Annotated in this window: 193 protein-coding genes, 2 tRNA genes, 3 rRNA genes and 8 pseudogenes (1 of these 206 running past the window's edge); 107 read left to right on the forward strand and 99 right to left on the reverse strand. The window is 62.2% G+C overall.

Translation table 11 applies throughout. The features are described from left to right. Window positions 1-46: 46 nt before the first annotated feature. The 3 genes from B0G81_RS13255 to B0G81_RS13265 form a co-directional block, all read right to left on the reverse strand. Window positions 47-1,561 carry an acetyl-CoA hydrolase/transferase family protein gene (locus tag B0G81_RS13255; protein ID WP_134136074.1) on the reverse strand — a complete coding sequence of 505 codons (1,515 nt, stop codon included), beginning with the start codon at window positions 1,559-1,561 and terminating at the stop codon, window positions 47-49. Between the two features lie 192 nt (window positions 1,562-1,753). Beyond that, a complete protein-coding gene (locus B0G81_RS13260; protein ID WP_134136076.1) occupies window positions 1,754-1,969 on the reverse strand; it encodes a hypothetical protein in 216 nt (71 codons plus the stop codon). A gap of 171 nt (window positions 1,970-2,140) precedes the next feature. After that, the gene (locus tag B0G81_RS13265; RefSeq protein WP_134143098.1) at window positions 2,141-4,309 is read right to left on the reverse strand and encodes an FUSC family protein; all 2,169 of its coding nucleotides are present in this window, start codon (window positions 4,307-4,309) and stop codon (window positions 2,141-2,143) included. A 201-nt stretch (window positions 4,310-4,510) separates the two neighbouring features. Between B0G81_RS13265 and B0G81_RS13270 the strand changes: the two genes are divergently transcribed. The 4 genes from B0G81_RS13270 (at window position 4,511) to B0G81_RS13290 (ending at window position 8,226) form a co-directional block, all read left to right on the forward strand. Beyond that, a complete protein-coding gene (locus B0G81_RS13270) occupies window positions 4,511-5,500 on the forward strand; it encodes a LysR family transcriptional regulator (protein ID WP_134136078.1) in 990 nt (329 codons plus the stop codon). 333 nt (window positions 5,501-5,833) lie between these two features. Next, window positions 5,834-6,241, forward strand: a complete 408-nt coding sequence (locus B0G81_RS13280) for a transposase (RefSeq protein ID WP_258875517.1) — start codon at window positions 5,834-5,836, stop codon at window positions 6,239-6,241. Further along, window positions 6,238-6,585, forward strand: coding sequence for an IS66 family insertion sequence element accessory protein TnpB (gene tnpB, locus B0G81_RS13285; protein WP_134136083.1), 348 nt, complete (start codon window positions 6,238-6,240; stop codon window positions 6,583-6,585). The genes B0G81_RS13280 and tnpB overlap by 4 nt, the downstream gene beginning before the upstream one ends. 51 nt (window positions 6,586-6,636) lie before the next feature. After that, the gene (locus tag B0G81_RS13290; protein WP_134136087.1) at window positions 6,637-8,226 is read left to right on the forward strand and encodes an IS66 family transposase; all 1,590 of its coding nucleotides are present in this window, start codon (window positions 6,637-6,639) and stop codon (window positions 8,224-8,226) included. Between the two features lie 213 nt (window positions 8,227-8,439). On the opposite strand, the gene rrf is transcribed toward B0G81_RS13290, so the two are convergent. The 15 genes from rrf to B0G81_RS13360 all read right to left on the reverse strand — a co-directional run bounded on the left by rrf (window position 8,440) and on the right by B0G81_RS13360 (window position 24,183). Beyond that, window positions 8,440-8,553 (reverse strand): 5S ribosomal RNA (rrf, locus tag B0G81_RS13295). A 207-nt stretch (window positions 8,554-8,760) separates the two neighbouring features. Then, window positions 8,761-11,643: ribosomal RNA gene (locus B0G81_RS13300) — 23S ribosomal RNA — on the reverse strand. A gap of 318 nt (window positions 11,644-11,961) precedes the next feature. Further along, window positions 11,962-12,037, reverse strand: a tRNA-Ala gene (locus tag B0G81_RS13305). Between the two features lie 86 nt (window positions 12,038-12,123). Further along, window positions 12,124-12,200 (reverse strand) — tRNA-Ile (locus B0G81_RS13310). 82 nt (window positions 12,201-12,282) lie between these two features. Further along, window positions 12,283-13,813, reverse strand: a 16S ribosomal RNA gene (locus B0G81_RS13315). The 16S, 23S and 5S rRNA genes sit together here with 2 tRNA genes alongside, the layout of an rRNA operon. Window positions 13,814-14,417: 604 nt before the next feature. After that, window positions 14,418-14,978: a phosphonate degradation HD-domain oxygenase gene (locus tag B0G81_RS13320; protein ID WP_134136091.1), complete on the reverse strand. Its 561-nt coding sequence runs from the start codon at window positions 14,976-14,978 to the stop codon at window positions 14,418-14,420. A gap of 4 nt (window positions 14,979-14,982) precedes the next feature. Continuing rightward, on the reverse strand, window positions 14,983-16,434 hold the full coding sequence (gene phnY, locus B0G81_RS13325) for a phosphonoacetaldehyde dehydrogenase (protein ID WP_134136093.1): 1,452 nt from the start codon (window positions 16,432-16,434) through the stop codon (window positions 14,983-14,985). Beyond that, window positions 16,431-17,702 carry a phosphonoacetate hydrolase gene (phnA, locus tag B0G81_RS13330; RefSeq protein WP_134136095.1) on the reverse strand — a complete coding sequence of 424 codons (1,272 nt, stop codon included), beginning with the start codon at window positions 17,700-17,702 and terminating at the stop codon, window positions 16,431-16,433. Before phnA ends, phnY begins: the two co-directional genes overlap by 4 nt. A gap of 56 nt (window positions 17,703-17,758) precedes the next feature. Then, window positions 17,759-18,493: a phosphonate utilization associated transcriptional regulator gene (locus B0G81_RS13335; RefSeq protein WP_134136097.1), complete on the reverse strand. Its 735-nt coding sequence runs from the start codon at window positions 18,491-18,493 to the stop codon at window positions 17,759-17,761. 82 nt (window positions 18,494-18,575) lie between these two features. Further along, entirely contained in the window at window positions 18,576-19,439 is an 864-nt protein-coding gene (gene phnV, locus B0G81_RS13340; protein ID WP_134136099.1) for a 2-aminoethylphosphonate ABC transport system, membrane component PhnV, read from the reverse strand. After that, entirely contained in the window at window positions 19,429-20,382 is a 954-nt protein-coding gene (locus B0G81_RS13345) for a 2-aminoethylphosphonate ABC transporter permease subunit (RefSeq protein ID WP_134136104.1), read from the reverse strand. The genes phnV and B0G81_RS13345 overlap by 11 nt, the downstream gene beginning before the upstream one ends. Further along, entirely contained in the window at window positions 20,360-21,460 is a 1,101-nt protein-coding gene (phnT, locus tag B0G81_RS13350; protein ID WP_134136109.1) for a 2-aminoethylphosphonate ABC transport system ATP-binding subunit PhnT, read from the reverse strand. The genes B0G81_RS13345 and phnT overlap by 23 nt, the downstream gene beginning before the upstream one ends. Window positions 21,461-21,584: 124 nt before the next feature. Further along, window positions 21,585-22,673 carry a 2-aminoethylphosphonate ABC transporter substrate-binding protein gene (phnS, locus tag B0G81_RS13355; RefSeq protein ID WP_134136111.1) on the reverse strand — a complete coding sequence of 363 codons (1,089 nt, stop codon included), beginning with the start codon at window positions 22,671-22,673 and terminating at the stop codon, window positions 21,585-21,587. A gap of 191 nt (window positions 22,674-22,864) precedes the next feature. Next, on the reverse strand, window positions 22,865-23,023 hold the full coding sequence (locus B0G81_RS43615; protein WP_166678987.1) for a hypothetical protein: 159 nt from the start codon (window positions 23,021-23,023) through the stop codon (window positions 22,865-22,867). A 404-nt stretch (window positions 23,024-23,427) separates the two neighbouring features. Further along, complete coding sequence (locus tag B0G81_RS13360) at window positions 23,428-24,183, reverse strand: DeoR/GlpR family DNA-binding transcription regulator (protein WP_106286413.1); 756 nt, start codon at window positions 24,181-24,183, stop codon at window positions 23,428-23,430. A gap of 856 nt (window positions 24,184-25,039) precedes the next feature. Here B0G81_RS13360 and glnH point away from each other — a divergent pair. From glnH to glnQ, 3 genes are all read left to right on the forward strand, one after another. Next, complete coding sequence (glnH, locus tag B0G81_RS13365) at window positions 25,040-25,792, forward strand: glutamine ABC transporter substrate-binding protein GlnH (protein ID WP_134143099.1); 753 nt, start codon at window positions 25,040-25,042, stop codon at window positions 25,790-25,792. A gap of 64 nt (window positions 25,793-25,856) precedes the next feature. After that, window positions 25,857-26,513, forward strand: coding sequence for a glutamine ABC transporter permease GlnP (gene glnP / locus B0G81_RS13370; RefSeq protein ID WP_134136116.1), 657 nt, complete (start codon window positions 25,857-25,859; stop codon window positions 26,511-26,513). After that, complete coding sequence (gene glnQ / locus B0G81_RS13375; protein WP_166678988.1) at window positions 26,510-27,238, forward strand: glutamine ABC transporter ATP-binding protein GlnQ; 729 nt, start codon at window positions 26,510-26,512, stop codon at window positions 27,236-27,238. The genes glnP and glnQ overlap by 4 nt, the downstream gene beginning before the upstream one ends. A 245-nt stretch (window positions 27,239-27,483) precedes the next feature. Here the strand turns inward: glnQ and B0G81_RS13380 are convergent, their stop codons facing one another. Continuing rightward, complete coding sequence (locus B0G81_RS13380; protein ID WP_116121234.1) at window positions 27,484-28,149, reverse strand: SRPBCC domain-containing protein; 666 nt, start codon at window positions 28,147-28,149, stop codon at window positions 27,484-27,486. 211 nt (window positions 28,150-28,360) lie between these two features. Between B0G81_RS13380 and B0G81_RS13385 the strand changes: the two genes are divergently transcribed. Together B0G81_RS13385 and B0G81_RS13390 are read left to right on the forward strand one after the other, a co-directional pair. After that, window positions 28,361-30,148 (forward strand): serine hydrolase, encoded by a 1,788-nt coding sequence (locus B0G81_RS13385; RefSeq protein ID WP_134136129.1) that lies wholly within the window; start codon window positions 28,361-28,363, stop codon window positions 30,146-30,148. A 105-nt stretch (window positions 30,149-30,253) separates the two neighbouring features. Continuing rightward, window positions 30,254-30,826, forward strand: coding sequence for a GNAT family N-acetyltransferase (locus B0G81_RS13390; RefSeq protein ID WP_134136134.1), 573 nt, complete (start codon window positions 30,254-30,256; stop codon window positions 30,824-30,826). Window positions 30,827-31,094: 268 nt separating this feature from the next. Here B0G81_RS13390 and B0G81_RS45370 read toward each other — a convergent pair whose 3' ends face one another. The 6 genes from B0G81_RS45370 to B0G81_RS13420 all read right to left on the reverse strand — a co-directional run bounded on the left by B0G81_RS45370 (window position 31,095) and on the right by B0G81_RS13420 (window position 36,105). Next, window positions 31,095-31,313, reverse strand: a complete 219-nt coding sequence (locus tag B0G81_RS45370) for an NUDIX domain-containing protein (protein WP_279590474.1) — start codon at window positions 31,311-31,313, stop codon at window positions 31,095-31,097. Window positions 31,314-31,410: 97 nt separating this feature from the next. Next, the gene (locus B0G81_RS13400; protein WP_134136137.1) at window positions 31,411-31,980 is read right to left on the reverse strand and encodes a GNAT family N-acetyltransferase; all 570 of its coding nucleotides are present in this window, start codon (window positions 31,978-31,980) and stop codon (window positions 31,411-31,413) included. A gap of 117 nt (window positions 31,981-32,097) precedes the next feature. Further along, complete coding sequence (locus tag B0G81_RS13405; RefSeq protein ID WP_243856435.1) at window positions 32,098-32,847, reverse strand: GNAT family N-acetyltransferase; 750 nt, start codon at window positions 32,845-32,847, stop codon at window positions 32,098-32,100. 248 nt (window positions 32,848-33,095) lie between these two features. Next, the gene (locus B0G81_RS13410) at window positions 33,096-33,737 is read right to left on the reverse strand and encodes a glutathione S-transferase family protein (protein WP_134136142.1); all 642 of its coding nucleotides are present in this window, start codon (window positions 33,735-33,737) and stop codon (window positions 33,096-33,098) included. A 62-nt stretch (window positions 33,738-33,799) separates the two neighbouring features. Next, complete coding sequence (locus B0G81_RS13415; protein WP_134136145.1) at window positions 33,800-34,828, reverse strand: DUF1254 domain-containing protein; 1,029 nt, start codon at window positions 34,826-34,828, stop codon at window positions 33,800-33,802. A 50-nt stretch (window positions 34,829-34,878) separates the two neighbouring features. Further along, complete coding sequence (locus tag B0G81_RS13420; protein ID WP_208328530.1) at window positions 34,879-36,105, reverse strand: DUF1214 domain-containing protein; 1,227 nt, start codon at window positions 36,103-36,105, stop codon at window positions 34,879-34,881. Window positions 36,106-36,508: 403 nt separating this feature from the next. Between B0G81_RS13420 and B0G81_RS13425 the strand changes: the two are divergent. After that, window positions 36,509-36,724: pseudogene (locus tag B0G81_RS13425) on the forward strand (IS5/IS1182 family transposase); the annotation flags it as partial. Window positions 36,725-36,781: 57 nt separating this feature from the next. On the opposite strand, the gene B0G81_RS13430 reads toward B0G81_RS13425, so the two are convergent. Continuing rightward, window positions 36,782-37,555, reverse strand: coding sequence for a YkgJ family cysteine cluster protein (locus B0G81_RS13430; protein WP_134136151.1), 774 nt, complete (start codon window positions 37,553-37,555; stop codon window positions 36,782-36,784). 325 nt (window positions 37,556-37,880) lie between these two features. Between B0G81_RS13430 and B0G81_RS44600 the strand changes: the two are divergent. The 3 genes and pseudogenes from B0G81_RS44600 to B0G81_RS13445 all read left to right on the forward strand — a co-directional run. Further along, window positions 37,881-38,054: pseudogene (locus B0G81_RS44600) on the forward strand (aldehyde reductase); the annotation flags it as partial. A 186-nt stretch (window positions 38,055-38,240) separates the two neighbouring features. Next, entirely contained in the window at window positions 38,241-39,800 is a 1,560-nt protein-coding gene (locus B0G81_RS13440; RefSeq protein ID WP_134136155.1) for an AarF/UbiB family protein, read from the forward strand. 119 nt (window positions 39,801-39,919) lie between these two features. After that, window positions 39,920-40,792, forward strand: coding sequence for a DMT family transporter (locus tag B0G81_RS13445; RefSeq protein ID WP_134136160.1), 873 nt, complete (start codon window positions 39,920-39,922; stop codon window positions 40,790-40,792). Window positions 40,793-40,844: 52 nt separating this feature from the next. Here the strand turns inward: B0G81_RS13445 and B0G81_RS13450 are convergent, their stop codons facing one another. Further along, entirely contained in the window at window positions 40,845-41,831 is a 987-nt protein-coding gene (locus B0G81_RS13450) for a L,D-transpeptidase (protein WP_134143100.1), read from the reverse strand. A 329-nt stretch (window positions 41,832-42,160) separates the two neighbouring features. Between B0G81_RS13450 and nadE the strand changes: the two genes are divergently transcribed. Continuing rightward, complete coding sequence (nadE, locus tag B0G81_RS13455) at window positions 42,161-43,021, forward strand: ammonia-dependent NAD(+) synthetase (RefSeq protein ID WP_134136162.1); 861 nt, start codon at window positions 42,161-42,163, stop codon at window positions 43,019-43,021. A gap of 118 nt (window positions 43,022-43,139) precedes the next feature. Here the strand turns inward: nadE and B0G81_RS13460 are convergent, their stop codons facing one another. From B0G81_RS13460 to B0G81_RS13480, 6 genes are all read right to left on the reverse strand, one after another. Then, window positions 43,140-43,406 (reverse strand): RNA-binding protein, encoded by a 267-nt coding sequence (locus B0G81_RS13460; protein WP_106286333.1) that lies wholly within the window; start codon window positions 43,404-43,406, stop codon window positions 43,140-43,142. Between the two features lie 5 nt (window positions 43,407-43,411). Beyond that, a complete protein-coding gene (locus tag B0G81_RS43620; RefSeq protein ID WP_166678989.1) occupies window positions 43,412-43,570 on the reverse strand; it encodes a hypothetical protein in 159 nt (52 codons plus the stop codon). Between the two features lie 279 nt (window positions 43,571-43,849). After that, a complete protein-coding gene (locus tag B0G81_RS13465; RefSeq protein WP_106286348.1) occupies window positions 43,850-44,200 on the reverse strand; it encodes a hypothetical protein in 351 nt (116 codons plus the stop codon). Between the two features lie 113 nt (window positions 44,201-44,313). Then, window positions 44,314-44,967 carry a hypothetical protein gene (locus B0G81_RS13470; protein ID WP_134136165.1) on the reverse strand — a complete coding sequence of 218 codons (654 nt, stop codon included), beginning with the start codon at window positions 44,965-44,967 and terminating at the stop codon, window positions 44,314-44,316. Between the two features lie 257 nt (window positions 44,968-45,224). Further along, window positions 45,225-46,892 (reverse strand): peptidase S1, encoded by a 1,668-nt coding sequence (locus B0G81_RS13475; protein WP_134136167.1) that lies wholly within the window; start codon window positions 46,890-46,892, stop codon window positions 45,225-45,227. Window positions 46,893-46,962: 70 nt separating this feature from the next. Then, on the reverse strand, window positions 46,963-48,519 hold the full coding sequence (locus B0G81_RS13480) for a S53 family peptidase (RefSeq protein ID WP_134136170.1): 1,557 nt from the start codon (window positions 48,517-48,519) through the stop codon (window positions 46,963-46,965). A 303-nt stretch (window positions 48,520-48,822) separates the two neighbouring features. Between B0G81_RS13480 and B0G81_RS13485 the strand changes: the two genes are divergently transcribed. Beyond that, complete coding sequence (locus tag B0G81_RS13485; protein WP_134136172.1) at window positions 48,823-49,332, forward strand: DUF1993 domain-containing protein; 510 nt, start codon at window positions 48,823-48,825, stop codon at window positions 49,330-49,332. Between the two features lie 97 nt (window positions 49,333-49,429). On the opposite strand, the gene B0G81_RS13490 is transcribed toward B0G81_RS13485, so the two are convergent. Beyond that, window positions 49,430-49,750: a YnfA family protein gene (locus B0G81_RS13490; protein WP_116121219.1), complete on the reverse strand. Its 321-nt coding sequence runs from the start codon at window positions 49,748-49,750 to the stop codon at window positions 49,430-49,432. A 132-nt stretch (window positions 49,751-49,882) separates the two neighbouring features. Here B0G81_RS13490 and B0G81_RS13495 point away from each other — a divergent pair, with 132 nt between their 5' ends. After that, window positions 49,883-50,056: a DUF1289 domain-containing protein gene (locus B0G81_RS13495; RefSeq protein WP_106286349.1), complete on the forward strand. Its 174-nt coding sequence runs from the start codon at window positions 49,883-49,885 to the stop codon at window positions 50,054-50,056. Between the two features lie 66 nt (window positions 50,057-50,122). Here the strand turns inward: B0G81_RS13495 and B0G81_RS13500 are convergent, their stop codons facing one another. Beyond that, the gene (locus tag B0G81_RS13500) at window positions 50,123-50,776 is read right to left on the reverse strand and encodes a LysE family translocator (RefSeq protein ID WP_134136174.1); all 654 of its coding nucleotides are present in this window, start codon (window positions 50,774-50,776) and stop codon (window positions 50,123-50,125) included. A 154-nt stretch (window positions 50,777-50,930) separates the two neighbouring features. On the opposite strand from B0G81_RS13500, the gene B0G81_RS13505 reads away from it, so the two are divergent. The 4 genes from B0G81_RS13505 (at window position 50,931) to B0G81_RS13515 (ending at window position 54,524) form a co-directional block, all read left to right on the forward strand. Then, entirely contained in the window at window positions 50,931-51,398 is a 468-nt protein-coding gene (locus B0G81_RS13505; protein ID WP_012426651.1) for an Lrp/AsnC family transcriptional regulator, read from the forward strand. A gap of 65 nt (window positions 51,399-51,463) precedes the next feature. After that, entirely contained in the window at window positions 51,464-51,697 is a 234-nt protein-coding gene (locus B0G81_RS13510; RefSeq protein WP_106286340.1) for a hypothetical protein, read from the forward strand. An 893-nt stretch (window positions 51,698-52,590) separates the two neighbouring features. Further along, the gene (locus B0G81_RS43625) at window positions 52,591-52,746 is read left to right on the forward strand and encodes a hypothetical protein (protein ID WP_166678990.1); all 156 of its coding nucleotides are present in this window, start codon (window positions 52,591-52,593) and stop codon (window positions 52,744-52,746) included. A gap of 119 nt (window positions 52,747-52,865) precedes the next feature. Then, the gene (locus B0G81_RS13515; protein ID WP_134136178.1) at window positions 52,866-54,524 is read left to right on the forward strand and encodes an NRAMP family divalent metal transporter; all 1,659 of its coding nucleotides are present in this window, start codon (window positions 52,866-52,868) and stop codon (window positions 54,522-54,524) included. Between the two features lie 37 nt (window positions 54,525-54,561). On the opposite strand, the gene B0G81_RS13520 is transcribed toward B0G81_RS13515, so the two are convergent. Continuing rightward, complete coding sequence (locus B0G81_RS13520; protein WP_134136181.1) at window positions 54,562-55,038, reverse strand: OsmC family protein; 477 nt, start codon at window positions 55,036-55,038, stop codon at window positions 54,562-54,564. Between the two features lie 90 nt (window positions 55,039-55,128). Next, window positions 55,129-55,470 carry a hypothetical protein gene (locus tag B0G81_RS13525; protein WP_134136184.1) on the reverse strand — a complete coding sequence of 114 codons (342 nt, stop codon included), beginning with the start codon at window positions 55,468-55,470 and terminating at the stop codon, window positions 55,129-55,131. A gap of 400 nt (window positions 55,471-55,870) precedes the next feature. Between B0G81_RS13525 and B0G81_RS13535 the strand changes: the two genes are divergently transcribed. The 8 genes and pseudogenes from B0G81_RS13535 to B0G81_RS44605 form a co-directional block, all read left to right on the forward strand. Continuing rightward, entirely contained in the window at window positions 55,871-56,599 is a 729-nt protein-coding gene (locus tag B0G81_RS13535) for a glycine zipper 2TM domain-containing protein (RefSeq protein ID WP_134136188.1), read from the forward strand. 86 nt (window positions 56,600-56,685) lie between these two features. After that, window positions 56,686-58,692, forward strand: coding sequence for a bifunctional DedA family/phosphatase PAP2 family protein (locus B0G81_RS13540; RefSeq protein WP_134136192.1), 2,007 nt, complete (start codon window positions 56,686-56,688; stop codon window positions 58,690-58,692). Window positions 58,693-58,784: 92 nt separating this feature from the next. Further along, window positions 58,785-59,102: a hypothetical protein gene (locus B0G81_RS13545; RefSeq protein ID WP_134136197.1), complete on the forward strand. Its 318-nt coding sequence runs from the start codon at window positions 58,785-58,787 to the stop codon at window positions 59,100-59,102. Between the two features lie 242 nt (window positions 59,103-59,344). Next, window positions 59,345-60,370: pseudogene (gene tssG / locus B0G81_RS44160) on the forward strand (type VI secretion system baseplate subunit TssG); the annotation flags it as partial. Between the two features lie 63 nt (window positions 60,371-60,433). Beyond that, complete coding sequence (gene tssF / locus B0G81_RS13550) at window positions 60,434-62,299, forward strand: type VI secretion system baseplate subunit TssF (protein WP_243856766.1); 1,866 nt, start codon at window positions 60,434-60,436, stop codon at window positions 62,297-62,299. 52 nt (window positions 62,300-62,351) lie between these two features. Further along, entirely contained in the window at window positions 62,352-65,867 is a 3,516-nt protein-coding gene (gene tssI / locus B0G81_RS13555) for a type VI secretion system Vgr family protein (protein ID WP_243856436.1), read from the forward strand. Between the two features lie 3 nt (window positions 65,868-65,870). Continuing rightward, a complete protein-coding gene (locus B0G81_RS13560; protein ID WP_134136199.1) occupies window positions 65,871-66,740 on the forward strand; it encodes a hypothetical protein in 870 nt (289 codons plus the stop codon). Beyond that, window positions 66,737-66,985, forward strand: a pseudogene (locus tag B0G81_RS44605) (PAAR domain-containing protein); the annotation flags it as partial. The gene B0G81_RS13560 and the pseudogene B0G81_RS44605, both read left to right, overlap by 4 nt. Window positions 66,986-67,238: 253 nt before the next feature. Here the strand turns inward: B0G81_RS44605 and B0G81_RS13570 are convergent. Next, a complete protein-coding gene (locus B0G81_RS13570) occupies window positions 67,239-68,255 on the reverse strand; it encodes an IS110 family transposase (protein WP_134136213.1) in 1,017 nt (338 codons plus the stop codon). 165 nt (window positions 68,256-68,420) lie between these two features. On the opposite strand from B0G81_RS13570, the pseudogene B0G81_RS13575 reads away from it, so the two are divergent. From B0G81_RS13575 to B0G81_RS13600, 6 genes and pseudogenes are all read left to right on the forward strand, one after another. Then, window positions 68,421-69,044 (forward strand): annotated as a pseudogene (locus B0G81_RS13575) (DUF2345 domain-containing protein); the annotation flags it as partial. Between the two features lie 241 nt (window positions 69,045-69,285). Next, the gene (locus B0G81_RS13580; protein WP_116121207.1) at window positions 69,286-69,969 is read left to right on the forward strand and encodes a response regulator transcription factor; all 684 of its coding nucleotides are present in this window, start codon (window positions 69,286-69,288) and stop codon (window positions 69,967-69,969) included. Beyond that, window positions 69,966-70,952 (forward strand): alpha/beta hydrolase, encoded by a 987-nt coding sequence (locus B0G81_RS13585; RefSeq protein ID WP_208328532.1) that lies wholly within the window; start codon window positions 69,966-69,968, stop codon window positions 70,950-70,952. The genes B0G81_RS13580 and B0G81_RS13585 overlap by 4 nt, the downstream gene beginning before the upstream one ends. A 189-nt stretch (window positions 70,953-71,141) precedes the next feature. Continuing rightward, window positions 71,142-71,327 carry a DUF3563 family protein gene (locus B0G81_RS13590; RefSeq protein ID WP_116148168.1) on the forward strand — a complete coding sequence of 62 codons (186 nt, stop codon included), beginning with the start codon at window positions 71,142-71,144 and terminating at the stop codon, window positions 71,325-71,327. A gap of 362 nt (window positions 71,328-71,689) precedes the next feature. Beyond that, window positions 71,690-72,916: a hypothetical protein gene (locus B0G81_RS13595; protein ID WP_134143104.1), complete on the forward strand. Its 1,227-nt coding sequence runs from the start codon at window positions 71,690-71,692 to the stop codon at window positions 72,914-72,916. Between the two features lie 17 nt (window positions 72,917-72,933). Further along, window positions 72,934-75,516 carry a response regulator gene (locus B0G81_RS13600; protein WP_134136216.1) on the forward strand — a complete coding sequence of 861 codons (2,583 nt, stop codon included), beginning with the start codon at window positions 72,934-72,936 and terminating at the stop codon, window positions 75,514-75,516. Window positions 75,517-75,543: 27 nt separating this feature from the next. Here B0G81_RS13600 and B0G81_RS13605 read toward each other — a convergent pair whose 3' ends face one another. Next, entirely contained in the window at window positions 75,544-76,710 is a 1,167-nt protein-coding gene (locus tag B0G81_RS13605; RefSeq protein ID WP_116121202.1) for a hybrid sensor histidine kinase/response regulator, read from the reverse strand. A 305-nt stretch (window positions 76,711-77,015) separates the two neighbouring features. On the opposite strand from B0G81_RS13605, the gene B0G81_RS13610 reads away from it, so the two are divergent. Beyond that, window positions 77,016-78,851, forward strand: a complete 1,836-nt coding sequence (locus B0G81_RS13610) for an ABC transporter ATP-binding protein (RefSeq protein ID WP_134136222.1) — start codon at window positions 77,016-77,018, stop codon at window positions 78,849-78,851. Window positions 78,852-78,884: 33 nt separating this feature from the next. On the opposite strand, the gene B0G81_RS13615 is transcribed toward B0G81_RS13610, so the two are convergent. Next, window positions 78,885-79,100: a hypothetical protein gene (locus B0G81_RS13615; protein ID WP_116121199.1), complete on the reverse strand. Its 216-nt coding sequence runs from the start codon at window positions 79,098-79,100 to the stop codon at window positions 78,885-78,887. A gap of 420 nt (window positions 79,101-79,520) precedes the next feature. Between B0G81_RS13615 and B0G81_RS13620 the strand changes: the two genes are divergently transcribed. From B0G81_RS13620 to B0G81_RS13635, 4 genes are read left to right on the forward strand one after another with little or no spacing between them, the layout of a single operon-like run. After that, window positions 79,521-80,756 (forward strand): efflux RND transporter periplasmic adaptor subunit, encoded by a 1,236-nt coding sequence (locus B0G81_RS13620; RefSeq protein ID WP_134136225.1) that lies wholly within the window; start codon window positions 79,521-79,523, stop codon window positions 80,754-80,756. Between the two features lie 15 nt (window positions 80,757-80,771). After that, window positions 80,772-83,897, forward strand: coding sequence for an efflux RND transporter permease subunit (locus tag B0G81_RS13625; protein WP_134136229.1), 3,126 nt, complete (start codon window positions 80,772-80,774; stop codon window positions 83,895-83,897). After that, window positions 83,894-87,214 (forward strand): efflux RND transporter permease subunit, encoded by a 3,321-nt coding sequence (locus tag B0G81_RS13630; protein WP_134136234.1) that lies wholly within the window; start codon window positions 83,894-83,896, stop codon window positions 87,212-87,214. Before B0G81_RS13625 ends, B0G81_RS13630 begins: the two co-directional genes overlap by 4 nt. Beyond that, window positions 87,211-88,719 carry an efflux transporter outer membrane subunit gene (locus B0G81_RS13635; protein ID WP_134136238.1) on the forward strand — a complete coding sequence of 503 codons (1,509 nt, stop codon included), beginning with the start codon at window positions 87,211-87,213 and terminating at the stop codon, window positions 88,717-88,719. Before B0G81_RS13630 ends, B0G81_RS13635 begins: the two co-directional genes overlap by 4 nt. 124 nt (window positions 88,720-88,843) lie before the next feature. Here the strand turns inward: B0G81_RS13635 and B0G81_RS13640 are convergent, their stop codons facing one another. Beyond that, on the reverse strand, window positions 88,844-89,071 hold the full coding sequence (locus B0G81_RS13640; protein WP_106284719.1) for a hypothetical protein: 228 nt from the start codon (window positions 89,069-89,071) through the stop codon (window positions 88,844-88,846). A gap of 319 nt (window positions 89,072-89,390) precedes the next feature. Here B0G81_RS13640 and B0G81_RS13645 point away from each other — a divergent pair, with 319 nt between their 5' ends. Both B0G81_RS13645 and B0G81_RS13650 read left to right on the forward strand, forming a co-directional pair. After that, window positions 89,391-89,897: a hypothetical protein gene (locus B0G81_RS13645; protein WP_134136240.1), complete on the forward strand. Its 507-nt coding sequence runs from the start codon at window positions 89,391-89,393 to the stop codon at window positions 89,895-89,897. Window positions 89,898-90,113: 216 nt separating this feature from the next. Next, window positions 90,114-91,181, forward strand: a complete 1,068-nt coding sequence (locus B0G81_RS13650) for a catalase (RefSeq protein ID WP_134136243.1) — start codon at window positions 90,114-90,116, stop codon at window positions 91,179-91,181. A gap of 63 nt (window positions 91,182-91,244) precedes the next feature. Here B0G81_RS13650 and B0G81_RS13655 read toward each other — a convergent pair whose 3' ends face one another. The 13 genes from B0G81_RS13655 to B0G81_RS13715 all read right to left on the reverse strand — a co-directional run bounded on the left by B0G81_RS13655 (window position 91,245) and on the right by B0G81_RS13715 (window position 103,655). Continuing rightward, complete coding sequence (locus tag B0G81_RS13655; RefSeq protein ID WP_134136245.1) at window positions 91,245-92,378, reverse strand: porin; 1,134 nt, start codon at window positions 92,376-92,378, stop codon at window positions 91,245-91,247. After that, complete coding sequence (locus B0G81_RS13660) at window positions 92,375-92,743, reverse strand: Rieske 2Fe-2S domain-containing protein (protein ID WP_134136248.1); 369 nt, start codon at window positions 92,741-92,743, stop codon at window positions 92,375-92,377. The genes B0G81_RS13655 and B0G81_RS13660 overlap by 4 nt, the downstream gene beginning before the upstream one ends. 12 nt (window positions 92,744-92,755) lie before the next feature. Next, window positions 92,756-93,619 carry an intradiol ring-cleavage dioxygenase gene (locus tag B0G81_RS13665; RefSeq protein ID WP_243856437.1) on the reverse strand — a complete coding sequence of 288 codons (864 nt, stop codon included), beginning with the start codon at window positions 93,617-93,619 and terminating at the stop codon, window positions 92,756-92,758. An 8-nt stretch (window positions 93,620-93,627) separates the two neighbouring features. After that, entirely contained in the window at window positions 93,628-94,719 is a 1,092-nt protein-coding gene (locus B0G81_RS13670) for a branched-chain amino acid ABC transporter permease (RefSeq protein ID WP_243856438.1), read from the reverse strand. A gap of 10 nt (window positions 94,720-94,729) precedes the next feature. Next, the gene (locus tag B0G81_RS13675) at window positions 94,730-95,596 is read right to left on the reverse strand and encodes a branched-chain amino acid ABC transporter permease (protein ID WP_134136253.1); all 867 of its coding nucleotides are present in this window, start codon (window positions 95,594-95,596) and stop codon (window positions 94,730-94,732) included. Then, entirely contained in the window at window positions 95,593-96,303 is a 711-nt protein-coding gene (locus B0G81_RS13680; protein ID WP_134136255.1) for an ABC transporter ATP-binding protein, read from the reverse strand. Before B0G81_RS13680 ends, B0G81_RS13675 begins: the two co-directional genes overlap by 4 nt. A gap of 2 nt (window positions 96,304-96,305) precedes the next feature. Then, the gene (locus B0G81_RS13685) at window positions 96,306-97,031 is read right to left on the reverse strand and encodes an ABC transporter ATP-binding protein (RefSeq protein ID WP_134136258.1); all 726 of its coding nucleotides are present in this window, start codon (window positions 97,029-97,031) and stop codon (window positions 96,306-96,308) included. 17 nt (window positions 97,032-97,048) lie between these two features. After that, on the reverse strand, window positions 97,049-98,338 hold the full coding sequence (locus tag B0G81_RS13690; protein WP_134136260.1) for an ABC transporter substrate-binding protein: 1,290 nt from the start codon (window positions 98,336-98,338) through the stop codon (window positions 97,049-97,051). 40 nt (window positions 98,339-98,378) lie between these two features. After that, window positions 98,379-99,437, reverse strand: coding sequence for a maleylacetate reductase (locus B0G81_RS13695; protein WP_134136262.1), 1,059 nt, complete (start codon window positions 99,435-99,437; stop codon window positions 98,379-98,381). A 6-nt stretch (window positions 99,438-99,443) separates the two neighbouring features. Next, the gene (locus tag B0G81_RS13700; protein WP_134136264.1) at window positions 99,444-100,907 is read right to left on the reverse strand and encodes an aldehyde dehydrogenase family protein; all 1,464 of its coding nucleotides are present in this window, start codon (window positions 100,905-100,907) and stop codon (window positions 99,444-99,446) included. A 94-nt stretch (window positions 100,908-101,001) separates the two neighbouring features. Continuing rightward, window positions 101,002-101,997 (reverse strand): hydroxyquinol 1,2-dioxygenase, encoded by a 996-nt coding sequence (locus B0G81_RS13705; RefSeq protein ID WP_134136266.1) that lies wholly within the window; start codon window positions 101,995-101,997, stop codon window positions 101,002-101,004. Between the two features lie 35 nt (window positions 101,998-102,032). Beyond that, a complete protein-coding gene (locus B0G81_RS13710) occupies window positions 102,033-102,524 on the reverse strand; it encodes a hydroxyquinol 1,2-dioxygenase (RefSeq protein WP_134136270.1) in 492 nt (163 codons plus the stop codon). Between the two features lie 165 nt (window positions 102,525-102,689). After that, the gene (locus B0G81_RS13715) at window positions 102,690-103,655 is read right to left on the reverse strand and encodes a LysR family transcriptional regulator (RefSeq protein WP_134136274.1); all 966 of its coding nucleotides are present in this window, start codon (window positions 103,653-103,655) and stop codon (window positions 102,690-102,692) included. Window positions 103,656-104,142: 487 nt separating this feature from the next. Between B0G81_RS13715 and B0G81_RS13725 the strand changes: the two genes are divergently transcribed. From B0G81_RS13725 to B0G81_RS13735, 3 genes are all read left to right on the forward strand, one after another. Beyond that, window positions 104,143-105,762, forward strand: coding sequence for an AMP-binding protein (locus B0G81_RS13725; protein ID WP_134136278.1), 1,620 nt, complete (start codon window positions 104,143-104,145; stop codon window positions 105,760-105,762). Between the two features lie 129 nt (window positions 105,763-105,891). Then, window positions 105,892-106,323: a TerB family tellurite resistance protein gene (locus B0G81_RS13730; protein WP_134136281.1), complete on the forward strand. Its 432-nt coding sequence runs from the start codon at window positions 105,892-105,894 to the stop codon at window positions 106,321-106,323. Between the two features lie 161 nt (window positions 106,324-106,484). Beyond that, window positions 106,485-107,672: an FUSC family protein gene (locus B0G81_RS13735; protein WP_134136285.1), complete on the forward strand. Its 1,188-nt coding sequence runs from the start codon at window positions 106,485-106,487 to the stop codon at window positions 107,670-107,672. Window positions 107,673-107,811: 139 nt separating this feature from the next. On the opposite strand, the gene B0G81_RS13740 is transcribed toward B0G81_RS13735, so the two are convergent. Beyond that, window positions 107,812-108,114: a DUF4148 domain-containing protein gene (locus B0G81_RS13740; RefSeq protein ID WP_134136290.1), complete on the reverse strand. Its 303-nt coding sequence runs from the start codon at window positions 108,112-108,114 to the stop codon at window positions 107,812-107,814. Window positions 108,115-108,334: 220 nt separating this feature from the next. Here B0G81_RS13740 and B0G81_RS13745 point away from each other — a divergent pair, with 220 nt between their 5' ends. Further along, window positions 108,335-108,757, forward strand: a complete 423-nt coding sequence (locus B0G81_RS13745; RefSeq protein WP_134136293.1) for a VOC family protein — start codon at window positions 108,335-108,337, stop codon at window positions 108,755-108,757. Between the two features lie 23 nt (window positions 108,758-108,780). Here the strand turns inward: B0G81_RS13745 and B0G81_RS13750 are convergent, their stop codons facing one another. After that, a complete protein-coding gene (locus B0G81_RS13750; protein ID WP_134136296.1) occupies window positions 108,781-109,302 on the reverse strand; it encodes a heme-binding protein in 522 nt (173 codons plus the stop codon). A gap of 353 nt (window positions 109,303-109,655) precedes the next feature. Here B0G81_RS13750 and B0G81_RS13755 point away from each other — a divergent pair, with 353 nt between their 5' ends. Together B0G81_RS13755 and B0G81_RS13760 are read left to right on the forward strand one after the other, a co-directional pair. Further along, entirely contained in the window at window positions 109,656-111,332 is a 1,677-nt protein-coding gene (locus B0G81_RS13755) for a 3-(methylthio)propionyl-CoA ligase (RefSeq protein ID WP_134136301.1), read from the forward strand. A gap of 71 nt (window positions 111,333-111,403) precedes the next feature. Further along, entirely contained in the window at window positions 111,404-112,327 is a 924-nt protein-coding gene (locus B0G81_RS13760; protein ID WP_134136306.1) for a phosphorylase, read from the forward strand. Between the two features lie 663 nt (window positions 112,328-112,990). Here B0G81_RS13760 and B0G81_RS13765 read toward each other — a convergent pair. Together B0G81_RS13765 and B0G81_RS43630 are read right to left on the reverse strand one after the other, a co-directional pair. Beyond that, entirely contained in the window at window positions 112,991-113,917 is a 927-nt protein-coding gene (locus B0G81_RS13765) for an NAD(P)/FAD-dependent oxidoreductase (protein ID WP_166678991.1), read from the reverse strand. A gap of 94 nt (window positions 113,918-114,011) precedes the next feature. Continuing rightward, complete coding sequence (locus tag B0G81_RS43630; RefSeq protein ID WP_166678992.1) at window positions 114,012-114,188, reverse strand: hypothetical protein; 177 nt, start codon at window positions 114,186-114,188, stop codon at window positions 114,012-114,014. A gap of 195 nt (window positions 114,189-114,383) precedes the next feature. On the opposite strand from B0G81_RS43630, the gene B0G81_RS13770 reads away from it, so the two are divergent. The 5 genes and pseudogenes from B0G81_RS13770 (at window position 114,384) to B0G81_RS13790 (ending at window position 119,705) form a co-directional block, all read left to right on the forward strand. Next, the gene (locus B0G81_RS13770; RefSeq protein ID WP_134136313.1) at window positions 114,384-115,175 is read left to right on the forward strand and encodes a phytanoyl-CoA dioxygenase family protein; all 792 of its coding nucleotides are present in this window, start codon (window positions 114,384-114,386) and stop codon (window positions 115,173-115,175) included. A 468-nt stretch (window positions 115,176-115,643) separates the two neighbouring features. Beyond that, window positions 115,644-117,964 (forward strand): annotated as a pseudogene (locus B0G81_RS13775) (TonB-dependent receptor). Window positions 117,965-117,989: 25 nt separating this feature from the next. After that, complete coding sequence (locus B0G81_RS13780) at window positions 117,990-118,583, forward strand: MotA/TolQ/ExbB proton channel family protein (RefSeq protein WP_134136321.1); 594 nt, start codon at window positions 117,990-117,992, stop codon at window positions 118,581-118,583. Continuing rightward, a complete protein-coding gene (locus B0G81_RS13785; RefSeq protein WP_134136325.1) occupies window positions 118,580-118,978 on the forward strand; it encodes a biopolymer transporter ExbD in 399 nt (132 codons plus the stop codon). The genes B0G81_RS13780 and B0G81_RS13785 overlap by 4 nt, the downstream gene beginning before the upstream one ends. Next, the gene (locus B0G81_RS13790; protein ID WP_243856439.1) at window positions 118,971-119,705 is read left to right on the forward strand and encodes an energy transducer TonB; all 735 of its coding nucleotides are present in this window, start codon (window positions 118,971-118,973) and stop codon (window positions 119,703-119,705) included. Before B0G81_RS13785 ends, B0G81_RS13790 begins: the two co-directional genes overlap by 8 nt. Before the next feature lie 258 nt (window positions 119,706-119,963). Here the strand turns inward: B0G81_RS13790 and B0G81_RS13795 are convergent, their stop codons facing one another. Further along, the gene (locus B0G81_RS13795) at window positions 119,964-120,908 is read right to left on the reverse strand and encodes a LysR substrate-binding domain-containing protein (protein WP_134136327.1); all 945 of its coding nucleotides are present in this window, start codon (window positions 120,906-120,908) and stop codon (window positions 119,964-119,966) included. Window positions 120,909-121,069: 161 nt separating this feature from the next. Here B0G81_RS13795 and B0G81_RS13800 point away from each other — a divergent pair, with 161 nt between their 5' ends. The 8 genes and pseudogenes from B0G81_RS13800 to B0G81_RS13835 all read left to right on the forward strand — a co-directional run bounded on the left by B0G81_RS13800 (window position 121,070) and on the right by B0G81_RS13835 (window position 128,064). Next, the gene (locus B0G81_RS13800) at window positions 121,070-121,918 is read left to right on the forward strand and encodes an ABC transporter permease subunit (protein ID WP_134136331.1); all 849 of its coding nucleotides are present in this window, start codon (window positions 121,070-121,072) and stop codon (window positions 121,916-121,918) included. Between the two features lie 4 nt (window positions 121,919-121,922). Further along, the gene (locus B0G81_RS13805) at window positions 121,923-122,963 is read left to right on the forward strand and encodes an ABC transporter ATP-binding protein (RefSeq protein ID WP_134136335.1); all 1,041 of its coding nucleotides are present in this window, start codon (window positions 121,923-121,925) and stop codon (window positions 122,961-122,963) included. A 113-nt stretch (window positions 122,964-123,076) separates the two neighbouring features. After that, complete coding sequence (locus tag B0G81_RS13810; protein ID WP_134136346.1) at window positions 123,077-124,168, forward strand: extracellular solute-binding protein; 1,092 nt, start codon at window positions 123,077-123,079, stop codon at window positions 124,166-124,168. Window positions 124,169-124,205: 37 nt separating this feature from the next. Beyond that, a complete protein-coding gene (locus B0G81_RS13815) occupies window positions 124,206-125,048 on the forward strand; it encodes an ABC transporter permease subunit (RefSeq protein ID WP_134136350.1) in 843 nt (280 codons plus the stop codon). 70 nt (window positions 125,049-125,118) lie between these two features. Then, the gene (locus B0G81_RS13820) at window positions 125,119-125,574 is read left to right on the forward strand and encodes a TIGR00725 family protein (protein WP_134143107.1); all 456 of its coding nucleotides are present in this window, start codon (window positions 125,119-125,121) and stop codon (window positions 125,572-125,574) included. Window positions 125,575-125,631: 57 nt separating this feature from the next. Further along, a pseudogene (locus tag B0G81_RS13825) lies at window positions 125,632-126,165 on the forward strand (porin); the annotation flags it as partial. A gap of 449 nt (window positions 126,166-126,614) precedes the next feature. Further along, complete coding sequence (locus B0G81_RS13830) at window positions 126,615-126,917, forward strand: metalloregulator ArsR/SmtB family transcription factor (RefSeq protein ID WP_106284670.1); 303 nt, start codon at window positions 126,615-126,617, stop codon at window positions 126,915-126,917. A gap of 85 nt (window positions 126,918-127,002) precedes the next feature. Beyond that, complete coding sequence (locus B0G81_RS13835; RefSeq protein ID WP_134136354.1) at window positions 127,003-128,064, forward strand: alkene reductase; 1,062 nt, start codon at window positions 127,003-127,005, stop codon at window positions 128,062-128,064. Window positions 128,065-128,254: 190 nt separating this feature from the next. Here B0G81_RS13835 and B0G81_RS13840 read toward each other — a convergent pair whose 3' ends face one another. Then, entirely contained in the window at window positions 128,255-128,782 is a 528-nt protein-coding gene (locus B0G81_RS13840) for a GNAT family N-acetyltransferase (RefSeq protein WP_134136359.1), read from the reverse strand. A gap of 138 nt (window positions 128,783-128,920) precedes the next feature. Between B0G81_RS13840 and B0G81_RS13845 the strand changes: the two genes are divergently transcribed. Then, window positions 128,921-129,568 carry a VTT domain-containing protein gene (locus B0G81_RS13845; RefSeq protein ID WP_116121868.1) on the forward strand — a complete coding sequence of 216 codons (648 nt, stop codon included), beginning with the start codon at window positions 128,921-128,923 and terminating at the stop codon, window positions 129,566-129,568. Between the two features lie 17 nt (window positions 129,569-129,585). Then, window positions 129,586-130,197 carry a LysE family translocator gene (locus tag B0G81_RS13850; protein WP_116121869.1) on the forward strand — a complete coding sequence of 204 codons (612 nt, stop codon included), beginning with the start codon at window positions 129,586-129,588 and terminating at the stop codon, window positions 130,195-130,197. A 31-nt stretch (window positions 130,198-130,228) separates the two neighbouring features. Here the strand turns inward: B0G81_RS13850 and B0G81_RS13855 are convergent, their stop codons facing one another. The 3 genes from B0G81_RS13855 to B0G81_RS13865 are packed head-to-tail and all read right to left on the reverse strand — an operon-like array spanning window position 130,229 to window position 131,526. Further along, window positions 130,229-130,726 (reverse strand): SRPBCC family protein, encoded by a 498-nt coding sequence (locus B0G81_RS13855; RefSeq protein ID WP_134136364.1) that lies wholly within the window; start codon window positions 130,724-130,726, stop codon window positions 130,229-130,231. Further along, a complete protein-coding gene (locus tag B0G81_RS13860; protein WP_116121871.1) occupies window positions 130,723-131,061 on the reverse strand; it encodes a metalloregulator ArsR/SmtB family transcription factor in 339 nt (112 codons plus the stop codon). The genes B0G81_RS13855 and B0G81_RS13860 overlap by 4 nt, the downstream gene beginning before the upstream one ends. 3 nt (window positions 131,062-131,064) lie before the next feature. Beyond that, window positions 131,065-131,526: a VOC family protein gene (locus B0G81_RS13865; RefSeq protein WP_134136368.1), complete on the reverse strand. Its 462-nt coding sequence runs from the start codon at window positions 131,524-131,526 to the stop codon at window positions 131,065-131,067. Window positions 131,527-131,687: 161 nt separating this feature from the next. On the opposite strand from B0G81_RS13865, the gene B0G81_RS13870 reads away from it, so the two are divergent. The 3 genes from B0G81_RS13870 to B0G81_RS13880 all read left to right on the forward strand — a co-directional run bounded on the left by B0G81_RS13870 (window position 131,688) and on the right by B0G81_RS13880 (window position 134,125). Beyond that, on the forward strand, window positions 131,688-132,140 hold the full coding sequence (locus B0G81_RS13870; protein ID WP_106284662.1) for a MarR family transcriptional regulator: 453 nt from the start codon (window positions 131,688-131,690) through the stop codon (window positions 132,138-132,140). A gap of 16 nt (window positions 132,141-132,156) precedes the next feature. Then, window positions 132,157-132,720 (forward strand): isochorismatase family protein, encoded by a 564-nt coding sequence (locus tag B0G81_RS13875; protein ID WP_106284661.1) that lies wholly within the window; start codon window positions 132,157-132,159, stop codon window positions 132,718-132,720. Between the two features lie 64 nt (window positions 132,721-132,784). Then, window positions 132,785-134,125 carry an MFS transporter gene (locus B0G81_RS13880; RefSeq protein WP_134136371.1) on the forward strand — a complete coding sequence of 447 codons (1,341 nt, stop codon included), beginning with the start codon at window positions 132,785-132,787 and terminating at the stop codon, window positions 134,123-134,125. Window positions 134,126-134,211: 86 nt separating this feature from the next. Here the strand turns inward: B0G81_RS13880 and B0G81_RS13885 are convergent, their stop codons facing one another. Then, the gene (locus tag B0G81_RS13885; protein WP_134136375.1) at window positions 134,212-135,735 is read right to left on the reverse strand and encodes a CoA-acylating methylmalonate-semialdehyde dehydrogenase; all 1,524 of its coding nucleotides are present in this window, start codon (window positions 135,733-135,735) and stop codon (window positions 134,212-134,214) included. Between the two features lie 259 nt (window positions 135,736-135,994). After that, the gene (locus tag B0G81_RS13890; protein ID WP_134136377.1) at window positions 135,995-136,951 is read right to left on the reverse strand and encodes a LysR family transcriptional regulator; all 957 of its coding nucleotides are present in this window, start codon (window positions 136,949-136,951) and stop codon (window positions 135,995-135,997) included. Between the two features lie 274 nt (window positions 136,952-137,225). On the opposite strand from B0G81_RS13890, the gene B0G81_RS13895 reads away from it, so the two are divergent. The 3 genes from B0G81_RS13895 to aroQ are packed head-to-tail and all read left to right on the forward strand — an operon-like array spanning window position 137,226 to window position 140,217. After that, a complete protein-coding gene (locus tag B0G81_RS13895) occupies window positions 137,226-138,632 on the forward strand; it encodes an MFS transporter (RefSeq protein WP_134136379.1) in 1,407 nt (468 codons plus the stop codon). Window positions 138,633-138,665: 33 nt separating this feature from the next. Next, window positions 138,666-139,733, forward strand: coding sequence for a Gfo/Idh/MocA family oxidoreductase (locus tag B0G81_RS13900; protein ID WP_134136381.1), 1,068 nt, complete (start codon window positions 138,666-138,668; stop codon window positions 139,731-139,733). 43 nt (window positions 139,734-139,776) lie between these two features. Further along, window positions 139,777-140,217 carry a type II 3-dehydroquinate dehydratase gene (gene aroQ / locus B0G81_RS13905; RefSeq protein ID WP_134136383.1) on the forward strand — a complete coding sequence of 147 codons (441 nt, stop codon included), beginning with the start codon at window positions 139,777-139,779 and terminating at the stop codon, window positions 140,215-140,217. A 60-nt stretch (window positions 140,218-140,277) separates the two neighbouring features. Here the strand turns inward: aroQ and B0G81_RS13910 are convergent, their stop codons facing one another. Next, window positions 140,278-141,366: a hypothetical protein gene (locus B0G81_RS13910; RefSeq protein WP_134136385.1), complete on the reverse strand. Its 1,089-nt coding sequence runs from the start codon at window positions 141,364-141,366 to the stop codon at window positions 140,278-140,280. Window positions 141,367-141,558: 192 nt separating this feature from the next. Here B0G81_RS13910 and B0G81_RS13915 point away from each other — a divergent pair, with 192 nt between their 5' ends. The 3 genes from B0G81_RS13915 (at window position 141,559) to B0G81_RS13925 (ending at window position 144,432) form a co-directional block, all read left to right on the forward strand. Continuing rightward, a complete protein-coding gene (locus B0G81_RS13915; RefSeq protein ID WP_116121881.1) occupies window positions 141,559-142,464 on the forward strand; it encodes a LysR family transcriptional regulator in 906 nt (301 codons plus the stop codon). Window positions 142,465-142,601: 137 nt separating this feature from the next. Next, on the forward strand, window positions 142,602-143,273 hold the full coding sequence (locus tag B0G81_RS13920; RefSeq protein ID WP_116121882.1) for an HAD-IA family hydrolase: 672 nt from the start codon (window positions 142,602-142,604) through the stop codon (window positions 143,271-143,273). A gap of 19 nt (window positions 143,274-143,292) precedes the next feature. Further along, complete coding sequence (locus B0G81_RS13925) at window positions 143,293-144,432, forward strand: DSD1 family PLP-dependent enzyme (protein ID WP_134136387.1); 1,140 nt, start codon at window positions 143,293-143,295, stop codon at window positions 144,430-144,432. A gap of 231 nt (window positions 144,433-144,663) precedes the next feature. Here B0G81_RS13925 and hpaR read toward each other — a convergent pair whose 3' ends face one another. After that, window positions 144,664-145,116 (reverse strand): homoprotocatechuate degradation operon regulator HpaR, encoded by a 453-nt coding sequence (gene hpaR / locus B0G81_RS13930; protein ID WP_243856440.1) that lies wholly within the window; start codon window positions 145,114-145,116, stop codon window positions 144,664-144,666. Between the two features lie 135 nt (window positions 145,117-145,251). Between hpaR and B0G81_RS13935 the strand changes: the two genes are divergently transcribed. The 7 genes from B0G81_RS13935 (at window position 145,252) to hpaI (ending at window position 151,281) form a co-directional block, all read left to right on the forward strand. Further along, window positions 145,252-146,028, forward strand: coding sequence for a fumarylacetoacetate hydrolase family protein (locus tag B0G81_RS13935; RefSeq protein ID WP_134136389.1), 777 nt, complete (start codon window positions 145,252-145,254; stop codon window positions 146,026-146,028). Then, window positions 146,025-146,783, forward strand: a complete 759-nt coding sequence (locus tag B0G81_RS13940; RefSeq protein ID WP_134136391.1) for a fumarylacetoacetate hydrolase family protein — start codon at window positions 146,025-146,027, stop codon at window positions 146,781-146,783. The genes B0G81_RS13935 and B0G81_RS13940 overlap by 4 nt, the downstream gene beginning before the upstream one ends. Window positions 146,784-146,816: 33 nt before the next feature. Beyond that, window positions 146,817-148,274 (forward strand): 5-carboxymethyl-2-hydroxymuconate semialdehyde dehydrogenase, encoded by a 1,458-nt coding sequence (gene hpaE / locus B0G81_RS13945; protein WP_134136394.1) that lies wholly within the window; start codon window positions 146,817-146,819, stop codon window positions 148,272-148,274. Window positions 148,275-148,345: 71 nt separating this feature from the next. Beyond that, the gene (hpaD, locus tag B0G81_RS13950) at window positions 148,346-149,209 is read left to right on the forward strand and encodes a 3,4-dihydroxyphenylacetate 2,3-dioxygenase (RefSeq protein ID WP_134136396.1); all 864 of its coding nucleotides are present in this window, start codon (window positions 148,346-148,348) and stop codon (window positions 149,207-149,209) included. A 21-nt stretch (window positions 149,210-149,230) separates the two neighbouring features. Then, the gene (locus tag B0G81_RS13955) at window positions 149,231-149,632 is read left to right on the forward strand and encodes a 5-carboxymethyl-2-hydroxymuconate Delta-isomerase (RefSeq protein ID WP_134136398.1); all 402 of its coding nucleotides are present in this window, start codon (window positions 149,231-149,233) and stop codon (window positions 149,630-149,632) included. Between the two features lie 20 nt (window positions 149,633-149,652). After that, the gene (hpaH, locus tag B0G81_RS13960) at window positions 149,653-150,456 is read left to right on the forward strand and encodes a 2-oxo-hept-4-ene-1,7-dioate hydratase (protein ID WP_134136401.1); all 804 of its coding nucleotides are present in this window, start codon (window positions 149,653-149,655) and stop codon (window positions 150,454-150,456) included. A 21-nt stretch (window positions 150,457-150,477) separates the two neighbouring features. Next, window positions 150,478-151,281, forward strand: a complete 804-nt coding sequence (hpaI, locus tag B0G81_RS13965) for a 4-hydroxy-2-oxoheptanedioate aldolase (RefSeq protein ID WP_134136403.1) — start codon at window positions 150,478-150,480, stop codon at window positions 151,279-151,281. Window positions 151,282-151,336: 55 nt separating this feature from the next. Here the strand turns inward: hpaI and B0G81_RS13970 are convergent, their stop codons facing one another. After that, window positions 151,337-153,670, reverse strand: coding sequence for a bifunctional diguanylate cyclase/phosphodiesterase (locus B0G81_RS13970; RefSeq protein WP_134136406.1), 2,334 nt, complete (start codon window positions 153,668-153,670; stop codon window positions 151,337-151,339). Between the two features lie 134 nt (window positions 153,671-153,804). Then, on the reverse strand, window positions 153,805-154,950 hold the full coding sequence (locus tag B0G81_RS13975; protein ID WP_134136408.1) for a GGDEF domain-containing protein: 1,146 nt from the start codon (window positions 154,948-154,950) through the stop codon (window positions 153,805-153,807). 557 nt (window positions 154,951-155,507) lie between these two features. Between B0G81_RS13975 and bcsD the strand changes: the two genes are divergently transcribed. The 7 genes from bcsD (at window position 155,508) to B0G81_RS14010 (ending at window position 168,538) form a co-directional block, all read left to right on the forward strand. Next, window positions 155,508-155,963: a cellulose biosynthesis protein BcsD gene (gene bcsD, locus B0G81_RS13980; RefSeq protein WP_116121892.1), complete on the forward strand. Its 456-nt coding sequence runs from the start codon at window positions 155,508-155,510 to the stop codon at window positions 155,961-155,963. Window positions 155,964-156,153: 190 nt separating this feature from the next. Beyond that, on the forward strand, window positions 156,154-157,089 hold the full coding sequence (bcsP, locus tag B0G81_RS13985) for a cellulose biosynthesis protein BcsP (protein ID WP_134136409.1): 936 nt from the start codon (window positions 156,154-156,156) through the stop codon (window positions 157,087-157,089). Next, window positions 157,086-157,874, forward strand: coding sequence for a cellulose biosynthesis protein BcsQ (gene bcsQ / locus B0G81_RS13990; RefSeq protein ID WP_116121894.1), 789 nt, complete (start codon window positions 157,086-157,088; stop codon window positions 157,872-157,874). Before bcsP ends, bcsQ begins: the two co-directional genes overlap by 4 nt. Further along, window positions 157,871-160,075, forward strand: a complete 2,205-nt coding sequence (gene bcsA, locus B0G81_RS13995; protein WP_134136413.1) for a UDP-forming cellulose synthase catalytic subunit — start codon at window positions 157,871-157,873, stop codon at window positions 160,073-160,075. Before bcsQ ends, bcsA begins: the two co-directional genes overlap by 4 nt. A 3-nt stretch (window positions 160,076-160,078) precedes the next feature. After that, window positions 160,079-162,655: a cellulose biosynthesis cyclic di-GMP-binding regulatory protein BcsB gene (gene bcsB / locus B0G81_RS14000; RefSeq protein ID WP_134136417.1), complete on the forward strand. Its 2,577-nt coding sequence runs from the start codon at window positions 160,079-160,081 to the stop codon at window positions 162,653-162,655. Window positions 162,656-162,665: 10 nt separating this feature from the next. Next, window positions 162,666-163,847 (forward strand): cellulose synthase complex periplasmic endoglucanase BcsZ, encoded by a 1,182-nt coding sequence (gene bcsZ / locus B0G81_RS14005; RefSeq protein ID WP_134136420.1) that lies wholly within the window; start codon window positions 162,666-162,668, stop codon window positions 163,845-163,847. After that, on the forward strand, window positions 163,838-168,538 hold the full coding sequence (locus B0G81_RS14010) for a cellulose synthase subunit BcsC-related outer membrane protein (protein ID WP_134136423.1): 4,701 nt from the start codon (window positions 163,838-163,840) through the stop codon (window positions 168,536-168,538). Before bcsZ ends, B0G81_RS14010 begins: the two co-directional genes overlap by 10 nt. 189 nt (window positions 168,539-168,727) lie before the next feature. Here the strand turns inward: B0G81_RS14010 and B0G81_RS14015 are convergent, their stop codons facing one another. From B0G81_RS14015 to B0G81_RS14030, 4 genes are all read right to left on the reverse strand, one after another. Beyond that, window positions 168,728-169,837: an acyltransferase gene (locus B0G81_RS14015; RefSeq protein ID WP_134136425.1), complete on the reverse strand. Its 1,110-nt coding sequence runs from the start codon at window positions 169,835-169,837 to the stop codon at window positions 168,728-168,730. After that, the gene (locus B0G81_RS14020; RefSeq protein ID WP_134136429.1) at window positions 169,834-170,076 is read right to left on the reverse strand and encodes a hypothetical protein; all 243 of its coding nucleotides are present in this window, start codon (window positions 170,074-170,076) and stop codon (window positions 169,834-169,836) included. Before B0G81_RS14020 ends, B0G81_RS14015 begins: the two co-directional genes overlap by 4 nt. Window positions 170,077-170,150: 74 nt before the next feature. After that, the gene (locus B0G81_RS14025) at window positions 170,151-173,531 is read right to left on the reverse strand and encodes an S-layer family protein (protein ID WP_134136434.1); all 3,381 of its coding nucleotides are present in this window, start codon (window positions 173,529-173,531) and stop codon (window positions 170,151-170,153) included. A gap of 176 nt (window positions 173,532-173,707) precedes the next feature. Further along, a complete protein-coding gene (locus B0G81_RS14030; RefSeq protein WP_166678993.1) occupies window positions 173,708-174,643 on the reverse strand; it encodes a formylglycine-generating enzyme family protein in 936 nt (311 codons plus the stop codon). Between the two features lie 542 nt (window positions 174,644-175,185). Here B0G81_RS14030 and B0G81_RS14035 point away from each other — a divergent pair. Then, complete coding sequence (locus tag B0G81_RS14035; protein ID WP_134143108.1) at window positions 175,186-176,568, forward strand: IS4 family transposase; 1,383 nt, start codon at window positions 175,186-175,188, stop codon at window positions 176,566-176,568. 183 nt (window positions 176,569-176,751) lie between these two features. Here the strand turns inward: B0G81_RS14035 and B0G81_RS14040 are convergent, their stop codons facing one another. Further along, on the reverse strand, window positions 176,752-177,984 hold the full coding sequence (locus B0G81_RS14040) for a DUF2252 domain-containing protein (RefSeq protein WP_134136441.1): 1,233 nt from the start codon (window positions 177,982-177,984) through the stop codon (window positions 176,752-176,754). 362 nt (window positions 177,985-178,346) lie between these two features. Here B0G81_RS14040 and B0G81_RS14045 point away from each other — a divergent pair, with 362 nt between their 5' ends. Further along, complete coding sequence (locus B0G81_RS14045; RefSeq protein WP_134136443.1) at window positions 178,347-181,010, forward strand: response regulator; 2,664 nt, start codon at window positions 178,347-178,349, stop codon at window positions 181,008-181,010. Between the two features lie 34 nt (window positions 181,011-181,044). Further along, on the forward strand, window positions 181,045-181,965 hold the full coding sequence (locus tag B0G81_RS14050) for a DUF72 domain-containing protein (protein ID WP_134136446.1): 921 nt from the start codon (window positions 181,045-181,047) through the stop codon (window positions 181,963-181,965). Between the two features lie 387 nt (window positions 181,966-182,352). Here the strand turns inward: B0G81_RS14050 and B0G81_RS14055 are convergent, their stop codons facing one another. From B0G81_RS14055 to B0G81_RS14065, 3 genes are all read right to left on the reverse strand, one after another. Beyond that, entirely contained in the window at window positions 182,353-183,231 is an 879-nt protein-coding gene (locus B0G81_RS14055) for an RES domain-containing protein (RefSeq protein WP_134136449.1), read from the reverse strand. A 241-nt stretch (window positions 183,232-183,472) separates the two neighbouring features. Continuing rightward, window positions 183,473-184,693: a PIN domain-containing protein gene (locus B0G81_RS14060; RefSeq protein WP_134136452.1), complete on the reverse strand. Its 1,221-nt coding sequence runs from the start codon at window positions 184,691-184,693 to the stop codon at window positions 183,473-183,475. A 272-nt stretch (window positions 184,694-184,965) separates the two neighbouring features. Beyond that, complete coding sequence (locus B0G81_RS14065) at window positions 184,966-185,592, reverse strand: TetR/AcrR family transcriptional regulator (RefSeq protein WP_347877456.1); 627 nt, start codon at window positions 185,590-185,592, stop codon at window positions 184,966-184,968. Between the two features lie 109 nt (window positions 185,593-185,701). On the opposite strand from B0G81_RS14065, the gene B0G81_RS14070 reads away from it, so the two are divergent. Together B0G81_RS14070 and B0G81_RS14075 are read left to right on the forward strand one after the other, a co-directional pair. Beyond that, window positions 185,702-186,625 carry an NAD-dependent epimerase/dehydratase family protein gene (locus B0G81_RS14070; protein WP_134136454.1) on the forward strand — a complete coding sequence of 308 codons (924 nt, stop codon included), beginning with the start codon at window positions 185,702-185,704 and terminating at the stop codon, window positions 186,623-186,625. A gap of 2 nt (window positions 186,626-186,627) precedes the next feature. Next, window positions 186,628-186,972 (forward strand): DoxX family protein, encoded by a 345-nt coding sequence (locus tag B0G81_RS14075; protein ID WP_134136456.1) that lies wholly within the window; start codon window positions 186,628-186,630, stop codon window positions 186,970-186,972. A gap of 303 nt (window positions 186,973-187,275) precedes the next feature. Here the strand turns inward: B0G81_RS14075 and B0G81_RS14080 are convergent, their stop codons facing one another. The 3 genes from B0G81_RS14080 to B0G81_RS14090 are packed head-to-tail and all read right to left on the reverse strand — an operon-like array spanning window position 187,276 to window position 190,414. Further along, the gene (locus B0G81_RS14080) at window positions 187,276-187,776 is read right to left on the reverse strand and encodes a hypothetical protein (RefSeq protein ID WP_134136459.1); all 501 of its coding nucleotides are present in this window, start codon (window positions 187,774-187,776) and stop codon (window positions 187,276-187,278) included. Between the two features lie 49 nt (window positions 187,777-187,825). After that, window positions 187,826-188,353 (reverse strand): hypothetical protein, encoded by a 528-nt coding sequence (locus tag B0G81_RS14085; RefSeq protein WP_134136463.1) that lies wholly within the window; start codon window positions 188,351-188,353, stop codon window positions 187,826-187,828. A 9-nt stretch (window positions 188,354-188,362) separates the two neighbouring features. Further along, a complete protein-coding gene (locus B0G81_RS14090) occupies window positions 188,363-190,414 on the reverse strand; it encodes an alkyl sulfatase dimerization domain-containing protein (RefSeq protein ID WP_134143109.1) in 2,052 nt (683 codons plus the stop codon). 751 nt (window positions 190,415-191,165) lie between these two features. On the opposite strand from B0G81_RS14090, the pseudogene B0G81_RS14100 reads away from it, so the two are divergent. From B0G81_RS14100 to B0G81_RS14110, 3 genes and pseudogenes are all read left to right on the forward strand, one after another. Next, a pseudogene (locus B0G81_RS14100) lies at window positions 191,166-191,474 on the forward strand (LysR family transcriptional regulator); the annotation flags it as partial. Between the two features lie 431 nt (window positions 191,475-191,905). Then, window positions 191,906-192,238, forward strand: coding sequence for a hypothetical protein (locus tag B0G81_RS14105; RefSeq protein ID WP_106282324.1), 333 nt, complete (start codon window positions 191,906-191,908; stop codon window positions 192,236-192,238). A 560-nt stretch (window positions 192,239-192,798) separates the two neighbouring features. Continuing rightward, window positions 192,799-193,065, forward strand: a complete 267-nt coding sequence (locus B0G81_RS14110; RefSeq protein ID WP_116121913.1) for a hypothetical protein — start codon at window positions 192,799-192,801, stop codon at window positions 193,063-193,065. 43 nt (window positions 193,066-193,108) lie between these two features. On the opposite strand, the gene B0G81_RS14115 is transcribed toward B0G81_RS14110, so the two are convergent. From B0G81_RS14115 to B0G81_RS14140, 6 genes are all read right to left on the reverse strand, one after another. Further along, on the reverse strand, window positions 193,109-194,464 hold the full coding sequence (locus B0G81_RS14115) for an ATP-binding protein (RefSeq protein WP_134136466.1): 1,356 nt from the start codon (window positions 194,462-194,464) through the stop codon (window positions 193,109-193,111). Beyond that, window positions 194,461-195,174, reverse strand: coding sequence for a response regulator (locus B0G81_RS14120; protein WP_134136468.1), 714 nt, complete (start codon window positions 195,172-195,174; stop codon window positions 194,461-194,463). The genes B0G81_RS14115 and B0G81_RS14120 overlap by 4 nt, the downstream gene beginning before the upstream one ends. 21 nt (window positions 195,175-195,195) lie before the next feature. Continuing rightward, on the reverse strand, window positions 195,196-198,330 hold the full coding sequence (locus B0G81_RS14125) for an efflux RND transporter permease subunit (RefSeq protein ID WP_134136472.1): 3,135 nt from the start codon (window positions 198,328-198,330) through the stop codon (window positions 195,196-195,198). Continuing rightward, on the reverse strand, window positions 198,327-199,436 hold the full coding sequence (locus B0G81_RS14130) for an efflux RND transporter periplasmic adaptor subunit (protein WP_134136474.1): 1,110 nt from the start codon (window positions 199,434-199,436) through the stop codon (window positions 198,327-198,329). Before B0G81_RS14130 ends, B0G81_RS14125 begins: the two co-directional genes overlap by 4 nt. Next, window positions 199,426-200,997 carry an efflux transporter outer membrane subunit gene (locus tag B0G81_RS14135; protein WP_134136476.1) on the reverse strand — a complete coding sequence of 524 codons (1,572 nt, stop codon included), beginning with the start codon at window positions 200,995-200,997 and terminating at the stop codon, window positions 199,426-199,428. The genes B0G81_RS14130 and B0G81_RS14135 overlap by 11 nt, the downstream gene beginning before the upstream one ends. Before the next feature lie 112 nt (window positions 200,998-201,109). Continuing rightward, entirely contained in the window at window positions 201,110-201,400 is a 291-nt protein-coding gene (locus B0G81_RS14140; protein WP_106282331.1) for a hypothetical protein, read from the reverse strand. Between the two features lie 411 nt (window positions 201,401-201,811). On the opposite strand from B0G81_RS14140, the gene B0G81_RS14145 reads away from it, so the two are divergent. Both B0G81_RS14145 and B0G81_RS14150 read left to right on the forward strand, forming a co-directional pair. Further along, window positions 201,812-202,147 (forward strand): hypothetical protein, encoded by a 336-nt coding sequence (locus B0G81_RS14145; RefSeq protein WP_134136480.1) that lies wholly within the window; start codon window positions 201,812-201,814, stop codon window positions 202,145-202,147. Window positions 202,148-202,518: 371 nt separating this feature from the next. After that, entirely contained in the window at window positions 202,519-202,764 is a 246-nt protein-coding gene (locus B0G81_RS14150) for a hypothetical protein (protein WP_116121919.1), read from the forward strand. A gap of 48 nt (window positions 202,765-202,812) precedes the next feature. Here B0G81_RS14150 and B0G81_RS14155 read toward each other — a convergent pair whose 3' ends face one another. Together B0G81_RS14155 and B0G81_RS14160 are read right to left on the reverse strand one after the other, a co-directional pair. Continuing rightward, on the reverse strand, window positions 202,813-204,063 hold the full coding sequence (locus B0G81_RS14155) for an arsenic transporter (RefSeq protein WP_116121920.1): 1,251 nt from the start codon (window positions 204,061-204,063) through the stop codon (window positions 202,813-202,815). A gap of 133 nt (window positions 204,064-204,196) precedes the next feature. Further along, the gene (locus B0G81_RS14160; protein ID WP_134136485.1) at window positions 204,197-205,222 is read right to left on the reverse strand and encodes a sensor domain-containing diguanylate cyclase; all 1,026 of its coding nucleotides are present in this window, start codon (window positions 205,220-205,222) and stop codon (window positions 204,197-204,199) included. Between the two features lie 208 nt (window positions 205,223-205,430). Here B0G81_RS14160 and B0G81_RS14165 point away from each other — a divergent pair, with 208 nt between their 5' ends. The 3 genes from B0G81_RS14165 (at window position 205,431) to B0G81_RS14175 (ending at window position 207,273) form a co-directional block, all read left to right on the forward strand. Then, a complete protein-coding gene (locus B0G81_RS14165; RefSeq protein ID WP_134136488.1) occupies window positions 205,431-205,985 on the forward strand; it encodes a cytochrome b in 555 nt (184 codons plus the stop codon). An 88-nt stretch (window positions 205,986-206,073) separates the two neighbouring features. Then, complete coding sequence (locus B0G81_RS14170) at window positions 206,074-206,649, forward strand: YceI family protein (RefSeq protein ID WP_106282543.1); 576 nt, start codon at window positions 206,074-206,076, stop codon at window positions 206,647-206,649. 45 nt (window positions 206,650-206,694) lie between these two features. After that, entirely contained in the window at window positions 206,695-207,273 is a 579-nt protein-coding gene (locus B0G81_RS14175; protein ID WP_134136490.1) for a YceI family protein, read from the forward strand. Window positions 207,274-207,378: 105 nt separating this feature from the next. Here the strand turns inward: B0G81_RS14175 and B0G81_RS14180 are convergent, their stop codons facing one another. Further along, complete coding sequence (locus tag B0G81_RS14180; protein WP_243856442.1) at window positions 207,379-208,131, reverse strand: hypothetical protein; 753 nt, start codon at window positions 208,129-208,131, stop codon at window positions 207,379-207,381. 26 nt (window positions 208,132-208,157) lie between these two features. Beyond that, window positions 208,158-208,361: a hypothetical protein gene (locus tag B0G81_RS44610; RefSeq protein ID WP_243856444.1), complete on the reverse strand. Its 204-nt coding sequence runs from the start codon at window positions 208,359-208,361 to the stop codon at window positions 208,158-208,160. Window positions 208,362-208,794: 433 nt separating this feature from the next. Here B0G81_RS44610 and B0G81_RS14185 point away from each other — a divergent pair, with 433 nt between their 5' ends. From B0G81_RS14185 to B0G81_RS14195, 3 genes are all read left to right on the forward strand, one after another. Continuing rightward, window positions 208,795-209,400, forward strand: a complete 606-nt coding sequence (locus B0G81_RS14185) for a hypothetical protein (protein ID WP_243856767.1) — start codon at window positions 208,795-208,797, stop codon at window positions 209,398-209,400. Window positions 209,401-209,758: 358 nt separating this feature from the next. Next, on the forward strand, window positions 209,759-210,658 hold the full coding sequence (locus tag B0G81_RS14190) for a hypothetical protein (protein WP_134136496.1): 900 nt from the start codon (window positions 209,759-209,761) through the stop codon (window positions 210,656-210,658). Window positions 210,659-210,847: 189 nt separating this feature from the next. Next, entirely contained in the window at window positions 210,848-211,768 is a 921-nt protein-coding gene (locus B0G81_RS14195) for an AEC family transporter (RefSeq protein WP_134136499.1), read from the forward strand. 60 nt (window positions 211,769-211,828) lie between these two features. On the opposite strand, the gene B0G81_RS14200 is transcribed toward B0G81_RS14195, so the two are convergent. Further along, window positions 211,829-212,212 (reverse strand): hypothetical protein, encoded by a 384-nt coding sequence (locus B0G81_RS14200; protein ID WP_106282342.1) that lies wholly within the window; start codon window positions 212,210-212,212, stop codon window positions 211,829-211,831. Between the two features lie 246 nt (window positions 212,213-212,458). On the opposite strand from B0G81_RS14200, the gene B0G81_RS14205 reads away from it, so the two are divergent. The 3 genes from B0G81_RS14205 to B0G81_RS14215 all read left to right on the forward strand — a co-directional run bounded on the left by B0G81_RS14205 (window position 212,459) and on the right by B0G81_RS14215 (window position 214,191). Beyond that, window positions 212,459-212,902 (forward strand): Hsp20/alpha crystallin family protein, encoded by a 444-nt coding sequence (locus B0G81_RS14205; RefSeq protein WP_106282544.1) that lies wholly within the window; start codon window positions 212,459-212,461, stop codon window positions 212,900-212,902. A gap of 28 nt (window positions 212,903-212,930) precedes the next feature. After that, window positions 212,931-213,338: an Hsp20/alpha crystallin family protein gene (locus tag B0G81_RS14210; protein ID WP_134136501.1), complete on the forward strand. Its 408-nt coding sequence runs from the start codon at window positions 212,931-212,933 to the stop codon at window positions 213,336-213,338. Between the two features lie 289 nt (window positions 213,339-213,627). Beyond that, window positions 213,628-214,191, forward strand: coding sequence for an Hsp20/alpha crystallin family protein (locus B0G81_RS14215; protein WP_134136504.1), 564 nt, complete (start codon window positions 213,628-213,630; stop codon window positions 214,189-214,191). 229 nt (window positions 214,192-214,420) lie between these two features. Here B0G81_RS14215 and B0G81_RS14220 read toward each other — a convergent pair whose 3' ends face one another. Continuing rightward, on the reverse strand, window positions 214,421-216,829 hold the full coding sequence (locus tag B0G81_RS14220; protein ID WP_134136508.1) for a PAS domain S-box protein: 2,409 nt from the start codon (window positions 216,827-216,829) through the stop codon (window positions 214,421-214,423). Between the two features lie 213 nt (window positions 216,830-217,042). Here B0G81_RS14220 and B0G81_RS14225 point away from each other — a divergent pair, with 213 nt between their 5' ends. Beyond that, window positions 217,043-218,173 carry a sensor histidine kinase gene (locus B0G81_RS14225; protein ID WP_134136513.1) on the forward strand — a complete coding sequence of 377 codons (1,131 nt, stop codon included), beginning with the start codon at window positions 217,043-217,045 and terminating at the stop codon, window positions 218,171-218,173. On the opposite strand, the gene B0G81_RS14230 is transcribed toward B0G81_RS14225, so the two are convergent. Then, window positions 218,136-219,311 carry an aminotransferase class V-fold PLP-dependent enzyme gene (locus tag B0G81_RS14230; RefSeq protein ID WP_134136519.1) on the reverse strand — a complete coding sequence of 392 codons (1,176 nt, stop codon included), beginning with the start codon at window positions 219,309-219,311 and terminating at the stop codon, window positions 218,136-218,138. The genes B0G81_RS14225 and B0G81_RS14230 overlap by 38 nt on opposite strands. 273 nt (window positions 219,312-219,584) lie before the next feature. On the opposite strand from B0G81_RS14230, the gene dinB reads away from it, so the two are divergent. Continuing rightward, complete coding sequence (gene dinB, locus B0G81_RS14235; RefSeq protein ID WP_106282349.1) at window positions 219,585-220,730, forward strand: DNA polymerase IV; 1,146 nt, start codon at window positions 219,585-219,587, stop codon at window positions 220,728-220,730. 80 nt (window positions 220,731-220,810) lie between these two features. Here dinB and B0G81_RS14240 read toward each other — a convergent pair whose 3' ends face one another. The 6 genes from B0G81_RS14240 to B0G81_RS14265 form a co-directional block, all read right to left on the reverse strand. Continuing rightward, window positions 220,811-222,268, reverse strand: a complete 1,458-nt coding sequence (locus B0G81_RS14240; RefSeq protein ID WP_134136523.1) for a heavy metal sensor histidine kinase — start codon at window positions 222,266-222,268, stop codon at window positions 220,811-220,813. After that, window positions 222,265-222,951, reverse strand: a complete 687-nt coding sequence (locus B0G81_RS14245) for a heavy metal response regulator transcription factor (protein ID WP_064269182.1) — start codon at window positions 222,949-222,951, stop codon at window positions 222,265-222,267. Before B0G81_RS14245 ends, B0G81_RS14240 begins: the two co-directional genes overlap by 4 nt. Window positions 222,952-223,075: 124 nt before the next feature. Beyond that, window positions 223,076-224,572, reverse strand: coding sequence for an efflux transporter outer membrane subunit (locus B0G81_RS14250; RefSeq protein WP_134136526.1), 1,497 nt, complete (start codon window positions 224,570-224,572; stop codon window positions 223,076-223,078). After that, entirely contained in the window at window positions 224,569-225,792 is a 1,224-nt protein-coding gene (locus tag B0G81_RS14255) for an efflux RND transporter periplasmic adaptor subunit (protein ID WP_134136531.1), read from the reverse strand. Before B0G81_RS14255 ends, B0G81_RS14250 begins: the two co-directional genes overlap by 4 nt. Window positions 225,793-225,840: 48 nt before the next feature. Next, window positions 225,841-229,071 (reverse strand): efflux RND transporter permease subunit, encoded by a 3,231-nt coding sequence (locus B0G81_RS14260; protein WP_134136535.1) that lies wholly within the window; start codon window positions 229,069-229,071, stop codon window positions 225,841-225,843. Window positions 229,072-229,392: 321 nt separating this feature from the next. Continuing rightward, entirely contained in the window at window positions 229,393-229,827 is a 435-nt protein-coding gene (locus B0G81_RS14265) for a VOC family protein (RefSeq protein ID WP_012427720.1), read from the reverse strand. 144 nt (window positions 229,828-229,971) lie between these two features. Between B0G81_RS14265 and B0G81_RS14270 the strand changes: the two genes are divergently transcribed. After that, window positions 229,972-230,686, forward strand: partial view of a LysR family transcriptional regulator gene (locus tag B0G81_RS14270; RefSeq protein WP_134136539.1) — the 5' portion only. Its footprint extends 170 nt past the window's final position; 715 of the gene's 885 nt are visible here — the first part of the coding sequence; it begins with the start codon at window positions 229,972-229,974; its stop codon lies off the right edge, out of view.

Genomic DNA, 230,686 nt, shown 5'->3' on the forward strand with positions numbered 1-230,686 from the left:
CAGGGGCGAATGCCACCTGACGCCGGTTTGATCTGACAACCCGCGTTTAAAGCCTTGTCTCCACCGCCGGCAACATCGAGCCGGTGTCCCGCAGCCGCGTATGCCAGGCGAAAGCCTGATCCAACTGATGCGGCGTTTGCCCGCCTCCCTTCAATGATTCCCTATAGTAGTCGCGCAACAGATCGCGATACAGCGGATGCACGCAATTCTCGATGATCAACGTTGCGCGTTCCCGCGGCGCGAGACCGCGCAAGTCGGCGAGTCCCTGCTCCGTCACGACCACATCCACGTCGTGTTCGTTGTGATCGCAATGCGGCACCATCGGCACGATGCTCGAAATGCGGCCGCCCTTCGCCATCGACTTGGTCGCGAAGATCGCGCACGACGCGTTGCGCGCAAAGTCGCCCGAACCGCCGATGCCGTTCATCATGTGCGTGCCGCCTACGTGCGTCGAATTCACGTTGCCATAGATGTCGAATTCGAGCGCGGTATTCAACGCGATTAATCCGAGCCGGCGGATCACTTCAGGATGGTTGCTGACTTCTTGCGGACGCAGAACAAGTCGATCGCGATAGCGTTCGAGTTCGCTGAACACCTGCGCCTGGCGCGCGGCCGACAACGTGATCGACGCGCCGGAGGCGAACGTCACCTTGCCGGCATCCATCAGATCGAAGGTCGAATCCTGCAGTACCTCTGAGTAAATTTCGAAGGCGTCGAACGGTGAATCGACGAAACCGGCCAGCACGGCGTTGGCAATCGTGCCGATGCCGGCCTGCAACGGCGGCAAGCGTTTGGGCATGCGCCCGCGCGACACTTCGTGCTGGAAAAACTCGATCAGATGACCCGCGATCGACTCGGTCTCGGCATCCGCCGGCAACACGGTGGACGAACTGTCGGCCATATTGGTGATGACGATCGCCGCGATTTTCTCGCGCGGAATCTCGATAGCCGGCGTGCCGACCCGGTCTTGCGGACGGACGATCGGCAGCGGCTCGCGGTTCGGCCTGCGGCCCGGAATCCAGATGTCGTGCAGTCCCTCGAGCGCGAGCGGTTGCGCAAGATTGATCTCGACGATCACCTTGTCGGCGAGAATCGCGAAGCTCGCCGAGTTGCCCACCGAGGTGGTCGGCACGATGCCGCCAGTCTCGGTGATCGCGGTGGCTTCGATAATGGCGATATCGAGTTTGCCCAGCTGGTTCGCGCGCAGCATCTCGACCGTTTCAGACAGATGCTGATCGACGAACATGACTTCGCCGCGATTGATCGCGTCGCGCAGCGTCTTGTCCACCTGAAAGGGCAAGCGGCGCGCCAGCACGTGCGCCTCGGTGAGCGTGCGGTCCACGTCGTGACCCAGCGACGCACCGGTCATCAACGTAATGCGCAGCGGTTTGCCTTCCTGACGGGCGCGCTCGGCAAGCGCAACGGGGACCGCTTTGGCATCGCCTGCGCGCGTGAAGCCGCTCGCGCCGACACACATACCGTCCTGAATCAGAAGCGCCGCCTCGGCGGCTGAAGTGATTTTTGCGCGCAACTCAGCGCAGCGAATCCGGTCTTGGTACATGAAACTGGGTCTCTCCATAGTCACCCGTCCAGACTACCAGTGCGCACGTCTGCGGTGTGCTTCGCTCGGTAGCCGGATTGTCGCACCCGCCGCGGCGTCACGATGGGACGCGGTCGCGGTCAGGTGATTCGTCGCGCGTCGAACGTTCGCGACAGGTCTTGCACATACGTCAGATATAACGAGTGGCGCGGCCTAGCTGCCAAAGTAGATGTTGCAGAAGCTCACAGGCCCAACGCACTCGTCAGCTTTGATTGCCGGTGTGGTGCTGCGGCTTTGCGTTTCGGCGTTCTTCGCGCGCTGCGCATTCGCTTGGGCAACCTGTTGTTCCGGGGCGGCCGGCGCCGTTTGCGCGTGAGCGACGACGGCGGACAAAGAGCAGGCAATCAGGGCAATCTTCAACACATTCATTTCGTTCTCCAGGACTTACGGTGCTGCCTCGCGGGAAACCCGTTGGGGAAACTGCGGGGCAGTGATGAAACTATATGGCTGCCTGTCCCGCGGATAAATGGGGCGGTCCGGAAGTGATCCTTCCATCTTGCAGAAGGATCGCCGCACAGAGTCCGTCGCCGCGTGCATCGGTCAATGCGGGTTGAACGGCGCGTCCTTGTCGAGCAACGCTGTGCGAATGAAATGCAGGCAACTCAGGATGCGCTGCAGGTCGTGACGCTTGTCGCGATCGGCATGAACCATTTGCAGCACGTCCTGCGCAAGCCACGTGGCCGCGCGCACGGACAGCAGCGCTCGCTCGAGACCACGCGCGTCGGGCCGCTCGAAGAGCCGCGCGAGGTCGTCGCGCGTATGCTCCACGGTGCTGGTCCAGCGCGGATGAAGAGTCTGCACGTAGTCGGCGCGCGCCATTTCGTTGCGCAGATCGATCACGGCGTGGCCGACTTCGAGCGTCGCGAGTGTCCAGCGCAACGCATCGCGGCGGCGGCGGGAGCGTCGCGTCAACAGCATGCGCAACTGTGAAGTCAGGTCGTGCGTGCTCGACTGAAAGCGTTGATTGAGACCCGGCAGTGCGTCCTTGCACGCGAATACGACTTGCGCGCGTAAATCGCCCATGATTTTCCCGATGAGCCAAGGCATGTCGGCCGGAAAAACCACCGCGAAAACGAGCGCCGCCAACAGCATCGACGCGCTCAACGCGATGCCGTTGTTGATCAGCAGATCCGGCGCGTAAGTGACGACGTTGTCGGGTCCGGCGAGCAGGCAGAAGAACACCGAGAAACCGATCCCATATCCCGCCGCCAGCTTGCGCGTGGCGATGAATGCGCCGAGCGCGAGCACCGGCGCCAGCGTCGCGCACAGCAGCGGAAAGCCGTCGATGTTCGGATACACGTAGCACGTGAAGACGTAGCCGGTCACGGTGGCCAGCACGGCGCCGACGGCCATCTGCACGGCCATCTTCGACGGGTTCGGCGCAGTCGATGTCAGCGCGCACGCCAGCGCCGCGCCGATCACCGCAAGGCCGCCGCTCGGCCAGTCGGTCATGAACCAGAACCAGCCCGCGATCGCCATCACCACAGCCGAGCGGATAAACGTCAGCGCAACGACAAAGGTGTTGGTTTTGCTCACATAGCGGCTTTTCGTTCGCGGATGGCTGTCGTCACGCTTTCGCTGCGTCACGGATGCGTAGGTCCGCGAGTAGCGGATCCATTCGTCGACGAACCGGTACAGCAGTTCCGCCGCCGTATCGAAGTCCGCCAGCGATTCGGCGGACGCGGCTTCCAGCGGCCGTCTCGTTTCACGCACACGCCTCGGCAGGCTCGCCTGGAAATGTTGCAAACGGGCTGCCATGCGCGATGCATCCACCGGGGCCTCGAACTGCGGCGCCATGAGCGCGGCCAGTTCGTCGAAATACGGTTTGATCGCCGCGACGATCGGCGCCGAGCCGTTCGCATGTAGCCGCTTGAGCAGTTGATGCAGCGCATGCAGCCGCGCACAGGCATCCATGAACTCGCCGTTCAGACGACCGAGATGCTGACTGCGTGAACGCATGGCCGGGTCTTCGAAGGCGGCAAAAGTACGTGTCGCCTCGAACCCGACAATCTCGTCGACGAGATTCGCGAAGCGCCGCTCGAACTGGCCCCGCTTGATGCCGCGAGCCAACACGTCGGCAGCGAATGCAGTAAAATTTCCGTACCGGATTTGTAGCGCGCGCCGCAGCGCGAGGCTGGACCGCTGCGGCACAATCAGCGCGCTCACCGCGCTCGAAGACACGATGCCGACCGCCACTTCCGCTGCGCGCGTGAGCGCCGCCAGAAACAGGTCGTGAGGCACTGTGACGTTCGGGATGCCGATCAGCGCAGCGGTATAACCCGCGAGCACAAAGCCGTACCATCTGAAATGCCGATACCGGACCGCTGCCGCAATGCAGGCGCTCACCCAGCCGATCATGCCGAGCATATACAACTCGGGCTGCTGGACGAACAGCGCGCCGAGCACCAGCGCGGCGACCGTGCCCGCCGCGGTCCCGAGAATCCGGTAGAAACTCTTCGCCAGCACCATGCCGCTGAACGGCTGCATCAGCACGAACACGGTGGTCATCGCAATGCGCGGCTGCGGCAGATCCAGCAGCATCGCAATGCCCAGCGCCAGCAAGCCCGCCGTGACGGTTTTCAGCAGATGCAGCCAGATCAGACTCTCGCCGGCCGCCCAGTCGCGGACGGCCGGGCTTAGCATTTGCAACATGCGGCCCCACTGCCGGCGGGAACCCGCCGTCGGCTCGATCGCATGTTCGCGTTTCATCTGGAATCTAGGCGCCCCGGTTGGTCGCTTAAGGAAGCACCGGCGGGAATACTGCGGACACCGGCACGCAAGCCGCCGATTGTAGGAGCATGCTATGTGCGCATTAAGAGGACGGCTGCGGAACGTCCGTTCCAGAATGAACAACAATGCGCATCCGGGACAGGCGGACAATACGGCTTAAGCCGTGAAATGGAAGGATCGATGGATACGTTACAAAATATGCGAGTGTTCGTGCGCGTGGTCGAAGCCGGTAGTTTTACCGCCGCCGCTCAGTCGCTCAATTCAACGACCGGCGCGATGTCCCGCGCGGTCTCGGAACTCGAAGCTCATTTGCGCACGCGGCTGCTCAACCGCTCGACGCGACGACTTGCGCTCACCACAGCAGGTGAGCGTTATCTGAAACGATGTCAGCAGATACTGGCAGATGTCGACACGGCGGAAGAAGAAGCCAGTTGTGCGCATGAGCGGCCAAGCGGCGCTTTGCGGATGCACAGCTTTGCCAGCATCGGCCAGCACTACGTTTTGCCGGCCATTTCGCGTTATCGCGCACTGTATCCGGAAGTCACAGTCGAGCTGACATTGTCGCAGCGCATGCCGGATCTTTTCGAAGGTAGCGCCGATGTCGCGGTGATCGGCGCTTCCACCTTGCCTGATTCGGAACTCGTGTCGCTTCCGTTGGGGACGACTTTTAGCATCATGTGCGCATCGCCCGCGTATGTGCGCGCACACGGCGCGCCGCAGCAGCCCGCCGATCTGGCGCACCACGAATGTCTGATCCTTCACACGCCGGCGTTTCCGCCGCACGAGTGGGTGCTCGATGGGCCGAATGGCAGCGAAATGATGGAGGTGAATGGGCCGGTGCACGTGAACATCGCTGAATCGCTGATTGTCGCGATTCGCGAAGGGATGGGCATTGGCATGGTGCCGCTGTACGCCGCCATTTCCGGATTGCGTGACGGCACGCTAGTGCGCGTGTTGCCGGACTATACCGCGCAGAAGATGCATGTTTGCGCGCTGTATCCGTCGCGTAAGTTCATCGACGCGAAGACGCGGACCTGGGTTGAGTTCCTGCGCACCCATCTGCCGAAAGTCATCGCACGCGATGAGGCGCTGCTCGCGGAAGTCGGAGAAGCGCAGGCCGACGGGTTGGCTCGGGTGAAAACCGGACATGAGGTGGCGCATAAACTTTGAGCGGGTCTTACGCCTATGTTTAAGCCCTGCTCTGACGTGGAATCCATTGAAGTTCCGACCCAGCCCGAACTGGACTGGACCCGGTTTCGTGAACACCTATCCTTTCGAGCTGGGTGCGCCACCCATGGCGAAGCATCGCACCCCGTACCCGGCCAATCGACGGGCGCGGTGTACTGGGAAGGCGCAGTGCGGGTGAGCCGCGAAGGTGTGGATGTGGGACGGGCGTACCTGGAACGTAAGCATCTGATTTGTACCGTTCCCCGCCTCGCGTAGAAGATGCAATCATCGTCTGCGACGGACACGAGTGACCGACTCTGTCCACAAACAGCGGGAATGGACACAGTGCCTCAGACAGTCGAGTTACCTGCCAAGCGCCAGAACCGACGGTATCCATTGGAATGGAAACAATCGGTCGTCGAGCAGACGTTTGAACCCGGCGCCTCGGTCGCAAGGGTCGCCCGCGACAACAACATCAACGCCAATCAGGTGTGGGCCTGGCGCAAACTGTACGCTCAGGGTCTGTTGATCGAAGATGCGCGGGCGGAGACCATGTTGCCTGTCGTTGTCGATGTACAGTCCGATCGACCGGCGGCCCGTGCTCCGGAGGCGACGAACGCGCCGGCACCTCGGGAGGCTGCAAAGGGCAGCATTCAGCTTCAACACGGCAATACTTCGGTCCGGATAGAAGGCGTGCCCGATGCCACGGTATTGCGCCTGGTCCTCGAGCGGATTCTGCGATGATCGGGCCGCGTGCAAACACACGGATCTGGATCGCTGCCGGCGTCACTGACATGCGCTCCGGCTTCAATTCGCTTGCGGCAAAGGTACAGATGGTGCTTGAGAAGGATCCATACGGCGGCCATGTTTTTATCTTCAGGGGGCGTCGTGGTGATCTTCTAAAGGCGTTGTACTGGAGCGATGGCGGCCTATGTTTATTTGCGAAGCGTCTTGAGAAGGGGCGCTTTGCATGGCCTCGCGCCGACGCGGGCGTCGTGGCGTTGACCACCGCTCAACTCTCGCTCCTGCTCGAAGGGTTTGACTGGCGACAACCGGTCGACGCGGCACGACCGCGCAGTGCTTTGTAAACGTCTGTTACCCGATGATCCGCGTGCAGCAGATAGTCGTAAACTGTCGTCATGGATCTGACCGATGCCGACCTGCCCGACGACGTTGATGCGCTGAAGGCGCTAGTGCGCGCGCATGCGGCGTCGGCTCATGCAAACGCGAAGCGGGTCGTTGAATTGCAGGACCAGCTCAGCTCCCGCGTGATCGAGATCGAACATCTGAAGCTGATGCTCGCCAAACTGCGCCGCATGCAGTTCGGTCGCAAGTCAGAGAAACTCGATCGTCAGATCGAACAGCTTGAGCTGCGACTTGAGGACCTGCAGGCCGATGAAGGTGCGGCCGCCCAGGCTGATTCGAAGAAGGCGCAACAACGCCGCGAGAGGGGCTGTCGCAAACCGCTGCCCGATCACCTCGAACGCGAAGAGTATGTGCATCGACCCATCGAGGAAAACTGCCCGGAATGCGGTGGCACACTCAACCCGCTGGGCGAAGACGTATCCGAACAGCTCGAATACGTGCGCGCACACTTCCGCGTCATCCGTCATCGTCGCCCCAAATTCGCCTGTTCGTGCTGCGACTGTATCGTGCAGGCCGCAGCGCCGAGCCGGCCGATCGATCGTGGCCTGCCGGGTCCGGCTTTGCTCGCCCACATCACGACATCGAAGTTCGCGTACCACATCCCGTTCTATCGCCAGTCCGTCATGTACGCGCGCGACGGCGTCGAGATCGAAGCGGGCACCATGGGCCACTGGCTGGGCAGTCTGACATGGCTACTTAACCCTCTGGTCGACGCGGTGCGCCGCCACGCGCCTGGTGGCACCAAGGTTCACGCCGACGACACCCCGCTGCCGGTGCTCGCACCGGGCAATGGCAGGACGAAGACCGGTCGTCTCTGGGTGTATGTGCGCGATGATCGGCCCAGTGGTTCGGACGAAGCGCCAGCCGTCTGGTTTGCCTATACGCCAGATCGTCGCGGCGAACATCCACAACGTCACCTTGCCAACTTCACCGGCGTACTGCAGGCAGATGCGTTCGCCGGTTATGCAGATCTTTACCTCGGCGGTCAGATTCGCGAAGCAGCGTGCATGGCGCATGCACGTCGAAAGCTACATGATCTGCACGCTGTTCGGGCATCACCGATCACCAGTGAGGCACTCGAGCGCATCGGCGCACTCTATCGCATCGAAGAGCACATTCGTGGCAAGCCGCCTGAAGAACGACAGCGCGTTCGCCAGGAGAAGGCTGTGCCACTACTCGATGACATGAAACGGTGGTTCCAGACGACGCTTCTCACACTCTCCGCGAAATCGGACACCACCAAAGCGATCCAGTATTCGTTGAATCGCTGGCCTGCGCTGGTCTATTACTGCAGTGATGGTCAGGCCGAGATTGACAATCTGATTGCCGAGCGCGCATTGCGCGGCGTGGCAATCGGAAGACGGAACTTTTTATTTGCCGGTGCGGACTCAGGCGGAGAACGTGCAGCCGCGATGTACAGCCTGATCGGATCTGCCCGCATGAACGGCGTTGATCCCGAAGCCTACCTGCATTACGTCATCGAGCGCATCGCCGATCACCCAGTGAATCGCATCGACGAACTGTTACCCTGGAACGTCGCTCCTTTGCTGCCCGCCGCCTCACACATCGATCCCGTTCGCTAGCAGCCGATCCTCTCGCGCGTCAACAAAATCCGCGACGGTGTAGGTCCAATGCTTACTCTGGAACTGACGGGCTACGCGAACGCGCGGGGGATGGGGCGGGAGTGAAGGCGGTTCTACGGTGGGGTTATACGGCGGGCTTTCTACGTGTATGGCAGCGGGGTAAACGCAGAAACCCCACCTTTTCGGGGTGGGGTTTCTGTTTGCTGCTGGGGAGCCTGACGATTACCTACTTTCACACGGGTAATCCGCACTATCATCGGCGTGGAGTCGTTTCACGGTCCTGTTCGGGATGGGAAGGGGTGGGACCGACTCGCTATGGTCATCAGGCATGACTTGTTGCTGCACTGCTCGTGGAGCAATGCAGCCAATCGGGAAGAAGTAGTTTCTGGTGATGCTCACCAGAGGTAAAGCTGTTGGGGTTGTGTTGTTTCTGGCACAACACGATCACTTAACCTGAGTGTCCTTGCCCCCTTCGGGGGTGGGATGCCCGTCAGTGCTGAAGCACTAACGATCATCGCAAAACACACCTGTTATAGGATCAAGCCTTACGGGCAATTAGTATCAGTTAGCTTAACGCATTACTGCGCTTCCACACCTGACCTATCAACGTCCTGGTCTTGAACGACCCTTCAAGGGGCTCGAAGCCCCGGGGATATCTCATCTTAAGGCGAGTTTCCCGCTTAGATGCTTTCAGCGGTTATCTCTTCCGAACATAGCTACCCGGCGATGCCACTGGCGTGACAACCGGTACACCAGAGGTTCGTCCACTCCGGTCCTCTCGTACTAGGAGCAGCCCCCTTCAAATATCCAGCGCCCACGGCAGATAGGGACCAAACTGTCTCACGACGTTTTAAACCCAGCTCACGTACCTCTTTAAATGGCGAACAGCCATACCCTTGGGACCGGCTACAGCCCCAGGATGAGATGAGCCGACATCGAGGTGCCAAACACCGCCGTCGATATGAACTCTTGGGCGGTATCAGCCTGTTATCCCCAGAGTACCTTTTATCCGTTGAGCGATGGCCCTTCCATACAGAACCACCGGATCACTATGACCTGCTTTCGCACCTGCTCGACTTGTCGGTCTCGCAGTTAAGCACGCTTATGCCATTGCACTATCAGCACGATTTCCGACCGTACCTAGCGTACCTTCGTACTCCTCCGTTACACTTTGGGAGGAGACCGCCCCAGTCAAACTGCCTACCATGCACTGTCCCCGATCCGGATTACGGACCAAGGTTAGAACCTCAAACAAACCAGGGTGGTATTTCAAGGGCGGCTCCACGCAGACTGGCGTCCACGCTTCAAAGCCTCCCACCTATCCTACACAGACCGGTTCAAAGTCCAATGCAAAGCTACAGTAAAGGTTCATGGGGTCTTTCCGTCTAGCCGCGGGGAGATTGCATCATCACAAACACTTCAACTTCGCTGAGTCTCGGGAGGAGACAGTGTGGCCATCGTTACGCCATTCGTGCAGGTCGGAACTTACCCGACAAGGAATTTCGCTACCTTAGGACCGTTATAGTTACGGCCGCCGTTTACCGGGACTTCAATCAAGAGCTTGCACCCCATCATTTAATCTTCCGGCACCGGGCAGGCGTCACACCCTATACGTCCACTTTCGTGTTTGCAGAGTGCTGTGTTTTTATTAAACAGTCGCAGCCACCAGTTTATTGCAACCCCTTCACCCTTCTGGCGCAGGCCAGTCAGGCTACAGGGGCGTACCTTATCCCGAAGTTACGGTACCAATTTGCCGAGTTCCTTCTCCCGAGTTCTCTCAAGCGCCTTAGAATACTCATCTCGCCCACCTGTGTCGGTTTGCGGTACGGTCACTGTTAAACTGAAGCTTAGAGGCTTTTCTTGGAACCACTTCCGATTGCTTCTTCACCGAAGTGAATGGCCTCGCACCCTTGAATTCCGCGCCCGGATTTGCCAAAGCGCCTTCTCCAATGCAAGGACCGGGACTTCCAACACCCGGACAACCTTCCGCGATCCGTCCCCCCATCGCATTTAACAATGGTGCAGGAATATTAACCTGCTTCCCATCAGCTACGCATTTCTGCCTCGCCTTAGGGGCCGACTCACCCTACGCCGATGAACGTTGCGTAGGAAACCTTGGGCTTACGGCGAGGGGGCTTTTCACCCCCTTTATCGCTACTCATGTCAGCATTCGCACTTCCGATACCTCCAGCACACTTTCCAGTGCACCTTCGCAGGCTTACGGAACGCTCTCCTACCATGCACATAAATGTGCATCCGCAGCTTCGGTATATTGCTTAGCCCCGTTACATCTTCCGCGCAGGACGACTCGATCAGTGAGCTATTACGCTTTCTTTAAAGGATGGCTGCTTCTAAGCCAACCTCCTGACTGTTTTAGCCTTCCCACTTCGTTTCCCACTTAGCAATATTTGGGGACCTTAGCTGGCGGTCTGGGTTGTTTCCCTCTTGACACCGGACGTTAGCACCCGATGTCTGTCTCCCGTGATTGCACTCTTCGGTATTCGGAGTTTGCTATGGCGTAGTAATCCGCAATGGACCCCACAACCATGACAGTGCTCTACCCCCGAAGGTGATACACGAGGCACTACCTAAATAGTTTTCGGAGAGAACCAGCTATTTCCAGGTTTGTTTAGCCTTTCACCCCTATCCACAGCTCATCCCCTAACTTTTCAACGTTAGTGGGTTCGGACCTCCAGTACGTGTTACCGCACCTTCATCCTGGCCATGGATAGATCACCTGGTTTCGGGTCTACACCCAGCGACTGAATCGCCCTGTTCGGACTCGCTTTCGCTACGCCTGCCCTAATCGGTTAAGCTTGCCACTGAATGTAAGTCGCTGACCCATTATACAAAAGGTACGCCGTCACCCTCTTTCAAAGGCTCCGACTGTTTGTATGCATGCGGTTTCAGGATCTGTTTCACTCCCCTCCCGGGGTTCTTTTCGCCTTTCCCTCACGGTACTGGTTCACTATCGGTCGATCACGAGTATTTAGCCTTGGAGGATGGTCCCCCCATCTTCAGACAGGATTTCACGTGTCCCGCCCTACTTGTCGTACACCTAGTTCTTCCTCGCTGTTTTCGTCTACAGGGCTATCACCTGCTATGGCGGCACTTTCCAGAGCCTTCGACTAACAATGAAGATAAAGAGTACAGGCTGGTCCCATTTCGCTCGCCACTACTCTGGGAATCTCGGTTGATTTCTTTTCCTGCGGTTACTTAGATGTTTCAGTTCACCGCGTTCGCTTCACGTAGCCTATGTATTCAGCTACGGATACTCCATAAGGAGTGGGTTTCCCCATTCGGATATCGGTGGATCAAAGCTCGTTTGCCAGCTCCCCACCGCTTTTCGCAGGCTACCGCGTCCTTCATCGCCTGTGATCGCCAAGGCATCCACCACATGCACTTGTTCGCTTGACCCTATAACGGGTGTGTCTCCTGCATGATCCACTGGGAATCACACGCTCGCCACGCTCGCTACAGGTTGAGTATTCGTGTTGCGCCGTATTCCAAAAGCGATCTTTCGATCTCTCTTTTCATACATTGATACAATCACAACCCTGATTCACCTACTCAACCACCCATCTCTAAGTGATCTTTCGTGAATCTCTTTACTACTTCTTCCTGATTGTTAAAGAACGACAGCCGATATAAAGCTCTGCTTCATATCACTCTGACTGGCTCAATCGCCAATGCACAGTGCTCTGCTTCCTGCACAGAACGCTACGCATTGAGGATTGGTGGAGGATGACGGGATCGAACCGACGACCCCCTGCTTGCAAAGCAGGTGCTCTCCCAGCTGAGCTAATCCCCCAAGTCATGCACAGATAATCTCTACCTGCGTTGATACCCAGGGGTCTTAGTCGCCAAACTCGGCGATCAGCACACCAGACAAGACTTTGGTGGGTCTGGATGGATTCGAACCATCGACCCCCGCCTTATCAAGACGGTGCTCTAACCGACTGAGCTACAGACCCCTGAGTCTGTCCTGATTTCACAGCCGATAAGCGTGAGCGCTCAACGCATTGCCTTTACGGCAACTGACACGTTTAGCTCGAGAAAGGAGGTGATCCAGCCGCACCTTCCGATACGGCTACCTTGTTACGACTTCACCCCAGTCATGAATCCTACCGTGGTGACCGTCCTCCTTGCGGTTAGACTAGCCACTTCTGGTAAAACCCACTCCCATGGTGTGACGGGCGGTGTGTACAAGACCCGGGAACGTATTCACCGCGGCATGCTGATCCGCGATTACTAGCGATTCCAGCTTCACGCACTCGAGTTGCAGAGTGCGATCCGGACTACGATCGGTTTTCTGGGATTGGCTCCCCCTCGCGGGTTGGCGACCCTCTGTTCCGACCATTGTATGACGTGTGAAGCCCTACCCATAAGGGCCATGAGGACTTGACGTCATCCCCACCTTCCTCCGGTTTGTCACCGGCAGTCTCCCTAGAGTGCTCTTGCGTAGCAACTAGGGACAAGGGTTGCGCTCGTTGCGGGACTTAACCCAACATCTCACGACACGAGCTGACGACAGCCATGCAGCACCTGTGTTATGGCTCCCTTTCGGGCACTCCCACCTCTCAGCAGGATTCCATACATGTCAAGGGTAGGTAAGGTTTTTCGCGTTGCATCGAATTAATCCACATCATCCACCGCTTGTGCGGGTCCCCGTCAATTCCTTTGAGTTTTAATCTTGCGACCGTACTCCCCAGGCGGTCAACTTCACGCGTTAGCTACGTTACCAAGTCAATGAAGACCCGACAACTAGTTGACATCGTTTAGGGCGTGGACTACCAGGGTATCTAATCCTGTTTGCTCCCCACGCTTTCGTGCATGAGCGTCAGTATTGGCCCAGGGGGCTGCCTTCGCCATCGGTATTCCTCCACATCTCTACGCATTTCACTGCTACACGTGGAATTCTACCCCCCTCTGCCATACTCTAGCCCGCCAGTCACAAATGCAGTTCCCAGGTTAAGCCCGGGGATTTCACATCTGTCTTAGCGGACCGCCTGCGCACGCTTTACGCCCAGTAATTCCGATTAACGCTTGCACCCTACGTATTACCGCGGCTGCTGGCACGTAGTTAGCCGGTGCTTATTCTTCCGGTACCGTCATCCCCCTCAGGTATTAACCAAGAGGTTTTCTTTCCGGACAAAAGTGCTTTACAACCCGAAGGCCTTCTTCACACACGCGGCATTGCTGGATCAGGCTTGCGCCCATTGTCCAAAATTCCCCACTGCTGCCTCCCGTAGGAGTCTGGGCCGTGTCTCAGTCCCAGTGTGGCTGGTCGTCCTCTCAGACCAGCTACAGATCGTCGCCTTGGTAGGCCTTTACCCCACCAACTAGCTAATCTGCCATCGGCCGCCCCTGTAGCGCGAGGTCCTAAGATCCCCCGCTTTCATCCACAGATCGTATGCGGTATTAATCCGGCTTTCGCCGGGCTATCCCCCACTACAGGACACGTTCCGATGTATTACTCACCCGTTCGCCACTCGCCACCAGGATTGCTCCCGTGCTGCCGTTCGACTTGCATGTGTAAGGCATGCCGCCAGCGTTCAATCTGAGCCAGGATCAAACTCTTCAGTTCAAACCTGTTACTGTTTTTCGGTTGTTTTACCAACCGGTCGCTCACTCAACGTACTGACGAATGATCCTTCCATCTTTCAATGGAAAAACCTTCCTTTCATTACTGTGTGAGACTTGATACTTTCGCTTCATCCGGCAGATCCCGAAGGGCCCGCCGGCGCGTCGCGCATCAAGCGCCCACACTTATCGGCTGTTAATTTTTAAAGATCGAGTACGCATTCACCACCGAACCCGCACCGCCAGTCGTCAACATCACAACCACCCGGCACCGCTTCGTTCTGCGTCGCTGCATCAGCAGCAGAGAAACGAGATTATGAAGAACTTCCGCTACGCCGTCAACAGGTTTTTCTAACTTCCTGAACCTGCCCGCCTCGCTGAAAGCCTTGCCACTGCTGGCTCTCCCGCCTCCCGTGCCCCGTTGTCCGAAGCACGAAAGAGCGAGATTCTAGCGAGCCAGACTCCGCCTTGCAAGCGTTATTTTGATAAGCATGGATTGCGCCAGAAACGGCGCAAGGACGACGACAAAACCGGACAGCAAACAAGGGCAAAAAGGACCGAAAACAATACCGAAAATCCGTGTTCCGCTAGCTGCCCCGAACGCATAATCAAACAGCCGCGTGCATCAGCATCACTCGTTCAACCACACCTAAATAGTGATCAAGATCCGGCGTCGCGCGATTCTCTTCTTTGGCAAGATCGTCCCATCTGCGCAGACGCAATGCGTCTTCCGCGTAGGGCTTTTGCAGGAACGCCTCAGCTTCCTCCTTGCTGAAAATGCCGCCCTGCAACTCCAGACTCCGCACCGAATCAGCGGAAAGCTGGCCGAAATACGTGTCGTCGATGGCGCACAGGCAGCGCTTGGCGTCGACGTGCAAACGGATCGGCTCCAACACCGCGCTCGACAAAACCGGCCGCAAAAACGGCAGCGCAAAATACTGATGCAGATCGTCGATGCCCCGCTGCGTCGGCGTCTCGCCCTGCAGATTGAGCAGGTGGCCAAGGTCGTGCAGGAATGCCGCAGCAACCAGTTCCTCGTCAGCGCCAGCCTCTTCGGCCAATAAACCACTCTGCAACGCATGTTCGAGTTGCGTCACCGGCTCGCCGCTATAGGCCAGCTTGCCGTATTGCTCGAACAGGGAACGAATATCCTTCACACTCAATGCCACGCTCTCACTCCCACGGTAATGAAAAGGTCTTCAGATTGGTGAAGCTCTTCATGGCTTCCTGAACGCCTTCCTTATAGCCAAGCCCGGAGTCCTTGATGCCGCCGAACGGCGTCAACTCGATCCGGTAGCCGGGCACTTCCCACACGTTGACCGTTCCCACGCGCAATTCGTTGATGAAGCGCGTGATCGCATCCTGCCGGTTCGTGCACACACCCGACGACAACCCGAACGCCGTGCCATTGCTAATGCGAATCGCGTCGTCGATTGTGTCGAAGGTGATGATCGGCGACACCGGCCCGAAGGTTTCCTCGCGCACCAGGGTCATGGACGGATCGACGCCGTCCAGCACCGTCGGCGCATACAGCGCGCCCTTGCGCTGATTGCCGATCCGCAGACGCGCCCCGCTCGCCACCGCCTCATTCACACGCGCCTCGAACAGCTGCGCAGCGGCGACGTCGATCACCGTGCCCATCTGGTTCGATGCATCGAACGGATCGCCAAAAGACCAGGCGCGCGTCTTCTCGACGACCAGATCGGTGAAATCGGCGGCCACGCTTTTCTGCACCAGCATCCGCTTGACCGCGGTACAACGCTGCCCGGAATTCTTATACGAGCCCTGCACGGCAAGCGTCGCCGCACGTTCGAGATCGGCGTCGTCGAGCACGATCAGCGGATCGTTGCCGCCCAGTTCCAGCACGACGCGCCGGTACGCCGCCTTGCCCGCAATATATTTGCCGATCGCCACGCCGCCCGTGAACGTGACGAGTTCCGCCAACGGATGCGTGATCAGTTCATCGGCGATTTCGCGCGGATCGCCGGTCAGCACCTGCAGCATCGGCGCGGGCAGACCGGCTTCGTATAGGACATCGGCGAGATACAGCGCCGACAGCGGCACCTTTTCCGATGGCTTCAGCACGACCCGATTGTTCGTCGCAATGGCCGGCGCGATCTTATGCGCGACCTGGTTCATCGGATGGTTGAACGGCGTAATCGCGACAATGACGCCCGCCAGCGGCTCGCGCTGCGAAAACACGCGGCGCTTCTTGCCGTGCGGCGTGAGATCGCAGGAGAAGCTCTGCCCGTCGTCGCGCAATGCCTCGATCGACGCGAACTTCAACACATCGGCGACGCGGCCGATCTCATACCGCGAGTCCTGCTTCGACAAACCCGACTCGAGCGAAATCAGATCCGACGCCTCTTCGGTCCGCTCTCGCATGAGCGAAGCCGCGCGCTCCAGAATCTGCGAGCGCTCGTAACGCGTGAGCTGGGTCTGATAGGCCGCCGCGTACTCGAACGCGGCACGCACGTCGTCGACGCTCGCCAGCGGGACCGTGCCCACGCGCGTTCCCGTATAAGGATCGAACACGTCGAGCGTGCGCGAGCGCGTCACGCGCTCGCCTTTGAGCCGCAGCGCTTCCGCCCGAAAAGCAGGATGGTCCCGCAGCACGGCGTTCATGATGACGACACGCGATTCAAGGCGATGTCGAAGATATCGAAGTTGCGCAGCCTCTTGCCACCATCGCCGCCGCTGGACGGCAACGCTTCGACACGCCGGTTGAACAGCAGCGGCACTTCCTGCTCGGAAATCCCGCCATGCGAGCGCAACGGCACGGTCAATCCGGACAGATCATGCTCAGCGCGCCGCGTACCGAGCACGACATGCTTCGTGCTGACCACGACGATATCGCCGACGCGGTCGTTCGGCAGCTCGAAGCGCTCGCAGGCCGCCGCGTTGTCGAGCACGCTATCGATCCCTTGCAAGCCGCCGATCCGCTCGATCACCTGCGCGACGCTGACATCGCGCGGTAGATAGACGGTCGCGAAAGAACCGAGCGCGCCGTGATGCACCACATACGGATCCGTGATCGGCAGAATCACGCGCGCGCGGCCGGCGCCGAGCCAGTCGTCGAGTACGTCCTGCAGATAGATCACGTTCGGCTCGCCGGTCTGCGGATCGTGCTTCGCGTTCATACCGTGATCGGCGGTCAGGCCGATCACCCAGCCGAGCGCGTCGAGCTTCGCGAGGTAGCCGTCCATCATCGCGTAGAAGGCGTTCGCGCCCTCGGTGCCCGGTGCCCATTTGTGCTGGATATAGTCGGTGGTCGACAGATACATCAGGTCGAGCTTGCGCGTTTGCGCGAGCCGCACGCCGGCGGCAAACACGAATTCGGACAGCCCCGCGCTATACACGTCGGGCACCGGCATGCCGACCAGATCGAGTACTTCGCCGATGCCGTTTTCCTCGAGCGTCACCTTGTCGGCTTTCTCCGCCGAGAAACAGATGCCCTTCAACTGCCAGCCGAGCAGCCGGCGCAACTTGTCTTTCGCGGTGACCACGGCGACTGCGGCGCCGGCTTCGGCGGCAGCGGCGAGCAAGGTGCCCGCGCGCAGATAGGCGGGATCGTTCATCATCACTTCCGCGCCCTCGCCGCCGTTCGCGTCCGGGTCCCAGAAGTAGTTGCCGCAGATGCCGTGCACCGAAGGCGGCACGCCGCACACGATCGACAGATTGTTCGGGTTGGTGAACGACGGGATCACGCAGTCGCCCTTGAAGGCGCCGCCGCCCTTGAGCATCTTGCCGATGAACGGCGCGACACCCGCCGCGACCGCGGCTTCGAGATAATCGAATTCGCAGCCGTCGACGCACACCACCACCGTCGGTTGCGAGGGCAGCCGGTAGCTGCGGCCGTTGACTTCGATCGTGCGTTCGCTTGTATTCGCCATCGTTCCCTTCCATGCGTGCCGGGCACACGCGTCGTAGTCAGTTCGTTGCAGCCATCTCAATCGTTCGACGCCGCCGGCGTCCGCAACACGTTCAACGGCCCCGCCGTTTCGCACGCCGCATGGGCGCGCCGCAAGCCGCCGTTCACGTGCGCATGCATCAACGCCGCGGCATGCTCGGCGTCGCGCGAAGCGAGCGCCGTCAAGATCGCGCGATGCTCGGCAAGCGAGCGCTCCATCGCGTCGGCCTGCACCACCAGCGCGGCACGTCGAAACAGACTCAATTCGCACACCAGGCGCCGGTACGTTTCATACAGCTTCGAATTACCCGATGCGGCCACCAACGCATCGTGAAACGCCACATTCGCGCGCGCATAGGCATCGTGATCCTCGGCGTCGAGCGCCGCGCGCATCGCGTCGAGCCAGTCGCGCAACACGGCGAGCGTGCGGGCATCGATACTCGCCGCCAGCATCCGGCACGCCGCCTCTTCGAGCACCGCGCGCACCGCGTAAATCTCATCCGCTTCCGCCAGCGACACCGTCCGTACGAACACACCGCGGTTCTTCTCGGTACGCACGAGTCCGGCCTGCTCCAACGCGCGAAACGCCTCGCGCACCGGACCGCGCGACACCTGCAGGCGCGTCGCCCAGTCGGCTTCGTTGAGCTTGTCGCCGGGCGCGAGCGCCCCCTCGATGATGTGCCGTTCGATCTCGTCGCGAACCAACGTCGTGAGCGAATGCCTGCGCACAACCTCAATCGGATCGACAGAAGCAGTTTGCATATATTCGGTCATTTTGACAAATTTTGCCACATCGATGTGTGTATGGGCTTGCGCGCGGTCATGGCGCGCAAACACAACGTTCAGGGCTCGGGCCTCAGTCGACCCGACGGCGTGGGACACGCGCCGCGATCAGCAGCAGCGCAGCGAGCGAGACCAGCAGAAGAATCAGCGACAGCGCGGAAGCCGGCAGGTAATAGCCGCGCTCCACCTGCCCGACGACCACGATCGGCACCGTCGCGAATCCCGGCGGATACACGGTGAGCGTGGCGCCGAGTTCGCCGAGCGAGAGCGCGAAGCCCAGCGCGAGACTCGCGCGGATCGCCGGCACCAGTTGTGGCAGCACGACGCGGCGCAACACCATCGAAGGCGGCGCACCGAGGCTTGCCGCGGCTTCGCGCAGAATCGTCAGTTCCGGGCGCAATGCGGCGGCGGCGCAGCGGTAGCAGAACGGCAGCACCAGCGCCAGTTGCACGAACACGACGATCGCCGCGGAGCTCGACAGATCGAACGGTCGCTTGTGATACGCGATCAGCACCGCGAGCCCGAGCACCACGCTCGGCACGCCGTTGGGCATCATCGCGATGGTGTCGGCGATCGCGCCGAGGCCGCGGCGGTCGCGCCCTTCGAGCGCCAGCGCGAGCCACAGGCCGAGAATCGTGCCGAGCACCGCGACGCCCATGCCGATTTCGAGGCTCGTGGTGAGCGCGTCGAAATCGCTCGAACCGAGGCGCTCGAACCAGCGCATGCTGAAGCCGTCGGGCAGGATCGTGCCGGACCAGTGCGTGGCCACGCTCGACAGTGCGACGACCAGCACCGGCAACACGAATAGCCAGAAGCACAGCAATCCGGCCAAGCCGAGCAACGCGCCGCCGAGCATGCGCACCGCCAGACTGCGGCGTACCGGCCGCGCTTTCTTGTGCATGACCGGCAAAACGGTCGGGTCGAGTTCAACGGCCATGGCCCGCTCCCTTCACCTTGCGACGGTTGACCTGGCGGTACAACGCGTACAGCGACAAAGACATGATCAGCATCACGACCGCGCCGGCGGCGGCGGTCGGCAGATCGAGATCGACGGTGGCGGAACTGTAGATCGCCACCGGCAGCGTGATCAGATGCGCGCTGCCGAGCACGAGCAGAATGCCGAACTCGTTGAGCGTGAGCAGGAAGCAAAGAATCGTACCGGCCGCGATGCCCGGCCACGCGAGCGGCAGAATCACCTTGAACGCGACCATCCAGCCGCTCGCACCGAGACTTCGCGCGGCTTCGATCAGCCGCATGTCGAGCGTGGCGAACGAAGCCAGAGTGGGACGCACGACGAACGGCGCGTAGAACACCACTTCCGCGAGAATCACGCCGCCCACGCCGAACAGGAAATCGAGCGGCGGCGCCTGCAGATGAAAGAGCCGCTGCAAGCCGATGCTGACGGAGCCTTGCGAGCCGTACAGAAAGATCAATGTGAAGGCGACCAGAAACGACGGGAACGCGACGAACAGTTCGAGAAAGCGCGTGATCATCCGCGCGCCGGGAAACGGTTTGAAGAACAGGATCGACGCGAGCGCAACGCCGAGCAGCGACGCGAGCCCGGCGCTGGCAAACAGGATCCACAGCGTCGTGCCGATCACGCCGCTCGTTTCCGGATTGCCGAAGAACGCCGAGTAAGCGTGCAGGCTCAGGCCGTGAGGGCCGGTCAGGCTCAGCAGCACCAGGCGCACGAGCGGATAAACGACCAGCGGCCCAAGCACCACCACTAGGATGAACAACAGATGCCATTGCGCCGCGCGTTCGCGACGCTTTACCGCGGCCGTATGCGAAGCGGCGCTGGCGCTGCGGCGCGCGGCGGCGGCATCGGCTGTGGCCGAGCCGAGCGGATTGGGCGTATCAGGGGTTGATAAGGACGACATCGTCAGCCTCGTAACGCAGGGAAATACGCGCGCCCTTCTCCGGCATCATGCCGTGACCGCGCGGCATGGTGACGAGCACCGGCTCGTTGGGCATCGCGTCCAGTGCGACGGAGACCGACAACACCGCGCCATACCATTCGACCGACGTGATCGTGCCGTGCAACTGCCCTTCGCCGAGCGGCACGATCCGTAACGTCTCCGGACGCAGACAGGCCACGCGATCGCGCTCGTTATAGCGTGCGTCGCCCAAACCGAAGGCGACCTGCGGCGGCAACAGATTGGCCGCGCCCAGATAACGCGCGACGAAGCCATCGGCGGGCGTGTCGTACAACTGCTGCGGCGTGCCGAGCTGGGCGATGCGGCCTTCGCGCATCAACAGCGTGCGGTCGGACAACACCAGCGCGTCGTCCTGATCGTGCGTCACGCAGACGATCGTCAGATTCGGCAGGCGCTCGTGCAGCGCCTTGAGTTCGGAACGCACCGAGGCGCGCAGATTGGCGTCGAGTGCGGAAAGGGGTTCGTCGAGCAGCAGCACATCGGGTTCGATCACGAGTGCGCGCGCGAGCGCCACGCGCTGCTGCATGCCACCCGACAATTGCGCCGGCATCACATGGCCGGCATCGCCGAGTTGCACGAGCTTGAGCGCGTCGGCGACGCGGCGCGCGACGTCTTTGGACGGCGTGCGGCGCGCGCGCAACCCGAAGGCCACGTTCTCGAACACCGACAAATGAGGAAACAGCGCATAGCTCTGGAACAGCAGACCGAGATTGCGCTTATGCGGCGGCACGTGCGTAAGATCGTGACCGGCCACGGTCAGCGTGCCGGCCAGGCCGTCCGCTTCGATAAACCCGGCGATGAAGCGCAACAACGTCGTCTTGCCGCAACCGCTGCGGCCGAGCACGGTGAGCAATTCGCCGCGCTGGATGGTCAACGACAGATCGTCGAGCACCGTGCGCGAACCGAAGCGCACCGTCAGATGATCGATCTGCACGCCGCCCGGCGTAGTCGAACGCGCGGCATCGAGCGTGTCCGGTGCGGCGCCGAGCGCGCCTGGCTGAGCAAGACTGGCGGTATTCACCGGGTTCATCCTCCAACTTGATTAATGCCGATGCGGCGCCTCGGGATTCCGCAGGCGCCGCCTGATTCCGCGACGTCGCCCGGCTACGTGACCGGGTGACGTCGATAACGCGACGAACGACGGCTTACTTCGGTTTGACCACTTCGATCTGCTTGCCCGACGAACCGATCACATCGTTCTTCCAGCGCGCCGTCCAGTCGGCCTTCTTCGCCATCACATGATTCCAGTCCACCGGAATCAGCTTCACGCCCGCGATCGCCTGCTTGACCGCTTCGCCGTTCTTGCCGGTGAGCGGCACGTCGGTGCGCGCCGGAATGCCGAAGATGTCCGGCACCTTCGCCTGCACTTCCGTCGACATCAGGTAGTCGATCAGCTTCTTGCCTTCCGCCTGGTTCGGACCGTTCTTGATCAGGCCGATGGCGTACGGCAGTTGGAACGTGGTCGGCTGGCCGCCTTCGTGCGCGAGGAAAATCGGCTTGAGCGACAGGCCGCCGTTGGCTGCGTCGTCCAGATCCATTTGCAGGTCGCCGTTGGCAACCGCGATCTCGTTACGCGAGAGCAGCACGTCGAGGTAGCCCGTGCCCTTGGTGTGGAACTTGGCGCTGTTTTCGAGCTTCTTCAGATAGTCGAACGCCTTGTCTTCGCCCATCAGCGACGAGGTGAGGATGATCACCGCCATGCCGTCGCCCGCCGTGGCAGGGTTCGAGTAGGCAACCTTGCCGCTGAAGTCCGGGTGCAGCAGGTCGGCGAAGGTCTTCGGCTGCGTCTTGGTGACTTCCGGGTTGATCGCGAACGAGAAGTAGTTGTTCACGAAAGTCGCCCACGCGCCGTTCGGCGCCTTGGCGATCGCCGGCACGTTCTTGTAGTTGGCGCTCTGATAAGCCTGCAGCAGGCCGCTCTGGTCGGCTTGCTGAATGAACGGCGGCAGCGTGACGAGTACGTCCGCCTTCGGCTGATCTTTTTCGATGGTGGCGCGGTTCACCACTTCGCCGCTACCCGCCGTGACGATGTTGACCTTCACGCCTTCCTTCTTTTCGAAGGCCGGCAGCACATCCTTGTAGAGATTCTCGAGGCCGTCGGCGGTGTACAGCACCACGGCGTCGGCCGCGTGCGCCTGCATGGCCGTGGCGCCGAATGCTGCCGCGGCGACCAGCGTCGGCAGCAGTTTGCGTGCGAGGCCGGCCGTGGCGTGAAGGGAATTTGTCTTTGTCATGTCGTTTTCTCCGAAAGGCAAAAAACCAGACGGTCGGGAGATCCCGATACCTGTTGTGATTGAACGGCGGTAGCGCCGCGCCGCTTGCGTGTTGCCCGCATGAAGCTGTCGTGCGGATTCATGCGGATTGCAGATTGCCAACAACTTTGCTGTCCTCTTGTCGCCTCTTTCCAGCCTGACTCACAGCCCCGCTACGACACTCGCGCCGCCGGCCTTGCCTGAATGGGCACGGCAAGGATCACAGGTTTCCATGACAGCGCCATGACGATTTTGCCGATTTCCAAAAAATGACACAATTCGCCAATAATATCCAAATCAATTCTGCCGTCGCCGTGCTGGGCGGCGCTCATTCAGACGACGTCGAAGGCTTGCGCGATGGATGGAACCGAGCCGGCCCGGCCACGCCTGACACCCTGTGTGCCGAGTCAACGCGATCCTACATGGCGAAAATGACGATGTATGCGTAACGCTTCGCGGCAGCGCAAGTTCGTGGCGAAGGTCGTTTTTGCACAACTTTGCGCAGCCGACACGCTGCGCCTGTCGGCTGGTTCCGATCGACGGCGCGTATTGTGCCCGGTCAATCGGAATATTGCAGCGGATGGGGATAGTGGAAACGCAGCGCGCGTGTGTTGCATCGGCGCGATTAAGGTGAACGACAGCACACTGCGAGCCGCGGATCGGCTGCATCTTGAAGGCGGCCCGGCGGCATTCGACGTAGGGACGCCCGCCACCGGCGGCAGTCAGTAAGCGCCGCTCAGGCGATCAGGATTTCCGGACCGTGCGCCGTGATGGCCTTGCCGAGCGTGCGCTCGGGAGCCAGTTCGGTCACCAGATAGCGCGCCGACTCGATACCGTTGATACGCACCGGCGTCACGCGGCCGAACTTCGAATGATCGGCGACGACCACCACCATGTCCGCCGCGGCGATCATGCGGCTGCGCACCTCGGCGGCCATGCGGCTGTAGTCGGTCAGATAGCCGTCCGGCGAAATCCCGCCCGCGCCGATGAAGGCAAAGTCCGCGTGATACTGCGTCAGTTGATGGACGGTATCGAGCCCGAAGGTGGCGTCTTCGATGTCGGACAATTCACCGCCCAGCAGCGTGATGCGATTGTCGTTGCGGCGGCCGAGCAGCAGCGCGATCCGCCAGTCGTTCGTGTACACGGACAAGCGATGCCGGTCGAGCAACGCCCGCGCCACCGCCTGCGTGGTGCTGCCCGAATCGATGATCAGGGACGCGCCGTCCGGCACGAACTCCGCCGCGCGCTCGCCGATGGCGCGCTTCGCGCCGGCATTCGCGGCTTCGCGTGTATCGAGGTCGGGCTCGCGCCGGTCGCTCGACAGTGCGCCGCCATGAGTCGTGACCAGCAGGCCGCGCCCGGCCAGCGCGTTCAGGTCACGGCGAATGGTCTCGCGCGACACGTTCAGTTCGCGCACCAGCTCCGCGACCGAGAGCGCGCCGGTTTTGGCGACTTGCGCCAGGATGTATTGGTGACGTTGTTCTGCGAGCATCGACGGCGTTTCCTTCATCATCCCGCGAGGGGCTTGTCACGCGGGGCGTCTTGATCAAACGCCCTTCAGATAAGGGCTTTTTGCATCTGCAATCTGCACTGCGTGCGGCATCTACGGTTATCTGCAAGTTGCCGAACTCCAGATGTTCGCGCAACTTCTTAGCTCACTCGCCGACAACCTACGCCGGCTGCGCGAGTTGACGCCAAGGCATCGAAACAGCTAAAGCCGGATACCCACATAGGCTTCAAGGCGTTCCCTTGCGTTCGTCTGGAAGCGACCGCATCGCGGCGCAGTTGGACCTGCCGATTCCAATCTCCGGTCGACGGCAGGATTAGTCGAGTGGCAACTCATTCGCGCGCGCCGCGACGCTGGAGAATACCCCGTTCTCATACGCAAGGAATTGAGCCCGCCAGTGATGGTTTCGACGCCGGAATCATACACGGTGCGAAAATTGTGTGAGGATTTCCTTGCGGGCCACATTGAGCTTCCGTAGCGCGCTGGCAAGCCGGCAATCGTGGCAAATGCCCGATCTCAAACCTATGCGTGTTACCAACGCATCAGCGAGCCCCAAAGCCGCCGGACGAGCCCTCCACGTGAGAAGGCAGACTTCGAATGAGCCTTGACCAACACTCTGACGTGATGCCCCGCATTGCCGCACAACGAAACGCGTGTTCTCACCTCATGGTTTGCACCGGCAAAAATTTCTGTTGCCAAACTTTTTGTTGTCGTATTATCCGTTTTGACAACACTTGTTGATTTCCGGGCCGGTTGTGCATTGCATGTTGCGACGCCGCCCGCTGTCCGTCAGCCCTCCCTTGACTTTGTCAGGGACATTGCCCACCACCGCGGAGAAATTATGGGACGTCGCTCCTTCCTCATGTGTATGGTTGCTGCCGCCATGCTCGGCACAACCGTCGCCCACGCTGACACCAAAGAACTCGTTGTCGGCACCGACACCTCCTTCATGCCCTTCGAATTCAAGCAGGGCGACAAGTATGTCGGCTTCGACCTCGATTTGTGGGCGGAAATCGCGAAAGATCAGGGTTGGAAATACAAGATTCAACCGATGGATTTCAGCGGACTCATCCCGGCCCTGCAGACGCAGAACATCGATGTCGCGCTTTCCGGCATGACGATCAAGGAAGAACGCAAGAAGGCGATCGATTTCTCCGATCCGTACTATGACAGCGGGCTCGCCGCGATGGTGCAAACCGGGAACACCAGCATCAAATCCATCGACGACCTGAATGGGAAAGTCATTGCGGCCAAAACGGGCACCGCCACGATCGACTGGATCAAGGCGCATCTGAAGCCCAAAGAAATCCAGCAGTTCCCGAACATCGACCAGGCCTATCTCGCGCTGGAAGCAGGCCGGGTGGATGCAGCCATGCACGACACGCCGAATGTGCTCTATTTCGTCAGCACCGCCGGCAAAGGCAAGGTGCAGGTCGCCGGCACGCCGGTCAGCGGCGACAAATACGGCATCGGTTTTCCGAAGGGAAGTCCGCTGGTCGTCAAGGTCAACGCAGAGTTGGCCAAGATGAAGGCCGACGGCCGCTACGCGACGCTGTACAAGAAGTGGTTCGGTTCGGAGCCGCCCAAGTCGTAATCGTCATCAGCAGGACGCGCGGCGAGCCCCGCCGCGCGACAGACGACTCAACCAGGAGCGGTGTGTGGAATTTGATTGGTCAGTTATCTGGACTGCGCTTCCAGACTTGATGGCCGGCGTGAAATTGACGGTGTTCATTGCGTTCGTGGGACTGATCGGCGGATTCATCGTCGGCGTCATAGCCGGCATGTTCCGCGCATACGGCCCACTCGCGCTGAACGTGGCCGCGCAGGTCTACATTGAACTCATTCGCGGCACGCCGATTGTGGTTCAGGTGATGTTTCTTTACTTCGCGCTGCCACTGCTTGCGCACATCAAGGTCGACGGGCTCACCGCCGCCGTCGTCGCGATCACCGTGAACTCGGGCGCCTATCTTGCCGAGGTCGTACGCGGTGCGTTGCTGTCCATTCCGAAGGGCTTGATGGAAGCCGGCCTCGCAATGGGATTGTCGATGCCGCGCGTGCTGCTGAAAATTATCGGACCGCTGGCATTCCGCCGGCTGATTCCGCCACTGGGCAATCAGTGCATCGTAAGTCTGAAAGATACGTCACTGTTCATCGTCATTGGGGTGGGAGAACTGACGCGCCAAGGCCAGGAGATCATTGCCGGGAATTTCCGCGCGGTTGAAATCTGGTCTGCCGTCGCAGTGATCTATCTGGTTCTCACCGGCGTGATGACACTGTCGTTGCGTCTCGTTGAACGAAGGATGCGCATACTATGAGCATGGTCGAATTCCAAGGTGTCTCGAAGAGCTTCGGCCACGTGCCCGTGCTTAAGAACATCGATCTTCGTATCGAGAACGGCGAGGTGGTGGTGATTGTCGGGCCCTCGGGCTCGGGCAAGTCCACCCTTCTCCGTTGCATCAACGCGCTCGAAAAAATTAGCGGCGGTGAGTTGCTTGTCGATGGTGTGAGCGTCAAAGGTAACGCATCCGACATACGCAGCATTCGGCTCGAAGCCGGCATGGTGTTTCAGCAGTTCAATCTGTTTCCGCAGATGACAGCGCTCGAAAATGTCATGTTCGGTCCCATCGAGGTACGCGGCGCAACGCGCACCGAAGCGCGTGATCAGGCGATGGCGCTGCTCGACAAAGTCGGTCTCGAATCGCGGGCCAATCACTATCCGTCAGAGTTGTCCGGCGGACAACAGCAGCGTGTGGCCATCGCCCGTGCGTTGGCCATCAAACCCAAGCTGATGCTGTTCGATGAGCCGACGTCCGCCCTCGATCCCGAACTGCGTCACGAAGTGCTGAAGGTCATGCAGGACCTGGCGACGGAAGGCATGACGATGATCGTCGTCACGCATGAGATCGGCTTCGCGAAACGGGTGGGGACACGTCTGCTGTTTATGGACAACGGAGGAATTGCGGAGGACGGCCAGCCGGCAGAGTTGATCGATAACCCGCCTACGCAACGATTGAAGGACTTTTTAAGGCATGTGGCGTAATTGAGTCCTACAGCCGGCGCGGGTTTTGACTCGTCCTTTATTTCCGGCCCGGCATATTACGGGAGACATGGCTTCCGCGCCGGGAGCGCGCGATTTTTTCGAAGGTACGTCCGTGTACTTTTCCGCACTGTGGCCGGCCATTGCGGCTATGTGCGCCCGGTTATTTCCCGATCGCCGCGAATGTGAGACACGGTAGCGCGAAGACGCAAATATCTTCGTAGGGGTTGCCCAAGCGCTCCAACCGACTATTTCCGCGGTTGACCAGACGCTAGCTCGGCTCGCTTTTTCAATGCGTCATTCATCGCATGCATGCTAATAACAGTGTCCATTAGGACGCTCTGAGTCAGGGTGCCAGCAAGAATGCCGGTGAATGTTTCAGCCTGGATAAAGCGCGTTTTGCTGCCGACAGGTTCGAGAATGAAGCGGTGCTCGCCGTCAAAAAGACCAGGAAACCAAACATACCCTTTCCAACGTAGTTCTCGAACAGCCTGCACCGCCAATATCTTGGGATGAAACACCATTGCGTCTGGCCCCGTCCCCTCCACAAACTCGATGACGTTGCCTTCACGAAGCTGCCCTCGTAATTGTGAAATCTCCGGATTCCACAATGGGTAGTCATCGGTCGCCGTGAGGAGCGTCCACACCGTCTGAGGTGGACTGTCAATCAAAGTCTCTGTTTCAATCGAACCGTTATGATGCAGCGCCAATATTGCCAGGAACGCCAGGAAAACTGCCCCTGCAAAACCGCATATAACGCGCTTGGCTAAATTCAAGATGGATTCCTTGCGGTCGAAGAAGTCGCATATTAGCCGCTCTGGCATGCTCACCCACTGATCCTTGCGCAGGCGTTTGCCGATAGCGACCCGTATGCAAGCGGCATGAATGGCTCTGAACCGCCTTTCGAATTGCATATAGCGGCCTTTCAATCTTCGTCGAGAATCTCATGCAGGCCTTGATCGCGAAGCGGCAATCACCCTGAATCGTCATTCAGGCCACTTTGGGAGCCATTCCGTTGCTGCTTTATTTTTCTCGCTAGAATCACCGGCTGCAACCGGTCCGTCACGCTATTCCCGATACATCCAGCTTTTCTAACAAAACATTTTTGATTAGAAGGAAGACTCTATGTCAGGCGATTCGAGCAAACTGGATTTGGGCGATTTCGAGAGGTATATGGAAACTCTCGTGCGTGACTGGCACGTGCCGGGAGTCGGTGTGAGTATCGTCAGGAATAACGAGGTGGTGATGACGCAGGGGTACGGCTATCGCGACGTTGCGAACGCGCTGCCATTTACTTCCTCGACACTGTTTCCAATCGCGTCGAATACGAAGCTCTTTACTGCTGTCGCCGCAGGTTTGCTGGTTGAACGCGGCCTGCTAAGTTTCGATGAACCGATTCGCAATGCAGTGCCCAGTCTACGGTTTTATGATCAATCACTTGATGCGGCAGTCACATTACGCGACATGCTCGGGCACAGAACCGGTGTGCCGCGATATGACATGATCTGGTACGAATCGGATTACTCGGCGAAAGATCTGTTTGATCGCATCCGGTTCATGAAGCCGATTGCTCCGCTGCGCTCGCGGCTCATCTACAACAACATGATGTACGAGGCAGTCGGCCATATCATCGAGTTGATAAGCGGCAAGCCATGGCAACAATTCATCAGCGACGAGATTCTGGTGCCCCTTGGTATGCACCGAACCCTGTTCACGTATGGCGACGCAAGAGCCGACGACCAGGGAGACTACGCGTTACCTTTCTCTGAACGACGCGACAGCAATGAATTTTGGCAACCACCTGCGCCGAAAGATGACGACTGCGGTGCGGCGGGCAGCATCGTGGCCAGCCTGGAGGACATCGCGCGCTGGTCGATCATGCTGATGAACAACGGACTGATCGACGGCAAGCAAGTCATACCTGAGAGCGTTCTAAAAGCGACGCTCGCTCCCGGCTTGCCGTGGCCAACCCAAATGAGCGACGTGTACGGCTTTAAAACCGAGCTTAACGGCATCTATGGCATGGGACGCATGACGGCCGCGTTTCGGGGTCATCTGTTGACGAGTCATGGCGGCACGCTGCGTGCGTTTCATTCGCAGGTGTCATATCTGCCGGAAGAGAAGATCGGTGTTTCTGTATTCGTCATAGGCGACCATTGCGCCCCGCTGAGCAACGCCATCGGCTTCGATATTTATAGTTGCGCGCTTGGCCTCAAAGAGACCGACTGGACGGCGCGGCTGCTCGACTTTCGCAGGAAGGCAAAGGCGACAATGCGCGAGGCGAGAGAACGGGCCGTGCCGCGTGCGGTTCCGAACACCCAGCCGTCGCACGGCTTAGCCGATTACGCCGGTTCGTACGAGCATCCGGCGTATGGAACGTTGGATATCGCAACCGACGGCACGCAACTCCAGTTCGCATTCCGTCAGGTCAAGCTGCCCCTTAACCATTACCATTACGACCGCTTCGACACGGCTAATGACGAGACAAATGGCGCGTGGTCGGTTTCGTTCCTCACGAGCATGCTCGGCGATGTAGATCGCGCGGCGATACGGCTTGATGAGGCGGAAGCGGTGTTCGTTCGCCGGCCAACGCGACCCGATGCGGATGTCCTTGCAAGACTTGTCGGCACGTACGAAACGCCTCTTGGCAGGAAGGTCGGTGTCAAGCTGAGTCGGGACGGCGATATTTCGCTGTTCCATCCGGGCGAACCGGCCGATGTCCTAAAGCCATTCAAAGGCCTGCAATTTCGCAGCAGCGATTTCCCGAGCATCACGTTTGAATTCGTTCTCGAAGAGGACGGTCGTGCGAAAGCGCTTCGCCACTGGAATGCGCATGTCGAGCTGGAGTGGCCGCGCATCGACGACTCCATCCCCGCTGATGCGCTCGAAGACGGTGGGCTGGTCAAGAATTAGCCTGGCGTTCCCGGCAGACGGCTGTAGGTACGGCTAACTGCCCGGACACGTCGCCTGCTCACATGCTTCAATAGAACTATCCTTTCGCGATGCAACGCCTTCGTCATGACAGCCTTTGAACCGGTCGCATTGTCTACCCCTCGTCTCATTCTGCGGCCGCTGCGCTATGACGACGCGCAAGGGCTGTTTGCGATCTGGTCAGATCCTGAGGCAATGCGCTATTTTCCGTTTCGAGCGATGACATCGCTAGACCAGGCAACGGATCGCGTCTCACGCAAATTGAAGACGTCAGCCGACGGCCAGGATTTTATCTGCGTAGTTGAATTGCGGGCGACTCGCGAAGTGCTCGGCGACTGCGCTCTCTTTAATGCGAACGAGCAATGCCGGCGCGCGGAGATAGGCTTTAGTCTTAAACGCAAGCATTGGGGAAACGGATTTATGCAAGAGGCGGCTTCCGCGCTAATCGAGCATGGTTTCGGCACGCTAAATTTACACCGGATTGAAGCGGATATCGACCCACGGAATTCAGCCTCGGCGCGTCTTCTCGAGCGGCTCGGGTTTATCCGTGAAGGACTGTTGCGTGATCGTTGGATAGTTGGCGACGAGGTGTCAGATAGCGCGTTGTATGGTCTGCTTGAACGTGAACGTGTGGCCTATACAGACACTAACTGGCGCTAGACCGATGACCTTGCCACTGTCCCTTGAGAGGCTGAACTCTCAACGACGGCGCAAATCCACTTCGGGGTGTCGACCTACCGGAATTGGCTTACCACTGCTGCATTCTCTGCCGCGATGGTGGTCACGCGACGAACGGAAGCGGCGCACTCCCCCGATTCGCCCCTTACCCATTTTGCGGCGCCTAGCCCAGACGAACGAAAGTGAGGTTTTGTCTTCCATTTGACGACTAGGTGCTCGCAAGTTGCCACCTACTTCAGCTGCGACGTGACTAATCCGACCTACGCCAGAGGAGCCTCATGCCACTTTCTCCCAGTTCAATTCCGCCGGCTGGCAAACTCCACGCCTCACCTGACGACTTTTCCTGAAGGAGCAGTTTGCCTTCGTTATCGTGAATCACGGCTGCAACGGAGGGACTCAATAGCAAATCGCTACCAACCTTTTTCCTCAGCCAACTGATGTAGCTTTCGTTATCAACGTGCAGCGACACCTCCCCCCCCGATGAGTTCCTAGTTATCGGACTGTCGGCGATTTAGGGGGGTGTAGTCGATCGACCCTTCCTGACCGAACAGAGCCCCAACTAAACCTCAGTGATCTAGCGCAATGCGGTAGCGAAGAGACTCAGCGAACCCATAGGCCGCCGTCTTTTTGAAGCGCTCGATCAAGACACCATTGCATGCTGCGATAACCCGCTGCGAGGCTAAATTCTCCGGGTCAACCGTTAGCTCGACGTAGGACAAACTTTGTCGCCTCGCTTCGCCCAGCATTAAATTGAGCGCCTGCCTGGCGTAGCCGTTGCCTCTCTTCCACGGTACGACTGAGAAGCCGATATGTCCGAGTACATTCGGCGGCAATTCGGCGGTTCCAGACTGCCAACGAAATCCGATTGCACCGCTAACTTCGCCGTCCCAGATCCATCGGACAATGCTTGGCAGACGCGCGACGGTCGAGCCATCGGGCAAAGGAATCGGGCCGCCCGATGCGGTTGGGTCATCCAGGCCGTCGACAAATGCCTCCGCGTTCACTTCGATAGCGTGCAATTGTTCGCGCGCAGCGACGTCTTTACGAACATTGTCCGGTGACCATCCCGTCTCAAGGGCCGAAACATAGCTCGGCAGCAATGCGGTCGTAGGTCTCAACAGTTCAATTGCGCGCATTTTGTTCGGTGCGTGTCAGGGAGCAAAGATTGTCAACAGTTGAAGCGGTGCCGTCGAATGGCTCAAAATAGCCGAACTTTGCCGGATGCCCTTGAGCGTCGAATCGCTCCGCATGGATCAGCGCCCGGTTGTATTACCCGGCTCTCGACACAAGCTGGCGACGCGGCCTTGCTGCCGGAAACCCATCGCCTCGTAGATCGCTCCGGCATGGTAGGTTTCATCTGCAACCATGACAAGCCGGTCCGAGCGTCCGGCGGTCAGCTTGACAACCTCGCTTACCGAAGTCTTGCAGATATTTTTGTTTCTATGCCGTGTCTCGGTAATAACTGCCTGGAAACGTCCAATGCCGTCGAGGAAGAATAAACCAAGACTTCCCACCTGCTCATCATCGATAAAAGCTCCCCACCAGTTTCCCAGACCGCGTTCGATCAGGTTCCTGTAAGCCCTCTGTTGATGCGCCATGTAACGCTGCGAGCTAATGCCCGTCGGATTTGGCATGTCGGCGAGTTGCATTCGGGACCAATCGTCCCATTCCTGTTGCATGGCAAACGGGCGCACCTTGACCAATGAATTGGTCGCAACTTGATTTATCTCATCAGGATGGGCCACCAGCACCCTACAGACAGTCGCCTCGTAGCCTTGTTTCACGAACGCGTCGAGGGTCACCACGCTGTCGGCGCTTTCCGGCCACGCAAATGTCCGGTGTGCAATCAGCGGTGGTGTCCCGATGAGTTGGGCAAAATCATGCTCCAGCCGTTTCAGATCACTTTCCGCTGGTTCCTGCTGCAGGACCAGCATGTTGCCGAAAAAGTACTCGGGCGCGCCTGGTGTGCGAACGACGATATAGTCATCCCGTGACTCGACCATCCCGGTTTCCGTGTGCAGCAATAGATCAGTAGCGAGACCGAGGTTATCGGGAAAGTGGTGCATTTTTAGTATTGTTATCAACGAACGGAAATCGTTCTTCTGCTTTTATGCGTATTGATTCTTCGCTTAGGGCGGATCACAACGCGCTGAGGCCTCGTTAAAATCCGGCTCCATGGTTGCGATTGTCAGCGATCTGCCGGGTCGTGTCGACCGGCCGAAATTGGCCGTTGCGTACCGCACGCCGCTCATCACGGCTGCGTCCGTGACATGCTCTCGCGGGTGGAGAATCGCCGCCACCAATGGTTCAATTTTCCGCATCCTTCCATTAAAGAAGCCGCTTCATGAGCCTGCATGAAGCACGCGAAGATCGGAGCGGCGTGCAGATCGGCAAGTGTCACTTCATCGCCAATCAGGAACCCCTGGTCATCCGACAGGCGGGTCAACTCAGATAAACACACAGCGGCACGCGACAGCGCGGCGGCGATCTTCGGCTCGTTTGCCAGACGGCCTTCGCGGGCTGAAACTACGCGTTCAACGTATATGTCCCAAACCAGCGTTCGATATGCATAGGCATCCAGTATCGCGATAATCTGGTTTGCCCTGGCACGAGCTTTCGGATCTCTCGGCTGCAGCTTGACGCCGGGGAAAGCTTCGTCGATATAACGCACGATCGCGCTTGTCTCGTAAAGATGGAAATCGCCATGCTCGAAGGCCGGAACGCGACCGAACGGATGGCGTTCCAAATGCTCCTTCGCAACGCCGCTCGCTGCGAATACGTCTACCTCGACCAGACTGTATTTGATCTGCTTCTCTTCCAGAGCCAGCCGGACGATTCGCACGTACACACTCCATGCTGCTCCGTACAGTTTCACCACTTCGGTCGTTGTCACAGGATCGCTCCATTCGCGTACGAGAGGGCGCGTAGTCGGTAGGCTATGCGCGAATCATCTCGTCAATTGACTGGAGTGGCATCCGGAAACGTCCATGCGCCGTTCAGAATCTCAGCACGTGGCCGATAGAGTCGCACCGTATAGTTCCATCCGGCAACGATCGGAAGGCAATTTTCGACGTGGCCATCGCAGCCACCGAACTGTATGGCGATCGAACCGTCAGCGCCCTTTTTTGCAGTAAGGTCATTGATCGAGTACGCGTTCGACGAGTTCTTTTGAAAATAGCCCCGTGCATTGTAGAGGCTCACCGACCAGAAGGCGTCCACGGGAACGTTTTTAACCACCAGTCGATAGACCGTCTTCCCGTCGTTTCGCGGTGGTGTGAAGTTGAGGTAAAGCGCGTCCCTGTCCGGATTGCCTCCCCATGCCGCAGCGGCTCCGAGCAGGCGTCGCACCGGGTCGACTTCCTCTTTGGTACCGAAGGCGTGCTTGAAATCTGGAATCGTCGACGCAAGAACCAGTAGCGCGTCGCGGACCTTTTTCTGACTTACCGGATCCCAGTTCGGCAGATCGAGCTTGCCAGGCGTCTTCTGGCTTACTGTGATCGAGTCCTGTAGCTTGTGAACCTGCTCGATGTCCTCCGGGCTAGACGGCTCGACAAGGGTTCGAATCGCAACGGCAACGTAACGCGTGCCGACGCTCTCCCGCGTGAGGACATGCGTGCCTTCGCCGTAGAAGACGTTCGGCACATACTGATCCTCATTGATGATCTGTAACGCCATGAAGCGCTTGCCAGGATCAGGCATGTCGATCGTAACCGGCCCCGCATCGAGATCGAACACGCCCGACGTATAGAGCGTGTCGCGGTTCAGGCGTATGACCGTCTGATGATCAATCGGTGCAGGCTCCCGGCGGTGTTCCAACTTGCCAAGGGTCCCTTGCTTCACCAGTGAAGTGAAATACAGGTCCGACTCGGCGCGAACAAAATTGTCGACTGTTACCGGTACGGGCGATCCGCCAGACGACTGGGTCTGGGCGGCCACGACTCCAGCGGCAAACAGAAGCGTTGCCAACGTGATTGAGTATTTCATACCTGTCCTTTTGCTTATCTGACCTGGAATGGCGTCGTAGCGCAAGCGCGTCAACGCACTTCGGTAACGGCTGGCGGAGCCCATTTACCCTGCTTGACGATGTCCTTGGGCACGTACGTGCGAAACGTCAGCGAGAATTGTTTGCCAGGCGCGGATGGCAGCCAGTTCGTTTGCGGCACGCCCTTGACAGGTTGCGGGCCGATCGCGATTTTCAGTGATCCATCTGGCTCTTTCGTGAGACTAGAGTAGCTGTTGAAATTGAAGCGGTTCAGCGGGTTGGGCACCACGCGATAGTCGGGCACGCCGACCAGAATCACGGACCAATAGCCGTTCACCACGCTCGACGGCAAACTGTTCGCGGGGAAATGGATCACGTAGCTCTTGCTACCGTCCAGCGGCTTGTTGCCGGCGTCGCTGCCGGCGAAAAAGTAAATGACCTCATCGGTCACATTCGCCCAGATGCCCGCGTAGTTCACGACGGTGCGCAATGAGTAGTCGCTGCCGTAGTTGCCGGTCTGAGCGCCGCCAACCCAATGCTTATGAACGGGCCCGCTTTTCGCAATGGCGTTCTTCACAAAGTCCGGCACGATCTTGTCGCGCAGGAGTCTATCGATTTCGGCGCGTGCGGCCGGACCCGATGCCACGTAGGCGGCAACCGACCGCACCTGCTGCTGCATCCGCGCTGCGACAGGCGACACATCGAGAGCACTCGCGAATGCGGCATCTACGTTATCGAACGCTTCCGCTCCCAACAGTGTTGCGTTGTCAAACTCACCAATGGTCGGCGACGGCGATGTCGCCACGTCGCCAAGTGGAGTGAGCTTGAACTGCTTCTGCAGGGCGAGCGCGCCGTCGCGGTCGCCCTTTATCTCGACGCGCGCGAGCAACTTTGCCTTGCTGGAATGAAGTTCGATGCGTGCTGCATCAGGCGGGATCGCAACTGTCGAGCCAGGCTTGACCAGCGCGAATTTCCCATAGGGTTTGGAAGGAAAGGTCCGCTCGTTGATATTGGCGATGACTTCGCCCCATTCATCGAGGACTTGCGCCGTATAGTAGCGCCCCTTGATTTCAGGTACTTCCAATAACACGCCGGCGTGATCATCGGTTGCAATCCACCCCTCCATATACGCCACGTCGAAGTTGGGGTTGGCGAAATCGGCTGATCCGAGCGGGTTGTACCTGATCGCATTCCACGCAAAGTCAGGCGCTGCACGGTCCACTTTCTCCTGCCGGATCACCAGGAGACGGCCCAGTAGGTATATGTAGGCGTCAGTCACGGTACGTTCATCGGGTTTCGCAACTGCCGCCGTTTGCGACTGCGAAAACGCCGCACCTGGGATTCCAATGCCGGCTGCGAGAGCCAACGCTACTACACCGCTTGCAAATACCCGCCTCGCCGCCGCGCAACCATGCGTGTACTACCTCCGTTCGAAAGGGATGTCGCTGTGTTCTGTCCCTGTCTGAGCATTGTTGAAACTTTCTGGAGAAATTGCAAGCTTTGGAAGCTTGCCCTAATGCCAATGGTCAACGACCGAGAGGACACAGAGTGTGTCAAAACGTTAGCGCCTGAACTGAGTCAACGCGCCGAGACCGGGCGACTCATGAAGCGATTCGTCGAAGGCGATGCCCGCAACCAGGTCGCACTACTTCCTAATGTGTCGACGAAAAAATAGGACAGGACAGACGATCGCCGACTTTCGCCGTGACAGCGGCGCAGCGATTCGCAATGTATGCGGGCGTTTCGTCGAACTATGTCGCGGGCTGACGCTACTATCCAGTGACATGGTGACCATCGACGGTAGCAAATTCAAGGCGTCATACAGTCGCGACAGGAACTGCACGGCTAGCAAGCTCGATAAGCGTCGGCAGCAGATCATGAAAAGCGTGCAGCGATACCAATGCCGTATCTCGGACGAAACTGGTCAGCACGCGCACTCTCTACTGCCCTACGCTTCATTCAGATTCCACCGAAAACCCCAGGTATTCGAACCTCGGAGCACTGTTCGCATCGACGAGAGAACTGAGCGCTCCCACCGACGCAAGAACATCGACCGTCGTTCCGCGCTTCGACACGAAATGCCACGTTGGAGGCATAGTAGGAATGCTGGGTTCGTTGCCCGCCTGACGCAACGCTGCCAGCAGATCGGCGCGATCGGGCGAATACGCGACAAAGCCTTCGTTCGACACCGCCGCCTGATCGATACCCATTGCCGCACACACCTGCTGCTTGACGGGAACGTCTTTCTCATCGGCATCGCGCGACTGCTGGATCAGTTGCGCGACGCCCGCATCGACCAGCTTGCCAGCGCGCAACAACGGTGGCAATCCCGGCGTCCAGGCGTCGGGCGGACACGCTTTATGCGCGGGTGTCAGCGCGATGAATGGATTGATTTCCGCCGGATAGATCCGGCATACCAACGGCCTCTGTTCATAGATACCGCAGCGCATGTCGTCCCTAAGATTCGGGCATGGTCCCGGATGCGTGCCCGCCAGAATGACCACGATTCTCGCCGGCAAGGACCCACTCATCGCGGCAAACGATCGACGACGTTTTTGCGCCGCCTGAAGATTGTCCTCAGCGGGCTCTTCTGGCCACGGCAGCGCCTCGCAAAGAATCTGCACTTCGTCGCCGTGCTCCAGCCAGGCAATCGCCTCGCTCACTGTCAATGGCAAACGCAGGTCGTGGCAACACTTGCCACACATCGTGCAGGCAAAATCGATATCCATGTCTCATAGCCCTTGCGTCGCGCGACGCGGTCCGGTTATCCAGCTACAAGTCCGGCAGACACACAAGAGTGCGGACGCCCCCGTGTGGTTACCGCTTAGCTGAAACAGTCGGGCTTAGTCGCGTGAAAGCGCCAGACATTACAGGCCACGACTTTTATTTTTAGTCCATTGCGTGAATCTGCCTTTGAAAATCCAGCCCTGACGGTGCAAGCATGCGCTCGAGCAACTCCGAGCGAACGGCTTCCGGAAATACTGTCAACTGGTTGTTGGCAAAGATTGCCATGGCAAGTCCGCGCTCCGGAATCGACTTGACGATGGCTCGAAAGGCCAGCCCGGCAATCCAAGAATCAATTCCGGCTTCGTCGACGTGCGGGACGTGGCCGATCTGCATGTGCGGGCTATGACTCACGAAGCCGCCAGCGGCGAGCGCTTTCTTGCCATCGCTGGCGAGAGCATGTGGCTTGCCGACGTCGCTCAGGTGCTCAAAGCGCGCATTGGGGCGTTGTTTTGTACAGATGCCCGCACGCTCAAGTTTCGCCACGGTTAGGAAAGGCCGGGGTATTGTGTTACGCGTCGCGCGGCAATGCTCCCTTGCCGCGCTTACCTGCTAACCTAACCGCCTTGGCCGTGCGCGAGCGCCCCTCAAGAGACGGGGACGCCGCGTGGCCCATCAACCGAACTGCCGATGCCGCCACTGTTTCGCCGTCTACTGCTGCTGTTCCACGCGCTGCGTTACGGCGCGCGCCTGATCTGGCTTGCCGCGCCGCAAGACCACAAGCTGCACTGGATGATCGAGCTGATCGGCCGCTTGCATGCGGCTGAACGCAGCGGCAAGAGCCTGAGCGGTGTGCTGCCGGCACTCGGGCCGCTGGCGGCCCGGTTCGCGCAAACGCTGGCCGAACGGCCCGAGCTCGCGACCGGCACCTTGCACGACGCCATCGACGCGATCGATCACATGGAAGCCCCGCTACCGCCGCACGAGTCCGAACAGGCGCTCGCGCGCGCTTTCGGCAGGCCGCTCGCCACGCTGTTCAGCGCCGTGGATCTGGTGCCGGTGCGCAGCGGCTTCGCCGAACAGACGCATCTCGCGCGGCTCATCGTGCCGGTGAACGGCCATTACGAAGTCGCCATCAAGCTGGTGCGCGCCGACCAGTTGCAACAGATCGGCGATGAACTCGCGCTGCTGCGCTGGGTCGCGCGCTGGCTGGAGAAGTTTTCCGGCACCGCGCGCCGCCTGCAATTGCGCACGCTGGCGCAGACCTTCACGGACGACATCCTGCGCCGCTTCGATCTGCGTGCCGAAGCCGCCAATCTGAGCCAGACCGGCCATCATTTCGACGACGACAAGCGCATCGTCGTGCCGGACGTGATCTGGGATCTCTGCACCGCCTATACGCTGACCATGCAACGCGTCAGCACCTTGCCGGCGAGCGACCTGCCCGGACTGCATGCGCATCACATCAAACTCGCGCCGCTCGCCGCGCATATCGTCGAAGTGGTGACCGAGCAGGCGTTCGAGCATGGTTTCTTTCACGCCACGCTCGACGCGCGCCGCGTGCGCGTGAGCATCGACCCGGACACGCTGGGGCGCCTCGTGCTGGCGGAATTCTCGATCATGTCGAGTCTCTCGACCGGCGAGCGCGAGTTCTTCGTGCACGGCGCAACCGCGCTATTCGAACAGGACTACGGGCGGCTCGCCGAAATGCATCGCGATGCCGGGCACGTGCCGCACGACACGCGCGCCGAAGTGCTCGAAGCCGAGTTGCGCACGCGCGCGGAGGCGCATTTCGCGGCCGCGCCGGAAGACCGTTCGGCAGGTTCGCTGTTTCATCATCTGCTGCATGCGGTGCATCCGTTCGAGGGCGCGGTGCCCGCGCGGCTCGCGACCGCCCAGCGGTCGTTTCATCAAGCGGAACTGCTGGCGCGCGCGCTGCATCCCGGCGTCGACACGTGGAATATCACCCGCGGCGTGCTGGCGGATATCGCGCGGCGCGACGTCGATCACCGCGGCTGGCTCAAACGGATCGGCCGCGAGTTGCCGCATCTCGCGCATATGCTGCCGCGCGTGCCGCAACTGGCGGTGCGCTATTTGCAACACGAGCACGATCTCGCGCGCACGCCGCAGCAGAATGCGCAACTGATGACGGAGATCGGCCGCGAGTACCGCCGCACGCGGGTGCTGCTGTGGGCGTGCGCGGTGTGCGGCGGCGTGCTCGGCGCGGGGACGGTGCTGCTGATGTGGTGAAGTGCGCCGGTTCGCGGTTCAAACCACACTCCGCCAACACGTTCGGCCGATTGCAGTTTCAAGCAAGACGCGCGTTGCGTCTCCCGACAAGATGGCGGCTTTTCTCTTGACGCTTGCCGATGCTCGCTTCCTTTATCGCCGCTGTTTTCGTCGTGTTGTGGTCGACCGGTTTCGTGGTCGCCCGCGCGATTACACCGTATGCGGATCCTAACCTGTTCCTGCTCGCGCGCTTCGGCGGCACGGCGCTGATATTCGCGCTGGCCGCGCTGTTTGCACGGGCCGCGTGGCCCCGCGGGCGCGACTTCGGCAAACATCTGGTAGCGGGCGCGCTTCTGCAAGGCGTCTATCTCGGCGCGGGCTACTGGGCCGTCGCCCAAGGCTTGAGCGCGGGCGTGATGGCTTTGCTCGGCGCGCTGCAACCGCTCGCGACGGCCGCGGTTGCGGCGCCGCTCTTCGGCGAACGCCTGTCGCGGCGCGGCTGGACCGGCATGGCGCTCGGCCTTGCGGGCGTCGTGCTGGTGCTCGAACCGAAGCTGACGGCGGCCACCGCACCGACGCCGCACGGCAGCGCGCCCACCTGGCTCGTCGTGCTGATTTCGATCGCCGCGATCGGCGCGATTACGGCGGGCACCTTGTTCCAGAAGACTTCTTTGGCCAAGGCCGATATTCGCAGCGCGAGCGCGGTGCAGAACTTCGGCGCGGCGCTTGTCGCGGCCGGGCTTGCGCTTGCGCTCGGTGAACATCGCTGGATTGCGTCCGCCACGCTGTGGGGATCGCTCGCGTGGGGGATCGTGATGCTTTCCGGGATCAGCGTGACCTTGCTGGTGTGGATGATCAGACGCGGCGACGCGGCGCGCGCGACTGCGCTGATGTTTCTCGCACCGCCGCTCGCCGCGCTCGAAGGCTATGTGGGCTTCGGCGAGACGCTGGTGCCGCTGCAGATTGCAGGGTTCGCGGTTGCGTTGGTGGGCGTCTTGCTCGCGCGGTCGTGATGGGCGGCTTGCTCAAAACGAGCGGCGCGGGCCCGACGAGTACCGCCTCGAATCAATCCGCCGTGTCCGCTCCGGCCGGCACTTTGGCGCGCGCCTTGCTGCCGGGCGCAGGCGCCCACACCGGGCGGCTCTTGCGCGCCGAATCCACCACGGCAATGTAACGCCCCGCCCACGGCGTCACCTGTCGATCGCTTTTCAACACCCACAGCGACTTACCCGACTCGACGAGCGCAACATATTCGGCGTCGAGAATGCCGTAGTGATCGATAAACGAATTGAGCGACGCGGGAATGCGCACGCAACCCTTCGAGTGACGCATGCCGAGCAGCGATTCGAGATGGTCGGGATCGGTGGCGTGCATCTGGAAACGCATCTGCGACATGCCGCCCTTGCCCCAACCGCGCTCGCCCTGGGCCCAGCCGAGGTCGAAAATCCGCATGTCGCGCTTGCCGTAGCCGCGAATATGGTTTTCGTTCTGCGTGCCTTCCGAACGGAAATCCATGTTGGCCGGCGTATGCTCGAATACGCCGAGTGGCGTGATGAAGTGGTCGTATTCGCCCGGCTGCCCCGTCGAAACCGGCGACGCGCCGATCATCTGCCAACCGTCGGCCGGCGCGGCCCGAAAATAGATGAAGAGCGCCTGCACATTGGCATTGCGATCGACCAGCACGACATACTCGCCCGACAGATCGCCGAGCATGTGCGCACCGAGCGCGGCTACCAGCCGATCGGCATAGGCTCGCTGATCCGCGGCCGGCACTTTTAGCGTGCGTGTGACGTTCTGCGCGAACACGTCCCGCAGCATGAATGCGCGACGCGGATCGACCACGCCGGCGGCATCCGGCGCCGCGACAGCCGACGCGCTGACGGCAACCACCGGACGATCCGCCTGCTTTGGTGCCGATGCCGCGACGGGCGCCGAAGCTGCGACCGCCGCGCCGCATGACGCCATGCAAAATGCGGCGCTCAACGCGCGTGCCAAACGGCGCAAGGAAGGCAACGCGCGTGCGATGCCCCGCACGGAAAGTCGATGCGGCATACACGACACGTCGCGCGGACGATCGACCGGCGCGAAAGACAGATGGTCTATTACAGGCTGGCCAGGCCGCTTGGTGTGGTTCATCGCGTGTTTGAGCAAACCTGATTATTATTGACTGCTCGCCGGCTCATGCGGCGCTCTCAGAACGAGGATGTTACTAAGCACATTGCGATCTGTCGATGAAGATTCGCTGACTCATTGATACCCCTGTAATAAGCGGACGTCTTTGCCGGTCAAAGCGGCGGATTTAAAGCGGTGCGAAGGTGAATTGAACCCGGGCCGGTTACGGTTCGATATGTGCGCGAGCGCGCAAGGAGCAAAAAGGAATCATGACGCAACACGATCCAGTCGCACGCCAGGCAAGCATCTCTGAGGAAATGCACATCAGCGCCGGGTTCGATGCTGAATATGAAATCGAGCGCCGGGTGGCCTTTCTCGCGAATTATCTGCGTAGCAGCGGCCTGAAAACGTACGTGCTCGGGATCAGCGGCGGCGTCGACTCGACAACCGCGGGGCGGCTCGCGCAACTCGCGGTCGAGCGATTGCGCGCCGAACATTACGACGCGCACTTCGTCGCAATACGTCTGCCTTACGGTGAACAGAAAGACGAAGCCGACGCGCAGCAGGCATTGCGCTTTATTCGCGCGGACGAAAATCTCACCATCGATATCAAAGCCGCGGCCGATGCCATGCTCGCCGCGCTCGATCAAAGTGGCCTGCTCTACAAGGACGAATCGCAACAGGACTTCGTGCACGGCAATATCAAGGCGCGGCAGCGCATGATCGCTCAATACGCGGTGGCGGGTGCGCGGGCCGGCGTGGTCATCGGTACGGATCATGCGGCCGAATCGGTGATGGGCTTCTTCACGAAGTTCGGTGACGGCGGCGCCGATGTGTTGCCGCTCACGGGGCTCAATAAGCGTCGCGTGCGCGCGCTGTCCAAAGCGCTGGGCGCGCCGGAAGCATTGGCGCACAAGGTGCCGACTGCCGACCTCGAAATGTTGCGGCCGCAACGGCCCGACGAGGATGCCTATGGCATTCCATACGACGCTATCGACGACTTCCTGGAGCGCAAACCGGTGAGCAATGCGGCGCGCGAGACCATCTTGCGCTTTTACGACGTCACGCGTCACAAGCGCGCGTTGCCGTACACGCCGTTCGATTGGCCGGCGCAGACAAGCGGAGATTGAGAAAGGGATGGGTATGCGGTGACGCGCCGAATGCGCCGTGCTGGGCGCTGCGCGGCGTGTCAGCTACGCGCGCTCTCGTCGCGCAACGCATTGAGGGTGAATCGATCGCGCCGGGTGGTTACTGAGCCGCCGGCGGTTCGTCGGTGAACAGATCGGCGCTGGCTTCCAGCGTTTGACCGCCCAACTGCTTGCCGTGAATCTGCCGCGCGATCACTTCGCCTACATAGGGCACTTCGGCGTCCAGTTCGACCGTGGCGTACGCACTGGGCTTGCCGGCGTCGACCACCTCGATGTTTTTCGCGTAATGCCCAAGTTCGTGCTTGAGGAACTCCCGCACTTCCTGCTCGCTGCACGATTCCGCGATGTTGCGCACGATCAGGTTCATGCGGCCTACCCTCTGCGCGCGTTGCGGCCAGCGCCACGATCCGCGGACTGCACGCGCACAGGGCGCAATGCGGCACGCTGTTTCGCCTGCTCGGCAGCGAGTTGGCGGATCAATGCAGCACCGGCGGCGCCCAAAGCGGCCAATGACAGATAGAAGGCGATCATTTAATTCTCCCCTGCGAGTTTCGTCCTGTACTCAGGATAGCCACAATCGACAGTAAAAGCGATGTAACACAGTGTCGTCAAAAAACGGACTTAAATATCGCCGTCAATGCACTGTACCTGAATAAGCGGCGTCAAAAATAGCAAAACAGCTGTTCATTTCCCGTGATAGGCCCGGCAACCGCATGGAACGCGGGCGCTGAATGCAAAAACCGGGCCGCGACACGCATCGCCACGGCATCCTGCGGGGGACCTGCGCAAAAGGCGGGCTGGTTGTCGCGATCAGTCCGCCGCTTGCACGTTGGCCGAACTCACCCACCATGCGTTCTTGCCTTGCGGCAGCTGAACCAGCACCGCGGACGGATCGTCGACGCCGTCATCAGCAATTTCGCATACTGCCAGACCGTCGGGCAGGCGCTTCACCTCGCCGGCCGACTGGAACAGCGCAACACGTTGCGCGCTCAACGGCCGCAACTGGCGGTACACGTCGAAGCTGATGGCCGCGGGCACATCGCCGCGAATCTTTAGCGTGTCGGCCTGGCCGCAATGCACTGGCTCGGCGGCGAACACCGCAGCACTGCCGAATACGCAGCCGATAGAAAGAGCCATGGCGGCAAGACGTGAATGGATCATGATGATTCTCCGAAAACTAGATGGGGTCACGGCCTGCGAGTTGCAAGCCGCGCGGCTGAATAGATGCCAGATGCGCATGAACGAAGCAGGCGCCGCAAACGAGGCGGCCGGCTTCATGGCGGGTTGTCGCGGCCGGCGCCATGACCGTTGTCGCCACCGGTGGCCACGTCGAGCCGGCTGACGTCGCAGGACGTTTGACTGAAGCCCGAATAAACCACCGACCAGTTGCCGATAATCGCGGCTTGCGCTTCGGCGAGGCTCAGTTTGCCTTCGCAGACGCAGCGCTTGAGCATGACTGCCGCGCGCGCCTTGCGGCGCTCGCCCTGATGGCCGGCCCACGGCAGAAGATCGAGATTGGCGCGAGCGTCCGGCGAGCCACCGAGCACGATGGGCACGCGGCGATCGAGCGCGAAGGAGGCGCCGTTGTCCGCGTCGATGCCGCGCGCGGCGAGCATGCGGTCTTTGTGCGCCATCAGTTCGTCGAACGGCGGGGCGACCGTGTCGGCGTAACCGGGACGGCAAATCGTCTCCCCTACCGATTGCTGCGTGACGCGCTCGTCGAGCATGACGGCGTCCTGCGCGCAAGCGTCGACCGTGCGTAGCATCACCAGCGCCGTGAAGCCAAGCGCGAGCGCAAAACGCGCAGTGCCGCGGGGACGCGCAACACCGCACCGGCGCGCGAGCGCCGGCAAAGCCGTGTCGTACGTACTGCTGGTCGCGTCGCTGGAATACTCTGTGCGACGCCTGTCTGCAATGCCTGCGTTCATTCGTCGGCGCGCCGGGAGCGGCACGCAATAGTTCAATTCGCAGACTAATTAAAACACATTCAATATGGATAAGTAAAAAAGCCTGACTACGCGCGCCGCGCGCATAGGCCGCATTTAGCCGATTTGGCAGGCTGAGGAAACCGGCGGCGCGACCGCTCGCGCGTCGCCGGTCCCGGCCCGTCTGATAGCCAGACGCCCTCGCGATGCCAGGGCGTCCCGCACGCGCCGCGTCCGCGACGCGACGCGTCGATTCGCCGCTACTGCGGCACACGCGCCTGCAGTGCGCGGATACGAAACAGCGCCTGCGTGTTGGACACCGTCGTGTCGTACATCGTCGCGAGATCGGCCTTTAGCGCGGTGCGCGATCCGCCGTCGAGATAAATCATATGTCCCGAAGGATAAAAGCGCGCCGACAGGTTCTGCCGGACCTGCTGGCTGAGCAACGGCATTTGCTGCAGATCGAGTACGGTCTGATAAAACGGCGTGACGAAATCGAAGAAGCCGTTCGCCGACAGCACCTTCAGATCGGGATTGAGCGCCATCACGGCGGCCAGATCGCCGGCGGTGTACAGAATGATGTTGCCCTTCGAGTCGACGCCCTTCTGCGCGCCCGTCGGATCGATGTGGCTGAAGTCCCAGTACTTGAAGGCCTGGTCGTTCAGATCCGTGAACGACGAATTCGACGTGTACTTCAGTTGTTCGTTCAGATACACGTTCCACATCGTCGTGTAGACGCCGGTGACCGCCGTCATGGTCGGGTCGTTGCCGCCGGAATTCGGGTCGATCTTGCCGGCAATGCCCGTGCCGATCGCCGTCACGCGGCCGTCGTACTCGCCGAGCGCAAGCCCCTTGGATTTCAGCAGCGTGGTGAGGAACAGCGAATTGCCCCGGCTGTCGTACGAGGCGACATCCAGGCTCCACGCGAGCAAGGTCGTTTTGTCGATGCCCGTGTATTCGCCGAGCTTTTCGACCGTGGCCGCATCGGTGGTCGGAAACTTGCGCAGCGCGGCCAGATAGTCAGTGCGCGCGAACTGCGCGACTTCTTCGGCGAACGTGCCGAGATCGGTCGGTCGTGGCGCGATGCCGAGCTTCTTGTGATACCACGCGTCCGCGGCGGCCGTGGGCAGCGCGCCGACCGGGTTGCCGGCCTGCGTGTAATCGAGAATCGACGATTGCAGCGTAATGCCGTTCAGATCCACGCCGTCTTCATGCAAGCGGTACGCCAGCACGCAACTGCGCGCCGTGCCATACGACTCGCCGAACAGGTACTTCGGCGAATTCCAGCGGTTGTTCTTCGTCAGAAAACGCTTGATGAACTGCTTGATCGAGTCCGCGTCCTGGTCGACGCCCCAGAAGTCGCGGTTCTTCTTCGGTGCGATCGCCGCCGAGTAGCCGGTGCCGACCGGGTTGATGAAAACGAGGTCGCTCTTGTCGAGCAGGCTATCCGGATTGTCTTCCATCGAATACGGCGCGGGCGGCGTGAAGCTCGGCATCGAGGTCTTGATGCGACGCGGCGCGAACGAACCCAGCAGCACGAATACCGACGACGATCCCGGGCCGCCGTTATAGAAGAACGTGACCGGCCGGGCTTCTTCCTTCTGGTTGTCCTGCGTGAACGCCACGTAGAACATGCGGGCTTCCGGCTGCGAACTACTCGGATCGACGATCACGAGGTGGCCCGCGGTTGCCGTGTAGTTGATCCTGTGCCCGCCGATGGTGACCGAGTGGTGCGTGATGGCGGCGCTTTCATCGGTTGCGGTGACGGAATCGTCAGGCCCGTTGCCGTAAGCGACCGGATCGAAGAACGGCTGATCTTTGGCTTTGTGCGGCGCGCTGGCCGGCGCGGGCGCCGGAGCCGGCGTGCCCGAAGCATGCGAATTGTGCGACGGCTGCGGACTAACAGAAGCTGACTCGGTATTCGTCATGATCGCTCCATGGGTTCGTTCACGTCTTTTGTGCGCCCCGAAGGACTTTCTTCGGGGCGTGTGTTGCAGACTATAGTGCGGCCGCCACCTTCTGACCATTGGGACTGCCGAGCCCCGTGCAGGCGTCCCAACCCGCGGATGCCGCGAAACTGCCGTTGTTGCCTTGCGTGATGTCGTTGCACGCGCCCGCCGCCTTATACAGCTTAGGGTTGATGAAGCCGGCCGGCTGCCCTTTCGCCGCATTGATGCGCGCAATCAGGGCGGCCCACAGCGGCGCGACCGCGCTGGTGCCGCCGACCACCGTCTGCGTACCGTCGATCAATACACTGTAGCCGGTCACCGGCGAAGCGTCGCCCGCCACGTCGGGCACGCCGCGCCCGCTGAGCGCTTTCTTGCCGCCCTTCGTCGACGTGGCGGACAAGCCCTTCTGCCAGACCGGCAGAGGGAAAGCCTGGCTCACGCCGCCGCCGGTCGCGCCGCCTTGCGCGCCGTCGTTCCAGACTGCCTCGTGTGAGATCGCGGTGCCCGACGCGGTCAGGCTCGTGCCGCCGCAGGCCAGCACATAGGGGCTCGACGCGGGGAAGTCGACCTGGTCGCTGCCCGTGCCGTCGCTCGAACCACTGTCGCCCGACGCCGCGCAGACCGTCACGCCAAGGGTTGCCGCTGACTGCAGCACGCTGTTGAAGGCCTGCAACGACTGGCTGGTCCAGTTCGACTCCGGACCGCCCCAACTGATCGAAATCACCGACGGTTTGTTGGTCGTGTCGTGCACCGCGCGGCTCACCGCGTCGATAAAGCCGGCGTCGCTGTTCTGCGTGAAATACACCGCGATTTCCGCCCCAGGCGCGATTGCGCCGACAATTTCGATGTCGAGCGTGACTTCGCCGTCGGGTCCATTCGGATCGCCGGTGGGCTGGTTACTGCCTTGATCGACGCCGACCGACTTCACCTTGGGCGACGCAACGCCGAGACTCGCGAAATAGGACTTGAGATCGCTGGCGTTATACCCGCCGCCCAGTTCGATGATGCCGACGCACTGCCCGCCGCCGTCGCCTTGTGGAAAGTGGTAGAGCGACGCCAGCTGCGGAGGCGTGAACGAAACCTGATGACCACGGGCCGGCTGGAACGGCGGCCGAATGCGAAAGTGCGGCCGCGCCTGCGGGCGGTTGTCGAGGCCGAGCACGGCCTGCACCACGCCGTGCAGATCGTCGGGCACGCTGATCGCGCCGGTGCGGCCGCGGAACTGGCCAGACGTGTGATGTTCATAGTGTTCGAGCTTCACGGCGAACGCGTCCTGGAACTGGGCAATCGTGCCGCTCAGCAGCACCGTGCGCGCGGCCGGATCTTCGCGCACCACCGTCAAACCGTGCGCGCTGGCGAAGGCCTTGACCTTGGCGATGTCGTCCGGCGCGGCGCCGTAGTCCTTCGCGAGCGTCTCGCGCGACAACGGCTTGACGCTGGGATCGCCGGCTTCGATCTTGCTCATCAATGCGTCGAATTGCGCCTGCTGTTGACGGCGCAACATGACGAATACCTCGATCCGCTCCCTGGGATCGCATTGCCCGACGACTTTCGAACCCTGTTCCACTGTTCGCTCACTGCCTGGCAGCGGCTGCTTATTGACCATGGTGTCGACTCTCCAGTTAGCGTGACGGCGGCTTTCACGAGTTGGATGCACGCGCCACGCGCCTCTCACAACCTCATCGCCTGAAGGCAGCGGCAAGTTCGCTGTTTCAAGGACGTCAAAACGGTCCGACCAATCCATTCAAACACAGTTCCGGCGCGCGCGGCAGTTGTCCGAATGGCTAACGCCGCGTCGCCGCGATGCGCATCTTTGGCCGCTCGCGCTATGATGCTGCAGCGGCAATCCAGCCGTTACATTGCCTCGCGCGCCATCCGCGCGCACGATCAAAGAATCAGAGGAAGCCCCATGTCAATTTCGATGTATCAAGCATCACTGCCCGTATTGATTCGCGGCCTGACGAACCTGCAGGTCATTCTGGGCAAAGCCGAAGCGCATGCCGCCGCGAAACAGATCGAGCCCACGGTGTTCACCACCGGCCGGCTCGCACCCGACATGCTGCCGCTGACGCGCCAGGTCTATATCGCGAGCGACACCGCGAAGGGCTGCGCCGCCCGGCTGGCCGACGTCGAAGCGCCGAAGTACGACGACGTCGAGCAGACTTTTGAAGAACTGATTGCCCGCCTTCAAAAGACGATCGATTATTTGAAGGAATTCAACGCTGAGCAGATCGACGGCTCGGAAGAACGCCCGATCACGCTGAAGCTGCGCTCCGGTCCGGTCGAGTTCACAGGCCAGTCGTATCTGCTCGGTTTCGTGCTGCCGAACTTCTTTTTTCACGTCACGACGGCGTATGACATCCTGCGTCACAACGGCGTCGATCTCGGCAAGCTCGATTATCTCGGCGGCATCAAGTAAAGCGCGGGCCTGCGGACTCGAAGTTGGCGCGGATGCGGCAACGAGCGCTCACAGAGAGAGGCCTTTGGGAGCGGCAAAGATCGGCTCCCCGGCCGGCTCAAACGCGCGGCTGGAACGCGATGATCGCCATGCCGGCGAGCGTGAAAGCCACGCCGGCAGCGTCCCACAGCGTGGGGCGCACCTTGTCGACGCACCATAGCCAGGCAATCGCCACCGCTACATATACACCGCCGTAAGCCGCATACACGCGGCCTGCGGCGGTACCGTGCAGGGTCAGCAGCCAGGCGAACAGCGCGAGGCTCAACGCGCCCGGCACCAGCAGCCAGATGGAACCGCCCTCTTTCAGCCAGCGCCACGGCAAATAGCAACCGACAATTTCGGCAATGGCGGTCACGGCATAGAGCAAAAAAGTTTTCATCGAGTGGGAAAACGAGTGATTGTGCTGCCACGAACAAGGTCTGGCGCTCTATTGGCTTTATTAACACAATCACTTTGCGCGCGGGCATGCCGCATGCGAGAGTCTTGGCATTTCCTTCAATTGCCAATGGCCATGAGCATCGCGTCACCCTGCATCGACATCTGCAAGTTCGACAGCAAAACCGGCTTCTGCATAGGCTGCATGCGCACGCGCGACGAATGCAAAAGCTGGAAGAAGATGAAAGACAAGCATCGCCGGAAAATCATCGAGGACCGCTCGCGGCGCGAGCATAAGCTGAGCAGATAAGCGGGCTCTCCTGCATGACGCACGGCCGGGCGGTCTGGAGAAGCGCCGCGCCCCATCCGGCCAGATTCAGTCCAGCGAGAGCCGCAACGCAAAGCCGATCAGCGCGGCCGAGAAGGTCCAGCGCTGCAGCGTTTGCGCTAGCGGATGGGCGCGCATCCAGCCGGCGATCCGCGCGGCGCCGATCGCGTACAGCATGTCGAAACAGGCGCCGATAGCGAGCAGCACCAGACCGAGTTCGACCATTTGCAAAGCCACCGGCCCCGCCTCCGGACGCACGAACTGCGGCAGCAGCACAGAGCAGAACAGCAGCGCCTTCGGGTTCAGCAAGTTGGTGAGCAAGCCCTTGACAAAAGCAGCCCGCAACGGACGAGACTCGACGCTTGCCGTCGCCTCCGCGTGGCCGCCGGCGGCATGCCCGCCAGGCAGCGCGAACACCGGCGACCGAAAGATCTGAATTCCCACCCACGCGAGATAAACCGCGCCGCCATAGCGCACCACTTCGTATAACCACGGCGCGCTGCGCAATAGCGCGGCCACGCCGCATGCCGAGAGCGTAACGTGCGTCGCGCGCGCGAGCCCGAGGCCGCCGGCAGCCGCGAAGCCGCTGCGCACGCCGCGTCCGATACTGGTTTGCAGCACCAGCGCCATGTCCGGTCCAGGCACGGCATAGACGACAAAAAGCGCCGCGATATACACGGCCAGCAGATGTGCGGAAATCATCGAATTCTCCTGTTTTCAAGGCTCTATCTTGCTATCGTCGGCGGAGGGTTTGCTGGCGAATTACCGGCCCTGAGTGCTCACCCGTGGAGGAATGCGCTAATATTGCGGCCCGAGCACCGGCTTTCCTCCAATCCGTCATCAGCACCACAGAGCCATGACAACCGACCTCGATAAAACCGACCGCGCGATCCTCGCCGCGCTCCAGAAAGATGGCCGTATGTCCAATGCGCGGCTGGCCGAAACGGTCGGCCTCAGCGAAACGCCCTGCGCACGCCGGCTGAAGCGCCTCGAAAACGATGGCTATATCGACCAGTACCGCGCGATGCTCTCGCGCTCCGCGCTCGGCTTCGGCGTGGTCGCGTTCGTCTACGTGCGTTTTGCCGTGCACGACCGCGCGGTGGCGACGCGCTTCGAGCGCGAGGTGCAGGCCATCCCGCGCATCCTCGCGTGTCACAACGTGTCGGGCAGCGCCGATTACATCCTGCAGGTGGTGGCACGCGATCTCGACGACTACGGCACGTTCATGCGCGATGAAATGCGTAGCCTGCCGGGCGTGACTTCGGTGGAATCGGCACTGTCGTTGCGCGAAGTGAAGGCCAACGGCGGCTTGCCGCTGTCCTGAACGCTAACGTGGCATAGTCACCCCTTTAAAACGGCGCGAGCCGACCAGTTGAACACGGAGTTCTCATGGATCACGAACAGGCGCGAGCCGAAGAAACCGCGGCAATGCAGCGTGTATTGACCGCGACCCAACGCGTGCAGTCGGCGTTCGCGTCGCTGCAATCGCAATTCCCGCCGGCCGGCAGCGGCACGCCTTCGCAATTCGCGCTGCAAACATTCGACGCCGCGCTGCAGGAGCTCGAAGACGCGCAAGCCGCATTCGACGAACTGCTTGGCGATCTGCTCGACGGCAATCGTTGAGACATTTGAAGGCGTGCTTCGCGGTGTAGCGACAGCGAAGCGCGCCCGAACATCGACGCCATCACTCGAGCACGCTCGCGCGTGGTCGCGCGTCGCAATGCGCGACAACCGCCCTGTGTTTTCGTCGGCGCGGGGCGGCGGATCGAGCCGAGTTACGCACGCGTCGCGGGCCGCTACATCGGCTCAAGCCGCTCTCACCAGCAGCAGCGGAAAAAAGCCTTCATTAGCCTTTCTTTTCTATCGAAATTGAAAGACAAGACGCCTTCCACAACCACAACGTGGCCTGGCACACACGCCATCAAAGAATATTTGCTTCGTTTAACGAAGCATGTTGACTTCCGCTTGCAGCAGTGCCTAAAATTCGCCGTCTTCATAAACGAGGCCCATGCCTTGGACACCAGCAGTAGTCGACCTTCGAACAGTTTCACTGCCTGACCGGCCCGACGCCCGCGCTTTATTTCTCAGCCGCCGTCTTGCCGACAGGCAGACGGTGCGCGCCGCAGTAACTCACTCCGTGCACCTTGACTAGCGCCATCCGGCCGCGCCGTGCTTACGCACATGCGTCCCGCCGATTGGCATCCCGTCGCGAGCCTTCGCTCGCGGCAGCGTTCGCTCGCACCGTTTCGATTCGTTCGACATGCGGTGCGGCCGAGCGCGTGGACCAACACGTGCGTACCGAACGCCGATAAGGAGCCGCCATGGACAGTGACAGTTATCCCATATGCCGCCTGGTTGCCGCCCAATGGCCGCTCAGTCACGACCGAGCGGACAGGCAAACAATCATTTGCCCAAGGAAAGCGAGTAGACCTGCTTCGCCGCGCGCCTGACGCGCCGCGCTCCGTGTCTGCTGGCTTTCCGCAATCCGCGTCAAGCCCTACGCCCGGAGAAAAAACATGTACCTCGCCACTCTCGTACCGACACGGCAGCAAACCCACACCCATAGCGACGCCGCCCTCGCACTGCACGGCGTCAAGCCGCACTGGCTCGCCGTGGCCTGGCACCGCGTCAGGGCGCTCGTTTTGCGTGCCGTCTCGCGGTCCGCTTCGTAAGCACACACGCTCAGCGCGTCTTCGCGTTTCCGCCCGCGCCGCCGCCCCGTTCGGCCGCGCATCCGGCGGATCCTGAAGACGCCCCGCTCAATCCAATCAAACCTACTCAGGCGGCCAGCATGTCCACTCCAATCAACGTCTCACCACCCCGCAGCGCCGTTCTCGACGACGCGCACCTCGGCGACATCAAGGGCGCACTCGGCACCATCGCCCATCACGACACGGGGGCGCGCAATAGCTGGTGGGCCCGCGTGCGCACGTTGCTCGCGATTCTCGGGCCCGGCCTCATCGTGATGGTCGGCGATAACGACGCCGGCGCCTTCGGCACCTACACGCAAGCGGGACAGAACTATGGCACCACCTTGCTGTGGACCATGCTGCTGCTCGTGCCCGTGCTGTTCGTCAATCAGGAGATGGTGCTGCGTCTCGGCGCGGTGACCGGCGTCGGTCATGCACGGCTGATCTTCGAGCGCTTCGGCAAATTCTGGGGAGCCTTCAGCGTCGTGGATCTGTTCATCCTCAACGCGTTGACGATCGTGACCGAGTTCATCGGCATTACGTTCGTGCTCCAGTTCTTTGGCATTTCGAAGGTGGCCGGCGTTTGCATCGCCGCGGCGGTAACCATGGCCGCGGTGAGCACGGGCGACTTCCGGCGCTTCGAACGTTTCGCGGTGGTGCTGTGCGTGATGAGCCTGTTGCTCGTGCCTGTGCTGGTATCGATTCACCCGCCGGTCAGCCAGATGGCGCACGATTTTCTGATCCCGGGCTGGCCCGCCCAATCGAAACTGAGCGACGTGATGCTGCTCGTGATCGGCATTGTCGGCACCACCGTCGCGCCGTGGCAATTGTTCTTCCAGCAAAGTTACATCGTCGATAAACGCATTACGCCGCGCTTCATGAAGTACGAAAAGGCTGACCTGTGGATCGGTATCGTCTTCGTGATGATCGGCGCCGTGGCCATGATCTCGTTTTGCGCGGCGCTCTACGCGGGTAAGCCCGAGTTCGGCCATTTCACCGACGCGGGCGGCGTGATCGCCGACCTCGAAAGATATGCCGGCCGCACGCCCGCCGTGCTGTTCGCCGTGGCGCTGCTCGACGCGTGCATCATCGGCGCGGCGGCGGTGTCGTTGTCGAGCGCCTACGCGATCGGCGACGTCTTCAAGATTCGCCACTCGCTGCATCGCGGCGTGTCGGACGCGAAGGGCTTCTACCTCGTCTATTTCGCCATCGTGGCGGCCGCGGCGACGCTGGTGCTGATTCCGGGCAGCCCGCTCGGCCTTCTGACGGAAGCGGTGCAGACGCTCGCCGGCGTGCTGTTGCCGAGCGCGACCGTGTTTCTGCTGCTGTTGTGCAACGACCGCGCGGTGCTCGGACCGTGGGTGAACTCGAAGAAGCTCAACGTCTTCACAGGCGCAGTGGTCTGGGTGCTCGTCATGCTATCCATCATTCTCACGGCTTCCGTCATGTATCCGGACATCACCGGCGAAGTCATGCTTGAAGTGCTCGCAGCCGGCACGCTGATGGCCGTGGCAGGTTATGCGGCCACCGTCGTGGCCCGCAAGCTGCGGCGGAAATCCGGGAGCGCAGTGGCTCAGGAAAGCGAATTCGGGTGGTCGAAGGAAACGCGCGCAGCGTGGCGCATGCCGCCTCTGGACGAGTTGCCGGCGCCGCAATTGACGCTGTCCAAGCGGGTCTGGATGGGCGTGCTGCGCGGCTATCTGATCGTGGCGGTGGCGCTGGTGATCGTGAAGGTCGTGCAAATGGCGCTGCTGCACTGAATCGATAGCGCCCAGCCGGCGGCCGGGCCTGCCTCGGTCAATCAATATCCGTTTCGATGACCGCTTCGCAGAGAATCGGAAAATTGACCGAGTTCGCGATATAGCACTTCTCGTGCGCCACGTGATGCAAGCGCGCGGCGAGTTCGGCATTACCGCCCGCGCGAATCACGACGCGCGGGCGCAGCACGATCTGTGAAAAACGGCCGTGTTTCGGGTCGTCTAGCATGGTGCCCTCGGCGTCGTCGCGATACGCCGTCACCGTGATGCCGGCATCCGCGCATAGATGCAGATACCACAGTTTGTGGCAGGCGCTGGCCGAGGCGACCAGCAGGTCTTCGGGGTTCCAGCGATTGGCGTCGCCGAGAAAGGCGGCGTCCGATGAACCTGGAATCTCCGGCTTGTTGCCCGCCGCTATCACATGATCGCGCCCGTAATCGCGGTAGCCGGAAGTGCCGCTTCCGCGATTGCCGGTCCATTGCACCGACACCTTGTATTTGTGCTCGCCGTACGCCATGCCCATCTCCTTGCCGTCGAATCGGATCCGCTTGCCGAGGCGTGCATTTTATCCGCGGCGCTTACGCGATGGACACGCCCCGCTTGCTGACTAATTCCGCGGCGGCGTCGGCGCGCCCCTGCCGGCGAAATTCGGCACGCGCGGGTCCGGGTTCGCGTTCAGGCTCGTGCCGTTCGCCCGCATGGTGTTGAGTGCGGGACCGGCTCTTACGCCGCCCGCCGTTCCCGCACCCGGCGACATCGGGCTCATGCCGGCGGCCGTCGACGGACCCGTTCCCGCTGTGGCCCCCGCGTTGTTGGTCATGCCGGAAGGCGCACCACTCACGGCAGCCGCTCCGGTGGCGCCTGGCTGCGTGACCGACTGCCCGTACGCTGCGGCAACGGCACCGATCATCATTGCCGACGCCGCGATACTGCCCTTTACGATCTTCATAGCCCACTCCGTTACTTCGTCGAATTGCGCGAGCGCGAGGTCCGTGTTGCCCGACCGCTCAAATAGTAAGACGGCGCCCGGCCCGCTTCGTTCGCCCGCCGTACGACCCGGCCGATCCGCACGCAACCCAGCGTCCACTGGATGACACGCGGTAAACGCTCGACTACGTCCACACCAGGCTGCTGAAACTGGCCGAGGGTTTTCAGGCAACGACCGGCGCACGCCTGGCGAGCATCCGCCACGACCGCCTGCAACCTTTCCTCGACGAACTCAGCGACGAAATCCGAACGTGTAACCGCTCGCGCGAAAGCGTACAAATCCTTACAAAGCAGCACGCAGCCCGTGTGCACCGAACGCACTTTCGCGGCGTTATTGCAGGCACCTACCCGCGGAGTCCGCCATGAACACGAATCTCACTTCCAGCCAACCGCAACGCAGCCGCATTCATCCGCTAGTTGCCGGCGCGGCTGTCGCCGTCATCTTGGCGAGCGCAACCGGCATCGCCGCGATGACCGGTTTACTCCCGACTTCGCACGCCGTCACGGAACCCGCGCTGCCGGTCACGGCAGCGGCGGCGCCGCTCGCCAGCACGCCGCTCGCCAGCACGCCGGTCGCCAGCACGCCGGTCGCGGCGCCGCAAGCGGCTCCGGTTCAGCAGACGGCGCAGCAAACCGCCCCTGCCCGGCCGCCGGTTCATCATCCGCACCACGCGACGCCGGTGGCTGCGCCGAATTCCGCAAACAATCAGGGCTACCAGGCACCTTATGACGCCGCGGCACCGCGCCCGGTCGCCGCCGACCCGTACGCGGGCGAAGTGGTCGCCATCAATACAGTGCAGGCGCCCGAGCCGACCACGGGCCTCGGCGCGCTGGGCGGCGCGGTGGCGGGCGGGCTGGTCGGCAACCAGATCGGCGGCGGCCGCGGCAAGATTCTCACGACGATTGCGGGCGCGGTCGGCGGCGGCCTCGCCGGGAACGGCATCGAACACGCGGTGCGCAAGCAGACCACCTACCAGGTCCAGGTCCGCATGCAGGACGGCAGCTACCGCAACTTCAGCTACCCGACGCAGCCGGCCGTGCAGATCGGCCAACGCGTTCACGTCTCCGGCGATTCGCTTAGCGCTTCGTGAACCTGCGGCCGGTGTCCAAAAAGGAATAAGACGGCTCCGTCGCGCGTTATGATCAATCGTTACGCCAGAACGGCTGATCGCGCACGATGGAGCACGCCTACATCCACCTCTTGCACCAGTTAGCCGGCCATCCCGGCTGGACGCTCACGGTCATCTTCCTGGCGGCGTTTCTGGAGTCGCTCGCCGTCATCGGCACCTTCGTTCCGGGCAGCACCGCCATGTTCCTTGCCGGCGCGCTGATCGGCACCGGCTCGCTGAGTCTCGGCTGGGCGCTCGTGTGGGCGATCGCGGGCGCCATCGCCGGCGACGGCATGAGCTTCTGGATCGGCAGCCGTTACAAGGACCGCATCGTCCAGTTCTGGCCGTTCCGCAAACATCCCGAGGTGCTCGAGGCAGGCCACCGCTTCTTCCGCAAACATGGCGCGAAAAGCGTCGTGCTGGCGCGCTTCATCGGCCCTTTGCGGGCAATCGTACCGGTGGTGGCGGGCATGCTGGGCATGCCGCCGCTGCGCTTTTACGCAATGAACGTACTGTCGGCGCTGATCTGGGCGCCGGCCCATATCCTGCCGGGCATGATCTTCGGCGCCTCGGTGCTGCTGGCCGGCGCGGTGTCGTTCAGACTCGTCGTGATCATCGCGCTGCTGGTGGGGATTGTCTGGCTGAGCTTTCGCGCGGCGCGTTTTCTGCTCTCGCACGCCAATGCGTGGTCGAGCGCGGCGGGCGAACAGCTGGGCAGTTGGGCCTGTCGGCATCCGGGTCCGTTCGGCCGTTTCGCGCGCAAGATGCTCGACCCCAGTACGCCTGACGCCAGCAGCATCCTGCTGACGTCGCTGGTCGTACTCGTGTCGGGCGCGCTTTTTTTCGGCGTGCTCGACGACGTCGCCAGCGGCGATCCGCTGACGCAAGTGGACGTCTCCGTCTATCACTTCCTGCAGTCGGTACGCACGCCCTGGAGCGATACCGTTCTCGCCGGTCTCTCGACGCTCGGCAGCAGCATCACACTCGCGGCGCTGGTCGTGACGGTCACGGTGTGGATGCTGCTGGAACGGCGCTGGCGCACCGTCGGCTACTGGCTCGCGGCCGTGGTGTTTTCCCAATTGCTGATCTACCTGCTGCAGTTCGCGATGCACCGCGCGCCGCCCAATACGTCGCTGATCGGCGCCTATGTGTTTCCGAGCAATCACGTCGCCGCAACCGTCATCGTGTACGGTTTCCTGGCGTTTCTGCTGGCGCGCCGGGTCGAGAGGCTGGAAGGGGTGCTGGTGGCGGCCGCGAGTGCGATCGTGGTGATCCTGGTCGCGCTCGCGGGATTGTACTTCGGCAGGTACTGGGTGTCCGACGCGCTCGGCGGCGCCGCGCTCGCCTACCTCTGGGTGGCGATCGTTGCGTTGACAGCGATGTGGCGGCACCCGGAAACGCCGCCCGAACGTGCGTTCATGCCCGTCGTGGTGCTGGTGGTCGTGCTGCTCAGCGTGGGCGTCCAGGTCGGCTTCAACATGCCCACGCCGCCGCCGGACAGCGCGCTGCGCCCGCCTCCCGTGCTGGTCTCGCAATCGCAGTGGACACTCTCCGTATGGAAGCGCCTGCCGTGTTACCGCTCGGACATGGGCGGCGATCGCAAGGAGCCGCTCACGCTGCAGTGGGTCTCGAACCTCGATTCGATCCGCGGACAGTTGCGCGCCCAAGGCTGGGTGGAAGGCACGGACGTCTCGGCGCACAGTCTGCTCTCGCTAGCCTCGCCCAATGTGGCGGCGGTGTCGCTGCCGGTCTTGCCGAAGCTCAACAACGGCGTGCCGTCTTCGGTGGTGTTCATGCGTCCGGGCGACACGCGCGACGAACGCGACGTGCTGCGGTTCTGGCCCAGCGGTTACGCGGTGGGCAACGGCACCTCCGTCACGCCGCTATGGGTCGGCGCTTTCGCGCACGAACGGCTGTCGCGCGCGTCGTGGCCGATCAACATTCTGCGGGTCGACAGGGAGATGACCTCGTTCGATGCGCACGAGAAATCGAGCGCGGGTCTCGGCGCGGAGCTCGTTGCCCGAGTCAGTTGCCGCGGCGTGCCGGTGTCGCTGCTCGCTTCGCCGACGGAGTGAGCGCGTTCGCTGCTCCAGCGAAGAAATCCTTCTGCGCTCAATCAGTTATGCCGCTTGGCCAGGAGTTGTCCACAGGGATGTGAACAATTTCTGTGGATAAATTCGCCCGCGACGCGCAAGAGCTACAAACATCTGTTCCGTTCGAATTTAACAACCTGGTTGCTGGCACACGGCCTGCGGTGGTCCGCATCATCGGGACACGGCAGGTGTTTTGCGTGACCATTCAGGGCGACTCCGGTCGCCTTTTTTATCTTGTCGCTTGCTGCGCGTTCCCGGATTTGTCCGATGTCAGGGCTGCGTACACGACCCGCGCATTGATTCTGCATGTCGGCACAATTCCCATCCTGATCTGCAGACACTCTCTCGTTGCCCGCGCCGACGCCAGCCCGGTGGCCCGTGTTGACGCGTGATGCATAACATGCTCAGGACGGGTCGATAACCGTCAATGCAACTGGACGCCGCTGACATTTCCCAGCGTTATTGCGAAATAGTCCTGCTGACTATCGAACGACTATCCCCGATGATTGAAAAAACTCGGGGAAGAGGTCAAACGATGAAAGCTGTACGCTGCGACAGGTATCCACGTCTTACGTATCCACGCCTCACGGCTCCTGTCTTTCCCGTGCGGGCCGCATCAGGCGCGTCGTGATTGATGGAGTGCGCCCGCTTCGATCTGCCCATGCCCGGCGTGGCGCTTTCACCGGAAAGCGTTGAACGTCTGATGGCCGAACCCTGGCGCTACGGGTTTATTTCCCTGCTGCGCCGTATCGGCGCCGATCCCCGCATTGACCCGGTCGGCACCGCGCGGCGTCCGCAGGCGGAGCCGTTCCGTCTCGGCCAGGCACCGAGCCTCGCATTCGCGCCGCGCGAGATTGCCGACGTGCGTGAGGTCAACGGGCGTCTGAAGATACGGCTTCTCAGTCTGGGCATGTTCGGGCCGAACGGGCCACTGCCGATTCACATCACCGAGATTGCACGCGAGCGTGAGCAGAACCGGCGGGATGCGACGCTCGTCAACTTCCTCGACATCTTTCACCACCGCTACCTGACTCTGCTGTACCGGGCGTGGGCCTCCGCACAGGCCGCGGCGGGGCTCGACCGGAAGGATGACGAAACATTCTCCTTTTTTGTCGCGAGCCTCGCCGGCCACGATCCCGACGAAATCGCCGGCCGGCCGTTTCCTGGCCATGCGCGCCTCGCCGCCTCTGCGCATCTGGTGCGCGAAGCGCGTAATCCCGACGGCCTGCGCGCGACGCTTGAGCAGTACTTCGGCGTACCCGTCGCAATCGAGGAATACGTCTTTCACTGGCTGGAAATGGCGCCGGCCAGCCACAGTTATCTCGGCAAGCCCGTGGAGTCTTCGACGCTTGCGATGGGCGCGATGCTCGGCGAGCAGGTGCCGGACCGCCAGCACCGGTTCCGCATTGTCCTGGGGCCGCTCGACTTGGCGGTGTATCTGCGTTTCACGGCGCAGGGCGTGGACCTGCCGAAGCTGGTCGAATGCGTGAGGGAATTTGTCGGGCGCGGCTACCGGTGGGAACTGGAACTGCGCATCAAGCCACAGGGCGCACCGCCTGCGGTGCTGGGTGGAACAGAAAAACTCGGCTGGTCCAGCTGGCTTGGACAGGCGCCCACGGATGCGCCGATTACCGGCATGCGCTTCGAACCGGAACATTACGTGGAGCAGTTGGCGAGGCGATCCGTACCGTACCGTCAACGCCCGGAAACCGGCGCGGGTGATCTGCTGGCGTACTACAACGAGGAGTTGCTGTACCTGCGCGAACTTGCCGCCGAGTTTGCACAGGCGCATGTAAAAATCGCCAGGCGTCTGGGCATGCAGGCGGGTGAAATCGGCGATAGGTATGTCGAGCGGCTCGTCCAGGCATTCGCTTTCATGTCCGCCCGCATGCGCATGAAACTGGACGCAGCGTTCCCCGACTTCACGCGCCCCCTGCTGCAATGCCTCTATCCGAATTACCTCGCGCCGACGCCATCGATGGCGGTGGCACGGCTATACCCGGATCACGCCAGGAGCAAACTTGCACAGGGGTTCCATGTGCCACGCGGCAGTCCGTTCGCCTCCCCCGTGCCGCAGGGCGGCGGCTGCGTCTGCCAGTTCCGCAGCACCCAGGACGTCACGCTCTATCCGCTGGAAATCGTCAGCGCCCGGCTCACCGGCATTCCGCCCGATATCTCCGCGCTTGACCGCTACGTGCGCCCGGACCGGAACGTACGCTCCGCGTTACGCCTGCGGCTGCGAGCCACCGGCAGCGCCACCATCGGACAGCTGCGCGGTCTGGATCGCCTGCCGGTCTATCTGGCGGGCGACGTGCGGCTTGCCTCCCAACTGTTCGAACTCCTGCATACCGGGGCGGCCGCATCGGTACTCGCCGCGCCGGGGAGTTCTGCCACTGCCCAGGAGCCGCTGCACGTGGTGCGAAACCAGGCCGTGATGCATGAAGGCTTCGGCACGGATCAGGCAATGCTGCCGCTTGTCTGGCCGAAGTTTCACGGCCACGACCTGCTGCACGAATATGCCACCTGTCCCGAGCGCTTCCTGTTCTTCACGCTCACCGGACTCGAGGCGGGCCTGCGCCGGATCGAAGCTCAGGAGGTCGAGATCGTCGTGCTGCTCGACCGTCCGGCAGGCGAACTGGTCAACCGGGTCGATGCCTCGCATTTTGCGCTGTTCTGCACCCCTGTCATCAACCTGTTTCCTGTCACGATAGACCGGCTCGAACTGCCTGAGAACAGCACGACAGCATCCCTGCATGTCGATCCACTCGCGCCCGCTGACTACGAAGTGTTTTCAGTCGGGGCACTCTCGGGATTCGAAACCAGGGAATCCGCGAGTCTTGAGTTCCAGCCGCGGTATCCGACACTGGCGCGCGACGAGAACAGCACCGGCCGCTATTTCGTCACCCGTCGCGAGCCCGCCCGGGGCACCGATCTGGCGCGTCGCTACCAGACACGCGCCACCTACGCGCCGGGCGACACACTGGTGTCGCTGGTCGATGCGAACGGCACGCCCGCTCATGACAATATCCGGTTCATCACCGCGCAGGTATGGGTGACGAATCGCGATCTGCCGAACCTGCTGGCCGTCAACGGGGTGGACGATCTCAGCACGGTCGTCAATGCACCGCTTGCCAGCGTCGGACTGATACGCGCGCCGGGCACGCCAAAGCGGCCGCTTGCACAGGGCACCACCGCCTGGCGGCTGGTGCGCCAGCTCAATTTCAATCATCTGCCGCTGGAGGACACAGGCGGCGCGGGACTGCGCGAACTGCTCCTGCTCTACCGGACCGGCGACAACCCCCGCTTCGTGAAGCAGGTGCAGGCAATCACAGGCGTGCAGATGCAGACGGTGACGCGCCGCCTGCCCGGTACCGGCGATCTCGTCTTCGGCTGCGGCACCGGCTGCACGCTCACCGTCGACGAAGGAGCGCTTGCAGGTGAAAGCCCGTATCTGCTCGGCGTGATCCTTGAACACTACCTGGCGCGCCACGTCCCGATGCATACCTTCATGCAGACCTCGATGCGCTCGGTACAGCGCGGCCCCGTCGCGCTCTGGCCGCCCCGCATGGGCACCCGCAGCGCGGCCTGAGTGGCCTGAGTGGCCGTCAACCGCATCCATTCATTCTGGAGGAAGGACACTCATGCTGGATTTCTCGACCCGCCGCACCATCACCGTAAGCGGCGCGGCGCTGCCGGAATCGCCGTCGGGCGAGCCCGCACTCGTGCTCAGATCAATCCGTGGCGAGGAAGCCCTGTCGGAAATCTACACCTACACGCTGGACATGGTGACGCCGCAAGACCTCGACATGTTCGGCGACGACGCGGCGAACCTCGACCTGCGTGCCATGATCGGCAGGCCGCTGACCGTGGCTATCCAGCTTGAAGGAATGAGCGGGGTTGCCGGCCCTTCGTGGATGTCGAACATCGGCTGCGGCATGCGTGAGATCAGCGGCATCGTGACCAGCGCGCGCTTTGTCGAACAGCAGGACCGGCAGAGCCATTACCGGCTCACGCTGCAACCCGGCCTCTCGCTTGCCGGGCAGCGCTCGGACTACCGGATATTTCAGCGTAAGAATGTTATCGACATCATTCGTGAAGTGCTGCGCATCTATCCGTTTTCCTGCGCCTGGCGCACCAGCCGGATATACCCGCGACTGGACTATCAGGTCCAGTATGGCGAAACGGATTTGAATTTCGTGCAGCGGCTGATGGCTGAGAACGGCATCTACTGGTTTTTCGAGCACTCGAAGGGCTATCACCGGATGGTGTTCGTGGACCACGTGGGCGCGCACAAGCCGGTGCAGAGCGAGGCGTATCACACGCTCGCGTACTACCCGCCGGGCCACAGGATCGACGCGGAGTATATCGACGCGTTCGATATCGCCCAGACGTTGCAGTCGGGCGTCTGGACCACCGGCGACTATGACTTCAAGCAGCCCGAAGCCAATCTCGGCGTGCGCAAGGTCCAGCCGCAGAAGACGATCCACAATGATCTGGCGCGCTACGAGTGGCCCGGCGACTACACCGACCCGGCCGAAGGCGAGAAGTCCGCACAGATCCGCATCGAGGAACTGTTCGCGCGCGGCGAGCGCGCCGAAGGCCGTGGCGCGCTGCGCAATGTCGTATGCGGGACGACCTTCCATCTGGAGAACCATCCGTATCGCAACGCGAACCAGGAATACATGGTGATCCGCGCGAAGCTCGATGCCGAAGAGACGATGGAATCGACCGGTCCGGGCGTCTACCGGTTCGACACCGACTTCACCGTGCAACCGGCGACTAATGTATTCCGTCCGGCGCGCACGGTCCCGAAGCCGCGCACCACCGGACCGCAGAGCGCCGTGGTGACGGGCTTCGATAGAAACGTCGTGTCCACCGAGCCGTACGGCCGCGTGACGCTTAAATTCCGCTGGGACCGCTCGCCGAACCGGGACGAGAATTCGTCGTGCTGGGCGCGGGTCATGTCGCCGTGGGCGGGCAATGGTCACGGGGCCATCAGCCTGCCTCGCATCGGCACGGAAGTGATCGTGGATTTCATCGACGGCGACCCGGACCGGCCGTTCGTCATCGGGCAGGCCTACAACGCGGACAACATGCCGCCGTGGCCGTTGCAGGACAACCATGCCCTGTCAGGCCTGCTCAGTCGCAATCTGGAAGGGAGCGGGTCGAACCAGTTCGTTGCGGACGACACACCGGACCGGTTACAGGCGCAGGTGACGAGCGATCAGGCGAACTCGCGGCTGGTGGTGGGTTACAACACGCGCATCGTGCCCGGCGAGGGACGCAAACAGGCGCGCGGCATCGGCTGGGAACTCGCCACCGACTCATGGGGCGTGGTCCGCGCAAACCGGGGCATGCTGGTGACCACCGAGACGCGCAGCGGTGCGCAGTCGCCCGCCAAGGACATGGGCGAGACGGTGCAGCGCCTGACGCAGGCGCGCGCGCAACACGAGGACATGGCGCGGCTCGCGCAGCAGCACAACGCGCAGTCGTCCGACGCGAGCCAGCACGACACCGCGAAAGCCATCAAGGCGCAGAACGACGCGATCCGGGGCGACACCGCCCACTGGCGTGAAAATCCGTTCCCCGAAATGACGCGGCCCGATCTTGTCGTTGCGAGCGCGGCGGGCATCGGGATGACCGCCGCGCAGGGAACACACATCGTGAGTGGACAGGATCATGCGGTGACAGCAGGTCGCGACGTGAGCGTGTCGTCCGGGCGCTCACTGTTCGCGTCGGTGCGCGGTGCGATCTCGATGTTCGCCTACCAGCTTGGGCTGAAACTGATCGCCGCGAAAGGCCGCGTCGATATCCAGGCGCAGAGCGACCAGATCGCGCTCGCCGCCCTGAAGGACATCACGGTCAGCAGCACGGACGGCAAGGTCGTCATCACCGCGTCGAAGGAAGTCTGGATCGGCGCGGGTGGGTCGTATATCCAGATCAACGGCAGCGGGATTATCAATGGCTCGCCGGGGGTGATTCTGGAGAAGGGGGCGAACTGGGATGTGCCGGGGCCGTCGCTTATGTATCCGCGTCTGCCTCAGTTGGCGACCCATCCTATTGTTTTTTCCTGCGCGGCCTTCTCATCGCTTGAGGCAGGGGCCGCAAGTCCAGCCATGGTATCGGCTGCCCCAACAACCTCGACACCGGCCGCGTCACTGCCGACGGAAGAGTCGCTCGCCGTGGCATTAGGCACCGTGCCGCACTCGGACTTTGCACCTCTGGCACCAACCGAGGCGAGCAGAAGAAAGGATGAGCTTTGCACTTGGCGTATGGATGACGTTGTCGAGAACGTCAGAAGGAATGTGGACAGTGCTAATTACCTTGCCGTCAACGCAGACGGAACACCTTTAATGTCGGGTGAGACCCAGTACATGGCGAATTACGAAAGTTTTTGCGGCTTTTTTGAACTTGCTTACGATTCAAAGAGAAACGCTATTACTGCGACGGTGAGGGTATTGACCAAACCTAAACAAATCAGGGAGTCCAAACCCGACGGGACGTCAACGCTTGTGCCCTACAACCACGACAAGGACCAGTTTCCGACACGGTTTCCAAATCGGAAGATGGAAGACCGGATGGTCGAGTCGATCTCTCAGTACCTCATTGACACCAAGGCAAAGGTGGAAAAAGACCTTAATCAGAATGGGTATCAACTTACCATTGCCGATTGCGTGAAAGGCGGCGCCTGCTCCTGCCGGATTCCTGTGACATTTAAAGTGGACCTTATGACCACCGACCCTAAAAATCTCGCCCATACAAGTGTCAATATCCACGTCAAGTCGGAACGTGCAGATTCGGCCAATTGGTCAGAGTTGGTGACGGGCACAATCCAGGGGCGTCAATATGAAGTCAAAACGCATCACGTCGAAACGCATGAGGTTGGACATCTGTTTAGCTTTCCAGACGAATACTATTGGGCTGGTGGCGCAGTTCATAAACAGTACATCAAATCCGACAAAACCGTTGATGTGCCACTGGCAAAAAACAATCCCAACAAGCAGACGTGGCAGGGTTCGACTACAGGGACTTTGATGGGGCAAGGCGTTTATCTTCCGGTATCACAAACGCCCAGCTACTACCTCGAACATATTTGCGAATGGTTCCGTAATAAAAACGGGGTTACATGGAAGGCCGTGGAAACGAATAAGGCGTAAATAATGCAAATAGTACAGCTAAAATTTCTTCGCACCACTGCCTTTGTTCTATCTTTAATCTTTATGGAATCTTCTATGTCAACAAGTGAAGGTTTGGTGTTCTCCGTTAATGGGTCGGCCAGCAATTACACCAACACGGATGTGAGGATCAAAGACAATCGATTCACCATGGTAATGCGAGGCAACACTCGGGAGGGAGAGATGCCGGGCATTGGCATCTTCGAAGGTTCGATTGATGATTTAACTCTGGAAGGGTTGAGCGGGGTGGCATCCACGATGCGAGTTGATCGCGGCTATGTAGATTTCTATCATGCGCTAAAATATTTAAAGCTTTTTTATGACACCGGTTCAAGAATTGCAAAATTAGACGTGAAGCCAACAATTTCCCTCAAGAATGGAGGGTTCCTACTTGACTTGGCATTTCATAATTCCGGAAAATCGCAGGTTGCATTTTCCAGCCCGTCTGAATGGGAGGGCTACTACAACCCCATAGCAGGAACTTCATGGGCTATTGTGACAGGCGTTCGTGACGACAACCTGAAAATTCACGACAAGGAACGAGAATTCAACACTGACTGGCTCGGAAGCTCCGCAATGCTCAATCGGGAAGAGTTCCGTGGCGCACTACTGCGTCTTCAGCCAGGCGAAACTCGCCATGCAAAATACATGGTTTTCCCAAGTAATCCCTTTATAAAAGGGCGCTACCTGATCGGAGTGAGCATTGCTATTCAGGAGGTGGTGGAGCCTCAGGCATTGAAAGGCAATGTCGAATTCGTTGGACAAGAGACCTATGTAGAGTTCCCGCGCGATTATCCGTCTACGCCGGAAGAACTAGCAACATTCGCAACGCACCAGCGCGAGAAGAATCAATGATCGATCTCATCCGGCTCGGTGACACCACCGACCACGGCGGCGAAGTTATCACCGCCTCAGAAGTCATGCGCTATGGCGGCGTGCGCGTGGCCCGCAAGGGCGACGAAGTGACCTGTCCGCTCCACCCTGAGGTCGTGCCCAACGTCATCGTTGAGGGCGACGACAGGATCACGGACCACGCTGTGCCCGTCGCGCGTCAGGGCCGCCATGCCACATGCGGTTGCAGCCTTATACATGGCCTCGTCCCGTTTGCCAAACGATCTTTTCTACAGCGAGCAGGTGCAGGATTGCATATATACATTCGGCCTTTCTGTGGCACGCATGTGCCTGGCCCCAATGGATTTCGCCCGGCGACTCCTACTTATATCCACGGCTTCGGGAGCCCTAAGACTGCGCAGGTTTTGTCACCGACGGTCCGACCTGTTTGCCATTGAATCAGATCACTTGTGCAACCAATGAAGAGGTAAAACAATTGCCGCCATCCGATCGTTGCTCCGTTCATACCGGCGGTGCGTACTCCAGGCCGCGTGCGAGCAATACCCAGATCGTCCTGGCGATCTTGTTGGCAAGTGCCACGACGGCGATGTTTGTTCCCCGTCTCGCCTGAACCTCGCGTATCCATCGGGAGAGCGTATCGGTATGTTTTATGGCTTGCTGGACGACCGATCTGGCGCCGTGTACCAGCAGCATTCGCAGATATCCGTTACCGCGCTTCGTGATACCGAACAGACGATCCTTGCCGCCTGATGAGTGCTGGCGTGGGGTCAAGCCCAGCCACGCCGCAAACTGTCTGCCGTTTGAGAATTCAGTGGCACTCCCCGCTGCGGCGATGACAGCAGTTGCGATCAGTGGCCCAACGCCTCGAATCTTCTCAAGTCGCTGACTGACAGGGGATGCCTTGTGCACTTGATGGATCAATTCATCATACCGGGCGATCTGCTTATCCAGCAGTACGAGTCGCTCGTACATATCCCGCATCATTGATCGACCCAACCCTGTGAGCTCGTTGCGTTCGTCGTCAATAATTGACGGAAGCTGCTGCCGTACTTTCAGTGCGGTTTGTGCAATGACCACACCGTATTCGGCTAACAGGCCTCGTATCTGGTTGATCTGCGCGATACGGTCTCGCATGAGCAGGCTGCGGATGCGGTGCATGGACTGGATATCCTGCTGCTGAACGCTGTTGACCGCAACGTAGCGCATGGTCGGACGGGACGCAGCTTCGACGATCGCCTCCGCATCGTTGCGATCGTTCTTCTGGGATTTGACGAACGGCTTGACGAATCGGGGCGCAATGATCTGCACATGATGTCCCATCGCCGAGAACCGGCGGGCCCAGTAATGCGCTCCACCACAGGCTTCCATCACGATACGGCAAGAGGGCAGATTGACAATGGATTCGAGGAGCTTGTTGCGGCTGACTCGCCGACTCAACACTGGATGACCGCGTTCGTCCACGCCGTACAGCTGGAAGATATTTTTTGCAAGATCGATGCTCAGCAACGCGACGCTCATGACGGCCTCCGGTCAACTGCAGATCAGGAGCTCTGATACTGCCACGCTCTCAGGCGGAGCACCTTCGTGCACTACCACCGAGGGTGGGACGAGGCCATTCCACTATATCCAGCGTCGTCTGATTTCACGTTCTCGGGTCGCTTCCACGACACGGGTATTTGCATGGGCGTGCTGCGCAACCACGGCATGCTGGTGACCACCGAGACGCGCAGCGGTGCGCAGTCACCCGCGAAGGACATGGGCGAGATGGTGCAGCGCCTGACGCAGGCGCGCGCGCAACACGAGGACACGGCGCAGCTCGCGCAGCAGCACAACGCGCAGTCGTCCGACGCGAGCCAGCACGACGCCGCGAAAGCCATCAAGGCGCAGAACGACGCGATCCGGGGCGACACCGCCCGCTGGCGTGAAAATCCGTTCCCCGAAATGACGCGACCCGATCTTGTCGTTGCGAGCGCGGCGGGCATCGGCATGACCGCCGCGCTGGGAACGCACGTCGTGAGCGGGCAGGATCATGCAGTGACAGCGGGCCGCGACGTGAGCGTGTCGTCCGGGCGCTCACTGTTCGCGTCGGTGCGCGGTGCGATCTCGATGTTCGCCTACCAGCTTGGGCTGAAACGGGTCGCCGCGAAAGGCAAGGTCGATATCCAGGCGCAGAGCGACCAGATCGCGCTCGCGGCCCTGAAGGACATCACGATCACCAGCACGGACGGCAAGATCGCCATCACCGCGTCGAAGGAAATCTGGATCGGCGCGGGCGGCTCGTATATCCAGATCAACGCCAGCGGGATGTCGGCACGCCACGAGTCCCCTCCACCTCAGCGCTTCGCGCGCAGCGAAGTCCTCGAATCGTTCCACGCCCACGCTCGCGTCGGCACGCACAAGACTTCTCATCCGTTCGTCCAGAACGGCACGCCGGATCATGCCGCCGCGCGTGCATCGGTTATCATTCAATCGCCCGCTTACCGTGGTCCGGCCATGCGCGCGCGAGCTGCGAGTCAGGCACAACCTGACTGTTGCCGACAGGACGATCATGAGAGTTCTCCTTGTTGAAGACGACCTGCAGATTGGTCAAAGTCTGCTGCGTGCACTCAAGGACGCCGACTATAGCGTCGACTGGGTGAGAGACGGCGTCGCCGGGCGCGACGCGATGGCCAATGCCGAATACACCGTCGTGCTGCTCGATCTGGGCTTGCCCGGCATGAGCGGCATCGAGTTGCTGAAGTCGTCGCGCGCGGCCGGCAACGCGGTCCCGGTGCTGATCCTGACGGCCCGCGACGATCTCGATTCGCGCGTACAGGGTCTCGATGTCGGCGCCGACGACTACCTGCTCAAACCTTTCGACGTCCCCGAACTGCTCGCCCGCATCCGTGCGGTGCTGCGGCGCAAAGCGGGCTACGCTTCGTCGCGTCTCGGCGATGAATCGCTGAGCCTCGATCTCGACAAGCGCACGCTGACCTGCAACGGCGCAACAACCGTGCTGTCCGCACGTGAATTCGCGCTGATGCTCGCGTTTCTCGAACGCCCCGGCACGATCCTGTCGCGCGAACAGCTCGAGGACCGTTTGTACGGCTGGGGCAAAGAGGTCGAAAGCAACGCGGTGGACGTGCTGATTCATTCGGTGCGCAAGAAATTCGGCCTCTCGGTGATTCGCAATGTACGCGGGCTCGGCTGGACCGTGATGCTCGGCGAAGCCGGCAAGGGCCCGGCGTCATGACGCGCCTACGTGCGCTCGTCGCCGCAACGTCGCTGGTCGCGCTATTCGGCGCCACGCAGCCCGCGCTCGTCGAAGCGAAAACCGTCCACTTCGCGAACGAGAAGGCCTGCCCTGTCGTTGCCGATCGCCCGGACCACAAACCGTCGATTCGCGAGCAGATCGCGCATACGGTGAACGGCGACATCGCGTACTACCGTTTCGGCCACGGCACGCCGATCGTGCTGCAAACCGGCTTTCGCGCGACGGTCGCGGAATGGGACGCGGCCTTTCTGACCGATCTCGCCAAACGGCACGAAGTCATCGTCTTCGACAACCGCGGCATCGGCCGCTCCGAACCGGCGGCATCGAGCTTTACGATGCGGGACATGACGCTCGACGCGGCTGCGCTGATCGACACGCTGCGACTCTCCGACGTCACCTTCGTCGGCTGGTCGATGGGCGGCGCCATTGCCCAGCAACTCGCGCTCGATGCGCCGCTCGCCGTGCGGCGCATCGTCCTCATGAGCGCGCCCGCGCCGGGATCGCTCGGCGTGCCGGTGACGCCCGAGGTCGAAGCCACCTTGTCAGGCAAAGCGGGCACCACCTTCATGGACGTCATGCGGGTGCTGTTTCCGCCCAACGCCGTGGACGCAGCGCAACGGTGCTTCCGTCGGAATATGTTCCAGCCGGCCGGCTATCAGCCGCCCGCCATGTCCGCGACCGTGACCGAGGGGCAGTCCGCGTTGCTGCACGATTGGGCCGGTGACGAGGCCGCCGCTGCGGCGCTGAAAAACGTCCGCCTCGCCACCCTGATCCTGACGGGCGCCGACGATCAGGTCTTGCCGAAGCAGAACTCGGAAGCGCTCGCCGAACAGATTCCGCATGCGCAACTGCTCGTGGTGCGTTCGGCGGGCCACGCGATGATGTATCAATACCCGCACGCGCTGGCCGCCGCGATCAACACGTTTATCGCAACGTCGCGCCCGCCCAGCAGCGCCGAATAAATCCCCCAGCCTCGGCCGGCGCCGCGCGCGTTTGAGTTCGAAATTCACCCGAGGCCGAGCTGTGGTTCGCCGGTTTCACGCGCTCATTTCCGGCTCATTCTTCGCGCCTAAGCTCCATTCCATCGACGGGCAACGCCGACTCCCACAGTCGGATCGCAACGCTCGTCGCAACACGGACTGGAGAAAATCATGTTCACTGAGCTCGCGAAGAAACTGAGCGCCTTGCTGATCACCACCGACGACCACGAACGCGACGCCTATCTGGCGTCGTCGGCCGATCTGGTCGATCTGGAGCACCGCATCAACGTGGTCGAAACGCATGCGGATCCGGTACGCTGGTATGGGGCGAGCACGCCGCATGAAGGGAGGATGTGAAGCACGTCGTGCCGCCCACGCTTTAATGTGCGCGTCGCTCAAACGGGTCCATGAGGTGCGGACCGACTGGCTCGCCTGCTCCCGGCGAAGCGCCGAACTCAGTGACGCCACTCGTTCATACGGCGGCCCAAAATTTTCCAACGGAAAGATTCCGGCTTCTCCGGCCCGTTTGGCCATCGCATCTTCTCGTTGGAAAAATCTACCGGGCCCGATCGCCGGAGATGTCCATTCTCGGCAATGCGAAGCAACAGACGCGCACGCCGCATCAGTTTTCTCTAGAGTTGAAGGGTCGACCATCCAACACGCCAGTCGACTTTGTCGCGCTGATCGTCCAACGCGAGTTTCAATCAAAGGGAAAACAAATGAAAACTTCTGTTCACCACGAAATACAGACCTATTCCGAAGGGCAAATCGGGGGTCGTCAACTTCAAACGGGCGCCTTAAAACTTAAGCACACCATCCCCCCGGACGAGATCCGGGACAACCTGCCGGCCGGTCAAGGCGGCGTCGGGTTTCTCTTTCACGCGACCGACTGGGAAACCCTTTCCTTTTCTTTTCACAATGTGAAGCATCGAAATGCCTCATTCGAAGAAGAGCTTTGGAACACCAGGCCTTTCATTGCCTCACCCATCTATTCGGGATCGCAGATCATCGGCGCCAATATCGCCTGTCCCGTGCCGCTCGAAATGTGGCTCGGCAGCCCGCGCGGCATCAAGCGATTTCGCGAGACGCAATTTTTCCCGGCCCTGGAGCTGGCAAGACAGGCCGGCCTGAACATGGTGGCGATGGGCGCCTCCACGCCTTATGCGTGCAACTACGGAGCCCTGCCGCGCGACATCAAACCGCCGCATATCACCACCGGCCACGCCGCCACCGCCGCGATGCTGAAAGACTGGGCCATGCACTGCTGCAATGAACTCGACCTCGAATTCGGCAACACCAAGCTTGCTCTATTCGGCGCGGCTGGCCGGCTCGGCACGACGGTGGCCAAATACGCGCTCTACAAAGATGCGCCGCGCGAGCTTGTTCTGATCGATCTGCCGGACAAGGTGAATCTGCTCACCGAGCAAGCGAGGGAGTTGATGGCATCGGACCTGCTCGGTAAAACGCGCGTCTCCGTGCACACCTTCAGTCCAGACACCCCACTGCCGGACTTCGACGGCGCGATTCTGGCGAGCAGCACCAGCGTGCCCTACCTCACCGCGGCCGATCTCAGGCGCGCGCAGTTCTGGATCGACGACTCCCACCCGCGGGCGGCGAGCGTCGAGGCCGAACTCGCTTCACGCGGACATACGCTATATATTGAGTGCTTCGCCCGTGGGCCGGCCGGACTCAACACCGCGTTCCCGTTCCGGCTGCCGACCACGCGCGACTGCTATACCTGTTTCGCCGAAGGCTACTCCGCCTGGCAGGAAGGCATTGCGTCCGACTTCATCATCGGCAGCCCGCCCGTGTGGTCCGTCTCGTACACGCACAGCCTGCTGAAGAAGTACGGTTTCGCGGTCGGCCCTTTCCACGGAAAGGACGGTTCACCGATCGAGCCGGCGGCTGCACAACTTCGCGGCAAGCAAGAATTGATGGGCTCGTAAATGTCACTGGAGGCCTGATGGTCATGCCGCGCGAGAGCATGCGGGACGTGCTGGAACGAAGCCGGTTTGCAATACGATGGGGCGGCGCACTGGGCCTCCTGTGCCACCCGATCTACTATGTAGTCTGGACTTATGTCCTGCCGCAGCCTTACGACAATCTTTCCCTTCGACTGAGCGCGGCGCTCGTCTGCATTCCGTTGATTTTTCAGGCGCGCTGGCCGAAGCGGTTCAATCATTACCTGCTGATCTATTGGCATTGCTGCCTGATCTACGTCCTGCCATTCGTTTGCACATTCCTCGCGATCAGAAATTCATTCTCCACCATGTGGATGATGACCGAGGTCATGATGATCTTCATCATGGCGCTGTGCATCGACAATCCGCTTTTGCTGATGGGCTGCATCGGCATTGGCGTGTTCTCCGGGGCGCTTGCCGCGGTGCTCAGTTCGCCGGTGCCGATTGTCGTGACCGCCGCCGATCAGTCGAATCTCGCCTTGCTGCCGGTCGTCGTCCTGTGCAGCATGGCGTTTAGTCATGCGATCAGTAAAGGACGCATCTTCGTTGAAAAGAACCGTGCGCTGCAGGCGCTCGCCGGTTCGATCGCGCATGAAATGCGCAATCCTCTGAGCCAGTTGCGCTACGTGCTGGATCGCGTGGAAGAAGCGCTGCCCGCAACCTGGGGACCCGAACGCCCGCTCGCGCTCGTGCACGACACGCACGATCGACGCGACAGGAATGGGAATACCGCCGGGCTGTATCGTCATCTCGCGCAAGGGCAGTTGTCGATCGAGCGCGGCCTGCGCATTATTGCCATGACGCTGGACGAAGTCAGCGCCAAACCGATTCGTCCGGACTACCTCGCTTATCTGAGTGCGGCGAGCACCACCCGAAAGGCGCTGGAAGAATACGGCTTTGCCGACGAAAAGGAACGCGACAAGGTCAGGCTCGTAGTGCGGGAGGACTTCACCTTCAAGGTCGACGAAACCGTCTATCTGTTCACGCTGTTCAATCTGATCAAGAACGCGCTCCATCACATCGCCACGCATCCGGCGGCCACGCTTATCCTGACCATCGAGCAGCAGTCGGTCATGGTTCGCGACACCGGTCCCGGCATTGCGCCCGCGATGGTATCGCATCTGTTCGAGCCGTTCCGTACCGCGGAGACTTCGGGCGGCACGGGGCTCGGGCTCGCCTATTGCCAGCGCGCCATGCGCGCCTTCGGCGGCAGTATCAGTTGCCGCTCGGAAGTCGGCAGGTTCACGGAATTCACGCTGCAATTTCCCGTTGTGCCAAAGAGCGAAATCGTGGACCACGAGCGGCACATATTTGAGTGCGCCACGCCCGTCTTCAAAGACAGGCGCATTCTGGTCGTGGACGACGACGCCGGTCAGCGTGCGCGCGCCTGTCGTGCGTTGTCGAAAGTGGGCGCATTCGTCAGCGAAGCGGAAAACGGCGCGGTTGCATTGACCGTGCTCCGCGAGTCGGCCCCTTACGACCTCGTGTTGATGGACATCAACATGCCGGTTCTGGACGGCTATACGGCCGCCGAGAAAATTCGCGCCGCTCACGACTATCCAAGCTGGAATATCCTGATTGCCGCCTATACGGCCGAGCCCGGAAGCGTGGTGCGCGTACTCGCGCGGCGCGCCGGCATGGACGGAATCATCAGCAAGTCCTGCAGCGTGCTCGAATTGATCACGACGCTGCAGGCGCTTCTCGAAAACGGCAACCGCCACCATCTGAGCCAGCAATCCGACGCGTTCTCCGGCAAATCGATCCTCGTCGCGGACGACGACACCTACAGCCGGCTGGTGGCCAAAGCCTATCTGGAACGATGCGGAGCAAGCGTCGTCGAGGCCGAGCATGGGCAGGCCGTGCTCGCGCATCTGCAGGCGGACGGCGTGATCGACGCCATCGTCATGGATATGAATATGCCGGGCATGGGCGGACTGGAGACGACCGCGTCGATTCGCGCCCGTGCCGACTCGTATGCCACCGTGCCGATCATCGCGCTGACCAGCCAGTCCGATCTCAAGGCCGTGCAGACCTGTCTCGCCGTGGGCATGAACGAAGTCATGATCAAACCGGTGCAAGCCGGTTCGCTCTACGCGTGCCTCGCACGACAGTTTGGCCGGCAACGTGACTCGAACGCGCCGGCGCAAACCGAACTATCGTCGACGCCGGCGGCCACGCCGGCCGGCAAACTGCCGATCGTGACGGACAGCGAACTGCTCGACGAGAAACACCTCGAAGAGTTGGCCTCGCTCGATCTGCTCGACGAATCGTTTCTCAAAGGCATCGAGCAGATCCGTCAACTGGTGGCGCGGCTTGCGACAAGTGCCGCAGCCGGCGACCTCGAATCGACGCACGGCGTGTTGCACATCCTGCTCGGCGTGAGCGGCAATCTCGGCGCGCGAGCGCTGCATCAGTTCGCGCGGCAAATCTATCCGCGCGTGGTGCAAGGCGAATGGCCGGTGGAACCCGATTGGCTCGCGCGAATCGATATCCTGAGCGAGCGTTCGACCGATGCGCTGCAGACGTATTTCGCCACGGCCAAGACGGGCCGTGAGCATCGGGATTATTTCAGCGATCAGGAGTGACGCAAATTGCCATGCAGGCCATCCAGATCACCGCAAAGCCGCCTGACTAGCGGACGGCTCCTCGTCATCAGCGGCGTGGAGGCGGCTATTAAACCCCGGAAAACCCATCGTCACCGTCGTCCCCGCGCCGACCGTCGAATCGACTCGCAGGCATCCGCCGAACGATTGCATGATGCGGTTGCAAAAGATCATTCCCATGCCGTGGCCGCCGGCGCCGGCGTACGTGGTGACCGGATCCTGCAGCAGACGCGCCTTGACCTCCGGCGCGATCCCCGGGCCGTTGTCGCGAATGCGGATCTCGGGCTCAGGGAACGCCACCACTTCGAGCCGCAACGCAGGCGCGCTGCTGCCGTCGAGCGCGCGCAGCGCGTTGGACAACAGCGAAGACAGCACGAGCGCCACGCAATTGGGCATGGCATGCACGATAAAATCCCCTTCCACGTCGACCTTGACCCAATCGCGCTGTGACGCGACGAACGGATAGGTGTCGAGCAGCGTGGCGATCAGGCGCGTCGCCCTGACGGCGCGCGTGCCGCCGCCCGAGGCGGACTTCTGGCCGCCGCTCTTGTGCACCGTCGCCCAGAACGACGAGATCAGCGTCAGGCAATACTGCGCATTGTTCAACATCGACTTTGCGGCGAGCCCGATCTCCCGCTGACGCTCCGGATCGTATTGCTCGGCCACGTCATTCTCGACGGAGCGCGCGAACAGCGAGATCGTGGCGAGCGGCGTGTTCAGTTCGTGGGCGAGGAAGGCGAGCGTCTCGTCCATGGCGAGCAGCCGCTGCTGACGCGTTTCGCGTTCCGTGTAGCGCGCGGTTGCGAGTTGCAGCACCTCGCGCACCATGTCCGTTCGCAGCGGCTTTTCGATAATGCGGAACACGTCGCCGGTATTGACCGTTTGCAGCAGCATGTCCTTGTCGGCATAAGCGGTCACGAGAATGCGCACGATTTGCGGATACTCGCGCGCCACCTGGCGCAGCAGATCGTCGCCGTCGCGGCCCGGCATGCGGAAGTCCGTCACCAGCACGGCAATCTCCGAGGCGTGCTTGCCGAGCACCGTTATCGCCTCGTCGGCGCCTTGGGCGACATACACTTTGTAATCGGCGCTCATCGCGCGCGCGAAGTGATTGCGCGACATCTCGTCGTCGTCGACGAAGAGAACGGAAAACGGCGGCTGCATAGGGTCACTCATCGCATTCCCAGCGGATGGCGGCGGGTCGACATTGAACGAAACCCACGTTACGGATGATAAAAATGGCTTGCCGCGCGGCAAGCACCGGATCGTTTTGGCGTTTGGAAGTATAGGGTATCGCGTCTCGCGAAAAATGGGGAATCACCGCACAGCCTTATCCGATATGCATCAGCGCAAACCAGACCGGCTCGCGGCGCATAACGGCACGTTGCTTGCGTACCGACAGAGCCGGACTGATCCACTGTCGCCTGCGCCGCGGGACCGCACAGCATGGACGCCGGAACCCTTCGAACAAGTGCGGTGCCATGGAACTGTCCAACGATGGCGATGCCGGCCGGGCCGGGCGCGTGCGCAGACGGCGGCAATCCCGCGTGCTGTCGCGCTACGCCGGGCGGCCCATCCGGCTGATCTGGCGCTACGTGGCGCGCCGCAAGCTGACGCACACCGTGGTGCTGGCGAGTGTCGTGGCGGCGGTCGGCTGCGCGCTGGCATCACAATATGGGATCCGCAATCTGATCGACGCGTTGCCGAACGGCCGCGCCCACCCGCAACACGTGATTCACGCGTTTGCCGTGCTGGTCGCGCTGATCCTCGCCGACAATCTGTTCTGGCGCATCGCGGGTTGGGTCTCGGCGCGCACGTTCGTGGCCGTGACGGGCGATATCCGGCGCGAGATGTTCGACTATCTCACGGTGCACGCCCCCACCTTCTTCGCCGACAAGCAACCCGGCGTTCTGTCCAGCCGGATTTCGGCGACGGCCAACGCGGTGTACGTGATCGAAAACACGGTGGCATGGACGGCCTTGCCGCCGAGCCTGACCGTGGTCGGGGCGATCGTCATGGTCGGCGCGGTCAGCATTCCCATGAGCCTGACGCTGGTTGCCATGTCCGCCGTGCTGGCGTTCTGCCTGTTCCTGCTGGCGCGCAAAGGCACGGCGCGGCACGAGGCATTCGCCGCGCGGGCCGCCTCGGTCGACGGCGAACTCGTCGACGTGATCGGCAATATGGGCCTCGTGCGCGCCTTCTGCGCCGTGGTGATGGAACGGCGCCGCTTCGACGAACTGCTCGCGGTCGAAAGCGACGCCCGCAAAAGCAGCGTGCTTTACCTCGAAAAGCTGCGCCTGCTGCACGCGCTCGCCACTTCCGTCCTGTCGGCGTGCGTGCTCGGCTGGACCGTGTGGCTGTGGAGCGTCGGCCGTGCGACCACTGGCGACGTGGTCCTGGTCGGCTCGCTCGGTTTCTCGATCCTGCATGGTTCGCGCGACATCGCCGTGGCGTTCGTCGACCTGACCCAGCACGTCGCCCGGCTCGGCGAAGCGTCCGAAACATTGCTGATCCCGCACGCCATGCCCGAACCCACCAGAGCGGCGCCGCTGGAAGTCCGGCAGCCCACCGTGGACTTCGAAAACGTGACCTTCGCGTATCCCGGCCGCCGCCCGGTGGTGACCGGCCTGAACCTGCATATCGGCGCGGGCGAGCGCGTCGGTCTGATCGGCCCTTCGGGGGCGGGCAAATCGACCATCCTCGCGCTCCTTCAGCACTTCTACGAGCCGGTCTCCGGGTGCGTGCGCATCTCAGGCCAGGACATCGCGCATGTCACTTTGCAAAGCTTGCAAGGCGCCATCTCGGTCGTGCCGCAGGACGCGTCGCTGTTTCACCGCTCACTACTGGACAACATCCGCTACGGTTGCCCCGACGCCACCGAGGCCGACGTGCGCCGCGCGTGCGAGGACGCCTACTGCCTCGATTTCATCAACGCGATGCCGGAAGGGCTCAACACCATTGCGGGCGATCGCGGCACCAAACTCTCCGGCGGACAGCGGCAGCGCATCGCGATTGCCCGCGCCATTCTGAAAGACTCGCCGATCCTGCTGCTCGACGAAGCGACCTCGGCGCTCGACACCGCATCGGAGATCGCCATTCAGGCCGCGCTCGAACGGCTCATGCAGCATCGCACCGTCGTCGCGATCGCTCACCGGCTGTCGACCTTGCAGTCGTTCGACCGGATCGTGGTGCTCAACCGCGGCCGCGTCGTTCAGCAAGGCACGCCGGCCGAGCTGGCCGCCGTGCCCGGCATCTATCGCGACACGCTGGCCCGGCAGATCAGACGCACGCCGGCGCCGCGCCCCGATCTCATGTGATCGAAACGCCGGCGACGCCGCAAGGTCGTTCTTTCACACGCCGCCGCCGAACAGACGGCGCACGAGTTCACGGCCCCGGTTCGTCAGCCGCAGCGTCGACGCGCCGCCCACCATCACGCCCTCCTCGCGCCGGTCGATTTCGATCAGCTCGTACCGGCTCAGCGCGAGCACATCGGGATCGATGGCTTCCGGACGCCGCCCGGTGTCAGCGAGACGCAGCAGAGTCGCGAGTTCATGATGGCTCAGCATCGGGTACCTCGTCGGTTGAGACTGGACAAGGCCCTCATGCTAGCGAGCGACCCCGACATTCGGGCTACGGTTCTGTTGCGTCGAGTTACGCGGTTACACCTCGGCTGCGCGTATGCCTCGCTTGTTCCCCCATCACGGTCCGCGTCGTTGCTACTTTTTTCCGTATGGCCGCGCTCGCGCCGGGGTAGACGGCACGGCGCCACGGTCCGGCCGACCGTAACAAATCGAAACGCCCGTCAAGGTGGTGTCGCGAGAATTAGCTCCACAGTCGGATAGACTCTGGGCGTGATTGTGTGGATTCCTGTCGCCGGCACCGGCGATGCCCATCCTGGGAGTTCGTATGACGCTCTTCGACAGCCATTGGCCGGACCGTCCATCGACGGCGTTCGCCGGGTGCCACGCATCCGGCGGGAGACCGTTATGAGCGAAGCGTCGACGATCCCGGTCAAGCGTCCGCGGCGTGGCCGCATCGTGTTCGCAATCGTGGTGCTGGCGCTGATCGCCCTGGTGGTGTTTCATGTATTGCGCTCGAAGCCGGCCAAGCCCGGCGTGGCGCCCCAGGTCGTAACGGTCGCCGCCGCCACCACGGGACCGATGCCGGAGACGCTGAGCGAACTGGGCACCGTGACGCCCGTTGCCACCGTGACCGTGCTGCCGCAACTGAGCGGCTACCTGACCGCCGTCGGCTATCGCGAAGGCCAGGACGTGCAGAAAGGCCAATTCCTCGCGCAGATCGACCCGCGCCAGTATGAAATCAGCAAGCGTCAGGCCGAGGCGCAACTTGCCAAGGACAAGGCGGCGCTCGCCCAGGCGCGCGCCGATCTCGCGCGCTTTACCCAGCTCAACGAGCGTAAGTCGATCGCCGAGCAGACCTATGCGGACCAGAAGTTTCTCGTCCTGCAGGACGAGGCGGCCGTCAAGGCCGACGAAGCCAACATCGCCCAGTTCGATCTCGACCTGATCTACTGCCGCATCACTGCGCCGGTGTCAGGCCGGGTCGGGCTGCGGCTCGTCGACCCGGGCAACTACGTGACCGCGTCGAGTCAACCGGGCATTGCGGTCATCACCACGATGAAGCCGACCACCGTCCAGTTCACGGTTCCGCAAACCGCGCTCGACAAGGTGCTGCAACGCGTCAACGCCGTCGCGCAGTTACCCGTCGCCGTGTTCAGCAGTGACAATTCCCGGCAGATCGCGACCGGCACGCTTTACGCGATCAACAACCAGATGGCGACCGCGACCGGCACCGTCACATTGCGCGCAACCGTCCCCAACGACGACGAGGCGCTCTTCCCCAACGAATTCGTCAACGTCAAACTGCTGGTCGACACGCTGCAAAACGCGGTGCTGGTGCCGACGCCCGCGGTGCAGAGCGGCGCGCCCGGCGACTACGTGTATCTGGTCAACGCCGACAACACCGTATCGGTGCGCAAGGTCACGCTGGGACCCAGCGACGGTCAGCATACGGTGATCACAACGGGGCTCGCCGCCGGCAACGTGGTCGTCACCGACGGCATGGACCGCTTGAGCGACGGCTTGAAGATCAAGGCGTCGGCGGCGCGGCCGGACTCGGGTGCCGCGGGTGCGCCGGCGGCCACGCCGGCCGCACGGCCGGCCTCCGCGTCCGCGGCCGACGCTGCATCCACAGCTTCATAGCACGCCACCCCGTCGATGAACTTCTCCCGTCTGTTCATCCTGAGGCCCGTGGCGACGTCGCTGCTGATGGTCGCGCTCGTGCTCGTCGGCCTGGTCGCGGTGCGCTTCCTGCCGGTCTCGTCGCTGCCGGCTGTCGACTATCCGACCATCCAGGTCCAGACCTTTTACCCCGGCGCGAGTCCGAACGTGATGGCGACCACCGTCACCGCGCCGCTCGAAGTCCAGCTCGGCGAGATTCCCGGCTTGCAGCAGATGGTGTCTTACAGTTCGGAAGGCGCGTCGGTGATCACGCTGCAATTCGATCTCTCGCTGAATCTCGACATCGCCGAACAGAACGTGCAGCAGGCGATCAACGCCGCCAACAGCTTCCTGCCGGCCGGCCTGCCCGCGCCGCCGACCTACGCCAAGGTCAATCCGGCCGATCAGCCGATCCTCACGCTCGCGGTCACGTCAAAGTCCATGTCGTTGACGCAGTTGCAGGACACCGCCAACAATCGCCTCGCCACCAAGATCTCCGAAGTGCCCGGCGTCGGTCTCGTCACAACCGCCGGCGGCAATGTGCCGGCCGTGCGCGTCGAAGCGGACCCGCAAAAGCTCGCCGCCTACGGCCTGAATCTCGACGACCTGCGCACGCTGCTCGCGAACGTCAACGTCAGCCAGCCGAAAGGCAATTTCGACGGCCCGGAGCTCGACTACACGATCAACGCGAACGATCAGATCGTCGATCCGCAAGACTATCTGGCCACGGTGATCGCGTATCAGAACGGCGCGCCGGTGTATTTGCGAGACGTCGCGCGCGTGAGCCAGGCCGCCCAGGATGTGGAACGCGGCGCGTGGTACAACCGCACGCCGGCCATCGTGCTGAACGTGCAGCGTCAGCCGGGCGCGAACGTGATCGCCACCGTCAACCAGATCATGAAGCAACTGCCGGCGCTCGAATCGACGCTGCCCGCCGGCCTGCAAGTCACGGTGGTCGCCAATACCACGGGCGTGATCCGCTCGTCGGTCTCGGACGCCGCGTTCGAACTGGTGCTCGCCGTCGTGCTGGTCGTGCTGGTGATTTTCGTGTTCCTGCGCAACGTGCCCGCCACCATCATTCCGAGCATCTCCGTGCCGGTCTCGCTGATCGGCACGCTCGCCGTGATGTACCAGCTCAACTATTCGATCGACAACCTCTCGCTGATGGCGCTGATCATCGCGACCGGTTTCGTCGTGGACGACTCGATCGTGATGATCGAGAACATCGTGCGCTATCTGGAGGAAGGCAAGACGCCGCTCGAAGCCGCGCTCGAAGGCGCCGGACAGATCGGCTTCACGATCCTCTCGCTGACGGTCTCGCTGATCGCCGTGCTGATTCCGCTGCTGTTCATGGGCGGCGTGATCGGCCGGCTCTTCAGCGAATTCGCGATCACGCTCGCGGTGACGATCGTGATCTCCGCGGTGGTCTCGCTGACCGTCGTGCCGATGCTATGCGCGCGTCTGTTGCGCGCGCAGGCGCAACGTCATCCGAGCCGCTTCGAGCGCATCAGCGAAGGCCTGTTCGACAAGACGCTCGCCGCGTATGAGCGCGGCCTCGTCTGGGTGCTCGATCACCAGATGCTGACGCTGGTGGTCGCGCTGGTCACCGTGGCGCTCACCGCAATTTTGTACATCGTGATTCCGAAGGGACTGTTTCCGGTGCAGGACGTCGGCGTGATTCAGGGCATCAGCGTGGCCGACAACTCGGTGTCGTACACGGCCATGGTCCGGCGTCAAAGCGCCCTCGCCGACGCGATTCTGAAGGATCCCGACGTGGTGTCGCTGACCTCGTATGTCGGCATCGACGGCACCAATCCGACGCTGAACAACGGCCGCTTCCTGATCAATCTGCGCCCGCGCGACGACCGCTCGATCACCGCCGAGGAGATCGGCCGCCGCATCCAGCAGGAAGTCGCCGACGTGCCCGGCATTCGCCTCTATCTGCAGCCCGAACAGGACCTGACGCTCGACACCTCGATCTCGCGCAACCAGTACAACTTCGTGCTGCGCGGGCCGAACCAGCAAGCTTTCAATCAATACGTGCCTGCGCTGATCGCGCGCATGAAGCAGATTGCCGCGATCACGGACGTCACCAGCAATCTGAACACCAACGGCCTGAGCGTAAACGTCGAAGTGAACCGCCAGCTTGCCGCGCGCTACGGCATCACGGCGGCCACGATCGACAACGCGCTGTACGACGCGCTCGGCCAACGCATCGTCTCGACCATCTTCCAGCAGTCCGATCAGTACCGCGTGATTCTGGTGGCGAAGCCCGAGACGATTCCCACTGTGCAGTCGATCGGCAATCTGTATTTGCCGAGTCAAACGAGCAGCACCGGGCAGGTGCCGCTGTCGGGCATCGCGAAGATCAGCATCACACAATCGCCGCTGTTGATCAGCCACCTTGCGCAGTTCCCGTCGGTCACGATCTCGTTCAACCTCGCGCAGGACGCGTCGCTCAGCGCCGCCGTGGCGCAAATCCGCGACGCCGAGAAAGCGGTGGATCTGCCGCCTTCCATCACGACCTCGTTCCAGGGCGCGGCCCAGGCGTTCGAGGATTCGCTTTCCAGCGAGGTGTATCTGCTGATCGCCGCGCTGGTCGCGGTGTATATCGTGCTCGGCGTGCTGTACGAAAGCTACATTCACCCGGTGACGATTCTCTCGACGCTGCCCTCGGCCGGCATCGGCGCTTTGCTTGCGTTGATGATCGCGGGCAGCGATCTCGACGTGATCGGCATCATCGGCATCGTGCTCCTGATCGGCATCGTCAAGAAGAACGCGATCATGATGGTCGACTTCGCGCTCGAAGCGGAAGGCGTGCACGGCAAGCCGCCGCGCGAAGCGATCTTCGAAGCGTCGCTACTGCGCTTCCGGCCGATCCTGATGACAACGCTCGCCGCCATGCTCGGCGCGCTGCCGATGCTGCTGGGCACCGGCACCGGCTCGGAACTGCGCCGGCCGCTGGGTCTTGCGATCATCGGCGGGCTCACGCTCAGCCAGGTGCTGACGCTGTTCACGACGCCGGTGATCTATCTGTTCTTCGACCGCCTCGCGCAGCGTGTGAAGAACCGCCGCCGCGCCGCGAATGACGGCGCCGCGGCGCCGCCGGAGAACGCGCCGTGAACATCTCGGCGCTCTTCATCCGGCGCCCGGTCGCGACCGCCCTGCTGGCGTTCGCGATCCTGATATCCGGCGCGCTTGCCTATTTCCGCCTGCCGGTCGCGCCGCTGCCGAACATCGCCTTTCCGGTGATCGCGTTGCAGGCGAACATGGCGGGCGCGAGTCCGGAAGTCATGGCGGCAACGGTTGCCGCACCGCTGGAACGGCGTCTCGCCACCATTGCCGACGTCAACCAGCTCACCTCGATCAGTTACGTGGGTTCGTCGCTGATCATCGTGGTGTTCGGCCTGAACCGCGATATCAACGGCGCGGCGCGCGACGTGCAGGCCGCCATTCAGGCCGCGCGCGCCGATCTGCCGACCACGCTGCGCAGCAACCCGACGTACCGCCAGTACAACCCGGCCGGCGCGCCGATCATGGTGCTCGCGCTGACCTCCGACACGCTGACCAAAGCCCAGCTCTACGACTCCGCCGATTCGGTGATCCAGCAGCAGTTGTCGCAAGTCACCGGCGTCGGGCAGATCACGCTCGGCGGCGGCGCGTTGCCCTCGGTGCGCGTCGAACTGGAGCCGGGCAAGCTGAACAGCTACGGCATCGGCCTCGAAGACGTGCGCGCGGCGATCGGCGCGGCGAACGCGAACAGCGCGAAAGGCCATGTCGATCAGGGCGAGCAGCGCTACGTGGTGACATCGAACGATCAGATCAGCAAGGCCGCGCCATATCGCGACGTGGTGATCGCCTATCGCGACGGCGCACCCGTGCTGTTGCGCGACGTCGCCCAGGTGCGCGATTCGAATGAAAACATTCGCAATGCCGGACTCTACAACGGCAAGTCGGCGGTGCTCGTGATCGTTTATCCGACGCCGGGCAGCAACGTCGTGCAGACCGTCGGGCAAATCCGCGCCCGTCTGCCGATCATCGAAGCCGCGTTGCCGAGCGCGATTCATGTGAACGTCGCCATCGACCGCTCGGAGTCGGTGAACTCCTCGGTGGCCGATACCGAGCGCACGTTGTTCATCGCAGTGCTGCTGGTGGTGGGCGTGGTCTTCGTGTTTCTGCTGTCACCACGCGCCACGCTGATTCCGGCGGTCGCGCTGCCGCTCTCGATCGTCGGCGCCTTCGGACCGATGTATCTGCTCGGCTATAGCATCGACAATCTCTCGCTGATGGCGCTGACCATCGGCACCGGCTTCGTGGTCGACGACGCGGTCGTGGTGCTGGAAAATATCGTGCGTCATCTCGAAGCCGGCCTCGAGCCGAAAGAAGCCGCGCTGCGCGGCAGCGCCGAGGTCGGCTTCACCGTGATCTCGATGAGCCTCTCGCTGATCGCGGTGTTCCTGCCGATCCTGCTGATGCCCGGCATTGTCGGCCTGCTGTTTCACGAGTTCGCGGTCACGCTATCGATCGCGATCATTTTGTCGCTGATCATTTCGCTGACCGTCACGCCGGTCATGTGCGCCTACCTGCTCAGCCACGAACGCGCGATGCATTCAAAGGCACGCTGGGCACGCTGGATCGAGGCGCAGTTCGAGCGCTTCAAACAGGCCTATTCCCGCTCGCTCGCGATGGCGCTCGATCACGCGCTCGCGGTCGTCCTGCTGCTGATCGGCCTGCTCGTGGCCAACGTGTTTCTTGCACGGCTCCTATCCGGGACGTTCTTTCCGGAGCAGGACACCGGCATTCTAATCGGACAGATCATTGCCGACCAAAGCGTCTCGTTCGGCGCGATGGAAAAGAAGCTCGCGCAATTGCAGTCGATCGTGAAGCAGGACCCCGCGGTGGCCTCGGTCGCAGGCTTCACCGGCGGACGCGCGCTGAATACCGCGAACGTATTCATCGAACTCAAGCCGCTCGCCGAACGCCATCTGTCGGCGACTGAAGTGGTCAACCGCTTGCGGCCAAAACTCAACGCCGTCTCGGGGGCGCGGCTTTTCCTGCAGGCGCAGCAGGATCTGCAGATCGGTGGACGCCAGGCCGCGGCCGAATACCAGTACACGCTCACCAGCGACGATGCGAACGCACTCTTCACATGGGTGCCGAAACTCATGACCGAACTCGGCAAATACCGCAGCAAGATGGAGGATGTGAACTCGGATCTGCAACAGAACGGCTTGCAAACCTATGTGAATTTCAGCCGCGCGACCGCCGCGCGTTATGGTTTTCAGCCGAACCAGATCGACAACGTGCTGTACGACGCGTTCGGACAACGCACCGTGTCGACCATTTACAACGCGCTGAATCAGTACTTTGTCGTGATGGAAGTCGCGCCGGCCTATTGGCAATATCCGCAAGCGCTCAATCAGATCTACCTGAGCACCGCCGCGGGCAACGCGAACGGCACGCAGCAGACGCAGATGTCGCGCGCCACCGTTAAAGCCGTGCAGCAGCCGGCAGCTGTCAGCAGCGCGTCGAGCACCAGCGCGAACACGAATTCGCTGAACGCCGATGCCGAAGCGAATCAGCAGACCAACAGCATTTCGAACAGCAAGGGCGGCAATTCGAGCGGCAGCGCCGACAGCACAGCGGCCGAAACCATGGTGCCGCTCGCCGCGCTGATGACCTTCTCGAACAGCCACACCGCGACGCAGGTGAACCACCAGAGCGGACTCGTGGCCGGCACCATCTCGTTCAATCTGCCGGCTGGCGGATCGCTGAGCGAAGCCGGTCAGATCATTGCGCAGGCCGAGCGTGATATCGGCATGCCGGCGTCGGTGCATGGCGCGTTCGCGGGCGCCGCGCAAGCTTATGGGCAGTCGATGGGCGCGGTGCCGCTGCTGATTCTCGCCGCGCTGGTGGTGGTCTATCTCGTGCTCGGCGTGCTGTACGAGAACACGGTGCACCCGCTCACGATCCTGTCGACACTGCCGTCGGCGGGCATTGGCGCAACGCTGGCCTTGCTGATCTTCGGCACGCCCTTTTCTGTGATCGCGATGATCGGCATCATTCTGCTGATCGGCATCGTCAAGAAAAACGGCATCATGATGGTCGATGTCGCGATCCAGTTGCAGCGCCACGAAGGCAGGAACGCGCGCGATGCGATTCACGAGGCCGCGGTAGTGCGCCTGCGTCCGATCATGATGACGACCGCCGCCGCCGTGCTGGGCGCCGTGCCGCTCGCGATCGGCACCGGCCAGGGCGCGTCGCTGCGCCAGCCGCTCGGCGTGACGGTCATGGGCGGCCTGCTCGTCAGCCAGGTTTTTACGTTGTACACGACGCCGGTGATTTATCTGTACCTCGACCGGCTGCGCGCGCGACTCGCCAGATGGTCAGCGCGCCTGCCGTGGAATCGCCGCGGCGAAGCACCGGATACGAGTTCATGATGAAGACGATCTCCCCCACCCGACTGGCCGGCGCGATGCTGGTGTTTTCGACTGCGTTGTCGACGGTGTTGACCGCCGGCTGCACGGTCGGCCCCGACTATCATCGGCCGCCCGTCGCGACACCCGCCACGTGGAAAGAACTGCCCGGCTGGACCGAAGCGCAGCCCGCCGCCGAGTTTCCGAAGGGCGACTGGTGGAGGGGCTTTAACGACCGGCTCATGGATGAATTCGAGCCGCTCGTGTCGGTGTCGAACCAGACCGTGCGCCAGGACTATGCGAATTACCAGCAGGCACTGGCCGAAGTGCGGCTTGCACGCAGCGCGCTGTTTCCGACGATCGGCGTGACGGGATCGGCAACCCGCGCACGTTCGTCGACCGGCAACTTCAGTAGCGGCTCACTTGGCGGCTTTGGCGGGGCGAGCAGTTTTCAGCGCATCAACAATGCCGGCTCGCTCGAAGCTAACGCCAGCTGGGCGCCCGACCTGTGGGGTCTCGTGCGACGCAATATCGAGCAGAGCGCCGCCACCGCGCAAGCGACTCAGGCGACGCTAGCGAACGCCACGCTCTCCGAGCAGATCGCGCTGGCAAACGCGATCATCGATCTGCGCGTGACGGACGCGAATATCGACCTGCTCACTCACACCGTCGACGCGTTCCAGCAATCGTTGCGCGTCGTCGCCGAGCAGGACAAGGCCGGCACCGTGCCGCCGTCAGACTTGGTGAGCGCGCAGACACAACTGGAGTCGGCGCAATCGAGTCTGATCGCGCTGGGCGTCGCGCGCGCCCAGAATGTTCATGCGATCGCCGTGCTGGTCGGCAAGAATCCGGAAGAGCTGGACATCCCTCCGAACACCATGCTGCCGACTCTGCCGTCCATTCCGGTCAGCGTGCCGTCCACCCTGCTGCAACGCCGCCCCGACATTGCCGCCGCTGAGCGTCAGATGGCGGCGCAGAACGCCGCGATCGGCGTGGCCGTCGCCGCGTATTACCCGACGATCTCACTGTCGGCGCTGGACGGCTTCACGCAATCGCCGCTGGCCGGCCTGCTGCATATCAGCAACTACGTGTGGTCGTTGGGTGGCCAGGCGAGCGAGACGCTGTTCGACGGCGGGCAGCGCAGTGCGCAGGTCGATGCGGCAAAGGCGTCGTACGAAGCGGCCGTGGCCAATTATCGCGGCACCGTTTTGGCGGCGTTCCAGGGCGTGGAGAACGACCTTGCCGGCTTGCGCATCCTCGCGCAGCAATCCGAGGTGCTGGAGCGCGCCGTCCGCGATGCGGCGCGCGGCACCGAGATTGCGCGCAATGAATACCAGGCCGGCACGGTGGACTTTACGACGGTGGCGACTGCGCAAGCCGCTCAACTGAATCTTCAGCAAACCGCATTGAACGTGCAACAAACACGCTTGCTCGATGCGGCGTCATTGATCGGCGACCTGGGCGGCGGCTGGTCCGATAGCGAACTGAGTGATCCGCGCAGGACGGGGCAACAGAACGCGTCGCCGTAAGCCCTGACTTGCCGATCCGTTCGCTAAGCACGCTGGTCGTTTTCTTTCGCCGCCACCGCGCCGGCGATCCGATGCCGCGTCGGCGACGCCGCGACAAAGCCCGGTTCACCGCGCGACGACTATCTCAGGATAGCGAAGCAAGCATATTCGACAGCCGTCTGATGTGAGCCTTGAACGCGTCGCTGGCTTCGCGATCGGTGGTGGGATTCAGATGCGACGTCTCGGCGAGTTGAGCCTGCTCGTGGAAATCGTTGGCGACCGCGCGCCGCACGTCCGGTGGCAACGACCGCACGATGGAGACCAGTAGTGCCTCTTCAGCGTGGATCATGCCCAGAATCGAATGAGTGTCCATGGCAACAACTCCGTTGATGGCGCAGTAAATTCAATCTAGCACGCTCCGCGCCGGGTATTCTGGTTACTTCCGCATACCTCTCGTTACAAACCGTCAGCGGCCGGTTGGTTATCATGTGCGCTCGCATCGCTCTGAGCACCGTTGGCTAATTATGAGGAAGATCGGAAAAGCGTTGGTAGTCGGTCTGGTGCTGGCAGAGGTCGGATTCGCCGTTTACCTACTGTCCCCAAAAAGTGATCCGGCGACCCGCGATCCCGCAGCCGTTTCGGACGGCTCCGCGGCGTCGGCTTCAGACAAAGTGCAGTCCGGCACGTTACAGGTGACAGCCGACCACGCAATCGGCACGCCGCCGCCCGCCGCGAGCGCGGATATCGCCACTCGCGCTCCCGCGCCGAGCCCCGCCCAATCCGTGCAGGGACACATCTCGTCCGCGCCCGCGCCCGCGCCCGAACGGTCAACTGAACACGCCGCGCAAATGCAGCAGCAACCGGCACAACCGCATCCCCAAACGGTCCAAACACCCGCTGTGGCCACTGTGCTTGCCGGCACCGATTCAAAAAAAGCCACCGTTGTGCAACCCGGCCGCAGCCGGGACGGTCTGCACCGCCGCGACTCCACCTCGCTCTCGACCCCGGCAACGGACGAACTCGTCAAGGAATCGGCCAAGCTCGATCCGGCGCTCCCACCGCCCGAGCCGTTTGCACACGACGACCAGCCTCGTCGCGGCTCGAACGCGGTCGGAGCCGCGATGACGGAACAGCTCGTCAGAGAGTCCGCCAAGCTCGATCCGGCATTGCCGCCGCCGAACCCATCGGGCGTGCACTAATCGGGTGAAACGCCGCTCGTGCGGCCGCCGTGATCGACGTGATCCATGTAATCGACGTGATCACGCGCCGGCTGCTCAAGCCATGATGCATTCGATTGCGCCGTAGTCTACGATGTAGTGCACATCCATGCGCGCCAGCAGTGGCACTTCTGCCAATGCAGCGCGGCGCAGGCCTGGACGCATTCCCATCGCAGCGAATCTTGATGGAGCACGAGCATGGCCAACGACTCCCCCGACATGGCAGAACGCGGCACCGGCTGGATCGACCAGCCCGACAATGCTCAGGCGATCGCGCTGCTGGTCGAGAAAATCAAGGCACAGCAGGCGACGATTGCCGCGAGCAGCGCCACTCATCTGGACGGACGCGTCGACCGCGGCCAGCATCAGAAGCAAACGCTCGGCGCCTTCGGCACGCTGCGGATCTTCGAAACGATACCCATCGCGCTCAAGCATGGTCCTTTCGCGAAGCAGGACGATCTGGAGCGCTCGCTTTGCTATCGGGTCGCCTGCCGTTTTTCGAACGGCCAGCCCTGCCCTTTCTCCGACCAGGCCGCGGATGTTCGTGGTGTCGCCATCAAGTTCTTCACCGCCGAAGGCATGGAAACCGACCTCCTCATGACCAACGAGGGCGGCCGTTCGCACGCGCGGAACGCGGTGCAATTCATGGACTTCGCCGATATCCTCGTCGCCCAGATTGCCAGAGGCGCGCGCGGAGCACTGGAGCAGGCGTCGATCGAACTGTTGAACGGCACGCTGGGCCCCGCCGAAACGGCACGTATCGTCGCGATCCTGGCCAGGGAAACGACGCTGCGCTCCGTCGAAAGCCTGACGACCGAGCGGTTCTGGGGCTCGGTGGTGAAGCTCGGTCCCGCAGCCATCAAGTACTCGCTGCAACCCGAAGACGCCACGGCGCCAGGCACCGACGGCGACCGTCACGGCGACGACTATCTGCGCGAAGACCTGTTGAACCGCCTGAAAAAAGCTCCGCTCAAGTGGCAGCTCTGCGCGCAGTTCTTCGTGGATGAAGAAAGCACGCCGGTCAACAATGCATCGGTGGTATGGGCCGGGTCGCCGATTGCGATCGGCGTGCTGGAGATTGCGTCACCGCCTTCGGCCGACGACGAAGCGCGCATCAACCAGATGGCCTTCAACCCGGCCAACGGCTTCGAACCGCTCGGCATCACGCACGCCCGCCAAGACGTCTACGCGGCCAGCGCCGCGAATCGCAAGGACCGCGGCGTCTTGTCGAGCGAGGAGGCGCGCCGGTGCATTGGGCCAGTGTGAAGCCCGCATGCACCCAGGCGGATCTTCGTGAAGCCTCTCGACAAAACCGTGCGCCCTGTCTTGTCAAAAGCTCGTACGCAAACCAATGCGCGCAAGCGTCTGTGACCGGTTGCTCGCCGCGCCATCCGGTTGCAGCAGACCGTTGATCCATGCCCGCGTCACAGCCGCGTCGCCACTGGCGCGCTGATAGATCGCTTCGACATAAGCGGTGGTGCGTTTCGAAAAGTTGTACTGCAACGCGGTGGTGACCTGTTGCGCCTTGTTGTTCAGCAGCACGTCGTTGCCCTTCATATACGCGTAGTCGAGACCGAGCGTCCACGGACCTGAAATCGTCCACGACGCACCGCCCTTGTAGACGTCGATCTTCGCGCCGCTCGCGGTATTTTTCGTATTGGTATAGAGCAGCATTCCCAGCACGCTGCCGAAGTTGTAGTGCGCGCCGAAGCCGAAATTGCGGATGCCGTCGTGACCGTCGCCCAGTTGCGGATACTTCACTTCGACATACGCCGCGCCGATGCCCAACGGGCCGTTCGCATAGTTCGCGCCGAAGCTGATAGTCGAGTCCGACGAGAACGAGCCGGGCACGCCACCGAATCCATACAGCGCGCCGAAGGTGAAACCCGAAATGTCCGGGCTGCGATACTTGACCGAGTTTCCTACTCGCGTGGCGCCTGCCATGCGGTCGAAATCGAATGAACCGGTCGGATTATTCGGCACACCCAGCGCGGTGAACGGCCCCTGGCGAAAATCGTAGATGCCGCCGAAGAGGAACGCACCGTCATACAGTCCGAGCGTCAGCGTCTCGAACATGAAGTCGTACTGGTTGCCGAAGGTGAGCGAGCCGAAGCGGTCGTTGGTGAGACCGACGAGCGCCGTGCGGTTGAAGATCTGCCCTGCGCCCGGAATCGTCGCGCCGCTGCCCAGATCGAACTGCGAGGTGAGTTCGAAAATCGCCTTGTTGCCGCCGCCCAGATCTTCACTGCCTTTGAACGTCAGCAAGTCCGGCGACAGCACCCCGCTGTCGAACAGCGTCGCGGCGCCACCATGCTGGTTATTCACATACGTGACGCCCGCATCGATCACGCCTTGCAGCGTCACGCTGCTTTGCGCGCTGGCTATATTCGGCACGATACCCGGCGCGATGCAGGCGAACGTGCAGCCTGCGATAGCCAGGCGCTTCGGCTTTTTACTCTTCATGCTTGTCCCCTGTAGTCGTTGTTGAATATCTGTCGTCGTTCGATGCGGATATCGACCGGCGTGAGCGATGCCCCCTCGCACGGGCCATCGATGCAGACGCCGTCTTCGAAGCGGAACATCGCGCTGTGATGCGCGCACATCAGCAATTCGGCGTCGTAGGCCCAGAACGTGTTCGGTTCGTAGTTCAGTGGAATCGAAAAATGCGGGCACATGTTGCGGTACGCCCACGCGTCGTCGCCGCGGCGCAGAACCACAACGCCTGGCGCGCCGGCCTGGCCGGCGGGGATTTCAAGCGCGCCGCCGTCGGCAATGTCATCGAGCGCGCAGAGAAAGCCTTGACGAGGTTCGGGATTCGCCGCGTTCATCGCCTCGTCTCCTTATGCGTGATGATCGGACAGCACGAAGTCGCGCTGTACTTCGAAGAACGGACTCGGCAGCGCCCACTCTTTTGCGGCGGCTGCGTCGTGGTTCGGCACGTAGTCGATCACGAGCGACGGCTTCGAGCCGAACACCGCGTCGGAGTGGACGTAGGGATCGCCCTCGGAGTACAGCGCAGTGATCAGCGTCTCGTAGCCGGGCGCAACGATCAGGAAATGGATGTGGGCCGGCCGCATGGGATGACGCCCGCTCGCCATCAGCATCTGTCCGACCGGGCCGTCGGTCGGAATGGGATAACTGGTCGGCTTGATGGTCCTGAACGCGTATTCGCCGTTCGGCCCCGAGCGAAATTTGCCGCGCAGGTTGCTCTCGGGCTGGTCGGGATCCTGGCCTTCATACATGCCGTTGTTCGCCGTTTCCCACACCTCGATCAACGCGCCGGCCACCGGCGCGCCGCGCTCATCGACGAGGCGGCCATGAATCAGCGTCGGCTCGCCTTCCGTGCGGGCGATGTTGGCGCCGAATTCTTCTTCCTTCGCGCCTTCGCGATAGAACGGGCCGAGCAGACTGCTTTCGGTGGTGACACCGCCGCGCCCGTGATTGATCGCATCGACCATGATCGACAGGCCGAGCGTGTCCGACAGCAGGATGAACTCCTGGCGGATACCTTTGCACATTTTGCCCGTGGCTGTCAGAAACTCGATGCCGCGAAGCCATTCGTCGCCGGTCAGTTCAACTTCGCGGGCGAAAGCATGCAGGTGTCTAACCAGCGCGGTCATGATCTGCTTGAGGCGTGGATCGGTGCAATCGGCGAACGTGTCGAGCACGTTCTGCGTCAATGGATGAATGGTCTTATCGTTCATGGTTGGCCTCATGCGCGGTGCGCCGCCGAGCCCGCGTTGAGCGAATCCGACGCGCCGTCCGGCGAGCGTTGTTGAGACGGACCGGCGTCGCGAAACACGACGCGCCGGCCCACGGGGAAGAGTTGCAGGCCGTAGCGGTGTGAGACGAAGCCCCACAGCCCTTGCGGAAAGAACAGGGTCACGACGATCGCCAGCGCGCCGAGGCCGATCAGATACCAGCTGCCGAAATCGGACAGGAACCGGTTCAGCAGGAAGAAGATCAGCGCGCCGATGATCGGCCCTTCGAGCGTGCCCAGCCCGCCGATCATCACGATGAAAATACCGAACGCGCTCCAGTTCACCGAGAACGCGGCGTCGGGCGAAATGCGCAGGTTGCCGATGAAGTACAGGCCGCCCGCCAACGCGGTGCCGCACGCCGACACCAGATAGACGATCAGGCGCGCGCGCTTCACGTCCACACCCTGGCTGCTGGCGGCCACCGCGTTGTCGCGCATCGCAGTGAGCGCGAGACCGGCTTTCGAGCGTAGAAACAGATACAGCAGGCCAATCGCCGCCACGACGATAGCGAGCGCGAGCCACAGCGTCAGCGATTCGCGCAGCGCGCGTGGTACCTCCTGCAATGCGGTGAGACTCGTGCCCGAGCCGCCGCCGAGCACCGAGACGTTTGCCACCGTGAGCCGGAACACTTCGGCGATCACCCACGTGCCGATCGCAAAGTAGCCGCCTTCGAGGCGGAACGCCACCATCGACACAGGAATCGCCACCACCGTCGCAATCACGGCCGCAATCGGCACCGCGATAAACGGCGAGATGCCGCAGTAGTTGGCGAGAATCAGCATGCCGTAGCCGCCGATGCCGAAGAATGCCTGCTGGCCGATCGACACCATCCCGCCATAACCCGCCAGCAGGTTCCACATCAACGCGAATACCAGGTAGGACGCCAACTGTACGAAGTCGCGCATCGCATCGCGTCCGGCCCACCAGGGCGCGCTCGCCACCGCCAGCGCGACGATCAGCAGCACGATCACCGCCACGCGGCTCGCACGCGTCGCGCGCCGCACCTCGAAGCCCGCTGCGGGCTGGTTTAATTGCATGGTCATGACGAAGCCTCTATGCGGTTTTGGGCAGCAAGCCCTGCGGCCGCGCCACCAGCACGCCGAGAAACACCACGTGGCCGAGCCAGATGCCCCAGCCGGGATCGAAGTAAAAGCCCACCTGCTGCGCAATGCCAAGCGCCATGCCGCCCACGAAAGTGCCCCAGAACGACCCCATGCCGCCGATGATCACGGCCTCGAACGCATACAGCAGCAGCGCCGGGCCATCGGTCGGCGACACTGCCGTGCGCATCGAATACAGCGCCGCGGCCACCGCGATCAGCACGAAGGCGATGCCCATCGCCAGCGCGTAGGTGCGGCGATACGAGACACCCATCAGCTGCACGATCTCGCGATCGTCCGAGGTGGCGCGAAACGCGCGGCCAAGCGGCGTGCGGCCGAACAGCCACTGCATCGCGAAGGCCAGCGCCACCGTCGCCACCAGCGTGACGAGCGGCAGATAGCCGAGCGTGATGCCGCCCGCGAGCGTGATGCTGCGCGACTCGAAACTGCCGGTGGCAATCGAGCGCGGGTCCGCCGAGAAAATCTGCTGCAACACGTTCTGAATCACGATCGACAGACCGAACGTGACGATCAGCGACGGCAGCGGATCGCGGCTGCTGACGCGGTTCAAAAGCGCGAACTGCACGCCATAGCCCGCGCCGAACGCGATCACGAGCAACAGCACCAGCGCGACGGCGAGCGGCAGATGGGCGAAGCTCGTCAACGCGAACAGCACGAACACCAGCAGCACGATGAAGTCGCCATGCGCGGTATTGGTGAGCCGCATCACGCCGAACACCAGCGACTGGCCCATCGCGAAGAGCCCGTAAAGCGCGCCCAACAGCGCGCCCTGCAAGACGATATTGATAAACGTGTTCATGCGGCCACCCCGAAATACGCCTGCGTGATCGCCTCGTCAGATACCTCGGCCGATACGCCGGTCAACGAAACGCGCCCTTCCTGCAAGCAATAAAAACGCGACGACACGCGGCGCGCTAGTTGCACGTCCTGTTCGACGACGATCGCGCTCATGCCATGCGCGACGATCTCGGGCAACGCCGCATAAATTTCGCGGACGATCACCGGCGCGAGACCGAGCGAAAGTTCATCGCACATCAGCAGATCGGGATTGCTCATCAAGGCGCGGCCGATCGCCACCATCTGTTGCTGACCGCCCGACAACGCGGTGGCAGCGTGATGGCGGCGCTCCCGCAACGCCGGGAACAGCGCATAGACGCTTTGCAGATTCCAGCGTCCCGGCCGCTTGCTGAACGCGCCAAGCAACAGGTTTTCTTCGACGGTCAAACTCGCGAACAGGCGCCGCCCTTCCGGCACCAACGCAATGCCCTTGCCGACGATGCTCGCTGCCGCCGCCCCGCCAATCGGCTCGCCGCGATACAGAATCTGCCCGGCATTGCGCGGGCGCAGCAGGCCCGCCACCGATTTCAGAAAGGTCGATTTACCCGCACCGTTCGACCCGATCAGCGCGATCACTTCGCCCGGCGCGACCGTCACGTCGATGCCGAACAGCGCCTGAAAGTCGCCGTAAAACGCGCTCAGCGCGCGTGTTTCCAATAGTGCCGACATGGTCAAGCCTCCAGTCCGAGATACACGCGCCGCACTTCGGGGTCGTCCATCACGGCAGCAGGCAGACCTTCCGCGAGCCGCTTGCCGAAGTTGATGACGAGCAGCCGGTCGGCCACCGCGAGCAGCGCATGCACAACATGTTCGATCCACACGATCGTCACGCCACGCTCCTTGACGCGCCGAATCTCGTCGACAAGGGCGTGCGTTTCAGGTTCGGTGAGACCGCCGGCGATCTCGTCGAGCAGCAGCAGTTGCGGTTGCGTCGCGAGCGCGCGAGCCAGTTCGAGGCGCTTGCGGTCGAGCAGCCCCAGCGTTCCGGCCAACTGGTTGGCGCGGGCCTTGAGGCCGGTGCGTTCGAGCACGTCGACACAGACGTCGTAGGCGGCGTGGCCGGTCAGTTCACCGCCGAAGGTGGCGCCGACCAGCAGGTTTTCGAACACAGTCATTCCGCCGAACGGCCTCGGCACCTGATACGAGCGGCCGATCCCCGCCGCGCAACGGCGATGCGGCGGCAGGTGATTCACACCGGCGCCGTCGAATTCGACGCTGCCCTGATCAGGCCGCACGTCGCCGCTGACGAGGTTGAACAGCGTGGTCTTGCCGGCGCCGTTCGGGCCGAGAATGCCGTAGGTTTCGCCGCGTTCGACCGCGAAGCTGATGTCGTCGGTCACCTGCAACGCGCCGTAACGCTTCGACACGCCGGTGAGTCTGAGCACAGGGTTCATCATTGCTCTCCGCGTTGGGTTCAAGCGATCAGCTTCAGCGGGCCGGACAGCGGTACGCTCGGCGCGAGCTGGTTGTTGACGATGGCGAGATCGAAAGGATGCTTTTGACCCTTCACCCATTGGCCGCCGACAAGCGGCGTCTTCGCGACGTTCTTCACCGGACCGCTGCCCCACGCGACATGACCGACCAGCGTATCGAGCTTCGTCGAGGCCACCGCATCACGGATCGCTTCGTTCGAGTCGACGTCTTTCGCGCGCTTCAATGAGTCGACGGCGATTTCGAATAGCGCATGCGCGAAGCCGATTGGTTGAGTCCATTGCTTCGAGGTGACGCGCTCGTAGTCGTCGGCGACTTGCCGCGCGCTTTGCCCCGTCAGCGACGATTTGAACGGATGCGAGGGCGACCACCACACTTCGGTGGAGAGTCCGTCGCCGAGATTGCCGAGCGCTTCGATCGAGGTCGGGAACAACAGCGCTTTGCCGATCGAAATGACTTTGGGCTTCAGACCTTGCTGACGCGCCTGAACGAGAAAGTTCTTGGCGTCGGGCGGAATCACGACGCCCGTGACGATCTGCGCATTCGACTGCTTGAAAGAGGAAATCTGCGCGGAGAAGTCCTGCGTCATGCTCTGGAAGCGGCCCGGGTCCTTCAGCGTGAAGCCCTTCTGCGCGAGCACCGGCGGAAAGCCGAGCTTCGCGTCGCCCCAGGCGTTGCCGTCGCCGTCGTTGGGGAAAAGACCGCCTACGCTGTGATTGGTCTGCACCGACTGCCACATGCCGGTATAGACAGTGATCACATCTTCCAGTCCCCAGAAGAAGTGATAGGTGAAGCGGAAGCCCTTCTTCGGATCGCCCTTTCTGCCGAAGAACCACGGCTGCCACGGCACTACCGTCGAAACGCACGGCATCTCGTTCAGCTCGCATGCGTCGCTCACTGGATTGGCGGTTTCCGGCGTGCCGGATACCAGCATGATGTCGACCTTGTCTTTGAGAATCAGATCATTGGCGACTTCGCCGGCGCGATTCGGATTCGACTGGCTGTCCTTGACGACAATCGACACCGGATACGTTTTACCGCCGATCACGATGCCGTTTTTCAGCGCCGTCTGCATCTGCTGGATCGTGAAGCGGTCCGCCTCGCCGAATGGCGCGAGCGGCCCCGTTTGCGGCGATACATAGCCGATTTTCAGCGTGCGCGGGCCGGCCGCGAAAACGAGCGGCGAGAACGCCGAGGTCGTGGCGGCGAGCGCACCGCCTGCCGCGAGGCTGACAAAGCGGCGGCGCCTCGCATCGAAAGTATGTGAGTCCATGGTTGTCTCCTGAATTTTTTGTATGAGTGAGGGAAGCGCGCTAGTCCGGCCGTCGGCCGTCGAAGGCGGCCTCGAGTAAGGCGCGCAGCGGTATTCGCTCGACCGGCCGCGGATTCCAGTACGGGTTCTTTAAGGCGAGCTCGAGTGCGACATCGAGATCGGTTGCGCTCAGGCCGATGTCTTTCAGCGCCGTCGGCGCACCGTGGTCGCGTGCGAGATCGAACACGGCTTGTGCGGCATCGTCGGCGTGCAATGCGTGCGCGATACGCTTCATCGCCTCGGGCGCTGCCGCACGGTTGTAGGCGAGCACATGCGGCAGCACGATGGTGTGTGTCTCAGCGTGCGGCAGATTGAAGGTGCCGCCAAGCGTATGGCAGAGCTTGTGATGCAAGGCCATGCCGACACTGCCGAGCACCGCGCCGCATAGCCAGGCGCCATACAGGCAATTGCCGCGCGCGGCGAGGTCTTCCGGTTGTTGCATCACGCGAGGCAGCCCTTGGCCGAGCGCGCGAATACCCTCTTCCGCCATCAGACTGATGATCGGATTCGCGTCCTGCGCGTAGAGCCCTTCCGCCGCGTGGGCGATCGCGTTGATGCCGCTCGTCAACGACAATGCGGGTGACAGCGACGCGGTCAATGCCGGATCGTAGATCACCGTTTTCGGCAACACGCGCAGATCGCGGCCGGTCTTCTTGATGCCGTTCTCGGTGAGGCCGTAGATCGGCGTCATCTCCGAGCCTGCATACGTGGTCGGAATCGCGATGATCGGCAGCGAGGTTTCCAGCGCGATCGCTTTGCCGAGTCCTGTCGTGGAACCGCCGCCTATCGCGATCGCGCAGTCGGCGCCGACGCTTGCGGCAAAGTCGCGTGCCGCGCGTGCGGTCTCGACCGGCACGTGCATGACGGCTTCGGCATAGACGCCCGCCGCACGCGAGCCGAGGCTTGCCGCGAGCGCTTCGGCCTGCGAGCGCTGCTGCGGCGTGGACAGCACGATCGCCCGCGTGGCGCCGAGCAAACCGATCTCGCGATCGAGCTGCTCAAGACTGCCCGCGCCGAAAATCACGCGTGACGGCAAGCCGTTATAGATGAACGGTTCCATGGTGGTTCAGCGCGGGTAGTAAGGCGGAATCTGCGCATCCACGTTGACCCAGACTGACTTGGGCTGTGTATATTCGCGCATCGCTTCGAATCCCATTTCGCGGCCGTAGCCGCTTGCGCCGACGCCGCCGAATGGCGACGCGGGACTCACGCGCTTGTAGCAGTTGATCCACACCATGCCGGCGCGAATCTCGCGCGCCACCAGATGCGCGCGTTGCAGATCGCGTGTCCACAGACCCGCGCCAAGACCGTATTCAGTACCGTTCGCGATGGCGAGTGCTTCTTCGTCGGTGCGGAATCGGGTGACCGTCATGAACGGCCCGAACACTTCTTCCTGCGAGACCCGATCCTCCGGCTTCGCTTCGACGATTGTCGGCTCGACATAGCAACCGTTGGCCAACGCCGCGATGTCCGGCGCCTTGCCGCCGACAAGTACGCGACCACCCTGTTCGCGGGCGACATCGACGAACGACAGCACGCGGTCGCGGTGCTGACGCGAAGTGAGCGGCCCCATCTCGGTCGACGGATCGAGCGGATCGCCGATCTTGATCGTGCGGCTCAATGCGGCGAACTTTTCGAGCACTTCGTCGGCGATCGATTCATGCACGATCATCCGCGAGCCGGCAATGCACGCCTGCCCCTGATTGTGGAAGATCGCGAACGCCGAGCCTTGCACCACGGCGTCGATATTGGCGTCGCCGAATACGATGTTCGCGCCCTTGCCGCCGAGTTCGAGCTGCACCTTCTTCAGATTGCCGCTCGACGCCTGCACGATCTTACGGCCCACTGCGGTCGAACCGGTGAAGGCGACCTTGCTGATCTCAGGATGTTCGGCAATGTACTGACCCGCAACATGCCCGAGGCCCGGCAGAATATTGACGACGCCTTCCGGAAAGCCCACTTCGGCCATCAGTTCGGCAATCGCGAGACTCGACAACGGTGTGAGTTCGGCGGGCTTCATGATCACGCAGTTGCCCGCGGCAAGTGCCGGCGCCATCTTCCAGCTCGTGAACATCAACGGGAAATTCCACGGCACCACTTGCCCGACGATGCCGACCGGCTCACGGGTCATATAGTTCAGAAAGCCCTGCTCGACCGGAATCACCGAACCTTCGAACTTGTCGGCCATGCCGCCGAAATAGCGAAACGTGGCTGCCGTGCGTGGCACGTCGAGATTGCGCGTATCGCGGATCGGGTGGCCCGTATCGAGCGATTCGAGGCGCGCGAGTCGATCGGCATTCGCTTCGATCGCGTCGGCCAGTTTGAGAAGGAGGCGCCCGCGCTCCATCGCAGCGAGATTGCTCCACTTCGGAAACGCCGCCTTCGCCGCCGCGACGGCGCGATCGACATCGGCCGGGCCCGCCATCGCGACCTCGGCGATCACCGAGTTGTCGTGCGGATTGAGGGAGGCGAGCGTTTCGCCGTTTGCAGCCGGCACGAAGCGGCCGCCGATGAAGAGTTGCGTTTGCATGACAGTCCTGAGCAAGTAAAACCTGGACGCGACTTTCCCCGCGGCGCCAGCGGTCCGGCGCCGTCCGATCGACGATCAGGGGAATGCCGGAGAGTTACATCTGGATCGGATACGGCGGCAGTTCACCGCTTTCGTAACGCTTGGGCAGATCGGGCGTGGCGTTCTCCCACACCAGCAGCATCGAACGCTTCTGCGAGTAGCCTTTGTGGCGGATATCGGCCGGCATCGCGGCGATATCGCCCGCGTTCATGGTGATGCGTGCGCGCGGCTCGCCGCTGTCCTTGTCGGCGACGTCCCAGATGATCTGGTCGGACAGTTGCAGGAACCACTCGACGCGGTCGTTGCCGTGAAACACCGGCAGCACGAATTCCTCAGTGGTCGGGCAGAACAGGCTCTGCTGGCACACCGACGTGACCGATGGATTCCACGTCACGTCCGAGCGCGACAGGTATTTAAAAAGACTGAACGCATGCAGCGCGCCTTCAAAACCCGGCTCGGCGTGAATCTCAGGTTCGTCCTGACCGACGTCGGCAAACTGGCGATTGACAGGCAGCTCGTCGCGCAACGGCGAGTCGCCTTCCAGGCCCGGCATGCGTTTGGTGGCGATCCGCGTACGCTCGATCGCGGCAATGTTATCGCCGTGTTTCGTGCCGAACGCGGAGCCGGTTTCTTCCGGCGCGGCGAACGGGTCGAAGCCTTCGTTGACCCAGTCCTTCAGGATCGCCTTGAAGGTCGCCATGATGAGCGGGGTGTCGAACTGCTGCGTATGATCGACACCTGCTTCCTTGAAGCTTGCGTTAAATGCGCCGGCGTACATGTCGACTTTGCCGTAGTGATTGCGCGTGCCGATCACTTCGTCGAAGTTGACCCAGCCGTAGAAGAAACCCCACGCCACATCGCGCATCATCGCGCGCAGGAAGTCGTCGGCGTGCATCTGGTGCGAGCGGATCTGGCCTTTGGCCGGCCATCTGACGGTGGCGAAGTAAGCGTCGCGGCTGAATTCGAAATCGCCGAGGCAGAAGGTGCGATAACCGGTGACCGCGTCGGCCTCGCTCGCGGTGACGTTTTGCAGGGTGCTGAGTTTGTCCATGATGGGCTCCGGATGGATCGATCGTGTAGAGGGATTCAGTGGATGCAGATGTCGGCCCACTTTTCGACCGAATAGCGTCCGAGGATCGTCTGCACGAGCAGCACGCCTTTGGTCCTCGCTTCGAAGCGATACGCGGCGCCGGCGGGCAGCAGTGCCTGATGGCCGCGACGCAACCGCACATGGCCCATCGACTGGCCCGACGGCTGGCCTTCCAGGCGCACGCTGCCTTCGGTCTGCGCGTCGACCAGCGGGCCATCCGAGGGTTTGATGAAATAGATGTCGATCTCGCCGTCGAGCACGACCGCGAACTCATCGTGCGACGCAGCAAACCACGCCGACGAACCTTCCGCGCGCAGCGTCTCGATCACGTACTTGAGATTCTTGCCGACAACGACTTTCTCGTAGGGTTCTGCACGGCTCGCTACGTCGAATACATTCGACATAGCGTAATGTTCCGGTTTGCCCTTGATGATTTCGATGGAGCCTTTCCGAAAGTTGTCCAGGCTGCCGAACCAGGTTTGTTGCATGTCTGCCTCCAGTTGATCTACGAATGCTTTGCTTGCATCGAAGATTAAGCGGCGGCAGGCGCTACAGCAATGTTCCGAGGGTCGGGAAACGCGAACCTTGGGTGCGCCGGAATCGCGCCAGGGAAACTACCTGGTGGCGAACCCTCATAGGCCTTGACGCGGGTCTCAGCTGTCGGACAGTTCCTCGCCGACGCTTTTCGTTTCGTCGTCGGGCGGCGCGATGCCGAGCGCTCTGTCCCACTGCGGTTCGCGCAGATAGCGGGCGCGCAGGAAGTCGACGAAGGCCTTGACCTTGGTGGTCGAGCGGTGCGAAGCAGGATACACCGCCGAGAGCCACAGCGGCGGCGCCGCGTACTCCGGCAGCACGCGCTCGAGCCGGCGTTCGAGCAGATCGGCGGCGGCGACCATGGTCGGCAGATAGACGACACCCGCGCCGGCCCTCGCGAATTCCAGCAGCAGGTGCACGCTATTCGTTTTTAGCACCGGATTCAGCGCGATTTCGAAGCACTCGTTGCCGCGCATCAGCGGCCACTTGTCGCCCCACGGGTAATACGAATAGCGGGCGAAATCGTGGCGCAGCAAATCAAGCGGTGTCTCGATCAGCGGCTCCTCCTTCAGATAGCCGGGCGCGGCGCAGAGCACGCCGCGCACCGGAAAGAGACGCCGCTCGACCAGCAGGTTCGACGCCGGCGGATAGATTTGCAATGCCAGATCGAAGCCTTCCTGAACCGGATCGATAACGCGGTCGTTGACGGTCACGACAAATTCCACGCGTGGGTAAGCGGCGCGAAATTCGATCAGTGTCTGCGAAAAATGGCCAAGCGCGAAGCCCGGCAGGACGTGGATATTGAGCGTGCCCGCCAGCGCCTGCGGATCGCCGCGCGAGCGCCCGGACAGATCGTGGACCTTGGTGACCAGTTCGGCGCAGTCGCGGTAGTAGGTCTCGCCGAGTTCGGACAGGCGCACCGCCCGGGTCGAACGATGAAAGAGCGGCACGCCGAAATGGTCTTCCAGTTGCTTGACGCGCGAGGTCACCACCGATTTGGCGACACCCAGCTGACGCGCCGCGCCGGCGAAGCTCTGTGCTTCCGCGGCGCGGACGAACGCTTCCATCGACGTGAATAGATCCAACGCTGTCTCCTGTCGACCACAGTTAGCGCTTTAGCGCTTACTGTGGTCCCATGCAAGGCTGTCGACCACAGTTAGCGCTTTAGCGCTTACTGTGGTCCCATGCAAGGCTGTCGACCACAGTTAGCGCTTTAGCGCTTACTGTGGTCCCATGCAAAGCTGTCGACCACAGTTGGCGCTTCAGCGCTTACTCCGACCCGATGCGCCCGCATTAACTGCGGCGAGCGCTTCGTCGCCGTCGCCCTTCTGTACCGAGATGCTAACGCGAATTCGGCGGCACACCGCTTTTCTTACGGACCGGGCTCGACAATCGCCGTCCGAAGCTGCCCACCTTGACCCTCAAGAATCAATTCCTCGCGGCGCCGCCCAGGTAACGCCCCACTACTCGCACCCACACCCGCTAATTCTCCGCTCATTATGCAAACGCACAATCCGTCTCAGCACAGCCTGATTCACCTATCGAATCACGCATCACTGAAGCGGAGCAATCATGCAACACGAAGAGAAAGCAGCGTTTCGGCCGTATACCGACGCCTTGCTCGATCAACTGGAAACACATTCTGACCGGGCGGTACTGCGCTATTTCGACCATGACGTAACGGGCAGTACCCTGCGAACGGCAATCTTTCGCTATGCACGGGCGCTTGCGGTGCTCGGCATCGGCCGGGGCTCGCTGGTCGCACTGCTCGCCCCCAATTGTCCGGACGCGCTTGCGATCCGCTACGCGGCAAACCTGCTTGGTTCGGCGACGATGTTCGTGCCTGCATCAACGAATGCTGGGCGGCACGCAACCTTGCTAGCCCGCGTCCAACCGACGCTTCTCGTGGCCTTCCCTGAAACTCTTCACGACATACCCATTGCGCTCGAGAGCCGCGTGCTGTTCGTCGGCGTCGGTCCCGCTTCTGCACGCCTGGACAAACTCGCGCAAGTGCACGCGAATCAGCCGTTGCGCAGACCACTGAGCGCCGATGACCTCGCGGTCGTCGTCTCGTCGGGCGGCACGACGGGTGTGCCCAAATGCAGCCGCCGGTCCTTCGCGGCGTATTCGGCAATGGTCTGCGCGGCGAACGACAAGGACCGGCGCCAGCTTATCAATGGCCCGCTCGCGTACCTGTCGCAAGTGCTGGTGGACACGACGCTCATCGGCGGCGGTACGGTCGTCTTGAAGCGTCGCTACGATCCCACCGAGACGCTCGCGACGATCGAATCGGAACGTATCACCGACGTGCTGCTCGTCGAGCCTCAGCTGTTCGAAACAATGGACCACCCGGACGTCAGCCGGCGCGACCTGTCGTCGCTGCGCTCCATTGCGCACATCGGCGGGTCAGCGCCCGCGGTACTGCGGGAACGCGCGATCGCGCGTCTCGGTCCTGTGCTTACCCATCTCTACGGTGCAAGCGAAACCGGTGTCGTCAGTATTCTGCCGCCATCTAACTATGAGGCCAATCCGGAACTGTTGCTTTGCGCGGGCGCTATTCGACCCGGCGTCGAGGTACGTTTGCGGCGCGCCGACGGAACGCTGGCAGGTGCGGGACAGTGCGGAAACATCGAAGTGAAGTCGGCCGCCGTGGCGGATGGTTACTACCACCAGCCGCTCGAAGAGGCACAAAAGTTTCAGCATGGCTGGTGCCTGACCGGCGACGTCGGCTTCATCGATGAAGCAGCCGATCTGCACGTTCTCGGCCGCGCATCCGACGTCGCGGAAATCGACGGAGTGACGATCGGTCCGACACAGATAGAAGATGTCTTGTGCCGCTTACCTGACGTTCGCTACGCCGTGGCGCTGGCCGCAAACAAGAGTGCCCGCGAACACGGATGGGACGCACTGATCGAACCATGGACCGCTGGGCAGGTGAACGTCGCGCGGTGCATGCGCAGGCTGGAAATTTCGCTCGGCTCTTTAATCGCGAGGCGGATTCGTATCGTCGTGGCCGATCGCGTGCCGCTTACTGAACAGGGAAAAGCCGACCGCGCCGCAATCGAAACGATACTGCAAGGCGACTCGCAGCCGAGCCACGGCGCGCGGCAACTGGTCGGCAATGTCGACACTGGCCGTCAGCCGGGCGACAGCCGCAATGCTTCCGCCAATGGCCCCCGACCCGCCACATGACACACCCATTATTCGTTTTCCTCAGCTAGCGCCCGCGTGAGGCTAGCTGAATTGTCACGGCGATTCGCCCGGACTATCTCAGGGTTCATTTCGCCGCCCCGTTCTTGTCGATATGGAAAGCAGTAGCAAATGCGTCACTATCAATGCAACAGTCCCGAGGCAGCAGGCCGCATCCTGGCGGCATGCCTGTTAATCGATGGACATCTCAGCCTCACTGAACTCGACACGCTCGACCGCTGTGGTATGGAAAGGCGCCTGCGGTTGGATCGCCACCGATTGCTTTCGATCGTGCAAACACTGTACGAAGACCTGACGCGGTCTGGCTATCTGAATTGGAACGACGTATGTCAGGTCGATCCCGCGACGCTCGCCTGGCTCGCGGCTGATGTGCAGGACCGGCGACTCCGTCGCGACATCATGGAACTGTGCAGCGAAGCGGTCATGGCCGACCAACGCCACTGCTACCGCGAAGCCGAGTTCCTGAGACTGCTACGCGACGCGTGGCAACTTGCGGCCCGTCCCGTTCGACAAGTTGCGCTAGCGGGCACGTCCGCTGCGTAACGCGTGGCCTCTCGCGCCACCAGCCATATAATCTGCCGCATGGCTGCGAGGACGGCTCGACATCATTGTCATAGCCGCGCGATAAATGGAGGCTCCTTTACATGGATCAAGCTGTCTTTCCGCATTGTGCCTGGGCCTCTCGTTTCGAGTGCGGCGGATAGATGACGCTCGCCGGCACGCTTGTTCAGCTCTGCCGTACGGCCGTTTTCGGGCTCGTACGTGAGCTGGCGGCCTGGAAGGCTTCCCGGGCGCGCGCGACATTCGCCGCAGAGGCAATGCTCTCGGTCGCGCTCTCTGTCGCGCTTGCAAACGCGTTGGGCCTATCGGACACGTGGTGGGCCGCAATCAGCGGCTTCGCGGTCATGCAAACGAGTTTTGCCGGTTCCGTGCAGCGTGCCGCACACCGCATCATCGGCACGGTAATAGGGGCCGCGCTCGGGGCTATCGCCGGGCCGTGGATCGGCGACCGTCCGTGGGTGTTCGTGCCCGCGCTGGGGGCGATCGGCGCCGTCGCGGTGTATCGCGCCAACGGGTCCAAGGCGACCTACGCCTGGGTTCTGGGCGGCGTGACGGCCCTCATGGTGATGTACGAAGCGCACAAGTTCGCGTCCTTCCGGGCGACCGCATTGTTTGCGGCGCTGCGCGTCGCCGAGGTCGCGGTTGGAACACTTGCTTGCCTGCTGGTGGCGAGCGTGTTTCATTTCGGGCCGAAGTGGTATCGAAGGAACAGGACGGCACTGGAGGCTTCAACCGCTCGTGCGGCGGGTGAGTCCGACGGTGTACCAGCCGCTGAAAATTTGACGCCGCCACTGGAATCGGCGCGCTCGACTCGCATGCTGTTGTGCTTGCAGGCCGCGCTGTCCATCACAATCCTTGCATTGCTGACGTACGTTCTGCATCTGCCGGGTTTCGCGCAAGCAATGGTCACGGCGATCGCGGTGCTGATCGTGCCGCCAGGTCTGGCAGCAGACGGAACGCGGCAGCCGGTCATGGAAAAGATGGTGCAGCGCGTGGCCGGCTGTCTGCTGGCCGGTGTGATTGGTGTGGCGCTCCTCCCTCTGATGCAAGGACAGGCAATCCTGTGCATGCTCGCGCTGTCCATCGGCGTGTGGGCAGGATGTCACGTGCAAACAGGACAGGAAGGAGCAAGCTACGTGGGGCGGCAATTCACCATCGCCTTCATCATGGTGTTCGTCCAGGATCACCACTGGTCGTCCGATCCATTGCCTGCGCTCATGCGGCTATCCGGCATTCTCACCGGAATCGCCGTGCTGGCGGTGGTGATGTTCGTGACCGGCCGGCTGTACATGCCACCCATGCCGCCCATGCCGCGGGATGCGAGTCGTTGAGACACGTGCGCATCTGGTGTTGTCACCGGGATTCTTTTCGATTGCGATCATTCACCTAGTAGTCAATCAGCGAGTCAGCGGCACCGTGATAGATGGTCGTATGGTCAATTCGCGGAAACGCTCGAAGCCTATTGAACGCTCAGCGGCTATACATTGCGTTCCAGTCTTCAGCCGACACGCTGCCACCCACTCGGGACGTAATCGATGCGCCCCCATAGTTGCTCGTCGATGCATCGCGCGCCGCCACCTTCGCTTCGGCGGCCTGGACTTCATCAGGATAGTGCGTCGTATCGCCGTCACCGACGTGCCATCCCACGCTCTCCAGTTGCACGAGTTCTGCACGGACCTGCGCACGTGTCGTGTGTTCGGTCGACTGAGCGAACGACGCAACGGGAATCACAAGCGCGCTGGCAAAAAGGACTCTACGGATAATCGATTTCATGGCAAACACCTCGATAAATGTTGGACCTGCGTGTAACAAACTCAATTGTCTGAAGTGGCGAATGAAGTCTGTGCTTCAACGGGGCGCGCATGAATGCACGCAACGATTGGCGCGCAATGCATAAGTGAATATCTCGCCTCCATCAACCGGGATCAGATCGCGCCATCGATCCACATTGCGCTTCTGCGGTAGCATCACCACCACAACCTGGAGGCTCGACATGACTGCGAAACCGCTGACACTTGGTATCGATCACATCGGCTTGACCGTTCGCGATCTGAATCTCACTCGCGACTTTTTCATCAATTGTCTGGGATGGACGCAAGTTGGCGAGAAGCCGGACTATCCGGCTGCGTTCGTGTCCGATGGACAGGTGATGCTCACGCTGTGGGAAGTCCAGAATCAGGCGGGCCGCGTCGAATTCGACCGCAAAACGAACGTGGGCCTGCACCACCTGGCGCTGCGCGTCGGCAGTGAAGCAGCGCTCGAGGACGTATTCTCGAAGGTGTCGAAATGGCCCGGCGTCGAAGTTCAATTTGCGCCAGAAACCTTGGGTGCCGGCCCGAAGCGGCACACAATGATTTTCGAACCCGGCGGCATCCGGCTCGAGTTCGACTTCGATCCGCGAGTCGCGGCGGCCTGAGCGCGCTGCTACTGGAAGCAGACTCAGTGCGGCAGGCGCTCCGCGACTTTCGCCACGCCCGCCGCCGCGCACACCTCGTCCTTGTCGCCGCCGGGTGCGCCGCCGATCCCAAGCGCGCCCACTATCTCTCCATTCACCTTGAACGCTACCGCACCCGGCAATGCCATGACGTTGTGCACGGTCGCGAGTTGCGGCGCGTATGGACTCGTCTTCATCAATTCGAAAAAGCCGCTCGACCGGTCGAAACCGAATTCCGGCCCTAGTGTCACGACGGTAAACGCTTTACGCATACTCGATTCAGCGGTGTGTACCGTGCTCCTGTCTCCGCGCAGTACTACCTGGGGCGCGCCATCCATATCGAGCACCGTCGCGGTCACCCAGTAATGCTTCGTTTCGCACACGCGAATCGCTTCTTTCGCCGCGTCGAGGGCGACGTCGAGCGGCAAGGTGTAGTGATAGCCGGACGGCTGCGGGTCTTGTGCCTGACTTGCCGGCGACACGAGCGACGCAATACATAGCGATGCGGTCAGACTAAAACGTTTCATGGTTACACCGTGCGGGGACGCGATGGCGCGTGAACAGATCGATAAAGGGCAGTAGCGCGCACATAAAGTCTTGGCGCATGTTGACTGACAATATCTGCTTGTGGTCCAAGCGAACTATAGGAGTCGCGGTGGCCATTTGACACGGCGTGTCGCTGAAGAACAGTTTTTCCTTGCTGGAATAAATGCTTCCAGAAATGGGTCGGTTGGCGGCAACGATTCCCCATTCGCCATTGCAACAGGTCCGGGGCTAGCCTATCTTGAATCACTGAGCGGGGTTGGCGGCGTGGTTTGCGTCAAGGGCCAATCGAAGCATCAGCCAGTCAATTCGAGCACGGATCGAGGGAGACGCGGCCATGACAACACCGCTGCATGGTCAAATGATGGACGTCCCGCTAACGGTTTCTTCGTTGCTGGCGCATGCGTCACGCTACTTCGGCACGACAGAGATCGTGTCGAGGCGCGTCGAGGGCGATATGCATCGCTACACGTATCGCGACTGCGAGCGGCGCGCGAAGCAACTCGCGCAGTCGCTGATCGCGCTCGGGGTCGAAGCGGGCGACCGGATCGGCACCCTCGCATGGAACGGCTACCGGCACCTCGAAACGTACTACGGCACGACGGGCTTCGGCGCCGTCTGCCACACGATCAATCCGCGGCTTTTTCCCGAGCAGATCGCCTATATCATCAATCACGCCGACGACAGTTATGTGCTGTTCGACATCACGTTCGCGCCGCTCGTCGACATGCTTGCGCCGAAATGCCCGAACGTGCTCGGCTGGATTGCGATGACGGACGAGGCGCATGTGCCGCGCATGTCGACGGCCGCGTCGTGCTACGAAGCGTTGCTCATGGCGAAGGACGGTGACTTCGACTGGCCGCTCATCGACGAACGAAGCGCGTCGAATCTTTGCTACACCTCGGGCACGACGGGCAATCCGAAAGGCGCGTTGTATTCGCATCGATCCACGGTGCTGCATGCGTTCGGCGCATCGCTTCCCGATGCGATGGGCCTGTCCGCGCGCGATTCTGTGTTGCCCGTCGTGCCGATGTTCCATGTGAACGCGTGGGGCATTGCGCATGCCGCGCCGTTGACTGGCGCGAAGCTGGTGTTCCCCGGCAAGGATCTCGACGGCAAGTCGCTCTACGATCTGATGGAAGCCGAACGCGTCACGTGTTCAGCGGGCGTACCGACCGTGTGGCTCGGACTGCTCAACTACGTGCGTGAAGCGGGCGTGCGGTTCTCGTCGCTGGAGCGCACGATAATCGGCGGCTCGGCATGCCCGCCCGCCATGCTCAGAATGTTCAGGGACGACTACGGCGTCGAAGCCATCCACGGGTGGGGCATGACGGAAATGTCGCCGCTCGGCACCCTTGCAAGACTCAACTGGGAGCAGACGCAGCGCCCGCCCGACGAGCAGCGCAGGCTGCTCGAGAAGCAGGGACATGTGGTCTATGGCGTCGATATGAAGATCGTCGGCGACGACGGGCGCGAATTGCCGTGGGACGGCGCCACGTTCGGCGATCTGCATGTGCGCGGACCGTGGGTGATCGACCGCTACTTCCGCCACGATGCGTCGCCGCTCGTCGATGGCTGGTTTCCGACCGGTGACGTCGCCACGATCGACCACGACGGCTTCATGCGCATTACCGATCGCAGCAAGGACCTGATCAAGTCCGGCTGCGAGTGGATCAGTTCGATCGACATCGAGAATGTGGCGGTCGCCCATCCCGCGGTGGCGGAAGCGGCGTGCATTGCCTGCGCGCATCCCTTGTGGGCAGAGCGGCCACTGCTGGTGGTCGTCAAGCGCCCCGATATGGATGTGACCCAGGACGAGTTGCGTGCGTTCTACGAAGGCAAGGTCGCGAAGTGGTGGATTCCTGACGATGTCGTTTTCGTCGGCGAGTTGCCGCACACTGCAACCGGAAAGCTACACAAACTTAAGCTACGCCAGCAGTTCCGCGATTACATATTGCCGACGGCACACGAAGTTCAGAACTGTCCCCTGACCAATCGGATGGCGGGCGGTTAGTACCCACCTGGAAGTCGCGGTAAAGCCGTGCACTGGCAGGCCCAATCACAAATTAATCTCCGCAACGAAGCATGGAAAACCGACGCCTTGAACCTGGAACTCTATGGTCTGCCATGCTGCGCCAGGCGGAGCACGCACTACGTTGCGGTGCGCTGCAACAGATCGAGACTTCGCAGACGGTGCTCGAGAGCGACGGCATCCGTTTTGTCGTGCGGCAGGTCTCGAGCCTGATCCGCAAGGAGCAGCAGCGCCGGCACACACCAAAGCTTCAAGACGGGGAGCACGCGCCGGCGGATCCATTCCTGCCCTACGAGCCGGACCTCTTTGTCGCGGATATCTCCGACACGCATCTGGCGTTGCTCAACAAGTTCAATGTCATCGACAATCATCTGCTGATTGTTACCCGTGACTTCGAATCGCAGAACGCACTCCTCAACCTGGCCGACTTCGAGTCGCTGATTGCCTGCATGGCCGAGTTCGACGGCCTCGGTTTTTACAACGCAGGCGCTGCTGCGGGGGCGAGCCAGGCGCATAAGCATCTGCAAATGGTGCCGTTGCCGCTCGGCGATTCTGAACCGCCGGTTCCCATCGAGTCCGTTCTGGCAACCGCGCTCCTTGATGGTCTGGCGCGGACCGTACCGCGCCTGCCATTCCGGCACGCTTTCGCGAGCCTCGAACCCGGTGCCGCGATTTCCGTGGATGCGGCGCCGTCGCTCCTGTCCCGCTACCGCGCGCTGCTCGAAGCCGCCGGCATCGCGCCAGTCGAAGTCGGCGGTGAACTTCATCAATCCGCGCCCTACAACCTGCTCGTTACACGCCGTTGGATGTTGCTAGTACCGAGATCGGAAGAGCGTGTCGAGGGAGTATCGATCAACGCACTGGGATTCGCCGGATCGCTCTTCGTGCGCGACGCGGCGCAGATGAGAGCGATCGAGCGGCTCGGGCCAATGGCCGCCCTAGCGCGAGTCGCGCTGCCTGCTGGTGCTTTGCGATAGCGCGTTTTCACGCTTGAGCAACAAAATATCCACGGTCTGTCGCGGACGCCGACTCACCGCAATATGCCGATCGTCCTGAGTCGGCGTCAACGAAGCACATGCTTGTCAACGCTTTTGAATTAATCAAGCTTTTTTGGCTTTGTAGCTCCTGACGCTAGCGGCGACAATCTTACTGGCCACCGTTCTGTTTGGAACGGCTAAGTCCGCTATTGACGTCGCTGTTCGCGCCGCTTTTTGTACCCATATTTAACCCGTTGGTCTTCCCGCTGTTGGAACGCGTAGTCGCAGAACTAGTCGAGCCGGAACCCGCATTGGTCCGCGCCCCCGCGTCGGTGCGCGCGTCCCCGGGCGAACCGTAGTCCTGCTGGTCCAACGCTTGCGCGGAACCAGCGCCGGATGTTGAGCTCCGCGCCGCGCCATCGCCAGCTCGCGCGCTTACCGCTGACGACAACGCGATGACAAGAGCCAAAGTAACCAACGACCTGTTTCCATGTTTCATGACGTACCCCCAAGACGGTATTTCAGGCAGGCGGGCTGCCTTCCCATGCATAGGGCGGCGCAAGCGGCGTGCCGCCTGCCGGTGATTCCTCACCAGTGCAGCGGAAATGACGGACACAGAGCCACGGCGTTGCTTCGCCCTGATCAGCGCGTTCCGTAAGCACTTCAAAATGCGTTGTGCGGAAGACTCTTATGAATCGCCGTCGCGGCAATGGCCGCTTCGCCTGAGGCGACGCTGATCTGATTGAGGGTATTGACGATGTCGCCGGCCGCATAGAGCCGTTCAATGCTAGTACGCTGATGTTTGTCGGTTCTCACCATTCCGTCCTCATCGCGCGCTACGTCGAGCCCCAATACGTCAGTCCGCGGATCGCAACCCATGACGGGATATACCGAGTCGAAACGGTGAACAGCCCCGCTCTGGCCGATGATCTGCACCGCCTGGTCAGCGCCCCGAATTGCGTCGAGTCTCGATAGCGCGATCAAACTGACGCCGCAAGCGGCAGCCGAAGCGACTTCCGCGTCGGATAGCGCGTCGAGGTCGGACGCGACCACGGACACGTCGCGTGAAAATGTCCGCATAAAGATGGCATGTGACAGCGCACACTTCGCCGGCCCTAACATCGCAATACGCTTGCCTTCAGTCTCGTAACCGTCGCATATCGGACAGAGACGAAACAGGCCGCAGCGTGTCAGTTCATCGGCGTTGGGCACCGAGGGCAATCCGTCACGTATGCCGGCGGCGAGCAACACACGTCTGGCGTGCACCGAGCGCGCGGTTTGTGCGTCGCCGCCTCCGATCGGACGATAGTCGATCCGGAAACCATCGCTGACAGCTTCGATGGCCTCCACGCGGGCAGGTTCGGGCCTCACGTCGTACGGCGCGAGTTGCTCGCGCAGGTTGGCCAGCCACGCCTCACCGTTGATGCCCGATGGAAAGCCCGGCACGTTGCGCGCAACAGGGATAAGCCGCGCGCGACTTTCGCCGGCGTCAAAGACTCTCGTCGTGCGGCGATAGCGCGCAAGATAGAGTGCCGCGGTCAAGCCGGCCGGCCCTCCGCCTACGATGACACAGTCGATCGAACCGTCCATGGGGAAGCTTCCATTTCGAGCACAATGAAAGGCCGCTCGGTGCGCAATCCGTGCGGGCGAGCAAAAGGCTCGCGGCGCAGCCTGCCTCTCTCTATCAGCCGGCTTCGCCGACCTCTTTCGGGTCGGGCAGTTTTTCGCCGCTATTCGGCGTTGGGGGCGCCGGTTCATTCTTCAGCGACTCTTTCTGTTCGTCGCTCAACCGGCGGTCCGCGGCGGTCGGATCGGACTCGGTTTGACGTGGTGGCGTGGGGCGTGCGGACTCGGTAGTCATATAAACTCCATTTCAATAGGTAGACTGATACCAACAGACGCGTAATGCTGCGTACGCAAGCATGCGGCGTGCCGCGACCGCTTGAAAGGGTTCGAGTGCAGGCGCTTGCTCGGTCGGTCTCCTCCACCGGTTTGCGGGTTCACGCTCAACAGAATGCTTTCGACAAACGCTCTATAACTTCAAAAGGAGACAAGCATGGCCATCCTCTCTTCAGACGAACTGGACGAGTACGCGGCGACGTTCGAGCGCGATGGCATGGTTGTGTTGAAAAACCATTTCCCTCAGGCGCCGCTAAGGGCCTGGCGCGATGCATTCGAGCCGCTGCTACGCGAGCGCGTCGCCTCGGGGACAACTGCCGTGCGCGGTGACAATCGGCACTACATCACCCTGCCGTTCACGGGTGTGTTCGCCGACGAAAGTATTTTTTGCGACCCGGCCATTCTCGGTATCGTCGAGCGGGTCGCCGGCGACGACCCGGTGATGTGCCAGCTTGCCACCGACACGCCGCTGAATGGCTCGACGTACCAGGACATCCACCGAGACACGCCGCCGCTGTTCGATGACCAGCCGGAAATGCCCTCTTTTCAGTTGGCGGTCAATTTTCCGCTGTGCGACGTCTCCCTCGAGAACGGTCCCTTTGAAACGACGCTAGGCACTCATCGTATGCGTCCGGACGAAGCCATGAAGGCCTTGCGCGAGAACCGGGTCGGTCTGCAGGCCGTCCAGATGGAACTTGGCGATGTCATGGTGCGGGACGTTCGCGCTCTGCATCGAGGTACGCCGAATAGAACGGATCAGCCGCGCCCAATGGTGGTGATCGGCTACAGCAGGAGCTGGTATTTTCGACCCGAGGTTCATATCGACGTGCCGGCCGACGTGGACGAACGCCTGAGCCTGCGGGCGAAGCGGTTACTGCGCTATATGCCGCGCGTGGATCGACTGGACGTTGCCCGCGCGCCGGAGGCGTATCAGAAGTTCGCCTATTGAGGCGAGCTACTGCAGCGCTCAACTTGCCGCGAGAAGTGCCGACCTGTTAGTGCATCCAGACCTATTGTGGACAGGCAATAAGGTGCGCACTTAACACGCCCCTGAGGCCGCGGCTCCCCGCGTTTCAAGATTGGACGGTCGCGGTTCCGAAAGCGCGCAGTTCCGGCCTTGCCGCGTCGCTTTTTAAAGGTCCGCTTCGCGATGCGTTTGAGGCATTCGCGGCCGATGTTCGATATGAAGGCGAGGACCTCGGTCGATCAACGATAGCGGAGTCTTTCGCTCCCTCTCCCTGTGGAGCGCAGTTTGCGCCAAGCGGGGGATTGCCAACTCACAATGCAATGTTATAACATTGCCACCGCTGCGTAACGTCGCCCCTGTCATCGATGGCGCATCGTGGCCTGACATCAGGCACGTCCACCCCTGAACCACAACAAGACAATGAACCGATCGCCGCTATCGCAGGCCGGTATGCTGCTGCTCGCCTGTACGCTTTGCTCCCGCGCAGTCGCTGCCGGTGGCGACGCCGCACTTGCCGGCACGGTGGCCGACGCCCAGGGCCACGTGCCCGCCCATGCCAGATCTCACTTCAGGACGCCAGCGGCAAAAGCGTCGCACGGACGACGGCTGACGCCAGCGGGCACTTCCGGCTCGACCACATCACGCCCGGAACCTACGCCGTCAAGGGGGAGGCCCCGGGCTACGGCACCGTCACCCGCGTCGCGACGGTGACGCCGGGACAGGTGCCCGAGCCGCTCGCCGTCGTGCTCCAGAAAGACACCACGCTCGATGTCACCGTCAACGTGCAGCGCCTTGACCGCGCCCGCAACGGTCTGCTGCCCGAGGTCGGTGCAAGCGTCTACCGCATCACGCAAGCCGACATCGACTCGTCGCCACAAGGCGCGAACACGCCGCTCAACCAGGTTCTGCTGCAGGCGCCCGGCGTCGCCAACGATTCATACGGTCAGCTTCACGTGCGCGGCGACCATGCGAACCTGCAGTACCGACTCAACGGCATCATCATTCCCGAACCGATCAGCGGTTTCGGGCAGTCGCTCGACACGCGGATCATCGATCAGGTGAATCTCGTGACGGGCGCGCTGCCGGCCCAGTACGGCTATCGCACGGCGGGCATCGTCGACATCCGCACCAAGTCCGGCGACGCCGGCAACGGCGGCACGATCGACGTATACGGCGGCAGTCACCAGACGATCCAGACGAGCGCCGACGTGTTCGGCTCGAGCGGCCCGTTCAGCTATTACTTCGCCGGTTCGCTCGGCCAGAACAATCTCGGCATCGAGGCGCCCACTTCGGACGGCAGCCCCCTGCACGATCACACGCGCCAGGGCAACGGTTTCGGTTACATGTCGTACCTGCTCAACCCGCTCACGCGCGTGACCGTGATGTTCGGCACTGCAAGCAACCAGTTCCAGATTCCGAATACGCCGGGGCTCGCGCCCGTCTACACATTGAACAGCCAGTCCACGTTCGACTCGGCGAACCTCAACGAGACCCAGTCGGAGCTGAACAACTTCGCGGTAGTGGCGCTGCAGGGCACCAACGGTGGCGCGCTCGACTATCAGGTGGCGCTCTTCACGCGATACACGCGCACCAAGTTCAATCCGGACCCGGTCGGCGACCTCATTTTCAACGGCGTCGCTTCCGAGGACTTCCACAGCAACCAGGCGAATGGCGTCCAGACCGATTTCACCTGGCGGCTCAATGATCACCACACGCTGCGTGCGGGTCTCCTGTTCCAGCAGGAACATGCCGTGTTCGACAACACCGTGGCCGTGTTTCCCGTCGACGCGAACGGAAATCAGACCTCCGACCAGCCGCTCACGATTCAGGATGCGAACAGCAAGTCAGGCTACCTGTACAGCGTCTATGCGCAGGACGAGTGGAAAATCACGCCGAAGCTGACACTCAACTATGGTCTGCGTTACGACCGCATGGACGAGTATGTGCAGGCCGGACAGCTAAGCCCGCGCGTCGGACTCGTGTACCAGCCGACCAACGCGACGACGCTGCACGCCGGATACGCGCGCTACTTCACGCCGCCCGCCTTCGAACTCGTGTCCGATTCGACGATCAGCAAGTTCAACGGCACGACCAATCAGAGCCCGACCTCGCAGAACGACCCGGTGAAGCCCGAACGCGCCGATTACTTTGACATCGGCGTCACCCAGCGCCTCACGTCTGCACTGACCGTAGGACTCGACGCGTATTACAAGCGCGCCAGCGATCTGCTCGACGAGGGGCAATTCGGCACCGCGCTCATCTTTACGCCGTTCAACTACCAGTACGGGCGCGTCTACGGCGTGGAGTTCACGTCGAGCTACCACCAGGACAATGTGACTGCGTATCTGAATGTCGCATACAGCCGGGCGCAGGGAAAGAACATCGAATCGGCGCAATTCAACTTCGGCGCCGACGAACTGGCCTACATCGCAAACCACCTGGTCTACCTCGATCACGATCAGCGCATTACCGCGTCGTTCGGTGGCAGCTACGCCCTGGGCCAGACGACTTTCACGACAGATGCGATCGTCGGTAGCGGCCTTCGCAGCGGCTTTGCGAACACCGGGCGCCTGCCATGGTATGCGCAGGTCAACCTCGGCGTGATCCAGCATTTCAGCGAGCCGCTGATCGGCAGGTTCGATGCGCGGCTCGTGCTGGTCAATGCCTTCGGCCGTGTTTACGAGCTGCGTGATGGATCCGGTATCGGCGTAGGCGCGCCACAGTATGGCCCGCAGCGAGCAATCTACGCCGGCCTTACCAAGCACTTCTGATTATTCCGGCACGAAGGAGCCAGTCATGAACGAATGGAAAGGTGTCGCCGAGGCGTTGAGGCTCGGCGGCTGGGTCATCTACCCGCTTAGCCTGCTGGCGATCGTCGCGCTCGCGATCACGTTCGACCGGGCTTACGTCTGCTGGCGCTACGCGCGTATGCCGCACAATGGCGCCGCGCATTCACTGCCGGGCGAGCACGTTTTACGGCGTGTGGACGTCCTGTTCGACCACGACAGCACGCCTGTCTGGCGTATCGAAGGGCAGATCGAAAAAGCCGCTTCGCAGATCGAGCGCGACATGAGCCGCGGTCTGTGGCTGCTCGAAACGATCGTCACCGCTGCGCCGCTGCTCGGACTGCTCGGCACGATCGTCGGCATGATGCATTCGTTCCGGCTGATCGGCGGCGATGGCGTCGTCAGTCCTTCGGGCGTGTCGGGTGGCGTCGCGCAGGCATTGGTCGCTACTGCCATCGGTCTCGTGATCGCACTGGTTGCGCTTTTTGCGTTCAACTATTTTTCGCGACGCGTGGATCGGCTCATGGAGGAGATCGAGACGTTCGCGAACGAGCGCCTTGGCGACCGGCGCCTCGCGCGCGAACGTGCGGGAGCGGTCTCATGAAGCTGCGGCGGGCGCGCATATCGCGACGTGGCCGCATCGAGATCATCCCGATGATCGACGTGATGTTCTTTCTGCTGGCCACGTTCATGCTCACGACACTGGCTATGCAGCGGCTCGACGCGGTCCATGTCGACCTGCCGCGGGGACAGGCGCAGCCGGTGCAGATTGAGCAGCCGCTCACCCTCTCCGTGAATCGCGCCAACCAGATATTTGTGAACCAGCGGCCCGTTCGGCTCGATGAAGTTCGCGCGGCGGTCACGAACCTGCTCCGAAAGGACGGCAATCTTGTCGTGGCCGCCGACGACGGCGCATCGCATGGCGTGGTTGTGCAAGCCATACTCGAAGCGCGCAAGGCCGGCGCCGAACACTTTCTCGTTGCCGTGCATCGTGAGTAGAGAATCGCTGCTATACGGCAACCGCAATGGGCGTCGCGTGATCGTTGCCGCAACGCTGGCAGCGATGGTCTGGTGGTTCTTCCTTTCCCACGTGCGCTGGCTCATTGGCTCCGGGCAACCCGCAGCGCCGCCGCAGGCGATCGAACTGCAGGTCGTGGAGTTGCCGCCCGCGCCACGCAGGAGCGAAACGCCCCAGGGCAACGTCCGGCGTGATGCCGTCACCGCGTCCCATGCCACGCCCCTTGCGCAACGGCAGCCGCAGGTGGCGCGTAGCAGCGCCGTGCATCAGGCCCCTCGCGTGCTGCCGCTGCCACGCCCCGCCCCCGACGCGCAGCAAGGCGCCACGGCCGCGCGGCAAGATGCGCCCATCACGCCAGCGTCGAAAGCGGCGCCGGCCCCAAGCGACGACATCGCGCAGCACGGCGCGCCATCTTCAGCCGCAGGCTCACCCGCGACCGTCAGCCAGCAGGCCCGGCTGCTCTCGCAACCGCTTCCGGAAGTCCCCGACGATCTTCGGGATCAGGCCTTTCAGGCGGTTGCCGTTGCACGCTTCGCTGTCCATGCAGACGGTACGTTCGATGTCGAACTGGTCAAGCCCACACAGAACCCGCGGCTGAATCAGATCCTGCTTGCCACGCTTGGGCAATGGCGTTTCTTCCCGGCAATCGAGAATGGACGGCCCGTCGAAAGTCATCAGGACGTTCGCGTGCACTTTAATGTGAATTGATACGCGAAACGCCGAGCCCGCTGACGGCAACGACGACGAGGCCACCGTTGCCATCAGAGGATCGCGGAAGCTGTCAACTCAGCTCCGCTAGTACTATATCCGTGATCTCGATTGCTTATGAGAATCGAATGGCCGACTGTGGCAACAGATTTTTCTCCGAAATGCGCATCTACAAAGTCACGCTAATGTTCGATCGCTGTCTGCGAATGGCGCGCCGGGCGCGGCATACGGAAGAATGTTCAGGAGCCCGACACGCGGCTAACAACCGCCCCGTCGAGTCGGCGTTCTCGTAGCTGGTGCCGCCGGATCGTGCGTCGAGAATTCCTCCAGCATCCAGTCGCGCAGCTTGCGCAGCGCCGCGCTCGTATCGAGGCGCTCCGGCGTGTAGCAGAGGAAGTGGCCCTGGTTGTCGACATCAACTGGTGCATTGACGGGCTGCACGAGCGTACCCGCATCGAGTGCTGCGCCAATCAGGAACGCCGGTACGAGCGCAAGGCCGAGTCCAGATTGCGCGGCCTGGATCAGCACTGCGTACTGCTCGAAGCGCGGTCCAGAGAACGCGTTCATGTGCGTGATTTCATATCTTTCCGACCATACAAGCCAGACGCTTTCTGCCTGCTCGTGCACAAGCCTTGGCGCGGCCGCGAGGTCGGCCGGCGTGCGCAATGTATGCTTCGCTGCGAATTCGGGCGAACAGACAGGCACAAAAGTGCGCCCCGCCAGATAGTCGCAGTTCACCCCATCCCAGCGGCCGTCGCCATAACGGATCGCTGCATCGAGTCCGAGTGGGAACGGATCGCCGTGCGCGAGATGGCGCCGGAAGCTCAGTGTGATGTTAGGCGCTGCCGTGAGGAACGACGTTAACCTCGGCACTAGCCACTTGGTAGTGAAGGTCGGCACACTGGCGATGGTCAGCAAGTCGCTGTCCTCGCGCACACTCAGCAATTCAAGCGAGGCGTTGCCGATCTCGCGCAGCGGGCCTGTGACGCGCGCGTGATAGACCTGTCCGGCACGCGTCAGGGACAGGTTGCGCCCCTCTCTCACGAACAGCTTCATTCCGAACAGCACCTCCAGATTCGCGATCTGCCGGCTCACCGCGCTCGGCGTCAGGCCTAGCTCGCGCGCCGCATACGAAAAATTCAGATGCTTGGCCGAGCTGGTGAACGCATGCAGTTCAGCGATGTTCGGATACAGATGTTTCATTGCGTGATATTCCAGATTCGCAAAGCACGATGCGGACTTTGTACTTTTTTTTCATGACGATGCCATGTCGGCAACGCACAATGACGCCCGTTACCGCAATTCCAAGTCATTGATTAGACGGGGTTTTGCGCTGTCTCCTCTGCTCACCACCGGATTCGCTGATGTCATCCTATGCTGCCGCGGCCAGCGCCGCTGGCGTTCCTGTTCGTCGTGGCAACCGTTCGCCATCGCCGGGCCGCATGCTGGTACGTGCCGTGGTGGTGCTGTTCGCGCTCTACCTGCTGCTTCCGATCGCGCTGCTGGTGATCGGCTCGATGGGTCAAAGCTGGACCAACACGCTGCTGCCAACCGGCCTGACCGGTCATTGGTACGCCGAACTGGCGGCCGACCGTAGCTTTCGCCGCGCGTTCGCGACAAGTCTCACGGTGGCACTCGCCTGCTGCGCGCTGAACGCACTGCTTGGTGTGCCGCTCGCCTATGCGCTGAACCACCGGGCAAGAGCCGGGCGCGGGCTCGTCGCCCGGCTCGTGATGCTGATGCCGATCGCCGTGCCGGCGCTCACACTCGGGTTCGGCTATATCGCCGTGTTCGGCGGCGACACGCTGCCCTGGCTCGGCATGCTGTGGCTGATGATCGCGGCGCATGCGGTGCTGACACTGCCCTACCTGCTGCAGACGCTACTCGCCGACTTGCGCCATCTCGATCTAGCCGCGCTCGAGGCCTGCGCGGCCACGCTCGGCGCCGCGCCCTCGCGCCAGTTCCTGACCGTGGTACTGCCGAACCTACGCCACAGCCTGTTCGCCGGCCTGGTGATGGTGGCGGCACTATCCATCGGCGAATTCCAGATTTCGAATCTGATCGCGGGCTTTCGCTACCGCAACTATCCGGTGCTGCTGCTACAGGCGTTCTATGGCGCATCGGGCTTTGCATGCGCGGCAACCGTCGTGCTGCTCGTGCTCGCCGTGGCGGCCACATTCGCCTCAATCACCACCGTGCAACGACTGAAGTAATGCCATGAGCCTCGAATTCGATACCGTCAGCTATACCTACCCGAGCGCTTCGCACGGCATCTCCGACATCTCGCTGAAGGCTACGCCGGGCGAACTGCTCGCCGTAATCGGCCAGAGCGGCTCGGGCAAGTCGACGCTGTTGCGGCTAACGGCGGGCCTGCTGACGGGCTATGCCGGTCGTATCGTGATTGGCGACCAGGATGTGGCTGAGCAGCCGGTCTGGAAGCGCGGTGTCGGCATGGTGTTCCAGCAATACGCGCTATTTCCGCACCTAAGTGTGACCGACAACGTCGCCTACGGTTTGAGGAGGCGTGGCATCGGCTTGGCCGAGAGGCGCCGCCAGGCGTTGGCAATGCTCGAGCGCGTCGGCCTGACGAGTCACGCCGGGCGACTTCCCACGCAACTGTCGGGTGGCCAGCAGCAGCGCGTCGCGCTGGCGCGGGCGCTCGTGATTGAGCCGCGCGTGCTGCTGCTCGACGAGCCGCTGGCGGCGCTCGACGCTGGTATTCGTCATCAACTGCGCGACGAGATCCGCACACTGCAACGCGCCTGTGGCGCGACCACTCTGCTTGTTACACACGACCAGGACGAAGCGCTCAGCATGGCCGACCGCGTCGCGATCGTTGACGGCGGCCGCGTGCTGCAGGTCGGTACACCGCGCGAACTCTACGAACAGCCGGTCTCGGCACGTGTCGCACGCTTCATCGGCCATTCGACGATCCTGCCCGGGCGCGTGGTCGCGACTGATCGCATCGATGTCGGCTTCACGACGCTGTGCGCCCCGTCCGGCTCGCTGCGCGAGGGCGAGGCCGTCGAGCTGTTGGTGCGCCCCGAGCACGTGCAAGCTGATCCCGATCAGGGGTGTGCAAACCGCATCCACGGTGCGTGTGGCGAGGTCCGTTATTTCGGCTCGACACATCGCTACGACTTCATCCCGCACGGCGCCACCACGCCCCTTCTTGGCGAGGGGCGCGAGGTGGCCGTGCACAGCATCGCGATTGATCCGTGCCATCTGCGCGTTTTGCCGGCCACGGTGCGCGAATGAACGCTCATCGACACCGCACCCTCGGCTGGATCGTAGCTGGACCTGTTCGCATGACTGATCAACACACACTCGCCCGCCTCGGCGGACACCCACACGCATTACGGAGAACTACGATGTTTGCAGGTCCCACCCTGATTCAACGCATGCGCGCGACTGCGCTCGCGTTCGGCACGCTCGTCGCCTGCGCGGCCCATGCCGCGCTACCGGCGCCGCTTTATCCCGGCGAGGACACGCTCTATGAGAAGGCTGCCGACGAAGGTATGGTAGCCTCGTTTGACACGGGTCCCGAGTGGGCCAACTGGAAAGCTCTGTTCGCCGAATTCCGCAAGCGCTATCCGAAGGTCGAGATCACCTACAACAACGACATCGGTTCGGCCGCCACCGTGGTCACGCTCGACAAGTCGCGCCGTCGCCCGCAGGCCGACACGGCTTATTACTTCGCCGCCTCGGCTCTCGACGCGACGGCCAGGGACGTGGTCGCGCCGTTCAAGCCGCTCAACTTCGACAAACTGCCGCCGGTGTTCCGCGATCCCGGCGCCCGCTGGTTCACGGTGCATTCGCTGAACGTTGCCTTCCTCGTCAACCGTAAGCTGGTGAAGGACGTGCCGAAGCGCTGGTCCGATCTGCTGAAGCCCGAATACAAGAACGCAGTAGTCTATCTTGACCCGCGCTCAACCGGCCAGGGGCAGGTGGACGTGTTCGCCGCCGCCTACGCGATGGGCGGCAGCGTCGACGATCCGAAGCCCGGCGCGGATTTCTTCGGCAAGCTGAAGACGGCCGGCAATGTCCTGCGCGTGGAGGGCACCACGCCCTATGCGAAGTTCGTGAAGGGGGAGATCCCGGTCCTGATCGGCTATGAGAACGACGGCCTGAAGGCCAAGTACACGGACGGCATGGGCGACGCCGCCGAGGTGGTGATTCCGCAGGATGGCAGCGTGTCGGCGCCGTATGCGATGAGCCTGGTCAAGAATGCGCCCAATCCGTCGGCAGCCCAACTCTGGCTCAACTTTGTGATGAGCGATGCGGGGCAAGCGCTGTTCGCACAGGGTTATGTGCGGCCTGCCGTGCCGGGCTTGACGCTGGCGCCGGAGATCGCCGCCAAGATGCCGAACGCGCCGCAGGTGCACCCGCTCGACGTGGCCAAGGCGGCCGCGAAGAAGGCGCAGGTCGACCAGCTGTGGTCGCAGGCTACGCTCGGGCAGTGAATCCAGTGATCACCGGTAACGATCAGGGACGCCCGCGATGACACGGAGCTCGACTCTCGCCACCCGCGACGCGGGGCTGCTGCGCCGCTTTGGCGCGTTGCCGGCCGGCTTGCTGTTCGCAATCGCATTCGCGCTGCCGCTCGCGGCTCTGGTCGGCGCCGCTTTCGACGGCGGCGGCCGCGCGTTTGCCTCCGTGTTCGGTGATCCGCTGGTGGCCGATGCGATCGGCCGCTCGCTGGGCCTGGCGGCCGCCACCGGCACGCTGTCGACGGCGATCGGCATGGTTCTGGCAATGGCGCTGGCCGGGCAGTCGCCGGCGAGGCGGCGACTCTCGCTCGCCGTGCTTGGCGTGCCGCTCGCCTTCTCGGGCCTGGTGATCGCCTACGGCTTCATCCTGAGCTTCGGCCGCGCCGGCTTCGTGACGATGCTGCTCGCCAAGCTCGGCGCGAATCCGGCGCAGATCGGAGGCCTGATCTATACCAGCGCGGGCCTGGCGATCGCCTACGCGTACTACCTGATCCCGCGCGTCGCGCTGATGCTCTACCCGGCCTTTGCCAACTTCGACCGGCGGCCGCTCGATGCGGCGCTCACGCTCGGTGCGCGGCCGTGGCGCGCCTGGCTCGACGTGGCCTGGCGCGAGCTGTGGCCGTCGGTGGCTGCGGCTTGGTGCCTCGTCGCAGCGATCGCGCTCGGTACCTACGGTACCGCCATCGCTCTGGCCGGCACGCAGATCAACATTCTGCCGCTTTTGCTGTATCTGAAACTGTCCGATGGGCAAACCGATTTCTCGCAGGCAGCCGTACTGTCGATCGTACTGACAGCGCTTTGCACCTGCGTTCTTGCAATGGGGGAATGGATTGTCAGACCAAGGCAACACTGAACATGAGCGGCTCGTCGCGGTTGCACTCGCCGATCTCGCGGAGCGTCAGCGCTGCGCGAATCGGCACCTGATGCCGGTTGGCGTGATCGGCCCGAGAGCGGCCACTGAGGAACAACTGCGGACAGCTGAATCGATCGCGCACGCGCTCGCAAAAGCGGGCATCGCGATCGTCGGCGGCGGTAAGGGTGGCGTAATGGAAGCGGCCGCTCGCGGAGCTTTCCGCGCTGACGGCATCGCGATCGGCCTACTGCCCGAGGACGACGCTGAAGGCGCAAACCCGTACCTGAGCGTCGCGCTGCCGACGGGGCTCGGCATAACACGCAATGCGTTGATCGCGCGTTCATCGCTGTGCCTCGTGGCGGTGGGCGGCGGGCTAGGCACACTGTCCGAGATCGCGCTCGGTTTGCAATGGGGCAAACCGGTATTCGCGGTATGCGACGCGCCGCAGGTGGCGGGCGTCGAGACGTTCGATTCGGCAGACGAGCTGCTCCTCCGCGCGGCGCGCTGGCTGACCACGCTCGCCTGAACGGGGAAGGCGAAGCCGCGACATTTTTCGTTTTTTCAACACAAAATAGGATTACTAATGATGAAAAAGACCATCGTCGCCTCGTGCATGCTGGGCGGTGTCTGCGTGGGCGCCCATGCACAAAGCAGCGTGACGTTGTACGGCGTTGCCGACAACGGCCTCGCATGGCAGAACAGCGCGACTTCGTTGGGCTCAACTTCGGGCGGCCATTCTCTCGTCAAGATGACTGCGGGCGTGTGGGCTGGTAGCCGGTTCGGCCTTAAAGGCAGCGAGGATCTCGGGAGCGGTACCAAGGCTATCTTTACGCTGGAAGCGGGGTTCAACAGCACGAATGGCACTTCGCAGTTCACGGGGGGAATGTTCACTCGGCAATCGTGGGTTGGTGTGACCAGCGACCGTTACGGCACACTGACTGCTGGACGCCAGTACACCGCCTACTACAACATGCTGGCGCCTTGGAGCCCGACCACTTGGCTGACCGGGTATTTCGGTGCGCACCCGGGCGATATCGATTCGCTTGACAACATATATCGCGCCAGTAACTCGCTCGTCTACCAGTCGCCGACACTGGGCGGCTTCACGTTCGTTGGGATGGATGAAGCGATTCCCTATGGTGTGACGAGGCGCCGAAATCAGTAAGGGCCTCGAGATTCCGGGCTAGCCGCAGATGCGTAGATCCGTACCAAAACCAAACCGCAAATTGTCGTTTGCGCAGGTCAGCGTTAAAAATACAAAGGCCGAGATGCGACTGATGAACTAGATGTGCCAGTGCGGTACGAAACTTCGATTTATTGAAAAACCCCTTCGCGGGTGTCCAAAGAGGCTTGACCACTACAGTGCGCTTTTTCGCGCGTTCAAAGCACCCATAAAAAAGGGCGGCCTTTTTTGTACGTCCATACCTATCACCCCCATTGTCAGTAGTGACTTCTACCATATCGTTAAATTACGATATATGATTCGGGTTGTAGCGATGCAGCCGCAACGGCGCTAACCGGCGCCCTCGCCTGCCTGTTGTTGTTGATCACCCTGAAACTCACCAAATGACGCTCGACATCGACGCGATTCACAAAGCGCTTGCCAACCCGGTCCGCCGGGAGATTCTCAGCAGGCTGCGCGAGCCGTACGCGCATTTCGGCGATCAGGAACTGCCGCTCGATTACGGCGTGTGCGCTGGCAAGATCGAGGGACAGTGCGGCTTGTCGCAGTCCACCGTGTCGGCCCACCTGGCGGCTTTGCAGCGCGCGGGGCTGGTCACGTCGAAGCGGGTGGGTCAATGGGTGTTCTTCAAGCGCAACGAAGCCGCCATCCAAGCGTTCCTCGAGCACATCAACACCAAGCTGTAGGCGCCGCGATTTGCATGCCGCGCTTCTTTCATCAAGCAGTTTTTTCCGGCTCGGGCCGCACGCCCTCGGCCAAAGGTGAACTCATATGCCGACTCTTTTCGATCCGCTGCAAATTGGCGACATCACGCTGTCGAACCGCATCATCATGGCGCCGCTCACGCGCCAGCGCGCCGAAGAAATCCGCGTGCCGAACGCGCTAATGGCGAAGTACTACGCTGAACGCGCGAGCGCCGGCCTGATCATCAGCGAAGCGACCTCGGTCACGCCGCAAGGTGTCGGTTATGCCGAGACGCCGGGCATCTGGTCGCAGGAGCAGGTCGAAGGCTGGAAACTCGTCACGAGCGCCGTGCACGCCGCCGACGGCAAGATCTTTCTGCAGTTGTGGCACGTGGGCCGTATTTCGGACCCGCTGTTTCTAAACGGCGAACTGCCCGTCGCGCCGAGCGCGATCGCGGCACGTGGCAACGTGAGCCTCGTGCGCCCGGAGCGTCCCTATGTGACGCCGCGCGCGCTCGAACTCGATGAAATCGCCGGCGTGGTCGAAGCCTTCCGCAAAGGCGCGGAAAACGCCAAGGCAGCCGGTTTCGACGGCGTCGAAATACACGGCGCCAACGGCTATCTGCTCGACCAGTTCCTGCAGGACAGCACGAACCAGCGTACCGACGCATACGGCGGCCCGATCGAAAACCGCGCGCGTCTGCTGCTCGAAATCACCGACGCATGTATCGGCGTGTGGGGCGCGAACCGCGTCGGCGTGCACCTCGCACCGCGCCGCGACGCGCACGCGATGGGCGATTCCGACCCGGCCGGCACGTTCGGCTACGTGGCCCGCGAACTCGGCAAGCGCAAGATCGCGTTCATCGCCGCACGTGAAGCGCTCGGCAACGACCGTCTCGGCCCGCAACTGAAGAAAGCCTTCGGCGGCCCGTACATCGCAAACGAAAAGTTCACCAAGGAAACCGCGCAGCAAGTGCTCGACGCGGGCGAAGCGGACGCGGTGGCGTGGGGTCAACTGTTCATCGCGAATCCGGATCTGGTGCGTCGCTTTGCGACGAATGCGCCGTTGAACAAGCCGAATCCGGCGACGTACTACGCACGCGGTGAAACCGGCTACGTCGACTATCCCACGCTGGAAACCGTGGAATAAGGCTTGCCACAGGCTGAAAAAAGCCGAAGCCAGGCGGAGCGTTGGCGGAGGTAAGCTGCTGAACCGAAAAGCAGCCAATGCGTGGCATGTGCGCCGAAAAACGCGCGGCGGGCGAGACTCGAACGGATACGTTCCGGTCATACCCGCCGCGTTTTTTTATGGCTCGACACCCGAGCCGGGACATCACACATCACGCAAGATCACGCCGCATGAACACCCGTTTCGATTCGTCGAGTCCTCGCGCGATATGCGCGTCGCGCCGCGCGATCAAGGCCGCGTCGAGGTCGGCCTCGTCGATATCGCGAAACCCGAGCCGCCGATAATACGGCGCGTTCCACGGCACCTCGCGAAACGTCGACAGAATCAGTTGCGTGAGCCGTCGCGTGCGCGCAAGGTGCGCGACCTGCTCGATCAGTGCGGCACCGATACGTTGCCCCGCGTGCGAGGTGAGCACATCGAGTTCCTGCACGTAGATGCGCGTGGGTTGCGGCTCGAACATCACGAAACCGGCGCACGTTTCATCGGCGGCCACGGCAACGATGATTTCCCGCGCCGCGATCTTGCGCTCGACGATTTCCAGATCCATCGGCGGTGCATCGGCGATACCCGCCATATCGACGCTGAGAAAGCGCTGTCCCGCCTCGAATTCGATCGCGCGGATCGCATCGGCGTCGTGCAGTTCGGCAAGCCGGAAGGTGATACGGGCAGCGTGTTGCATGGGCGTTCCGGGAGTTTCGTGCTGGTGGTTATTCTCGATGACACGCCCCGATATTGACATCACCTCCGAGAAATAGACAAGTCAGCGCGCCGCCGCGGGACTAAACTCCTGAAGATCCAAATTCCCCTCCGACCCAAAATGGATCTGATGCATGTGCTGCAGGTCGCCCTGCACTTCGACCAGCACCTGAGCGGCCTGATCGTGCAATACGGCACCGCCGTCTACGCAATGCTGTTTCTCGTCGTATTCGTCGAGATCGGTTTCTTGCCGCTGTTCTTCCTGCCCGGCGATCCGCTGATTTTCATTTGCGGCGGACTCGCGGCTACCGGCGCGCTGAATGTCTGGCTCGTGATTCCAGTGCTGTTTGCCGCAACGGTGGCCGGCAGCATCGTCGACTACGCGATCGGGCGGGCGATCGGAGAAAAAGTCTATACCGCCGACTATCGCTGGCTCGACAAGAACGCGCTGCGCAAGGCGCACGCGTTTTACGAAGCGCGCGGCGGACTGACCTTCCTGCTGTCGCCGTTCATCGCCGTGGTGCGCACCTTCGCACCGTTCGTCGCAGGCGTTTCGCGCATGACGTTCGCGCGTTTCGTGTCGTTCGTCACCGCGGGCGCGGCGTTGTGGATCGTGTCGCTGGTGGCGGCGGGCTATCTGTTCGGCAACGTGCCGCTGGTGCGCGATCACATGAGTTCGATCGTACTGTTGGGCGTCGCGCTCGGTGTCGGCTCGCTGCTCATGAGCGCCGTGTGGCGTTTCGTCAACCGGCGCCTGCGCGCGCACTGAAGGTCGTGGAGATCGTCATGACGCTGTCTGCCTTGCTCGTTTTCGCCCTCGCGCTGATCGTCGCGGCCGGCACGCCGGGACCGAGTGTCGCCGCGCTGGTCGCACGCGTGCTGACTAACGGCTTTCGCGACGTGCTGCCCTTTCTCGCCGCCATGTGGATCGGCGAGGCGCTTTGGCTCACCTGCGCGGTCGCGGGCCTGGCGGTGATCGCGCGCAGTTTCGGCATGGTGTTCGTGGTGCTCAAATTCATCGGCGTGGCGTATCTGCTGTTTCTCGCCTGGAAGATGTGGCGCGCGCCGGCCGACGTGCAAGGCAGCGACCTGCCGAGCGGCCAGTCGCCGTGGCGTATGTTCATGGCGGGCCTGTTCGTCACGCTCGGCAATCCGAAGATCATGATGTTTTACCTCGCGCTGTTGCCGACCATGGTCGACGTGTCGCGCATCGGCACCGTCGCGTGGTTCGAACTCACGCTCACCATGCTGATCGTGCTGATGACCGTCGACTTCGGCTGGGCGCTGCTCGCCACGCGTGCGCGCAAGCTGCTCACCACCCGGCGCGCCGTGAAGATCGCCAACCGCGCGAGCGCAACGATGATGGCGGGCGTCGCGGCGGCAATCGCCACGCGCTGAAACTTTCCTCGCCTGGACGTCCTCGCGCTCCTCAGCCCGTCGATCCGGACGCTTGCACCGCGGTTCGCAGTGAAGCCAGCAACACCTGCCACCATTCGCCGTGCCGCAGCAGAAACACGCGATCGGGGAAATGGTGACGCGCCACATGGTCCTGAGGCACGCTATCCCAACCACGATGTTCGACGGTCACCCGCGTTTCGTCGCCCACCGCTTCGAAACGCACCTCGACATGCGTGTGCTGCGCGTCGCCGAAACTGGCCTGACGCCAGCCGAAGGCAAGACGCTCGCCCGGCTCCCAAACGGTCACGCGACCGATCTCGAAGACGCTGCCGTCCGCCTGCGTCTCAACCAGGCGGCGTTGCCCGCCCGCTGGCTCAGCCAGTTCGAACGACAACACGCCGGCGCTTTGCGGCGTGAACTGAAACAGCTGATTGGGCCGCCACCATGCGGCAATCTCGCGCGTAAAAACATCGAACGCGCGTTGCGGCGAGGAGGCCACGCGCAACGACACCTGCACGCGCGAACTCATCCCTGGGCCTCCAGATGCGCCTTGAACGACAGCAATTGTCCGGTCCACATGGCCTCGGTCTGTTCGAGCCACGCCTTCAGTTCGCTCATCGGCGTCGAGCGCAACACGTAAAGCCGCACACGCGCGTCGACACCGTCATGCGATTCCTCGATCAGTTGGCTCGAGCGCAGCACACGCAAGTGCCGACTCATCGCTTGAGGCGACAGTCCGGTGGCTTGCGCGAGTTCGCCGGCGCGCATCGGCTGACGGCTGAGCAGATCGACCACCTGACGCCGGTTCGGATCGGCCAGCGCGGCCAATGTGCGGTCGAGCGAGGCGGCGGCAGGCAGGGCCATGTGTTACACCCATCCTTCGATCTTCAGGCCGCTGACGCGCTCGGCTTCCTCGCGCGACACGGTGCGAACCGTCTGGCCGAAGCTCCACACATGCCCCTCCGGATCGCGGACCGCGTAGACGCGGTCGCCGTAAAACTGATCTTCCGGCTCGCGCGTGACTACCGCGCCCGCGGCGCGCGCCCGGGCGCAATGTTCGTCGATGCCGTCACGCAATTGCACGTGCACCGACTGCGTGTTCTTGCCGCCAATCGACGCCGGGCTGGCCGCGTTTTCCGACCATTCACGGCAGATCATCACGTAGCCGTCGCCGAAACGCATTTCCGAGTGGCCCAACTGGCCGTCGTGGTCTACGACGACCAACTGGCGCTCGAAGCCGAACGCCCGCTCGAGCCAGTCGAGCGCGGCAAAGGGATCCTTGTAGTACACCGCGGATCCCAATGAAGGACGATGAAGCGGCTCGCTCATGACTGCCTCCTTATTAAACGTCATGGTTGATATTTAACACTATAGTTAAACAAATTGACAAAGCAAGGACGACTTGAATACCTCCCTCGCCTTGACCTCAACCATATACGAAGGTAACCTTAGCAGGTAACCTTCACATTCGTCATGGCATAAGCATGAGTATGAGCAAGAGCGACCTACCGCCCGACACCGAAGCCCTGCACGCCATGGCGGAAGACTTACGCGTGCTGGTCGGCAAATTGCGCCGCCGTTTGCGCGAAGAATCGCATCTGGGCGATTTCACCCCTTCACAGGTGCAGGTCCTCGGTTTGCTGGAGCGCGAAGGTCCGGCAACGGTCACCGCGCTCGCGCGTGCTCACGGCATGCGTCCGCAGTCCATGGGGGAGACGCTTTCGGTTCTGAAAGCGGCCGGGCTCGTCAGCGGCGCGCCCGATCCGAATGACGGACGGCAGACGGTCCTCTCCCTCACACCCGCCTTTCGCAAGAAAATCAAGGCAAGCCGCGCGGCGCGCGAAGACTGGTTGTTCCGCACCATCCAGACGCGCTTCTCGGCGGCCGAGCAACGACAACTCGCAACCGGCGTGGACTTACTCAAACGCCTCATCGACTCGTAACTTTCAGGAGCCACTCATGGCACTCACCACGCTCGACGCAAAAACCGCACTGATCGTCATCGATTTGCAACAAGGCATTGTTGCGCTGCCCACCGCGCATCCCACCGGCGAAGTCGTCAAGCGCTCGGCTGCCGTCGCCGACGCGTTTCGCCGCCATGGTCTGCCCGTGGTGCTCGTCAACGTGACCGGCGGTGCGCCGGGCCGCGCGGAACAGGCGCGCCCATCCGGCGACTTCCCCGCCGGCTTCGCGGACCTCGTGCCCGAGATCAACGCGCAGCCGTCGGATCATCGGGTCACCAAGCGCACCTGGGGCGCATTCACGAACACCGATCTCGAAGCCTATCTGCGCGAGCAAGGCGTCACGCAAGTGGTGCTGGTGGGCGTGGCAACCAGCATCGGCGTCGAATCCACCGCGCGCTACGCCAACGAACTCGGCTTCAACGTCACGCTGGTCGTCGACGCCATGACCGATCTCCATGCGGACGCTCACACCAACAGCATCACGCGCATCTTCCCGCGTATCGGCGAGACCGGCACGACGCAGGAACTGCTCGCGTTGCTCGAGCGCTCGCGCGCATGATGTCAGGTTCGACCATCTATCGAAACCCGCGCGCCGGGCAAACCTCGCACAGGGAAACAGTCCGGTGACAGGCACTTTCCGTTCGCTGCGCAATTTCAATTACCGGGTCTGGGCGAGCGGCGCGATCGTCTCCAACATCGGCACTTGGATGCAGCGCACGGCGCAGGACTGGCTCGTCCTCACGGAACTCACCCAGCACAATGCGACTTCGGTGGGGATCGTCATGTCGCTGCAGTTCGGGCCGCAATTGCTGCTGTTGCCGCTCACCGGTTATGCGGCCGATCACTTCGACCGCCGCAAGCTGCTGTTCGCCACCCAGGCGGCCATGGGTGCTTGCGCACTGGGCCTAGGCATTCTCACCGTCACCGGGCTCGTGCAGTTGTGGCACGTCTATGTGTTCGCGGGGCTGCTCGGCTGCGTCACCGCGTTCGACTCGCCGGTGCGCCAGACCTTCGTGTCCGATCTGGTTGGCGAAGCGGATCTGTCGAACGCCGTCGGACTGAACTCCACTTCGTTCAACATGGCGCGCATGGTCGGGCCCGCGGTCGCCGGATTGCTGATCGCCTCGGTCGGCACCGGCTGGGTGTTTCTTATCAACGCACTGTCTTTCGTCGCCGTGCTCGGATCGCTGCGCATGCTGCGGCTGAACGAACTGCATCTGAGACCGCACGCGGCGCGCTCGCGCGGCAGTTTCATCGACGGCTTCAAGTATGTCTGGAAGCGTCCCGATCTGGTGGCCGCGCTGTTGATGCTGTTCCTGATCGGCACGTTCGGTCTGAACTTCCCGATCTTCATTTCGACGATGTCGGTCACGGCGTTTCATGCGGGCGCCGGCGAATACGGCGTGTTGAGTTCGACCATGGCGATCGGCTCCGTCACCGGCGCGCTGCTCGCCGCGCGCCGCGCGAAACCGCGCATGGCGCTGCTGCTCGGCTCGGCGGCCATGTTCGGGGTAGGCTGCACGGTAGCCTCGCTGATGCCGAGCACCCTGTCATTCGGCCTGATGCTCATCGCGATCGGCGTTTCGACGCAGACCTTCTCGACGTCCACCAACAGTCTCGTACAGGTCACCACCGAGCCTGCCATGCGCGGCCGCGTGATCGCGATTCTGCTGGCTATTTTAATGGGCGGTACGCCGCTCGGCGCGCCGGTCGTCGGCTGGGTCGCGGACCGTTTCGGCCCGCGCTGGGCGCTCGGGGTAGGCGCGGCTTCGGGATTCGCGGCGGCGCTCGTCGGCTTGCTTTATTTCGTGAAGTACCGCCAGTTGCGCGTGTATATCGAAGCGGGGCGTCTGCGCTACAGCGTCGACGATCTGCGGCAGGCGCCTGCTTATGTCAGCCCTGCCGCCGCAGTGCAAAACGCTGTGTTGAGCGAAGCGGAAGAAGATTCGTCTGCGGGCGTTTAAGTGGCCGCTGCAGCGTGCAGATACGAAAAAGCCGCGCCTGAATTGTCAGGCGCGGCTTTTTCATTACAACGATTCAACCGGACGAATTACTTCGCCACCGGCATCGTAAATTCAGCACCCTTGGCGATGCTATCCGGCCAGCGCTGCATGATGCTCTTGTAGCGCGTATAGAAGCGCACCCCCTCTTCGCCGTACGCGTGATGGTCGCCGAACAGCGAACGCTTCCAGCCGCCGAACGAGTGCCACGCCATCGGCACCGGAATCGGTACGTTGATGCCGACCATGCCCACCTGAATCTGCCGGCCGAACGCGCGCGCCACGCCGCCGTCCGAGGTGAACAGCGACACGCCGTTGCCGAATTCGTGCGCGTTGATCAGATCCACGGCGCTCGCGAAATCGGGCACCCGCACCACTGCCAGCACCGGGCCGAAAATCTCTTCCTTGTAGATCTTCATGTCCGTGCCGACATGGTCGAACAGCGTGCCGCCGACAAAGAAGCCGTCTTCGCTCGCCACCGGATGCGCGCGGCCGTCGACGATCAGCTTCGCGCCTTCCGCCTCGCCCGACGCGATATAACCCGTCACCTTGGCCTTATGTTCCGCGGTAACCAACGGGCCCATTTCAGCGTCGAGATGTTCGCCGTTCTTGATCACCAGCGACTTGACGCGCGGCACCAGCTTTTCGATCAGCTTGTCGGCCACGTTGCCGACCGCCACCGCAACCGAAATCGCCATGCACCGCTCGCCGGCCGAACCATAGGCCGCGCCGATCAATGCATCGACAGCTTGATCCAGATCGGCGTCGGGCATCACCACCAGATGATTCTTCGCGCCGCCGAGCGCCTGCACGCGCTTGCCGCGCTTCGACGCTTCCGTGTGAATGTATTCGGCGATCGGCGTCGAGCCCACGAACGACAGCGCCGCGACGTCCGGGTGATCGATCAGCGCATCCACGGCGACCTTGTCGCCGTTGACCACGTTGAACACGCCGTCCGGGAGACCGGCCTCCTTCAGCAATTCGGCGAGACGCAGCGACGCCGACGGATCACGTTCCGACGGCTTAAGGACGAACGTATTGCCGCAGGCGAGCGCGACCGGAAACATCCACATCGGCACCATCACGGGGAAGTTGAACGGCGTGATACCCGCGACGACGCCCAGCGCCTGCCGCAGATTCCAGTTGTCGATGCCACCGCCGATCTGGTCGGTGAAATCCGTCTTCAGGAGGTTCGGAATGCCGCAGGCGAACTCGACCACTTCGATGCCGCGCACCACTTCGCCTTGCGCGTCCGTGAACACCTTGCCGTGTTCGCGTGTAATCAGCATTGCCAGTTCGTCGTGATGCTGGTTCAGCAACTCCTTGAACTTGAACAGAATGCGGGCGCGCTTGATCGGTGCCGTTTCGCTCCAGGCGGGAAAGGCGGCCTTGGCGGCCTGCACCGCCGCATCCACTTCCTCGACCGACGCCAGCGCGACCGAGGCGCTCACCTTGCCGGTGGCGGGATTGAACACGTCCTTGAAGCGGCCGCTGGTCGGCGCGGCCGGCGCGCCGCCGATGTAGTGGCCCAGCTGCTGCACCGACAGCTTCGCTTGTTCGTTCACTGCATTCATGTCCTTACCTCGTGTTCGGGATAAACCGCGGCGCGTCGGCACCGGGCCATAGGCAAAAAATCAGGCTACGTCGTCCGGCACCAAAGCGGTAATCCGCTCGTCGGCAGGCTCCATGAGACCGCCAACTGTATCGACGGCGCCGGTCATACTCCCGATACAGCCAATTAAAACCGCGCCTCACTGTATTGTTTTTTGTGTGGCAACTGTATTGGGACGCGAACCCCGTTCAGGCGTCAGCGCACGTCGCTGCGTGGCTCGGTCAAAACCCGCCCACGCCGCGCGTCACCAGCGCATACGGGCCGCTCGTCAACTGTTCCCGGAGAAATTCGATGCACACCTGGATCTTCGCCGACGACGACAGCCGCTCCGCCGTCACCGCCCAGACATCCGCGGGCTGCATGTAATCAGGCAGCACGCGCACCAGTTCGCCGGTGCGCAGGCTCTCGGCCACGTCCCAGATCGACACCATCACCACGCCGTAGCCGTCTCTCGCCCACTGCACGACGATATCGCTGAGATTGGACGCGACGGTGCCCGTCACCTTCACGCTCTTTTCGCCGTCCGGGCCGCTCAGACGCCAGACGCCGAAGCGGTCGTCGCGTCCGCGAAACAGCAGGCAGTCGTGCTGGGCCAGTTCGGCCAGTTCGAGCGGCACGCCGCGCCGTTCCAGATACTCCGGCGACGCGCAGAGTATCCGCGCGCTCTCCACCATCTTGTGCGCGATCAGGTGCGGTTCATGCACTTCGCCCACGCGAACGTCGATATCGAAGTTCTCGCCGACCAGATCGGCGCGCCGGTCCAGCAGTTCCAGCCAGATCTCGAGATTCGGATGACGCTGGCGTAGCAAGGCCAGAATCGGCGACACGTGTTTGCGGCCGAGCCGCAGGCTGGTGCTGATGCGCAGCAAGCCGCGCAGTTCGGTGCGGCGATCGGCGAACGCATCGGCCATGCCTTGCACGTCGTCGAGTATTTTTTGCGCCCACTGCAAAGCGGCTTCGCCGTCGCTCGTCACGCTGACCCGGCGCGTGGTGCGCTGAAAGAGCTTCACGCCAAGACTCGCCTCCAGCATGGCGATACGCTTGCTGACATGTGAAGGCGACAAACCCATTTCCGTCGATGCCGCCACGAAGCTGCCCCGGCGCGCGATGTTGCAGAACAACTGCAGATCGCGCAGGAAAGACTCATTGCTGGCTGTGAGCGCATTCTGATTTTCCATCTGGCCGCATTGTGTCCGTGCAGAAGCACATTACCCTAGCCTTAACGAGCCGATCGGGCAAGCGACGCCGGCCGGATGATTACTCGGTACAACCAGGTACTCGTTAACCCTGTGTTCGGAAGACCGTTTCGCTGCACAGCAACATTCCAGGCGCCCGGAAAGCAGGCCGCGCGGTCGGGGCCAGGTAAATCCTGGCTTGCATAGTTTTGCTTTCAGTACGCCAATGAATCAGCCGTAGAAGCTGATCAAAAAACATTTCTGTTATGGAGACGACATGGAAACGACTACATCGGCGGCCGGCCACGAGCGCCGCTCGCAGGCTCGCAAAGCAACCGCCAGCGGCTGGATCGGATCGGCACTCGAGTACTACGACTTCTTTATCTACGCCCAGGCGGCGGCCCTGATCTTTCCACAGTTGTTCTTTCCCTCGGGTAATCCGAAGATCGCCATCGTGGCTTCGCTCGCCACTTACGGCGTGGGTTATGTCGCACGGCCGATCGGTGCGGTGGTGCTCGGGCACTGGGGCGATACCCACGGCCGCAAGAACGTTCTGCTGGTCTGCATGTTCCTGATGGGCTTCTCGACGATGGCAGTCGGCTTTCTGCCTACCTATCACAGCGTCGGGCTGCTTGCGCCCACTCTGCTGGTGGTGCTGCGCCTGATTCAGGGTTTCGCCGTGGCCGGTGAAATCTCCGGCGCGAGTTCGATGATTCTCGAACACGCACCATTCGGGCGGCGCGGTTACTACGCAAGTTTTACGCTGCAAGGCGTGCAGGCGGGCCAGATTCTCGCCGCCGCAGTGTTTCTGCCGCTCGCCTACTTCATGGACGAGAGCTCGTTCAATTCGTGGGGCTGGCGCATCCCGTTTCTGCTGAGTGCCGTGGTGCTGATTGCCGGCTACATCATTCGCCGCGAAGTCCATGAAACGCCCGCCTTCACCAAGGAAGACGCGAGCGGCAACGTACCCAGGTCGCCGATTGTCGACGCCTTCCGCTACAACTGGCCCGACATGGTGCGTGTGATTCTCTGCTCGCTGATGAACGTGATTCCGGTCGTCGCCACCATCTTCGGCGCGGCCTATGCGGTGCAGGCGTCGTATGGCATCGGTTTTTCCAAGAGCGTCTACTTGTGGATTCCGGTTATCGGCAACATCGTCGCCGTGCTGGTCATTCCCTATGTGGGCAATCTGTCCGACCGGATCGGGCGGCGCCTGCCCATCGTCGTCGGCGCGCTCGGCGCGGGTCTGCTGTCGTTCGGTTACCTGTACGCGATTAGCATCCGCAACGTGCCGCTCGCCATCGTGATGTCGATCCTCATGTGGGGCATCATCTATCAAGGCTATAACGCGATCTTCCCGAGCTTCTATCCGGAGCTGTTCCCGACCCGCTCACGCGTCTCCGCCATGGCCATCGGCCAGAACATCGGCACGACGATCACCGCCCTGCTGCCCGCGCTGTTCGCCTATGTCGCGCCGCCCGGATCGACCAATGTGCCGCTCATCATCGGCACGATCACGTTCGCCATCACCATCGTTGCCGCGGTGACCGCGTGGACCGCACGCGAGAACTACCGCGTTAAGTTGAGCGATCTCGGCGAACCCAATGCGGTGCCGATCGATAAGGCCAGCTACGACCGGATGCGGGCCGAGACCATGGCAGAAACCAAAAAAGCCCTCGCGTAAGCCAATTCGATCGAACTTCAAAGGAATCGATCCATGACCACCATCCGGATCGCCGTGGCCGGCGCGGGCTATATCGGCCGCGCTCACATGGCTGTTGCGCAGCAGAGCGGCACGTGCACGCTGTCGGCGATCGTCGACCCGTCGCCAGCGGCACAGGCGCTCGCTGCCCAGGCCGGCGTACCGCTTTACCGGACGCTCGAGGAACTGCTCGAACGCGATCGCCCGGACGGCGTGATCCTGGCCACGCCGAACCAGTTGCATGTGGAGCACGCGCTGACCTGTCTCGCGGCCGGCGTGCCCACGCTGCTCGAGAAACCGATCGCGCCCACGGTCGATGAGGCCGAAACGCTGGTCGGCGAAGTCGAACGCCGCGGCGTGCCGTTGCTGATTGGGCATCATCGCGCGCACAGTCCGATCATGGCCCGTGCGAAGCAACTGATCGACGAAGGCCGGCTCGGCAAACTGGTCGCGGTGATGGGCAGCGCGGTCTTCTTCAAACCGGATGAGTACTACGCCGACGCCCCCTGGCGGCGCGAGCCGGGCGGCGGTCCGATCCTGCTGAATATGATTCACGAGGTGCACAACCTGCGCATGCTGTGCGGCGATATCGTGGCCGTGCAAGCGTTTTCGTCGCATGCCACACGTGGTTTTCCGGTCGAAGACACAGTGGTGATCAACCTGCGCTTCGCGAGCGGCGCGCTCGGCAGCTTCATGCTGTCGGACACGGCCGCGAGCGCGCGTAGCTGGGAACAGACGTCGCAGGAAAACAAGGCTTATCCCACGTATCCGGATGAAGACTGTTACGTCATTGCGGGCACCTTCGGCTCGCTCGCCGTGCCCACCATGCGCCTGAAAACCTATGGCAATGCCGAGGATCGTTCGTGGTGGAAGCCGTTTCAGGTCGGCGTCGCCGAGATGACTCGCGACGATCCGCTCAAGCTCCAGCTCGAACATTTCGTGCGCGTGATCCGCAAGGAAGTCAAACCGCTCGTGAGCGCCCGCGACGGCCTGCAGAATCTGCGCATTACCGAGGCGATTGTCGAAGCGGCCAATACCGGTTGCGCGGTGGACACGAGGTCCGCACTCGCAGCGGTGCACTGATGTCGCCCGGCCTTTACTGAATCCATTGTTCCAGGGACATCCCATGAAAACCTTCGTGATGCTTCACGGCATCAACCACAATATGTTCGGCAAGCGCGATCCCGCGCAATACGGCACCGTGACGCTGGCCGAAATCGACAGCAGTCTGCAGGCATTGGGCAAGGAACTAGGCGTCCAGGTCGAGAGCTTTCAGACCAATAGCGAAGCCGCGATGTGCGAACGCATCCACCAGGCTTTCACGGAGAATGCGCACGGCGTCATGATCAACGCCGGCGCGTGGACGCATTACAGCTACGGCATTCGCGATGCGCTGGCGATCCTGACGGTGCCGGTGGTAGAGGTCCACATGTCGAACATCCACGCGCGCGAAGCATTCAGGCACGTGTCCGTGTTTGCGGAAGTCGTCAAAGGGCAGATTTGCGGCTTTGGTGTGGACAGTTATTTGCTGGGGTTGCGGGCGGCTGTATCGGCGGCGGCCGCTTAACCAACGGGGCTCTTTCTTCGCCGCGCTCGGGGTCGTTCACCGTGCGCGGCGAATGCTCCATCAGCGCCATGCGTCGGTCAATTCGTTGGCCAGCACCATCTTTTCGCGGATCACTTCGACAAAACCGGCGTCCGCGCCACCCTGTGCCTTGAGGAATTTGAGCGCGGCGGAATGCACGGCACGCATCGCCCTTCCGTCGATGCCGCTCATGCGCGCCGCACCGCGCCGCGTCTCATCCACCAGATCGCGTGCGCTGCTGAAGTCGGGCGATAACCCGCTCTGCGCTTCGAACGCCGCGCGCAATCCCGCCGCATAGTCAGGCGATGTTCCGAGCCGGTCCATGTCGATCAGCAGATCGACGCCGCCCGCCATGCGCAACGCACACAGAATCCACAACGCAACGAACGCCCGATATGCATTATTGCCTTCGGCCGTGCGCGCATACTGCTCGCAGGCCATTGCATAAGCGTCATCCGAAGTGGGCGCGGCGGGCGGCAAGCTCACGCCGCAAATCTCGATGGCCTGCCTGACTAGCGGGTCCGTCTGATTCAGCCCAAGCACCCGAAACGGTGCGGCCACGAAAAACGGATTGCTCCATTGCCGACCAAGCAGCCACCCCGAAGCGAACTGCGACGCGGGATTTCGCAGCACACCCACATGCATGGCCTGCGGAAAAGCCTGTTTCAGCCACGGCAATCGGCCGGACGAACGGCAAAACTTGAAGACCGGCAGGCTGCCTTGTTCGGTGGTGCGCTCGCAAAGATTGCGTAAATAGGCCTGCAATGCGGGAAATTCCGCGTCCGGTACGCTAGCGAAGCGATCGAGGCTGAACCCCCGGCGGTAACCGTCCACACCGCGAGCGCCGTCGCGCAAAAACGGGCGATATTCGTCGAAATACGGCGCGTCGAGCGGCGGGTGTCCCGACGTCAGCGTGGGACGCGACGCGGACACATCGGCAAGGCTCAGGTCCGCGAGCACGTTGCTGAGCGGTTCATAAAAGGCGGTCACGGTGTCGAGTTCGCGCAGTCGCGACCAGACCCACGTTCCCGCACTACGCCAGCCTGTATGCAGAAATACAGCCTGTTTCAAGGCGCTGTTCCGCGCGGCATCGTTTGACGGGTCATGCGGCGACCCATAGGACAACGGCATGTGGACTTCTCTTCAATGAAAGGTAAGCGGTGCAGCGTCTACTTTAGCGGCGCGCGCCGCCGCCTGCGTGACAGAAGCATCACTTTACCTTGCAAGCGGCACCGCGTTCGCCGGCGCGCGTGTCAGCCCGAACTGGAAACGCCAGTCCAAACACTTTAAGCTGCCAGTCTTCCGAACCAAAACGCCGCTCATATGAACGATTCGGCCGATATCCGCTTCCTGTTGACGCTGCGCGAAAGCGGCAGCCTGGTCGCCGCGGCGCGCAAGCTGGGGCTGTCGCCCTCGGCGGTCACGCAGCGTCTTCAGCAACTGGAAAGGAAACTGGGCGCGCAACTGGTGAACCGCACGGCACGCCGCCTGCAGTTCACGGACGAAGGCACGCTGCTGTGCGAACGCGGCGCCGACCTTGTCCAGCAGTTCGACGCGCTATTCGAAGATCTGCAGATGCGCCGCGGCGGACTCGTCGGCACGCTGAAGATCAACGCGCCGCTGGGGTTTGGGCGGCGGCATCTCGCACCCGCGATTGCCGATTTCCAGCAGCGGAATCCGGAAGTCGACGTCGCGCTCACGCTTTCCGACAAGCCGCTGACCGAGACGATGGATCGCTTCGATATCGTCGTGCACATTGGCGAACTGCCGGTGTCGAATCTGATCGGCTACACGATTGCGCCGAATGCGCGCTTCGTCTGCGCGGCGCCCGCGCTGATCAAGCGAATCGGCACGCCGGAATCTCCGGATGAATTGAGCAAACTGCCCTGCATCGTGCTACGCGAGAATAACGAAGATGTCTCGCTGTGGCAGTTCAGCAAGGGCCGCACGCGCCGCAGCGTGAGAGTGTCCGCTCATTTGAGTTGCAACGACGGTGACGTGATTCGCCAGTGGGCATGCGAAGGACGCGGCGTGATCCTGCGCTCCGAATGGGACGTGGCCGAAGATATCGCGAAGGGCAAGTTGGTCCGTCTGCTGCCCGGCTGGAAAGCGCCGGATGCCGACGTCATGGCGCTTACGCATCAACGCGCGGGCCTGCCGGCACGCACTCGCCATTTCATGCAGTATCTGCAAAGCAGGTTCAGGCCGCAGCCGCCCTGGCGGCGATGAATGTTCAAAACCAACTCCGGTGCAGTCGCAAAACGGATCATTCAATCTGACCGAATCTATGAGTTAGCCAATCTGAACGCCGCGCCGCCGGTGAAACTTTATAATCAGTTCACCGTCCGCTGCTGGTCAAATCGATCATGACTCTTGCCTCCGTGCCTGCCGCCTATCCCAAAGCCGTCCTGTTCGATCTGCTGACCGCCCTGCTCGACTCGTGGACCTCGTGGAATCGCGCGGCCGGTTCCGAGCAGGCGGGCCGGACATGGCGCGCCGCGTATCTGCGGCTGACCTACGGCTGCGGCTCATACACTGCGTACGAACAACTGGTGCGCGAAGCCGCCACCCAGGTGGGCCTGCCCGAATCCGCTGCGCTGGCGCTCGAAGCGGACTGGCCGATGCTCACGCCGTGGAGCGGCGCCCTCGACGCACTGCAAACGCTCGCATCGCATTGCAAGCTGGCGGTCGTCACCAACTGCTCCACGCGCCTCGGCACACAGGCGGCGCACCTTTTGCCGGTCCGCTGGGATGCGATCGTCACCGCCGAAGAGGCCGGCGTGTACAAACCGGACCCGCTGCCTTACCGCCTCGCGCTCGACAAACTCGGCGTGCAAGCTCACGAAGCGGCGTTCGTGGCCGGCTCCAGCTACGACATGTTCGGCACCGCCGCCGTCGGCATGCGGACGTATTGGCACAACCGCGTCGGCCTGCCGCTCGTTGCCGGCGCGCAGCCGCCCGAGATCCAGTGCGCGACGCTGGACTCGCTCGTCCCGTGGCTCGCTCGCTTCGGCACCAGCCAGCATGACCACGCATAACCCCATTTCCGGTGAAAGCATGAAACTCGACCAGATTGAAACCCCCGCCGCGTTGATCGACGTCGCACGGATGCAAAGGAACATCGCGCGAATGCAAGGGCGGATGAACACGCTCGGCGTCGCGTTTCGGCCGCACGTGAAGACCACCAAATGCATCGACGTGGTCCGCGCGCAGATCGCTGCCGGCGCGCGCGGCATCACGGTGTCCACATTGAAGGAAGCCGAGGCGTTCTTCGCCGCCGGTGTCGACGACATTCTTTACGCCGTCAGCATGGCCCCGTCGAAGCTGCCTAGAGCGCTCGCGCTGCGCCGCCAGGGCTGCAATCTGAAGCTCGTGGTTGACAATCCGATCGCCGCCTCGGCCATCGCTGCATTCGGCGATCAGCATGGCGAAACCTTCGAGGTGTGGATCGAAGTGGATACGGACGGGCACCGCTCAGGCATTACACCTGAGCAGGACACGCTGCTCGAAGTCGGCCGGATTCTGCATGAGAACGGTGTGAAGGTGGGTGGTGTGATGACCCATGCCGGCTCGAGTTACGAGCTCGATACGCCCGAAGCACTCGCCGCGCTCGCTGAGCAGGAACGCGCCGGCTGCGTGCGCGCCGCGCAGCGGCTGCGCGAAGCCGGCATTGCTTGCCCGGCCGTCAGCGTCGGTTCGACGCCAACGGCCCTCGCTGCCACGCAGTTGGAGGGTGTCACGGAAGTACGCGCCGGCGTGTACGTGCTGTTCGACCTGGTCATGCACAACGTCGGCGTGTGCGCGCTCGACGACATCGCGCTCAGCGTGCTCGCCACCGTGATCGGTCATCAGGCGGACAAGGGCTGGGCGATTCTCGACGCGGGCTGGATGGCGATGAGCCGGGATCGCGGTACTTCGAAGCAGTCGCACGATTTCGCGTACGGCCAGCCGTGCTTGCTGAACGGCACGCCGCTGCCCGGCTACGTGGTCAGCGGCGCCAATCAGGAGCACGGTATCCTCTCGCCGACAGCGGACAGCGCTCAGGCTCACGACGATGTCACGCTGCGCTTCCCGATCGGGATGAAACTGCGCATTCTGCCGAATCACGCGTGCGCTACCGGCGCGCAGTTTCCCGAGTATCACGCGGTGGCGCCGGACGGCAACAGCGTGGAGTGGCGGCGCTTTCAGGGCTGGTGAAGCAGGAGGCGCCAGCGCATGACACCTCTATTGCGCAGCGCCGACGATGTGATCAAGCTCTACGGCTACAGCCGCTCCACAAGGCAGTCGCATAACGCATGACGATTTCGCCCACCACCGTGCTCGACTATCCGCGTCGCGCGTACAAGGACCGAGGCATGCACGACAACGCAGCGAACACCGCGACACCCGACTCGCGCCGCTGAGCCGCTGAGCCGCTAAGCTGCCACATCACTCCTCCTCTTCCTCCAGCCCCGCCAGCAGATCGTCCACCGCGCGATACACGCGCTCGACGATCTCCGGCCCCACCTTGCGCTCCAACGCGCGGTAATGCGCTTCGAGATCCTTCGAAATCACGCGCACCAATTCCGCGCTCGTGTCCGTGAGCGACACCAGCACGCGCCGCTGGTCTTCGGCGAACCGCTCCTTGGTCACCAGTTCCATGCTCTCCATGCGCGCGAGCACGCCGGCCATGCTCGGGCTCGAAATCGTGCAGATATCGGAGATGTGGCGTGGTTCCATCGGGCCGTGCTCGTTGAGCGCGCGAATCACGCGCCACTGCTGTTCGGTCAATCCATGCGCGGTAATCAGCGGACGAAACCGCTCCATCATTTTTTCTCTGGCGCGCAGCAACAGCATGGGCAGGTTGCGGTGCAAAACTCGGGTCGAGGCGGAAGCGGACATGTTGGAAGATGATTTAAATGCAGCCGTCGAAGCTTAAGGGAAAACCCGCGATCAGCCGACAGGCTATTGACCATGGATGATATCAAGCGCAATACTACTAACATGTTAGTGTTTTTGCCGAGAGACAGCTAATTTATGTTTGCACTTGCCGATCATCTGCTGCATCCCGAAGGCGAGGCGCTGCCGCGCGACGTGGATGCGCGCGCCGCGGCCGCGCTGCTGGCTCGTGGCACGGCCTGCCGCGCGCCGGTTCGCGGCGCTGTCTATGGAACCTTGCTGAACGACCGCGCCGCGCTCGCGGCGCTGGGCGACGCGGTGCACGCCGCGCCGTATAAAGCGCCGCCGCAAGCGCCGGTGCTTTATCTGAAGCCGCGCAATACGCTCGCCGGGCATCGCGCGCGGGTCGTCGTGCCGGACGACGCGTTGGGCGTGGAAGTCGGCGCGTCGCTCGGCATCGTGATCGGCCGCACTGCAACACGGGTCAGCGTGGCCCAGGCGTTCGACTACGTCGCCGGCTACACGCTGGTCGCCGATCTCAGCGTGCCGCATGCGAGCGTGTACCGGCCATCGGTGCGATTCCGCGCGCGCGACGGCTTCTGCGTCGTCGGACCCGCCGTGGTTGCCTCGCATCATGTTGCGACGCCGGATAACCTCCCGATCCGGGTTCAGCTTGGGTCACGGGACGCATTCGCGGCGAGCACCGCGTCGTCGGTACGCAACGTCGCGCAAATGCTCGCGGACGTCACCGATTTCATGACGCTCAGCGCGGGCGACGTCATCACGCTCGGCGTGCCGCACGGTTCGCCTGTCGCGCATATCGGCGACACGGCCACGCTGTCGATCGGCGCCATGCCGCCGCTCACGGTGTGGTTCGTCGGCGCCGAAGAAGAACAACAAGGAGCACAGCCATGATGCGCGGCCGCGTTGCGTATGCAGGCGCGATTCACGAAGCCTATCCCGACGCCAACGGCGTGCGTCTCGCCGATGGCCGCGTGCGTCGCGAAGATGAAGTGGTATGGCTCGCGCCGATCGAAGTCGGCACGATCTTCGCGCTCGGCCTGAACTATGCGGAGCATGCGAAGGAATTGCAGTTCAGCAAGCAGGAAGAGCCGCTCGTGTTCCTCAAGGGACCGGGCACGGTGGTCGGCCATCGCGGCGTGACGCGCCGCCCCGCCGACGTCGCCTTCATGCACTACGAGTGCGAACTGGCGGTGGTGATCGGGCAAACCGCGAAGAACGTGAAGCGCGACAACGCCATGCAGCATGTGGCGGGTTACATGATTGCGAACGACTACGCGATCCGCGACTACCTGGAAAACTATTACCGCCCCAACCTGCGGGTCAAGAATCGCGACGGCGGCACGGTGCTGGGCCCCTGGTTCGTCGACGCCGCCGACATCGAAGACGTGACGCAACTCGAATTGCGCACCTTCGTGAACGGCACGCGTCAGCAACACGGCAACACGCGCGATCTCGTCACCGACATTGCGGCGCTGATCGAGTACCTGAGCAGCTTCATGACCCTCGCGCCCGGCGACGTGATCCTGACCGGCACGCCCGAAGGCATCGTCAACGTCAATGCGGGCGACGAAGTGATCTGCGAAATCGACGGCCTGGGCCGTCTCGTCAATACGATTGCATGCGACGCGGACTTCAACCGCGCCTGATCGACAGCGAGAGAAACAGAAAAGGACACAGCTATGCGAATTGAGCATCTGATCAACGGTAAAGCGAGCGCGGCGAAAGACTACTTCGAAACGGTCAATCCGGCCACGCAAGAGGTACTCGCCGAAGTCGCGCGAGGCGGCGCGGAAGAAGTCGACGCCGCCGTGCGCGCCGCCAAAGACGCGTTTCCCTCATGGGCCGCCAAGCCCGCCGCGGAACGCGCGAAGCTGGTGCGCAAGCTCGGCGAACTGATCGCGAAGCACGTGCCGGAGATCTCCGAGACCGAAACGAAAGACACCGGCCAGACGATCTCGCAAACGCGCAAGCAACTCGTGCCGCGCGCCGCCGACAACTTCAGCTATTTCGCCGAGATGTGCACGCGTGTCGATGGCCATACGTACCCGACCGACACGCATCTGAACTACACGCTGTTCCATCCGGTCGGCGTGTGTGCGCTGATCTCGCCGTGGAACGTGCCGTTCATGACGGCCACATGGAAAGTCGCACCCTGTCTCGCGTTCGGCAATACCGCGGTATTGAAGATGAGCGAACTCTCCCCGCTCACGGCCTCCATGCTTGGCAAGCTCGCGCTCGAAGCCGGCATCCCGGCCGGCGTGCTGAACGTGGTGCACGGTTTCGGCAAGGACACCGGCGAGCCGCTGGTCGCGCATCCGGACGTGCACGCCGTGTCGTTCACGGGCTCGACGGCGACCGGCAACCGCATCGTGCAAACCGCGGGGCTGAAGAAGTTTTCGATGGAACTCGGCGGCAAGTCGCCATTCGTGATTTTCGACGACGCCGATTTCGAACGCGCGCTCGACGCCGCCGTCTTCATGATCTTCTCGAACAACGGCGAACGCTGCACGGCGGGCTCGCGCATTCTCGTGCAGCGCTCTATTTACGCACGCTTCGCCGAGCGTTTCATCGAGCGTGCGAAGCGTTTGACGGTGGGCGATCCGCTGTCCGACAGCACCATTGTCGGTCCCATGATCAGTCAGGGCCATCTGGCGAAGGTACGCAGCTATATCGAACTCGGCCCGAAAGAAGGCGCGACGCTCGCGTGCGGCGGCCTCGACATGCCGGAGTTGCCTGAGGCCATGCGCAAGGGCAACTTCGTTCAGCCCACGGTGTTCGTCGATGTCGACAACCGCATGCGCATCGCGCAGGAAGAGATTTTCGGCCCGGTCGCCTGCCTGATTCCGTTCGACGACGAAGCCGACGCGATCAAACTCGCCAACGACATCTCCTACGGCCTGTCGAGTTATATCTGGACCGAGAACACGGGTCGCGCATTGCGCGTCGCCGCCGCCGTCGAAGCCGGCATGTGCTTCGTCAACAGCCACAACGTGCGCGATCTGCGCCAGCCATTCGGCGGCACCAAGGCATCGGGCGTGGGCCGCGAAGGCGGCACGTGGAGCTATGAAGTGTTTCTCGAACCGAAAAATGTTTGCGTCTCGCTGGGCTCGCATCACATTCCGCGCTGGGGCGCTTGAGCCATTAATACGCTTCGTGCGCCAAGGCCTGGTGCCCCGCGCGGAGCAGCCAAACCGAACAGGAGACCGCGATGGGCAAACTCGCGCTGGCAGCAAAAGTGACGCACGTCCCGTCGTTATATCTGTCCGAACTCGACGGTCCGCATAAAGGCTGCCGTCAGCCGGCGATCGACGGCCATCATGAAATCGGCCGGCGCTGCCGCAAACTCGGCGTCGATACGATCGTCGTGTTCGACGTGCATTGGCTCGTGAACAGCGAATACCACATCAATTGCGCGCCGAAGTTCGAAGGCGTCTACACGAGCAACGAACTGCCGCACTTCATCAAGAACATGCCGTACGCGTATCCGGGCAATGTCGAACTCGGCAATCTGATCGCGGAAGTCGCCAACGAAATGGGCGTGAAAAGCCGCGCGCACAGCGAGACCACGCTCGAACTCGAATACGGCACGCTGGTGCCGATGCGTTATATGAATAGCGATCAGCATTTCAGGACCGTCTCGGTAGCGGGCTGGTGCATGTGGCACGACCTCGACACCAGTGCCCGCTTCGGCCTCGCGGTGCGCAAGGCCATCGAAGAGCGTTATGACGGCACCGTGGCGATTCTGGCGAGCGGCTCGCTCAGCCACCACTTCGCCGACAACGGCACGGCCGAGCAGTTCATGCACAAGGTGTGGAGTCCGTTTCTCGAACAGATGGACCGCAGGGTGGTCGAGTTGTGGGAAGCCGGCGATTGGAAAACCTTCTGCGAAATGCTGCCGCTCTATAACGAAAAATGCTGGGGCGAAGGCGGCATGCACGACACCGCGATGCTGCTCGGCGCGCTCGGCTGGGACCGTTACGACGGCAAGGTGGAAGTCGTCACACCGTATTTCGGCAGCTCGGGCACCGGTCAGATCAACGCGATCTTCCCGGTTACGCCGCTACCCGCCTGAATACCCGTCAAGGAGTTCACCGTGCCGCATCTGACTCTCGAATACAGCGCCAATCTCGCCGCTGAAGAAAGCATCGGCCAACTTTGCCGGGCACTCGCGCAGTGCCTCGACGCGCAACGCGAGAACGAACAGCGCATCTATCCGTTGGGCGGCATCCGCGTGCGCGCGTTGCGCTGCGAGCAGTACTGCATCGCGGACGGCCGCGCCAACGCCGCATTCCTGCACGCGAACCTGAAGATCGGCGCGGGCCGCTCCGAAGCGGCAAAAAAGGCCACCGGCGACGCGCTATTCGCGTTGATCAAGCAGCACTTCGCCGCGGAATTCGAACGACACGGCCTCGCGTTGTCGCTGGAAATCAATGAATTCAGCGAAGCCGGTACGTGGAAACATAACAACCTGCACGCATGCCTGAAAGCTGAATAGCGGCACTGAGAGAATCCATCATGCTAGACGAACAGACGATCCGCGAGCTCGCGGCACAACTCGACCACGCCGAGAAAACGCGCACGCAACTGCGCCACTTCTCGGCCGCTTATCCGCAGATGACCGTGCAGGACGGCTATGCGATTCAACGCGAGTGGGTCAAGCTCAAGCTCGCCGAAGGCCACGTGATCAAGGGCCGCAAAATCGGCCTCACCTCGCGCGCGATGCAGCGCTCGTCGCAGATCGACGAACCCGACTACGCGCCGCTGCTCGACAGCATGTTCATCGAAAACGGTCAGGACATTCGCGCCGACCGCTTCATTGCGCCGCGCGTGGAAGTGGAACTGGCGTTCGTGTTGAGCAAGCCGTTGAAGGGTCCGGGGGTCACGCTATTCGATGTGCTGGACGCGACCGCTTACGTGACGCCGGCCGTGGAAATCATCGACGCGCGCATCGAACAGTTCGACCGTGAAACCAAAGCCCCGCGCAAGGTCTACGACACGATCTCCGACTTCGCGGCGAACGCGGGCATCGTGCTGGGCGGCCGGCCCGTGCGTCCGCTGGACGTCGATCTGCGCTGGGTCGGCGCGTTGCTCTACAAGAACGGCACCGTCGAAGAAAGCGGTCTCGCGGCCGCCGTGCTGAATCATCCCGCCACCGGTGTCGCCTGGCTGGCCAACAAAATCGCGCCGTACGATGAAACGCTCAACGCGAACGACGTGATTCTGAGCGGCTCGTTCACCAGTCCGATCACTGCGCGCGCAGGCGACACCTTCCACGTCGACTACGGTCCGCTAGGCGGCATCGGTCTGAATTTCATCTGAACTCATTTGAGCCGACACGACATGTCTCTCCCACAGAACACATTCAAGCGCGCGCTTGCCGAAGGCAAACCGCAATTCGGCCTGTGGGCCGCGCTCGCCGACGCCTACGTGACCGAGTTGCTGGCCACCGCCGGCTTCGACTGGCTGCTGATCGACAACGAGCATGCGCCCAACGATGTGCGCAGCACGCTCGCGCAATTGCAGGCGGTGGCCGGATATGCGTCGCATCCGGTCGTGCGTCCCGTGCGCAGCGACAGCGCGCTGATCAAGCAATTGCTCGACATCGGCGCGCAGACCCTGTTGCTGCCGATGATCGACACCGCCGGGCAGGCCGCCGACGCGGTCGCGGCCACGCGTTATCCGCCGCAAGGCATTCGCGGCGTGGGCAGTGCGCTGGCGCGCGCATCGCGTTGGAACCGGATACCGGATTACCTGAACACGGCCGCGGACGAGTTGTGCGTGCTGGTGCAGGTGGAAACCGTGCAGGGCATGGCGAATCTACCGGCGATCGCGACGGTGGACGGCGTCGACGGTGTGTTTTTCGGGCCTTCGGACCTCAGCGCGTCGATGGGGCAGCTCGGCAAACCCGGTCATGACAGCGTGCGCGAAGCGATTCGCGACGGCATCCAGAGCGTGCTGCGCGCGGGCAAAGCGGCCGGCGTGCTCGCGCCTGATCCCGCGATTGCCGCCGACTACCTCGAAGCGGGCGCGACTTTTGTGGCGGTCGGCACGGACACGGGTTTGCTGAGCCGCGCGGCGGCCGATCTGGCGGCGTCGTATAAAAAGTCTGCGACGATGGCGGCATCGCCCAAGGGCGGGTACTGACCCGACCCGTTCAGCGCGAACATGCAGGGCCGCGCCAAAGGAAAAAGGAAACGCCCTATTCCCCCGCGGGCCAAGGCAAGCCCGGCGCCGACCAGTCCAGTTCCACCCCGATCACGGATCGCTCGGTGGCGAACTGCAGCGCCAGCGTCACGGCGATGCACGGCCTGCCGCTCGCCAGCGAAAGATAAGGATTGCTCGACACCGCCGCGCCCGGCAGCAATACCGCGTTACGAAAATACGGCCGATGATCCCAGCGCGCATCGCGCGGATTCGCCACGGGTTGCAGCGAGGCCCCGTCCGCGCTCCATGCCGGCCCCTGCACCTCATGCCCGATCTGCCTGCCCGCGTCGTCGAGAATGAAACAGCTGACGCAGCGCTCGAACCTGGCCAGTTGAGCGAACGCATCGTCCATGGCCACACCGGCCAGCAAGGCATCGGCAGCGAGCCGCAAGGCAACCCGGTAGGGCTCCACTTCGGTTTCGAACAACGCATGCTGATGCGCCCGCCCTTGCGCGATCACATCGAAAGCCTCATCAATGCGCCGGTGCACCGACTCCGGTGGCGCTATCTCTTTGGCCGGCCGCCCCAGCAGATAACCCTGCGCGAAATCCACATTCGATTCCACGGCGAGAATCAGTTCTTCCGTGGTCTCCACGCCTTCGACGACCACCAGCATCCCCGCCAGATGCAGCAACGAAACCAGTTTCGGCAGAATCGGCTGCTCGGTGCCGTGACCCGTCGCGCGAATCAGTTCGCCGTCGAGCTTGACGAGGTCCGGGCGAATCCTGAGCAGCCGGTCGAGATTCGACTGGCCGGCGCCGAAATCGTCGACGGCGATCAGGAAACCGTGCTGGCGGTACAGCGCCGCCGCCCGCGACATGTCGTCGACGCTGCCGCCGTGCGATTCGAGAATCTCCAGAACCACGCGCTCAGGTTCGAGTCCCACCGCCCGCACGATTTTCGCCAGCTGATCGGCGTAGCCTTCCGCGATGAACGTGGCCGGCAGAATGTTGAGGAAGAGCCATGCGTCGTCCGGCAGCGACCGGCGCGCGCCGGCCAGATGCACGACGTGACTCGCGCGGTCGAGCGCGCCTTCGTCGCTCGAAGGCCGGGGTGCGAACAGCACCGCGGGCAGCACCAGCGTGCCGTCCTCCTGCTCGCCGCGCAGCAAAGCCTCGAAGCCCACCTGCTTCTGATGCGACAAACTGTAGAGCGGCTGAAAATGCGACGTGAGGTAGAACTCCTCCCAACGGTGCCGCCGCACGGGCGCCCCGCCCACGTCGGATCCGTCGTCGGCCAGCAGTTGCAGCGCCTCGCGCGGCAGCGCGCGCTCGGCGCACACCCGGTTTCTGCCGGAATGCTTGGCGCGCAGCAAGGCTTCGTCGGCGCGATCGAGCAGCACCATGATGCTTTCGCCGCTGCGGTGCTCGGCCACGCCGAAGCTCGCGGTCAGGCGGCCGTCCGGCCGCTCGATCGCGGCGATCGCCTGGCGCAGCCGTTCAGCCACATGAAGCGCGCCCGTGAGACCGTCGCCCAGCAGCAGCGCGAATTCCTCGCCGCCGATCCGGCTCACGCTGTCGTCCGCGGAGACCTCTTCCATCAGCACCTGGGCGACCTGGTACAGCGCCTGGTCGCCGACCGCATGGCCGAAGCGGTCGTTCAGGGATTTGAAGTTGTCGATGTCGAGAAAGATCGCGCTGACCCGCGTATCCGGCGTGACACTGTCGAGGCGGTGCTCGGCCTGCTTGACAAACGCGCGGCGGTTTTGCAGGCCGGTCAGCGGGTCAGTTGCGGCGAGTTGCGCGAGCTGGCTTTCCAGCAGAAAGTGGCTGCGGCGAAACCGGTAGAAGCCGAAGTGAAACACCGCGGAAGTCGGCACGCCGATCGCCACGATCCACATCCACACCACCGTCGCGACGTCATGCGTCAGCGGCGCGCCGAACAGCAGCGCGAACGCCGTGGCATAGAAGAGCACGCTGCCAGTGACGAAGTGCGTCGGCGTGAGCCATAGCGGCGCGGCGCAGATCGGTATCACGACCATGGCGGGCAGCGTCCACAGCAACGGCTGCGCCACGCCGACGACGTTCATCGCCATGCCCGCCACCAGCACCTGCGAGTAGGCAACGCCGATCAGGCCGAAGCTCCACGTCGACTTGGCGCGCGGAATCGCCAGCACCAGCAAGGCGAGCAACAGCGCACACGTGAGCCGGTAGGCGAGCGGCGCAGCCGGGCCGTCGACCAGACTGCGCGCCCCGACGAAACACAGGAACGCGACCACGGTGAATGCCATGGTCACGGTGGACAGCGGACGCTGGTGCTCGAGCGAGCGCCCGTGGAAGCGATCGCGCAATCCGGCGTCGGACTGGTGCTGCGTTGCGGTGGAAAGCATATTGATAGATATCAGCCTGGTTCCGGTCACTCTGCCAATGGATATCGGCAAATGTCTGACAAATATTTATGCCTTCCCTACAAATAGAAAAGATTTCTCCTTTCGCGCCCTCTGCTTTCCGCTTTCCGCTCGCTCTACGCCGCCATCACGCGATTGCGGCCGGATGCCTTGGCGGCATACAGCGCGCCGTCCGCGCGCGCCATCAACTGGGCGAGCGATTCATCGCGCCGAAACTGATCCACGCCGACGCTGAAGGTGTACCGTAGCCCACGCGGCAACTCGTCCGGCGCGGCCCCGGCCAGCCGGCTGCGCAGACGGTCGAGCAGGTTCACTGCCTCGGCGGCGGTGGTGGCCGGGCACAGCACGCCGAATTCCTCGCCGCCCAGCCGGCCGAACACATCGCCGACTCGCAGGTTGCCGGCGACGAAGGTCGCGAAGTGTTTCAGCACCTGGTCGCCCGCGGCGTGGCCATAGTTATCGTTGACGGCCTTGAACGAGTCGATGTCGATGATCGCCAACGCCACCGGCGAGCGGCTACGCAGCGACGCGCTCAGCAGCGCGTCGCCGATCGCGAGAAACGCGCGGCGCGACAGCGCGCCGGTCAGGTCGTCGACGTTGGCCAGCCGTTCGAGCCGCTCGGCGAGGCGGTCGTGCGCCAGCATCACCACGCCGATCGAAAGACAGGGCGGCGCAAGAATGCCCAGCGCGAGAAAAACGATGTTCGACGGCGACACTTGCATCAGGCTGCTTTGCGTCATGAGACCGAAGCCGTACATGAGCCCGCGCGACGCATGCCCGGCGCACAGCAGCATTGCCGCCACCGCGAGGAAATAGTAGCTATAGCGCGGCCGGTTCGCGGGACGGCCGCGCAGCATGAGCGCGGCGAGCGCGGCATATAGCGCCGCGTGAAACGCCGACACCAGCGCGACGCGCGCGTTGAAGTCCGGCGCGGCGAAGGTCCAGTACGAGATGCCGAACAGCACGGCGACAAGGCCGACGTACGCCGGCCACGGTCGCGCGCGGCGCCCTAGAAAGCGACAACAGCCTTCGACTACGAGCAGCAGCGAAGCAGCCAGCAACACGTTGGACGCCACGAAGGTCAGCCAGCGCGACCCATGGCCTTGCAACGCGAAAGCCAGCAACGCGACGATCGCGATCGCGTTGGCCGAGATCCAGTAACCGACGCCTGGGATCGCCGCGCGCCACAACGAACCGAGCACGGCCATCGCCATGGCGCTCGACAACACGGTGACCAGAAGAATACTGAGTGGATTGAGCATTGCAGTGAATGTGAATCAAACGGCATCGTCGGCATTCGCCACGTACGCCCGTTCGTTTTGCGTGGGCACCTTGATACAAGTCCGCAAGCTTAGCGGCTCGGACAAAAAGTGGGCGTGCAAGGGCTCCGAAAGATTCAGAAAGAATTTCCGCAGGAGGACGATCACAACGGCTTCGCAATCGCGAAACGTTGCATTTATCACGAAACCAAAAATGCTAAATCACTTGGCGAGTTGAGCCGTTAATACAGCCATGACGGACACATTCTTACCGGCTATCCGTGATGGCTCAACGCACGGGCGATTCATGCAGCAAAAATTACTTAATCCAGAATGCATCCATCGCAATCGATTGCGCGTATAAACAGACGAATGGAAAGTGGCCAAAAGTTAATGTCTTAAGTAGACTGCTTCGAAGTGTGGTGGACAGACTAGACAGCCCGGTAAAATTAACCTAGGCCGCGTGCAATACGCAATTTCCCGCAAGACTTCTTCTTTTCACCCGGTCGTGGCATCTAATTTTTTTAGGCAGTCAAAGCAACGGCCATTTCCCGGAAAACATGGTCCCCATTCTCGATTACCTGCTGGAACGCCAAATCTCGCCGCAGTGGCGCGGCATGCTCACCGCCTTGGCCACCGAGTTCGAAGCGCAGATCGGTCGCGACGAACTGCGTCAGCTGATGCATCGCGTCGGCAGCCGGTTTGCCGCGGCGCATCCGTTGCCCGCCTGCGACTCCACCGCCGAACTCGCACGGACCTTGAATCTGTACTGGCATGAAATGGATTGGGGCTACGTCGAGTTGGCGGACGAACCCGAGTCGCTGCGCATCGTCCACTACTGCGCGCCATTGCAGGCATTCGGCGGCGCGGCGCTTGCATGGACACCGGCGTTTCTCGAAGGCGTGTATCAGACCTGGTTGAGCGCGCTGGGCGCGCAAGGTTTGTCGGTCGCGCAAACGAGCGGGTACAGCGAGGACACCGCGATCGAATTTCGTCTGGGCCGTCATCCGGTTTGAACGCCGCTTGATGAACACGTGGCCTGGCCAGCTGGGCCGCGTGTGTGAATGGACACAGTCGCAATAAGCCGTAGAGGAACGCGCCAGACCGGTGCGCGTGAAGTGGCAGAACAGGCAGGACCGGCGTTTCAGGGCCGCGAACGCAAGTCAGGAGCGGGGCAAGGGTAGGCATGAATAAGACGGCGGCACTATGAGCTCATCGAGCGACATCGAGAAACTTTTCGATCATTTTGGCGGCGACGCCAATGCGTACCAGGAAATCGGCCGCGAGAACGAAGCGCGTTCGGCGCGCACCCGTTGGCCGCTATTAGTGACGCTCGATCTGACCCAGCCGACGATTCCCGCCATCGGGCAGCATCGCGAGCCCAAGCCTCAGGCGCAGGCGGTCGAAGCGCCGGTGGCCGTCGATCGCCAGGACACCACGCCAAAAGACGCCGCCTCTGTCACGCGCGCGAAGGCGCCGCTGTTCACGCGTTCGCATCGGCGGGATATTCCGCCGGTCGCTGTGGCCGCGCCGGTGAATGGGCCGAAGGGCGCGTCGCGCTTCGGCGAACTCGAAACGAAAAGCGACGCGACGCCGCCAGCAGCAGTTGGCGCGGTTCGAGTAGAAGCCGTCGCGCCGGTGGGTGCGCAAGCCGCGCCAACCGCGCCTCACACTCCGGTTCAAAGCACGCCGGCTGCGGCCCCGTTCGCTTCGGCTGCGAGTGCGGCACGGACAGCGCCGCTTGCTCCCGTGCCTCACGCCGCGCAACCGGTTTCCGTGCCGCCGGCGATTCCGTTGCGACCGCCGGTGATGCAAGCGGTCGCGGCCGCCGCGCCGAACTGGGCACAGACCCCGGCGCCCACGCGTGCTTATGCGAGCACGAGCGCGCCTCTTGCACCCACCGCTCCCGCCGCTCCGACGCAATCCGCTTCGACCCTCGGCAAGCTCTTCGCGCCGGAACCCGCATTCGCGTCCGCACCGCCGCAACCGGCCAAGGCCAGCGACGCATCCGCGCCTTTGCAGTCGGTCTTCGACCGTTTGCGCGGCACTCCCGCTCAAGCCGCAGCACCGGCCGGCGCCACGCGCGCCGCCGCGCCCGCCACCTCCAACTCGTGGCTGATCAACGGCCCTCGTCGCTCATGAAAGTCATCGCGGTGGTGTCCGCCAAGGGCGGGGTCGGCAAGACCACTCTTGCCGCCAATCTGGCTTCGGTGCTGGCCTCCGGCGGCCGGCGTGTCATTGCGCTCGACCTCGACCCGCAGAACGCCCTGCGTCTGCACTTCGGCGTGCCGCTCGACAGCATCGACGGTCTGTCGCGCGCCACGCTGACGGGCGACCCGTGGCAATCCGTGATGTTCGACGGCGTCGACGGCGTGACCGTGCTGCCCTACGGCGCGCTGCTCGAAGACGACCGCCGCCGCTTCGAAGCGCACATCGACCAGGATCCGCGCTGGCTCGCACAGTCGCTGCAGAACCTGCGCCTCGACGCCTCCGACATCGTGATCATCGACACGCCGCCGGGCTCGTCCACGTATGTCCGCACGGCCCTGACGGCGGCCACCTTCACGCTGAACGTGGTGCTCGCCGACGCCGCGTCGTACGCCGCGATTCCGCAGATGGAGCGGCTGATCGCAGCCTACGCGGCGCCGCGCGCTGAATTCGGCGGCGAAGGCTATGTGGTCAACCAGATCGACCAGTCGCGCCAGTTGACCAAAGACGTGCTCAAGGTGCTGCGTCAGATGCTCGGCACCAAACTGTTCCCCGGCGTGATCCATCTGGACGAAGGCGTGAGCGAAGCGCTCGCGTGCGACACCACGCTGATTCACTACGATCCACTCAGCCAGGCGGCCGCCGATTTCAAGTCGTGCGGCGCATGGCTGCTGGCGGCGCTCGACGCGATCGCCGTCTCGCCGAGGAACGTCGCATGAGCACGTCTCCAGCGCCGGGCCTCGAGCCCGCCGAGTCGTCGCGGCTCGATCGCTTCGTCGACGCGCGCTTCTGGAACAGCCGCATCGTCACCGGACTCGTCACGCTGTTCGCGCTGGTGATGCTGTACTTCGTGTTCACCGTGCCGCTCGCCTTTTACGAGCAGTTGACGTTCGCGACCTGCTGCTTCGTGACCGCGCTGATGTTCCGGCGCCTGCAAGGCCGTTACGCGACGATGGTGATGATCATGCTCTCGGTGGTGACGTCGGGCCGCTATATGTTCTGGCGCCTGACCGCGACCACCTACTGGGAGCATCCGCTCGACGCCGGCTGGGGCCTGCTGCTGGTCTCCGCCGAAGTGTATTCGACCATCGTGCTGCTGCTCGGCTACTTCCAGACCGCGTGGCCGCTCAAGCGCACGCCGATGCCGCTGCCCGTCTCGCGCGACCAATGGCCGACCGTCGACGTGTTCATTCCGACCTACAACGAGCCGCTCTCGGTAGTGAAGCCGACCATCTACGCGGCGCTCGCGCTCGACTATCCAGCTGAGAAGATTTCGATCCACGTGCTCGACGACGGCCGCCGCCCCGAGTTCAAGGCGTTCTGCGAAGAGGTCGGCGTCAACTGGACGATCCGCACGCACAACCGCCACGCGAAAGCCGGCAACATCAACGAAGCGCTGAAGATCACCAGCGGCGAATACCTCGCGATCTTCGACTGCGATCACATTCCGACCCGCTCGTTCCTGCAAATCGGCCTCGGCTGGTTCCTGCGCGACAAGCTGCTGTCCATGCTGCAAACGCCGCACCACTTCTTCTCCGCCGACCCGTTCGAACGCAATCTCGGCACCTTCCGCAAAGTGCCGAACGAAGGCGAGCTGTTCTACGGCCTCGTGCAGGACGGCAACGATCTGTGGAACGCCACCTTCTTCTGCGGCTCGTGCGCGCTGCTGCGCCGGACCATGGTCGAGGAGATCGGCGGCATCGCGGTCGAGACCGTGACTGAAGACGCGCACACCGCCTTGAAGCTGCACCGTCTCGGCTACACCACCGCGTATCTGGCGATTCCGCAAGCCGCGGGGCTGGCCACGGAATCTCTGTCCGGCCACATCGGCCAGCGGATTCGCTGGGCGCGCGGCATGACGCAGATTTTCCGCATCGACAATCCGCTCACCGGCAAGGGCCTCAAAATCGGCCAGCGCCTGTGCTATCTGAACGCGATGATGCACTTCTTCTACGGCATCCCGCGTCTGGTGTTTCTCACCGCGCCGCTGTCGTATCTGTTCTTCGGCGCGCACGTGATCGAAGCCGCCGCCGGCACAATCGCGATTTACGCGCTGCCGCACATGATGCACGCGAGCATCACCAACTCGCGCATGCAGCGCTCGTTCCGCCATTCGTTCTGGGCCGAAGTCTATGAGTCGGTGCTGGCCTCGTACATCACCGCACCGACTCTACTCGCGCTGATCAACCCGAAGCTCGGCAAGTTCAACGTGACGGCCAAGGGCGGCCAGATCGAGAAGAACTATTTCGACTGGGCGATCTCGCGGCCCTACCTGTTCCTGCTGTTGCTGAACCTGATCGGCTTCTGCGTGGGCATCGTGCATATCTACTTCAACTGGCATGTGCGCAGCGTGGTGCAGACCACTATCCTCAACCTCGGCTGGACCACGTACAACATGCTGATTCTCGGCGCGAGCGTGGCCGCCGCGAGCGAGCGCAAGCAGATTCGCGCAGTGCACCGCGTGGCGATGCAGATGCCCGTCATGCTGAAGTTTTCGACCGGCCGCACGCTCGCCTGCGAAACCATCGACTACTCGGAAGGCGGCGTCGGCGTGGCGCTGCCCGCCGCGATCCAGGTGCCGATGCACGAGCGCGTGACCGTCTCGCTCTTTCGCGGCGACGAGGAATACGCGTTCCCCGCGACCGTCGGCTTCACCGCCCCAGGACGCGTGGGCCTGCGCTTCTCCACCATGACGCGCGAGCAGGAGTACGAGTTCGTCAAGACCACCTTTGCACGCGCCGACGCTTGGACCGGCTGGGCGGAAGGACGGCAGCAGGACACGCCCCTGCGCGGCCTGTCGCATGTGCTGACGGTGGGCGCGCGCGGTATCGCGGGTCTGTTCGAGCATCTTTATGCCGACCTTCGCAGCTCGATGAAAAGCCGTCCAATGGACGTCAAGAAGCTAAAAACGAAAGACTGATCTATGCGCAACTGGATGGCGAAGGGCAACATCGAACGCTCGAATCACGAGCGCAGTGGGTCCGGATTGAGCATGCATCGCGTGGCACGCCCCGGCTCGCATCGGCTGATGCGCGGCCTCGCGTGCTGGCTGGCATTGCAGACGGCGCTGGCAGCGCCGCTCGCCTCGGCGGCTGAAGCCGTGGCGGCGGCTGCCGGCGGTGCAAACCCGACGGGCGCCAGTCAGAGTGCCGCGGGCTCCGTTCAGAGCAAGCCGGTTGCGCCGAATGTGCCGACTGCGACCGGCGCCGGCACTGCGAACGCGGCGGGTCCGGCCGTACCCTACGATCCGAATGCGCTGGCGCAGCCGCAACTGGCGACACCGACGCCGGCGCTCGCTGCGTCGTCGGTCAAAGCGTTGGGCGTCAGGACGCCGACCACCGCCGAGCCAGGCACGCTGGTGCCGGGCGGCCGGCGTCAGACGCTGACCTTCGCCGATCTCGGCGCGCTCGACCCGCTGCAATTGCGCGGCACCGACGGCCAGAACGGCGTGGCGTTTTCCGTGCGCGGCGACGAAGTGGTGACGGGCGCGGTTCTGCATCTGGTATATAGCTACTCGCCCGCGCTGCTCGCGAATATCTCGCAGCTCAAGGTGCTGGTGAACGGCGAAGTCGCCGCCACTCTCCCCGTGCCGCACGAACAGGCCGGCATGCTGGTGGCGCGCGACGTCTCGATCGATCCGCGCTTCATCACCGAGTTCAACCATCTGAATGTGCAACTGATTGGCCATTACACGACGAGTTGCGAAGACCCGGCCAACTCGTCGCTGTGGGCCACGGTCAGCAATGCGAGCTCGCTCGATCTGACTTACGCGTCGCTCACCAGCAAGCCGGATCTGGCCGCGTTGCCGGCGCCGTTCTTCGATCGACGCGACGTGCGTCGGCTGGAGTTGCCATTTGTATTCCCGCAAAAGCCGGGCAATGCCACACTCGAAGCGGGCGGCATCGTGGCGTCGTGGTTCGGCGCGCTCGCCGGTTATCGCGGTGCGGTGTTTCCGGCGCAACTGGATAACGCGCCGCTGTCGGGCAACGCCGTCGTATTCGCGACTTCGGATCAGCGTCCGGCCGGCATCAATATTCCGGCCATCTCCGGCCCGACCATCGCGGTGGTCGATCGCGAAGCGCCGGCGCGCGGCAAACTGCTGCTCGTGCTCGGCCGCACCGAGGCCGAACTGAAAACCGCCGCGAAATCGCTCGGCATCGGCCAGAACACCTTGACCGGCCCGAGCGCGACCATCACTCAACTGAATGAGCTCGCGCCGCGCGCGCCGTACGACGCGCCGAACTGGCTGCCCACCAATCGTCCGGTGCGCTTCGGCGAACTCACCGATCCGCGCGATCTGACGGTGTCCGGTTACGACGCCGACGCCGTGCGCGTGAATCTGCGCGTGCCGCCCGATCTGTTCATGTGGCACACCAAGGGCGCGCCGATCGATCTGCGCTACCGCTACACGGTGCGTCCGCTGCGCGACCGCTCGTCGCTGAACGTGAGCGTGAACAACGGCTTCGTGCAGGCGCTGCCGATTCCCGCCGAATCCGCTTCCGTGTTCGAGCTGAGCCATTACTTCGCCACCGTGCTGCCGGACAAGACCGCCGAAGCGCGTCGCACGCTGCACATTCCGCCGCTGCTGCTGACGCCGCGCGCCCAGGTGCGCCTGCACTTCTACTACGACATTCCGAATACCGGCGAATGTCATGGCCGTCTGCTCGACAATGTGGTCGGCGCGATCGATCCGAACTCGACCATCGACCTCTCTTCATTCCCCCACTACATGGCGCTGCCGGATCTGGCCGCGTTCGCCAATAGCGGCTTCCCGTTCACGCGCATGGCGGACCTTTCCGAGACCGCCGTGATCTTGCCGAACGACGCCGATTCGAGCGACTACAGCCTGTTTCTGCTGACCATGGGCCGCATGGGCGCCTCGACCGGCTATCCGGTGACGGGCGTCACAGTCGGCACCGCCGACGACGCCGACAAGTTCGCCAACAAGGACCTGCTGATTTTCGGCGCACCGGGCAAGCAACCGTTGTTGCAGCGCTGGGCCAAGTCGATGCCGTTTTCCAGCGACGGCGACTCGCGCACCTTTCAGCTCACCGACATCGTCTTCAAGCTCGAGGACTGGTGGCACGGCGAACGCGGCGTGGAGCGCACGCCGGCGCGCGCCGATCTGACTCTGGTGAGTTCGAACGGCGACGCGTTGCTGACCGGGTTCGAATCGCCGCTGCAGAAGAACCGTAGCGCGGTGGCGCTGGTGAGCGCGGCCGGCCAGTCGGACGCCGACCTGTCCGCGGCGCTGCTCGACTCCGACGTGCTGCCGCAGATTCAAGGCGCGATGGCCGTGATCCACGGCCGCACCGTCACCATCACCTCGAACGGCGAAGCGTATTACGTCGGCCACCTGTCGCCGCAGGAGTATCTGCGCTGGGCGCTGTCGTCGCATCCGCTGCTGTTGATGCTGGGCGGTGTGCTCGCCGCGCTGATCATCGCGGGCCTGTTCTACCGGACGCTGCGCTCGATCGCCGCGCGCCGCCTGAGGGACTAATAGGACTGATATGCGGGTTCGAATCAACAAGAAAATCGGCGTGGCGCTGACGCTCGGGCTGGCCGCGTCCGCGAGTTTCGCCAGCCTCGTCAAAGTGGCGCAGACCACCGCCGCCCCCGGCGCCTGTGGCGATTGGAGCGGCTATCGCACGTTCGTCGAACGCTTCGTGCAGGCCGACGGCCGCGTGATCGACTATTCCACGCCGGCGCAGCAAACCACTTCCGAAGGCCAGTCGTACGCGCTCTTCTTCGCGCTGGTCGCGAACGACCGCGCGACGTTCGACCGGCTGCTCGGCTGGATTCGCACCAATCTCTCGGGCAATCAGTTCGACGCGCAGAACATGCGGCTGCCGTCGTGGCAATGGGGCAGAAAAGCGGACGGCTCGTATGGCGTGCTCGATCCGAATTCCGCATCGGACTCCGACCTGTGGATCGCCTACGATCTGCTGCAAGCCGGCCGCCTGTGGCATGAAGCGGCTTACACGCAGTTGGGCGAAGCACTGGCCGCGCAGATTGCGCGTCAGGAAATGACCACGCTGCCGGGCGTCGGACCGATGCTGCTGCCCGGACCGCAAGGCTTCAAAAGCGGCGGCGTGACGCGTCTGAATCCGAGCTATTTGCCGCTGCCAGTGTTGCGCTCACTCGCGCACGAGATGCCGAACGGCCCGTGGGGCAAGCTCGCCGACAGCGCCTACAGGTTCATCAAAACGACTGCGCCGCAAGGCTTCGCGCCCGACTGGGCGGCCTGGCAAAACGGCCAGTTCGTGGTCGATCCGAAAAGCGGCGACACCGGCAGCTACGACGCGATCCGCGTCTATCTGTGGGCCGGCCTCGCCTCGCCCGCCGATCCGCTCGCCAAACCCTGGCTCGCGGCGCTCGGCGGCATGCGCACGCGCGTCGCGCAAACCGGCTTTCCGCCGGAGAAGGTTTCATCGACCACCGGCGCGGCCAGCGGCGAAGGACCGCTCAGTTACTGGGCTGCACTCGCGCCGTACTTCAAGGCGTTCGGTGACGAGCGTGGCCTCGGCCTCGCGCGTACGCATCTCGCGGCGCTCGACACCAACGTGCCGGGCCGCGAACCGGTTTACTACGATCGTGTGCTGGGTTTGTTCGGCACGGGTTTCATCGACGGCCGCTATCGTTTCGACGAAGCCGGACGTCTCGTGCCGAGTTGGAGAAACGCATGCGACTGAGCGCCCTCGCGTTGTCATTGCGCCTCGCGCTCAGCCTCACGGCCGTCTGCTGCGTGGCGACGGCTGCGCCGGATGCGTTGGCGCAGGCGTCGAAAGATCCTTTGAACGTGTTGATCGATCAGGGCAAGTACTGGCAATCGCATCAGCGCGGCGACCTCGCCGAGCAAGCGTGGCTGAAGGTGCTGCGCATCGATCCCAGGCAGCCCGATGCGCTCTTCGGCATGGGCATGGTGCTCGCCGACCGCAAGGACGGCGCCGGCGCGCAGCAATATCTGGCGCGCCTGAAGGCGGTCGCGCCGAACTATCCGAATCTGGACGAGCTCGGCCGGCGCCTCGGCGAATCGAGCCTGCGCGACCAGACCGTCAACGACGCGCGGCGGCTCGCGCAAAGCGGTCAAAGCGCGAGCGCGGTGCAGGAATACCAGCGCGCGCTGAACGGCAAACCGGCCACGCCCGAATTGCAACTCGAGTATTACCAGGCGCTCTCGGCCACGCCGCAAGGTTGGGATCAGGCCCGCCGCGGCCTCGAACAGCTTGCGCGCGACAACCCCGACGAGCCGCGTTACGCCCTCGCCTATGCGCAGCATCTGACCTATCGCGACGTGACGCGTCGCGAGGGCATCGCGCGTCTGCAGAAACTGGCGGGCGACAGCACGGTCGGCGCGTCGGCGAAAAAAAGCTGGCGTCAGGCGCTGTTGTGGCTCGACGCGCGGCCCTCCGACGCCCCGCTCTATCAGGCCTATCTGCAAACCGCGACTGACGACGCCGCCGTGAAAGCGCGTTTCGATTCGATGGTCCAGCAGGACAGCGCGGCGCGCGCACGTTCACAGGAAAACGCCGCAACCGACGCACGCGGCCGCACCGTCGCCGATGGTTTCAGCGCGCTCGACCGCAACGACGTGGCCACGGCGCGCGCGAAGTTTTCCTCCGTACTGGCCACTAGCCCGAACGACACCGACGCACTCGGCGGCATGGGCATCGCCGCGCTGAAGCAGGAGCATTTCGCCGAAGCCCGCAACTATCTGGAACGCGCGTCGCGCAACGGCAATCCGGCGCGCTGGAAAACCGCGCTCGACAGCGCGAGCTATTGGACCTACACGAGCGACGCGATCGGCGCGCGCAGCAACGGCGAATTCGCGAAGGCGAAGTCGCTGTTCGAACGCGCGATCGCGCTGAATCCGTCCGACGTCACCGCGCAGGTGCTGCTCGGCGAAATGCTGCTCGCGAACGGCGACCCGAGCGGCGCCGAACAGGCCTACCGGATGGCGCTGCGCCGCCAGGCCGACAACCCCGACGCCGTGCGCGGGCTGGTCGGCGCGCTCGCCGCGCAAGGCCGCGGCGACGAGGCATTGCAGTTCGCCAATCAACTCAACACCGAACAGCAGTCGAAGGCCGGCGGCATCAACCGTCTGCGTGGCGAAGCGCAGGCCGCGCAGGCGCGCGCCGCCGAAGCGCGCGGCGATCTGGGCAGCGCGCGCAGTCTGTTCGAAGACGCGCTGCTGAATACGCCCGACGACCCGTGGCTGCGGCTCGACCTCGCGCGCATCTACGTGCGCCAGGGCGCGGTCGCCAACGCACGCAGCATGATGGACGGCCTGCTCGCCGCGCATCCCGACATGACCGACGCGCTGTATGCGAGCGCGTTGCTGTCGGCGGAAACGCAGGACTGGTCGGCGGGCCTCGCGCAACTCGACCGCATTCCGGTCGCGCAGCGCACCGACGCGATGACCACGTTGCAGCACCGCTTATGGGTGCATCAGCAAGCCGACCTCGCCACGCGGATGGCGCGCAGCGGGCAGACGCAGCAGGCGCTCGCCACACTGCACGCGGCCGAGCCGGTCGCGGGAAACAGCCCCGAACTGATCGGCGTGATCGCCGCCGCTTACCAGCAGGCCGGCGATCCCAACCGCGCGCTCGGACTCGTGCGCGCCGCCATGAACGCGGCGCCAGGCAACACCGATTTGTTGCTGGAATACGCGGGCATTCTGTCGGCCACGCAACAGGAAGCCGAACTCGGCATGGTGATGCGCCGGCTCGCGTCGATGCAGTTGACGCCGCAGCAACGCACCGACTTCGGCAATCTGAATCTGGGCATCGTCATCAAGCAATGCGACGCGGTGCGCCAGCGAGGCGACCTCGCGAGCGCTTACGACGTGATCGCGCCGTGGCTCGCGGCCATGCCCGACAATCCCGACTTGCAGGCCGCGCTCGGCCGCCTCTATGCCACTGCCGGCGACGATCGCAACGCGCTCGCCAGCTATCGCGTCGCGCTGCAACGCAAGCCCGACGACCTGAACCTGCTGCAAGCGACCATCTCCGCCGCGACCGGTGCGAAGCAGTTCAGTTACGCCGAAACACTCGCGAAACAGGCCTTGAACGCGGCGCCGGGAGACCCCGGCTTGCTCGCCACCGTCGGCCGCATGTATCGCGCGGAAGGCAAGCTGTCGCTCGCCTCGACTTATCTGCAACGCTCGCTGGTCGCCGCCAACACGCCGCTGATGGCCAATGCGCCGCGCAGTCCGGCGAGCAACGTGCCGCGCGGCTGGGAAGCGGCGATGCGCCGGATCGGCGCGACGCCGCTGCCGGGCACCAATCCCTTCGAAGGCAAGACCGCCACGGTCACGCCAACCGACGCCGACAACGCCGCGCTCGCCGGTGGCTACAAGGCCGCGCGCTCAGCGCTTCCGTATTCGCAGTCTTCCTTGCCGACACAAACCGTGCCGAACTATCCGCCGCCTACGCAACCCGCGCCTTACGTCGCGCCTTATACGGCGCCCGCGCAGCCCTATGCGCCGAACGGTGCGCCTGCCGCCTTGCCGTATAACGCGCCGCGTCCCGCGCTCAATACCGGCGGGTATGGACAGGAGACTTACGGGTCGAGCCAGTCGGGCGCGCCGTTGCAGCCTTATCCGGGGCAAGGACAGCCGCCGATGCAGCAGCAGGCGCAGATGCAGCAGGCCCCGCAGCAGTACAACCCGGCTTATCAACAGCAAGCGCCTTATCCGCAGCAGCCGCAATACGGTACGCCGGATGGCTATGCGGCCACGCCCTGGCCGATGTCGCCGGCCGCGCGCGAAGCGCAGGCCAATGCCGGTTCGATGCAAACGCAACCGTATGGCGCGCAGGGCGCGAGTCCGAAGCGTTCGACCGGCAAGAAGCAGAGTGCGTCGAAAAATAGCCGCAATGCGCCCGCCTATTCGCAGCAGCCTTATGGGCAGCAGCAAGGTTATCCGCAGCAGCAACAGCCGTACTACGCGCAGCAGGCGTATCCGCAACAACAGCCGCAGCAGGGCTACGCGCAACAGCCGTATCAACCTCAACCGCCGCAGCAGCAGGCTTACTCGAATCAGGGCTACTACGCGCAGCAGCAGCCATACATTCCGCAGCCTCCCACCGGTTACGCTCAACCGTACTATCCGCAACCCGGCGCGAACGGCAATGGCAACACCTACGCGCAGCCGAACGTGGCGAACGCGCAAACACTCGGCGTCGCGGAAGAACTCGCGCAGGTCAATCGCGAACAGTCGAGCAGCATCTCGGGCGGCATCGTGTTCCGTAACCGCGCCGGCGAGGACGGTCTGTCCAATCTCACCGATATCGAAGCGCCGATCCAGGGGCGTATCCGGGCGGGCAACGGCCACGTGGTCGTCACGGCGACGCCGGTGACGCTCGACGCCGGCAGTCCCGCCGACAATGTCTCGACGCTCGCGCGCTTCGGCGGCGGCCTGTCTAACGGCACGTCGGTATCGGCGGCCAATGTCGGCAGCCAGACGGCAAGCGGCGTCGGCTTGTCGGTCGGTTACGAGGGCCGCAGCCTCAGCGGCGACATCGGCGTGACGCCGATCGGGTTCCGCGAGACCAACATCGTGGGCGGTGCGAAGTACAACGGCGGCATTACCGACAAGGTGTCATATTCGCTGGCCGTCGCGCGCCGCGCGGTGACCGACAGTTTGCTGTCCTATGCCGGCGCGCGGGATTCCGGTTCCGGCCTCGAATGGGGCGGCGTCACCTCAACCGGCGGCCTCGGCAGCCTCGCATGGGACGACGGCACGAGCGGCCTGTATGTGAATGCGGCGTTCCAGTATTACGACGGCAATAACGTACTGAGCAATACTGCCGTCAAAGGCGGCGGCGGCATCTATACGCGTCTGCTGAAAGACGCCGATCAGACACTCACGATCGGCGTGAATACGACGCTAATGCGATACGACAAGAACCAGTCGTATTTCACCTATGGCCAGGGCGGCTATTTCAGCCCGCAACAGTACGTGATCCTGAACTTGCCGGTCGAGTGGACCGGGCGCAATGGCGCGTTCACGTACGACGTGAAGGGCTCGATCGGCGTGCAGCATTATCGTCAGGATGCGTCGAACTACTTCCCGCTCAACGACGGTTCCAATCGGCAGAACGCGGCGATCGGCAATGCAGCAACTGTCGGCACCAGCGTGCAAAGCGGCGCGCAGTATCCGGGCCAAAGCAAGACCGGGGTGTCGTATTCGCTCAGCGCAGTGGGCGAATATCAACTCGCGCCGCAACTGGCGTTCGGGGCCACCGCTTCGCTCGGCAATGCTTATGAATATCGCGAGTATCTCGCGGCGGTCTATGTGCGGTATAGCTTCAGCAAGCAGACCGGTGTGCAGCCGTTCCCGCCTACGCCGCTTGTTTCGCCGTATCTGTCGTTGTCGAATTGATGCGGGTGGGTATGTCGGCGGTGGCTCGAGTCAGGGTGCCGGCGCCGGCAAAAGTAAGTGCCGAACATCTCCCGGCGTGGAATGCCTGCGGGCAGTAAGCGCTTCGATTGGCCCCACGCGAGAACATGCCGATGCAACAATATCAACACCGCGACCTCTCCAAGTTAACGATGGCCGCCCCGAGCATGGTCAGCGTGTGGAGCCAGCGTTGATCTGATGTTCCCGGCGCCTGTATGCATGCAGTATTGCGGTACGCGCAGGATTCTCCACAAACCGGTGTATTGCTTCCGCCCCGAGCAGGGCAGCGCAGATATACCCGAGGTAATCTATCCAGGTTGGCGCATGGGTCAGTAGCGCAGGGTTTTCAAGCAGCACGCGCACGATGATCTGATGAATCATGTACAACGCAAAGCTGATGTTGCCGAGATAGACGAGCGGTGGTCGAGCCAACAGCCACGACAACTTTCCCGCCTCGCAAGCCAAGATCAGAATCAGTGCGCCGAATATCAGACAGCTTCCAGAACTGCCGAACCATCCCGGAAAGGCTTTGCCCAGCAGCGAGTATGCCCCCGGCAGGGAGAGCGCTTCCATGCAGAAGTGCATCGAGGCGAGCGTTGCGATGGCCGCGCCAATCTCAAGCAACGTAGCCGAGCGCATCGACAGGCGCCTGATTCGCGGGCCGAGCTGGCCATATAGGTGGAACGCAGCGACACCCACGAAAAACTCGAGGAGGCGTGTGAGCGGGAAAACGTAGTTGGCCCACGTTAGCGTTGGGTCTTGGGCGTTGCGCGCCAGATACAGGATCGACGCGGTGATTGCCGCGAACCCGGCGAGCTTGCGTAGCACCGTGCGTCGCAGGTCAAGCAGCAACAGCGGCAGCATGGCATAGAAGAATGCTTCGTCCGAGATGCTCCACGACACGCCGTTCAACGAATACGAATAGTCAAAACCCGGAATCCATGCCTGAAGCAGCACCACATTCGTGAGCATGGCGTGCACTGAACCGCGCGCGCCGACGATAAACATATAAGCGAGCGCTGCAGTGAACAGGTGAACCGGCAGCACGCGGGCCGCGCGAGCGAGCGCGTACTTCGAAAGCGCCGCGCGGGACAGAGGAATGCCCGAATAGTTGTACGCGAGGACGAACCCCGACAGAACATAGAAGAAGCCGACCGCCTGGAAGATCGCGAAGTGATCAGTGAATCGGGTGTGCCCGAAAACCTGGGTTCCGTGCAGGACGACGATCAGGGCCGCCGCAAAGAACCGCAACGACGTGAGTGCGTCGATCTTATGTTTCATTGAGTATTGCAGATATGTGCTGTAACGGTCGTGAATTCAGCAACGCGGGCTGATAGGGAGAGCGGCCGCAGAGCGCACCGCCGGTCGTGAGGGTTCAGGGCATTAGTTCGCATCTTTTCCGCTACTGGACGCAGTTGAGCGCTATCTGCAGAGATACCATGGAAGCGTGCGATGATGACAAGTGCAGCAAGACCGGTATCGCGCACAGGCGCATCCGGATTAAATTCAGGAGTGTTCATGGATAGCGAAATCATGCACGCGCATGCACTTCGCGAACCTCGCTGCGAAGTGCTGTCGGCTTCGATGCTGTCAATCAGGCTGCGCTGGCCGCGAGGAGCATCTGCGGATCGTTCTGCGCCGACGCGGTATAGCTCGCACTCGCCGAGCTATCAGCCCCGAAGGACGCAAGCGCTGAAATCAGACTTTGTACGGCAACATCCGCAGTCATAGCGCCACTCGTGCTATCCACCGCAAATGCCTGCCCCCTATCCTGATACATGGCGGCGAGCCCATCCTGGAGAGCGGTGTCATCCGTTGATTCGGTCGGGCTAGCAGCCGCGTTGTTGTCCTGCTTGTCGAACGATGCGGGACGCGAAACCGGGGCCGCAGTGCCGATTGCGACCCTAGCTGCTGATGCGGCGGCGCTTGTCGCCGTTGAGCTAGACGTTGCTGACAAGAAAGCCGGTGTTGAAGCGCCAACGCCACCCCCGCATACGACCACGTTATAGACGCCATCGGCGTTATAGCCACTGCCGGAGCAATCGTCCAGCGGCAAATCGTACATGGGGAGCATGCCCGAAATGTCCGGGTCTCCGTTCCAGACCCCTCCATTCGTGAACGCCCCGCCAGTGCCACCTGCACTCGGGTCATACTCAGGAAAGAATACGCCAGGCGTGGAAGGTGCCGCAGGATTCAGTGGGCCATATGTGCCGGATAGTGACGCTCCTGATACGTACGAGAAGGCATTCGGACTGTTATAGTACGTGGCGTTGTTAGCGGTCACAAAATTGCCCGTGGTGCCATTCAGATCGATCTTCTGATTGCTCGCGATGATCGTATTGCCAGTGCCCCGAACCACGATATCTGCCTGTACGACAGGGTTTTTCGACAGTAAGGTAGCCGCGTCAATCGTGTTTCCGTTCCCGTTGATATAGATCGTTTGGCCGATGTTTTGGCTGCCAAGCTGGATCACACTGTTTGTCGCGTTGATCGTATTGTTGACACCATTGTCCAAAATGACTGAATTGGAACCGGCGTTAACGGCGTTCCCGCTGCCATTCACAGAGACGGCATTATGGGCACCTAGGCCAAGGGAATTTCCCGAGCCGTTCAACATGAAACTGGTGTTATCCGATGTGCCGATCGTCGAATTTTGCGAGTTGATCGAATAACCACTGCCTCCCAGCAGGCCAAGGTAGTCTCCGGTGCCTGCCAACCCTATCTGATCCGCACCACCTTCAACGTTCCCAGAGAATCCCGCCGCGCAATTAATTACGTCGGTATTACCGTTGATATGCTCGCCCTGCCCGCTTATGTTGACCACGCTATTCTGACCAACATATGCGAGGTTATCGCTGCTGCCCGTGACCCATGAGATGCTGTTCGCACCATTGGTGATCGTGTCGCCCGAGCCGTTAACGGTGAACGTGTCGTTGCCCTGGCCGTAGACGTAGCTTCCCGAGGTGTCAAACGTGTTGTCTGTTCCCTGAGCGAAGATGGAACTGTTTGGGCCGCCGTAGGCGAGTAGGTTCTTATCGCCGTTGACAGTCGTTGTACTGTTGCCGCCGTTGGTTAACCAGTCGCCCGAACCGTTCACCGTGTACGTGTCGTTCGCCTGGCCGTAGATGAAGCTTCCCGAGGTGTCAAACGTGTTGTCTGTTCCCTGAGCGAAGATGGAACTGTTTGGGCCGCCGTAGGCGAGTAGGTTCTTATTGCCGTTAACAGTCGTTGTACTGTTGCCGCCGTTGGTTAGCCAGTCGCCCGAACCGTTCACCGTGTACGTGTCGTTCGCCTGGCCGTAGATGAAGCTTCCCGAGGTATCAAACGTGTTGTCTGTTCCCTGAACGAAAATGGAACTGTTTGGGCCGCCATAGGCGAGCACGTTATTACTGCCGTTAACAGTCGTTGTGCTGTTGCCGCCGTTTGCAATCACATTACCTGAGCCATTTACGGTGAACCTGTCAGCGTCTTGCCCGTAGATGTAGTTGCTCGACGTGTCAAGCGTGTTGCCTGTTCCCACTGGCCGGACGGAACTATTCGCACCGGCCCACACCAAGGTATCGTTGTCACCGTTGATGAATGTCGCACTATTATTTCCATTGGAAATAACGTCGTTTGACCCGTTCAATCCGAACGACGAGCCAGTGGCACCCATAGCCGTGATACCAGAAGCGTCCACTGAATTGTTCTGGCCGTTGATCGTGACCGCACTCCCGGCACCAATATAAGCCAATGTATTGGAGTCACCTTGAACTGACGTTGTGCTGTTGCCGCCGTTTGCAATCACATTACCTGAGCCATTTACGGTGAACCTGTCAGCGTCTTGCCCGTAGATGTAGTTGCTCGACGTGTCAAGCGTGTTGCCTGTTCCCACTAGCCGGATGGAACTATTCGCACCAGCCCACACCAAGGTATCGTTGTCACCGTTGATGAATGTCGCACTATTATTTCCATTGGAAATAACGTCGTTTGACCCGTTCAATCCGAACGACGAGCCAGTGGCACCCATAGCCGTGATACCAGAAGCGTCCACTGAATTGTTCTGGCCGTTGATCGTGACCGCACTCCCGGCACCAATATAAGCCAATGTATTGGAGTCACCTTGAACTGACGTTGTGCTGTTGCCACCGTTGGTGACCAGGTTGCCCGAACCATTCACCGTGAAGGTGTCACCAGCCTGCCCGTAGATGTAGCCGTTCGACGCATTAATGATGTTCTGCAAACCAGTTGGCGAAATCGAGTCTCCGTCCATAGCCGTGACGTTGTTATTGTTGCCATGCACGTTGGCTTGGGCATTCCGGCCGAGTGATATCCCATTGCCTGCGCCATTAAGGGTCGCGCCTGAACTTGCCGCCACGCTCACCTGAAACCCGTTGGTGTCAGAATGGACGTCCTGCCCGCTTATGTATTCGGCGTCCGTCGTGCCATTTCTTGCGAGCGTCACGGTGCTAGTCGCGACGCCTTGGCCGTTCACCTCGGTGTACTGGAATGCAGTACCGCCCAACGACGTTGACGTAACCGTGTCGCCCGGGGTGCCAGCCATGATGATCGCGGGATTGCCGTCCGGACCGTTCATAGGCGTAAGCATGTTGCCGTCCTGCGACGCCGGTACGTTGCCGGTCCATTTATTGAAACCCGGCAGGAAGGTGGTGTTAAACCAAGTTCCCATATCGTTAAGGACGCCCGCAATTCCGACTGCAACGCCAAATTCATTTGCGCGTGAAGCAATAACGCCCATCTGGGTCGCCAAGGCGCTGTCGCCAAGTCCCGAGGCGGCCGCGGCAATTGCAGTGGCTGCGCCGCCGCCGATGCCAGCGGCATCATTTGTTACTGCTGTGAATGCTGCCATCTGGCCATCGCCATCCTGCCTTCGCAACGCGTCCTGATAAGACTGGACATCAACCGTGATATTTGTCAGTCCGCCAATTGATCCCAATCCGGCAGATAAAAGAGGGTTGCCCGACAACGCTTTCACCGCGCCTGCCAACGCTTGAGCGTTCCCAATAACAGCCTATTTTGCATCTCCAGAATCGGGATTATTTTTGAACTGCGTGCACGCATTCAGGTAATTAACCCACGAGGTGACCAGCGACGTCACGTTCAGAGCAGTTTCGGAAACAACAAGTCCTGACATCGTCTTATTCTCCACATTCAGTTTAATAAATCTGCTGCGAGCCGGAATCCGTAGCTGCTAGTTCGGCGATCGGGTGGCACTCCGTTCCGGGCCGCCGCGCGGGTTGCGATCGGGATCGTCGCCCAGCTCGCCCCCCGCATGGATCTGATTCCGCAAGGCGCAGATTCTGAGATCGGTACTGAAGAAAAATTCACATAGCCAATGCTCGAGCAATCCTCCATCCATTGCTCAGCATTGCCAAGCATGTCGAAGAGTCCCCATGGATTTTTCCTGAACGAACCTACAGGAGCCGTCCCGGCATAGCCGTCTGTGCAGTCAGCAACCGGTGCAGTTGCGTCGAGCGCCCGTGCGCTCTGGTCCCGAGTGTTCTCATAGCGGCACGTATCCTGCGGGTTATTCCCCCAGTAGGTTGCGGTCTTCGTACCGGCGCGGGCCGCGTATTCCCACTCTGTCTCGCTGGGCAAGCGATACTTCGTCACTCTGTGCCCTGGAAGTTTTGCGTTCAACCACGAAATGAATTTCTGCGCGTCATGCCACGACACGCAAACAACGGGATCCTGATCCGTCTGTCTGAATCCGGGATTGCTCCAGTCGGCATTTGCGTCAACTACCCATTTTTTCCCGTTATATATCTGGCAACCTTTCCCGCCAAAACCCGTCTCTTTTGCAAAGACCTCGAACTGCTTCCTCGTTACATCGAACTTTGCAAGTGCAAACGACTTCACCTCGGCCACATGGCGCGGCGTTTCGTCGGTATACATAAAGCGGTATTGATTCTGCCCTTGGAATTCTTCCTCGGTCGCTCCCATCATGTATTGACCTGACGGAAGGACGATCATTTCCGAGCAGAGGTCGCAGTCCTGAAAGTGACGAAGCTGTCCGCCCGTGGCTTTCCCGTCGAATGCCATTGCGCTGGAAGCCAGCATCATGAGCAATAGAAATATCTTTAACATGCCCCCTCTCTGCGATGAGACAACTAGTGCGCGCATCTCCATAAACATATGCCATCCCGTCCAAGCAATCGTCCCTGCAGCGTCTGCTTTTCATGGTCGCCGCCGCTGTTAAGCGTATGCTGCAATCATCGAATAAACGCTGTGCTTTGGTCTATCGGAAACATCTGCATTGGCATCAGGAAATATCAGTGTGGCCGCAGGGGGACGACTATCAGCACGTTATGCTGACCATCTCCACTGGCCGCCAGTCAGAACAGGGACCAGTTCGAGTGCAATACGTGACCCGAGAACGAGCCGACGTCGACCTGAAATAAACGAGCATAAAAAATCGTCGCCACTACCGACAGCGCTGGTGTGCCGGTACGTGATGACGAATGGACTGCCGCTCGGTCAACAACGGCAAACAGGGGAATAAACTAAAGGACCGAATTAGGGACTCAGGATTCCCCACAACTTTTTGTGTGGCAGGAGTGAATGATCGCTTGTAAACGGTCGGCGTCGATGTTAACTTTGGCCCATTCTGTTCGCGACGGCAGTTGGAATTGGTCGACGGAAACGATACTGACGACTGGGCGAGTGCCGAATTCAGCGAGGCGAATCTGGGGGACGCGCGCCTTGCACAACGTCTTGTTGCGTTGGCTCGCCGCCTCGCGCACAGTCCGCAGGGTTCGTTTCCCCAGTCACTCAAGCCAGCCGAACTGAAGGCCGCCTACCGCTTCTTCGATAATGAGCAGGTGGACACAAACGGGATCCTTGCGCCTCATATTGCACAAACGCTCGATCGCATGAGGCAGGTGCCGGTCGTGCTGGCAATTCAGGACACAACGGAGTTCAACCTGTCGCATCTGCCCGCGACTGAAGGCCTGGGTCGCGGCACCGGCAACAATGAGCAAGGCTTCATGATGCACAGCCTGCTGGCGGTCACGCCCGAGGGCTTGCCGCTAGGGGTGCTGGGCATGAAGACCTGGGTGCGCCCCCAAGAGGTGTTCGGCAAGAGGGCCCCTGCGGTTACGCGCCCGATCGAACAGAAGGAAAGTAACAAATGGCTTGAAGGAATCGACCATCTCGCGGCACTCAAGGTACGTTGTACGCAGACGCGGTTTGTCTGTGTTGGAGACCGCGAGAGCGACCTGTACGAGCTATTTGTCGCCGAACGCCCCGACGGGGTGGACTGGTTGATCCGCGCAGTACACAACCGCGTGGCGCGTCACCCGCAAGGCTACCTTTGGGAGGCTGTTCTAGCCACCCTGCCTCTTGGCGACACTGAACTGCGGGTGCCAGCCAGGGGCACACTTCCTCAGCGCACAGCACGGCTGACTTTGCGTTGTGCGAGCGTGCGACTACACTCTCCAAGAGCGCGCGCCAGCCGCCGAAGCCTGCCTGAGATTGACGTCTTTGCGATTCACGCCATTGAAGATAACCCCCCGGATGGCGTCGAACCGCTTGAATGGATGCTGCTGAGTTCGGTGCCCACGACCTCGCTTGATGAAGTTCTCGAACGGCTGGCCTGGTACGCGCGGCGCTGGACCATCGAGACGTGGCATCGCGTGCTCAAAAGCGGCTGCCGTATCGAGGCGCGCCAGTTCGGCACGCTCGACCGGTTCGTGAGAGCGACAGCTCTGTTTGCCGTCATCGCGTGGCACATCCTGTATGCAACACTGCTCGCGCGAACTGATACGCAGCTATGCTGCGAAGTACTGCTGCAACCCGTTGAATGGCAGGCGCTCTATTGCCACACCCACCGAACGACGCAACTGCCAGAGCAGGTTCCGACGCTGCAGCAAACCATCGTGTGGATAGGTATGCTCGGCGGTTATCTGAATCGTAAGCATGACCGGCCACCAGGACCGACCGTCATATGGCGCGGGTTTCTCGTCCTGCACGAAATTACGAAGATGTATCAGCTCTTCAAGCAAAGCGGATAGCGCGGCCTCTCAACTTTGTGGGTAAACCTGAGAATTAGGGAGGGTGGGACCGACACCCGGCTTTTATCTCAAGGGGACATGCGATCAAAACGATATCGCCATATGACGCAAATCGTCGCGCCTCGCATTAGCAAGTCGGCCCATGAACTTTTGCTCGCAACGCACAGACAAGCGCAAAACACATCACCCGCCCTCACGCTCCGTCGCATACCGCCGGCAATGCTCCAGATACCCAGCAGCATGGCTGCTCACCAGTTCCACAATACCCGTCCACAGCCAGCCCGGCGCATCCAGCGTCTTCGAACGGTTTCTGCGTAGCTCGGTGAGCCACGCCTTGCGCTCCGCGCTATCCATTTGCCGCGCGTGCGCCTTGCCGACCACCATCGCCAGAAAGCGCGCGGCCTTCATTGCTTCGTCGCGGGTCAGTTGCTCGATGGTCAGCTTCATGTCCTGCGGCAACAATTCACGAATCACGACAGCGCGATCCGCGAGACGCGCCGCGCGCATCCGCTCGCCGAGCGACGGCGACAAATGCCGCGCGCCCTCCACCACCCGCTCCGCGTTATCGCGCGGCATGCGCACGCCGGGATAGCGCGGCGCGGCCGCTTGCGCGGCTTCCTTGATATCCATCAGGCACAGGTCGTCGCCCTCCACCGCCGCGCCGTCGATGTCGAGCAGCACCGCATAACGCAATCTGCCGAGCGAACTGCAGCCCTTCACCCAGTAAGCGGCGTCGAGAACTTCCACGTCGGCTTCATCGCCGGCGCCGCGAATCACCGTGGCGAGGCGCGCCAACGAGCCTTTCTCGAACAACGCTTCGATCTCGCGCCGCTCGCTTTTGGCGAGCGGCCAGAAACGCGGACCGAGCGGAATGGTCGGATCGAGATCCTCGATACGCTCCTCCGCGAGATGCCGCCACGAACGGCGCACCGCTTCCCTCATCACCACCCGCACCGCCTCGGGCTTTTCCGCGTGAATGTCGGCGTCGCCCGCCGTTTCGTCGAAGGCGCGCTCGTAACCGTCCGCGAGCGCTTCCATCATGCGCACGGTGGTGACGCCGGGCAGATCCGAGCCACGCGCGGCGGTCGCCAGCGAGAGGCCGAGGCGGATCAGGTCATGCGCCGGATTGCCGATCACGGTCTGGTCGAGATCGCGAATCTGGATTTCAACACGCCCTTGCGCATCGGCGACGGGTCCGAGATTGCCGGTATGGCAATCTCCGCATATCCAGATGGCCGGGCCTTCCGGCAAAGCGTGGCCTTCTATGCCCTCGAGCCATTCGTAGAACTTGCTGGTGTTGCCGCGTACGTAGGCGTGCGCGGAGCGTGCCATTCTGGCGTTGCGGCGCGTGATCAACAGCGCCTCGCGCGCATCCGGTTTGGGCAACTTGTTTCGTGTGATGTTTTTTTTCGTCATGATGGGTCCGCGTTTATCGACGTTCGAATTCTGCGTGGCGTTCAATGCCACGGTGCGCCAATCGGCGCGCGCGAACAACTCGCTGCAGCAGGATTCGCGCCTATCTTCTGAATGCGAACTGTAAGCAGCGAGCCACCACAATTGCCAACGTCGGCCAGACCCCGGATAGCCCCCACAACGCATGCGCGATGAATCACCGGCCCGGTGTTGTGGCTTACAATTGTCGCAGCCAGGTGCCCGCCATGCACCGGCACGCGGTACACGGCAGAAGCTTCATCCCGCCTCCTGCTGCGGGTGCAAACGCATCACGCGAGCCGGCAGAGTGGGACACTTTCATCGACGTGACCTCTGTGGAGCGCAGCATGCCATTTCCGGCACAAGACCACGGCTGCGCCGGCTGGCGCGGGGAGATGGCGCAGCGCATCAGCGCATTCGACTGGGCAGCCACCGGGCTCGGCGTCATCGAAAACTGGCCGCGCAGCCTCACGGCGACCGTCCAGTTGCTGCTCGCCTCGCCCGTGCCACTGGTGCTGCTGTGGGGCAAGCCCGGCTACATGATCTACAACGACGCGTATGCGATCTTCGCGGGCGGACGACATCCCTATCTGCTCGGCTGCCCGGTCGAACACGGCTGGCCGGAAGTCGCCGATTTCAACCGCCATGTCATGGCCACGTGTCTCGCGGGCGGCACGCTGTCGTATCGCGACAAGGAACTGATACTGCTGCGCGACGGCAAGCCCGAAGACGTGTGGATGGATCTCTACTACAGCCCGGTCGCCGACGACAGCGGCGCGCCGGCGGGCGTGCTGGCAGTGGTCGTCGAGACCACCGCGCGCGTGCTCACCGAGCGCTGGCGGCAACGCGCCGAAACCGAACTGCACGAGACCAACGAACGGCTGCAACTCGCGCTCAATACCGGCACGGTGCTCGGCACCTGGATGCTGGATATGCGCACGGGCAAGGTCAGCGGCGACGAACGTTTCGCGCGCACCTTTTCCTTTCAGCAGGAAGAAGCCGCGAAAGGAGTCGAGCGCCACGCCGCCGTCCACATGCTCCATCCGGACGACCAGGCGCTCAACGATCAACTGACCGCCGAGGCGGTCCGCACGCGGCAGCCGTTTCGCGCCGAGTTTCGAATCCGGCGGCCCGACGGCGACTATCTCTGGGTGCAGGCGAACGGCCAGTGCGAATTCGACGAGCACGGCGAACCGACACGCTTTCCCGGCGTGCTGATCGACATCCACGAGCGCAAGATCGCCGAACAGTCGCTGCGCCAGTTGACCGAGACGCTGGAACAGCGCGTCGCCGACGAGGTCGCGGCGCGCGCGCTGGCCGAAGAGCAGTTGCGCCAGGCGCAGAAGATGGAAGCGATCGGCAGCCTCACGGGCGGCGTCGCGCACGACTTCAATAACGTGCTGCAGGTGATCAACGGCAACCTGCAAATGCTCGCGGCCGACGCCGGCGACCATCCGGCCACCTTGCGCCGCCTGTCCGCCGCGACGGACGCCGTCAAACGCGGTGCGAAACTGGCCGCGTATCTGCTCGCCTTCGCGCGACGTCAGCCGCTCTCGCCGACCGTGCTGAACCCTCGCCGGCTGCTGAGCGGCATGAGCGAGATGCTGCACCGCGCGCTCGGCGAAACGGTGCGGATCGACACGGTCCTGAGCGACGATTTGTGGAACGTGCAGGCCGATCGCAACCAACTGGAAAACGCGCTGCTCAATCTCGCGATCAATGCGCGCGACGCGATGCGGGCCGACGGCACGCTCACTGTGCGCGCGGCCAACCGCGTGCTCGACACCGCGTTCTGCCGCGGCAAACCGGAGCTCTCGCCGGGCGAATACGTGGTGTTTTCCGTCACCGATACGGGCACCGGCATGCCGCCCGAGGTCCTGCAGCGCGTGTTCGAACCGTTCTTCACCACCAAGCCCGACGGCCACGGCACCGGCCTCGGTCTGAGCATGGTGTTCGGCTTCGTCAGGCAAAGCGGCGGCCATACCTTGATCGATAGCGAACTGGGACGCGGCACCACCGTCTCGCTGTTTTTCCCGCGCTGCTGCGAAGCCGAAACCTCGGAAACCGTCGACGAGACCACGGCGCCCACCGGTAGCGGCGAAACGATTCTGGTCGTGGAAGACGACGCCGACGTACGGCTGACCGCCGTCGAAATGCTCGCGCAACTCGGCTACAAGGTGCTGACCGCGTCGAGCGGCAACGCGGCAATCGAGTTCATCGACAGCGACGTGCCGATCGATCTGCTGTTTACGGACGTGGTGATGCCAGGCAAGATCAAAAGCGTGGAGCTCGCCCAGCGTGCCGCGGCGCGCTCACCCGCGGTGCCCGCCCTCTTCACCTCCGGCTATACACGCGACGAAATCGTCCATCACGGCAAACTCGACGCCGGTATCACGCTGCTCTCGAAACCGTACCGGCGCGACGACCTCGCCCGCAAGGTGCGCAGCGTGTTGCGCGCCAGCGCTGCCACGGCGGCGGGTATGGCGTTGCCCGTGTCCGTGGCCGAAGGACAGATCGCCGCCTGCGTGCCGCCTGCTGCTTACGACCCCGCCAGGGAATCCGGCCACGAAAGCCACGCTCCCACGGTTGAAGCTAGCCGCCAAAGGGAGTCGCCGTTGGGGACGGCGCGCTCGACTCGCACGCCGGCTCGTGTGCTGCTCGTCGAAGACGATATGGACTCACGCGAAGCATTCAGCGATCTGCTGACTGCGTTGGGCCTCGATTGCACTGCGGTCGCGAGTGCGGAAGAAGCGCTGCCACTCGTACCCGCGCAACACTTCGACATCCTCTTCACCGATCTCACGTTGCCCGGCATGTCCGGCGACAGTCTTGCACGCGCCATGCTGCGCCAACAGCCGGGTATTCGCGTGCTGCTGGTGTCGGGCTACGGCAAGAACGCGCAGATCGGCGACGCGATTCCAGGCGCACGGCTGCTCGGCAAACCGCTCGATATCGCGGAACTGCGGCGCGAACTCGCGGACTGGATCGATCACACCGAAGCAGCGTCCTAGCCGGCGCGCCGCCACGCATTCAACCGACTTCACGATGGACATTCGCTGCGGCACCGCAGGCTGGACCGACAAGACACTGATTGCCTGCAAGCGCTTTTATCCGCGCGGCAGCAGCAGCGCTGAAGCACGTCTGCGTTTTTATGCTTCGCAGTTCCCGCTGGTCGAAGTGGATTCGGCGTACTACGCGATGCCTTCGGCGAGCAATGCGCAATTGTGGTTCGAGCGCACACCTGAAGGCTTCACGTTCAACTTCAAGGCGTTTCGTCTTTTCACCGGGCATCAGACTTCGCCCGATGCGTTGCCGCGAGACATTGCGATGGCGCTGCCGGAAGGCATCACCGGTCCGCGCAAGAAGAACGTGTACTACCGCGACATGCCGGACGATATTCGCGATGAACTGTGGCGGCGCTATCTGGAAGCGCTCGAACCGCTGCGCGTGAGCGGGCGGCTCGGCGCCGTGCTGTTCCAGTTCGCGCCGTGGATCACGCGCGCGCCGGACGGCCTCGCGCTGGTGGAGGAATGCCGGGCGCGGATGGCGGGCTACATGATGGCGGCTGAGTTTCGCAATCAGTCGTGGTTCGATGAAGAGCATGCAGCCTGGTCGCTCGAATTCCTGCGCGAGCGCGGCATTGTGCATGTGATCGTCGACGCGCCGCCGGACGTAACCAACCGCGTGCACACGGTGTGGGACGTGACGAATCCCGAACTCGCGATGGTGCGTCTGCATGGACGCAATACGCAGACCTGGAGCGCGACCGGCGCCGCGAGCGCGGCGGATCGGTTTGATTATGACTATGACGAAGCGGAGTTGACGGAACTCGCCGTGCCGATTCGTGCGATCGCGACGCGCGCCGGACGCACGCATGTGATTTTCAATAACTGCTTCGAGGATCAGGGGCAGCGCAATGCGAGGATGTTGATGGGGATCTTGGGGGTTAATGGGGTTTCGCTGTGAAGGTGGCACGGGTATGGTGCGGGCATGAAGGGACGTTCGCTGGCAACGAGCCCATGACACTCCCGCGTCGGCTGTGCTCGACAAGCGGCCATTCTTTCCGCAAGGTAGCACCATACCCATACGCACGTTAATGCAAGGGAGCTCGTAGCGAGGATGTTAGTCCCGTAAGAACAGATTGGCTTACATCGCCGCCGGCCCGGTCACATCTGCTCGACTGCCACCGCGAACGTCTACGAGCGTCGGTCCGCCTTCGCGAACGGCTATTCAGGATTGCACGCGCTGAGAGGCGATTGAGTAAGCCGAGCAGCAAGCTTCCGCGATTCGCTCCGACGATGATCGACTAGGTCCAAGCCCTGAAGATTTCAGAAATCTCAAACTGTAAAGTTTTTATCCTGGGTTTACTATATTTCCATTTTTGTCGCGTGCGACCCAGCCGTCGTGCTCTGCCATGACCGTGACTTCTTCACCGGGGCCGAGTGTCCAATGCAAAGCTTTCCCCGTCCATTTGATATCATCGGCTGTGAAATCGGAAGCGAAATCGGTTCGATTGAAACTTATCTTTCCGCCCTCGTCCACCGCTGTGATCGTCCATTCTTCCGCATAGTCTAGTTGCAAGCACTGGTCAACGATTTCAGGCCTGACTGCAAGATTCTCCGAACGTCCCGGGTGAGCGACAGAGGGATAAGTAAGACCGCCAAGGGATTTGTTGCCGCCATTGACGATCCCCCCGCTAGTCAGCTTTTCCGTGATCGCAGCAGTGATTTTGTATTGACTAGAATATGTTTCGTGTATCGGTTGTGCGAATTTCGTCTCAAAGAAAGTCAATACCGTATCTCTCACCGCATTTTCAATCTCCATATCACTACGCGGCGCGATTCGGTTGATCCAAAACTCTTTAATCATCGACCATTTAGAGACATACACCTTATCACCGGAAGTAACGCCAATTTCCAAAAGGATGGCATATGGATCGACGCTACAATAAAACATAGGACTTTCTGGTTTATTGCAGCGCTGAAAATTACGAACAAGCATCTTCGGGGGATAGCCGAGGAAGCTTTTTTTCGCTGGCTTTTCTTTATATACCACACCTCTGTATAACCTCGTATCTTTATGTGGGGTGATCGCCTGCATCGGCCAGCCATTTATTAATCGACTGATCAAGCCCAGAATATATTCATAATCAGCTCCATCCAAATTCATCCGATTGATGTCAGCAACGATTTTCCGCGCTTCGAGCGATTTTATTGGTTCGTTTTTATCCATATTTTAGCTCCGATCACACTTGCTTTTACAGAAAAAATCCACTTATCATTTATCCGAGACTAATGACCGAAGCTAGCGCAGACCCGTCCTGTTGTCCTGCACTCCCGTCAAGGAAAGGCGATTCGCCTATGTCCGATGGCCACATTTGCTGCAACACTACGTGGTGTCCCGACATGTTGCGGGTCGGCCCGTTCTCAGCTCACTTGGGACAGTGCTGCCGAATGACGAGCCGGTCTTGGCTCTATGAACTCGCCGCCTCATGGTGGTCTTCGTCGTCGGGCCGAAGACCAAGCAGCTCAATAGCGTTGTCGAGCACGTCCGGGTCGAGCGAGGCGAAAAAGTCCCCCAGCAGCTTCAAGTAGAACTCGTTAACGTCATCGTCTGTGATGATCCAGTTAATTTGTCGGTTATCGAATGCTGCCTCGAACAGCCTGTTCGCGTCTGCGACCGTAAAGAATTGAGAATACGGGCGGAGGTTGGCGATAGCAATATGCGTCATCGCGAAATTTGGACTATCGACGAGTTCATCAATGGCGGCATTCTTCGCTGCTTCCTGATCGGGAGTGGGGACTGGTCCAGGCATTACACCGGCTGCTTGAGGCTCGGGCTCAATTACCGCTTCGCCAATATGCTGTGGCACAGCTTGCCCTTCAGGCTGAACAGGCGCGACAACCGGCACATCTTCAACTTGTGCAGGATTCGGCGCAGGTTCGTTGGGAACTGGCTGGGGCTCTTCCGCCAAGTTTGCGGGAGCACCCGCCACGGTCAGCTTCGTAAGGTACGTGATGGCGCTTTTAAGGTTCTGAAAGATGTAAAGGTTCTTGCCGCCCTTACGGCTAGACCACTCCCGCTTGAGAAAGGCGTTTGCATATAATCCGCCGTTTTCGTCTGTTCCACCTAGCGCTGACACGTAATCGCCATCCTTCGTGACGATGTAAAGATCGTCGGCGGGAACTTTGGAGAGCAGCATTTCCCAGTTGTATTGATCGCCGACACTACCGGACTTACCCGTTGGATTGCCCAATTTAGCTCGTCGCGTTCCTAGTTCGAAAATTGCAAGGTCATGCGGATATTTTGTAGCTGCTTCGAATAGCAAGTTGAGCATGGCATCGACTTCAAGCCCATACGTTCGGGCTTTGACAGTCGCTTCAGCGACCAGATGGTTACGGGCTTTCTTCGCTTGCTCTACAGCCTGCTTATAGAGATCCGCTGAAGCTAGACCGTGCATGTGACGCGGAATCGTATCAGGGAACGTAATCTTGCTGAACTCGTTCGCCGCCGTACTGAGCTTCACCTCGCGGTTTCGCTCCCATTCGTCGGACACCTGTTGGGGGAGGTGTAGAACGATCTTTTCCTCTGCGATACGTTCGATGAGCGAATTTATGACTCCGGTATCGTCGTTGGTGTAATGATAGAAATTGAGGAAGATGTTCGTGTCGATGAACAGATTCAACTGCGGCATAGACTTCGCTCCCGTCGGTATAGCGTGATATTGCCAATGAAAGCAGCCTGTTGCTAGAGCAACTTTGACCACCTGTCTTAACTCGGAGCAGAGCCCGCACAAAGGACGGCAGCTTTACCTTGAAACCAGCCGTTGACACGACGCGGCGTCCAATGACCGTAACGGGTCGACCAGAGCCCAACGCAACCCCCAATACACCACCACGAATTCACCCGCTCGATCCACCGCACCCCCTCAATTCGCCGTGTGAACAGACAAAGAAATCAGTACCTTCAACGAAGCGCAGCCGCCACCGCCTCGTCAATCTGCAGCGCAAAGCGCGCGTCAACATCGGGCACCCTGTAGCCAATTGACAGTTCCAGATACGCGTCGCCCAGCACCAACTGAACGAACGTTGCTGCCCGCAATGCAGCAGTCGGCTCATCAAATCTCTTCCGCAGAATTCTCGCAGCGAACGCACGCACGACCTTTGCACCATTTTCGTAGAACACCTGACCGAGTTCCGGAAGACGCTCGGCCTCAGCGACGATCGCCCGGTAAAGCCGCAGGTAATCCGGCGCGATAAGGCTTCGTGCGAGCAGCCATCCCAACTCGTGCAACTCCACTTCAGGCGATCCATCGGATGGCTCGTGCAGAGCGCCCGCAAGAAGTCCGCCAATCTCAGCGCACATCGAGCTCACCAGACCCACGAAGAGTGCCTCCTTCGACTTGAAGTGGCGGTAGACCGTCTGTTTGCCGACGCCAGCGGTCGCCGCGACGTCGTCCATCGTGGCGAGACCAAAACCCTGGCTTAAAAAAACGGCTTTCGCGCCGTCGAGGATCGCGGACCGCTTGCGGCGTTGCAGCGGGCTCAGGTCAGGGGAAGAGAAAGCGTTCATACGGCATAGATAGCAGATCATCGAACGGTTGACAAGACTGGGCAGTCTCGTTTACCTTTGTCAAAACGAGACCGACAAGTCTCGTTCATCTGATTTATCGATTTCACAGGCGGTCATCAAGGAGAGCGCATTGGAACTGTTCATTACGGGTGGTACGGGCTACATCGGGCAAGCGGTCGCACGCAAGGCAATCAGCCTCGGCCATCAGGTGACTGCGCTGGTGCGCCAGGACAGGTCATCGGCCGCCGGCGCGCTGGCGCGTCTCGGTGTGAAACTGCATGCGGGCGACCTGCGTGAGCCGCAGTCTTTCGCGGCGGCTGCCGGTGCCGCCGATGGCGTGGTGCACGCCGCGTCGACCAACGATGCTTCCGCCGCTGCTGTCGATGAGGCTGCGGCGGTAGCGATGCTTTCGCATATGCATCCGGGCGCGGCATTTGTCTATACGTCGGGCACCTGGGTCTACGGCAATACGGAGGGAGGGCCCGCGACGGAAGCATCGGCGCTGAACCCGACACCGCTCATTGCCTGGCGGCCCGCAGTGGAGCAACAGGTGCTCGCGCTGGCAGCGAACCGCTCGATCGCCGCAGCTATTCTCAGACCGGCGATGGTGCACGGCTACGGCGGCGGCGTCTTCGGCATGCTTGCGGGCATGGCCCGTGAGAGCGGCAGTGTGAGGATCGTTGGCGATGGTCGCAATCACTGGCCCGCCGTTCACGTCGATGATCTCGCCACGGCTTACCTCAGCGCGGTCGAGCAGGCGGCAAGCGGGGACGTGCGAGTCGCCGGACAGATCTTCAACGTGGTCACGGAAGATGCCGTTGCTGTTGCCGATATGGGTGAAGCGATCCGGGCGTCGGTCGGCGCCGATCGCGTCGCACTCTGGCCGCTCGACGAGGCCCGCCAATCGCTTGGACCGTTCGCTGACGCACTGGCGCTCGACCAGACGATCAGCGGCCAGCACGCGCGACGAGTGCTGGCGTGGGAACCCCACGGCCCCGGCCTGATTGCGGACCTCTCTTCACAAGCGCACTTTCAGCAAAGCAACGGAGCATGACGATGGCGTGGAACAGCTTGTCTTTCGAATCGATTCTCGCGACGATCGTTGCGGTTCTATTCGCGATTGCCGGGGTAATCAATCTCTCACGACGCGGCGCGGCAAAACGGGACTTCGCGCGCTGGGGTTACCCGGCGTGGTTTCAGTTGCTCTGCGGCGCGCTCGAACTGCTGAGTGCGGCACTTCTTCCTTGGCAGCAAACCAGAGTCTTGGGCCTGACGCTGGCGGGAGCGATCATGATCGGCGCGCTCTTCACGTTGCTACGAAACCGGGAGCCGTTCGGGCATCTCGCCCCGGCGCTGGTCTTCTCGGCTCTGATTGTGGCCACCTTGGCGGTTCGTGGATGAGGCTTCCGCGTGACCGGGCGAGTGGACTGAGACGCTAGCGTGCTGCGCCGGCAATCCGTGCTGCAGGCACTTGAAATACACACGCGGATTGCGGCATTGGAGCAATATCTGTTGACCATGTGCTTGATAGGTTTGGCTTTTGCAGCGATGGCCGTGCGCTCCCTTTCACGTGCTGTGTGCAGCGGCCCAGATTCGATGGCAATTCCGGCCGCCCCTGACTAGCCTTCACGTGCATCTGCTTCTTGAAGCGATGTGTTAGCGGCTCTTCACGGGCAGTTCACACAAGTTTGTTCATCCAGACGGTTAAGGCATGGGCCCGAAGAAAATCGCGCTCAGCTTTTTTCGGCCGATCACCCGCGCAAGTTCAGCAATCACGCAGTACATAAAGATCAGCGTTGCGAGGAGGATCTGGACGGCCCAGAAGCGAGGCCAACTGACATCGGCCCAGAGTTGCGCATTGGCCGCGATGAGACCGGGCGCTTCTTTGCAGTAGTCATAGAGCCGCTCAAAGTAATGAACGATGAGCGCGACGGCCGCATACATCAACGTCTTCCAGACGACGTTCCAGATAAGCGGCTTGTCGGGAAAGCGATTGATGAACGGCAACATGTCCGCGACCAGAACGGATTTACCCAATATCAGTGACGCGAGGAGCACCGAAGTCGACGTAGGCAATGAGATGCCCGAGCCTCTGATCATGAGCGCCCTGACAACCGCGACGATGTGAAGGATGATGAAAAAGAAGATCGTCGGCGGAAGCGCTTTCATGAATTCATGCTTGATCTTGCCCGTCAGCGTACCCATGATGCGCTCCTTGCCAGCCGCCCTGACCTACCCGCACGCTCAACACACCTCAGCAATCATCGGCGACGGCCGGCTCCGCAATCGCGAGCATCTGCGTAAGCGACCCGCTGGAACTGGCAGGCGCGTCGATCATGAACAGCGATTCGCGCAAAGCCAGCTCAATATCGAAGCGTTGTTCCAGCCACGCTCGCAGGCCGGCCTCGGACATGATGACGATGTTGCTGCGTTTCGCTTCATCGGTGGTCGTCACGTCAGGCATTTCGGGGACAACGTCCGGGTCGAAGCCATTCGTGGTCGCATGAAAGAAACCCCACGTGTCATTTTCAATGAGCAGCACATAGAAGTCCGGGAGCGCCAGAAGCGCGTCTTCACTGTGAGCCGCTTCGATGCGTGCCTGAAGCAGGTTCAACGCTTCAACGGCGGACATGCGCATGCGCGCCGCGGAGAGCGCGCCCCCCGTGGTGTCGATCGGCTCGACAATCCCCGAGTCAATCGCCTTGCGGGTCGCTACCGCGACGGTCAGCGCAAGAGGATGACCAACGCCAAAATCAACCTTGAAGTTGCAGATCGCGCACATGGTTTCACCTCAAGGCGTGACGATGTTGAACCAGAAATCGAAGTTGTCGAGCCAGGACACGAACTCGCCAAGCTTCTGGCTATTGCCGTCGATTTTGGCGGTGCCCGCCATCACCAGCTTCTGCATGTTGGTTTGTCCCATCATGATGCTGTTGAGGTCCGCGCGCGTCATGGTGACCGTTGCGTCCGCTGATTTCGAGGTTCTGTCTTTTGAATAGTGCAACGCGCTGTTCTCGACGCCCAGCACGCAGTTTTCCTTCGTATCGGTCAGTACGAGATTGAACGACGCCGTCTTCCCGTTCGCTCGCTCACCATTCAGCCGGATACCAAGGTAGTCGAGGAACATGTCGAGCGGCATGGCCTGAATGGTATCCGGGCTCTGTGGCGCGGGCGCCTGTCCCTTTCTGACGCCGTTGCGCAATTCCATGGCTCCCGTCAGATAGAAGTTGCGCCAGGGCGCAGACTCCGACTGGTAGCCAAGCTGTTCATAAGCGTCCGCCAGCAGTTGTTTGGCAGCGGTGTTTTGCGGATCCGCGAACACCACGTGGTTGACGACTTCCGCCACCCATCGGTAGTCGCCCTGACTAAACGAATCGTGCGCCCTTCGCAGAACGGCAGCCGCTCCCCCCATGTACTCGACATACCGCTTACCGCTGTCGGTCGGCTGCAAGCGGTGCAGATTTGCGGGCACGCCGTCAAAGAATCCAAGGCGCAGGTTGTACTGCGCGACGGCGTCGTGATAGACCGTGCCGTAGTAGCTCCGGCAATACCAGTGCTTCGCAAGGCTGTCCGGCAGACGGACTGCCTCACCAATCTCGAGCGGCGTCTGGCCCGTGTTGGCCATGCGCATGACCTGGTCATGCAGATAGCGATACATGTCGCGTTGCGCACGCAGGAAAGCATTGATCCGGTCGTTGCCCCAGGTAGGCCAATAATGCGAGGCAAAGAGGACCCGCATATCGTCGCCGTGTAGATCGAGCGCAGTTTGCAGGTACTTGGACCAGAGCAGCCCATCACGAACCTTTGCGCCTCGTAACGTGTACAGATTGTGCAGCGTGTGAGTGGCATCTTCCGCCGCGCAGAACGCCTTGAACTTCGGCAGATAAAACATGAACTCTGAAGGCGCCTCCGATTCCGGCGCCATCAGAACCTCAATGTCCACGCCGTCGAGCGTCAGCTTCTGGCCGGTCTTTTCTGCAAACATGGAGGGCACGGCCAGCGTGATAGTACCGACCGATGTTGTCTTTCCCAGACCACCATCGACAATCCCCGTCGGGCTGCGCGGTAGCAGTGAGCCATACATGTAGCTGGCGCGACGCCCCATCGCATTGCCGGCGATGATGTTCTCGCCGACGGCAGCTTCAGTGAAACCAACCGGCGCCACAATCTGCACCTTGCCCGATTTCAGATCGTCGTCGCTGACGAGGCCTCGCACACCGCCATAGTGATCGACATGGCTGTGCGTGTAGATGACGTGAGTGATCGGCTTGTCGCCAAGATGCGGAATGACGAGTTGCTTCCACACCGTCGAAGCTACTTCGGTCGTAATAAAAGGATCGACGACGATATAGCCACGATCTCCCCGAATAATGCTCATCACGGAGAGGTCGTAGCCGCGCACCTGCCAGATGCCATCGACCACCGTGTAAAGCCCGTGATTCATGTTCAGCTTGGCGTTGCGCCAGAGGCTCGGATTGACCGTTGATGGAGCGTTGTTTTCCGGACCGCCGTGTACAAACGCGAACTGCTGAAGGTCCCAAGCCGGAAATTCGCCTTGCCCCTTGATGATGACCGGTTCGGGGAGCGTGGCGATGAGACCGCGCTTTGCGTCTTCAAAATCCTGGGCGTCGGCGAAAGAAAGAAAATCGGCGTATTGCTTGTTCAATGCAATGGTCGAGGGCGACGCGGGCTTTGAAGCCGGACTGGTTGAGTTTGTCGACCCGGCTTGCGCAAGCGTTTCGCCAACTGCCCCGGAAAATCCGGTTGCTGCGCCAACAACCGCCACGTTTTTCAGGAACGCCCTGCGTGCTCCAGGCTTTGCCGCATCATCCGATTGGGACATGCCCACCTCCGGTAATTAGGAAGAGCGGCGCTCAATGGCCTTTAAGAGTGGCCTGCCCGCCCTCTTACTGATCCAGAAAACTCGATGGATTAATCAACTGCCAGCTACGTATTCAGTAATCTGGAGCGTCGTTCGCCTGAAGCAGGCTTTTTGGCCCATGTCCGCGTGAATCGGCAATCAAGAAGGTTATGCGATTGTCACAGGCCTCCAAGTCGTATTGACCGACTGATCCAATGCCCGTAACTGATAACGTATAAATGACCGGCTAACGATGTGGCGTTTAAAACGCGGTTCAAAGTCTGCAGTTTCTAAACATAGGACAATTTTTCGATATGTCTCACATTTTTTGCACAAACTTGATCGCGTGGTAATTCGCAATATCGGAAGTTATCTGGAATTGGCGCCCTACGATACGAGGCTACCGGATCAACCGGGTGGCCTTCCGCCTCGCCGAACGCCGGGCTCGGAACTTAAGCATGTACGAATAGTTGTTCAAACGTGCGCGCCCGGCGCAGCGGGTCTTGCGAGAGCAGCTTGCCGTGCTTCTCAGCGAGACAACCAGGATCGCCTGCGGCGGGGTCATTTCGTTTAATTCTCCGAACCGTTTCCGTGGATTGCGATTGCTATGCGGATCACAAAGCCTGCTCGACACGCGCAATCACATCGACCTGATTCTGACGCGATAGACTTCCGCCTGAAAACATCTCAGCCACGACACGGACTCCACGATCCTTCAAGGAGAAGCAGCGGCATGGACCGGATGGCGGCAATGGAAACCTATGTCAGTGTGGTGGAGGCGGGTTCGTTCTCGGCGGCCGCAAAGCGGCTCGAACTCGGGCAACCGGCCGTGTCGAAGTCGATCGCGCAACTCGAAGAGCGACTCGGCGTGCGACTCCTGTTGCGCTCGACACGCGCACTGACGCCCACCGATGCAGATCAGAGCTTCTACGAGCACGCGCGGCGCGCAATCGAAGAAGTGGACCTTGCGGAACATGTCGCGCGCGACGCGTCTACGGGACTCTCCGGCATGCTTCGCGTCAGTGCCGCAGTCACCTTCGCAATCGCCGGCAAGTGCTGTCGGTGTATAGATTAATTGCTTCGACATCGGGGGCCGCGCAATGCAAGGACTTTAATTAGCATCCCGGAAGCAATTGCAAATTCGCCGTGAACCGATCCGACGGCAGCCTTACGAAATCAGGTCCACTAGAATTTTTTCCATTGCCTTTGCGCTAACGCCCTCATGTCGCCATAGCCGCGAGTTATCGCGCGCTGGTGACACTCAACTGCGCACGGGACGCAGCCAGCCGGCGTTTCCCGTGCCGGGCGGGCGTTGAAGTCGAACGGCCGGCAACCCGACGACGAATCTGGCCGGTGCCGAAAAAATGCGTCCCCTCCGAAGCAAAGTACGCGGCACGTTAAGTGCTCCATTCGTGATCAAGCAGGCGGCGATCGTCTGCGTCTTTATTCCGGTCCAACCAAGGAGGACGAATCATGAATAAGGCAACCAGCACCTTAATCGCGGCCGTCGCCGCACTCGCCCTGTCGGGTGGCGCTTTCGCACAAACAGCCGGAGGCTCCAGCGGCGCAGGTACGTCAGGCAGCACCGCTAGCCCGGCGAACCAGACGAACCAGATGAACGGCGCAGCAGGCGGCTACGGCACGCCAAGCGGCACCAACTCCGCTAGCGGCATGGCCACCCGGCAGGCGCCGAACTCCGGCTTGCCGAGTGGGAACAGCACTTCGACCTCCGGCACCAGCGCGCCTAAGACGAGCAACACACTGGCCACCCCAAGCGTCGTATCGCCGGCCGCCGGCCAACAATAGTGGTCATGTAGGTTCGCTTGAGGACCAACCGTCGGCGACGACTCCACAAAGTACGTCGCCGAATGAGATCCGTAAGCGTCGGTAGTGTTGTTCGAAAGCAATTGTCCGGCGCGTCAATTCAGACACCGTGTCCGCGCTTACGGAGGACGTCCGACCAGAACTATCGCCTCATGACCGTGTTCAGTTGAAGACTCGCCGCCAACTGGCGAGTCCCCGCGCTTTAACTTCCAATCCGATGAACCCGCGGGCGCAACCGCCGCAGAGCGCATTTTCACGCGACCGACAATCTGCGCGTGCAATCCGGCCATCGGCATCGCGCTTTTTATCCTGTTGTCGCCAATGCGGCTTATATTGATGTCAGGCGTGTTCCCGCATCAACAGGATTCCGCTTGAGCGCGATCCCCGCACTGGTGCTGGCCATCGTGGCCGCGAGACGGGTGGTCGCAGCATGAAATACGCGGCACGCACGCGCCCTGGTATGATGCCCATCGCACGCCTTTGGTGGAGTCCGGTTCACCGTTGCTCCTCACGCAGCCTGTCTTTTCGTCACGAGAACCATCATGCCCGTCCAACCCGACAAAGTCCCCGCTGCGAGCGCCCCACCGCACAAAGCCCCGCGCAAGGTCATGCCGATCGCCGCGCGCAATCTTCTGATGGTGGCCGTGGGCGTCATGGTGTTCGCGATCGTGGCGACCGTCGTGCTTTACGGTCCGATTACGTACGGCGACCAGATTCCGAACTTCGGCATCATCCTCATGCTGACCGTGCCGGTGATCGCGGGCGTGGCGTTCCGGGTCGGGCTGGATGCGTGGTTCGACCGGAAGTGAACGACGGCCGCTCCGAGCGCACGCCGCTTGAAAGCTGCCACGTTTAGCGTGTCGAGGCGCCAAGCGGCAGCACCACCCACACCTCCAGCCCGCCACCTTCGCGCGCATGAAACTCCAGACTGCCGCTGTGCAGGCGCGCGATTCGCTCGACGATCGCCAGTCCCAGCCCGGTGCCGCCGCTGTGCGTACGCGCATTGCGGCCGCGCTGGAACGGCGCCTTCAGTTGCTCCAACTCCTGCGCTGAAAGACCTTTGCCGCGATCGCCGACTGCAACGTACACCGCCTCGCGCGTGACCCAGCTTCGCACTGCCAGTCCGCTTCCGCCGTACACGATCGCGTTCTGCATCAGGTTCATCAGCAGCCGCATCATGCTGATCGGGCGGTACGGCACAGCGGGCAACGTCGCAAGGGATAGCTCGAACTCGTGCCCCAGCCCCGCGAAATCCCCCGCCAGCCGTTCGATCAGCGCATTGAGATCGCCGGGCTCCGGCTGCTCGCGCTCGCCGCTGCCCGCGTAATCCATAAACTGCTGCAAGATCGTTTCGATCTGATCCAGATACGATTCAGCGGCGACCACGAAGCCGCTGTCGCTGCCACTCGGCATGGCCATGGCCATCGAAAGACGCAGCTTGGTCAAGGGCGTGCGGATGTCGTGCGAGATGCCCGCGAGCATCAGCGCGCGCGTCGCCTCGGCTTGCTGCAACGCCTGCGTCATCTGATTGAACGCGCCGCTCACCGCGGCAATTTCGGTCGGGCCGTCGGTCGGCAATGGCGCGGGCGTTTCACCGGCGCTTACGCGGCGCGCCGCGCGCGTCAACTCCTGGAGCGGCCGGTTGAGGTGGCGCTGGATCAGGTAGCCGGTCAGCGCCGCCAGCGCGCCAAGTCCGAGCGTCAGCACGATGGCGGCGTCGAGTCCGTTGCCCTGCGCGTCTTCGGGAACGGGCAGCGCGATCCAGTACGGCGCTTGCGGTGCATCGGCCGGCGCATGCATGCGGATCCACAGTCGCTGGCCGCCCAGCGTTTGCCAGCGCGCCGGCATGTCGGTGGGCAAATGCGCGCGCAAGCTCTCGAGAAACACGTTGCGCTGATAGGTGCGGTACGCGCGCATGAGATCCGGCGGCGGCGCGGTGGCGGCTTCGTCCGGCGCCTGGGCGCGGGCGTCGAGGCGCGCGCTCAAGCCTTGACGCGCCGCGGGCGGCGTGGCTGCGAGCAGGTTGTCGAGCGTCGTCACATAAGTGGCGAACACGGCCGCCGCACGTTCGACGCGCGGCCGCTGCACATAGTGGATCAACACGCCGAGCGCGCACACCTGGCTCAGCATCACGAGCGCGATCAGCAGCGCGATATTGCGCGCCAGCAGCGTTCTGGGCAGCAACCTTTGCAGCAGCGAGCGTGTCATGAGTCGACGTCCGCGACCAGCATGTAGCCGACACCCCACACGGTCTTGATGAAGCGCGGCTTGGACGGATCGTCCTCGACGATCTGCCGTAGCCGCAGCACCTGCACGTCGATGCTGCGATCGAGCGCATCGTGCTCGCGGCCCCGCGCGCGCGCCAGCAGATTGTCGCGGCTCACCGGCCGGTTCGGCGACGACGCCAGCGCGACCAGCAGCAGCATCTGCGCGGAGTGAATCTCCAGCAACTCGCCCGCACGCGACAGCTGCTGCTTGACGATATCGAGCGAGAAGTCGCCGAAGCTCACGCTTTGCGACGTCACGGTAACCTCGCCCGAGGCGATCTTCTGGCGCCGCAGCAGCGCGTTGATACGCGCCACCAGTTCACGCGGCAGGAACGGTTTGGCGAGGTAGTCGTCGGCGCCGGTTTCGAGGCCGACCACCCGGTCGAGCGGATCGCCCTTCGCGGTCAGCATCAGGATCGGCAAGGTCTGCCCCTGCTGGCGCAAACGGGCGCAAATAGCCAGGCCGTCCTCTTCACCGATCATCAGATCGAGCACCAGCAGATCGAAGGGCTCGCGCTCCAGGTAACGGTCGAGGCGCTTGCCATCCTCGGCGACGCGCACGTCGAAGCCGTGGCCGCGCAGAAAGCGCTGCAGCATATTGCGCAATTCGACTTCATCGTCGAGCACGATGATTTTGGCGGGGCGATCCATGCGAAGGCTCCTCGATTCAGGCTAGGCGTCGGGCGGCGTTGCTTTCCGTGCCGCATGCCGTTCGCTCAAGCGCTGCAACAGCACATAAAACGACGGAATGAACAGCACGGCAATGCAGGTGGAAGCGAGCATCCCCGAAAATACCGCAATCCCGAGCGAGCGGCGCGCGCTCGCACTGGCGCCGGTGGCGATCACGAGCGGCACCACGCCGAGAATAAATGCGAAAGAGGTCATCATGATCGGCCGGAACCGCAGGCGCGCGGCTTCGATCGCCGCCTCGGTTATGGCGACGCCCTGCGCGCGCAGATGCCGCGCGAATTCGACGATCAGAATCGCGTTCTTCGCCGACAGCGCGATCAGCAGCACGAGACCGATCTGCGTGTACAGGTTGTTGGCGGTGCCGAGCGCGGCGAGTGTGCCCGCCGTGCCGAGCAGGGCCAGCGGCACCGCCAGAACCACGGCGATGGGCAACAGCCAGCTTTCGTATTGGGCGGCCAGCACGCAGAACACCAGCAGCACACCCACGGCGAACACCCAGTACGCCGAATTGCCGACCAGTTTCTCCTGATACGACATCGCGGTCCACTCATAGCCAATGCCCGCCGGCAGAATACGCGCGGCTTCCTGCTCGAAGGCCTTGATCGCGTCGCCCGTGCTGTAGCCCGCCGCCGGATTGCCGTTGATGGCCGCGGCCGGAGCGAGGTTGTACAGCGTCGCCACCGCCGGGCCGACGCTCGCGCGCGCGTCGATGAAGGTGCCGAGTTCGACCATGTGGCCGCTGTTGCTGCGGATCTGCAAGCGGCGAATGTCGTCGGTTTCGCGGCGGAATGCGCCGTCGGCCTGCACGAACACCGGGAACGTATGATTGAAAGTGGTGAACTGGTTCACGTAGCTCGAGCCGACATAGTCCTGCAGCAGATCGAACACATTGCCGACCGGCACTTGCAGCGACTCCGCCTTGGCGCGATCGAGCGTGAGTTCGACGGTCGGCACGGACGCACGGAACGGGCTGAACACGCGCTGCAATTCGGGCCGTTTCGAGACGCCGGCGATCAACGCGTCGGTCGCGTCCTGCAGGCGCCGATAGTTTTGCGAGCCGTCGGTCAGCATGACCTGCATCTGCACGCCCCCGCTGTTGCCGAGGCCCTGGATCGGCGGCGGCACGATCACCACGGAGCGGATGTCGGGCAGCTTCGCCAGCTCGCTATTCATGCGCAAATAGAGCGAGCGCAGGTCTTCGCCTTTGCCGCGCTTGCTCCAGTCGTCGAGCGTCACGTAGATCAGCGCGGAATTCGGCAGCGAGGCGTTGTTGTCCAGCGGCGAGATGCCGCCAATCGACACCACATGGCTCACGCCCGGAATCGCGCCGATGCGTTTCTCGATCTGCGTGCTCGCCTCGCGCGTGCGTCCGAGCGAAGCGGCGTCGGCGAGTTGCGCGGCGATCAGCACGTAGCCCTGATCTTCGAGCGGAATGAAACTGGTGGGTATGCGCGTCAACAGGAAAGCGGAGCCCGCGCCGAGCACCAGCGCGATCACCAGCGCAAGCCCGCAGCGCGCGACGAACCACGACACGACCCGCACGTAGCCCTTTTCGACGCGCGCGTAACCCTTGTCGAACACGCGATACACGATATTCGGTTTGCCGGGCCGCGCATGCCGCAGCCAGCGCACGCTTTGCACCGGCTTGAGCGTCACCGCGTTGATCGCGCTGATCACGGTGGTGGCGACGACCACCAGAGCAAATTGACGGTACATTTGCCCGGTCACGCCGCCGAGAAACGCCGACGGCAAAAATACCGAGACCAGCACCAGCGTGATGCCGATGATCGGCCCAAGCAATTCATGCATCGCGTCGATGGCGGCCTGCTTCGGCGTCTTGCCCTGTTCGATATGCTGCGTGATGCCTTCGACCACCACGATCGCGTCGTCCACCACGATGCCGATGGCCAGCACGATCGCGAACAGCGTCAGCAGATTGATCGAGAAGCCGAGCATGTAGATCGCACCGAACGTGCCGATAATGGTCACCGGAATCGTCGTGGCCGGCACCAGCATCGCGCGCCAGTTCTGCAAAAACAGCAGGATCACCGCGAGTACCAGCAAGGCCGCTTCGAACAGCGTCTTGTACACGTCGATCACCGATTGCCGCACGAAGGTGGTCGTATCGAACGGCAGCTGATAACTGACGCCTTTCGGCATGTCTTTCGCGAGACGCGCCATGGTCGCCTTCACGGCATTGCCGACTTCCAGCGCATTCGCTTCGGGCAACTGATAAATGGCGATGCCCGCGGCCGGCTTGCCGTCGAGATTGAAGAACTGTCCGTAACTCGACGAGCCGAGTTCGGTACGCCCCACATCGCGAATCCGCACGAAATGGCCGCCGTTATCCGGATCGGCCTTGACGATGATGTCGTCGAATTCGCGCGGGTCGGAGAGCGCGCCGTGCATCGTCACCGTGAGCTGGAACGCCTGGCCGCCCGAGTTCGGCTCGGAACCGAGCTGGCCCGCGCTCACTTCCCTGCTCTGGCTCTGGATCGCGTTCATCACATCGGCGGCGGTCAGATTGCGTTCGCTCAGTTTCTTCGGATCGAGCCATACGCGCATGCTGTATTGCCCCGTGCCGAACACGGTCACGTCGCCCACGCCCGGCAAACGCGCGAGCGTGTCGCGCAGATAGATCACCGCGTAGTTGCTCAGAAACAGCGAATCGTATTTCGGATCTGGCGATTGCAGCGTATAGAGTTGCAGGATCGCGGTCGAGCGTTTGCGCACGGTCACGCCCTGCTGCTGCACCGCCTGCGGCAGTTGCGCGGTCGCCGCCGAGACGCGGTTCTGCACCAGCACCTGCGCCTTGTCGACATCCGTACCGACGGCGAAGGTGACGGTGAGCGTATAGGTGCCGTCGTTGGTGCTGGTCGACTGCATGTACAGCGCGTTTTCCACGCCGTTGACCTGGGTTTCGATCGGCAGCGCCACGCGGTCGATCAGCGTCGCGGCACTGGCGCCGGGAAAGCGCGCCACCACCTGCACGGTGGGCGGCGTGATGGGCGGATATTGCGCGATCGGCAGATTGATCAGCGCGACGGCGCCGAGCAGCATCACGATCAGCGCGATCACATTGGCGAAGACCGGCCGCTCGACGAAGAAGCGGATCATGACTGGCCTTGCGTGTCCGCGGCCACCACTTGCACCCTGGTGCCCTGCGCCACCGCCAGCGCGCCGCCCGTCACCACCTGATCGCCGGCGTTCAGGCCCGACGTGATCGCGCGCAGCGAGCCGAACAGTCCGCCCGTCACCACCGCGCGTTTCTCGATCACGCTCGCGCTGTTCACGATCAGCACGAAAGCGCCAGCCTGTTCGCGCAGCAATGCGGTGTCAGGCACCAGCAAGACGTTTTGCGGCGCGCCGGCGGGAATATGCACCTCGACCGACATGCCGGGAATCAGATGCGCGTCTTTGTTCGCGATGTCGGCACGCAGTCTCAGCGTGCCACTATTGGCGTCGACCCGCGTATCGACGAATTCCAGCGCGGCATCCTCGCCCTTGCCGGCCGGCGCGCCCAACACGTTCACCCGCACCGTGCGCGGCGGCTTGGTGAACAGACCGATGCGGTTCGCGTCGCGTTCGTTCAGCGTGAAGTTCACGTACACCGGCTCGATGCGATCCAGTGTGGCGAGCTTGGTGGAGTCGGACGCGCCCACCAGATTGCCGACGTCGAACGACCGCGCGCCGATACGTCCCGCGAACGGCGCGCGAATCTCCGTGTAGCCGAGATTGATGCGCGACATATCGCGTTTGGCGAGCGCCTGGTCGCGCGTGGTCTGCGCTTTCTGCAGCGACGACTCCGAGGTCGCGTTATCGGCAGTGAGCTGCTTCTGGCGGGTCAATTCCTGTTCGGCGTTGACGAGCTCGGCCTGGTCGTAAGTGAGCTGCGCGCGGTACGTGTCCGGCTCGATGCGGAATAGCAACTGCCCTTGCTTGACGTTGGCGCCGTCGCTGAAGCCAATTTCCTTCAGCACGCCCTGCACGCGCGCCACCAGCGTGACGGTGGCCGAAGGCGCGACCGTGCCGCTAAGATCAAGCTGTTCACGCACCTCGCGGGGCTGCGGGCGCATCACGCTCACTTGCGGCACGGGCGCAGTGTGGGCGGCCGGCGCGTTGCCGTCGCGGCAGGCGGCCAGCGCCATGGCGAGCACGATGCATATCCCCACCGCCACACGTCTGGCTATCAGACCGTTTTCTGCCATTTCGTTATTTCCCATTCCCGGGCTCGCCCCCGCTCGCGCGCGCCAACGCGGAATTCGCGGGCGGGTTCAACAGGCGACCCCAATCCGTGCGCCGCGCCATCTGCTCGGCAATCTGTTCGCTCACCACCTGCTGCCCTTGCGCCACTTCCCAGCCTCCGCCGAGCGCGCGATACAGCGCCACCGCGGCGATCGCCGCGAGCCCCTGGTTCTGCGCGAGCGAATCGCCGTCACGCAATGCCGAGCGCGACGCGTCGAGCACCGTGTCGTAAGTAACCGAGCCCGAGCGATACTGCGCGTTGGCGAGCCGCAGCGCACGCTGCGAGGCGTCCGACGCGCGCGCCGACGCGGCCAGCGCGTCGAGCGTGGTGCGCAGTCCGGCAATCGCATCTTCCACTTCTTTCTGCGCCTGCAGCACCGTGTTCTGATAGTCGAGCACGGCTTCCTGAAAGGCCGCGTCCTGAATCCGCACGGCGTTTTTCAATTGACCGCGATCGAAGATCGGCAGCGTGATGCCCGCGGAAAAGAGGCCGATGGTTTTGCCGCCCCACTGCGTCAGTCCAATGCCATGCTGTTCGCCCGACGACAGCCCAAACAGGCCCGTCAACGACAAGGACGGATACAGCTTCGCCTTGGCCGCGCCGATCAGCGCCGATTGCGCCGCCGCGTTGAGCGCGGCCTGGCGCACGTCGGGGCGGCGCCGCAGCAGATCGGCGGGGATGCCGACATCGATCTGCGTGGGCGGCACGGGAATCGCGCTGCTGCCTTTGAGTTGCGCGTCGACGGCGTCGGGCGGATCGGCGAGCAGCACGGCCAGCGTGTCGCGGTCCTGCGCGCGCGCCTTAATGAGCGGCGGAATCTGCGCCTCGGTTTCCGCCACCAGCGTGGCGGCCTGCTCGACATCGAGCTGGCTCGACGCACCATGTTTGTAGCGCGCCTGGGTCAGCGTGAGACTCTGCTGGACCGACTTCAGATTCTGCTGCGCGACGACGATGCGTTGTTCGAGCGCACGCAGGTCGATGTACGCATTGGCGACGTCGCCGAACAGCGATACCAGCGCGTTGTCATACGCGGCTTCCGACACGCGCAGTTGCGCGCGGTCCGATTCGATCTGCCGGCGGTATTTACCCCAGAAGTCGATCTCCCAGCCGGCATTCACGTGCAAATGCTCGGCCCACAGATGGGCCGGCGGAATCGGGCCGACGCCGCTCGTGTTGATATGTTCGGCACCCACCGACACGCTGCCCGACTGCGGCAGCAGATTCTCCGTACTGGTCGCGAGCTGCGCGCGCGCCTTGAAGATATGCAGGCCGGCCACTTGCAGCGACAGGTTGCGCTCATACGCGCGCTGCTCCAGCGCGGTGAGCACGGGATCGTTGAAGGCGGTCCACCAGGCCGCCTGTGCGGCAGGTGTGGCTTTCGCCTCGCCAGGCAGACTTTCGAGCCACTGGTTTTCGAGCGTCGCTTGCGGTTGCTTGAAATCCGGGCCGACGCTCACGCAACCGCTCAGCGCCGCGCTGATCGATACGACGATCGACGCGCCGGCGATACGCAGATAGCGGGACGTGGCAGGTTTCATCGCACGTTGTTAGTGGTTCGGAGGACGGCCGACGGTTCGGCGGGACGGCTCGTGCGCCGGCGGCAGACCGCGCCGCGCCACGGCCCCATGGTCCCGCCGATGCCCGCGGGGCTCAGTGCGCTGCCCCGCGTTCCTGCATGAATGCCTCGATCTGCGGCAGCGTGATGTAGCCCGCCTTCTGCGTATCGATCTCGTCGAAGTGCTTGGCGACCATCGGCATGCCGGCCGCGGCCTGATCTTTGGTGAGCTTGCCATCGTGCGTGGTATTGGCGTTCGCAAAGCGCGATTGCAGCTGCTGCACCATACGCTCCATGCGCTGCGGATTGCCGCCTTGCGGTGCGGCTTGAGCGAACGTGACGGTGGATGCGCAGCACAGCAACACGATAGCGATCAACTTCTTCATGACTGACTCCTTCGATTGAGCCACCGAGCGTCGCCTGCCGTTTGCCGCGATCCGTTTCGATGACAGGCCGAATTCTTGGGGAAGCGCCGTCGCAAGGCAACTTCAGAATCATGTCGATTCATGTCACGGCTTTTAAGGCATCCCCTTGAGCCGCCACGAACGCGGCCACGTGCGCCACACCGCAATGCAGCATGCGGTTCCATTACCCGCACCCATGCCGCAGCGCCGCCGCGGCGTGACATGGAATGAAATGAGTTTGCGATGCCGTTTTGACGGCGCTTTGCGTATCTTTCGTCTGTCGGCGCCATCAGCGCCTCGCCGCAACGGCTGAGTTCTCACGTCCCCCGAATCAGCCGGTCCGCTTCTTCACCTGAAGACGCCTCGCGCTGCTCAACGCATCAGGAGTACCAATTGACTATCCGTCTCGTCTGCGCCTCAACTGTCACCGCCATCGGCCTCGCCTGTTCGTCGACGGCATTCGCCCGCGTGGTCGTCTATCTGCCCGCCGCCGTGGTCTACGCCCCGCCGCCGCGCCCGGTCTACTACTCCGTGCCGGTCAATCCCGTGTACGTGGTAGCGCCCCCGCCAGTGCCCCTGCCCGTGGCGGTTCCGGTCGCGGTCGCCGTGACGGCGCCGAAGCCCATCCCCCTGTACACCACCGTCGTCGTCCCCGCGCCGACCAACTACGCGGTCGTACCCGCCCCCGCGGTGACCTACGCCCAGCCCCTCATGATGATGCCGCGTTAGGCGCGCGTGGCGCGCCACCAGTGAATGTGCCAGTTACAACCCAGGCTGTGGAATCAGCATAGGACATGCTGCCGCCAGCAATGCCTGGTGGGTTCCCGTTGTCCTGGGCGCTATCCGGCGGCGTGATGTGAGCGCGAATCCGTGCTGCAAAACTCTGAATGTGCCCTTGGAATAAAGCGCTGCGTCTGGCGGTTATAGAGGAAGGCCGAACGCAGCACGACTCCGTTCCAGACGATGTGGAACATCGCTTGCTCACTGTTCGTTATGACCGGACGCATGTCCATTCGTTGGACACGTCCGTCCAACCTTGGGACTCTCAAGCGGCCTGCGGGCAGATTCGGGCAGGCCACCGCCCTTTGCGGATACATCAGATGAACTACCAGGAACTCGACAGGGAGATCGCCCACCTCGAACGCGTATTCGAGATGATCTCCGCCAACGATCGCATTCCGCTGTCCTACTGGCACAGTCGCCTGCGAAATTTGCCCAGACCGATGTTGATGCCGATCCAGCGCGCGCGCATCGCGCGGCTGGAGGCGACGCTGCGCTCGCTGACGGAAGCGGACGAAGCGTCGTTCGCCGAACCGCCGTTGCGTCCCACCGGCACGCGGTCGTAACGCGGCGGCCGGTCCCGGCCGCCGCCCTCGAAACGGGATGCCGCTCCGTCAACCCGTCAGGATCCGCGCGCCGAGCGCCAGCACGAGCGCCGGCAGCATCACCAGCGCGCCCACCTTCAGAAACTTCATGAAGCTCACGTCTTCGCCTTCGCGGCGAATCGCGTTGAGCCAGAGAATCGTCGCCAGCGAACCGGTAATGGACAGGTTCGGCCCGAGGTCGACGCCGATCAGCAGCGCGTCGATCACACGCTCCGGACTGTGCGCCTGCATCACAGTCGAACTGGCGATCAGGCCCGCCGGCAAGTTGTTCATCAGATTGCTGCCGATCGCGATGACGGCGCCCGCCCAGCCCGCCGTAGCCAGTTCGTGCTGCTGCGCGGCGCGCTGCGTGAGTTGCGCCGCCGCCGTGATCACCCCGGTGTGATCGAGCATTTCGACGAGCACGAAGAGCGCGGCGACCAGCGGCAGCACGCTCCACGAGATTTCGCGGATCATCGGCAGCGGCGATTTGCGCTCCAGAATCAGCACGATCAGCGCGGTCAGCGCGCCGAGTATCGCGGTCGGCATGCCGAGCGGAACGTCGAACGCGGAGACCGTCAGCAGCACGGCGGCCGTCACCGCGATGCCCGCGAGCGCCACGCGGCCGCTGGACGACAGCTCGACCGGATCGAGATTCGCCTCGCAGGTGCCGGCGAGCGCATCGCGCTGGGTCCAGCGCAGCATCACGTAGGTCGCGACGATCGACAGCAGCGACGGCAGCGTGAAGCGCATCAGCCAGGCACCGAGCGCGGGCGTGTGGTTGCCGTACAGCACGATGTTGGCGGGATTGGAGATCGGCAGCACGAAGCTCGCCGCATTGGCGATGAACGCGCAGACGAACAGCAAAGGCAGCGGATGCGTCTTCGCCTTTTTGGCGGCGGCGAACACGGCCGGCGTGAGGACGACGGCGGTGGCGTCGTTCGAAAGAAACGCGGTGATCACCACGCCGACCAGATAGACGAGCAGGAAGAGTTTGCGCGGCGAACCCTGGGCATGATTGACCGCGAGCACAGCAACCCAGTCGAACAGACCTTCACGGCGCCCCACTTCCGACAGCAGCATCATGCCGAACAGGAACAGATAGACGTCGGTGCCCTTGCCGATCGCCTCGAGCGCCAGATGGACCGGCAATAGCCCGAGCGAGACCAGCAGCAGCGCGCCGGCCACGGCCCACACGGCTTCGGGCCATTTGAACGGCCGGGTGATGACGCCCGCCGTGGCGGCGGCGGCGATACCCCAGGAGAGGAAAACGGAATTCACGAAGTGAGCCTTGAATCATTGATGACGCGCGAGCGCGATATCCGGCCTCGCCGGGCGAACGTGCCGATGAGACGGCGGATGCAGGCGCTGATATAGCAAGTTGCGCGCCCATCGCAGCGCCGGCGCGCGCGCTTCATCCCACTCGGTTCACCGCCGCGATGCAATCGCGGCCGTTGTCCTTCGCGTGATACAGCTGCGTGTCCACCAGATTGACGAAGGCCACCGGATCGGCCGCCGCGGCGGGAATCGTGGTGCCGACGCCGAAGCTGGCGGTGATGGTCTGCCGGAACGGCGAGCGCTCATGCGGGATCTGTTCGGTTGCAATGCGGTCGCGGCAACGCTCGGCGACCTGGCGGGCGGCGTCCGCGCCGGTGTTCGGCAGGATCAGCACGAACTCTTCCCCGCCGAAGCGACCGACAAAGTCGCCCGGCCGAACCGCGTCGCTCAGCACGCTGGCGATCCGCCTGAGGCACTCGTCGCCCTGCACGTGGCCGTAGTAATCGTTGTACGACTTGAAGAAGTCGATATCGACCATGACCAGCGAGAGCGGCGCCGCATGACGCAAAGCCGCGCTCCATTCCCGCTGCAGACTGGCGTCGAACGCGCGGCGATTGCCGACGCCCGTCAGGCTGTCCTTAAACGACAGCGCCTCGAGTTCCCGCTGCAACGCGGCCAGCTTCTCCTCGGTCTTCTTGCGCTCGCTGATATCGAACATGAAACCGACCAGCGACTCCACGTTGCCGCGCGCGTCGCGAACCACATGCACCACGTCGCGCAGCCACACGTATTCGCCCCGGCTCGTCAACGCGCGATAGTCCGCTTCGTGATCGGTGCCCGCCTGCGATTGCGCGACACAGAATTCGACCACTTTCTCGCGGTCTTCGGGATGCATGCGCGCGGCCCAATCCTGCACGGTTTTCCAGCTCGACGGCGCCCAGCCCAGCAGGGCTTCGATCTGCGGGCCGATATAGGCGAACTCCATGGTCGCCCAATCGATCTTCCACGGAATCGCTTTGGTCGATTCGAGCAACGTGCGGTAGACAGCCGCGTCGTGCTCCATGTAGCCTTCCACCCCGGCCGCGGCAGATGCCGCAGGTGTACTCTCGTGCCGCAGAAAATCCGCGCTCAGCGCGATATTGTTGTTTTCAAGCCTGTTCATCGGTCCCAACTCTCCTCGCGGTTCAGCCGGCAAATTAACACAGCGGACGACCTCCCGGCCCATTACAGCCGCCGCACCGTTTTATTCCAGCGACATTAGCGTCACGGCTACAACAATCTGTTCCCTTCTCCCCGGCTATTCAGCTTCCATTGGCATCCCTACTATTCGCACTCACCTGCAATACCCGATAACCCTAGAACGTCAAAGTATGAATTCCAGCCCTGTCCGTTCAGACCGCTACCACGGCGCCGCCATTGCCTTGCATTGGCTGATCGCGGCGTTGATCATCAGCGGCTTCTATATCGGCTGGATCATGACCGATATTCCCGGTTTCACGCCCACCAAGCTGAAGTATTTCTCCTGGCACAAGTGGATCGGCGTGACGGTATTCGTGCTCGCCGTGGCGCGCGTGCTGTGGCGCGCCACCCACCGCGCGCCGGCGCTCGACAGCGCCACGCCCGCATGGCAGAAAGCCGCGGCCCATCTGGTGCATGGCGTGCTGTACGTGCTGATGCTGGCGATTCCGCTGTCCGGCTATTTCTACAGTTCCGCCGCCGGCATTCAGGTGGTGTATCTCGGCGTCGTGCCGCTGCCGACCATCATCGGCCCGGATCAGGCGCTCAAGGCGAGCCTGCGCACCGTCCACGTGCTGCTCAATTACACGTTGCTTGCACTGGTGGCGATGCATGTGGCGGCGGCGCTCAAGCATCAGTTCGTCGACCGCGACGGATTGCTGGCCCGAATGATTCCCTTCCTCAAATAACAGCCGGCGATTGGCTACGGCTTGTTGGCAATCTAATTCCCAGCCGTTTGCAATCAACGCACGCAGGTTCGATAGGATGCGTACCACCATGAAAACAACCCTTTACCACTCCGTTCAACGCGTAACGCTCGCCGGCATCGCGGCCTTCTCGCTCTTCGGCGCAAGCCTCGCGCATGCCGATGTCGATACGAGCAAAAGCAGCGTGATCGCCACCACGAAACAGATGAACGTGCCCGTCGACGGCAAGTTCAGGAAGTTCTCGGCGCAACTGAATTTCGATCCGGCCAGGCCGACAGCCGGCAGCGCCAATGTGTCGATCGACACCGGCAGCTACGACCTCGGCGCCGACGACTACAACAAGCAGGCCCAAGGCAAGGAATGGTTCGACAGCGCCACCTTCCCGGCCGCGACCTTCGTTTCCAGCGCGATCGCGCCGGCGGGCGGCAACCAGTACAAGATCACCGGCAAGCTCACCATCAAGGGCAAGTCGCAAACCGTCGTCGTGCCGGTCACCATCGCCAGCCAGGGCACTACGCAAACCTTCGACGGCGCGTTGCCGATCAAGCGCTCGCAATTCGACGTCGGTACCGGCGAATGGAAAGACACGTCGGTGGTCGCTGACGAAGTCGTCATCAAATTTCACATCGTCGCTTCGAAGAAATAACTCGATACGAAGCGTCGCAGCCCAATCTGAAACCTGGAGAACACCTTGAAGAAACAACTTTCGCTCGCCGCAGGCGCGCTGGCCGCCGCATTGTCGTTCAACGTCATGGCAGCCGATACGTATCAGCTCGACCCGACGCACACCTACCCGAGCTTCGAAACCGACCACTTCGGTGGCGTGTCGATCTGGCGCGGCAAGTTCAAGAAGAGCAGCGGCACCGTGGTGCTAGATCGCGCAGCGAAGACCGGCACGGTCGACGTGACGATCGACATGAGTTCGGTGGATATCGGTAACGACAAGCTTGACGCGGAACTGGTCACGGACAAGTTCTTCGACGCCGCCAAGTACCCGACCGCCACCTACAAAGGCACGCAGATCCGTTTCGACGGCGACAAGCCCGTGGAAGTAATCGGCACGCTGACGATGCACGGCATCACCAAGCCGGTCAATCTGAAGATCGAGTCGTTCAAGTGCTTCGTGAACCCGATGCTCAAGCGTGAAGTGTGCGGCACGGAATCGACCGCGACGTTCAATCGCGACGACTTCGGCGTCGACTTCGGCAAGACCTACGGCTTCAAGATGCAGACCACGCTGCACATTCAGGCCGAAGGCATCAAGCAGTAAGCGCCTGCCTGTCAGGCTTGCGTTTCGCGGTTGCGGCAACCGGTCTTTCGACCGTCACGTTGCCGCAACCCGCCCCCTCTTCTCCACGTCCGCTCGTTGTTCCGCTCAGCCGCTGATCAGCGCGCGGAACGTGTCCACGTTTTCCGTGTAGGTCCCCGTCTGCCCATTCGACGTCACGGTGATGCCGACCGTCGACGCATCTTTCGGCGTGATGGTCTCGACGGTATCGCTCGTCGAGAGCTGGATCACACCGGCCTGCACGTTGCCGCCGCTGATCGTGACCGGTGCCGGCGTCGCGACATTGAAGGCGATCACCGCGTCGGCCACGTTCACGCTGATGCTGCCGCTGGTAGTGAGCATGTCCGTGACCGGATCGGTGCCATGCACGCGCGAGTAATTCAGCGACGTAATCGTGATGGTGCCGCTGATGTTGCCCGAGCCCGCCGGCTGCGAACGGCTGAGCGTCACGCTCGGCGCGCTCGCGGTGGTGGTGGTGACGCCCGTCTTCGCGTCGTAGCTCATGGTGAAGTTGACCGTGCCGTTCACCACGGTCGTGCTGTTCGCGGAAACCAGCGTCAACGCGTTGGCCGTTTCAACGGCGGTGTACGACCAGTTGCTCGACGCGTTGCCGACCACGCCCTGCGAACTCTGAATCTGCACGCTCACCGTGCCGGTAATCGAGGCGCTGTTCGATACGCCGGGCGCCTTCAGCTGTCCGACGCATTGATTGAAGCTGACGGCCGCGCTTTCACCGCCTTGCAGGCCGCTCGCGCCCGCGTTCTGTGTCGCCACATTGATCGACCCGCCAGCCGGGCAAGCGGTCGTGCTATTGGGCATCCCCGCGGTGACATCGCTCACTAGCGACTGCACCACCGAGGTATAGATTACCGCGACGCCGGCCCCGACAGCATGCCGAATGCGCCGGCATAACGCGCGACGTGCTCGCTTTGCACCGCCGAAGACAATTTCAACACGTTGCTGCCGCTGCCGGCGCTACTGCCGCCTGAGCCGCCGCACGCGCTGAGTAGAACCGCTGCGGCGACCACCACGGCTGCGCCGAACGATCGTGACGTTTGAGACGAAAACATAACTGCTCCAGATCCAGAAAGCCGGTCGCGCACACCATCACGACACACGCAAGACGAAGCGCAAACGCGCTCCTTTTCTCAGACGAATAGACCCATTTCTCGAGTACCGTGTGCGTGGCAAACGGGTCATCTGCGAGAGTCATTATCAAAGCGCGGCATTCTGTTCGATTCACCGAATATGCCTTTAAAACAGGGCTATTCCGCACACCGCTTGCGATTCAGTCGTTCGTTCGGCAGGATTTACAGGTCATAAATTCCGTTTTCTTCAAACCACAAAACTTGAGCGCGAGGAACTGCCATAACTGCCCGCTATTCGTTCCTTTGAACCGCATGGTTAAACCGTACAGTCGCCCCACAGAAATGATCCTTGTCGGGAGACGGTGCGGTGAAACGGGTAATAAATGCAGCTGTGGTCGCGACGTGGGCGACGGCGATGGTGGGAGCGGCGCAGGCGCAGGAAATGTATGTGCATGGCGGCACGCTCGGCGCGGGTGTCGGCGCCGCCTTGCCGCTGAATTCATGGGCGGGCGTGCACGCGGAAATCGAGGGTTTCGGCCTGTCGCACTCGGTCAACGCCAGCGGCAACGAGTACGACGGCCACCTCAAGCTGTTGCAAGGCGGCCTGTATCTCGATCTGTTCCCGTTCAGCTCCAGCGGCTTTCGCGTGACGGCCGGCGCGCTCATCAACGACGACGAACTGAGCGCGCATGCCGTGCCGAACGCACAAGGCAACTACAAGATCGGCGACGACTTCGTGCCGGCCGTGGGCGCCGCGCCCTCGGCGACGGTCACGCTGCCGCGCGTGATGCCTTACCTCGGCATCGGTTACGGCCACAAGCCGGTCTCGAAAGGTTTCGGCATGACGGTCGATCTGGGCGTGGCATATGGCCGCCCGCGCGTCTCCTACAACGTGCCGGCTATCTATTCGATGTTCACGCCGCAGTCGAACATCGACGAACAGGAGCGCAAGATCACCGACCATGTGGAGCGTTACAAGCTCTATCCGGTGCTGCAGATTGGGGTGAGCTACCGGTTCTGAGCAACCTTGGGACATGGCAATGAACTCGCCTGCAACCCTTACGGCTGCGGGCTGCTTTGGCACGCACGCGTTCAGCAGGACGAAGGGAGTCACCGGCTGCGCGTGGGTGGTGATCGATCTGTTCGCGCAGACGCCAACGCACGTGCGCAAAACAGAGTCTGCGAAAAAGAAATGAGGCTGGCCAGTTGCCTTCAGGCATGCGTGCGACTCATCGCTTCTGCTCGGCCGGGAGATCATGAATCGAAGCGACTGTCGATTCCGCTTCGGCTGTAACATTCATACGGCAGGTCGCATTGTGGCGGCGAACGGCCGCGCTGCCCGAAGCGCACATTCATCCAACTGGCAGGAGCGTGTTGTCATGAACATCCAGCGGATCATGCGAAGCATCAAACCGCTCGTACTCGTCGCGCTCGCGCTGTCGGGTCTCTGGCCCGGCGGGCTCACATGGGCCGACGACAACGCCGCCGCGCTGAGGGGCGAGTACGACACGCTCGCGCCACAGCTGAAGTCGAACGTGTTCCATCGTCCAATCCATCTTGATTCGCAGGAAGCGCAGAACGCGTTGAAGGGCGATATCTACGCCGTAGTCGATTATCCGTTCGCGACCGTCAACAGCGCCTTCAACGATCCGCAGCGAGGCCCCGCGACCTGGTGCGAAGTGCTGATCCTGCATCTGAACACGAAGTATTGTCATGCCACTTCAGGCAGCAACGGCGCGACCATCAACATGAACGTCGGCAAGAAGACGGAACAGGAACTCGGCGACACCTCGCGTGTGCAGCTCAACTACCGTTCGGTCGCGACCAATCCCGACTACTTCCAGGTCGATCTGAGCGCCGCGGAAGGACCGCTCAGCACCAGGGACTATCGCATCGTGCTGGAAGCCGTCGATATCGGCAAAGGGCGCACGTTCCTGCATCTCACGTATTCGTACGGATTCGGCATGGCGGGACGCATCGCGATGAAGACCTATCTGGCGACCATCGGCAGCGCGAAAGTGGGCTTTACGCAGGCGTCGAACGGCGATTACGTGGGCGGTGTGCGCGGCCTCGTCGAGCGCAATACGATGCGCTATTACCTTGCCATCGACGCGTACCTGGGCTCGCTTTCCCTGCCGGCCGACAAACGCGTCGAGCAGCGCTTTGCGACATGGTTCGATGCGACGGAGCAGTACCCGCGCCAATTGCACGAGGTGAGCCGGCAAGAGTATCTGCAGATGAAAAAGAACGAATACCAACGCCAGCAAACGGCGCAATAGATGAACTGACGGCGCTCGCCGCGTGCATGTCGAGAAGCCGGTTGCGGTGGGATCGCGCGACCGTCAATGACCGGTTGTCGGCTTGCGGCTAGCACTGCGTCGCCTGTCGCACTACGTTTTCTCCGATAATGACGTCCGGCCAGGGATGAGCGTTGATGCGCCCAGGTCCCATCGCTACAGGAGATCGGGATGCATCTCGCCGGCACAATACTTCCGATCTTCGCCATCATTCTAACGGGGTGGGTTGCCGGCGCCTCGGGCTACATGCCGCGCGCGCTGGCCGCGCCGCTGATGCGCTTCGCCTACTTCGTGGCGATGCCCGCGCTGGTCTTCCTGACGATCGCCGACGAGTCGCTTCACTCGCTCCTTGACTGGCGCTTTCTGGCCGCGTTCGGCGGCGGCTCCATGATCTGCTTCGTGGCGGTCATGATGTTCGTGCGAACGGCGTGGAGCGCGGGCGTCGCGAAGAGCGGCATGCTGGCTGCGGCCGTGTCGATGACCAACACCGGATTCGTCGCGCTCCCCATATTGAAGTCGCTTTTTGGCCAACCGGGCGTACTCGCGGCGGCGATCGCGACCGTCTTCGTCGGCGCCGTCATGTTTCCGATACTGGTTCTGCTGCTCGAAATCGGGCGATACGATACGTCGCGCAACATACGCACGGGTGCGCTGTTGCGGCAGATCGCGACCAATCCCGTCATTCTCGCGACAATCTTCGGACTGCTTGCGTCGATCCTCGGTCTGAAGCTGTACGGACCGGCCGTGTCGTTTCTCACCATACTCGGCGAAGCGCTGACGCCATGCGCGCTGTTCGCAATCGGACTCGAGCTGACCATCGCAGAACTGCGCGAGCGGCTGGGTCTGTATGCGTTGCTGACGGCCCTCAAGCTGACCATCATGCCGCTCGTGGTCTATGGCCTTTGCCTCGCGGCCGGGCTCGACCGGACCGCCACCATTGCCGCCGTCGTGTGCGCTGCCGTGCCCACAGCCAAGAGTGCGTATGTGCTCGCGGTCGAATACGACGTCGAAAAGAACGTCGTGGGTGCCGTGATCTCGATGTCTACGCTCTTTTCAGTCCTCACCTTGCTCGCCTGGCTTTACGTTTTGTAGCGTCGATGCCGCCGCAACCATCCCGACAACCGCGTTCCGTGCCTTCGTTCTGCCGGGCGATCACTGGATCGGCGGCACCACGCCAAGCTTTTCGGCCAGCATTCTCTCGTAGACACCGAAGTGCAGATCGACCTCCTCCTGCGTCACTACAGTCACCAGAATATTGATCTGCGCGGGTTGCAGACCCAGGACTGTCGCGATCGCCGCTTCCAGTTGCGGCGCGCAAAGGCGGTCGTCGGCAAACGTGGTGCCGACAGCGATTTCGTAAGCGGATTCCCGGTGGAATACCACTTCAACCAGGCGCGCGCGGGCGCTCATATTGTTGTCGATTGCCAGCCGGATGACTTCGACCGCGGTGCGCATCGTCTCGGTCGGAAAGCCCTTGGTTGAGCGCAGCCGGATCCGGTGCCGTCCCAGTGTCAGCCAGTCGTTTTCGAATTCCATGGTGTCCTCGCATGGTTCGTCAGGGGTGTCCTGGAGGTAGGGATGCGGCCGCCCAAATTCAAGGATAAAAAGTGGCGATACCCTCTTGAAATTTCCGCGCGGGATTTCTATCTTGAATTCCGCTGAGGCAGTCGCGCCAGTAGTCCGGCGCGCTGCGTGTTTCTATTTGTTTGCCCGCAGCACGGCAGACGGACTGGAGCGCGTAGACCGGTTCGTCTTCCTGCTGGCTTGAAGGAGGAAATGACCATGAGCGATCTCTACTTCGGGACCGATCTTTCCAGCGAGCTAGACCGTCTGCAACGGCAGATGGCGAGCCTGTTTGGCGGCTTCCCGTCCAGCATCCGTTCCGGGCGCTCCGGCGCGTTCCCGCAGGTCAACATCGGCTCGACCGACGACTCGATCGAGATCGTCGTATTCGCGCCGGGTGTCGATCCGGCGAACCTCGATGTGTCGATCGACAAGGGACTGCTGACCATCAGCGGCGAGCGCCGGACCCCACAGCCGGAAGCGGCCGGCGACGACACCCGTACCTATGCGCAGGAGCGGTTCGCCGGCGCATTCCGGCGCGTCATTGAACTGCCGCAGCACGCGGACCCCGACAAGGTCACGGCGCAGTACACCAATGGCTGCCTGACCGTGAGTATCGGCAAGCGGGAAACATCAAAGCCGCGGGCCATCACCGTTCAATGAAACCGGTCACGGAACTGAGGAGGACATCATGAACGACACCACAGAACTTGCCAGGAAAGACGAAAAGGCGATGGCGCGGCGCGAAGACGACCCGTCACAACGCCGGATCACGCTCACGCCGCCCGTGGACATCTTCGAGGATAGCCAGGGCGTCACTCTGTGGGCGGATTTGCCCGGCGTGACAAAGGACCGGCTCGATGTGAAGGTGCATGACGGCAACCTGTACATCGAGGCAGAGGCAGTCGTACCCACGCCGGCGGAACTGCGCCTGCACCACGCGGAAATCCGCCAGCCTCACTTCGCGCGGGCGTTCGCTCTTGGGGTTGACTTCGACCCGACGAAAATCGACGCCAACCTGAAGGACGGAGTGTTGACGCTGAGGATACCGCGCCGCGACGAAGCCCGGCCGCGGCGGATCGAAGTGCGCACGACCTGAACCCGGCAGACAGGCGACAACCGCAGGAGAGAATCCGGTGGCGGCCACCAGGCCGCCACCTTTCACTGTGAGGTCAGGACGCCGGAGTGAATGTACTGGCAGCGCGCCGGCAATGCCGCTACGTCGGCTGCTGCGAGACGACCCGCTCGCCGCGCGAACGAGGAGTGTCGACGGCCGCGCGCGGGCAACCGGAAACATCGACGCTCACGCCACTGTTCGCGCCGAATGACCGGCATCCGGCTCTCCTGCCAGACTGGCCTTAAGGAGAAAACTACCGGAGGAAACTACGATGAACACGGATCTGAAGAAGTGGAATCCTTTTAAATTCCTTCGACGCACAGGGCGCAAGTCCGATGCGGACAGCCCGGAAAGCCCGCCGGCCACCGACCCGTGGCGCGCCTCCTGGCCCGACCTGCCGGGATTGTTCACGCGCGAACCGTGGCGCGTCGTGGAGGAGTTTTTTCACGACCCTTTCGCGGGCCGCGGCGCGCTGGAACGATGGTTTGGGGACTTCAGTTCATCGCGCTTCCAGCCGCGCATCGACGTGGTCGACGAAGGAAAAGTGCTGCGCGTGACCGTCGAACTGCCCGGAATGCAGCGGGAGGATCTGACCGTCACCGTCGAAGATGGGGCGTTCGTGTTGCGCGGTGAGAAAAAGCAGGATGTGCGCAGCGAGGAAGACGGATGCTACCGGCTCGAGCGCGCCCATGGCAGCTTCGTGCGTACGATTCCGATGCCGGAGAACGCCGATCCCGATCATGCTCTGGCAAAGTTCGACAACGGTGTGCTCACGTTGACCGTGCCGAAATCGGAGCCGCTGCGGTCCGTGGGCCGCACGATTGATATCGGCTAGCCCGGGCGCCGGCGGGAAGCCGTCATCAAGGCTGATCGGAACTTCGTCTCATGGACGGACGCGAGCGCGACCGTGTGATCGCGCTGATCGCCGGAAAAAGAAGGGGGCCGCACGGTTCTTTACGTAGCGGCCTCACGCACAGTTCGATGGGCATCGACGGCAATTCGCGCTGCGCCACAAAACACCAGTTACCGCCTGGCGACCGGGCCGCGCCACGAAGCCTGTCCTTTTAGTTGTCCCGTGTCCGCGCCTGTCCATCGCCGGCGCGCCGCTTCGCCCGTGAGCCGTGGGCCGGCGGCAAGGCGGCGCGCAACTGGTCAAGCGTGAAAGGTTTGCGCAGCGCCGACCATTCGAAGTCGAACCTCTCGTGCTCCGGGACAACGTTTCCGGAAGCGAAAATAATCCGGAGTGCCGGGCGGGCGGAAGCCGCGCGTCGCGCGAGCTCGGTGCCCGACATGTCCGGCATGATGACATCCGTGAACAGGACGTCATAGTCGTCCGCTTCCAGCGCATTCAGCGCCGCCGCCGCGCTTTCTGCGCGCTGCGGACGCATCCCGATCAGCATCAGCAGTTCGCAGGTTGCGTCCAGCGATGCAACATCGTCTTCCACGACCAGGATGCGCAGGCCCTCGCCGTTTCCGCCCGGCCCGACATCCTCGCCTCTACGCGTATTGGCCACGCCCGCTCCGGTCGTTTCGCTATCGCTTTTACCGAGCACCTGTCGCACCTTGGAGGCGAGCTGCTGGCGGCTGTACGGTTTGCTCAGCAGTTCCACGCCGGGATCGAGCCGGCCACCATGCACGATCGCGTTCTGCGTATGACCCGACGTGAAAAGCACCTTCAATCCAGGCAGCATCTGGACCGCCCTTCTGGCCATTTCCGGACTGCGCAGCGCGCCGGGCATCACCACGTCGGTAAATAGCAGATCGATGTGCACGCCGCTCGCCACGACGCTCAGTGCCTGCTCTGCGTCGTTGGCTTTGAGTACCGCATAACCAAGACCGCTGAGAAGTTCAACGACGGTCGCCTGGACCTTCAGATCGTCCTCCACGACCAGGATCGTCTCGCTGCCGTGCTTGAGGACACCCCCGGTGTTACGCCTGGTCTCAACCGCCGTGCCGCTCGAGCGGGGCAGATAGATCCTGACGGTCGTTCCCTCACCGAGCTCGCTGTAGAGGCGGATATGGCCGCCACTCTGCTTGACGAAGCCGTAGGCCATGCTCAGGCCGAGGCCTGTGCCGCGGCCCTCCGGTTTCGTGCTGAAGAACGGGTCAAAAGCGCGCTCAATCACTTCCCGGCTCATGCCGGTCCCCGTGTCCGTGACAGCCAGCATCACATACTGCCCCGCTGAGACGTCGGTAAGCGCTGAGACGTACTCGTCGTCAAGCGTCGCGTTGGCGAGTTCAAGCGTGAGCTTGCCGCCGTCCGGCATCGCGTCGCGCGCATTGATGGCCAGATTCAGGATCACGTTTTCAAGCTGATGGGGATCGGCGATGGTATTCCACAGGCCGCCGGCCACGACGGACTCAATCTCGACCCGCTCGCCTAGTACCCGCCGCAAGAGGTCGTCCAGCGCCTGCAGCTGACGCGCGGGGTTGATGACGACGGGCTCAAGAGGCTGCTGGCGACCGAAGGCCAGCAATTGCGACGCGAGCTTCGCGCCGCGATCGACCGCGTCGAGCGCGTTGCCCAGCCGCTCGGCGCTCCAACCGTCGCGGCCGTGCCGGCTCTCGAGCAGTTCGAGATTGCCGCGCATGACCTGGAGAACGTTGTTGAAGTCGTGCGCCACGCCGCCCGTCAGTTTGCCCAGGGCTTCCATCTTCTGTGCCTGGAACAGGGCTTTCTGCGTTTGCTCGAGTTGCTCGCTGGCGCGCCGTCGCTCGGTGATGTCGCGTGTGATTTTTGCAAATCCGACCAGCTCACCGTTTTCATGAATGGCGTCTATCACGACATGCGCGAAGAAACGGCTTCCGTCGCTGCGCACGCGCCACCCCTCGGCCTCGAAACGTCCCTCCCGCCGCGCCGTGCCCAGGCCCCGGAAGGGAACGCCCGCCGCGACATCCTCCGGGGTGTAGAACCGGGAAAAATGCGAGCCGATGATCTCCTTCTCGGTGTACCCCTTGATCCTGCGCGCCCCCGCGTTCCAACTGGTGATGTGCCCGTCGGGCGAGAGCATGAAGATGGCATAGTCGGTAACGCCCTGGACCAGCAGACGGAAGCTGCGCTCGCTCTCGAGCACCGCGTCGTGAGCGGCCTTCTTGTCACTCACGTCGCGGACCACCTTGCCAAAACCGATCAGCTTGCCGCTGCTGTCGCGCAGCGGTGTCATGACGACGTTCGCCCAGAACGACGTGCCATCCTTGCGCACGCGCCAGCCCTCCGCGATGTAACGCCCGCCCTCGGTGGCGGCGCGCAACGCGGCCTCGGGCGCGCCCGCGGCACGCTCGGCCTCGGGGTAAAAAAGGGCAAACGACCGGCCAATAATCTCGTCGGGGCGATAGCCTTGAATGGATTCGCCGCCCGGGTTCCACGTGAGCACCGTGCCTTCCGGCGAAAGGGCGAAGATGGAGTAGTCCTGGGTGGATTCGGCCCAAAGCCGGAGCCACACAGAGCTAAAGGCATCGGATTGCGGGGTCATGGAAGTCATTTTTTGGATGAGGCGTGCGGTAGATCTGCCCGTCGGGTGCCCGGCAACAATAGATGCGGGCGCACTTTAGTCCAGATACGGTAGCAATTATCGAACCCGACGCAGCGGGAAGCCGATCACTGCACCAAACGGGCGACGGTTCGGATACGATGATCAGAATTCGGGCCACCGGCCCGCCACGAAGTTGCCGCTTTCGGAACAAACATGCGACTGGCTCAGTTCATTTCGAAAGAAATGGAAGCAATTCTCGCCGAGTGGGAATCTTTTGCTGCGACATTGCTGCCCGCCGCCCAAGGCATGACCTCGCGAGAACTACGAGACCATGCGCAGCAGATCCTGGAGGCGATTGCGAAAGACCTGTCTACGCCGCAGACCAGGCAGGCGCAACTCGCGAAGTCGCACGGCCGCGTGTCGCCGGTGATCGACGCGCCGCAAACAGCTGCCCAGACGCACGCGGTGCTTCGTGCCCGTGGCGGCTTCGATATCAATCAGTTGACCGCCGAATATCGCGCCCTGCGCGCCGCGGTGCTCAGGTTATGGCTTGATAGCGGCGGCCCGCCGACAGATGAACTCGACGACGTGATCCGGTTTAACGAAGCCATCGACCAGGCCCTAAGCGAGTCGGTGAGTTTTTTCACGAACCAGGTCGACCAGCGCCGTAACCTGCTGCTCGGTATGCTGGGTCACGATATGCGAAGCCCCTTGCAGACCATCCAGGTCACCGCGCACCACCTCGCGAGACTGAACGACGGCCAGGAAGTATCCACCGCAGCAGCCCGGTTGATCCGAAGCGGCGCCCGCATGCAGGCGCTTCTGGATGACATGCTGGACTTCAGCCGGACCAAGCTCGGACTGGGCATCCGCGTGACGCAGGCGCCGGTCGATCTTGGCACGCTGGTGGCCGACGAGCTGGACCAGTTGTGCGCCGCGCACGCGGGCCGGAAGGTCGAGCTTGAGATCGCCGGCGATACCCGAGCCACGTGCGACGGTCGGCGCATCCAGCAGATGCTGGGCAACCTTGTCGGAAATGCGTTCAAGTACGGAGAGCCGAGCGCCGCTGTGAAGGTGCTTGTGGCCGGGAACGGTGAGGACGTGTCGATTGAGGTGGTAAACCAGGGCCAGGCAATACCGCCGTCAGCACTCCACCGTATTTTCGAGCCTCTTGAGCGCGGTCCCGTTGCGGAAGGCGGCCCGGGCGCCCAGGATAGCCTGGGACTTGGGCTCTACATCGCCCAGGAAATCGCCCGGGCTCACCGCGGCGATATCAGCGCCCGCTCGGACGAGGCCGAGACGGTATTTACGGTGCGCCTGCCGCGTCATTCTGCGAGTCCGTAAAACGCGGGTGCAGGTTAATACGATCCAGCGCCTTCGCAAGCCTCTCCACCGCACCCTCAACGTCGTGCAGTTTGTCCAGGCCAAATAACCCAATGCGGAAGGTCTTAAAATCCTCTGGCTCGTCACATTGCAGCGGAACTCCAGCCGCGACCTGCAACCCCGCATCCGCGAACTTCTTGCCGGATCGAATCCCATCATCGTCCGTGTAACTGACAACCACGCCCGGAGCCTCGAAGCCTTCGGCCGCCACGCTTCTGAAACCGTTGTCCGCAAGGAGTGCGCGAACGCGCTTGCCGAGTTCAAGCTGCTCCGCTCTCACTTTATCGAAGCCGTATGTCTCGGTCTCCTTCATGACGTCCCGCAAGATCGCGAGACCGTCCGTGGGCATCGTTGCGTGGTATGCGAACCCGCCGTTCTCATAGGCTTCCATGATCTGCAGCCATTTGCGAAGATCGCAAGCGAAACTGCTGCTTGTCGTTCCGTCGATTCTTTCGCGCGCAAGCGGGCTCAGCATGACCAGCCCGCAGCACGGTGACGCGCTCCAGCCCTTTTGCGGCGCGCTGATCAGAACGTCGACGCGGCTCGCCTTCATGTCGACCCAGACCGTGCCGGAGGCAATGCAATCCAGTACGAACATGCCGCCAACGGCATGCACAGCGTCGGCCAACGCGCGCAAATAAGCGTCCGGCAGCATGATCCCGGAGGCGGTCTCGACATGCGGCGCAAACACCAGATCCGGCTTGTTTTCCCTGATCGCAGCGACCACGTCTTCGATCGGCGGCGGTGCGTAGGCCGCCTGTCTCCCTTGTTCGACCGGGCGCGCCTTCAGCACGATCGATTCAGACGGAATGCCGCCCATGTCGAAAATCTGCGTCCAGCGATAACTGAACCAGCCATTGCGGATAACCAGACACTTCCTGTTCGTTGCGAACTGCCGGGCAACGGCTTCCATGCCAAAAGTCCCGCTGCCCGGGACGACCACGGCCGACTTCGCGTTGTAGACCTTCTTCAGCGAATCGGAAATATCGCGCATGACTCCCTGGAAGAGTTGCGACATGTGATTGATGGATCGGTCGGTGTAGACGACTGAATATTCGAGGAGCCCCTCGGGGTCGACATCGGGAAGTAAGCCTGGCACGTTGGTCTCCGGTTTTGGACGAATATAAGGATCGAAAACAGATTCTAACGAAAGCGATCCATGGCTGAGGCGAAAAGCATTCCGCCACCCGGATCGAAGCGCCAGACAGTTCGCGAGGCCCTACGACCTGACAAAAACACTGTATGAATGTACAGTCTAGGTATTTGCGCCGCAGAACGCGACTTCTCGCTATATCGACGTTCATGACTGGGGTCCAGATAAGTGCCCTATTGGCCAAGCCAGACCGTGAACGCTATTTTTGAGTATCAAGGCATGCCAGATGACAGGCGCATAGCCCATATTGACATGGACGCATTCTTTGCGTCCTGTGAACTTTCGCAGTATCCGGAACTGCGAGGCCAAGCCATGGTGGTTGCCGGCCGTCGTTCGGACGCGCCCCGAACGAACCCGGATGGGACACGTGAGTTCGCGCGCTTACGCGACTATACGGGCAGAGGCGTCCTGACAACCGCAACCTACGAAGCACGAGCGTTCGGAGTTCATTCCGGGATGCCCACCATGCAGGCAGCCCGGCTGGCGCCGGATGCCATTCTCCTTCCAGTGAACTTTGATCTCTATCGAACGTACTCACGACTGTTCAAGGACGCAATCCGGTCCGTAAGTCCGACAGTCGAGGACGTGGGCATCGACGAGGTCTACGCCGATCTATCGCTTCTGAACGACGAATCGGAGCAAATTGCACGGAAGCTGAAATCCGCCGTCTTCGAGGCGACCAATCTCACATGTTCGGTCGGCATTGCGCCCAATAAGCTCCTGGCAAAACTATGTTCGGACATCCAGAAGCCAGACGGAATCACCATTCTGCGGCGTGAGGATCTGCAAGCCAGGATCTGGCCAATGGCTGCGGCAAAAATCAACGGTATCGGGCCAAAGGCTAACGCCAAGCTGACGTCTCTAGGGATAACGACCATCGGTGACATTGCCGCATGCAGCGAGCAATGGCTAATCGAACAGTTCGGACGGAGCTATGGGGCATGGCTTCGCAGAGTTTCCCATGGGCTCGATGACAGACCAGTGGTCACTTATAGCGAGCCTGTCTCGATGAGCCGCGAGACCACCTTCGAGCAGGACCTGCACGCCGTACGACACAGGCGGGAACTCGGTACCGCATTTACCCGTTTATGCGAACAGGTGGCGTCGGACTTGCAGCGTAAAGGCTATCTCGCGCGCAGGATCGGGATCAAGCTCCGCTTCAACGACTTTCAGACAGTAACGCGCGACGTCACGCTCCAGGAGCCGGTTGCGGACGCCAAGGCACTGCGCCACGCGGCCACCCAATGTCTGAAACGCGTCGAACTTGTTAAATCCATCAGGTTGCTGGGCGTGAAGGCAGGCGGCCTCCAGCGCGCGGGAGCGACAGAGAGCGACGCGCCGGCTCAGTTCACGCTGGATTTCTAGTCCGCGTATCGGCTTGCGGAGCGAATGTATCGCGACGAGCCGCGAGACGACCTTCGAACGCCGCTGCGGCATCTGCCGATTCAGGCTGACTTGCTCTTCACCAGTGGCGGATAACCGGTTCCGTCAGCAGCCGCACCCGGATTCGAGCGCGCCGCCGGCACGCCGGCTTCCGTCGGCGAAACCGCCGCGACCGAAAACACAAAGGTGTTGATGCCGTGCGCGCTTTGCGCGGACACGCTGCCGCGATGCATCTCCGCGATCGCTTTCACGATCGCGAGCCCGAGGCCGTGATTTTCGCGGCTATTCGTGCGCGAGACTTCCGCGCGGTAGAACCGGTCGAACAGATGTTCGAGCACATCCGGCGAGATCGGCTCACCGGGATTGGCCACCGCCACGCGCACCTGACTCTCGTCACTCACGATCGTCACGCTGATCTCGGCGTCCGGCTCGCAATGCTGGATAGCGTTCATCAACAGATTCGTGCAGGCGCGGCCGAACAGCGAGCGGTTCACGCGCGCCATGGCGTCGCCGCGCAATTGCGCATGCACCCGCGCTTCTTCGAGCGGTATCTCCAGAAACTCCAAGGTATGCGCGACTTCCGCGGCCAGCGACACGTCGACGAGACCTGTTGCGCGCTCGCCCTGATCGGCGCGTGCGAGAAACAGCATGTCGTTGATGATCGCCCGCATGCGCTCGTATTCTTCGAGATTCGATTGCAACGTGTGACGCAGATCGTCGACCGAGCGATTGCGTGTCAACGCGACTTCCGTCTGGCCAATCAGAATCGTCACCGGCGTGCGCAGTTCGTGAGCCACGTCCGCATTGAACGATTCAAGGCGGCCATACGCGCCGTCGAGCCGCTCCAATGCACCATTGAAGGAGTTGGCCAGGTCGTTCAGTTCGAGCGGCAGCGAGGCCGTATTCAGACGCTGCGAGCGGTTATTCGGACTCACGGCGGAAGCGTCGCGAGTGAGGCGCGTGAGCGGCGCGAGACCGAGCCGCGTGACCGAATAGCTGAGCAGCAACACGCCAAGACTGCCGAGCGCCGACAACGCGGCGAGCGCCGAGCCGAACACGCGCATGGTGCGCACATTGGGCGAATAGCTCGCGGCCACCTGCAATTGCACCGCCGGACGCGCGCCGTAAGCGGGAATCGTCACCGTGGAGGTCAGCATGTCCTGGCCGCCGCCCGCCGGCGTCACGCGCGCATAGCCGCCGGCCCAGCTCGTGACCACCGAGCCGCCGACCGGCGTGCCGTAATGGAAATACGGATCGGTGCTCGACACCGCGTATACCGTGCTGCCGTCGTGCGGCGTCATGTCGGTAAGCTTTTCGCGCGCCATGCGCCACTTCTCCGGCGTCACGGCGTGATACACGATGATGCGCGCGATCTGCGTGCGGTCGTCGAGCGACTCGCGCAGATGGTGTTCGAGCTGCGTGCGCAGCACCAGAAAGAGGCCCGTGCCGACCAGCGTGAACACGAACAGCGCGACCAGCGCGAACATCAACGCGAGGCGCCGGGCAATCGACCTGTTCATGGCTGCTCCGCCTCTTCACGCACTTCGAGCACGTACCCCATGCCGCGCACGGTATGCAGCAGTTTGGAGGGGAACGGGCCGTCGAGCTTGGCGCGCAATCGCTTGATCGCGGTCTCGACCACGTTGGTATGGCTGTCGAAGTTGACGTCCCAGACGAGTTCGGTAATCGCGGTCTTCGACAGAATGTCGCCTTGCCGGCGCGCCAGCACGCTGAGCAGCTGGAATTCCTTGGCGGTGAGATCGAGGCGCACGCCGTCGCGCGTCGCGCGCCGGCCGATCAGATCGACGAACAGATCGCCGACGGAAATCAGCGTCGACTCCTGCGAGCGCGTGCGGCGCGCGAGCGCATGAAGCCGCTCGACCAGTTCGAGAAACGAAAAGGGTTTGGTGAGGTAGTCGTCGGCGCCTTCGCGCAGGCCGCGCACGCGGTCGTTCACGTGATCGCGCGCGGTGAGCATGATGACCGGCGTGGACTTGCGCATACGCAGCGCCTTCAGCACGCTGAAGCCGTCGCGTTTGGGCAGCATCACGTCGAGGACGATCACGTCGTAATCGAATTCGGTGGCCAGATGCATGCCTTCCTCGCCGTCGAGCGCAACGTCGACGACCCACCCCTGCTCTGTCAAACCGGAGCGCAGGTAGTCCACCACCTTGTGCTCGTCTTCAACAATCAGCAATTTCATGCGCGTCCCCTTGTATGTGCATTATACGAAACGCCTTGCAGTCGTCTTGCGCACCGCCGCGTGCTCCCACTGCTGCCCTGCTGCTGCCCCTGTTACCGCCCCGGTTGCTTCATGATCCGCTAGCTCACCGCGCGGGAGCCATCGCCTCCTTCGTGTCGCCGGGCTGCGTGCCCGCGGGCGTATTCGACATGTCCGTGCCGACGTCCCAGCCGCCGCCGAGCGCCTTCACGAGCGAGACTGACAGCGTCATCTGTTGGCCGTGAATCTGCACGTCCTGGCGCTCGCTGGTAAGCAGCGACTGCTGGGCGGTGATCACGTCGAGGTAAGCGACGAGGCCGCCCGAATAGCGGTCGTTGGCGAGCGTCAGCAGACGCTGCGCATCGGTGACGGCCTCGCTCGACTGCTTCGCCGCGCCGTCCAGCACGGACAGTCCGGTGATGCAGTCCTGCACCTGCTGGAACGCGGTGAGCACGGTCTGGCGGTAGTTCGCCTCGGTGGCCTTGTAGCCTTCGCTCGCGAACTTCACGTTGGCCGCGCGGCGGCCGCCGTCGAACAACACCTGGCCGACTGCCGCGCCGAGCGTCCACATCAGCGTCGGCGCGCTCAGCAGGCTGGCGAACTGCGTGCTTTCCCAACCGATGCTCGGCGCCAGCGTGAGACTCGGGAAGAACGCCGCCCTGGCGACGCCGATCTGCGCGTTCGCCGCGGCCATCGCGCGCTCCGCCGAGGCGACATCCGGCCGTCGCTGCAACACGTCGCTGGGCACGCCAAGCGGAATCGACGGAACCTGAACCGCGAGCACCTTGGGCTCGATCGAAAACTGCGGTGCGGGCACGCCGACCAACGCAGCAATCGCATGTTCGAACTGCGCCCGCTGATTCAGCAGCAGTTGCGCCTGCACGCGCGTCGAGTCGAGCAGCGACTTCTGTTGCAGCACATCGAGCCCGGACACCGAACCGAGATCATGTTCCGTGGTGACGTAGTCGAGCGCCTTCTGCTGCAGTTTCACCGACCGATTCAGCACGTCGATCTCGGCGTCGAGTTCACGCAGCGAGAAATAGTCGCTGGCGACATCGGTGGTGAGCACGAGCCGCGCGTTGGCCAGATCATCCGCCGATTGCTGCGCGGAAGCCGTCGCGCCTTCCACTTCGCGACGTATCCGGCCGAATAGATCGGTGTCGTAGCTGATCGTGGGGCCGAGCTGCACATTGTTTTGCACCGTCGACGTCGTGGGCGTGCCGTAATTCGTTCGCGGACGGTTCTGCGAAATCCGGAAGCGCGATCCCTGCGCCGCGAAATCGACTTCGGGAATCTGCTGTGCGCGGTTATTCGCGAGCGTCGCCCGGGCCTGCTCGTAATGCGCGCTGGCCGCGACCAGCGTCTGATTCTGCGCGAGCGCCTGCGTTTCCAGCGTGGCGAGCGTCGGATCGCTGAACCCGCTCCACCAGTCCGGCGAGATCGGCGCATGAGACGGCACGGCCACGCGCCAGTACGAATCGGTTTGCCAGCTGGGCGGCACCTCGGCCTGCGGCCGCTCGTAATTCGGCCCGACCGTGCACGCGGCCAGCAACGCCGCGCCCGCCAGCGTCGTCAGCGCACGGCATGTGGCCACGTGCTTCACGACGCCCCCTTGCGGTTGGTTTGCGGCTGCTGGATCTGCACGTGATCGCCGTCCGCGATCGAATCGCTCGGGTTGATGATGATCTTGTCGTTCGCCTCGACGCCGCTTTCGATTTCGAGCGACTGTCCGAGATCCTGCGCGATCACGATCTTATGCAGCCGCACGTTGCCCTTCGCATCGACCACCGCGACGCGCGGGCCTTCAGCACGAAACAGCAAAGCATTGCCCGGCACCGTCAATCGCGCATGCGCCGAGGCCGGCACCGCCACCTGGACATACGCGCCGGGGCGCAGCTTGTCGTCCGGATTCGGCAAGGTCACTTCGATCTGCAGCGAACGGGTGGGCACGTCGATCGCGCCGGAAATGTGCGTGATCGTGCCGTGGAATTGCTGGCCCGGCAGTTCGGCCTGCGTCACCACCACCTTCTGCCCCGCCGACACGTTTTGCGCATACGCCTGCGGCAATTGCACATAAACGCGCAGCGGGTCCGACTGCGCGAGCGCGAAGAGCGCGCGGCTCGTGCCGCTGCCCGCGTCGATCAGGTCGCCGACATCCACATTGCGTTGCGTGACCACGCCCGCGAACGGCGCCACGATCCGCTTAAACGATTCGAGTTGCTGCAGGCGCTTGACGTTGGCGTCGGCGGCGGCAAGATTGGCGACGTCTTGCGTATAAGTGCTCTGCCGTTCGTCGAGTTCCTGTTGCGAGACCGCATCGCGCTGACGCAATTGCTGCCAGCGGTCCAGCGAGCTCTTCGCGAGGCCGAGGCTCGAACTGGTTTGCTGGCGCTGCGCCAAAGCTTGCGCGAGTTCCTGATCGATTTCCGGCGTATCCAGATCGGCGAGCAATTGGCCCTGCTTCACTCGCGCGCCGATATCGGCGTACCAGTGCAGCAGATAACCGGTGGAGCGCGCAAAGATCGGCGATTCGACGTAGCCGCGCAGCGTGCCTGGCAGCAAGGTATCGCCGCCGCCTTCAGTCTGGGTCGGGCTCACCACGTTCACATACTGCGTGGCGTTCTGCTTCGTGGTCTCCGCCACCGCATGGTTTTGCATGATGTTGGCGATCACGGTGCGCAAGGCCCCGACGGCCAGCAGCGCCAGCACGATCCACACGGCGATTTTGGCGCGCTTCCATTCTTGATGGCGCGGTGGCAAGGCGTGACCGCCTTCCGTCTCTCGCGCAGGAATCGCTAGCGATGCATGAGTTTTTTCGGTCATCTCAGTCAGCCATCTCAGTCAGCCATATCAGTCAGCCGTCGTTTAACTTTACGCGGGCTTGCCAGCGGCGCCGTGCTCGGGCGCGGGGCCGTCGTCGTGGGAACTCGTGTGATTCGCGCCGCCATCGTCATCGCCGCCGCGGTGGCGGCGCGCGAGGCGGGAGTGAATCGCCGCGAACACCAGCGGCACGAAAAACAGTGTGGACACAGTGGCGAACAGCAAGCCGCCGATCACCGCGCGGCCGAGCGGCGCATTCTGCTCGGCGCCTTCGCCCAAACCGAGCGCCATAGGAATCATGCCGATGATCATCGCGAAGGCCGTCATCAGCACCGGCCTGATCCGGCTTGCGCCGGCTTCGAGCGCGGCGGTCAGCGGCGGTGCGCCGGCGGACAGACGCTGGCGCGCGAACGACACCATCAGAATACTGTTGGCGGTACCCACGCCCATGGTCATGATCGCGCCGGTCAAGGCCGGCACGCTCAGGTGCGTGCCGGTCAGGAACAGCATCCACACAATGCCCGCCAGCGCCGCGGGCAACGCGCTGACGATGATCAACGGATCGACCCACGACTGGAAGTTCACGACGATCAGCAGGTACACCAGCACGATCGCCATCGCCACGCCGAGTCCCAGACCGAAGAACGAACTGCGCATGGTCTGCACCTGGCCGCGCACGGTAATCTGACTGCCGCGCGGCAGCGACGCGCGCACGTTGTCCACCAGCTTGTCGACCTGATTCGCCACACTCCCCAGGTCGCGCTTCTCGACGCTCACATACAGATCGATCACCGGCCTGATGTTGTAGTGCGTGACTTCGGCGAACTGCGTCTGCGGTGCGACCCGCACCAGGTTGCCGAGCAGTTGCGTCGGGCCGCTGGCCGAACCGGAGACCGGCGTGCGCAACAGTTCGTCGATCGACGACACCTGGTACTGTGGCGTTTGCACCGCGACGTTGTATTCCACGCCGTTGCGGTTGTTGAACCAGAAACCCGGCGATGTTTGCGAACTGCCCGACAACGAAATGAGCACGTTTTGCGCCACATTGCTTGCGCTCAGATTGAGTTGCTGAAGCCGCGTGCGGTCCATCTGAAGATTGATCGCCGGTTCATCCAGCTTCTGCTGTATATGCGTGTCCACTGTGCCGGGAATCATGCGCACCTGTTTCAGCAGCTTGCGCGCAATGTCGAAGTTGCCCTCCTGATTCGCGCCGGAAATCTGCACGTCCACGGCGGCAGGCAAACCGAAGTTGAGAATCTGCGTGACGATGTCGGCCGGCTGAAAGAAAAACTCGACGCCCGGAAAGCGCTGCGGCAGAATCGCGCGCAATTTGTCCATGTAGATTTGCGTGGGCTTGTGATCTTCATTGAGCGCCACCTGGATCTCGCCGTCGAGCGTGCCGATCGTGCCCGCATTGCTGTACGAAAGATTGATGCCGCTATAGGGCAAACCGAGATTGTCGAGGATGGTGCCGAGTTCTTTCTGCGGCACGACCTCGCGAATCACCTTTTCGACTTCGTCGGCGAGACGCGCGGTTTCCTCGATGCGCGTGCCGGTCGGCGCACGCATATGCAGGCGAATGTCGCCGGCGTCCACGCTCGGGAAGAAGTCTTCGCCGAGCACGAAAATCAGGCCCATCGAGACGACGCAAAAGCCGAGGAACACGCTGCCGAACATGCCGCGACGCACCAGCAAGCTGCTCAGAATCATGATGTAGCCGGCGCGCATGCGCTCAAAGCCACGATCGAAGCGGTGATAGAGGCGCATGAACAGACCGGGCTTCGCACCCTGCTTCGGCTTGTGCGCGTGCCCCATCAGCAGCATCGCGAGGGTCGGCACCAGCGTACGCGAGAGAATGTACGACGCCAGCATGGCGAACACCACCGCTTCGGCGAGCGGCACGAACAGATAACGCGCCACGCCGGTCAGGAAGAACATCGGTACGAACACGATACAGATACAGAGCGTGGACACCAGCGCCGGAATCGCAATTTCACCCGCGCCGTCGAGAATCGCGTCGTGCAGATTCGTGCCCATATGCAGATGCCGTTCGATGTTCTCGATCGTCACCGTGGCATCGTCCACCAGAATCCCGACCGCCAGCGCGAGACCGCCGAGCGTCATGATGTTGATGGTCTGCCCGAGCGCATGCAGCGCGATCAGCGAGGACAGGATCGACAGCGGAATCGAGATCGCGATAATGCAGGTGCTGCGCCAGTTGCCGAGGAACAGCAGGATCATCGCGGCGGTCAGCGCGGCGGCGACCAGCGCCTCGCGCACCACGCCCTGCACCGCCGCTTTCACGAACACCGACTGATCGAACAATGCAGTGATTTTCAGATCGGGCGGCAATGCCGCTTGTGCGTTCGGCAGCAGCCCCTTCAGCGTATTCACGATGGAGAGCGTCGACGCACTGCCGTTCTTGAGCACCGACATCAGCACGCCGCGATGCCCGTCCTGCCGCACGATATTGGTCTGCGGCGAGAAACCGTCGCGCACATGCGCGACTTCACGCAAATACGTGGTCGCGCCATTGAGCGTGCGCACCGGAATATCGTTGAGCCCTTCCAGCGTGCTGGGCGAGCCGTTCATGTTGATCGTGTATTCCTTCGGTCCGATCTTCGCCGTGCCGGTCGGCAAGATCAGGTTTTGCGCGTTGAACGCGCTGACCACATCGGAAGGGGTCAGGCCTTTGGCAAGCAGCGCGCGCGTGTTCAGGTCGACCGAGATCAGCCGCGACTTGCCGCCATACGGATACGGCACGGCCGCGCCGGGAATCGTCACGAGTTGCGGGCGCAGAAAGTTCAGCGCCGTATCGTTGAGCGCCTGCTCGGAGAGTTTCGGGCTCGACAGGCCGAGCTGGATTACCGGAATACTTGAAGCCGAATAGCTGATCACGAGCGGCGGCGTAGCGCCCGGCGGCATCTGCTTGAGCTGCGCCTGTTCGACGGCCACCGTTTGTGCGATCGCAGTCTGAATGTTCGCGTTCGGCTGCAGGAACACCTTCAGGATCGTGATGCCCGCGAGCGATTGCGATTCGATGTGCTCGATGTCGTTGACCGTGGTGGTCAAACTGCGCTCGTTGACCGAGGTGATGCGGTTGGCCATGTCTTCGGCCGACAAGCCCGTGTAGGTCCAGATGATACTGACCACCGGAATATTGATTTCCGGCAGCACGTCGACCGGCGTGGTGAACAGCACGAACGGCGTCGCCAGCAAGATCAGAATGGCCATCACGATGAACGTGTAGGGCCGCTTAAGCGCAACGTTGACGATCCACATGAAACGCGCCCGAATGAATGCAGGTAAGGGATGGTGAATCAGCGCTTATGCTAGATCGCTAGCACCAACACCTGCATGGCGCCAAAATGGCGGAATTGTCAGGAAGGCTAACGTAAGGAAAAACGGTGCTCGAACTGCGAGGAGTTTGCCGGCAAGCAAACGTTTGATAAGAGAAGATAGCCGGAATTGGGGTGCCGCTTCAATGCGATGTCGCGCGAGCGCGTCGCGAAACATCGCACAGATTGGTTTGCGCGAAGCAAATACTTCACGCGCGTTCAAAGCCTGGTCGATCCTCGACCCTTTGCCACGCCGCTACCGGCGTTACTTCGCAAACAACGCCGACATATCCGCGAACGCCTTGAATTCCAGCGCATTGCCCGACGGGTCGAGGAAGAACATGGTCGCCTGTTCGCCCACTTCACCCTTGAAACGCACATGCGGTTCGATGATGAAGTCGATGCCGGCCGCTTGCAGCTTGTCCGCCGCGGCCTGCCATTGCGCCATCGAGAGCACCGCGCCGAAGTGACGGACCGGCACGGCATCGCCGTCGACCTTGCTGGTATGACGATGACCGATTTCCTCCGGCGCGAGATGCGCGACGATCTGATGGCCATAAAAATTGAAATCGACCCACGCGTCCGAGCTGCGGCCTTCCGGGCAGCCCAGCAGTTCGCCGTAAAACTCGCGCGCGGCGGCAAGGCTATGAACAGGGAACGCCAGATGGAACGGCGGCAAGACGGTATCGGCAACGCTCATGATGGGGAACTCGCTGATTGGAATTGGGTTGAGCGTGCAGGCCTTTTGAAAACCTCACGCGTGAAGCAAAGTTTAACCATGACTAAAAATGTTGAAAAACGATATATATTTTATCTGACTAACACCAAATTCGATCAATCGAAAATGCTAAGCGAACTCAAGACTTTCATTGCCGTCAGCCAGTACGGCACGTTTTCGGGCGCCGGCGCGCGCATCGGGCTGACGCAATCCGCCGTGAGCGCGCAAATGCAACGGCTCGAAGAAGAACTCGGCTTCGCGCTCTTCGACCGCACCGGCCGCTCCGCCACACTCAACGACGCCGGCCGCGAAACGCTCACGCTCGCCGAGGAAATGATGACGCTCTACGCGCGGCTTTCCGAACGTGGCGCGGTCGCGGCGGAAAGCGGCATGCTGCGGGTGGGCGCCATTGCATCCGCGCAAGTGTCGTTTCTCGCCGACGCACTCGCGCGCTTTCGCGACGACCGTCCCGGCTGGCGCATTCGGGTCGTGCCCGGCGTGTCGCTGGGCTTGCTGGGGCAAGTGGACTCCGGCGAACTGGACCTGGCGGTCATCATCAAACCGCCCTTCGCGCTGCCGTCCGAACTCGAATGGCGCACGCTCGTCACCGAACCGTTCGTGCTGCTCGTGCCCAAGGCGCTCGTGCGCGGCAAGGGCGCGGCGCGGTCCTGGCGCGAACTGCTGCGCAGCGAGCCGTTTATCCGCTACGACCGCGGCTCGTTCGGCGGCAGGCTGGTCGACCGGTTTCTGCGGCGCTCGCGGGTCAATGTGCGCGACGTGATCGAGCTGGACGAGTTGCAAGGCATCGTGCAACTGGTCGCGCGCGGTATCGGCGTGGCGC

Source organism: Paraburkholderia sp. BL6665CI2N2 (assembly GCF_004366535.1).
GTDB lineage: Bacteria > Pseudomonadota > Gammaproteobacteria > Burkholderiales > Burkholderiaceae > Paraburkholderia.

Excerpts from the sequence above, each read along its gene's own strand:
- B0G81_RS14200 (WP_106282342.1), bottom strand. The coding sequence starts at position 212,212 with ATGGAATTCGAAAACGACTGGCTGACACTGGGACGGCACCGGATCCGG.
- B0G81_RS13475 (WP_134136167.1), bottom strand. The coding sequence starts at position 46,892 with ATGACGAATACCGAGTCAGCTTCTGTTAGTCCGCAGCCGTCGCACAAT.
- B0G81_RS13450 (WP_134143100.1), bottom strand. The coding sequence starts at position 41,831 with ATGCCGCATCGACTTTCCGTGCGGGGCATCGCACGCGCGTTGCCTTCC.
- B0G81_RS13895 (WP_134136379.1), top strand. The coding sequence starts at position 137,226 with ATGGAAACGACTACATCGGCGGCCGGCCACGAGCGCCGCTCGCAGGCT.
- B0G81_RS13535 (WP_134136188.1), top strand. The coding sequence starts at position 55,871 with ATGAACACGAATCTCACTTCCAGCCAACCGCAACGCAGCCGCATTCAT.
- B0G81_RS13870 (WP_106284662.1), top strand. The coding sequence starts at position 131,688 with ATGAGCAAGAGCGACCTACCGCCCGACACCGAAGCCCTGCACGCCATG.
- B0G81_RS13850 (WP_116121869.1), top strand. The coding sequence starts at position 129,586 with ATGACGCTGTCTGCCTTGCTCGTTTTCGCCCTCGCGCTGATCGTCGCG.
- phnA (WP_134136095.1), bottom strand. The coding sequence starts at position 17,702 with ATGGCGAATACAAGCGAACGCACGATCGAAGTCAACGGCCGCAGCTAC.
- B0G81_RS13695 (WP_134136262.1), bottom strand. The coding sequence starts at position 99,437 with ATGGAACCGTTCATCTATAACGGCTTGCCGTCACGCGTGATTTTCGGC.
- B0G81_RS13400 (WP_134136137.1), bottom strand. The coding sequence starts at position 31,980 with ATGCGCGCAATTGAACTGTTGAGACCTACGACCGCATTGCTGCCGAGC.
- nadE (WP_134136162.1), top strand. The coding sequence starts at position 42,161 with ATGACGCAACACGATCCAGTCGCACGCCAGGCAAGCATCTCTGAGGAA.
- B0G81_RS13805 (WP_134136335.1), top strand. The coding sequence starts at position 121,923 with ATGAGCCTCGAATTCGATACCGTCAGCTATACCTACCCGAGCGCTTCG.
- B0G81_RS13615 (WP_116121199.1), bottom strand. The coding sequence starts at position 79,100 with ATGCTGAGCCATCATGAACTCGCGACTCTGCTGCGTCTCGCTGACACC.
- B0G81_RS13860 (WP_116121871.1), bottom strand. The coding sequence starts at position 131,061 with ATGGCCCTGCCTGCCGCCGCCTCGCTCGACCGCACATTGGCCGCGCTG.
- B0G81_RS14150 (WP_116121919.1), top strand. The coding sequence starts at position 202,519 with ATGAACTACCAGGAACTCGACAGGGAGATCGCCCACCTCGAACGCGTA.
- B0G81_RS13600 (WP_134136216.1), top strand. The coding sequence starts at position 72,934 with ATGGTCATGCCGCGCGAGAGCATGCGGGACGTGCTGGAACGAAGCCGG.
- B0G81_RS13765 (WP_166678991.1), bottom strand. The coding sequence starts at position 113,917 with ATGGACGGTTCGATCGACTGTGTCATCGTAGGCGGAGGGCCGGCCGGC.
- B0G81_RS13490 (WP_116121219.1), bottom strand. The coding sequence starts at position 49,750 with ATGAAAACTTTTTTGCTCTATGCCGTGACCGCCATTGCCGAAATTGTC.
- B0G81_RS13890 (WP_134136377.1), bottom strand. The coding sequence starts at position 136,951 with ATGGAAAATCAGAATGCGCTCACAGCCAGCAATGAGTCTTTCCTGCGC.
- B0G81_RS13345 (WP_134136104.1), bottom strand. The coding sequence starts at position 20,382 with ATGTCGTCCTTATCAACCCCTGATACGCCCAATCCGCTCGGCTCGGCC.
- B0G81_RS14130 (WP_134136474.1), bottom strand. The coding sequence starts at position 199,436 with ATGGGAAATAACGAAATGGCAGAAAACGGTCTGATAGCCAGACGTGTG.
- B0G81_RS13700 (WP_134136264.1), bottom strand. The coding sequence starts at position 100,907 with ATGCAAACGCAACTCTTCATCGGCGGCCGCTTCGTGCCGGCTGCAAAC.
- B0G81_RS13940 (WP_134136391.1), top strand. The coding sequence starts at position 146,025 with ATGATGCGCGGCCGCGTTGCGTATGCAGGCGCGATTCACGAAGCCTAT.
- B0G81_RS14220 (WP_134136508.1), bottom strand. The coding sequence starts at position 216,829 with ATGACCCCGCAATCCGATGCCTTTAGCTCTGTGTGGCTCCGGCTTTGG.
- B0G81_RS14255 (WP_134136531.1), bottom strand. The coding sequence starts at position 225,792 with ATGACCGAAAAAACTCATGCATCGCTAGCGATTCCTGCGCGAGAGACG.
- B0G81_RS14055 (WP_134136449.1), bottom strand. The coding sequence starts at position 183,231 with ATGGATAAAAACGAACCAATAAAATCGCTCGAAGCGCGGAAAATCGTT.
- B0G81_RS14265 (WP_012427720.1), bottom strand. The coding sequence starts at position 229,827 with ATGAGCGTTGCCGATACCGTCTTGCCGCCGTTCCATCTGGCGTTCCCT.
- B0G81_RS14090 (WP_134143109.1), bottom strand. The coding sequence starts at position 190,414 with ATGTCCCAATCGGATGATGCGGCAAAGCCTGGAGCACGCAGGGCGTTC.
- B0G81_RS13255 (WP_134136074.1), bottom strand. The coding sequence starts at position 1,561 with ATGTACCAAGACCGGATTCGCTGCGCTGAGTTGCGCGCAAAAATCACT.
- B0G81_RS13635 (WP_134136238.1), top strand. The coding sequence starts at position 87,211 with ATGATGAAGACGATCTCCCCCACCCGACTGGCCGGCGCGATGCTGGTG.
- B0G81_RS13335 (WP_134136097.1), bottom strand. The coding sequence starts at position 18,493 with ATGACCGAATATATGCAAACTGCTTCTGTCGATCCGATTGAGGTTGTG.
- B0G81_RS13510 (WP_106286340.1), top strand. The coding sequence starts at position 51,464 with ATGGATCACGAACAGGCGCGAGCCGAAGAAACCGCGGCAATGCAGCGT.
- B0G81_RS13415 (WP_134136145.1), bottom strand. The coding sequence starts at position 34,828 with ATGAAATACTCAATCACGTTGGCAACGCTTCTGTTTGCCGCTGGAGTC.
- B0G81_RS13360 (WP_106286413.1), bottom strand. The coding sequence starts at position 24,183 with ATGCTCGCAGAACAACGTCACCAATACATCCTGGCGCAAGTCGCCAAA.
- B0G81_RS14245 (WP_064269182.1), bottom strand. The coding sequence starts at position 222,951 with ATGAAATTGCTGATTGTTGAAGACGAGCACAAGGTGGTGGACTACCTG.
- B0G81_RS13785 (WP_134136325.1), top strand. The coding sequence starts at position 118,580 with ATGAAGCTGCGGCGGGCGCGCATATCGCGACGTGGCCGCATCGAGATC.
- bcsA (WP_134136413.1), top strand. The coding sequence starts at position 157,871 with ATGAGCACGTCTCCAGCGCCGGGCCTCGAGCCCGCCGAGTCGTCGCGG.
- hpaI (WP_134136403.1), top strand. The coding sequence starts at position 150,478 with ATGTCTCTCCCACAGAACACATTCAAGCGCGCGCTTGCCGAAGGCAAA.
- B0G81_RS13625 (WP_134136229.1), top strand. The coding sequence starts at position 80,772 with ATGAACTTCTCCCGTCTGTTCATCCTGAGGCCCGTGGCGACGTCGCTG.
- B0G81_RS13655 (WP_134136245.1), bottom strand. The coding sequence starts at position 92,378 with ATGAAGAGTAAAAAGCCGAAGCGCCTGGCTATCGCAGGCTGCACGTTC.
- B0G81_RS13840 (WP_134136359.1), bottom strand. The coding sequence starts at position 128,782 with ATGCAACACGCTGCCCGTATCACCTTCCGGCTTGCCGAACTGCACGAC.
- B0G81_RS14020 (WP_134136429.1), bottom strand. The coding sequence starts at position 170,076 with ATGAACACTCCTGAATTTAATCCGGATGCGCCTGTGCGCGATACCGGT.
- B0G81_RS13705 (WP_134136266.1), bottom strand. The coding sequence starts at position 101,997 with ATGGACAAACTCAGCACCCTGCAAAACGTCACCGCGAGCGAGGCCGAC.
- B0G81_RS13910 (WP_134136385.1), bottom strand. The coding sequence starts at position 141,366 with ATGCCGTTGTCCTATGGGTCGCCGCATGACCCGTCAAACGATGCCGCG.
- B0G81_RS13685 (WP_134136258.1), bottom strand. The coding sequence starts at position 97,031 with ATGATGAACCCTGTGCTCAGACTCACCGGCGTGTCGAAGCGTTACGGC.
- B0G81_RS13485 (WP_134136172.1), top strand. The coding sequence starts at position 48,823 with ATGTCAATTTCGATGTATCAAGCATCACTGCCCGTATTGATTCGCGGC.
- phnV (WP_134136099.1), bottom strand. The coding sequence starts at position 19,439 with ATGGCCGTTGAACTCGACCCGACCGTTTTGCCGGTCATGCACAAGAAA.
- B0G81_RS14115 (WP_134136466.1), bottom strand. The coding sequence starts at position 194,464 with ATGACACGCTCGCTGCTGCAAAGGTTGCTGCCCAGAACGCTGCTGGCG.
- B0G81_RS13900 (WP_134136381.1), top strand. The coding sequence starts at position 138,666 with ATGACCACCATCCGGATCGCCGTGGCCGGCGCGGGCTATATCGGCCGC.
- B0G81_RS14260 (WP_134136535.1), bottom strand. The coding sequence starts at position 229,071 with ATGTGGATCGTCAACGTTGCGCTTAAGCGGCCCTACACGTTCATCGTG.
- B0G81_RS13520 (WP_134136181.1), bottom strand. The coding sequence starts at position 55,038 with ATGGCGTACGGCGAGCACAAATACAAGGTGTCGGTGCAATGGACCGGC.
- B0G81_RS13480 (WP_134136170.1), bottom strand. The coding sequence starts at position 48,519 with ATGGTCAATAAGCAGCCGCTGCCAGGCAGTGAGCGAACAGTGGAACAG.
- B0G81_RS13465 (WP_106286348.1), bottom strand. The coding sequence starts at position 44,200 with ATGATCCATTCACGTCTTGCCGCCATGGCTCTTTCTATCGGCTGCGTA.
- B0G81_RS13495 (WP_106286349.1), top strand. The coding sequence starts at position 49,883 with ATGAGCATCGCGTCACCCTGCATCGACATCTGCAAGTTCGACAGCAAA.
- B0G81_RS13920 (WP_116121882.1), top strand. The coding sequence starts at position 142,602 with ATGACTCTTGCCTCCGTGCCTGCCGCCTATCCCAAAGCCGTCCTGTTC.
- B0G81_RS13845 (WP_116121868.1), top strand. The coding sequence starts at position 128,921 with ATGGATCTGATGCATGTGCTGCAGGTCGCCCTGCACTTCGACCAGCAC.
- B0G81_RS43630 (WP_166678992.1), bottom strand. The coding sequence starts at position 114,188 with ATGACTACCGAGTCCGCACGCCCCACGCCACCACGTCAAACCGAGTCC.
- B0G81_RS14045 (WP_134136443.1), top strand. The coding sequence starts at position 178,347 with ATGCCATTTCCGGCACAAGACCACGGCTGCGCCGGCTGGCGCGGGGAG.
- B0G81_RS13515 (WP_134136178.1), top strand. The coding sequence starts at position 52,866 with ATGTCCACTCCAATCAACGTCTCACCACCCCGCAGCGCCGTTCTCGAC.
- B0G81_RS14165 (WP_134136488.1), top strand. The coding sequence starts at position 205,431 with ATGAATTCCAGCCCTGTCCGTTCAGACCGCTACCACGGCGCCGCCATT.
- B0G81_RS13605 (WP_116121202.1), bottom strand. The coding sequence starts at position 76,710 with ATGAGTGACCCTATGCAGCCGCCGTTTTCCGTTCTCTTCGTCGACGAC.
- B0G81_RS13725 (WP_134136278.1), top strand. The coding sequence starts at position 104,143 with ATGCAACACGAAGAGAAAGCAGCGTTTCGGCCGTATACCGACGCCTTG.
- B0G81_RS14030 (WP_166678993.1), bottom strand. The coding sequence starts at position 174,643 with ATGTTAAAGATATTTCTATTGCTCATGATGCTGGCTTCCAGCGCAATG.
- B0G81_RS13975 (WP_134136408.1), bottom strand. The coding sequence starts at position 154,950 with ATGCTCAATCCACTCAGTATTCTTCTGGTCACCGTGTTGTCGAGCGCC.
- B0G81_RS13265 (WP_134143098.1), bottom strand. The coding sequence starts at position 4,309 with ATGAAACGCGAACATGCGATCGAGCCGACGGCGGGTTCCCGCCGGCAG.
- B0G81_RS13745 (WP_134136293.1), top strand. The coding sequence starts at position 108,335 with ATGACTGCGAAACCGCTGACACTTGGTATCGATCACATCGGCTTGACC.
- B0G81_RS13810 (WP_134136346.1), top strand. The coding sequence starts at position 123,077 with ATGTTTGCAGGTCCCACCCTGATTCAACGCATGCGCGCGACTGCGCTC.
- B0G81_RS14075 (WP_134136456.1), top strand. The coding sequence starts at position 186,628 with ATGGCGTGGAACAGCTTGTCTTTCGAATCGATTCTCGCGACGATCGTT.
- B0G81_RS14125 (WP_134136472.1), bottom strand. The coding sequence starts at position 198,330 with ATGATCCGCTTCTTCGTCGAGCGGCCGGTCTTCGCCAATGTGATCGCG.
- B0G81_RS13470 (WP_134136165.1), bottom strand. The coding sequence starts at position 44,967 with ATGAACGCAGGCATTGCAGACAGGCGTCGCACAGAGTATTCCAGCGAC.
- B0G81_RS13755 (WP_134136301.1), top strand. The coding sequence starts at position 109,656 with ATGACAACACCGCTGCATGGTCAAATGATGGACGTCCCGCTAACGGTT.
- B0G81_RS43625 (WP_166678990.1), top strand. The coding sequence starts at position 52,591 with ATGTACCTCGCCACTCTCGTACCGACACGGCAGCAAACCCACACCCAT.
- B0G81_RS13970 (WP_134136406.1), bottom strand. The coding sequence starts at position 153,670 with ATGCTTTCCACCGCAACGCAGCACCAGTCCGACGCCGGATTGCGCGAT.
- B0G81_RS14135 (WP_134136476.1), bottom strand. The coding sequence starts at position 200,997 with ATGAAACCTGCCACGTCCCGCTATCTGCGTATCGCCGGCGCGTCGATC.
- B0G81_RS14065 (WP_347877456.1), bottom strand. The coding sequence starts at position 185,592 with ATGATCTGCTATCTATGCCGTATGAACGCTTTCTCTTCCCCTGACCTG.
- B0G81_RS13935 (WP_134136389.1), top strand. The coding sequence starts at position 145,252 with ATGTTTGCACTTGCCGATCATCTGCTGCATCCCGAAGGCGAGGCGCTG.
- B0G81_RS14210 (WP_134136501.1), top strand. The coding sequence starts at position 212,931 with ATGAACGACACCACAGAACTTGCCAGGAAAGACGAAAAGGCGATGGCG.
- B0G81_RS14195 (WP_134136499.1), top strand. The coding sequence starts at position 210,848 with ATGCATCTCGCCGGCACAATACTTCCGATCTTCGCCATCATTCTAACG.
- B0G81_RS43620 (WP_166678989.1), bottom strand. The coding sequence starts at position 43,570 with ATGATCGCCTTCTATCTGTCATTGGCCGCTTTGGGCGCCGCCGGTGCT.
- B0G81_RS13430 (WP_134136151.1), bottom strand. The coding sequence starts at position 37,555 with ATGGATATCGATTTTGCCTGCACGATGTGTGGCAAGTGTTGCCACGAC.
- B0G81_RS13760 (WP_134136306.1), top strand. The coding sequence starts at position 111,404 with ATGGAAAACCGACGCCTTGAACCTGGAACTCTATGGTCTGCCATGCTG.
- B0G81_RS14040 (WP_134136441.1), bottom strand. The coding sequence starts at position 177,984 with ATGACGAAAAAAAACATCACACGAAACAAGTTGCCCAAACCGGATGCG.
- B0G81_RS14120 (WP_134136468.1), bottom strand. The coding sequence starts at position 195,174 with ATGGATCGCCCCGCCAAAATCATCGTGCTCGACGATGAAGTCGAATTG.
- B0G81_RS14105 (WP_106282324.1), top strand. The coding sequence starts at position 191,906 with ATGAATAAGGCAACCAGCACCTTAATCGCGGCCGTCGCCGCACTCGCC.
- B0G81_RS14160 (WP_134136485.1), bottom strand. The coding sequence starts at position 205,222 with ATGAACAGGCTTGAAAACAACAATATCGCGCTGAGCGCGGATTTTCTG.
- B0G81_RS13680 (WP_134136255.1), bottom strand. The coding sequence starts at position 96,303 with ATGTCGGCACTATTGGAAACACGCGCGCTGAGCGCGTTTTACGGCGAC.
- B0G81_RS14140 (WP_106282331.1), bottom strand. The coding sequence starts at position 201,400 with ATGAAGAAGTTGATCGCTATCGTGTTGCTGTGCTGCGCATCCACCGTC.
- B0G81_RS13800 (WP_134136331.1), top strand. The coding sequence starts at position 121,070 with ATGTCATCCTATGCTGCCGCGGCCAGCGCCGCTGGCGTTCCTGTTCGT.
- B0G81_RS13795 (WP_134136327.1), bottom strand. The coding sequence starts at position 120,908 with ATGAAACATCTGTATCCGAACATCGCTGAACTGCATGCGTTCACCAGC.
- B0G81_RS13610 (WP_134136222.1), top strand. The coding sequence starts at position 77,016 with ATGGAACTGTCCAACGATGGCGATGCCGGCCGGGCCGGGCGCGTGCGC.
- dinB (WP_106282349.1), top strand. The coding sequence starts at position 219,585 with ATGCCAGATGACAGGCGCATAGCCCATATTGACATGGACGCATTCTTT.
- glnQ (WP_166678988.1), top strand. The coding sequence starts at position 26,510 with ATGAGCATGGTCGAATTCCAAGGTGTCTCGAAGAGCTTCGGCCACGTG.
- B0G81_RS13835 (WP_134136354.1), top strand. The coding sequence starts at position 127,003 with ATGCCGACTCTTTTCGATCCGCTGCAAATTGGCGACATCACGCTGTCG.
- B0G81_RS13445 (WP_134136160.1), top strand. The coding sequence starts at position 39,920 with ATGCTCGCTTCCTTTATCGCCGCTGTTTTCGTCGTGTTGTGGTCGACC.
- B0G81_RS13820 (WP_134143107.1), top strand. The coding sequence starts at position 125,119 with ATGCCGGTTGGCGTGATCGGCCCGAGAGCGGCCACTGAGGAACAACTG.
- B0G81_RS13855 (WP_134136364.1), bottom strand. The coding sequence starts at position 130,726 with ATGAGTTCGCGCGTGCAGGTGTCGTTGCGCGTGGCCTCCTCGCCGCAA.
- B0G81_RS13280 (WP_258875517.1), top strand. The coding sequence starts at position 5,834 with ATGGACACAGTGCCTCAGACAGTCGAGTTACCTGCCAAGCGCCAGAAC.
- B0G81_RS13875 (WP_106284661.1), top strand. The coding sequence starts at position 132,157 with ATGGCACTCACCACGCTCGACGCAAAAACCGCACTGATCGTCATCGAT.
- glnH (WP_134143099.1), top strand. The coding sequence starts at position 25,040 with ATGGGACGTCGCTCCTTCCTCATGTGTATGGTTGCTGCCGCCATGCTC.
- B0G81_RS13260 (WP_134136076.1), bottom strand. The coding sequence starts at position 1,969 with ATGAATGTGTTGAAGATTGCCCTGATTGCCTGCTCTTTGTCCGCCGTC.
- B0G81_RS14190 (WP_134136496.1), top strand. The coding sequence starts at position 209,759 with ATGAACATCCAGCGGATCATGCGAAGCATCAAACCGCTCGTACTCGTC.
- B0G81_RS13570 (WP_134136213.1), bottom strand. The coding sequence starts at position 68,255 with ATGAGCGTCGCGTTGCTGAGCATCGATCTTGCAAAAAATATCTTCCAG.
- hpaR (WP_243856440.1), bottom strand. The coding sequence starts at position 145,116 with ATGTCCGCTTCCGCCTCGACCCGAGTTTTGCACCGCAACCTGCCCATG.
- B0G81_RS13710 (WP_134136270.1), bottom strand. The coding sequence starts at position 102,524 with ATGCAACAAACCTGGTTCGGCAGCCTGGACAACTTTCGGAAAGGCTCC.
- B0G81_RS13815 (WP_134136350.1), top strand. The coding sequence starts at position 124,206 with ATGACACGGAGCTCGACTCTCGCCACCCGCGACGCGGGGCTGCTGCGC.
- B0G81_RS13590 (WP_116148168.1), top strand. The coding sequence starts at position 71,142 with ATGTTCACTGAGCTCGCGAAGAAACTGAGCGCCTTGCTGATCACCACC.
- B0G81_RS13740 (WP_134136290.1), bottom strand. The coding sequence starts at position 108,114 with ATGAAATCGATTATCCGTAGAGTCCTTTTTGCCAGCGCGCTTGTGATT.
- B0G81_RS14050 (WP_134136446.1), top strand. The coding sequence starts at position 181,045 with ATGGACATTCGCTGCGGCACCGCAGGCTGGACCGACAAGACACTGATT.
- bcsZ (WP_134136420.1), top strand. The coding sequence starts at position 162,666 with ATGCGGGTTCGAATCAACAAGAAAATCGGCGTGGCGCTGACGCTCGGG.
- B0G81_RS14060 (WP_134136452.1), bottom strand. The coding sequence starts at position 184,693 with ATGCCGCAGTTGAATCTGTTCATCGACACGAACATCTTCCTCAATTTC.
- B0G81_RS13735 (WP_134136285.1), top strand. The coding sequence starts at position 106,485 with ATGACGCTCGCCGGCACGCTTGTTCAGCTCTGCCGTACGGCCGTTTTC.
- bcsQ (WP_116121894.1), top strand. The coding sequence starts at position 157,086 with ATGAAAGTCATCGCGGTGGTGTCCGCCAAGGGCGGGGTCGGCAAGACC.
- B0G81_RS13440 (WP_134136155.1), top strand. The coding sequence starts at position 38,241 with ATGCCGCCACTGTTTCGCCGTCTACTGCTGCTGTTCCACGCGCTGCGT.
- B0G81_RS14215 (WP_134136504.1), top strand. The coding sequence starts at position 213,628 with ATGAACACGGATCTGAAGAAGTGGAATCCTTTTAAATTCCTTCGACGC.
- B0G81_RS14080 (WP_134136459.1), bottom strand. The coding sequence starts at position 187,776 with ATGGGTACGCTGACGGGCAAGATCAAGCATGAATTCATGAAAGCGCTT.
- phnS (WP_134136111.1), bottom strand. The coding sequence starts at position 22,673 with ATGACAAAGACAAATTCCCTTCACGCCACGGCCGGCCTCGCACGCAAA.
- B0G81_RS13925 (WP_134136387.1), top strand. The coding sequence starts at position 143,293 with ATGAAACTCGACCAGATTGAAACCCCCGCCGCGTTGATCGACGTCGCA.
- hpaD (WP_134136396.1), top strand. The coding sequence starts at position 148,346 with ATGGGCAAACTCGCGCTGGCAGCAAAAGTGACGCACGTCCCGTCGTTA.
- B0G81_RS14240 (WP_134136523.1), bottom strand. The coding sequence starts at position 222,268 with ATGAACAGGTCGATTGCCCGGCGCCTCGCGTTGATGTTCGCGCTGGTC.
- B0G81_RS13750 (WP_134136296.1), bottom strand. The coding sequence starts at position 109,302 with ATGAAACGTTTTAGTCTGACCGCATCGCTATGTATTGCGTCGCTCGTG.
- B0G81_RS14170 (WP_106282543.1), top strand. The coding sequence starts at position 206,074 with ATGAAAACAACCCTTTACCACTCCGTTCAACGCGTAACGCTCGCCGGC.
- B0G81_RS13770 (WP_134136313.1), top strand. The coding sequence starts at position 114,384 with ATGGCCATCCTCTCTTCAGACGAACTGGACGAGTACGCGGCGACGTTC.
- B0G81_RS14110 (WP_116121913.1), top strand. The coding sequence starts at position 192,799 with ATGCCCGTCCAACCCGACAAAGTCCCCGCTGCGAGCGCCCCACCGCAC.
- B0G81_RS13665 (WP_243856437.1), bottom strand. The coding sequence starts at position 93,619 with ATGAACGATAAGACCATTCATCCATTGACGCAGAACGTGCTCGACACG.
- B0G81_RS13390 (WP_134136134.1), top strand. The coding sequence starts at position 30,254 with ATGACAGCCTTTGAACCGGTCGCATTGTCTACCCCTCGTCTCATTCTG.
- tssI (WP_243856436.1), top strand. The coding sequence starts at position 62,352 with ATGCTGGATTTCTCGACCCGCCGCACCATCACCGTAAGCGGCGCGGCG.
- B0G81_RS13270 (WP_134136078.1), top strand. The coding sequence starts at position 4,511 with ATGGATACGTTACAAAATATGCGAGTGTTCGTGCGCGTGGTCGAAGCC.
- B0G81_RS13830 (WP_106284670.1), top strand. The coding sequence starts at position 126,615 with ATGACGCTCGACATCGACGCGATTCACAAAGCGCTTGCCAACCCGGTC.
- B0G81_RS13505 (WP_012426651.1), top strand. The coding sequence starts at position 50,931 with ATGACAACCGACCTCGATAAAACCGACCGCGCGATCCTCGCCGCGCTC.
- B0G81_RS13405 (WP_243856435.1), bottom strand. The coding sequence starts at position 32,847 with ATGGTCGAGTCACGGGATGACTATATCGTCGTTCGCACACCAGGCGCG.
- B0G81_RS14010 (WP_134136423.1), top strand. The coding sequence starts at position 163,838 with ATGCGACTGAGCGCCCTCGCGTTGTCATTGCGCCTCGCGCTCAGCCTC.
- B0G81_RS13640 (WP_106284719.1), bottom strand. The coding sequence starts at position 89,071 with ATGGACACTCATTCGATTCTGGGCATGATCCACGCTGAAGAGGCACTA.
- B0G81_RS13650 (WP_134136243.1), top strand. The coding sequence starts at position 90,114 with ATGGCCAACGACTCCCCCGACATGGCAGAACGCGGCACCGGCTGGATC.
- B0G81_RS13380 (WP_116121234.1), bottom strand. The coding sequence starts at position 28,149 with ATGCAATTCGAAAGGCGGTTCAGAGCCATTCATGCCGCTTGCATACGG.
- B0G81_RS44610 (WP_243856444.1), bottom strand. The coding sequence starts at position 208,361 with ATGTTTTCGTCTCAAACGTCACGATCGTTCGGCGCAGCCGTGGTGGTC.
- B0G81_RS13620 (WP_134136225.1), top strand. The coding sequence starts at position 79,521 with ATGAGCGAAGCGTCGACGATCCCGGTCAAGCGTCCGCGGCGTGGCCGC.
- B0G81_RS13580 (WP_116121207.1), top strand. The coding sequence starts at position 69,286 with ATGAGAGTTCTCCTTGTTGAAGACGACCTGCAGATTGGTCAAAGTCTG.
- B0G81_RS14205 (WP_106282544.1), top strand. The coding sequence starts at position 212,459 with ATGAGCGATCTCTACTTCGGGACCGATCTTTCCAGCGAGCTAGACCGT.
- B0G81_RS13690 (WP_134136260.1), bottom strand. The coding sequence starts at position 98,338 with ATGGACTCACATACTTTCGATGCGAGGCGCCGCCGCTTTGTCAGCCTC.
- B0G81_RS13865 (WP_134136368.1), bottom strand. The coding sequence starts at position 131,526 with ATGAGCGAGCCGCTTCATCGTCCTTCATTGGGATCCGCGGTGTACTAC.
- B0G81_RS13915 (WP_116121881.1), top strand. The coding sequence starts at position 141,559 with ATGAACGATTCGGCCGATATCCGCTTCCTGTTGACGCTGCGCGAAAGC.
- hpaH (WP_134136401.1), top strand. The coding sequence starts at position 149,653 with ATGCTAGACGAACAGACGATCCGCGAGCTCGCGGCACAACTCGACCAC.
- bcsB (WP_134136417.1), top strand. The coding sequence starts at position 160,079 with ATGCGCAACTGGATGGCGAAGGGCAACATCGAACGCTCGAATCACGAG.
- B0G81_RS13730 (WP_134136281.1), top strand. The coding sequence starts at position 105,892 with ATGCGTCACTATCAATGCAACAGTCCCGAGGCAGCAGGCCGCATCCTG.
- B0G81_RS13585 (WP_208328532.1), top strand. The coding sequence starts at position 69,966 with ATGACGCGCCTACGTGCGCTCGTCGCCGCAACGTCGCTGGTCGCGCTA.
- B0G81_RS13885 (WP_134136375.1), bottom strand. The coding sequence starts at position 135,735 with ATGAATGCAGTGAACGAACAAGCGAAGCTGTCGGTGCAGCAGCTGGGC.
- bcsP (WP_134136409.1), top strand. The coding sequence starts at position 156,154 with ATGAGCTCATCGAGCGACATCGAGAAACTTTTCGATCATTTTGGCGGC.
- B0G81_RS13780 (WP_134136321.1), top strand. The coding sequence starts at position 117,990 with ATGAACGAATGGAAAGGTGTCGCCGAGGCGTTGAGGCTCGGCGGCTGG.
- B0G81_RS13290 (WP_134136087.1), top strand. The coding sequence starts at position 6,637 with ATGGATCTGACCGATGCCGACCTGCCCGACGACGTTGATGCGCTGAAG.
- B0G81_RS13525 (WP_134136184.1), bottom strand. The coding sequence starts at position 55,470 with ATGAAGATCGTAAAGGGCAGTATCGCGGCGTCGGCAATGATGATCGGT.
- B0G81_RS13560 (WP_134136199.1), top strand. The coding sequence starts at position 65,871 with ATGCAAATAGTACAGCTAAAATTTCTTCGCACCACTGCCTTTGTTCTA.
- B0G81_RS13460 (WP_106286333.1), bottom strand. The coding sequence starts at position 43,406 with ATGAACCTGATCGTGCGCAACATCGCGGAATCGTGCAGCGAGCAGGAA.
- B0G81_RS13595 (WP_134143104.1), top strand. The coding sequence starts at position 71,690 with ATGAAAACTTCTGTTCACCACGAAATACAGACCTATTCCGAAGGGCAA.
- B0G81_RS13670 (WP_243856438.1), bottom strand. The coding sequence starts at position 94,719 with ATGACCATGCAATTAAACCAGCCCGCAGCGGGCTTCGAGGTGCGGCGC.
- B0G81_RS14085 (WP_134136463.1), bottom strand. The coding sequence starts at position 188,353 with ATGTGCGCGATCTGCAACTTCAAGGTTGATTTTGGCGTTGGTCATCCT.
- B0G81_RS14225 (WP_134136513.1), top strand. The coding sequence starts at position 217,043 with ATGCGACTGGCTCAGTTCATTTCGAAAGAAATGGAAGCAATTCTCGCC.
- bcsD (WP_116121892.1), top strand. The coding sequence starts at position 155,508 with ATGGTCCCCATTCTCGATTACCTGCTGGAACGCCAAATCTCGCCGCAG.
- B0G81_RS43615 (WP_166678987.1), bottom strand. The coding sequence starts at position 23,023 with ATGAGCGCCGCCCAGCACGGCGACGGCAGAATTGATTTGGATATTATT.
- B0G81_RS13385 (WP_134136129.1), top strand. The coding sequence starts at position 28,361 with ATGTCAGGCGATTCGAGCAAACTGGATTTGGGCGATTTCGAGAGGTAT.
- phnY (WP_134136093.1), bottom strand. The coding sequence starts at position 16,434 with ATGAACGCCGTGCTGCGGGACCATCCTGCTTTTCGGGCGGAAGCGCTG.
- B0G81_RS13500 (WP_134136174.1), bottom strand. The coding sequence starts at position 50,776 with ATGATTTCCGCACATCTGCTGGCCGTGTATATCGCGGCGCTTTTTGTC.
- hpaE (WP_134136394.1), top strand. The coding sequence starts at position 146,817 with ATGCGAATTGAGCATCTGATCAACGGTAAAGCGAGCGCGGCGAAAGAC.
- B0G81_RS13540 (WP_134136192.1), top strand. The coding sequence starts at position 56,686 with ATGGAGCACGCCTACATCCACCTCTTGCACCAGTTAGCCGGCCATCCC.
- tnpB (WP_134136083.1), top strand. The coding sequence starts at position 6,238 with ATGATCGGGCCGCGTGCAAACACACGGATCTGGATCGCTGCCGGCGTC.
- B0G81_RS14015 (WP_134136425.1), bottom strand. The coding sequence starts at position 169,837 with ATGAAACATAAGATCGACGCACTCACGTCGTTGCGGTTCTTTGCGGCG.
- aroQ (WP_134136383.1), top strand. The coding sequence starts at position 139,777 with ATGAAAACCTTCGTGATGCTTCACGGCATCAACCACAATATGTTCGGC.
- B0G81_RS13675 (WP_134136253.1), bottom strand. The coding sequence starts at position 95,596 with ATGAACACGTTTATCAATATCGTCTTGCAGGGCGCGCTGTTGGGCGCG.
- B0G81_RS14185 (WP_243856767.1), top strand. The coding sequence starts at position 208,795 with ATGGTGGGAGCGGCGCAGGCGCAGGAAATGTATGTGCATGGCGGCACG.
- B0G81_RS13660 (WP_134136248.1), bottom strand. The coding sequence starts at position 92,743 with ATGAACGCGGCGAATCCCGAACCTCGTCAAGGCTTTCTCTGCGCGCTC.